Genomic DNA, 223,344 nt, shown 5'->3' with positions numbered 1-223,344 from the left:
GGCGCGAGCCCAACAGGTTCATCGCCGACATGGCGCGGTGCGTGACGCTGGTGGAGGACGGGACCGACGAGGCCTGGTGGCATTATGGTGCTCCGGTAAGTCAGGCTGCCATTGCCGGCGAGGCCTCCGTCGACAGCATTCCGCGCATTGACGGCACGCAGATCATCCTTCTCTCGCCTGCTGTTGCCGGTGCTCCGCTCTGGGATACGAGCTTCTTTACGCCGCAGCTCTTTGCCATGCCGGCGAATGTCGTGATCGAAAGCGAATTGACGGCGGCGGAGAGCGGCGAATGGTTGGCAAAGGCCGGTGTGCCGGCGGGACTAGGAGCCGGCACGCAATGACTGACGCATCCAACTCCGGCAAAAAGCAGAACCCCTACTATCAAGGTCCTATCTCCGATCATTTCGACGGACTGCGGTTTTTCAATCCCGAGGGGGTCGAACCGGGTGGCCTGCTCGATCTGCTGAGATGGCAGTTCGGCGGCGGTCGGGTACGCTGGCCCAATCCGGTGGTCAGCGCCTTTCCACCGGCAAAGCCCGACAGGCATGTTTTCGGCGACGCGTTGCGCGTGACCATGGTCGGCCACGCCTCGATGCTGATCCAGGTGGCGGGGCTGAATATTCTGACCGATCCGGTCTGGTCGGCGCGGGCGAGCCCTTTCACCTTCATCGGGCCGAAACGGGTCGTTCCGCCCGGCATCCGTTTCGAGGACCTGCCGCCGATCGATCTCGTGCTGGTCTCGCACAATCACTACGACCATCTCGATCTCGCAACGCTGAAGCGGCTGCACGAGGCGCATGCTCCTGATATCGTCACGCCGCTCGGCAATGACACGATCATCAAACGCGGCGTTCCCGGCGCAAAGATCACCACCATGGACTGGGGCGACCATCTCGCCATCAACGCCAAGGTGACCATCGATGCCGAACCCTGCCATCACTGGTCGGCGCGGGGTGCCGGCGACCGCCGTATGGCGCTCTGGGCCGCCTTCGTCATCACCACGCCGGCGGGCAAGATCTACCATGTCGGCGATACCGGCTTTCACGGCGGCCTCAATTATGAGGCGGTTCGGGAAAAGCACGGCGGCTTCCGCCTCGCCATCCTGCCCTTCGGCGCCTACGAGCCGCGCTGGTTCATGCGCGGCCAGCACCAGAACCCGGCGGAGGCAGTTCGCGGCATGACGCTCTGCAACGCGGCTCACGTTGCCGGCCATCATTTCGCGACCTTCCAGCTCACCGACGAGGCTATGGATGCGCCGGTGCGAGCGCTGGATGCGGCGCTTCGTGAGCAGGGGGTGGAGCCGGATCGATTTCGGCCGTTGAGAGCTGGGGAAGTGTTCGACGTGCCGGTTGTCTGAGGAACAACGCACGGACAAATCGGATCGCGACGATCGTCAACGCGATCCGATTGCAAGAGTCCTTGCTTCTCCCCGTGCATTATTCGTTGATATCAGGCTCGACGAGCTTTGCCAGGTTCCGCAGCGATTCCTGCCAGCCAAGATAGCAGGCCTCGGGCGGGATGACGTCGGGCACGCCTGCCTGGGTAATGTTCACCTCGGTCCCGACCAGGACCTTTTTCAACGTCACGGTCACTTCCATTTCGCCGGGCAGGTTGGGGTCGTCGAATTTGTCCGTGTAGATCACCCGTTCGCCGGGAACGAGCTCACGAAATTCACCGCCGAAGGCATGGCTTTTGCCCGTGGTGAAATTGCGGAAGGACATTTTGAACGTACCGCCGACTGTCGGCTCCATGTGATGCACGGTGCAGGCAAATCCGTTCGGCGGAAGCCATTTGGCGAGCGCGTCCGCCTCGATGAATGCGCGATAGACCTTTTCCGGGCTGGTTGCCAGGACGCGGTGCAGTCGTATGGTATTCGGCATGGTTATCATCCTTCTGAATGGACGGAGTGAACGAGCCTAGGACGTGCGACGTTTGCATGATCCGACATTGGATCGAACTTTTTATTGAAAATAGGTCGGCGCGGAGGCGATGCCAACAACACCGTGCGAAGTCGCAAGCCAGCGGCGCCTGTTGGGTCGGAAGGCGCGGCGGCGCTCGGTGACGATTTCAACCTTGCTGCACACGCCACGCAATAATCGATCTCCGCTCGTGCAGACATCTTGAAACGACAACCGATGGTGTACAATATGAATTGTAACATCAAGTTCAACGCGGTTGTTCGATGGTCGAATTGGACTGGAAAAACTGGCATCCCCTAGTAAGAGCAGTTAGGCTTGCGGCTTTGGGTTGGTTCTTCTTTTGCTTTTTATTCCTCTTCGTTACTCTGCTATGCACCGGATTAGTAGGCTATCGCTTTCTTCCTTCGACCGAATGGGTTTCCACGACCGATCGTTTGGGTGCCGTGGTGGGTGGCGTCACAGCGCTGCTTCTGTTCTCGCTTGTGTTTCTTGGCGTTATGCGACAGCTGCGAGACGGGACGCTAGAAGGGGCGTGGAAACCGGCGTTAGTTGTCTTATTCACGCCTGTCGTGGGGTATTTTGTAGGAAGGACCGCGGCGATTATAGCGGCACCGATGGTTCTGGCCCTGATTGCAGGACATCACGAAGAGCTTCCCTACACCGTGGGTCGCGTCGACAAACACTATGAAAAGCATTGCTATTCACCACTGGAACTTCAGGGTCTTATAGTCGGATTCGACAGAGTTTGCGGCGTTTCCGATGAGTTTAGGAAAGGCCTTACGACTGGCGCCGATATTGTCGTTGTCGGCCACGGTACTCGTTACGGCCTCTTCGCGACAGCGCTGCGTCGCGACGATTGACGCTCAGTCTTTGCTCGGCCACGAGCCCATCATGCCACTGGTAATTCCCCCGCATTTCCGCCATATACAGCTCGAAAACACTGATGGACATACCACCATGAGCAATACGGTCGAATTTGCGCGGATGAACGGGCTTGGCAACAAGATCCTGGTTGTCGACATGCGCGGCCGGAAAGATGTGGTGACGGCCGCGGCTGCGATTACGCTCAATGCCGATCCGGCGACCCAGTTCGACCAGATCATGGCGATCCACGATCCGAAGGCGGAGGGCACCGACGCCTGGATCGATATCCTCAATTCCGATGGCACCAAGGCGCAGGCCTGCGGCAACGGCACGCGCTGCGTCGTGCAGGCGCTTGCCGCCGAGACCGGCAGACGTGTGTTCACCTTCCAGACCGTCGCCGGCATTCTGAACGCCGTCGAGCATGAGGACGGCACGATTTCCGTCGACATGGGCAAGCCCGTCTTTGACTGGGACAAGATCCCGCTCGCCGAGGAATTCGCGGATACCCGCCGCATCGAGTTGCAGATCGGGCCGATCGACAATCCCGTCCTGCATTCGCCTTCGGTTATGTCGATGGGCAATCCGCACGCGATCTTCTGGGTCGACAAGGATCCGATGTCCTTCGATCTCGCCCGCTTCGGACCGCTGCTGGAAAACCATCCGATGTTTCCCGAGCGCGCCAATATCACGCTGGCGCAGGTGCTATCGCCGACCTCGCTGCGCACCCGCACCTGGGAGCGTAGCGCCGGGTTGACGCTTGCCTGCGGTTCTGCCGCCTGTTCTGCCGCCGTCAGCGCCGCCCGCACTGGCCGCACCGGTCGCAAGGTGACGATCGATGTCGCTTCCGCGCCGGCTTCCGGCCAACTCACCATCGAATGGCGGGAAAGCGACGATCATGTCATCATGACCGGTCCGGCGGAATGGGAATGGTCAGGCTCGGTTGATCCCGTGACGGGCAGCTTCACGCGCGCTCAGGAGCAGGGGGCTCAGGCGCGGTGAGCGGGGTCGAGGTCATTACCTTCGGCTGTCGTCTCAACACCTATGAATCCGAAGTGATGAGGGCCGAGGCAGAGAAAGCCGGGCTCAATAACGCCATCCTGGTCAATACCTGTGCCGTCACCGGCGAGGCCGTGCGCCAGGCGCGCCAGGCGATCCGCCGTGCGCGGCGCGACAATCCGCATGCCCGCATCATCGTCACCGGCTGCGCTGCGCAAACGGAGAAGCAAACCTTTGCCGAGATGGCCGAAGTCGACGCCGTACTCGGCAATGAAGAGAAGCTGACCAGCGCGTCTTATCGTTCGCTGCCGGATTTCGGCGTTTCGGCGGAAGAGAAGCTGCGGGTCAATGACATTATGAGCGTGCGCCACACCGCGCCGCAGATGGTCAAGCATATTGACGGGCATGTGCGCGCCTTCATCCAGGTGCAGAATGGCTGTGACCATCGCTGTACCTTCTGCATCATCCCCTATGGCCGCGGCAACTCCCGCTCCGTGCCGATGGGCGCGGTGGTGAGCCAGGCGCGCAACCTGGTCGAAAGCGGTTACCGCGAGATCGTGTTGACCGGCGTCGATGCCACCAGCTATGGCGGCGACCTGCCGGGCGAACCGACCCTCGGTCTTCTGGCGAAGACGCTGCTGAAGCAGATCCCCGAGATCCGCCGTCTGCGACTATCCTCGATCGACAGCATCGAGGCGGACGCGCATCTGATGGACCTGATCGCCGACGAACCGCGCTTCATGCCGCATCTGCATCTGTCGCTGCAGCATGGCGACGACATGATCCTGAAGCGGATGAAGCGGCGGCATTCGCGCGCCGATGCTATCCGGTTCATCGATGATGTCCGTCGTCTTAGGCCGGAGATGAGCTTTGGCGCCGATATGATCGCCGGTTTTCCGACGGAAACGGACACGATGTTCGAAAACGCCGTCAGCCTGGCGGAAGAGGCTGCAATCGCGCATCTGCACGTCTTTCCCTATAGCCCGCGCCCCGGCACGCCGGCGGCACGCATGCCGCAGCTCGACCGCGCGCTGATCAAGGAACGCGCCGCTCGCCTCCGCGCGGCTGGACAAAGGCTGCATCAGGCCCATCTCGACAGTATGATCGGCACGCGGCAATGGCTGCTTGTCGAAAACAACGGCTTGGCGCATACGGAAAACTTCACGCTTGTCGCGGCACCTGGCCTTCGGCCGCGCGACCTTGTGCAGGTGGAGATCACCAGCCACAATGGCAAGCACCTCGACATGCAACTTGCGGCCGCCGACGCGGCCTGACCCCACGGAATTTTCATGGCGCTTAGTTTCATCAAAAAAGTCTTCACCTTCGGCCGCGAAAAGCCGGTGGAAGAGAAAGCGCCGGAGGTTGTTGCACCGGATGTCGTGGACGTTGTTCCAGCGCCGGAAGAGCCTGTGGTGGAACCATCCGTTAGCTCCGAATTGGTCGAGCCTGCGTTACCCCCCTCTGTCCCTTCGGGACATCTCCCCCACAAGGGGGGAGATCAGTTGGAGCATGCCGCGCCTCCGGAGCAAGAACAAGAATCTCTGGAACAAAAACGAGAATCTGACGAGCAAGTAGAAGTTCCGTCCGCGCAAGTGTCCGAGGCTTCCGAGCCAGCCGTAGACAATGAAGTTGCCGCTCTATCGGAGCCAACTGCCGATGCTGAAGCCGAGGTTGTGGCAGAGGAGGTTACCTCCGAAACGATCTCCCCCCTTGTGGGGGAGATGTCGGACAGGACAGAGGGGGGTGACGCAGCCTCGACAGCCTCGGAGCTTTCGTCGGAAAATACCGAAACTCCAGCCGCAGTCCCCATCCTCCCCAAGGGCTTTGCCACCGCCTCCAGTATTCCCGAGCCCGCTCCCGAAGCCCCCAAGCAGAAACTCTCCTGGTTCCAGCGCCTGCGCGCCGGCCTTGCGCGCACCTCGTCGCAGCTCACCGGCCAGATCGCCGCGCTGTTCACCAAGCGCAAGCTCGATGACCAGACGCTGCAGGATCTGGAAGACCTGTTGATCCAGGCCGATCTCGGCGTTGAGACGGCGATGCGGGTGACCGATACGCTGGCCTCGGAGCGCTACGGCAAGGATGTGACCGGCGAGGATGTCAGCCGCATTATGGCGCAGGAAATCGCCAAGGTGCTGAAGCCGGTCGCAAAGCCGTTGCAGCTCGATCTCAGCCACAAGCCGCATGTCATCCTCATCGTCGGCGTCAACGGCACCGGCAAGACGACGACGATCGGCAAACTGGCGTCGAAACTGTCGGGTGCGGGGCTGAAGGTTATGGTTGCTGCCGGCGATACGTTCCGTGCCGCTGCCATCGAGCAGCTGAAGATCTGGGCCGATCGTACCAAATCCGAATTCATCGGCACCAAGCTTGGCGCTGACGCCGCCGGTCTCGCCTTCGATGCTTTCCAGCAGGCGAAAGCCAACAAAAGCGACGTGCTGATCATCGACACCGCCGGCCGTCTGCAGAACAAAACGGAGCTGATGGCGGAGCTGGAAAAGATCGTCCGCGTGCTCGGCAAGCTCGATCCGGACGCGCCGCATACCGTGCTTCAGACGCTGGATGCGACTACTGGCCAGAATGCCCTGAACCAGGTGGAAATCTTCCGCAACGTCGCCGGCGTCAACGGCTTGATCATGACCAAGCTTGACGGCACGGCGCGCGGCGGCATTCTGGTGGCGATCTCGGCCAAGCATAAGCTGCCCGTCTATTTCATCGGTGTCGGCGAAGGTGTAGACGATCTTGAGCCTTTCGAGGCCGAGGAATTCGCCCAGGCTATTGCCGGGATCAATCCCGGAAACGGCCAATGAACGACAAGTCCAAACTCGACGATAGTGAAAGTGCTGCGATGACGACCAGTGACCGTGACCTCGCCCCAAGTGCTGCCGACAAGCATCATCCGCTGTTGAAGCTGGTGCTGGAACTCGGGCCTTTAATGGTGTTCTTCTTCGCCAACATGCGCGGCGAATGGTTGGCTGCAAAAGTGCCGGCGTTGGCAATTGTCGGCGGACCGCTGTTCATCGCGACAGCCCTGTTCATGTTAGCGACTGTGATTTCGCTGGTCGGTTCGAAGGTCGTTCTCGGCCATCTGCCAATCATGCCGCTCGTTTCCGGCGTCGTGGTGCTGGCCTTCGGTGGACTTGCCATCTATCTGCAGAACGAAACCTTCATTAAAATGAAGCCGACCATCATCAACGCCCTGTTCGGCGTGGTGCTGCTCGGAGGGCTCGCCTTCGGCAAATCTTTGCTCGGCTATGTCTTCAATGCGGCCTTCCAGCTCGATGCCGAGGGCTGGCGTAAGCTGACCATCCGCTGGGGCCTGTTCTTCTTGTTCCTGGCGGTGCTGAATGAAGTATCGTGGCGCGGGTTCAACTGGCTCTATCTGCCCGATGTGAAGACTGCGGACAATTATTGGGTGGCTTCCAAGACTTGGGGCACAATGGCGATCACCATCCTCTTCACGCTGTCGCAGATGCCGTTGATCATGAAGCACACCATCGAGCCGCCGGCGGAGACTGAATGATGGCCGCGCTCTCCGAAACCGAGAACCGTTACCAGCGACAGAGCTTTTGGCTCATCGCCTGCGCCGTGGTCCTGCTCGTGCAGATCGTCGCGGAATATATGATGGGCCGGGTGCCGATCTGCACCTGCGGCTATGTCAAGCTCTTCGAACCCGTGGTCAATTCCAGCGGCAATTCGCAGCATATCGCCGACTGGTATACGCCGTCGCATATCATCCACGGCTTTCTGTTCTTCGGACTGACGCATCTGATCATGCGCCGCAAGCCGCTCTCCATGCGCCTGTTCGTCGCCATGCTGATCGAATCCGGCTGGGAGCTGCTGGAGAACTCGCCCATCATCATCAACCGTTACCGCGCGGCGACGATCTCGCTCGACTATGTCGGCGACAGCATTCTGAATTCGGCAATGGACGCAGTGTTCATGGTCGTCGGTTTCCTGTTCGCCTGGCGGGCACCGGTGGCGCTGACCATCGTAATCGCCATCTTCTTCGAGCTTCTGACCGGCTGGCTCATCCGCGATAATCTCACGCTGAACGTTATCATGCTGGTTTGGCCGATCGAGGCGATCAAGACCTGGCAGGGTGGGCTTTAAGAGAACTTTGAATCTGGCTTCATGGCCACCTTATGGTTCGAGGCCTTGTTACCTGCGCTGTGGCTTCGGTAACAAAGCGCCTCACCATGAGGTGGAGCAGCTTTTGCGGTTGAGCGACAAAGATCAGTCCTCATGGTGAGGTGCGGAGGCCCGCAGGGCTGGAGCCTCGAACCACGAGGGCGGGTGGTTATGCCCCCGGCTTCCCCAGCGCCTTTTCCATGGCCGGATATAGCCCCTCTTTCAGGCTCGTGGCCGTAAAAGGTCCAACCTGCTTATAAAGGATCGTGCCGTCGGGGGCGACGAGGTAGGATTCGGGGATGCCGTAGACGCCCCAATCTATTGCGGCCGAACCGTTCGGATCGATGCCGATGGCGGTGTAGGGATTGCCGAGTTCGCCGAGGAAACGCAGGGCGTTTTCGCTGGTGTCCTTGTAGTTGATGGCGACGATGTTCAGGCGGCCATCCCGGGCGAGCTGCTTCAGGACGGGATGTTCATCGCGGCAGGGGATGCACCAGGAGGCGAAGACATTGACGAGCGTCAGCTTGCCCTTGATGGCGGCGTCGGTCAGTGGCGGCAGGTTGGAGCCGTCAAGCGGCGCCATCGCCAGTCCCGGTGCTTTCGTGCCGATCAGGGCGGAAGGGATGGCGGAAATATCGGTGCCGTGGACTTCCTGATCATACATCACTTTGCCGACGGCGAGCGCAATGCAGGCAAAGACGATCAGCGGAATGAGCGCCATCAGATAGCGTGCGGTGCCGCCCGATTTCGGCTCGCCGCTTTTCTCGGTTTCGATGCTCATTGCACCTTGTCCTTTGGCGTGCGCTGCGAACGGCGACGGATGCCGGAGGCTTCGAGCGCCGCCATTTCCTTGCGGCGCAGACGGCCGTCGATCCATGTCCAGGCGATGACGGCAATGATCATGGCGGCGGCGAAGCCATAGGAGCCGTAGACGTAGAAGGGATGGGTCATGCTAATCCTCGCGGGCGGCCATGCGCGCGGCGAGACGGCGCTGCGCGGCGATGCGGCGGCGCCAGATCTCGTTGCGGATCGCCATCAGGTGCAGCGTGAAGAACAGCAGCGTGAAGGCAAGCGCCATGGTGAAGAGCGGCCAAAGGAATTCCGCATCGATGGCCGGGCCGTCCATACGCATGAGGCTTTCGGACTGGTGCAGCGTGTTCCACCAATCGACCGAGAATTTGATGATCGGGATATTGATGAAGCCGACGAGGATCAGCACGGCGGTGACGCGCGCAGCCCTCGACGGATCGTCCATGGCGCGGTTGAGCGCGATCAGGCCGAGATACATCAGGAAGAGGATGAAGACCGAGGTCAGCCGCGCGTCCCAGACCCAATAGGTGCCCCACATCGGCTTACCCCAGAGCGAGCCGGTGACCAACGCAATCAGCGTGAAAGCAGCGCCGAGAGGGGCTGCGGCCCTGGCCGAGACATCGGCGAGCGGGTGGCGCCAGACCAGCGTACCGATCGCCGATAGGCTCATGATCGTGTAGCACATCATCGACAGCCAGGCGGCCGGCACATGGATATACATGATACGGACGGTATCGCCCTGCTGGTAGTCGCCTTCGGTCGAGAAGGAGAGATAGAGGCCGATCGCGAAGAATATGGTCGTGATCGCCGCCAGCCACGGGATCAGACGCGCCGACAAGGCCAGGAACCGGGTCGGGTTGGCGAGGTCGGAAAATCGGCTGATCGCAGGGCTGATATCGCTCATGCGGTTTGTTTAACCCGATATGCTTTTGACGGCAATCGACCGGATTGCCTGAGATCGATCAATCCGTCGTGTTGCGCAGCGCGAGTGCCGCTGCCGCCGGGCCGAGCACGGCGAAGAACAAGGTAAGCGCCATCAGGATGAGGAAGGGCGGCAGGAAAGGCTGCGGACCCTCGACGGCAGCATAGGTGGCGCTGACGCCGAAGATCAACACGGGGATGGCGAGCGGTAGCACCAGGATCGACACCAGCAAGCCGCCGCGCGGCAGGGCGACGGCGACGGCAGCGCCGACCGCGCCGATAAAGGTGATCGCCGGCGTGCCGACGAGCAGCGTTAGGGCCGTCGCGCCGATTGCCGTCTCGTTCATGTTCATGAAGAGACCGAGCAGCGGCGAGGCGATCACCAGCGGCAGGCCGGTCGCCACCCAGTGTGCTGCGCATTTGGTCAGCACCGTCAACACCAGCGGCGTTTCCTGCATCACCAGCAGATCGAGCGACCCGTCATCCCGCTCCGCCTGGAACAGCCGGTCGAGGCCGAGCAGAGCGGAGAGCAGCGCGCCGATCCAGACGATGGCCGGGCCGATGCGTGACAGCAGCTTGAGGTCAGGGCCGACGCCGAAGGGAATGACGGCGACCACCGTGAGGAAGAAGAGAATGCCGATCAGTGCGCCGCCGCCGGCGCGGACCGAGAGTTTGAGGTCGCGGAGGAAGAGGGCGATCATGACAAGACACCTATCTCCTTCTCCCCTAGGGGAGAAGGTGGCCCGAAGGGTCGGATGAGGGGGACTCTCCCCACGGGAAAAGTGACCTTTCGCTTGCGCTCAAAGTGCTCGTCGCTCCACTCCTCGCCCCCCTCATCTGCCCTTCGGGCATCTTCTCCCCGAGGGGAGAAGAGGATGCCAATCGCCATTCTCCTCATCCCCAAACCCCCTCATTCACCCCGGCAAACCCTATCATCCGCATCTCCCGCGCATTCTCCAGTCCCAGGGGCTGATGTGTTGCCGCGAGCACGATCCCGCCCGCCGTCTGATGCGTAGAGATCAAATCGGCGAGCAGCCGATCCGCGGCCGTATCCAGCGCCGCCGTCGGTTCGTCGAGAATCCAGATCGGGCGATAGGCGACCAGCAGTTTGGCGAAGGCTATCCGGCGTTGCTGGCCGGCGGAGAGGTAGCCGAAGGGGAGGTGGGTGATGTCGGCAAGACCGACGGCTTCGGCGGCTTCCTCGATCGCAAGACCGGCGCCGCCCTCGATGTCACCGAGAAAGTCTTTCCAGAATGTCAGGTTCTCCGCAACCGTAAGTTCGGATTTCATTGCATTGCGATGGCCGAGATAGTGGCTGGCTTCTCCTGGCTGACGGTCCGATTCTCCTTTGGAATCCGTGAGAATCACCCGGCCTTTTTCCGGTCGAAGAAGGCCGGCGACGACACGCAAAAGTGTTGACTTTCCCGAACCGTTTCGGCCCGTCAGGATCAAAGCTTCGCCGCCGCCCAAGTCAAAGGAAACGTTCGCGAAAATCAGGTCTTCGCCTCGCCTTGCGGCCAGGTTTTCAGCGCTTAGATGCATCAGCTCAGGCTTTCCCCGTTTTCATTGTCGCAATGCGAAAAAAATCTCGAATTTTGCGCTTGGCCACTCTGGCAAGTCTTTACGAAATTATCTATAAGACCGGCAACCACGCCAGCGGTCGGCGTGAATTTCATCCTTGCGCCGAACATAAGGTGTTTTGCCTTACGTGCGGACAGCGGAAATGGCCGTACCCGCATCCTGATGTGCATAAAGTGCATAGGCGTTCGCACGACTGTGTTGGCTATCAGAAACGGGGTATCTCGTGTCTAAATCTCTTGACAGTTTCAATTGTCGGTCCACGCTCAACGTGGGCGGAAAAGACTATGTCTATTTCAGCCTGCCCAAGGCCGAGGCCAATGGTCTGCCCGGCGTTGCCAAGCTCCCCTATTCGATGAAGGTGCTGCTGGAAAACCTGCTGCGCTTCGAAGACGGGCAGACGGTCACCAAGGACCATATCCTTGCCGTTGCCGAATGGCTGACCAACAAGGGTACCGTCGAGAACGAAATCGCCTATCGCCCGGCGCGCGTGCTGATGCAGGACTTCACCGGCGTTCCCGCCGTGGTCGATCTCGCCGCCATGCGTGACGCGATGGTGTCGCTCGGTGGCGATCCTGAAAAGATCAACCCGCTCGTTCCCGTCGACCTCGTCATCGACCACTCCGTCATCGTCGACGAATTCGGCACGCCGCAGGCTTTTGCCCGCAACGTCGAGCTGGAATATGAGCGCAACGGCGAGCGTTACCGCTTCCTGAAGTGGGGCCAGCAGGCGTTCAAGAACTTCCGCGTCGTTCCTCCCGGCACCGGCATCTGTCACCAGGTGAACCTCGAATATCTCGGCCAGACCGTCTGGACGAAGGAAGAGGACGGCGAGACGATCGCCTATCCCGACACCTGCGTCGGCACCGATTCGCACACGACCATGATCAACGGTCTCGGCGTTCTCGGCTGGGGCGTCGGCGGTATCGAAGCTGAAGCCGCCATGCTCGGCCAGCCGGTTTCCATGCTGCTGCCTGAGGTCATCGGCTTCAAGCTCACCGGCAAGCTCAAGGAAGGCGTCACGGCGACCGACCTGGTGCTGACCGTCGTGCAGATGCTGCGCAAAAAGGGCGTCGTCTCCAAGTTCGTCGAATTCTTCGGCCCTGGCCTCGACGCGCTGCCGCTCGCCGACCGCGCCACCATCGGCAACATGGGTCCGGAATACGGCGCGACCTGCGGCTTCTTCCCGGTCGACAAGGAAACGCTGAACTATCTCAACATGTCCGGCCGTACGAAGGATCGTATCGCGCTGGTCGAAGCCTATTCCAAGGCGCAGGGCATGTGGCGTGACAATGACGGCGCCGATCTCGTCTTCACCGACACGCTCGAACTCGACCTGAGCGATGTCGTACCAGCCATGGCAGGCCCGAAGCGTCCGGAAGGCCGTATTCCTCTGGAAAACATCGCCTCCGGTTTCGCCGGCTCGCTGGAGACCGAATACAAGAAGCCCGGCCAGCTTTCGAACCGCTATGCCGTCGAAGGCACGGATTTCGATCTCGGCCATGGTGACGTGGCGATCGCCGCCATCACGTCCTGCACCAACACCTCGAACCCGTCGGTGCTGATCGCTGCCGGCCTTCTCGCCCGCAACGCCGTTGCCAAGGGCCTGAAGAGCAAGCCGTGGGTCAAGACCTCGCTGGCGCCGGGATCTCAGGTCGTTGGCGAATATCTCGCCAAGTCCGGCCTGCAGGCTGATCTCGACAAGCTCGGCTTCAACCTGGTCGGCTTCGGCTGCACCACCTGCATCGGCAATTCCGGCCCGCTGCCGGCGCCGATCTCGAAGACGATCAACGACAAGGGCCTGATTGTTTCCGGCGTTCTCTCCGGCAATCGCAACTTCGAAGGCCGTATCTCGCCCGACGTCCAGGCCAATTACCTGGCCTCGCCGCCGCTCGTCGTCGCCTATGCGCTCGCCGGCACGGTGCAGCTCGACCTGACCAAGGAGCCGATCGGCGAAGACCAGGACGGCAAGCCGGTCTTCCTCAAGGATATCTGGCCGAGCTCGCATGAGATCCAGGAATTCATCCTGAAATACGTCACCCGCGAACTCTACGAATCCAAGTACGCCGACGTCTTCAAGGGCGATGCCAACTGGCAGGCCGTGCAGATTCCTCCGGGCCAGACCTATGCCTGGGACGACAACTCGACCTATGTGCAGAACCCGCCTTACTTCGTTGGCATGGGCAAGACCGGCGCCGGCATTTCCGACATCAAGGGTGCCCGTGTTCTCGGCCTCTTCGGCGACAAGATCACCACCGACCACATTTCCCCGGCCGGTTCGATCAAGGCCGCCTCGCCGGCTGGTTCCTACCTGCTCGGTCATGGCGTCGGCGTTGCCGACTTCAACCAGTACGGCACGCGTCGCGGCAATCATGAAGTGATGATGCGCGGCACCTTCGCCAATATCCGCATCCGCAACCACATGCTCGGCCCGAACGGCAAGGAAGGTGGCTACACCATCCACTATCCGTCCAAGGAAGAGATGTCGATTTATGACGCGGCCATGCAGTACAAGGCCGAGGGCGTTCCGCTTGTGATCTTCGCCGGTGTCGAATACGGCAACGGCTCGTCGCGCGATTGGGCTGCCAAGGGCACCAACCTGCTCGGCGTGCGCGCCGTCGTCGCCCAGTCCTTCGAGCGTATCCACCGCTCGAACCTGGTCGGCATGGGCGTCATCCCCTTCGTCTTCGAGGACGGCACCACCTGGGCCACTCTCGACCTCAAGGGTGATGAAGTCGTCACGATCGAAGGCCTGGAAGACATCAAGCCGCGCGAGCGCAAGATCGCCAAGGTCACCTATGGCGACGGCACGGTCCGCGACATCCCGATCATCTGCCGTATCGATACGCTGGATGAGGTCGTCTACGTCAACAATGGCGGCATCCTGCAGACGGTTCTGCGCGATCTCGCCGCCTGATCGGCGTTAAAGCCATCTTTGCACGCCGCCGGGGAAACTTCTCCGGCGGCGTCATGTTTTTCACGCCGATGTGTTCGGTGTGGTGCTCTCAGGGGCTTCTCTCACCCGTTCGTGACTTTTAGTCATCGCGCTTAGCTATTATCTCTTGTTTCAGATTTATCAGGCTTGATGAGAGCTTTACGGATACCCTGGAAAGCCGCAGGCGATTTCAGGGTGCTGTATTGGCTTCGGCCTTCAGCGTCTGAGAAAGAGGTATAACGGCATGCGCCTTCGATTTTCGGTTTCACTTCTGGCAGGCATCGCGCTCGCGAGTTCGCTGCATGCGCAGGAGCTTGCCAAGATCAAGGGGGTTGTCGAACTCTTCACGTCGCAGGGCTGTTCGTCCTGCCCGCCGGCGGATGCCGCGTTTCGCAAGCTGATCCGGCAGGGCGACGTCGTGGCGCTCGCCTATCATGTCGACTACTGGAATTATCTCGGCTGGAACGACACGATGGCGTCCAAGGACAATACGGCGCGCCAATATGCCTATGCGCGGACGATGGGCCGCAGCGGGGTCTATACGCCGCAGGCGATCATCAATGGCCGAGATCATATGAGTGGTGCCGACTTCGACGGCATCAATGTCAAGCTCGACGACTTCCAGCACCACGGCAAAGGCCTGACAATCCCGGTGACCGCCGCCATGAAGGGCGACGAGCTGGAGATCAAGATCGGCGCCGGCCAGGGCAAGGCGAATGTGGTTGTCGCTTATTTCGACAAGGAACAGCTCGTCTCGCCGAAGGGCGGCGAAAACAACGGTCAACAGATTGCCTATCTGCATGCGGTTTCGGATGTCGAGACCGTCGGCATGTGGGATGGTAAGGAAATGAGCGTGGTGCTGCCCGCCAATGTCCTGGACAAGGACGGCCGGCGCGGCATGGCGGTTCTGCTGCAATCCTCCACCTCGTCGGGAGACCCGGCGGCGATCATCGGCGCGACCGTGCTGACGATCGGCTCCGACGGCTGATCGCTTTCGGCCAGGGCCCAAGAATTCCTGTTTCAGCAGGCCGCAATGGACCGAGGTGCCCGGCGAGGACGCATTCGGGGCTGGGGTTCGGTCGATGCGCCCCGGCCGGGCCGTTTGGCGCGGCGGCGCCAAACAACTATCAATAGTTCCGGAAAATGGGGCGTCGTTTTGACTGAAATGCGGCGCTGCGGAGATGCTTTCCCCGGGTGCAAAAAATTGTGAGTGGGCGCTGGTCTTGCAATTTGGTGCGGCTGAGGCAAACTGTCATCCTCTTGTCATGACCAGCCCCTGGGGGATTGATGACTGATCAGCCGGATTTACGACACGGCGAAAGCCGTTCTGTCGACACCAATTCTTCCATCGTCGTTGATCTCAGGGAATACAAGCAGAGCAGGGATCCGCTGCCGGTAACCTTCCATCGCAGGGAGCTGGACGCGATCCTGTGGATCTACGGCCGCATGGTCGGCGAGGGCGAGTGGCGTGACTACGCCATCGACCATCTCGGGGACAAGGCGGTCTTTTCCGTCTTCAAGCGCTCCGGCGAACTGCCGCTCTTCCGTATCGAGAAAAACCCGAAGCTCGCCGCCAAGCAGGGCGCCTTCAGCGTGGTCAACACCAACGGCATGATCCTGAAGCGCGGCCATGAGCTGAGCCAGGTGCTGAAGGTTTTCGACAAGCAGCTGAAGCTGGTGGAGAAGTGATCTCGATCACCCCGAGCAACCGGCCGCCCCTATGATCAGCGGCTCGGGGACAAACGAAAAGCCCCGCCGATGAGCGGGGCTTTTCGTTTCGAGCCGGACAGTGCCGAATTTAGAACTTCAAGCCGACGCCGAGATTTATTGACTGCTCGGTAAGGTCGCTCTTCACGCCCTGCAATTCCTTGCTGCCGAAATCACTGTAGCGGTATTCCGCGCGGGCGAAGATGTTGTTGGTGAAGGCATAGTCGACACCGGTGCCGGCCGTCCAGCCGCTGAAGATGACCTTGCCGTCGCCCGAACCGGGAACGTCGGCGAAGCCGCGAGCAGCGGTCCATCCGGCCGCGCCGTAGATCAGCAGATTGTCGAAAGCATAGCCGACCCGTCCGCGAACCGCGCCCGACCAATCGGTGCCGACGCTGGATGCATTGGCGACGGCCTTGTTGTTCCAGTTGTAGTCGATATTGCCGTCGATGCCGACGACGACCTTGTCGAACTGATAGTTGTATCCGAAGAAATTGCCGAAAAAGCCGCCCTTGAAGTCTTCGGACTGGTTGCCGCTGCCGAACTTGAAGCTGCCCTTGGTGATTGCGCCGCCGCCGTGGACACCGAGATAAGGGCCGGACCAGGTGAAGACTGAAGCCGGAGCGGAAGCGGCAACAGGCTCCTCGGTCAGATCAGCGGCAACCGCGGAGGTCGAGGCCAAGGCGAGCAGGGCGGGAATGAGCAGATATTTCATATATATTTCCTTCTATAAATCATATGTGCCAATGCGATGCCCACAGGTTGCGGTATGCGGTCCTGCCTCAATGCGAGGGAAAACAAATCTCTGAACAAGTCGGGGAATCGGCGGTTGCGGAACGGTATTGCCGTTAAAATAGCGAACCGAATGTTGCCGTGGCTGCTTTAATGTTGAGAAATGTTGCGGGATCGCATCCGGCTCTTCTCCGGACATGAGGATCGTCTGGAGCTTTCGCTCCAGCCCCATTGTTATCCGGCCGGTCCGGTGCCTTTTCTCCAGGGGAAAAGGGAGACTGCCTTACTCGCTGAACAGGGTCCCCGGATAGGCCGAGGGATCGGGGTCCGTTTCCGCGCCTTTACCGAGCGCCTTCTGCATCAGCATCGTGTCCAGCCAGCGGCCGTGCTTGTAGCCGGTGCCTTTCAGCAGACCCGTCTCCGCGAAACCGGCGGCGCGGTGAAGGGCGATGGAGGCCTGTGCCGCACCGCCAATGACGGCGATCATCTGGCGAAAGCCGAGGGCTTCGCAGGTTTCCATCAGGTCTGCCAGCAGCAGCTTGCCGAGGCCGCGACCGCGTGCTTCAGGCGCAATGTAGATCGAATCCTCCACCATCCAGCGATAGGCCGGCCGCGTGCGGAAGGCGGACGCATAGGCGTAGCCGAGAACTTTGCCGCTCTCGTCCTCGGCGACGATATAGGGATAGCCCTTGTCGCGGACCGCCTGGAAGCGGCCTGCCATTTCCGCCTCATCGGGCGGGACAAGCTCATAGCTTGCGGTGCCGTTGAGAACGGCATCGCGATAGATGGCGGCAATCTCGGGGAGGTCGTTCGGGGCGGCCTGACGGAGGCGGAAGGACATCTGGGTTTGTTGCCTGATCTGCGGTTTGAAGACTCCGGTATAAAATCGCGCGCGCAGTAGCATGGCAAATAGAAAAGGCGGCCGAAGCCGCCTTTTCAAAGGATCATTCAGGTCGCAGCAATTATCGGCGGTTGCCCATGAACTGCAGCAGGAACATGAAGAGGTTGATGAAGTCGAGGTAGAGCGACAGGGCGCCCATGATCGCCTTGCGGCCGGCCACGGTAACATCGTCGGCCTGGTAGTACATTTCCTTGATCCGCTGCGTATCGTAGGCGGTCAGGCCCGCGAAGATCAGCACGCCGATCACCGAGATGGCGAATTGCATGGCGGACGAAGCCAGGAAGATGTTGACCAGCGACGCGATGATCAGGCCGAATAGACCCATCATTAGGAACGAGCCCATCGCGGAGAGATCACGCTTGGTCGTGTAGCCGTAGAGCGACAGCGCGCCGAAGGAGGCGGCGGTCACGAAGAAGGTCTGCACGACGCTCTGGCCGGTGTAGATGATGAAGATCGACGACAGCGACAGGCCCACCAGCGCGGCGTAGACCCAGAAGGTCGTCGTCGCGGCGGCCATGCTCATGCGGTTGATCCTGAAGCTCAGGAAGAACACCATCGCCAGCGGCGCGAAGATCACGACCCACTTCAGCGGGCTTGCGTAGATCGCCTGACCGAAGGTGGTGATCTGCCCGTCCGCGAATGCGAGCGAGAACGAAAGATAGGCGGCAATACCCGTGATCGCCAGACCCAGCGCCATCAGGTTGTAGACCTTGAGCATGTAGGCTCGAAGGCCCTCATCTATCATCGCACCGGTCTGCGCGCCTGCTTGCGGCGTCCGGTTTTGGTAATTGCGAAAGTCAGCCATGTTTTCCTCTTTTAAGCTCCGATATAATTACGGTGTCGGGCGATTTCGTCCCAGGCGCCGCTGCGGAGCTCCAGCATGCCTGCGTAGAATATGAGGCTTTCAAGGCTTTTGCACAAGGCCCAAGCGGCTGGGGCAGGGTTAAATCGATGTAATATCGGGCCGTTTCGCGGCGAACAAGGATGGTCCGATAGAGGTTTACAATTCGCGCAGAACGGGCGCAGCCTTCTGGCCGAGCACGCGCCATGTGCCGATCAGGCCGATGCCGACCGTCAGCAGCAGCGCGATGACAAGCGTCGAAAAGGCGACGTCGGGCAGGAAGGTCGACGGTAGTTTCATGATACGGCTGACGATATACCAGGCGGCCGTCGAGCCGGCGAGGAGCGCGAAGATGGCGGTGGCGGCTCCGAGGATCAGATATTCGTAACTGAAGGCGCGGATCAGCATCGCCCGCGTCGCGCCGAGCGTCTTCAGCACCACCGCATCATGCGTACGGGCGCGGTTGCCCGCCGCGAGCGCGCCCGCAAGCACCAGCACGGAGGCGATGAGCGCGACAGAGGCCGCGGCGCGGATGGCGGTGGCAAGCTGCCCGACCAGCGTATTGACGATGTCGATCGCGTCCTTGACCCGGATGCTGGTGATCGTCGGATAGGTGTTGGTGACGTTTTTCAGGATCGCTGCTTCCTGCGCCGAGGTAGCGGAAGGATCGGTCAGGGTCGCAAGCCAGGCATGCGGTGCGCCCTTGAAGGTGTTGGGTGAGAAGATCATGACGAAGTTGATCGACAGCGACTGCCATTGAACCTTGCGGAAGCTGGCGACCTTGGCCGTCACGTTGCGGCCGAGCACGTTGACGGTCAGCTTGTCGCCGAGCTTCAGGCCGAGCGCCTTGCCTTCCTCGTCCGAGAAGGAAACCAGCGGTTCGCCGCTATAGTCCTTGCCCCACCATTCGCCTTCCGTGAGGGCGGCGTTTTCGGGCATGGTTTCGGCATAGGTGATGCCGCGGTCGCCGCGCAGCACCCATTGGCCGGCCGGCGGCACCTTTATCTTGCTGACGTCTTCGCCGTTGAAGGCGACGATGCGGCCGCGCAGCATCGGTGCCTCGACGAGCTTGCCCTCGGGCGCCTGGGCCTGCACGACCTTGCGGAAGCCGTCGAGCTCCGAGCTTTGAATATCGACGAAGAAGAAATTCGGCGCCTGTTCGCTCATGCGCCCGGTCAGCTGCTGGCGCATGTTGCCGTCGATCAGCGTCAGCGTTACCAGAAGCGCCAGGCCGAGGCCGAGCGACAGCACGACGGAGGCGGTCAGCGCGCCCGGCCGATGGATGTTGCCGATCGCCAGCCGCAGGGCCGGCGAGTGCACGCGCGGACTGCGGCGGGCAAGCCAGGAAAGTAGCGCGGCCACCGCGCGAAGCACGACGAAGGCACCCGCGATCGAGACAATGAAGACGACGGCGATGCGGCGGTCATAGGCGGTATAGATCGCAAGGGCTGCGAGTGCCGCCATCAGCAGGCCGGCGGTCAGCAGATAGGGCCAGCCCGGCAGGCGGCGTGCTTCGAAGCCCTGTTCCCGGAAGAGCGCGGTTGCCGGCACTTCGCGGGCATGGCCGAGCGGCGGAATGGCGAAGGCGAGCGTCGTCAGCAGGCCGAAAAGGGCAGCCAATGCCAGCGGGCCGGGATAGAGCTGCGGCGCGGTGGAGATCGGCAGGAATTCGGCCATGAATTGCGAGGCCAGCATCGGTGCGATGGCGCCGAACACCAGGCCGATGGCGACGCCGGCAAGTGCGATCAGGGCGATCTGGATCAGGTAGATCATCACCACGACGAAGGCAGGAGCGCCGAGGCATTTGAATGTGGCGATGGTGGTGCGCTTGGCGTCGAGGAAGGCGCGCACGGCATTGGCAACACCGACGCCGCCGACGATCAGGGCGGTAAGGCCGACCAGGGTCAGGAATTGTGAGAAGCGGGTGATGTTGTCGGCAAGCGCCGGGGCGGCGCGGTTGCTGGTCTGAACCGACCAGCCGGCCTGCGGGAAAGCCGCATTGGCGCGGGTGGTGATATCGCGCAGGCCGCCGGCGGGATCGTCCATGCGGATCTTGTAGACCTGTTCGACCAGGCTGCCGGTGGTGATCAGCCCGGAAGCTTGCAAGGCCTCACGACTGGTGAGCAGTCGCGGGGCGAAGCCGAAACCTTCGGAGACCGCGTCCGGCTCGGTCTTCACCGTGCCGGTGACCCGAAGCTTCGTATTGCCGAGCAGAAGCTCGCTGCCGATCTTGAGGTTCAGCCGTTCGAGAAGCAGGGGAGCGAGGACGGCGCCATAGGTCCCATCCTTGGCGGCAAGCAGCGTCGACAGCGGCTGGTCCGGATCGGCCGCGAAGCTGCCGTAGAGCGGATAGGCGCCGTCGACCGCCTTGACCTGGACCAGCGCCTGGTCGGAGCCGTCGGGCAGGCGGGCCATGGAGCGCAGGCCGGTGGATCGGGAGAGCTGGCCGAGGCTTTCGAGATAGGCCAGTTCGTCCGGCTTTGCCTCGCGATTGTTGAGCTCGAAGCGGACGTCGGCGGCCAGCAGCGACTGGCCCTGGGTCGAAATCGCATCGGTAATCGACTGCGAAACCGAGTTGACGGCGGCGATCGCGCCGGTGCCGAGCGCGATGCAGGCGAGGAAGATGTAGAAGCCGCCGAGGCCGCCGCGTAATTCGCGCAGCGCCAGGCGGAAGGCAAGCGTGAAGCGTGCGCCTGCCACCGTCATGCCGTTGCCGCCTGGCTCGTCCGCGCGTGGGCGCTGTCACCCTCGATCTCGCCTGAGCGGACGCGGATCTGGCGGGAGCAGCGGGCGGCGAGGGAGGGATCGTGGGTGACGAGCAGCATCGTCGTCCCGCGCTCGGCCTGCTGGGCAAACAAAAGGTCGGCGATCTGCCGTCCGGTGTCGGTGTCGAGGTTGCCGGTCGGCTCGTCCGCGATCAGAAGGGCTGGCGAGGGGGCAAGCGCGCGGGCGATCGCCACGCGTTGCTGTTCGCCGCCCGAAAGCTGGCCGGGATAATGGCTCAGCCGTTCGCCGAGGCCGACGGCCTCCAGCTCTTTCCGGGCGATGTCGAAGGCGTCGCGGACATTGGCGAGTTCCAGCGGTACGGCGACATTTTCCAGTGCCGTCATGTTGGCGATGAGATGGAAGGACTGGAAGACGATGCCGATATTGCGGCCGCGGAAATCGGCGACGCGATCCTCGCTCAGGCTATGAAGGGGCGTGTCGCGGATCAGAAGTTCGCCGCTATCGAGCTTTTCAAGGCCGGCCAGCACCATCAGCAGCGTCGACTTGCCGGAACCGGAGGGGCCGACGATACCGACGGCCTCGCCTTCCGCAACGGTAAGGTCGATGCCTTTCAGCACATGGACGGAGGCGGCGGCATTGCCGAGCGTCAAATCCGCCTTCTTCAGCTCGATGATGGTTTTTGCCAATGCGGGACGCCCTATATACATCTGAGACCATGGCGGGCGCGATTTGGCCCGCGCAGCGAATTTAGGGAATGGATCATGAGTTTTAAAGCTGCTGCGTTTCACTTCGCTGTCATTGCTTTCGGCCTTTTGTTTGGTGCAGCGAGCGCAGCCGAAGCGCGGACCATCCAATTGGTCGGTTTCGGCGACAGCCTGATGGCCGGCTACCAGCTGCCGCCGGGCGACGGATTTCCGGCCAAGCTGGAGGCGGCGCTGAAGGCAAAGGGGCTGGACGTGGCGATTGCTGATGCCGGCGTGTCCGGCGACACGACGTCGGGCGGGTTGTCGCGCATCGACTGGTCCGTGCCGGATGGAACCGACGGCGTAATCCTCGAACTCGGCGCCAACGACGCCTTGCGCGGCATTCCGCCGGAAGACACAGAAAAGAACCTGGACGCCATCATCGCCAGGCTGAAGGAGCGCAACATTCCCGTGCTGCTTGCCGGCATGCTGGCGCCGCCGAATATGGGGCCGGATTATGCGGCCAAATTCAATCCGATCTACCAGCGGCTCGCGGATAAATACCAGCTGACGCTCTATCCGTTCTTTCTCGATGGGGTTGCGACGCATGCTGATCTGCAACTGAGTGATGGCATGCATCCGAACCCGCAAGGGGTCGATGTGATGGTGCAGGGCTTCGAGCCCGTCGCTGCCAGTTTCATAGGGACGATTGCCGCAGCTGCGAAATAGATGCTTGCACCGGCTGCAATTGCGTGATTCCCTGCTTATACCTGCAAGAGATTCGGGGAGTGCTCGTAATGCCGAGACTTTTTACCGCCCTCGAAATTCCGCGCAACGCGGCCATGAGCCTTTCGTTGTTGCGCGGTGGTCTTCCCGGCGCCAGGTGGATCGACGTAGAAAATTATCACATCACCCTTCGTTTCATCGGCGACGTCGATGGCCGGACGGCGGATGAGATCGTCGACCGTCTGGACCGCATCGACCGGCCGGAATTCCAGCTTCGGCTGGAAGGTATCGGCTCTTTCGGTTCCAGGAAACCACATTCGGTCTGGGCCGGCGTCACGCAGACGCCCGATATGTACGCCCTGCAAGGCGAGATCGAGCGCATCTGCCAGCGCATCGGCCTGCCGCCGGATCCGCGCAAGTTCACGCCGCATGTGACGCTCGCCCGGCTGAAGTCCTCGCGCGTCGACGATGTGGTGCACTATCTCTCCGGACGCGGCGACTTCCACACCTCACCATTTACGGTGGGCCGTTTCGTGCTGTTGTCATCGCGCGAATCGGTCGGCGGCGGTCCTTACCTCACCGAAGAGGTCTTCCCGCTTCATGAGGCCCGCAGCGCCTTCCCCAGTGTGGGAAGCAGCGCGTTGCAGCCCGCCAAAAGCATGGTGTAGACCGCCTCGAAACCCTCGTGGCCGCCATAGTAAGGGTCGGGAATGTCCTTGTTGTTGCCCAGCGCGAGGGCGTTGAAGAGATGTAGCCTGCCGAGTGCATCGGCAGGCGCAATTTTCCGCAAATTCTTCAAATTGTCTTGATCCATTGCCAGGATCAGGTCGAACCGGTCGAAGTCGGTGGCTTCGATGCGCCGCGCCTTTTGGCTGGAAATGTCGATGCCGTGACCGGCGGCAGCGGCGACCGAGCGGCGATCCGGCCTTTCTCCCTGATGCCAGCCGCCGGTGCCGGAAAATGCCTTCGGCGAGCGGTGAGCGACAGATGTTGCCGGCGCAAACAAACAGAATCCTGAAGCGGTCCATGTTATCCTTCAACTGATCGAGAGGAGTGACCTTGTCATGAAATACGAAAAGCTGGAACCGGCCGCAATCGATGAAATCGTCGCTGGCCTTGTTGGCTGGACATTAGCGGCGGACCGTCTGTCGATTTCGAAGAGTTTTAAATTCCGTAATTTCGTCGAGGCCTTTGGTTTCATGACCGAGGCGGCCCTGACTGCAGAGAAACTCAACCATCACCCGGAATGGTTCAATGTCTATTCGCGTGTCGACGTGAAACTGACGACCCATGATGCCAATGGCCTGACCGATTACGACGTCAAGCTGGCAAAAGCGATGGAAAAGGCGGCGGCGCGACGGTCCGATTGAATCGCGGGGAGCGATCACCATATGTTTATGCGCCCCGGAACAAGGGCTTCGATGGAGTGCGTGGAATGGATGACATCAAGTATGGGGAGATCCTGATGCCTGGTGACGAAGAGACCCAAAAACGTCAGGAGAAGTCTGTGCGCAGCAAGTTCTGGCCGACTTTGCGCAAGGCGGCGCGGCACATTCCGTTTTCCCGCGATGTCGTAGCAGCCTTCTACTGCGCGCTCGATTCGCAGACGCCGACGCGCGTTCGCGGCGTATTGCTCGCCGCGCTCGGCTATTTCGTCATGCCGATCGATATTATCCCGGATTTCTTCGCGGTTATCGGCTTTTCGGACGATGCTGCGGTTCTGGCGCTCGCCTTCAGCATGATCAAGGGCCATATCCGCCAGGAACATTATGACGCCGCTGACCGGGCCTTGGCCAACGAGCCCGAGGCGGCAAAGGCGGTGTGAGTCCGGCCGTGCGGCTAGCGGCGGAAATCCTGCCGGGTTTCCAGACCTTTATCAGGTGCTCCTGATTTTAGAGAGGTCAAATTCTTGCCTGAATCTTTCTGTCATAAGTCGATCCCGTAGGATGGTGTTCCGCCATCCGGGTTTTCAAATTCTTCCTGATGCCTTTCAGGCCTGGCGCGGCGCTTGAGTTGAAACGGCACAGAGCAGGGGCACCTATCGCTCCGTTGACGGTTTGGTAACCTGAATAAAGTCAAAATAGGGCAGCTCATGAGCATAGGCAGGCGTGCGTACTCAAATCGCCTCGAGCTCTGGACCGCAAGAAATCGGCAGGAAACCATGTTTGTAAAAAGCTTCGCTATCGCCCTCTCGCTCGTTCTGGCCGGCACCGGCATTGCATCCGCGCAGACCAAGAAGCAGGCGCCCGCACAGGCGCCGGCAGCAGCACCGATGTCGCCGACGCGCATCCAGCAATTCGATGCCTGGGGCGCCTATTCCTACCAGTCCGGCGCCGGCAAGGTCTGCTACGTTCTCTCCGTGCCGACGGCCAAGGCCCCGACCAGCGGCATCGATCATGGTGATAACTTCTTCATCGTTTCCCAGCGCCCGGGCCAGAACATCTCCTATGAACCGCAGGCGATGATGGGCTATCCGCTCAAGGACAATTCCAAGGTGGACGTCGTCATCGACAACAAGACCTTCGTGATGTTCACAAAGGACAAGGCCGCCTGGGTCGAGAACGCCGCGCAGGAGCCGGCTCTGGTTGCAGCGCTGAAGTCCGGCCATTCGCTGAAGGTCACCGCGACCTCGAAGAAGGGCACCAACACCTCCTATACCTATTCGCTGAAGGGCGTCACCGCGGCGCTCAAGCAGATCGAGAACTGCAAATAAGATCGATGGCCGATGGATCACGTCAATGTGATCGCCATACTGCCACGATCGAGACAAAAAGGCCGGCCTGCGATGGCCGGCCTTTTGCTTTTGAGGGAGAGGGATGACGCGGGCGGAAATTAATGCTAAAGGCCCCGCCAACAGTGGGTGTGCGGCAGTTTCCTGTTCCGCCACCACATGAACCCTCTGATTTCCGTGCCTTGCCCGCATCCGCAGCTTTTGCGGCATCGCCGATGTCAATTGTTGGAATGATCCTATGTCCGCCATCGATGTCATGACCCCATCCAAGCTCAAGCCGATGCCCGTATCGCAGCCGGTCGAGCTTTCGCCGAAACCGTCGCTGATCGGCCTGACGCGCGAGGAGATGGGCGCGGCACTGAAGGAGAAGGGCGTCGCCGACAAGCAGGTCAAGATGCGCGTCAGCCAGCTCTGGAACTGGATCTATGTGCGCGGCGTCTCCGATTTCGACGCCATGGCGAATGTCTCCAAGGACATGCGCGAAATGCTGAAGACGCATTTCACCATCGCCCGGCCGGAGATCGTCGAGGAACAGGTCTCCAACGATGGCACCCGCAAGTGGCTGCTGCGCTTTCCGCCGCGCGGCGCCGGCCGTCCGGTCGAGGTCGAAACCGTCTATATTCCCGAAGAAGGCCGGGGCACGCTTTGCGTTTCCAGCCAGGTCGGCTGTTCGCTCACTTGTTCCTTCTGTCACACCGGCACGCAGCGCCTGGTGCGCAACCTGACGGCGGAAGAGATCCTGTCGCAGTTGCTGCTCGCGCGCGACCGGCTCGGCGATTTTCCGGATCGCGAAGCGCCGCAGGGGACCGTCATGCCGGCGGAAGGCCGCAAGGTCAGCAACATGGTCATGATGGGCATGGGCGAGCCGCTCTACAATTTCGAAAGCGTCAAGACGGCGCTGCTGATCGCCTCCGATGGCGATGGCCTGTCACTGTCGAAGCGGCGCATCACCCTTTCGACCTCGGGCGTCGTGCCGGAAATCTACCGCACTGGTGATGAAATCGGCGTCATGCTGGCGATCTCGCTGCATGCGGTGCGCGACGACTTGCGCGACATGCTGGTGCCGATCAACAAGAAATATCCGCTGAAGGAATTGATGGACGCCTGCCGCGCCTATCCCGGCCTTTCGAATGCGCGGCGCATCACCTTCGAATATGTGATGCTGAAGGGTGTCAACGATAGCCTCGAGGATGCCAAGGGGCTGATCCAACTGCTGAAGGGCATCCCGTCGAAGATCAACCTCATTCCCTTCAATCCCTGGCCGGGCACGAACTACCAATGTTCGGATTGGGAGCAGATCGAGAAATTTGCCGATTTCATCAACGCGGCCGGCTACGCCTCGCCGATCCGCACGCCGCGCGGCCGTGATATTCTCGCCGCCTGCGGCCAGTTGAAGTCGGAATCCGAGCGCATGCGCAAGACCGAGCGGCTGGCTTTTGAGGCCATGATGATCGCCAATCACGGCGAGGATTGAGATCGATGCTTCTCAGGTTGCGCAGGCCTCTGCGGCTCCTGTGGGGTTATCTCGGCGCCTGTGTGATGATGGGCTTCGTGCTCGCCTGTGTCGGTGCCTGGACCATGCCGGGGACGGCCGCGCCGGAGCTGTTCGCGCTCACCGTCGCCCTGACCAAGCTTGTGATGATCGTCAGCATCCTGCCATCGCTTATCGTCATTCCGGTTTTCGAATGGCGCGGCATGCACCGCTGGTACGGCTACGCGATTTATGGCGCCACGTTGTCGGCGGTGGCATCCGTTCTGATTTCGGGCAGCGTCGAGCGACCGCAGACCCTCAACCTGATCACCATCGTCGTTTGTTTTGCGTTTCTTGGAGCCGCCAGCGCCACCGTCTATTGGTGGATCGCCGGCCGCTTTGCCGGAGGTGCGCTCAGCGAGCCTGCGTGAGGAAGATCTTCGCCGCGAAAATCGAAAAGACGCCGGCGAAGGTATAGTCGAGGCCGCGCAGGACGCCGCGGTTGTTCTGCAGCCAGGACGACAGCTTGTCGGCGGCGAGAACGACGACGATGTTCACCGGCACGCCGACGACGATAAAGAAGAATCCCAGGAACAGGAGCTTGTGCGTGACGGCCGGATCGCCCGCCGTAACGAACTGCGGCAGGAAGGTCATGAAAAAGATGATGACCTTCGGGTTCAGCAGATTGACCCAGAAGCCGTTGGCGATGTTGGAGAGCGGCGTTCTTCTCGCCGCGTCGACCTGCATGACCGACAGGCTGGAGCCGAAGCGGATCGCCTGGATCGCCAGCCACAGCAGATAGGCGGCGCCGCCGGTCTTAAGCAGGGTGAAGGCAACCGGCGAGGCTGTAATCAGCGCCGAGATGCCGAAGGCCACCAGGCATGTGTGGACGACAACGCCGATCGTAGTGCCGAGGACGACGAAGAGTGCGGCCCTTTTGCCCTGTGCCAAGGCGCGGCTGATGGAGAGCGTCATGTCGGGGCCTGGAGTCATCGCGAGAAGCAGGGTTGCCGCGGTAAAGGCCAGAAGCGTCGACAGGCTGGGCAGGAAATCCATTGGGCAGCTCCGAAAGCCGGATAAGAGGATCAGCGTTTTCTATCCGGCTTTCGGCGATTTGCAAATCAATCCTTCTTTTCCAGGAATGCCTTGAACTTGTCGGCATAATCCGGATGCCAGCGCGACAGCGGCGGGCGGTTTTCGACGATATCGCCGGCGGCCCAGAGCATGCGGCGCTCGTCGGTCGGTCGGGCCACGTCGTTATCAGGGCAAAGGATGTAGAAGTCGCCGCGCTCAAGGCTTTCCACCATGAAATCGACCGTCTGTTCCGCCGTCCAGGCGGCAGCCGGCTTTTCACGGCGATCTCCCTGGGTGAGGCCGGTGAAGACGAAGCCGGGGATCAGCAGATGCGCCGAGATTTTCGCGCCTTCGGTGTTGCGCAGCTCATGCTGCAGGGCCTCGGTGAAGACCTTCACGCCGGCCTTGGAGACGTTGTAGGCGGGGTTGCCGGGTGGCGTGGTAATGCCCTGCTTCGAACCGGTGTTGATGATCAGGCCCGGTTCGCCATGGGCCAGCATGGCGGGTCCGAAAACGCGTGTGCCGTTGATGACGCCGAGGAGATTGACGCCGAAAATAGCGTCCCAGCCGGCCTGCGGGCTGAAGATCGAGGTTTCCGGCCCGATGCCGGCATTGTTCATTAGCACGTGCACCCGGCCGAACCGCTGCAGGACGGCGCGTTCGAGTGCTTCGAGCGCCTCTTTCTGGGCAACGTCCGTTTCGACTGCCATCACATGCTCTTCGCCGGCGATCGCTTCGAGTTCGGCACGCGCATCGGCCAGCCGGTCGCCACCAAGATCGGCAATGGCGACGCTCATGCCGAGCCCGGCGAAATATTTCGCCGCCGCAAGGCCGATACCGGAAGCGCCGCCGGTGATGACGGCAACATTGGATTTCTTGAAAATGGCTTGAATATCAGTCACGAGCAGGGTCCTCCCCGGGCATTGTTTGGATAATGGCAGATATGACGCGTCGCTCTGACTAGTCAAATCGAAATCGCGAGTTCTCGAACTCTGGATCGATCTTGTCACTTCCTCTTGTCACGAGCGCGACATGAACCGGGCGCACTTCCCCTTGCGCCTCGCGATAATCTCGCTAAAAGTGCCGCGACACAGGGTTTGCGGGCCTCTCCACAGGCTCGCATTGAAACGGATCTCATTATCATGGCATCACATAAAGACGTGAAGAAAGTCGTTCTCGCCTATTCGGGCGGTCTCGACACCTCGATTATCCTGAAGTGGCTGCAGACGGAGCTTGGCGCCGAAGTCGTTACCTTCACCGCCGATCTCGGCCAGGGCGAAGAGCTGGAACCGGCGCGCAAGAAGGCCGAGCTGCTCGGCATCAAGGAAATCTATATCGAGGATGTGCGCGAAGAGTTCGTGCGCGATTTCGTCTTCCCGATGTTCCGTGCCAATGCCGTTTATGAAGGCGTCTACCTGCTCGGCACCTCGATCGCCCGCCCGCTGATCTCCAAGCACCTGATCGAAATCGCCAAAAAGACTGGCGCCGACGCGATTGCTCACGGCGCCACCGGCAAGGGCAATGACCAGGTCCGCTTCGAACTGTCGGCCTATGCGCTGAACCCGGACATCAAGATCATCGCGCCGTGGCGCGACTGGACGTTCAAGAGCCGCACCGATCTGCTCGAATTTGCCGAGAAGCATCAGATCCCGGTTGCCAAGGACAAGAAGGGCGAAGCGCCGTTCTCCGTCGACGCCAATCTTCTGCACTCCTCGTCGGAGGGCAAGGTTCTGGAAGATCCGTCGCAGGAAGCGCCGGAATATGTGCATATGCGGACGATTTCGCCGGAAGCCGCTCCCGATAAGGCCACCGTCATCAAGGTCGGCTTCGAGAAGGGTGATGCCGTCTCGATCAATGGCGAGCGCCTGAGCCCAGCGACGCTGCTGGCAAAGCTCAACGATTATGGCCGCGACAACGGCATCGGCCGCCTCGATCTCGTCGAGAACCGTTTCGTCGGCATGAAGTCGCGCGGCGTCTACGAGACCCCGGGCGGCACGATCCTGCTCGCCGCTCACCGGGCTATTGAATCGATCACGCTTGATCGCGGCGCCGCCCACCTCAAGGATGAGCTGATGCCGCGTTACGCGGAGCTGATCTATTACGGCTTCTGGTTCTCGCCGGAACGCGAAATGCTGCAGGCGCTGATTGACAAGAGCCAGGAGCATGTCGAAGGCGAAGTGACGCTGAAGCTCTACAAGGGCAATGTCATGACGATCGGCCGCGAAAGCCCGAAGTCGCTCTATTCCGACAAGCTGGTCACCTTCGAAGACGACCAGGGCGCCTACGACCAGAAGGACGCGGCCGGGTTCATCAAGCTCAACGCGCTGCGCTTGCGCACGCTCGCCAAGCGCAACCTGACCAAGTAAGCGGATTTGCAGCAAATATAGCCCGCTTCCGATTACCGGAGGCGGGCTTCTTCTTTTTCGGCTTCGCGACGGGCCGGATTTACTCCGCCGGCCTCAATTCGCGTTCCATCTCGACCGGCATATCCGCATTCTGCAGATTGCTGCGGAAGGCGCGGAGCGCGTGATGCAGTTCGTCCTGCAGGCCATGATTAAAGCCTTGCACCGCATCGCGCTCCACCGCACAGATCTCCCTGCCGATCTGCTTCAGCTTGGCGTCGGCGGCTTCCGACAACACGATGCGCTTGGCACGGCGGTCGAGAGGATCGGGCTGTCGCTCGATCAGGCCGCGTGCCTGCAACTTGTCAAGGAAGGCGCTGACCGTCATCGGTTCCAGGCCCATGCGAGAGGCAATGTCAAGCTGACGGCTGCCATTGACGGCGGCAACCTGAATCAGCGTACGTGCTTCGCCGGCTGTGAGGCCAAGTCCCGCCGCGAGAATGCGGCGCTCGAAAGCCGTTCTCATCAATCGTGCGCAATCCGCCACCAGAAAGGCAAGCGAATCCGTATCTATCCTGCTGCTCATAAGCGCTTCCCTACCTACGCTTGTTTTTAGGCCCCGGTAAATTCTTAGTGATAACGCCCCCTAAATTCAATGGATTCTTTAATCTTCACACGACTTGGTTGGCTTGACCCGGGTAGGCGCGTCGTTAATCTGTCACGATTGCTATCGGGAACTTTCAATATGACGCAATCACTTATCGTCGGCGCCTTTCTGGCGGCGTTGTTCTATGTGCTGATTCCCGGTCCGGCCTTTCTGGCGCTGCTCGGCATCGGTGCGGGGCAGGGACGCAAGGCCGGGGCCTTCTTCATGAGCGGCCATCTCGTCGGAGACCTTATCTGGTCGTCGCTCGCTTTGGTTGCAATCGTCGGTGCAAAAACTCTCGGCACCTTCGTTTTCGATCTCCTTGGATTGCTCTGCGGCTTTTATCTCGCCTGGATCGGCTGGAGTGCGGTGACGGCCAAGCCGAGGGATGATGGTAAGACGCTGCTCAATGTCGACCGCCCGTTCCGCCGCGGCCTGATCTTCGGCGTCACCAATCCGAAGGGATATCCGGTGGCGCTCGCGACCTTTACCGCGCTGGTGGCGGGGTCGGCCGGGGCGTTGACGTTCAGCGCGCTGCCGTTGCTGGTTACCGTCTCTCTCGCCGGCTTCATCACCGCCGACATCATTCTGATCGGAATTATCGGCGCGGGTGTCGTCCGGCGCTTCTATCGCGCTCACGAGCGGCTGATCGTGCGTTGTTCCGGCGTGCTCTTCATGGGGTTTGCGGCCCAGGCGCTGTGGCATGCGACGCCCGGCCTGCTCGGATGGCGCAAGGCCTGACCATTCCTCATTTTTGTTCCGCTCCGCCATACCAATCTGGCGGAGCGGGTCCTATATCGTGCTTCGATCAGATGTCTGCCGAAAGGATGCTCGCATGTCTTCCCAAGCCGTCAACCCCGCGCTCGTCGAATGGACCGGGCATCAGGGCCTGCCACGTTTCGACGCGGTGAAAGACACCGATTTCGCGCCTGCCTTCGATGCGGCCCTGGCCTCCCACGAGACGGAGATCGATGCGATTGCCGACAATGGCGAAGCGCCGAACTTCGCCAACACCGTTACTGCGCTTGAGATTGCCGGCGACGCGCTGTCGCGGGTGTCCGCGCTGTTCTGGAACAAGGCCGGCGCCCATACGAATGAGGTGATCCAGACCCTGGAGCGCCAGATCGCGCCGAAAATATCGCGGCATTATTCGAAGATCGGCATGAATGCAGCGCTTTTCGCCCGTATCGACGCATTGTGGGAAGGTCGTGACGATCTTGGCCTGACGCTGGAAGAAACCCGTGTGCTGGAACGGCACTGGAAGGGTTTTGTGAAGTCGGGCGCCAAGCTGCCGAAGGCCGAGCAGGAACGGCTTGCGACGATCAACGAGACACTGGCGGGCCTCGGCGCGCAGTTCGGTCAGAATGTCCTTGGTGATGAGAAGAGCTGGGCGCTGATTCTTTCCGAGGAAGCCGATCTTGCCGGCCTGCCCGATTATCTTAAGGATGCGATGGCAGCGGCGGCGCGGGAACGCGGCGAAGAAGGCAAATATGCCGTCACCTTGTCGCGCTCGATCATCGAGCCGTTCCTGACGGCCTCCGAGCGCCGCGATTTGCGCGAACAGGCTTTCAAGGCCTGGGTGGCGCGCGGCGAAAATGGCGGCGAGACCGACAATCGCAAGATCATCCGCGAGACGCTGGCGCTCCGGGCCGAGAAAGCCAAGCTGCTCGGCTATGCCAATTTTGCCGAGCTCAAGCTCGACAACACCATGGCGAAGACGCCGGAGGCGGTGAACGATCTCCTGAAGGCGGTTTGGGCAAAGGCTGCCGCGCGCGCCGGCGAGGAAGAGGCCGATATTGCCGCGCTGATTTCGCAGGAGGGCCGCAATCACGAGGTCATGCCCTGGGACTGGCGGCATTATGCCGAGAAGATCCGGACGCAGAAGTTCGATTTCTCCGAGGCCGAGCTGAAGCCTTACCTGCAGCTCGAAAAGATCATCGCCGCTTGCTTCGATGTTGCCGGACGCCTGTTCGGCATCCGGGCTATCGAGCAGAAGGGCGTTCCCGCCTATCACCCTGATGTCCGCGTCTTCGAGATCCGCGACCGCTCCGACAGGCTCGTCGCGCTGTTCCTCGGCGATTATTTCGCGCGCAGCTCGAAGCGTTCCGGCGCCTGGATGAGCTCGTTCCAGTCGCAGCATAAATTGCGGCTGCCGAACGGCGATGTCGGTGAGCTGCCGATCATCTACAACGTCTGCAATTTCGCCAAGCCCGCCGAAGGCAAGCCGGCGCTCCTGTCGCTGGACGACGCCCGCACGCTGTTCCATGAATTCGGTCATGCGCTGCACGGCATGCTCTCCGATGTCACCTATCCCTCGGTTGCCGGCACCGGCGTGTCGCGCGATTTCGTCGAACTGCCGTCGCAGCTTTACGAACATTGGCTGACCGTGCCGGCGATCTTGAAGGAATATGCCGTGCACTACGAAACGGGCGAGCCGATCCCGCAGGCACTGCTCGACAAGGTTCTCGCCGCCCGCACCTTCAATGCCGGCTTCAACACGGTGGAATTCACCTCGTCGGCGCTGATCGACATGGCCTTCCACACGCGTGGCGCCGTCGAGGATCCGATGGCGGTGCAGGCCGGGGTGCTCGCGGAAATCGGCATGCCGAAATCGATCGTCATGCGTCACGCAACGCCGCACTTCCAGCATGTGTTTTCCGGCGACGGCTATTCGGCCGGGTACTATTCCTACATGTGGTCTGAAGTGCTCGACGCTGACGCCTTCTCCGCCTTCGAGGAAACCGGCGATGCCTTCAATGCGGCGATGGCCGAAAAACTGAAGGCCAACATCTATTCCGTCGGCGGCTCGATCGACCCGGAAGATGCCTACAAGGCATTTCGTGGCAAGTTGCCGAGCCCGGATGCGATGCTGAAGAAGAAGGGTTTGGCGGCTTGATTTAGCCGCCACACGTGGCCGTCCGGATGGTGAATTTGCGCTTAATATAGCAATCGCCATCTGTGGCGGCCGGTGGTCCGTTGAGGACTTCTAACTATCGTAAAGGTCAGTCGCGGGACGTTAATTTCTGCGACAAGTCTATCTCTCGGGCCATGACTTCAACAGGCGCACGTCATTCGGTTCGGCCTCGGGCCAAAGCTGCACGAGGTAGTGATCGTCTCCGTCAAGTTCGTCTTCGCTGAGGGTATCGAGGCCGGACATGTTCACCCGCACGCCGAGCGCCCCTGCTTTCACTGCAAGACGGGGAGCGGTTGGGCCGTAGTCGGTCAAACCGGCTAGCACGAGCTGGCCCGAAGGGCAGTGGAAACCGGATTCCGCCACATGCTGGTAGGCGTCGAGGCTGGTCGCTGGGCGGCGATCGTGCCATTCTACGCAAACCGGCACGGTCATATTGCGCACGGTATGGAGAATGATCGCATGGGGTCCGGCGGAGAGGCGGCGAGCGATCACCTCATCCGTATAGTCGTCGGGCAGGTCCGGATGGGCTTCGTCGCGCAGGTATATTTGGAAATAGTCGGCAAAGAGATCGCCCTGATATAGAATTTTAGACATATGTGCCTCGGTGGGCTGGCAGTTGCTGTCGATCAGCGTGAAATTGACCTATTGGAGAGGCGCGAAAACAGGCTGGTTGCTGCTTTCTTGCCTCCCCCCTTTCGCAAACGCGAAAAAAAGGGTATGAGCGCGCCAAACGTAATTGGCGTGTTTACTTTATATCGCGCCTCAGCCCCAGAGATATAAGATTATGGCACTTCGCAACATCGCGATCATCGCGCACGTTGACCATGGGAAAACCACCCTCGTTGACGAGCTTCTGAAGCAGTCCGGTTCCTTCCGCGAGAACCAGCGCACCGTTGAGCGCATGATGGATTCCAACGATCTGGAAAAAGAGCGCGGTATCACTATTCTCGCCAAGGCGACCTCCGTCATCTGGAAGGGCGTTCGCATCAACATCGTCGACACCCCCGGCCACGCCGATTTCGGCGGTGAAGTCGAGCGCATCCTGTCGATGGTCGATGGCGCCATCGTGCTGGTCGATTCCTCAGAAGGCCCGATGCCGCAGACCAAGTTCGTGGTCGGCAAGGCGCTGAAGGTTGGCCTTCGCCCGATCGTCGCGATCAACAAGATCGACCGTCCGGATGCTCGCCACGAAGAAGTTATCAACGAAGTCTTCGATCTTTTCGCAGCGCTTGACGCCACCGACGAGCAGCTCGATTTCCCGATCCTTTACGGCTCGGGCCGCGCCGGCTGGATGAACTATTCGCCGGATGGCCCGGTTGAGGAAGGCCTTGGCCCGCTTCTCGATCTCGTGCTGAAGCATGTGCCGGAGCCGAGTGTCGGTGAAGAAGATGGTGCATTCCGCATGATCGGCACGCTTCTCGAATCCAACCCCTTCCTCGGCCGCCTCATCACTGGCCGCATTCATTCCGGCTCGATCAAGCCGAACCAGGCCGTCAAGGTTCTAGGCCAGGATGGCAAGCTGATCGAAACCGGCCGCATTTCCAAGATCCTCGCGTTCCGCGGCATCGAGCGTACGCCTATCGATGAAGCCCATGCAGGCGATATCGTCGCCATCGCTGGTTTGTCCAAGGGTACGGTTGCCGACACATTCTGCGATCCGTCCGTCACCGAGGCGCTGCACGCCCAGCCGATCGATCCGCCGACCGTCACCATGTCCTTTATCGTTAACGACAGCCCGCTGGCTGGCACCGAAGGCGACAAGGTTACTTCGCGCGTCATCCGCGATCGCCTCTTCAAGGAAGCCGAAGGCAACGTCGCGCTGAAGATCGAAGAAGCCGAAGGTAAGGATTCGTTCTACGTCTCCGGCCGCGGCGAATTGCAGCTCGCCGTTCTGATCGAAACCATGCGTCGCGAAGGCTTCGAGCTTGCCGTGTCGCGTCCGCGCGTCGTCATGCACAAGGACGAGGCAACGGGTGTGATGCTGGAGCCGATCGAGGAAGTTGTCATCGACGTCGATGAAGAACATTCCGGCGTGGTCGTGCAGAAGATGTCCGAGCGCAAGGCCGAAATGGTCGAGCTTCGTCCGTCCGGCGGCAATCGCCTGCGCCTGAAGTTCTTTGCACCGACCCGCGGTCTCATCGGCTATCAGTCGGAACTGCTGACGGATACGCGCGGCACCGCCATCATGAACCGTCTGTTCCATGATTATCAGCCCTTCAAGGGCGCGATCGGCGGCCGCTCCAACGGCGTCCTGCTCTCCAACGCATCCGGCGAAGCTGTCGCCTACGCGATGTTCAACCTTGAAGACCGCGGTCCGATGATCATCGATCCGGGTGAAAAGGTTTACGCCGGCATGATTATCGGCATCCACACACGCGACAACGACCTTGAAGTCAACGTCCTTAAGGGCAAGCAGTTGACCAACATTCGCTCGGTCAACAAGGACGAGGCCGTCAAGCTGACGCCGCCGATCCGCATGACGCTCGACCGCGCGCTGTCCTGGATCCAGGACGACGAGTTGATGGAAGTCACGCCGAAGTCGATTCGCCTGCGCAAGATGTATCTCGATCCGAACGAGCGCAAGCGCATGGAAAAGGCGCGTTCCGCGTAACGGACGGCCTGTATCGCTTCGAACCACTCAACCCCGGCCATTGCGCCGGGGTTTTATTTTGTGTGTTCGATTTTTGGACCCTTGTGGCAAAGGTTAAAAAGGCGTTAATTTTCAGCAGTCGTCCACGGATAAAGGCTGTGGGCAAGTCTGCCGTCTTCGTAAATGAGGATGGTTAATTTGGGCTGGCGAGACCAGAGTAAACGTTATGAAGACGTTGTCGATCGATGTTCGGCGGGCTGAACCGCATGATGCCCGGGCCATTTCGGAGGTGCACCGCCAGTCGTGGCAGTACACTTATTCCGGCATCATTCCGCATCGTGCGCTGAGCCAGATGATCGAGCGTCGCGGTGAAAGCTGGTGGCGCAAGGCGACCAGCGGCCCGGCGACGCTTCTCGTTCTCGATGTCGCCGGCGAGATTGCCGGTTATGCGACCCTCGGTCTCAACCGTGCCCGTGCGCTGCCGCAGGAAGGCGAGATATACGAGCTCTATCTTCGTCCGGAATATCAGGGCATTGGTCTTGGCCGGCTCCTGTTCGGCGAGGCGCGCCGGCTATTGAAGTCGCTCGGCTGCAAGGGTCTGGTCGTCTGGTGCCTCGAGGAAAACGAGAATGCCGACCGCTTCTATCGCGGCCAGGGCGGCGCCGATTTCTGTGAGGGTATCGAGACCTTCGACCGCAAGCAGATCAAGAAGATCGGTTTCGTCTGGCCCTGAGAGAGCCGTATCGTGCCGGCTGCGATCCCCGATAAAATCCCGCACTCTACCAATGCATTGTTGCGTTGCGGAATGATTCCGATTATCTGGCTTGCGGTAACCATCCTTAATATTTAGGGGACACGCATGCGCATCGACGCGATTTCCATTGGCAAGAACCCGCCCGAAGACGTCAACGTCATCGTTGAAGTTCCGGTCGGCGGTCACCCGATCAAGTATGAAATGGACAAGGAGGCCGGCACGCTGGTCGTCGACCGTTTCCTCTACACGCCGATGACCTACCCAGGCAATTACGGCTTCGTTCCCCATACGCTTTCCGAAGACGGCGACCCGATCGACGTGCTGATCGCCAGCACCCGTCCGCTGGTGCCGGGCTGCGTCATCAATGTCCGCCCGATCGGCGTGCTGAAGATGGAAGACAATTCCGGCAAGGACGAAAAGATCATTGCCGTTCCCTCGCCGAAGCTGACGCTGCGCTACGAGAAGGTCAAGGAACATACCGACCTGCCGGAGATCACGCTGAAGCAGATCGAACACTTCTTCGCGCATTACAAGGATCTGGAGCCCGGCAAGTGGGTGAAGATCTATGGCTGGGGCGGCTCCAAGGAAGCTGGTGAGCTTATTCTTGAAGCCATTGAGCGCGCCAAGAAGGCGAAGGCCTGATCAGGCTTTCAAGATTGCATTCAGCCTGTCTGTCAAATCCTCCGGGTCGCCATCGATCCGGAGGATTTTTTTACGCGCGGTGTCGCCGGAGATCAGGCTAAGGGAGGATTTAGGGACACCGAGGCTTTTGGCCAGCAGCGCGATCAGCGCCTTGTTGGCCTTGCCCTTTTCCGGTACGGCCGAGACGCGTGCCTTCAGATAGGTTTCGCCATCGGCGCCGGTCTCGGTCCCATCGATTGCGTCACGCCCGCCGTTGGGCGTGAGCCGGACCGATAATCTCACATGATCGGCAAAAGCCTGCCAGGCTTCGTTCACCGGACGAAGAGCGGGTACAGCGAATTCCACATCAGCGAGCGGACAAAGAAGATGATCAGCAGCAGGATGATCGGCGAGATGTCGATGCCGCCGAGGTCGGGAAGGATGCGGCGGATCGGGCGCAGCGCCGGTTCGGTGACTGCATACAGGAAGCTTCCGACCGAATTGACGAACTGATTGCTCGAATTGATGACGTTGAAGGCATAGAGCCAGGAGAAGATGGCGCTGGCGATCAGCACCCAGGTATAAAGATTCAAAGCCAGATCAATGGTTTGAAATAAGGCGAGCATGTCCGTCTCCATTTCGCGGTTGACAGACATGTAGACATTGGCGACTAAACGGGCAAGTCTGAAGCACGCTGAATCATGTTTAACAGGCTAGGCGGGCGCGTTTTGCGCAGTTGTTCCGGCCGGAAAGTCCCAGCCTCATGTCCTTGGTTGCCAGGGGAGATCGATTTGCCGCTTTCCGGCATGTCGCCTACACCTATTTCTTCTTCGCCCGTTTTCTGACCGCCTTTGCCACGCAAGTCGTCAGCGTTTCCGTCGGCTGGCAGATGTATGATCATACCGGCAATGCGATCTATCTCGGCCTGATCGGGCTGGTGCAGTTCCTGCCGTCGCTGCTGCTGATCCTGGTGACCGGCACCGTCGCCGACCGCTACAACAGGCGTATGATTGCCGCCATCTGCATTTTTGTTGCCACGATCTGCACGGCCGCGCTGCTGTTCCTGACCGTCACCGGCACTTTCGCGCCGCTGGTGGTCTTCCTGATCCTTGCCGTCTTTGGCATCGAGCGCGCCTTCATGTCGCCGGCGTTGCAGTCGCTCGCCCCTAATCTCATTCCGCCGGAAGACCTGTCGAATGCCGTGACCTGGAACTCCATGTCCTGGGATGCCGCCGCCATTCTCGGCCCGGTTGCCGGCGGTCTGCTCTATGGTCTCGGTCCCAGCGTCTCCTATACGGTCGCCGTCTTCTTCTTTGCCGCAGGCTCGATGCTCACCTTCCTGATTCCGAAGCCGCATCAACGCGTCGCGCATGAAGCGAAGAGCCTCACCGAAATCCTCGCCGGCTTCCGGTTCATCTGGTCGGAGAAGGTCGTCCTCGGTGCTGTCTCGCTCGACCTTTTCGCCGTGCTGCTTGGCGGCGCCGTGGCGCTGATGCCGATCTTTGCCCGCGATATTCTGACGCTTGGTCCCTGGGGCCTCGGCCTCCTGCGCGCAGCACCTAGCTTCGGCGCCATCGCCATGGGCCTGTTCCTGGCGACCTATCCTATCCGGCACCGGGCAGGGATCTGCATGTTCATCGGCGTCGGCATGTTCGGCCTGGGAACGCTGATCTTCGGCATCTCGCATACGCCGTGGCTGTCGATCGCAGCCCTTGCGATCATGGGTGCGTCCGACCTGATCTCGGTCTATGTCCGCGAAACCCTGATCACGCTCTGGACGCCCGACCATGTGCGCGGCCGCGTCAACGCCGTCAACATGGTCTTCGTCGGCGCCTCGAACGAACTCGGCGAATTCCGCGCCGGCACCATGGCGCATTATTTCGGCGCCATCCCCGCCGTCGTCATCGGCGGCATCGGGACGCTGGCGGTGGCGGTCATCTGGGCAAGCGGCTTCCCGCAACTGCGCAAGATCGACAGCCTGAACGCACCGGACCGCGAGGGCGAGCCACAAGTGGCTTGAGGTACACGATGGCAAGGCAGCCGGATCTATACAGTTCATTCTCCACGCTGCGAGAGCATGAAACCGAGAGCGTCGACTATCGTATCCGCGTGGAAGAGAGAGCGTCGCCGGTCGTTGTGATTGCGCCCCATGGCGGGTTTATCGAACCCACGACGTCAGAGATTGCGCGGGAGATAGCCTCCGATATCTTTTCCGCCTACTGCTTCGAAGGGCTCGGAGCGGGTAGGGCGCATCACGAGCTACACATCGCCTCGGAAAATTTCGATGAGCCGAAGGCGCGTGTTCTGGTAGCCGCATCCTCGATTGTGGTCGCCATTCACGGCCGAACGGACAGGGACGCGGCGGAGACATCCTGGGTTGGTGGACTTGATGTGGCCCTTCGGGACCTGATCGTGCAGGCATTGCACGAGGGTGGGTTCAAGGCCGTTGCGAGGGTGAAGGGGGAGCCTCTCGCCGGTACGGCGGCCGGCAATATATGCAATGGCGGCAAGCGGAATGCGGGCGTTCAGCTGGAAATCCCGAGAGCCGTGCGGGATGATCTTGCCGCCGATCGCGATCAGCTCAAACGCTATGCCGCGTCCGTGCGTCAAGCGATCAATCGATACCTGTCGATGTTGGAGGCAGGCTGAACCATCGGACAGTTCAAGCCGCCATCGCCTGCTTGCCCTCGAACACCATGTCGAGGAATTCGGAGAGCCAGGCTTTCAGCGCCGCGTCGAAGATCATGCGGCCCTCCAGATGCTCGCGGCCCTGCTGGGCGTTCGGCATGCAGAAGCGGTGTTCGCCATGCACGACCCAGCGCTGCATCATGGCGCGGGTGAGTTCGGCGTGGAACTGCAGGCCCCAGGCGTTGGCGCCATAGCGGTAAGCCTGGTTGGGATAGGTCTCGCCGGTCGCCAGCAGTTCGGCTCCGCGTGGCAGGTCGAAGCCTTCGTGGTGGAAATGATAGACCATTTGCGGCCAACGGCGCATCAGCAGCCGGCCTCTTTCCGTCGGCTGTAGCGGGTACCAGCCGATTTCGGTCTTGCCGTCGTCGCGTGCCTTCACCTTGGCACCGAGATGGCGGGCGAGCATCTGCGCGCCGAGACAGATGCCGAGATAGGGGCGGTTTTCCTTGAGTGGCACGTCGAGCCAGTCGATCTCCGCCTTGACGAAACCGTCGGGGTCATTGACGCTCATCGGGCCGCCGAAGACCACTGCGCCGGCGTGACCTTCCAGCGTCGTCGGCAGTCCGTCGCCGAGTACGGGGCGGCGGACATCGAGGTCGTAACCCTTTTCGAGAAGCATCTGACCGACGCGGCCGGGGCTGGAGCGCTCCTGGTGCAACACGATCAGGACGGGGCGGCGATCCTTGCCGCGCCGAGGCGCCTCAATCATCATCGCCGGTCTCCATCGCGTGGCCCGGTGCGCGGGCGGCAGCCTCCTGGCGCTTCACGATGCGCTCGCGATCGGAGATGCCCATGAGATCGGCGATCCGCCAGATCGCGTGATCCTCCATCTCGCTGCGCTCGCCATCGGCATAGACGATGTCCCAGAGGATGCCGAGGAGTTCGAGGCGCTGTTCACCATTCAGATGGCGCTTCAGGTCGGAGGTAAAGCGGTAATAATCGACCGCCTCGCTCTCTGCCTCCTGGCCGGCGGCGATCAGCGCGTCGAGCTGCCGGCCATCAAGGCCATATTGCTCCTTCAACAACTTGCGCAGCCGCTTCTTCTCGCTGTCCTCGATCTTGCCGTCCGCTTCCATCACCTGGATACAGAGAGCCGCTACCGCGATGCGCGGGTCGTCGGGGGCAAAACCGGATTTGGAGTGGTCTTTCGTCAGGCTATGGAAAAATTCCTGAAAGCGTTCAAACATTCGGTTCCATTCTTAGAGCAACTGAGCACGATCTGGTTCGGAAAGCGCAACGCGTTTCCTGGGATCATGCCCTAGAACAACTTGAGCCGTGTCTTGGGGTCCGATTCAAGTTCTCGATTTTTTACACCCGGATCATCCGGCGCGCCGCCGAAAAAGGGCCTTGGCTCGGGCTCCTTCGCCGGCTCGACTGCGGCGGTTGCCGGCTTCGCTGCGGTCGGTTCCAGTTCTATAACAGAGGTGCTGGCGGTCGGCGATGCAACTATTGGTGAAGGCGGCTTTGCCGTAGCGGTTGCGGGAGCCGTCTCTCGCATCGGTGGCAGCGACTTCAGTGCGGCATCGACCGAAACGGCTGTGCCTTCTTCCAGCGGCCCCTCGATCTGGCCGAAAGGCGCCTTCCATTCGAAGGCATCGAGCCGGCCGGTGATGGGCGACAGCGGCAGCCATTTGTCGGAGACGAAGCCGTCGGCCACCCAGGCCGGATCGCGCGGTGCGCGTAGCGCCTGCGCCATCCAGTGGCGGACGCGGCCCTGATCGCCAGTCTCAGCCTCCTCGATATCGGCCAGCAGCAGGAAGGCGCCCTCGCGGGCGTCGATGCGGGCGGCGGCCTCGGCCTTGGCGCGGGCCTTTGCGAAATCATGGGCATCAAGCGCCGCCTTCGCGGTGACGAGCAGTGCCTCGACATTGTTCGGGCGGATCGCTTCCAGCCGCTCGGCGCGCTTCAGCCGGTCGGTGACGCTGTCGCCGCTGCGGGCGCGGACATAAGCCTTGCCAATCTCCGGATGCGGCTTTGCCTTCCAGACCTGTTCGAGAACGGATGCGGCCTTGCGCACTTTGTCCTCCCGAAACAATGCCTTGGCGGCCGTCAGCGCGGCGGGGACGAAATCGGCGGATAGCTTCAGCGCTGCGAGCGCATCGTCGCGGGCACCGGCCGGATCACTTTCCAGCTTGTCATTGGCGCGCGCGGTCAACAGCACGGCGCGCTGGCGGTTGGCGGTCTCCTTGTCGACGACATGGGCGACTTTCTGCTGGTCGAGAAGCTTGATGGCATCGTCCCAGTTGCCGGCCTGGCTGCGATATTCCAGCGTCGCCTGCGCCGCCCAGGGCAGATAGGGAGCGTGATCGGCGGCCTTTTCGGCATATTGCCGCGCCGCTTCATTGGCGCCGAGGCGCTTGGCTTCGAGGTAGAGACCACGCAAGCCGAGTTCCCGGGTTTCCGGGTCGTTAGCCATCAGCTCGAATTTCTGGCGAGCTTCGTCATGCTTGCCTTCGATCAGGGCAGCCTGCGCCTCAAGCAGGTTGATCAGCGGCTCCTGGTCGGCGCGGATCAGCCCGCGCGTGCGTGCCGCCATCTTGCGGGCGAGCAGGGCATTGCCGGCACCGGCGGCGATCAGCCCCGTCGACAGTGCCTGATAGCCGCGGTCACGCTTGCGGGCACGGAAATAGCGGGTGACGGAATGCGGCGAATTCCAGATCAGCCGGATGAACCACCAGACGAGCATGACGGCGGCCACCAGCGCTATCAGGATGCCGGCGGCAACGATCAGCTTGGTCTCGTAGAGCTGTCCTTCCCAAACCAGCGAGATATCGCCGGGGCGATCCGCGAGCCAGGAAAAGCCATAGCCGAGCGCCAGGACGAGGAGGGCGAAGATAAGCAGTCTGATCATTCTCGCGCTCCGTCCTCAGCTCTGTTTTCCGGTGTTGGCGATCGCCTTCGACAGCGCGTCGCTGACCAGATCCTCGACGCGAATGCGGGCTTCCAGCGACTGCTTGAAGGCGGCGGATGCCGATTTGGCGGCATCCGGGAGGCTGTTCCATTCGGTGATGGCGCCAGGCAGGTCGCCATTCTTCACCTTGTCCTCGAAGCGGGCGGCAACGGCATCGACGCTATCGCCGGAGACGTTGCCGACCGGGCGCACCTGTACCAGGGATTTGGCGCCCGACAGCAGCCGGTCGCTCCAGCTCTGGTTCGGATCGTCCTGTTGCATCGAGCCGATGATCGCGGTCGTGACGTTGGAAACCTGGCGAATGAGATCGGCGCGGGAGGGAATGCCGGTCTGGGCGAAGTTCTTGAGATCGGCGACGGCCGGATCGTCCGGCGCGACATTGGCGAAGGTGTCGAGCTCGGGCTGGAAGGGGCCGCCGCGATCGATCGCCGCCTTCAATGCCGCAGCCGCAATCGCACGGGCGACGGCGCTTTCCTGGCTCGGCTCGCTCAGCTTCTTTTCGGCATCATCGAGACGCTTGCTGACATCGGCATCGGCCGAGGCCTGGCTTTGCGTCGCCTGGTCGAGGCTTGCTTTCAACTGGCCGATCTGGGCACTGAGCGCCGCGATCTTCTGATCGGCGTCGCCGCTGCTTGCTCCGGATGATCCGCCGGTTGCCGTGTTGTTGGCGGCGGCTGTCTCGAGGGCGGCAATGCGAGCAGTGAGCGTCGTGTCGGGCGCTGCCGTGGGTGCGGCGGCGAGATTGGCAACGGTCTGCTTCAGCCCGTCGATTTCGGCGGTAAGCGCAGCGATGTCGGCGGACGTGTCTTTCGTCGCCCTGCCGCCGGGCAGGAGACCGGCATACTGGATGGCACCGACGCAGATGAGGGAGATCAAACCGCCGACGATGCCGGCGGCAATCAGGCCCGAGGTCGATCCTTGTTGTCGCTGCGGGGGTGTGGCGGGGGGCTCGCTACGGAAAGAGTAGGTCTCGGCTTCTTGGTCGAGCTCGGCCTTGAGCTTCTCTTCCGCTGTTTCCGTGACAGGCTCGCCGGCCTCCTCGTCGCGCAGAGTTTCCTTCTCCGCTTCCAGCGGCATTTCCACCTCGTTGGCGGACGAGCTGCCGGGTTCGCTGGGGTTGCGCTCCGTGACGTCCTCCGAAGCTGCGGCTTGCGCAGCTTCCTCGGCTTTCAGGTCGATCGTGACCGGCTCGTCGTTGGGCTTCGAATGGTTTGGCGTTTTTCGCGATACCATGAGGTCCTCTTTTCATGCGCTGCAGCGAGGTTAGACAGACAAGTCGAATATGGAAAGAGCTTAGATCAAAATTGAGGCCTTACTCCGCCGTCAGAAGCGCCAGAAGACTGTCTTCATCCGGCATGGCGGCAATCTCCGCATGGATGCGCAGCAAGGCCGGCACAGCATTCGCAATCGCTTCACTGAGGCAGAGGAACCTTGTCGGGGCAAGGGTATACGAGTGTTGCCGCAAGAAGGGCAGGCTGAAGAAGCGCAGTGCCGTCTGGCGAGAATAGAGCAGTACGGCGTCGGCCGGGGTGTCGATAAAAAACTTGCGAAGGATCGCATCGTCGGGGGTAATATCCAGCATATGGTAGCACTCCACCGTCCGCAGCGGGATATTCAGTTCCGACAATCTGGTTTCAAAACCGGCAGCGCGTGGCAAACCGGCGAGATAGAGCAGGGGCTGCTGTGTACTTGTCTGGTTGCGAGCAATCAGCTCCGCGAGTTCGATGCCGCTGCCTTCGGAGGCGAGAACATGCGTGAAGCCAACACTTCTAGCCTCTTTCGCCGTTGCCTTGCCGACAGCGAAAAGCGGGCGGCTGAGATGAGGTGAAAGATTCTGATCCAGTGCGACTAAAGCTCGGATCGCCTCGGCGCTAGTGACGGCGATAGCATCCTGCGTCTCCGAGAGCCCACGACTAGCCGCTTCGGCATCATGTACTGGCTCCGACAGTGGCAGCAACAGTGCCTCATGTCCCATCTCCGTCAGTCGCTGGACGGTGCGTTCACCCGAATGCTGGGGGCGGGTGACGACGACGCGCATGGGCGATCAGGTCCAGTCTTCGAAGAAGGTGCTGCCGGCCTCGGCGCGGATCGCCTGGCCGGCATTGGTGCCGAGCGCCTCGGCGTCCCGGCGGTGACCCTCTATGGTGGTGGTGTGCACCTGCTGACCGTCCGGCGTCAGGATCATGCCGAAGAAGCGGATATGATCGCCCTCGCAGAGGGCATAGCCGGCGATCGGCGTGCGGCAAGAGCCGTCGAGTGCTGCGAGGAAGCCGCGCTCGCAGGAGACGGTATCGAAGGTCGGGCTATCGTTGATAGCGGCGAGGAGGTCGTTCATCCTCTTGTCGCCGATGCGGCTTTCAATGCCGATCGCGCCCTGCGCCGGCGCCGGCGGGAATGCGTCGGGGTCGAGGATATCGGTGATCACATCCACCCTGCCGAGCCGTTTCAGGCCGGCGACAGCCAGGAGCGTTGCGTCCGCCTGTCCCTCTTCCAGCTTGCGAAGCCGGGTCTGGACCGAGCCGCGAAAGGTGATGACGTTGATATCGGGGCGCAGGCGGCGGATCAGCGCCTGGCGGCGCAGCGATGCCGAGCCGACGGTTGCGCCATGCGGCAGCTCGATCAGCCTCGGTGCCGTGCGGCCGATAACGGAATCGCGAATATCCTCGCGCGGCAGGTAGGCTGATAGAGCCAGCCCGTCCGGCAGTTTCGTCGCCATATCCTTGGCGGAGTGCACGGCGAAGTCGAGCTCGCCCGAGGTCAGCTTCTCTTCCAGTTCTTCGGTGAACAGGCCCTTGCCACCGATTTCCGCCAGCGCACGATCGGCGATGCGGTCGCCTTTGGTGGTCAGAGCGACGATCTCGAACATTTCCTCGGGCAGGCCATGCGCCGCCATCAGGCGGTCACGGGCCTCGTGCGCCTGCGCCAATGCTAGCGGGCTGCCGCGCGTGCCGATCCGGAAAGGTTTTGTTTGCATCCGCTTTGATCCGTTGTTACCGACAGTCCCCGTAACCATATTTCCGCTTTATCGCAATCGACCAACAGGCATTGAACGACTTCCATGGCGTCCTTTCTTCGTATTCTCGGCATCGAAACAAGCTGCGACGAAACCGCCGCGGCCATTGTCGAGCGCCAGGATGACGGCACCGCCATCGTACGCTCAGACGTTGTTTTGAGCCAGTTGGACGAGCATAGCGCCTATGGCGGCGTCGTGCCCGAGATTGCTGCGCGTGCCCATGTCGAGGCACTGGATACGTTGATTGACGAGGCACTGAAGCGCGCCAATGTGTCGCTGGCCGATGTCGATGCCATCGCCGCCACCTCCGGCCCCGGCCTGATCGGCGGGCTGCTCGTCGGGCTGATGACCGGCAAGGCGATATCCAGGGCAACCGGCAAGCCGCTCTATGCCATCAACCATCTGGAAGGCCATGCGCTGACGGCACGGCTGACGGATGGCCTCGCCTTCCCCTATCTCATGCTGCTCGTCTCCGGCGGCCATACGCAATTGATCCTCGTGCGCGGAGTCGGCCAGTACGAGCGCTGGGGCACGACGATCGACGATGCGCTGGGCGAAGCCTTCGACAAGACGGCAAAGCTGCTCGGCCTGCCCTATCCCGGCGGCCCCGCGGTCGAGGCGGCGGCGAAGAAGGGTAATCCGGACCGGTTCGATCTTCCGCGGCCGCTGGTCGGCGAAACGCGGCTGGATTTTTCCTTTTCGGGCCTTAAGACGGCGGTGCGGCTGGCGGCGACGACGATCGCGCCGGTGAGCGAGCAGGACATCGCCGATATCTGCGCCTCCTTCCAGAAGGCGGTGTCGCGCACATTGAAGGACCGGATCGGGCGCGGCCTGCAGCGCTTCAAGAGTGAGTTTCCGAAGACGGCGGAAAAGCCGGCGCTGGTGGTGGCCGGCGGCGTCGCCGCCAATCTCGAGCTGCGGCGCACGCTGCAGGAGCTTTGCGATCTCAATGGTTTCCGCTTCATCGCGCCGCCGCTGAGCCTCTGCACCGACAATGCCGTGATGATCGCTTGGGCCGGGCTGGAGCGCATGGCGACGGGGGCCGCACCTGACGGTCTCGATGTGCAGCCGCGCTCGCGCTGGCCGCTTGATCAGAAGGCGGAAACGCTTCTGGGGCATGGCAAACGAGGAGCGAAGGCATGAGCGGCAATGAACGGATCGCGGTCATCGGTGCCGGCGCTTTCGGCACGGCGCTTGCCGCCGTCATTGCCTTGACGGGCAAGAGCCAGGTGACGCTGGTCGGGCGCAAGGCGGCGCTGATGGCCGACCTTAATACCGACCGGATGAACGATGCTGCTCTACCTGGCATCGAACTGCCGGATTCGCTGCAATTTTCCGCCGAGCCGGATTCGATTTCCGCTGCCGGCATCGTGCTCTTCGCCATGCCGTCGCAGGCGCAGGCGGACGCGGCACGCCATTATGGCCCCTATCTCGCGCCTGACGCCGTTGTTGTCACCTGCGCCAAGGGCATCGACAAGGTCTCCGGCGATCTCCTGACCGACATGCTGGAACGCGAATTGCCGCATCACGCCATCGCCGTCCTCTCCGGGCCGGGCTTTGCCGCCGATATCGCCAAGGGGCTGCCGACGGCCATGGCGATCGCGGCGGCCGACATGGCGGTGGCGGAACGGTTAGCGCAGGCGATTTCAGGCCGCACCTTCCGTCTTTATGCCTCGTCCGATCGCGTCGGCGTGCAACTGGGCGGCGCGCTGAAGAATGTGCTGGCGATTGCCTGCGGCATCGTCGAAGGACGCGGGATCGGCGATTCGGCGCGGGCGGCGCTGATCAGCCGCGGCCTTGCCGAGATGTCGCGCTTCGTTTTCGCCAAAGGTGGCAAAGCGGAGACCGTGCGCGGGCTTTCCGGCCTCGGCGATCTCGTGCTGACCGCCACCAGCCACCAGTCCCGCAACCTGCGCTTCGGCATTGCGCTCGGTCAGGGCCAGACGGTCGATCCCGCGCATGGGGAACTGGTCGAGGGCGCCTACGCTGCCTCGATCGCGGCGAAGCTGGCGCAGGGGCTCGGCGTCGATATGCCGATCACCGAAGCCGTTTCGGCCATTATCGACGGCAAGCTGGATATCCCGACCGCCATCGAGCAATTGATGACGCGGCCGATCACGACGGAATAGCTTGAATATCGCTGGCGCACTGGATATATTACTGGATATAATCGGAGGCCACGATGGGCAGCTCACAAAAGCGCGCAATTCAGAATTATCGTTCTCGTCTCGAAGAGCGTGGCTTGGCTCGCTTCGAGGTGCTCGGACTTGATGGCGACCGTGCTCTCATCCGCTCGCTGGCGCGGCTTTTGGCAGAGGATAATCCTGAATCGGCTCGCATCCGCGATCTTGTCAGAAAGACGATTTCGGAAGAGCCGCCAAAGAAGGGCGGCGTCATTGCCGCGCTGCGGAGTTTTCCTCTTGAGGATGCGGAACTCGATCTCGAACGGCTGCGGACGCGCCCGCGTGAGATCGATTTGTGACGCGCTATTTGCTTGATACCAATATCGTCAGCAATGCGATCAAGCCCGAACCTTCGAGGGCGCTTCTGGCGTGGTACGAAGAGCAGCCGGATAGTGACTTGTTTGTTCCATCCCTTGCCGTCGCCGAGATTCAGCGCGGTATTCTGATCATGCCGACGGGCCGCAGACGTAACCTGTTGGAAGCGTGGTTTTCAAGCCGTGCGGGGCCGCAAGCGGTATTCGCCGGTCGTATTCTTGCCTTCGACGAACGCGCCGGATTGGTCTGGGCACAGCTTATGGCCGAAGGAAAAGCAGCGGGTCGGCCACGCGATGCCTTCGATATGATTATTGCCTCGGTGGCTATTGTAAATGATTGTGTTTTGGCAACAGACAACGAAAGAGACTTTTGGGGTCTAGATATCGTCAATCCTCTGCGGAGGAGCACCGGCTAATTGTTCCGAGAGCGAATAAACACTCATACTCTGATTTCCATAGGAGAATAAAACAATGCTGTTTGCCTTTGTCTGCAAGGACAAGCCCGGTCACCTGAATGTCCGCATGGACACGCGTCCCGCCCACGTCGAGCATCTGAACAAGCTCAATGCCGAGGGTACGCTGAAGATGGCGGGTCCGTTCCTCGATGCCGACGGCAAGCCGAATGGCAGCCTGGTCATCGTCAATGCCGATACGATCGAGGCGGCCAAGGCGATTGCCGATTCCGATCCCTACACCAAGGCCGGCCTGTTCGAGAGTGTCGAGGTCAAGCCGTTCAACTGGGTCTTCAACAATCCGGAGGCGTGAGGCATGGCGCATTGGCTGTATAAATCCGAGCCGTCCTCCTGGTCCTGGCAGCAGCAGAAGGATGCCGGGAGCGAGGGCACGGCCTGGACCGGTGTTCGCAACTATCTCGCCCGCAACAACATGCGGGCGATGCAGATCGGCGACAAGGGTTTCTTCTATCATTCCAATGACGGGCTGGAGATCGTCGGTATCGTCGAGGTTTGCGCGCTCTCGCATCCCGATGCGACCGCCAAGGACGATCCGCGCTGGGATTGCGTCGATATCCGCGCCGTGCGCGATATGCCGAAGCCGGTGTCGCTGAAGGATATCAAGGCCAATCCGAAGCTTTCGCAGATGTCGCTGGTGACCTCGATGCGGCTTTCCGTGCAGCCGGTGACATCAGATGAGTATCTTGAAGTCTGCCGTATGGGCGAGCTCGACAATCCGCCCGTTTGATACTTCCGACCTGAGGGCGCCTTGAAGACCAATCCGGAGACGTTCATCCGTACGAACACCAGCGTCATGGCGCCGCCGCATGTACCGGAAATCCGGCTGCATCTGGCCAGCGAAGCTCATGATCTCTGGCTGAAGACGGAGGAGGAGCTCGAGGAGATCGGCCTGCCTCCGCCCTTCTGGGCTTTTGCCTGGGCCGGCGGGCAGGGGCTTGCACGCTATATCATCGATCATCCCGACGAGGTCGCCGGCAAACGGGTCGTCGATTTCGCCAGCGGCTCGGGGCTGGTTGCGATTGCGGCGAGGCTTGCGAGCGCCGGTCGGGTGTTGGCCGCCGATATCGACCCCTGGGCGGAAACGGCGGTGCGATTGAACGCTATGGAAAATGGCGTCGCGCTCGATTTCACCGGCGACAATCTCGTGGGTCGGGCGATCGATGCCGACGTCGTTCTCGCCGGGGACGTGTTTTACGATCGCGACTTTGCCGATCGCCTCATTCCCTGGTTTCGGCGGCTGGCGGGGGAGGGGCTTCTGGTTCTGGTCGGCGATCCAGGCCGCGCCTATTTGCCCAGGGATCGGCTGGAGGCGCAGGCCAGCTATCACGTGCCGGTAACGCGGGCGCTGGAGGACAGCGAAGTCAAGAAGACGACGGTCTGGCGGTTTCTCGCCGACTAACGATCCTTACGGGCGAATCACGCAAACGCCGGCTTCATAGGCGCAGGCATTGCCGGCAAGCTTGACGTCGATCACCTTGGCTCGCGGCTTGAGCTGTGTCGCAGGTTTGCCCGGATACGGATCATAACCGCCATAGCCGAGCACATAGGTCCCGTCATTGGTCTTGTAGATATCGGTCGTCCCAGCATAGGTGCCAATATCCGCTGCGTATTGCCGCTCCATCAGGACGATTCTGTCCGGCTGCGGCTGTGCCGGGCGCTGCGGCCAAGAGATTTCCTGCAACCGGTGGGGGCCGGAATGATGAAACCGTCGATGTTCCCGGCGATAATCACCCGCCAGGGCCGATACGGATGAAAGAACGGCGGCTGCCGCCAAAACGAGCGCCGTTGCCTTGAAAAGATGCTGCCGCATGCGTTTCCCTCACCCGCTAAATCCTTAATAAAATATGAAGAACAGAATGCCGCAAGAGTGGGGTTAAGTCCACTCGGCGGGCGGGAAAATTATATCGAGGCACCAATCAGGGGATATCATTTCGGCGTGCGCGCCAAAGATGTCGAGCGATCCGAATCGATTAAATTCGAGGCAGACAGCAATTGTGCTTGTCGCCGTGCCTTTCCGTGATTAATGGTCGCAATTGATGCAACGCACACAGGATTTTCCCGCGCGTGTGCGTTGCCCGGAGAACATCCGGGATAGAAGCGTATCGTAACGCCGCGAGGTTCTGATGGCGAACGTCACACAAAACCGGCCCTTGTCGCCGCATCTGCAAATCTACAAGCCTATTCCCACCATGATCATGTCGATCGTGCACCGCATTACCGGTGGCGCGCTCTATTTCGGCACGGTGCTGGTTGCCTGGTGGCTGATCGCCGCGGCGACGGGCCAGGGCTATTTTGACCTGGTCAACTGGATCATGGGGACGATCATCGGTCGGCTCGTGCTGTTCGGTTACACTTGGGCACTGCTCCACCACATGCTCGGCGGTCTGCGCCATTTCATGTGGGACCTCGGCTACGGCTTCGGTAAGGAATTCTCGACCAAGCTGGCCAAGGCGACGCTCGTCGGTTCGCTCTGTCTGACCGCGCTGGTCTGGATCATCGGCATCGCCATCCGGCTGGTTTGATTGGCATGACCCTTCCCTAAGCCGCATCGCGCTTTTGGGGATCATGCTTTAAAGGATATTTCTCATGGATATGCGCACCCCTTTGGGTAAAGTCCGCGGCCTCGGCTCCGCCAAGGAAGGCACTGACCATTTCTGGCGCCAGCGCCTGACCGCCGTCGCCAACGTCCCGCTCTTCGTTTTCTTCGTCATTTTCCTGATCATCCATGCTGGCGCTCCCTATGCGGAGGTCGTGCACGCGCTGTCGAATCCCTTCGTCGCCGTCATCATGGGCCTGATGGTGATCTCCGGCATCATTCACATGAAGCTCGGCATGCAGGTCATCATCGAGGACTATGTCCACGGCGAATTCGGCAAGATCGTTCTTCTCATGCTCAACACATTCTTCTCGATCCTCATGGCGGGGCTCTGTCTCTTCGCCATTCTGAAGATCGCGTTCGTAGGATAATTGCATCATGGCACCGAACTCATCCGCTCAGAATGGCAAAGCCTACAAGTATGTCGATCACTCCTATGACGTGATCGTCGTCGGCGCCGGCGGGGCCGGCCTGCGCGCCACGCTCGGCATGGCCGAACAGGGCTTCCGCACCGCCTGCATCACCAAGGTCTTTCCGACCCGTTCGCACACCGTTGCAGCCCAGGGCGGCATCGCCGCCTCGCTGCAGAACATGACGCCGGACAGCTGGCAGTGGCATCTCTACGACACCGTCAAGGGCTCCGACTGGCTCGGCGACGTCGACGCCATGCAATACATGGTCATGGAAGCGCCGAAAGCCGTCTACGAGCTTGAGCATTACGGCGTGCCCTTCTCGCGCAACGAGGAAGGCAAAATCTATCAGCGCCCATTCGGCGGCCACATGCAGAATTTCGGCGAGGGCCCGCCGGTGCAGCGCACCTGCGCTGCCGCCGACCGTACCGGCCACGCCATCCTGCACACGCTCTATGGCCAGTCGCTGCGTAACAATGCTGAATTCTTCATCGAGTATTTCGCGCTCGACCTCATCATGTCGGATGACGGCAGCCGCTGCACAGGCGTCGTCGCCTGGTGTCTCGATGACGGCACGATCCATCGTTTCGCCGCCAAGATGGTGGTGCTGGCGACCGGCGGTTACGGCCGCGCCTATTTCTCGGCAACCTCGGCTCATACCTGCACCGGCGACGGCGGCGGCATGGTGGCCCGCGCCGGACTGCCGCTGGAGGACATGGAATTCGTGCAGTTCCATCCGACCGGCATTTACGGTTCGGGATGTCTGATCACCGAAGGCGCGCGCGGCGAAGGCGGTTATCTCGTCAATTCCGAAGGCGAGCGCTTCATGGAGCGCTATGCGCCGTCGGCAAAGGACCTTGCCTCGCGCGACGTGGTTTCCCGCTGCATGACGCTGGAAATCCGCGAGGGTCGCGGGGTCGGCAAGAACAAGGACCACATCTTCCTGCATCTCGACCATCTCGATCCGGCCGTCTTGCATGAGCGCCTGCCGGGCATTTCCGAGAGCGCGCGCATCTTCGCCGGCGTCGATGTAACCCGTGAGCCGATCCCGGTTCTGCCGACCGTCCATTACAACATGGGCGGCATTCCCACCAACTATTGGGGCGAAGTGCTGAATGCCGACAGCAGCAATCCCGAGCGCGTGTTGCCGGGCCTGATGGCTGTCGGTGAAGCCGGGTGCGCCTCGGTGCATGGCGCCAATCGTCTTGGCTCCAATTCGTTGATCGACCTTGTGGTCTTCGGACGTGCCGCTGCCATCCGCGCCGGTGAAGTCATCGATCGCAACAGCCCGGTCCCGCCGGTCAATGTTGCTGCCTGCGACAAGATCATGGATCGCTTCGACCGCCTGCGTCATGCCAGCGGCAATACACCGACGGCGGTACTGCGCGAGAAAATGCAGCGCGCCATGCAGGAAGACGCCGCCGTGTTCCGCACGCAGGAATCGCTGGAATCCGGCTGCCGCCGCATTTCGGAGATCTGGAAGGAACTGTCCGATATCAAGGTCACCGACCGTTCGCTGATCTGGAATTCCGATCTCGTCGAGACGCTGGAACTGCACAATCTGATGACCAACGCCATCGCGACGATCTACGGCGCCGAAGCCCGCAAGGAAAGCCGCGGCTCGCACGCCCGCGAGGACTATACCGAAGGCAAGTTCGGCGGGCGCGACGACGAGAACTGGCGCAAGCACACGCTTGCCTGGGTCAACGAAGCCGGCGACGTCAAGCTCGACTATCGTCCCGTCCATACCGAACTGATCGCCGAAGGCATCGATCCGCACAAGATCGAGCCCAAGGCACGCGTCTATTGATCTGAGAGGAACTGACCATGGTTGAACTCGCTCTCCCCAAGAACTCTCAGATGCGTGAAGGCAAAGTCTGGCCGAAGCCGGCGGGTGCCAAGAACACGCGCGAATTCCGCGTCTATCGCTGGAGCCCGGACGACGGTCTGAACCCGAGCATCGATACCTATTACATCGATGTCGACGATTGCGGCCCGATGGTGCTCGACGGCCTGCTCTACATTAAGAACAACATCGACCCGACGCTGACGCTGCGCCGTTCCTGTCGTGAAGGTATCTGCGGTTCCTGCGCGATGAACATCGACGGCACCAACACGCTCGCCTGCACCAAGGGTCTTGACGAGATCAAGGGCACGGTGAAGATCTATCCGCTGCCGCATCTGCCGGTCGTGAAGGACCTGGTGCCGGATCTGACGAATTTCTATGCTCAGCATCGCTCGATCGAGCCCTGGCTCAAGACCGTGTCGCCGCCGCCGGCCAAGGAATGGAAGCAGAGCCATGAGGATCGTCTGAAGCTCGACGGCCTCTATGAATGCATCCTCTGCGCCTGCTGCTCGACCTCCTGTCCGAGCTACTGGTGGAACGGCGACCGCTATCTCGGCCCGGCCGTTCTGCTGCAGGCCTATCGCTGGCTGATCGACTCCAGAGACGAGGCAAAGGGCGAGCGTCTCGACAATCTCGAGGATCCCTTCCGCCTCTATCGCTGCCACACGATCATGAACTGCGCCCAGACCTGCCCGAAGGGTCTGAACCCGGCCAAGGCGATCGCGGAAATCAAGAAGATGATGGTCGAACGGCGGGTCTGACCGCCGGCGATTGTTTGCCGGCGTCGGTAGCGATGAGGATGATGTTCGCATGACGATGGAAGGCTTTGCGCCAGAGGCCGTTGCCGAAATCCGGTTGCGGCTTGCTTCGGTCAAGGCCGAAGGCATTCGCATAGGCCTTGCCATTGAAAGCGGTAGTCGTGCCTGGGGCTTCCCGTCACCGGACAGCGATTATGATTGCCGCTTCGTTTATATCAGGCCGGAGAGGGATCATTTGACCCTCTTTCCACATCGAGACGTCATCGAGTTTCCGATCGTTGGCGATATCGATACCGGTGGGTGGGATCTGCGCAAGGCACTACTTTTGGCGCTGAAGGGCAATGCCGTTCTTGTCGAGTGGCTGAAATCACCGATTATATATGAGGAAGAGGCCGGCTTTCGCGATCGCCTCGGCATGCTGCTGGATGAGATCATGGTGCCTGAGAAGGTCGCTCAGCACTATATCGGCTTGATGAAGCAGCATCAGCCAGGGGATGGAGCCGAGCCCGTCCGCTTGAAGAAGCTGCTTTATTCCATCCGTCCGGCGATCGCGCTCGAATGGATGCGGCAGACGGATTTCGAAAAATTGCCACCAATGAACATGCTCGAATGCCTTGAAGCTATCGATATAGCCGAAGACATGCGGGCTACAATTCTGCAATTGGTGGCGGTCAAAAAAGAAACGCGCGAGATGGGAGAGGGTGTGCCGCCATTGCCGCTCACCGACTTTCTATCGACCTCACTTGCACGCTATTCCGACTTTTCGGGCAGGTTCCGCCAAGACCAAGCGCTTGACAAAAGGGTGCAGGAATTGGCCGATGACTTCTATCTGGCTGAGGTTCGGCGCGTTAAGCCTTGAAATCACCGGATTCCTGCACAGCTATGGCGTCCGGTGATTTATGCCTGTATCGACTTGATTAACCAAAGTGAAATACGTTAGTTCCAATTTTATGGGTGCTCGGTTTCCCAATGTCAGCGGTGGACGATTAGGAGTATGATGATGCAATTGAGATATGCAGTGACGGCTGCGGCGATAGGTCTGTCGCTTGCCGGTTGCCAGCGCACAGCATACAACAACGACGACACGTCCTATTCGCGCCCGCCACCCTTGCAGGCTCAGCCTGTTCCTTCCGTCCAGTCCAGCCAGCTACCGCCAACGAATGGCGGCGATGGTTCGCAGTTTCCCGCGGCACCGTCGAACGCGCCGAACGCGGCCAATCCGCAGCAACAGCAGGCGATGGCCGCATCCGCGCAGGACGTGACCAAGGAGTCCATGGTCGGCAGCTGGAAGGTCAGCAATGGCGGGTCGAGCTGCGATATGTTCCTGACGCTCACCAATCTCGGTAGCGGCTCGCGCGGTGGCACACGCGGTTGTGCCGGTGAGCTGACGGCGATGGGTTCCTGGGCGGTATCCGGCAAGCAGGTTCTTCTCAAGGACCGTGACGGCAACCAGATCGGCTCGCTCTACAAGACGGCCGATTCGCGCTACGATGGCTCGACCGCGTCCGGCCAGCCGATCAGCCTCAGCCGATAAAGCTTTTTTAAAAAGGGGGCGGGCCGTTCGGCCGCTTCCCTATTTGCACAGGTGGATATTTCCCCATGCAGCCCATGCCCGATTATTCCATCAGCGTCGGCGAACAGCTGAAGGCGCTGACGGCCTCCGGATCGCTTCAGGTGGATTCGGCGCAGATGGATGTGGCGAAATCCCTCGATCGCGTGCTTGCCAACCTCAAGCAGAAACGGCCGGCAATCAAGTCGAGCGCGCTCGGCTGGATGTTTGCGCGTAAGAAGCCGGTCGAGATTGTTCGCGGTCTCTATATCCATGGCAGCGTCGGGCGCGGCAAGACCATGCTGATGGACATGTTCTTCGCCATGGCGCCTGCCAAGAAGAAGCGCCGGGCGCATTTCCATGAATTCATGGCGGATGTGCACAATCGCATCGCCGCTCACCGGCTGAAATTCAAGAATGGCGAGACCAAGCAGGCGGATCCGGTGCTGCCGGTCGCGGCCGACCTCTATAGTGAAGCCGAGCTGCTGTGCTTCGACGAATTCACCGTGACCGACATTGCCGACGCGATGATCCTGTCGCGGTTGTTTTCCGAGCTGTTTTCGCTCGGCTGCGTGCTGATCGCCACCTCGAATGTCGAGCCCGACAATCTCTATCGCGACGGCCTCAATCGCGGCCTGTTCCTACCCTTCATCGATCTGCTGAAACGCCATGTCGAGGTCGTCACGCTGGATTCGCCAACCGATTACCGGATGGAGAAGCTGAACAGCCAGCCGGTCTATCTGATCCCGATCGACGAGCGCACCGACATGGCAATGGATGCGTCCTGGATGCAGGCGCTGCATGGCCGCAAGGCGCAACCGCTGGACATCCCGATGAAGGGGCGGTCCATCCATGTGCCGCTTGCTGCCGATCGCATGGCGCGCTTTTCCTTTGCCGATCTCTGTGATGCGCCGCTGGGTGCTGCCGATTTCCTGGCGATCGCCAAGCGGTTCGATACGATCTTTCTCGACCGGGTGCCGAAGCTCGGGCCGGAAAAACGCAACCAGACCAAGCGTTTCATCATCCTCATCGACACGCTTTACGATCACGCCATCCGGCTTTATGTTTCAGCAGCGGCGATGCCGGAGGATCTGCTGGTCGAAAGACGCGGCACAGAAGGCTTCGAATTCGACCGTACCGCATCGCGGCTTTTCGAGATGCGCAGCGCCGAATATCTCGCCCAGACTCCCGCCAAACGGGCTGCCGAGTAACAGATTGGTGACAGAATGTCTTACGTTTACGTAAGACATTATCGATCTAACCGATTGAAATCCCTGCTCTCAAAATAATCAATTGCCAATTTCAGCCGTTGGGTCTATGCGATTGGCGGCAATAGTGGATGCCTTGTGGGCGTCCCGCCACGGATTTTGATCGCAAAGGATACCCCGAAATGGCGCGCAACAAGATCGCACTTATTGGTTCTGGCATGATTGGTGGCACGCTGGCGCATCTCGCCGGCCTGAAGGAACTGGGCGACATCGTCCTGTTCGACATCGCGGACGGCATTCCCCAGGGCAAGGGTCTCGACATCGCCCAGTCTTCGCCAGTCGAAGGCTTCGACGCCAACTTGACCGGCGCCAGTGATTATTCCGCGATCGAAGGCGCTGACGTCTGCATCGTCACCGCCGGCGTTGCCCGTAAGCCGGGCATGAGCCGCGACGATCTTCTCGGCATCAACCTCAAGGTCATGGAGCAGGTCGGTGCCGGCATTAAGAAGTATGCCCCGAACGCTTTCGTGATCTGCATCACCAACCCGCTCGACGCCATGGTCTGGGCGCTGCAGAAGTTCTCGGGCCTCCCGGCCAACAAGGTCGTCGGCATGGCCGGCGTGCTGGACAGCTCGCGCTTCCGCCTGTTCCTTGCCAAGGAATTCAACGTTTCCGTCGAAGACGTCACCGCTTTCGTTCTCGGCGGCCATGGCGACTCGATGGTCCCGCTTGCTCGTTACTCCACCGTTGCCGGCATTCCGCTGACCGACCTCGTCACCATGGGCTGGCTCACCGCCGAGCGTCTGGAAGAGATCATCCAGCGCACTCGCGATGGCGGCGCCGAAATCGTCGGTCTCTTGAAGACCGGCTCGGCCTACTACGCTCCGGCTGCTTCCGCCATCGCAATGGCTGAATCCTACCTCAAGGACAAGAAGCGCGTTCTGCCCTGCGCTGCTCACCTCGATGGTCAGTATGGCGTCAAGGACATGTATGTCGGCGTTCCCACGGTCATCGGCGCCGGTGGCGTCGAGCGCATCATCGAGATCGATCTGAACAAGGCCGAGAAGGAAGCCTTCGATAAGTCGGTCGGAGCCGTCGCCGGTCTTTGCGAAGCCTGCACCGCCATCGCGCCGTCGCTGAAGTAATTTTCGCCTTTCAATAGGGATAGACCCATGAACATTCATGAATATCAGGCCAAGGCTCTGCTGAAGTCCTATGGCGCACCCGTCGCGGACGGCGTTGCCATCTTCTCCGCAGACGAAGCCGCTGCTGCCGCAAAGCAGCTTCCAGGCCCGCTTTACGTCGTCAAGAGCCAGATCCATGCCGGCGGTCGCGGCAAGGGCAAATTCAAGGAACTTAGCCCCGATGCCAAGGGCGGTGTTCGCCTCGCCAAGTCGATCGAGGACGTCGTTGCCAATTCCAAGGACATGCTTGGCAACACGCTGGTGACCAAGCAGACCGGCCCGGCCGGCAAGCAGGTCAACCGCCTCTACATCGAAGACGGCGCCGACATCGACCGCGAACTCTACCTCTCGATCCTGGTCGACCGCTCGGTCGGTCAGGTCGCCTTCGTCGTATCGACGGAAGGCGGTATGGACATCGAGACCGTCGCACACGACACGCCGGAAAAGATCATCACCGTCGCCATCGATCCGTCGGCGGGCGTCACGGCTGCCAATTCGGCTGCTCTTTCCGACGCGCTGAAGCTTGAGGGCGCTGCCCGCGAAGACGCCGCCAAGCTCTTCCCGATCCTCTACAAGGCCTTCGTCGAAAAGGACATGGCGCTGCTGGAGGTCAACCCGCTGATCGTCATGACCAACGGCCGCCTGCGCGTTCTCGACGCCAAGGTCTCTTTCGACGGCAACGCTCTCTTCCGTCATGAAGACATCCGCGCGCTGCGCGACACGTCGGAAGAAGACGAAAAGGAAATTCAGGCGCACGAATACGACCTCGCCTATGTCGCCCTCGACGGCAATATCGGCTGCATGGTCAACGGCGCCGGTCTTGCCATGGCAACCATGGACATCATCAAGCTCTACGGCGCTGAGCCGGCGAACTTCCTCGATGTCGGCGGTGGCGCCACCAAGGAAAAGGTCACGGCCGCCTTCAAGATCATCACTGCCGATCCGGCCGTCCAGGGCATTCTGGTCAACATCTTCGGCGGCATCATGAAGTGCGACGTCATTGCCGAAGGCGTGCTCGCAGCCGTCAAGGAAGTCGGTCTGAAGGTTCCGCTCGTCGTGCGCCTTGAAGGCACCAACGTCGATCTCGGCAAGAAGATCATCAACGAATCCGGTCTCAACGTCATCTCTGCGGATGACCTGGACGATGCCGCCCAGAAGATCGTCAAGGCAGTCAAGGGCTGATCGGGATGGCTGCTTCCTTCGCTCCTACGGCTGCTCATCTTCGCCTTGGTGCCTTTGCCGGCACCTGGGAAGGGGAAGAGCGCGTCGCGGCTTCGGCCTGGACGAAGGAAGGCACGGCAACCGCGCGGCTCACGGCCGAGTGTCTGTTCGGCGGATTCTTCGTCGAACAGCGCTACGTGCAGACGCGCGATGGCGAAACCTCTTTCGAAGCCCGGAACATTCTCGGCTTCGACCGGGCGGATCAGGCCTACAAGCTCTATCAGTTCGATACGGTGGGCTTCGCGCCCGCCTCGCCGGCATCCGGTGAGTGGGTCGAGGATAGGCTTGTCCTGACGAAGACTTCGCCGCGCGGTGCGCAGCGCACTCTCTTCCAGTTCGAAAATGATGACTGCTACCGCATGGGCGTCACTTTCTCGCCCGCCGGCAGCGATACATGGCAGGAGGTCGTCAGCGGCGTTTATCGTCGCGTTGCCTCCGCGTCTTCCAACCTCTCGTAACAAAGGCCTCGCATGTCTATTCTCATCAACAAAGACACCAAGGTTCTGGTTCAGGGCCTGACCGGCAAGACCGGCACCTTCCACACTGAACAGGCGCTTGCCTATCACGGCACGAAGATGGTCGGCGGTATCCATCCTTCCAAGGGTGGCGAAACCTGGACCGGCAAGGACGGCGAAAAGCTGCCGATCTTCAAGTCGGTCGCTGAAGGCAAGGACGCCACCGGCGCCAATGCCTCGGTCATCTACGTTCCGCCGGCAGGTGCCGCGGCTGCCATCCTCGAAGCGATCGACGCTGAGATCCCGCTGATCGTCTGCATCACCGAAGGCATTCCGGTTGCCGACATGGTCAAGGTGAAGGCTCGCCTCGACAAGTCGAAGTCGCGCCTGATCGGACCGAACTGCCCCGGCGTCCTGACGCCGAACGAATGCAAGATCGGCATCATGCCGGGCTCCATCTTCAAGAAGGGCTCCGTCGGCGTTCTCTCGCGTTCGGGCACGCTCACCTATGAAGCCGTGTTCCAGACCACCAATGAAGGCCTCGGCCAGACGACGGCTGTCGGCATCGGCGGCGACCCGGTCAAGGGCACGGAATTCATCGACATCCTGGAAATGTTCCTCGCCGACGACGAAACCAAGTCGATCATCATGATCGGCGAAATCGGCGGTTCGGCTGAAGAAGAAGCCGCGCAGTTCCTCAAGGACGAAGCCAAGAAGGGCCGCAAGAAGCCGATGGTCGGCTTCATCGCCGGCCGCACGGCACCTCCCGGCCGCACCATGGGCCATGCTGGCGCCGTGATTTCCGGCGGCAAGGGCGGCGCGGAAGACAAGATTGCGGCGATGGAAGCGGCAGGCATTCGCGTGTCGCCGTCGCCGGCGCGTCTCGGCAAGACGCTGGTGGAAGTCCTGAAGGGCTGATCCTACCTATAGCAAGACCCGGACGGGGAGCGGCAACCGCAATCCCGTCCGGCCTTCCAATTCGTAAGTGCAGATGTGCGGTCCAAGTGGCCGCGGACGAAATACGGTCGCCGGATGTCCATAAGCCGGCAATGCAAACAAGTCGGGAGGCGGACGAAGGCGTCCGCATATCACCATGGCAAGGCAAGAAGCCAACGAGCAATTTCAGATCACTTCGTTCCTGGATGGTGCGAATGCTGCTTATATCGAGCAGCTTTACGCGCGTTACGAGGAAGACGCATCGTCGGTGTCCGACGAATGGCGGTCCTTCTTCAAGGCGCTGGAAGACAGTCCCGACGACGTGAAGCGGGCGGCCAAGGGTGCCTCCTGGCAGCGCAAGAACTGGCCGATCCCGGCCAATGGTGAGCTCGTCTCCGCGCTCGACGGCAACTGGGGCATCGTCGAAAAGGTCATCGAGACCAAGGTGAAGGCCAAGGCCGAAGCTCAGGGCAAGCCGACCGACACGGCTGACGTTTTGCAGGCAACGCGCGATTCCGTCCGCGCCATCATGATGATCCGCGCCTATCGCATGCGCGGTCACCTGCACGCCAAGCTTGACCCGCTCGGCATCGCCGCTGCGGTCGAAGATTACAAGGAACTGTCGCCGGAGGCCTACGGTTTCACCGAGGCTGACCTCGATCGCAAGATCTTCATCGATAACGTACTTGGCCTCGAATATGCCAGCGTGCGCGAGATGATCGAGATTCTTGAGCGCACCTACTGTTCGACGCTCGGCGTCGAATTCATGCATATCTCCAATCCGGAAGAGAAGGCCTGGATCCAGGAGCGCATCGAAGGCGTCGATAAGGGTATTGCTTTCAATCCCGAGCGCAAGAAGGCGATCCTGCAGAAGGTCATCGAAGCCGAAGGCTACGAGCAGTTCCTCGACGTCAAGTTCAAGGGCACCAAGCGTTTCGGCCTCGACGGCGGTGAATCGCTGATCCCGGCGCTGGAGCAGATCCTGAAGAGCGGCAGCCAGCTCGGCCTCAGGGAAGCTCTGTTCGGCATGGCCCATCGCGGCCGCCTGAACGTGCTTTCGCAGGTCATGGGTAAGCCGCATCGCGCTATCTTCCACGAGTTCAAAGGCGGCTCCTACGCGCCGGACGAAGTCGAAGGCTCTGGTGACGTCAAGTACCATCTCGGCGCCTCGTCGGACCGCGATTTTGACGGCAACAAGGTGCACGTTTCGCTGACGGCCAATCCGTCGCATCTGGAAATCGTTAATCCGGTGGTCATGGGCAAGGCCCGCGCCAAGCAGGATATGGGTGCTACCCAGTGGGATGGCGACATCATTCCGCTGTCCGAGCGCGCCAAGGTCGTGCCGCTCCTGATCCACGGTGATGCTGCTTTCGCCGGACAGGGCGTGGTTGCGGAAATCCTCGGCCTGTCGGGCCTGCGCGGCCATCGTGTCGCCGGCACGATGCATGTCATCATCAACAACCAGATCGGCTTCACCACCAATCCGGCCTTTTCGCGTTCGTCGCCCTATCCGTCCGACGTCGCCAAGATGATCGAGGCGCCGATCTTCCATGTGAATGGCGACGATCCGGAAGCCGTGGTCTATGCGGCCAAGATCGCCACCGAATTCCGCATGAAGTTCCACAAGCCTGTCGTCCTCGACATGTTCTGCTACCGCCGCTACGGCCACAATGAAGGCGATGAACCGTCCTTCACGCAGCCGAACATGTACAAGGTCATCCGCGCCCACAAGACGGTGCTGCAACTCTATTCGCAGCGGCTGGTCGCCGAAGGCGTGTTGACCGAAGGCGAAGTCGAAAAGATGAAGGCCGACTGGCGCGCCCATCTCGAGCAGGAGTTCGAGGCCGGTCAGCATTACAAGCCGAACAAGGCCGACTGGCTTGATGGTGAGTGGTCGGGCCTGCATGCGGCCGACAATGCCGATGAGCAGCGCCGTGGCAAGACCGCCGTGCCGATGAAGACGCTGAAGGAGATCGGTCGCAAGCTGTCGGAAATTCCGGCTGGCTTCCACGCGCACCGCACCATCCAGCGTTTCATGGAAAACCGCGCCAACATGGTGCAGACCGGCGAAGGCATCGACTGGGCGATGGCGGAAGCGCTTGCTTTCGGCGCGCTTGTTGTCGAAGGCCACAAGATCCGCCTGTCCGGCCAGGATTGCGAACGCGGCACGTTCTCGCAGCGTCATTCGGTTCTCTACGATCAGGAAACCGAAGAGCGTTACATCCCGCTTGCCAACCTGTCGCCGACCCAGGCTCGCTACGAAGTCATCAACTCGATGCTGTCGGAAGAAGCGGTTCTCGGTTTCGAATACGGCTATTCGCTGGCCCGTCCGAACGCGCTGACGCTCTGGGAAGCCCAGTTCGGCGACTTCGCCAACGGTGCGCAGGTCATCTTCGACCAGTTCATCTCGTCGGGCGAACGCAAGTGGCTGCGCATGTCCGGCCTCGTCTGCCTGCTGCCGCATGGCTATGAAGGCCAGGGTCCGGAGCATTCTTCCGCCCGCCTGGAACGCTATCTGCAGCTCTGCGCCGAAGACAACATGCAGGTCGCCAACGTCACAACGCCGGCGAACTACTTCCACATCCTGCGCCGTCAGCTGAAGCGCGACTTCCGCAAGCCGCTGATCCTGATGACGCCGAAGTCGCTGCTGCGCCACAAGCGCGCCGTGTCGAGCCTGGCGGAGATGGCGGGGGAAACCTCCTTCCATCGCCTGCTCTGGGACGATGCGGAAGTGATCAAGGACGGCCCGATCAAGCTGCAGAAGGACAACAAGATCCGTCGCGTCGTCATCTGCTCGGGCAAGGTCTATTACGACCTCCTGGAAGAGCGCGAAAAGCGCGGCATCGACGATATCTACCTGCTGCGCATCGAACAGCTCTATCCGTTCCCGGCCAAGGCGCTGATCAATGAGCTCAGCCGCTTCCGCAATGCGGAGATGGTCTGGTGCCAGGAAGAGCCGAAGAACATGGGCGCCTGGTCCTTCATCGATCCTTATCTGGAATGGGTGCTTGCCCATATCGATGCCAAGTACCAGCGGGTTCGCTATACCGGCCGTCCGGCTGCCGCCTCTCCGGCGACGGGCCTGATGTCGAAGCACCTGTCGCAGCTCGCGGCATTCCTCGAGGATGCGCTCGGCGGTTAAGCAAGGGGTTGCGCGATGGCCTATTTTCATCTGAAACTTGTGCCATCGCGCTCCGGCTTTCCGCATGACGCCACAGGGGAGGAGATGGCCGCCATGCAGCAACACGCCACCTATCGGTATCGACATGCGAATGCCAGCCGGGCCTTCGATATGCGCGTCATCGACATCGGAAATGCCGACACTCTCGATCATTCCCCGGCCATCTGTCGCCGGAAATTCTATCTAACTCATAAGACGAAAAATCAGGATCTGAACAATGGCCACTGAAATCCGCGTTCCTACCCTCGGCGAGTCCGTCAGCGAAGCGACCGTCGGCACCTGGTTCAAGAAGGTCGGCGACGCCATCAAGGTCGACGAGCCGATTGTCGAACTGGAAACCGACAAGGTGACGATCGAAGTTCCCTCGCCGATTGCCGGTACGCTGTCCGAAATCGTCGCCCAGGCCGGTGAGACCGTTGGTCTCGGCGCGCTGCTCGGCCAGATCTCGGCTGGCAACGGCGCTGCCGCTGCTCCGGCACAGGCTGCCGCGCCTGCCGCAGCACCCGCTCCGGCTGCTGCCGCCCCGGTTGCCGCACCTGCTGTTTCCGCTCCGGCTTCCGCTATGCCGCCGGCACCCGCCGCCGCCAAGCTGCTTGCCGAAAGCAATGTCTCCGCCGATCAGGTCGATGGTAGCGGCAAGCGCGGCCAGGTTCTGAAGGGCGATGTCATCGCTGCTGTTGCCAAGGCCGCTTCGGCGCCTGCCGCTGTCCCGGCCGCTCCGGTTGCCGCGCGTGCGCCGACGACAGTCGAAGACGCCGGCCGCGAAGAGCGCGTCAAGATGACCCGCCTGCGCCAGACGATCGCACGTCGCCTCAAGGATGCGCAGAACACCGCCGCCATGCTCACCACCTATAACGAGGTGGACATGAAGGCCGTGATGGACCTGCGCAACAAGTACAAGGACGTCTTCGAGAAAAAGCATGGCGTGAAGCTTGGCTTCATGGGCTTCTTCACCAAGGCCGTCACGCATGCGTTGAAGGAACTCCCGGCTGTCAACGCCGAGATCGACGGCACCGACATCGTCTACAAGAACTACTGCCACATCGGCATGGCTGTCGGCACCGACAAGGGCCTCGTGGTTCCGGTCATTCGCGACGCCGACCAGATGTCGATCGCCGAAGTCGAGAAGGAGCTCGGCCGTCTGGCGAAGGCTGCCCGCGACGGCACGCTGTCGATGGCCGACATGCAGGGCGGTACCTTCACCATTACCAACGGTGGCGTCTACGGTTCGCTGATGTCCTCGCCGATCCTGAATGCGCCGCAGTCGGGCATTCTCGGCATGCACAAGATCCAGGAACGTCCGGTCGCCATCGGCGGTCAGGTCGTCATCCGTCCGATGATGTATCTGGCGCTCTCTTATGACCACCGCATGGTCGACGGTAAGGAAGCCGTGACCTTCCTCGTGCGCGTCAAGGAAAGCCTGGAAGATCCGGAACGTCTCGTTCTCGATCTCTAAGGGAGCGCTGGCTCATGTGGACATGGCCCATGCGGACGATGCGCGGACTTTTGTGTGCCGTCGCCGCATGGTTGCCATCGCCGGCCGTCGCGGATGACCTCGACGCGGCAAAGCTCAGCAGCAATCTCGATCTGGCGTCGCTCAGCGACGCCGATCTTGCCTCAAGGGCAGTGACCACCTTCCATATGGGCGATGTCGAGCTGACCTCGGGGCGTATCGTCGCCAGCGATCCGCTGGTCGGGCCGGACCGCCCGGCCTTTGTCAGAACCGTTCCCCCCGGCAACTATCCCGTGACACTCTATCAAGCCTTCGGCCGCATCGCCGCCGCCAGCCTGCGATTTGGCCCAGGCAAGCCGGTGCGCTGGGAGTTGGCGGTGATCGCCGGTCAGGATATCAAGTCGCTGAAGGGCGATGAGTTCTTCGGCTATCCGGTCGATGCCGGTCTCGGCTGCTATATGGACGCCGATACCTATGCTTTGATCCAGGAACGGGAAAAGCAGGTTCGCACCGAGAAGTCCTCTTCCGACATCAACTATTATGATGATGTCCTGGCGTCCGAGATCGAGGCGAATGACGACAAATATGTCATGCACCGGCCGGTGACCGGCAAGCGCGGCAATGTCGCAGTTTTCTGGAGCGGCTGGGGCGACGGTTTCTATCCGGTCTTCTGGGGCCTCGATGCCAATGGTCGCCCTCTTGTGCTATTCACGGATTTCGGGGTGACCGAAAATGCGGACGGCCGGCGCGAACCGGGGGGCGAGTGATGGCGAGATTGGCACTCCTGCACTGGGCGATGATGGCGCTCATGGCTGTTCCCGCGCTGGCGCACGCAAATGAATGTGCGCAGGAAAAGGCTGTCTATGGCGACATGGACGATGCCTACGAGCTGCGTTTCGAGCCGGCAGGCCCGGCGGCGGCCGTCAGCAACAAATTCAAGTTCGCGGTCCGCAACACGTCGATCGTGGCGGAGGGCGTGATCATGCGCTCGGACGATGGGCCGCACGCCAATGGCACCATCATGTTCAACTGCCCGGATGGTGACGTGACGGGTGCCGATCTGCGCGCCTGCACCGTCTGGCAAGGCATGGTCTATGCCTCGGACATGAAGGGCGATATCAGTGCGCTGCCGACGGAGGGCGCCGGGGCTGCGGCGCGGCTGTTCCTGCCGGCGCTCGGACCTTCGATCCGGCAATCCATCATCTGGGGCGAGGGCAAGGCGACCGTCGCTCCCTGGGATGTCCTGACCTTGAAAGGATGCGACGGATGACTGGAAAACCCCCCGTTCTTCTCGTCACCGGCGGCAGCCGTGGCATCGGTGCGGCGGTCTCGATTGCCGCCGCGCGGCAGGGCTGGGCCGTGGCCGTCAACTATGCCTCCAACAAACTGGCCGCGGAGACGGTGGTCGCTACGATCCGCGATGGCGGCGGCGAGGCTATCGCGGTTGCCGGCGATGTCGGCGTGGCGGCTGATATCCAGGCGATCTTTTCCGCCGTCGACCAGCATTTCGGCCGGCTGGACGGGCTGGTCAACAATGCCGGTATCGTCGATGTGCCGCAGCGTGTGGATGAAATGACGCCCGAGCGGCTTGAGCGCATGTTCCGCATCAACATCACCGGTTCGATCCTCTGTGCCGGGCAGGCCGTGCGTCGCATGTCGACCCGCCACGGCGGCAAGGGCGGAGCGATCGTCAATATCTCATCGATGGCAGCAATCCTTGGCTCGGCCGGCCAATATGTCGACTACGCCGCTTCCAAGGGCGCGATCGACACCTTTACGGTCGGGCTGGCGCGCGAAGTCGTGACGGAAGGCATCCGCGTCAATGGGGTTCGCCCGGGGATCATCGACACCGATATCCATGCCTCCGGCGGGTTGCCGGACCGCGTGCGTGACTTGAGCCCGACCATTCCGATGCAGCGGGCCGGCACGGCGGATGAAGTTGCCGATGCGGTCCTCTACCTATTGGGCCATCAGGCATCCTATATAACGGGCTCAATCCTCAATGTGAGCGGCGGTCGTTAAGCGGAGAAGGCGGAAACTATGCAGTATGTTTGGGAATTCCTCGGCCTGATGGCCGTATTTTCGATCTTCATCGTCGTTCCAGGCGCCGACTTTGCGGTGATCCTGCGCCAGAGCATCGTGCATGGTCGCCGCGCGGCGATGATGACTGGCCTCGGCATGGGCTTCTCTCTGCTCTTCCACATCAGCTACACCATTCTCGGGCTTGGCCTGATCGTCTCGCAATCGCTGATGCTGTTCAGCGCGATCAAATGGGCCGGTGTGCTCTATCTCGTCTATCTCGGCATCAAGTCCTTCCGCGAGCCGGGTTTCAAGGTCAAGGAAATCGAGATTACCGATGAGGACCGCAAGCCGGTTTCCGCCTGGCGTTGCCTGGCGACGGGCTTCATCACCAATGCGCTCAATCCGAAGCCGGTTCTGTTCTTCCTGTCGCTGTTTTCGACGCTCGTGCATCATGACACACCGGCGCTGATCCAGTTCAGCTATGGCATCGGCATGGCGACGGCGCTGGTCGCCTGGTTTGCCGGCGTCTCCGTCTTCTTCACCGTCAAGCCGATCCGCGATCGTTTCATCGCCAGCGGCAAATGGTTCAACCGCATCACCGGGGCCGCACTTGTGGGCTTCGGCATCCGCCTCGCCATGGCGCGGGCGGCCGACTAACTCGAGCATGATCCCGAAAAGTGCGCAGCGGTTTTCGGATAAGATCATGCTCAATCAAATAATTAGAGCGTCATGACGCTCTAGAGATACAAAACAAGGAAATTAAACCATGTCCTACGATGTGATCATTATCGGAACCGGCCCTGGTGGCTATGTCTGCGCCGTCAAGGCCGCACAGCTCGGCCTCAAGGTCGCGGTCATTGAAAAGCGCGCCACCTATGGCGGCACCTGCCTCAACGTCGGCTGCATCCCGTCCAAGGCGCTGTTGCACGCCTCCGAAGTGTTCCATCATGCCGGCCACGGCATGGATGCGCTCGGCGTCGAAGTCGCCGCGCCGACGCTTAACCTCCCGAAGATGATGGCACACAAGGATGCGACCGTGAAGTCGAACGTCGATGGCGTCGCCTTCCTCTTCAAGAAGAACAAGATCGATACCTTCCAGGGCACCGGCAAGATCGTTTCCGCCGGCAAGGTCTCCGTCACGGCCGAAGACGGCAAGGTGACCGAGGTCGAGGGCAAGAACATCGTCATCGCCACCGGCTCCGACGTTGCCGGCATTCCGGGCGTGCCGCTCGAAATCGATGAGAAGGTCATCATTTCGTCCACCGGCGGCATCGCGCTCGACAAGGTGCCGGAAAACCTGGTTGTCGTCGGCGGCGGTGTGATTGGCCTCGAACTCGGTTCGGTCTGGTCGCGCCTCGGCTCCAAGGTCACCGTGGTCGAATATCTCGACAACATACTCGGCGGCATGGACGGCGAAGTCTCCAAGCAGTTCCAGCGCATGCTCGCCAAGCAGGGCATCACCTTCCACCTCGGCGCGAAGGTTGTCGGCGTTGAAAAGGTCGGCAAGGGCGCCAAGGTTACTTTCGAGCCGGTCAAGGGTGGCGACAAGGTCGTGCTTGACGCTGATGTCGTGCTGGTCTCTACCGGCCGCAAGCCTTACACGGCCGGCCTCGGCCTCGAAGAAGCCGGCGTTGCGCTCGACAATCGCGGCCGCGTCGAAATCGATGGCCATTTCAAGACCAATGTCCCAGGCATCTATGCCATCGGCGACGTGGTGAAGGGTCCGATGCTGGCGCACAAGGCGGAAGACGAGGGCGTGGCGCTTGCCGAAATCCTCGCCGGTCAGGCCGGTCATGTGAACTATGATGTCATTCCGAGCGTGGTCTACACGCAGCCGGAAGTCGCCTCCGTCGGCAAGACCGAGGAAGAGCTGAAGGCGGCTGGCATCGCCTACAAGGTCGGCAAGTTCCCGTTCTCCGCCAACGGCCGCGCCCGCGCCATGCTGGCGACCGACGGCTTCGTCAAGATCCTGGCAGACAAGGAAACCGACCGCGTTCTCGGCGGCCATATCGTCGGCTTCGGCGCCGGCGAAATGATCCACGAGATCACCGTGCTGATGGAATTCGGCGGCTCGTCGGAGGATCTCGGCCGCACCTGCCATGCACATCCCACCATGTCGGAAGCCGTGAAGGAAGCCGCACTCGCGACCTTCTTCAAGCCGATCCATATGTAAAACCGGCGTTCCAGCTGGGGTTGAGAGCTGGGATTGCAATGCAGCTGTGATGATGCGATGCACGAGAAATTCTCGTGCATCGCATCATAGAAGCTCTCCTCAAAACCGAAGCAAGCATGTCACGCAAAGCCCTAATCGCTGCCGCATTCCTCCGATTTTTCATGATGACGGCGCTCACGGTCTTTGTGGCCGGCGCGCTCCCGGCTCGCGCTGAAGTGCCTACTCCCGGCTGGCCGCAAGCCACCAGCGACCTGCCGGCCGAATCCGGTATTCGCTTTGGCACGCTGCCCAATGGTATGCGCTTTGCCGTCATGCACAATGCAACGCCCTCGGGGCAGGTGGCGATCCGGTTTCGTATCGCGACCGGCTCGCTTCAGGAAAATGACGACCAGCAGGGGCTGGCGCACTTTCTCGAGCATATGGCCTTCAAGGGCTCGACCCATGTGCCCGAAGGCGAGATGATTCCGACTCTTCAGCGCCTCGGTTTGGCCTTCGGTCCGGATACCAATGCCTCCACCGGCTATAATGAGACCGTCTATGCGCTTGATCTCCCGGAGGCCAAGCCCGATACGGTTTCCACCGGCCTGATGCTGATGCGCGAGACGGCAAGCGAACTCACGCTCGACGCCGGCGCCTTTGATCGCGAGCGCGGTGTCATCCTCTCCGAAGAGAAGCTGCGTGATACGCCGCAATATCGCGGCGGCATCGGCTTCATGAATCTGCTGCTGCCGGGTCAGCGCGTGCCCCTGCGGTCGCCGATCGGCAAGACCGATATCATCCGCAATGCACCCGTCGATCTGGTGCGGGATTACTACCGCAGCAACTACCGCCCGGATCGCGCCACGCTGATCGTGGTCGGCGACATCGATGCGGCGGCGATCGAAGCCGATATTCGCAACCGTTTCGGCGATTGGACGGCGGCGACGCCGGCGCCGGCCGTGCCCGATCTCGGTGTCCTTGAAAAGCAAGGGCAGCGAGTGGGAACCGTCGTCGTGCCGGGCGGTGCGACCCGCGTGCAGATCGCCTGGACCCATCCCTATGATGCGTCCCCGGACAGCATCGCCAAGCGTCGGGCGGATTTGGTCGAGAACATCGGTCTTGCTGTGCTCAACCGGCGTTTGTCCTTTTTGGCGCAGCAGCCCAATCCGCCCTTTGTCAGCGCACAGGCGGGATCGCAGGATCTCTACAAGTCCGCTCACGTTGCGATGATTGCTGCCGATTCCGATCCCGACAAATGGCAGGCGGCACTTGTTGCCATCGATCAGGAGCAGCGCCGTATTGCCGAGTTCGGCGCCGAGCAGAGCGAAATCGATCGCGAAATCACCGAATATCGTTCGATGCTGCAGGCAGCTGCGGGCGGTGCGGCGACACGCGCAAGCCCGGACATCGCTGCGACACTGGCCTGGAGCACGGGCGAAAACCTGGTTTTCACCTCACCGGCGGACGACCTCTCGCTCTTCGACGCCGCAATGAAGGGCCTGACCGCCGATGAGGTCAACCGAACGCTCCAGAGCGTCTTTGCCGCCAATGGTCCGCTGCTGGTGCTGCAAGTCCCGCAAATGCCCGATGGCGGTATTGCGACCGTCGAACAGGTCTATGCCGGTTCGCGCGCCGTGCCCGTTGCAGCGCCGGAACACACTGCGTCGACCGCCTGGCCCTACAGCGATTTCGGACCGCCGGGGGCTGTCGTTGAGCAGCACGCGGTCGATGATCTCGGCGTCACGATGGTGCGCTTCGCCAATGGTGTCAGGCTGACCGTCAAGCCGACCACGTTTCGCACGAATGAAGTGCTGGTCCGTGCCAATATCGGCCGCGGCCGGCTCGATCTGCCGCATGATCGTCCGCTGCCGATCTGGGCGGCACCGGCCGTGTCGCTTTCAGGTTTGAAGGCGATCAACTACGACGACATGCAGAAAGCTCTGGCTGGCAATGTCGTTGGCAACGAATTTTCCATCCAGGATGGTGCCTTCCGATTCGAAGGGGCCACGCGGCCGGATGATCTGGCGATGCAATTGCAGCTTCTGACGGCCTATGCCTCGGATCCCGCCTATCGTCCCGACGTCTTCAAACGGGTCCAGCAGGCCTATCTGAACAGCCTCTCCCAACTTCAGGCGACACCCGGCGGGGTCGTCAGCCGCGATCTTGCCGGCCTTTTGCATTCCGACGATCCACGCTGGACCTTCCCCGACCGGGCGCAAATGTTGGACACCAAGCCGGAAGATTTCGAGGGGCTGTTGCGGCCGCTCCTGTCCAATGGGCAGATCGAAATCATCGTCGTCGGCGATATCAAGGTGGACGACGTGATCCGCATGACCGCACAGACCTTCGGTGCTTTGCCAAGTCGTCCCAATGCGCAGGAGCAGGCTAGTGGCCTGGATGTGCGTTTTCCGGCACCGACGCCTCAGCCGGTCGAGCGCTTTCAGGACGGGCGAAGCGACAACGCCGCCGCAGTGGTCGCCGCGCCGATCGGTGACTTTCTATCGGATTTGCCGCGTGCCACCGCCGCCAATGTCACGGGCGCGATCTTCCAGAATCGCCTGGTCGATCAGTTCCGCGTCGCAGAGGGCGCAACCTACAGCCCGCAGGGGGATGTCGATCTGTCCAGATCAATTCCGGGCTACGGCTTCACCTATGTCTATGTCGAGACAACGCCTGCCAAAGTGGACCATTTCTTCGATCTTGTGGACAAGATCGCCGCCGATCTGCGGGATAGCGACGTCTCGGCGGACGAGCTGACGCGGGCAAAAGCTCCGATGATCGAGGAGATAAAGCGTTCGCAACAGACCAACGGCTACTGGCTGGAGGGCCTGCACGGCGCCCAGACAGACCCTCGGCGCCTTGAGCGGATCCGCAGTAGCGTCAACGGCTATCAGTCGATAACAGCGCAGGATATCCGCACCATCGCGACAACATATTTGAAGCCGGAGACCTTCTGGCGGATGAAAATACTGCCGAGTGACGGATCGGCGGTGCGTTAATCTCTTTCCGATTGCGCCTGGCGAATTGCCGCAGTCACTGTTTGTATGCTTCGCCTTTTGTCGATTGTGCTAGTTTGCGGAAGCTCAGACAGAGGATGAGACCATGCCGGCAAAGCCCATAATGGTTAAACCACGTATGCCACACCCTGCATTGCCGGGCGCGGATTGGGCGGATTGTTTCGAGCTGCAGGTTCCGACATCGGATTTTACGGCGATCGCCGCTGCGGGCATGATACTCGACCATTTTCCGCTCTGGGTGCGGTCACTGCTGAGGCTGCGCGACGCAGTGACGGGCGTTTTCGGCCTGAAATCCTCCGAATATCGTGCACCGGACGGGCCGGAGATGGTCGGCTTCTTCCCGGTTGTCAGCAAATCGGACAACCAGGTCGTTCTTGGATTCGATGACAAGCACCTCGATTTCCGCGTCGTGATCGATGTGCGGGATGATGGTGAGGGACGCCGGCTCGTCGATGCGACGACGCTGGTGAAGCGGAACATCCTGCTCGGCAAGATCTATCTCGCCGTGATCACGCCATTCCACCGGCTGATTGTCCAGACGATGCTTGCTGATTTCGGCAAGCGCGTCAGTCGACTGCCGTCACTGTAAAGCCCTGCTTGCGCAGCAACTCGACCACGCCGCGATCGCCCGGGAGGTGAAGGGCACCGACGGCCATCATCACATTCCCCCTGTCGAGATAGGGCAGGATGCGCTTCGCCATCACCTCATTGCGGTCGATGATGACGCGTTTGCTCAGTGCGAGGGTGGCGGTCTTGTCGTCGGACAGGTCTTCGGAAAAGGCTTTCATCAAGCCGCTATTCCCAGTCGAATAAAGCTCGACCAAAGTCTTTATCATGTCGTTCGTGCTGTAGGGCAATTTGAAGACATCAAGTAGATCTTTCATCATCGCCTCGTCGGGGAGGTCTGCCATCGCCTGAAATTGCTCAAGCGGCGTTTCGAGGCCCTCGACATCCACGCCATTCTCCTCCGCCTGCTCGGCCAATCGTCTGTCCAGGACGTATCCATCTTTGGAGTTTGGGTCGCCGCAGGACGTCAGCAATCCCATGGAAAGGAACCAGGGGCGCATGCGAAGGACCGCGGCGATCGGTATGCCTTTTTTCGCAAGCCCGGCTGCGATCTGCGCGGTCTCTTCCGCCGGCAGAAGATGATCCAGCGTTTTGTCTGCCGGCAGCATCGTCAGCTCCGGATGCTTGAACAGTTCCATGGCGATCGCATTGGGATTTGAGACTTCCTTCAGCTCTAGGACGAGGGTGTCGATCTTGTCGAAGGCGTCATGAAATTTGTCGCTCAATTCGAGCACGTGTGCATCGTTGGAATGTATGGTCCCGAAAAGCCAGGAAGGCTCCACGCCGGGTTTTTCGATCTTCCAGAAAATGCTGTGGCCGTTTGTGACCTTCGATGCGTCGTCCATCATTGCCCGGTAGCGTGATGGGTCGGTTTCGCGCAGTTGCAGAAGAATGTTCTTGCCGGAGCAATTCCCGGCATTATCCGCCAATGCGGGCGAACCGGATGGTGTGGAAAGAAAGGCGGCTAACAGGAGAGGCGCGGCAATGCGGGACACCGCGCGGCCAAGGCGGTTTCGCAAACGTCCAAGGGAGCTGTTTCTCATGAAAATCCGGATGCGTGTCGGAACAACGTCACGGCAGTATGACCGGCAGATTTGTCTAATTCAAGTGATAGTTGTGGGGTGGAGGTCTGCCGATTCAATCGACTGCCGTCACCGTAAAGCCCTGCTTGCGCAGCAGCGCCACCAAACCCTCGTCGCCCGCCAGATGCAGCGCGCCGACAGCCATGAAGACGTTGCCCTTGGCGAGGATCGGGGCTGCGCGTTCGCCCATCACCTTGTTGCGGTCGAGCACGATGCGCTGCTCGAAGGTGCTGGCGTCGTCGTCGGACAGGTTCTGGTCCGGGTCGATATTCTTCAGCATCGGCATGATCGCGCCGACATTGCCGGTGAGATAGAGGTCGGTCATGGTTTCGTTGATGTCGTTGATCCTGTCGCCGAGTTCCAGCGTCTGGAGCAGCGATTTCAGGTGCAGCTCGATCGGCAGGTCGCTCATCGCCTTGGCCTGTTCGGCCAGCGTCTCCAGGCCCTTGACCTGCTTGCCGGCCGCAGTGGCATCGGCGGCGAGCTTCTGATCGAGGAATTTGATACCGGACGCCTTGCGGCGGATTTCGCAGCCGGTCATCTGGAAGGAGCTTGAAATCAGCCAGGGCTGCATGTGGGAAACGGCGGCAAGCGGCACGCCGCGCTGCGCCAGGGCCGCTTCCAGCCGGGCATTGTCTTCGGGCGAGAGATGCTGGCCGATGGTCCCGCCGTCGGGCAGCATGGTCAGCGACGGATTGACGAAGAGGGCGGCGGCCGCCTTCTTGTCGTCGAGGATTTCATCGGATTCGACGATGATCGTATCGGCCGCGGCGCTGGCCTCGGCCGCACCCTTCGGCATGGTCGTGACGCGCGTGTCGCTGACATGCATGGTGCCGAGCAGCCAGGAGGGCTTAAGGCCGGGCTTTTCGATCTTCCAGAAAATGCCTTTGCCGTTCGCGACCTTGTCGCCATCGGCAAGGATCGAGGCGTATTTCGCGGGATCGGTCTTTTGCAGCTCCGTCATCAGGTTCTTGCCGCCGCAGCTGTCGGATGCGGTCTCGTCGGCATGTGCCGGTACCGACGACAATACCGCAACGATCAGCGCGATCATCAGCATCACCGGAAAAGCCGTCGCCAGCCAGAGGAGAATATCACCGGGCCTCGCTGCCGTCAGCCGCGCCGTCTTGATCCCGAGAGCAGATATCATCCCAACCTTCCGAAAGCAGAATATGCGATCCCCGAAAGCTGCGACGCAGCCTCCCGACAGGATCATGCCGAAACTGGTCTCTGCTCTATCCGCCCGAAGCGCATTTTCCCTTAACACGAGGGGTTAACGCTTTCTTACGCGCGCGGATGAGCCCGATCATAGACTTCCAGCAGGCGCGACTGATCGACGCCGGTATAGACCTGCGTCGTCGAGAGGCTGGCATGGCCGAGCAATTCCTGGATCGTGCGCAGGTCGCCACCACCCGCAAGCAGGTGCGTGGCGAAAGAATGGCGTAGCGCATGCGGCGTTGCCGTGTCCGGCAGGCCGAAGGCGCTGCGCAGTTTCTGCATGCCGCGCTGAATGATGCCGGCCTGCAGCTTGCCACCGCGCGCGCCGCGGAAAAGGGGAGAGCCAGCGTCTAGCTGATAGGGGCAGATCGCGCGGTATCTTTCGACCGCTTCGACGACGATGGGCAAGAGCGGTACCAGCCGCGTCTTGTTGCCCTTGCCGGTAATGCGCAGCGCCGTCACGCCGGGGCGGATATCGTCCGGCGTCAGGTCCAGTGCCTCGGAGATGCGCAGGCCGCAGCCATAGAGCAGGGTCAGCACCGCCGCATCGCGCGCGGCGATCCAGGGCTCCTCGTGCATCTGCGCCTCGTCGCTGACGACGGTGATGGCCTGGGTGTCGGATAGCGGCTTCGGCAGGGACTTCGGCTGCTTTGGCGAGCGTACCGCGCCGGCGCCGGCGGCGTTCACCAGACCCTTCTTTTCGAGATAGCGCAAAAGTGAACGAAGGCCGGCGAGATTGCGCCCAAGCGACCGCGCGCCGGCGCCATCCTTGCGGCGCGCGGCGAGAAAGCCGCGGAAATCGGCCGGCCGCAACGCTTGGATATCCTTGATGCTTGCCGGACCGCCGAGATGGCCGGTCAGAAAGGTCAGGAATTGCCGGGTGTCGCGCTCATAGGCATCCAGCGTATGGGCGGAAAGCCGGCGTTCCTGGCCGAGCACCTCCAACCAGCGGCTGCGCTCGTCCATCAACTTGGGATCGGCAATGATCAGCAACTCGTTCAGTGGAAAACCCCTTGAATTCCAAAATCATTCTGCCACTTTGAAGTGGGGAAGGTTATGGAATCGCTAACAATCCTACTGCGCCGCGCTTCCTTTGCGTGCGGAAAGAACACAGTAGTCCTTTTCAACTGCGTATAAGCTGTTCCTTAAACCAAATCGGATTTAAGTGGTTATGCGCGAGGCGCTTGTCATGCTTCGATCATATTCGATTGCGATAGAGTACAACCCAACCATCCAGGGCATTTCATGGCACGTCGCGGTTCGATAACTGCATTGGGACAACTTGCAGAAGCGATCGCTTTGGTGTCCCAGGGCCAGCCCGGACATATCGTCGATACGCTGATCGCCGAGCGCGGCCAGAAGATCGTTCGCAACCCGCTCTGGCCGGTGATGCGGCCCTTTCTCTATACGCTGCTGCGCTACAACAAGGCGATCGAATTCGCCGATGACGTCGCCAAGCTGCCGGGCTTCCAGTGCTTCGAATATATGAGCGACCTGCTGAAGCTCGACATTGGCGTGACGCATGCCGAGCGTATTCCTGCTTCCGGCGGCTTCATTCTCGTCTCAAACCATCCGACCGGCATTGCCGACGGCGTCGCGGTATTCGACCTCCTGAAATCGCGCCGGCCCGACATGATGGTTTTTGCCAATCGCGACGCTGTGCGGGTCAATCCGCGCTTTTCCGAGATGATCATTCCGGTCGAATGGCGCGACGAATACAAGAGCAAGCTGAAGACGCGCGAGACGCTGCAAATCACCAATCGCGCCGTTGCCGAAGGCAAGGTCACAGTGCTCTTCCCGTCCGGCCGCATCGCCTATTGGGCAAATGGCAGACTGAACGAGCGGCCGTGGAAGACCTCGGCCGTCGGGCTCGCGCGCAAATACAATCTGCCGATCTTGCCGGTGCATCTGACGGCGCGCAATTCCGGCCTGTTCTACTGGTTCGCCAAATGGTCGACGGAGCTGCGCGACATGACGGTGTTCCACGAGCTCCTCAACAAGCGCGGCGACCGCTTCGACTTCCTGATCGGCAATCTGATCCCAGCCGAGCATCTCGACGGCGACGTCAACGAGGTGACGAAGGCGCTGGAGAAGCATACGGTGTTTGATCTGGCTCGTGATGGCAATGCGACGTTTGCGCCGATGAGCGCGCCGGCTGAGCCTGCGGACATGGTCGCCGAGGTCAGGGAACATTCCGCATGAGCGCTGTTGTCGGCGATGAGACGCCCTCATTGAGGGCAACCTTGTTGAATGACCTCGCCGTCATGATTGCAAACGTGGAATCGGCGAGGCCCATTCGTGTTGCGGTCGATGGGAGGACGGCATCCGGGAAAACGACGCTGGCGAACGAACTGGCCAGTTGTCTCGCGGCCAAAGGCCGGGACGTTATTCGCACATCGATCGATGGCTTCCACAGGCCAAGGGCAGAACGCTATGCGCGTGGGCGGCATTCCGCCGAGGGCTATTACTACGACGCGCGCGACCTTCCCGCCATCAATGCGCTGCTTCTCTCTCCTTTGGGGCCGGGTGGCGATGGCTGGTACCGTACGGCCTCATTTGACCTCGATAGCGACCAGCCGGTCGAGCAAGACCTGCAAATCGCTGCGGCGGACGCGATCCTCATCGTGGATGGCACTTTTCTGCAACGACCTGAGTTGCGTGACGGATGGGACCTGGCGATCTTCGTCGAAACCTCCGAACATGTGTCCGAACAACGAGGCATAGATCGTGACGCCGGGCATCTCGGGGGAGCGGAGGTCACACGTCAGCTTTATGCCGATCGGTACCGGCCGGCTTTTGATCTCTATCAGCGCTTGTGTGCACCTGCTTCTGCTGCCGATGCAATTTTCAACAATGACAATTTTGAACAGCCTGCTCTTCGGGTTCGTGGAGATGGCAGGCTTTCTGCAGTATCGCGAAGTCTCTGATATTCACGGATTTCGGTAGCAGATGCCACCATTCGGGGCGGGAGCGTTCACGGCAATTTTGCGAGACTGCAAATATCAAATGCAAAACTGTCGCTTCGATCGGGAGTTTCGCGATGGAGGGGAACGATGATCAGATTTGTCCATGTGTTTTGGAGCATACTCTGGCGTTCTATCCTTGTTTTGGCCCTCAACAGCGGCATCGCCTATACGCTGTATACAGTGGATCACTCTCTGTTCGAGGTAACGGCTAATTCCATCAAAATTCGGCATTCCCTCACATATTTACCGGCCGCCGTCATGTTCGCAGTGTTGGCCATGCAGATCAAAGGCACTCAAAACATGCTGCTCGAAGAGCGATCACCCCTATCGAATAGGCAATGGCGACAGACATATTTTGGACTATCTGCATGCGCTTTTGGCATCGTGATCATTTTCTGCATTTCAGCGGTAATTTTGAATATTGATACATGGGTCTCTATCCAGAAATTGCTTCCATTGCCTTTGTTCATGCTTTTTTGGATTGCAGTAGCTATATGGCAGGCAAAGAGTCGATAGCGGCGGTTGGCGACATTTGCCACGCAAGTCCTGATATTCAGGACTGCTTGCAGACCGTCCGCATTTTGCGAGTGGCTTGGTGCTAGTCCCGGGTTCCCTTTTGCCGCCGCTCGGGGCATGGTCTGGCGCAATGAGTAAAGATTCTTCCGATCTGTTCGGTGCGCTGTTCGAGGCCGCGCCCGCTAAGGCTGTGATGACCCGCACGGTCCCGGTTCTGGTGCCCATGCCGGCGCCGAAGCCTTATTCCTATGCGGTGCCGGAAGGCATGGCGGTCGAGCCCGGCTCGGTCGTGCAGGTGCCGCTTGGGCCGAGGCAGGTAATCGGCGTCGTCTGGGATGGTGGCGACGAAGGTGGGGTTGATCCGAAGAAGCTCCGGCCGATCAGCCGTGTCTTCGATTGCCCGCCGCTTGCCAAGGAGATGCGCGACTTCATCGACTGGGTCGCGGCCTACACGCTGTCGCCGCCCGGCCTCGTTGCCCGCATGGCGCTGCGCGTACCGGCGGCCTTCGATCCCGAGCCGATGGTCGAGGGCCTGCGTTTTGCCGGTGGCGCACCGGAGCGGCTGACGCCGGCGCGCGTGCGGGTGATGGAGATGGCGAAGGATGGCCTCTCATGGACCCGCTCTGGTCTCGCTCATGCCGCCGGCGTTTCGACAAGCGTCATCGACGGGCTGATCACGCAGGGCGTCTTCGAAACCGTCTTCCTGCCCCCGCCGCCCCTCGTTGCCAAGCCGGATCCGGACTATGCCGCCTCGCGGCTCGAAGGCCCGCAGCGCGAAGCGGCTGATGAGATCCTGACCGAGGTGCGCAAACAGGAATTCTCCGTCTCGCTGATCGACGGGGTTACCGGTTCGGGCAAGACAGAGGTCTATTTCGAGGCGATTGCCGAGACGCTGAAGCGTGGCAAGCAGGTGCTGATCCTTCTGCCGGAAATCGCGCTGACGGCGAGCTTCCTCGAGCGGTTCCAGGATCGCTTCGGCGCCAAGCCGGCCGAATGGCATTCGGATCTGGCGCCACGCACGCGCGAAAAGGTCTGGCGGCAGGCGGTGACCGGCGAAGTGCGCGTGGTTGCCGGCGCGCGCTCGGCGCTGTTCCTGCCGTTTGAGGATCTCGGCCTGATCATCGTCGATGAAGAGCATGATCCCGCCTATAAGCAGGAAGATCGCGTCTATTATAATGCCCGCGACATGGCGGTCGTACGCGGCCGCATCGCTGATTTCCCGGTCGTGCTGGTCTCGGCAACGCCCTCGGTCGAGAGCCAGGTCAACGGCCAGAGCGGGCGCTACAGCACCATTCATCTGCCGACCCGCTTCGGCGATGCAGCAATGCCGGACCTGCATCTGGTCGATATGCGCCGGCATGCGCCGGAGCGCGGAGGCTTCCTGTCGCCGTTGCTGATCCGGGCGATCGGTAAGACGGTGGAGAAGGGTCAGCAATCGCTGCTGTTCCTCAACAGGCGCGGTTATGCGCCGCTGACACTCTGCCGGGTCTGCGGTCATCGCTTCCAATGCCCACAATGTTCGAGCTGGCTGGTGGAGCACCGGTTTCGCGGCCAGCTCCAGTGCCATCAATGCGGCTATGCCGAGCGGACGCCCGAGGCATGCCCGGAATGCGGCACGCTCGACCATCTCGTTGCCTGCGGGCCGGGCGTCGAGCGCATTGCCGAGGAAGTGGAGCGACATTTTCCCGATGCGCGAACCATCGTGCTGTCATCCGACATCATGGGCGGCGTCAAACGGCTGCGGCTGGAGCTCGACGCCATCGCCAAGGGCGAGGCGGATATCGTCATCGGCACGCAGCTCGTCGCCAAGGGGCATAATTTCCCGCTGATGACGCTGGTCGGCATTATCGATGCCGATCTCGGCCTCGCCAATGGCGATCCGCGCGCCGCCGAGCGGACGTTCCAGCTCCTGTCGCAGGTGACAGGTCGCGCCGGGCGAACCGGCCTCAAGAGCCATGGTCTGCTGCAAACCTACCAGCCGCAGCATCCGGTCATGCAGGCAATCGTCTCCGGCGATGCCAGCGCCTTTTACGAGCGCGAGATTTCAGAACGGGAGAGAGCGGTGCTGCCGCCTTTCGGACGGCTTGCCTCGATCATCGTTTCGGCCGAAACCCGCCAGGATGCCGAGACCCATGCGCGCAGCATGCGTAGCGCGGCGCCGCAGGTGCAGGGTATCTCCGTTCTTGGGCCGGCGGAAGCGCCGCTTGCCTTGGTGCGTGGCCGCCATCGCTTCCGCCTGCTGGTGCACGGCAAGCGCAATTCCGACATGCAGGGGTTTTTGCGGGCGATGCTGGCACAGGCGCCGAAGGAGCGCGGCTCGGTGCATGTTCAGCTCGATATCGATCCGCAGAGCTTTTTGTGATTCCTGTCCTCAGCGTCGCCGCCACGTCTTCCCCTGTTCCGTCGCTTCATGCCATATGCTGATCTCTTCATATGGTTGATTTGATTTGGGCTGATTTGGGGACGATCGATGGAGTTCTATTTTCCGACTGACCTGGGCGAGCGGCTTGCCTATTGCTCGGCAGCATTTACGGCCTTCATCGGCCTCGTCGTGATGTTCGCGCCGGGCTACACCTATCGCTTTCTTCGGCTGCAGGTGCGCGAAGGGCGAACGGAAGCCTATGCCGAGGCGCGCTCGGCCGGCGGTTTCTATCTTGGCTTCGGTGTTGTCGCCATATTGCTGGGCCAGCCGATGATTTATATGGCGCTCGGAGCGTCTTTTGCGATCGCCGCCTTCGGTCGCATCCTCTCGATCATGTCCGACCGGGGAAGCGCGTGGCTCAATCTGCTGCTTCTGGTTGTTCAGGCTGCCTTGGCGGCTCTACCCCTTCTTTACGGATTTGGTTACATTTGAGCCAAAATCGGTCGCGCTCCGGCTGTCATTACCCGCTCTATCCCCATGGTTCTGAACTTTTGCCATCATAAATTCACTCGAATGGCGTATTCGGCGAATACGCGTGTTGCGAGTCTCAATATCCTATGTTAGACGAACCCCGAATTTCGGATGCGGCAGGAGGAAGCTCCTGTTGATTTCTGGGGGAAATCAAAACGAATTCAAGAGCATGTGGCTTCCGTGCCTCGGAAGCCGGATTCTTGGGTTGAAATCAGGGAATTTTGTGCCCGTGGCAGACACATCCCAGCATATTTCTGGTGTTGCAGAGCGATATGCCTCGTCATTGTTCGAGCTGGCCCTTGAAGAGGGTGCCGTTCCGGCCGTGACCGCCGATCTTGATCGGTTCCAAGCCATGCTGGACGACAGCGATGATCTGAAGCGCTTTGTCGTAAGCCCAGTCTTTTCGGCCGAAGAGCAGGTTGGCGCAGTTCAGGCTCTGGCGACCAAGGCAGGCTTCGGTGCCTATTTTACCAATTTCCTGAAAGTCGTGGCCAGCAACCGGCGCCTTTTTGCGCTGCCGGGCATGATCAAGGCTTTCCGTATCATTGCCGCCGAGCATCGCGGTGAAATTACCGCCGAGATCACCTCGGCCCATGCGCTGACGAAGGCGCAGGAAAATGAACTGAAGGCGGCGCTGAAGGGCGTCACCGGCAAGGACGTGGCGATTGCCGTTACCGTTGATCCGTCGATCCTCGGTGGCCTGATCGTCAAGGTTGGTTCGCGCCAGATCGATACGTCCCTTCGCACCAAACTCTCTACCCTTAAGCTTGCATTGAAAGAGGTCGGCTGATGGATATCCGCGCCGCGGAAATTTCCGCAATTCTGAAAGATCAGATTAAAAATTTCGGCCAAGAAGCCGAAGTCTCCGAAGTCGGCCAGGTTCTTTCCGTCGGTGACGGTATCGCCCGTGTCTACGGTCTGGACAATGTCCAGGCCGGTGAAATGGTCGAGTTCCCCGGCGGCATCCGTGGTATGGCCCTGAACCTCGAATCCGACAATGTCGGCGTGGTCATCTTCGGCTCTGACCGCGACATCAAGGAAGGCGACACCGTCAAGCGTACTGGCGCGATCGTCGACGTTCCGGTCGGTCCGGAACTGCTCGGCCGCGTCGTTGACGCGCTCGGCAACCCGATCGACGGCAAGGGCCCGATCAACGCGACCCGCCGTTCGCGCGTCGATGTCAAGGCTCCGGGCATCATCCCGCGCAAGTCGGTTCATGAGCCGATGTCGACCGGCCTGAAGGCCATCGATGCGCTGATCCCGGTCGGCCGCGGCCAGCGCGAGCTGGTCATCGGTGACCGCCAGACCGGCAAGACCGCGATCATTCTCGACACGATCCTGAACCAGAAGGCCATCCACGATGCCGGCCCGGACAGCGAAAAGCTGTACTGCGTCTACGTCGCCGTCGGCCAGAAGCGTTCGACCGTTGCTCAGTTCGTCAAGGTGCTCGAAGAGCGCGGCGCTCTGAAGTACTCGATCATCGTCGCCGCAACGGCGTCTGATCCGGCTCCGATGCAGTTCCTGGCACCGTTCGCCGGTTGCGCTATGGGCGAATATTTCCGCGACAACGGCATGCATGCCCTGATCGGCTATGACGATCTCTCGAAGCAGGCCGTTTCCTACCGTCAGATGTCGCTGTTGCTGCGCCGCCCGCCGGGCCGCGAAGCCTATCCGGGCGACGTTTTCTACCTGCATTCGCGTCTCCTCGAGCGCGCTGCCAAGATGAACGACGAACTGGGCGCCGGTTCGCTGACCGCTCTGCCGGTCATCGAAACGCAGGGTAACGACGTTTCGGCCTTCATTCCGACCAACGTGATCTCGATCACCGACGGCCAGATCTTCCTCGAAACCGACCTGTTCTATCAGGGCATCCGTCCGGCCGTTAACGTCGGTCTGTCGGTTTCGCGCGTCGGTTCGTCCGCGCAGATCAAGGCGATGAAGCAGGTTGCCGGCTCGATCAAGGGTGAACTCGCCCAGTATCGCGAAATGGCCGCCTTCGCCCAGTTCGGCTCGGACCTCGATGCCGCAACGCAGCGCCTGCTGAACCGTGGCGCACGCCTGACCGAACTTCTGAAGCAGCCGCAGTTCTCGCCGCTGAAGGTGGAAGAGCAGGTTGCGGTGATCTTCGCCGGCGTCAACGGCTACCTCGACAAGATCGCCGTTCCGCAGATCGGCAAGTTCGAGCAGGGCCTGCTTTCGTACCTCCGGTCGGAAGGCAAGGAACTCCTCGATACGATCCGCACCGAAAAGGCCATCAGCGACGCGACCAAGAGCAAGCTTACGGCTGCTCTCGACAGCTACGCCAAGTCTTTCGCCTGATCGGACCTCACTTCTAGGACGGATACCGGATGCCTTCACTTAAGGATCTGAAAAACCGGATCGCCTCCGTCAAGGCGACGCAGAAGATCACCAAGGCGATGAAAATGGTCGCCGCGGCGAAGCTTCGGCGTGCCCAGGAGGCGGCTGAGGCCGCACGGCCCTATTCGCAGCGCATGGGCGCCGTTCTTGCCAACATCACGGCTGCCGTCAGCGATGCTGACGGTGCGCCGCTTCTGATGACCGGCACCGGCAAAAGCGATGTGCATCTGCTCGTGGTCTGCACGGCTGAACGCGGCCTTTGCGGCGGCTTCAATTCGCAGATCGCCCGCTTTGCCCGGGATCACGTCCGCAAGCTGCTCGCCGAAGGCAAGACCGTGAAGATCTTCACCGTCGGCAAGAAGGGCTACGATATTCTGCGCCGTGAGTTCGCTTCGCTGATCATCGAGCGCAAGGAACTGCGTGACGTCAAGCGCGTGGGCTTCGAAAATGCCGATGCTCTCGGCAAGCGCATCATCGAGATGTTCGAGGCCGGTGAATTCGACGTCTGCACGTTGTTCTATTCCGAGTTCAAGTCGGTGATCAGCCAGGTTCCGACGGGACTGCAGCTTATCCCGGCGTCGGCTCCGGCTGTCGTCGAGGAAGATGCCGCCCACAAGGGCGCTGTTTATGAATACGAGCCGGATGCGGCTTCGATCCTCGCGGACCTGATCCCGCGCAACATTTCGGTCCAGATTTTCCGCGCGCTCCTTGAGAACGTTGCCGGCGAGATGGGCTCCAAGATGAGCGCGATGGACAATGCGACGCGCAATGCCGGTGAGATGATCAACAAATTGACGCTGAGCTACAACCGCCAGCGTCAGGCGCAGATCACCAAGGAATTGATTGAAATCATTTCGGGCGCGGAAGCGCTCTGAGGTTAGGAAAAGAGGGTAAGATTATGGCTGACGCAGCTAAGGCCGCAGTTTCGGTCGGCAAGGTTACGCAGGTTATCGGCGCCGTCGTTGACGTTCATTTCGATGGCGATCTGCCGAAGATCCTGAATGCTCTCGAAACCAGCAACAACGGCAATCGCCTTGTTCTGGAAGTCGCGCAGCACCTCGGCGAAAACTCGGTCCGCACGATCGCCATGGACTCCACCGAAGGTCTGGTCCGCGGCCAGCCCGTGTCCGACACCGGCGCGCCGATCTCGGTTCCGGTTGGTTACGAAACGCTCGGCCGTATCATGAACGTCATCGGCGAGCCCGTTGACGAAGCTGGTCCGCTGATCACCGCTCACAAGCGCTCGATCCACCAGGAAGCTCCGTCTTACGTCGAGCAGTCCACCGAAGGCCAGATCCTGGTCACCGGCATCAAGGTCGTCGACCTGCTCGCGCCTTACGCAAAGGGCGGTAAGATCGGCCTGTTCGGCGGCGCCGGCGTCGGCAAGACCGTTCTGATCATGGAATTGATCAACAACGTCGCCAAGGCGCACGGTGGTTACTCGGTGTTCGCGGGCGTGGGTGAACGTACCCGCGAAGGCAATGACCTTTACCACGAAATGATCGAATCCGGCGTCAACAAGCACGGTGGCGGCGAAGGCTCCAAGGCTGCGCTGGTTTACGGCCAGATGAACGAACCGCCAGGCGCCCGCGCTCGCGTCGCTCTGACCGGTCTGACGGTTGCTGAAAACTTCCGCGATGAAGGCCAGGACGTTCTGTTCTTCGTCGACAACATCTTCCGCTTCACCCAGGCGGGTTCGGAAGTGTCGGCTCTGCTCGGCCGTATTCCTTCGGCCGTTGGTTATCAGCCGACGCTTGCGACCGACATGGGCCAGATGCAGGAACGTATCACCACGACGACCAAGGGTTCGATCACCTCGGTTCAGGCCATTTACGTTCCGGCCGACGACTTGACCGACCCGGCGCCGGCGACCTCGTTCGCCCACTTGGACGCAACGACGGTTCTGTCGCGCTCGATCGCTGAAAAGGGTATCTACCCGGCCGTCGACCCGCTCGACTCCACCTCGCGCATGCTCGACCCGCTGGTCGTTGGTGAAGAGCACTATGAAATCGCTCGTAAGGTCCAGTCGACCCTGCAGCGTTACAAGGCTCTCCAGGACATCATCGCGATCCTGGGCATGGACGAACTGTCGGAAGAAGACAAGCTGGCCGTTGCCCGCGCTCGTAAGATCGAACGCTTCCTGTCGCAGCCGTTCTTCGTCGCCGAAATCTTCACCGGTTCGCCGGGCAAGCTCGTTGCTCTCGAAGACACGATCAAGGGCTTCAAGGGCCTGGTCAACGGCGACTACGATCACCTGCCGGAAGCTGCTTTCTACATGGTCGGCTCGATCGAAGAAGCGATCGAAAAGGCCAAGAAGCTGGCTGCCTGATAAGGCCAATCCAACGGCGCGCGGTTTTGCGTGCGCCGTTGCCTTGAAATGAAGACAATCGAGAAGTGACCGGTCATGGCTGACAATTTCAATTTCGAACTGGTGTCTCCGGAGCGTCTGCTTCTGTCGGAGCAGGTTATCGATGTCGTCATTCCCGCCAGCGAAGGCGAGATGACCGTCATGGCCCATCATGCGCCGACCATGACCACGATCAAGCCGGGCGTCGTCAAGGTGCATTCGGCTTCGGGTAAGAAGCAGGATTACGTCGTGTTCGGCGGTTTCGCCGACATTCTGCCGACCGGCTGCACGCTGCTGGCCGAGTCCGCGATCCCGGTTGAAGATCTGAACCAGGATGAGCTGACGCGCCGCATCAATGCCGCCAAGGCCGAACTCGAAGATGCCGAGCATCACGAGCACAAGTCCCGGCTTGAGCATTTCATCATGGAACTCACGCATCTGAGCGGCTCGATCCAGAAGGATTGATCCCTAGAGTTCAGTCGGTGGTTCCGAACGAAAGCGGCCTTTCCCGGCCGCTTTTTTGTTGCGCTGCCGAGGCTATTGGTTTGCCAGCAGGTGCCGGTGCAACTGTCCGGCCTCGGGTGAGAGGGTTCGGAAACGTGGCGCGCCAAGATAGTAGCCGAAGCCACTTTCGACCTGGTCGTTGCCGATCGTGACCAGTGCGCCGGAGCGCAGATAGTCTTCGATGAGCCCAAGGCTGCCGAGCGCGATGCCTTCGCCGCGCAAGGCAGCTTCGACCGCCATGATATAGGTGGAGAAGGAGAGCCGCGGTCGCGGCAGCTTGCCCTTCAACGGATCGCCGACGCGGCCGAACCATTGGCGAAAGCTGATCCAGTGGGCGTTGGCGCGCTCGTAGTCGATCAGATCCAGCCCGGCGATATTCGCCGAGGTAAGCGCCTGCGGATCGAGGCCACGGCTTGCGAGGTAGTCCGGCGAGGCGATCGGCACCAGCACTTCCTTCATCAGCGGCGTCAGGTTCCAGCGCGGATGTTCGCCGGTGGAGTAGATGATGATGAGATCGTTGGTCTCCGACGCCAGCTCCGAATGCACGTCCGTCGTCAGCAGGCGCACGGAGATGCCGGGGCTTTCCTTGCCGAAATCTCGGAGCCTCTTCCCGAGCCAGAGATGCGAGATCGAACCGCTGGCGGCGATGGAGATAATCTCACCGGTGCCCGCGCGGAAAGGCTCCAGACTCTCCTCGAGATATTCGAGTGTCGCCCGCACGCGCTGAAACAGCCGCTCGCCCTCCGGCGTCAGCGCCAGGTTCCTCCCGCGCCGGGTGAAGAGGGGGGCGCTCAGATGATCCTCCAGCCCCTTGATGCGCCGGCTGACGGCCGCCTGGGTGATGTTCAGCTCACGGCCGGCGCGGGAAAAATTCATGGCGCGGGCTGCGGCATCGAACACGCGGAAGGCCTCCAGTGGTATTTTCTCAAGCATCGTCTCTCCATAACTTCAGATTATCAATATCCCTGATAAATGCCCGGATTTGAAGAGCTGAAATTGTGATGCAGGATGAGGAGATCATAATCGACCGCATTTTCTTAGGTGACCTGCCGTGTCCTTTTCCATTTCCGCCATTCCTGACATCCGCTTTGGTGACGGCGCGCTCGCCGGTCTTGCCACCGCCGTCAAATCCTTCGATGGGATCACTGCTACTCTTCTCGTGATCGATGCGTTTCTGGCGCAATCGGGCCTCGCGGACCGGATCAAGGCCGATCTGGCCGAGGCAGGGATCTCGACACGGATCTTCTCGGATTTCGCCGGTGAGCCGAAGCTCGCGCATCTCCGTGCAGCGATAGAGGCGGCGAAGGGCGCGGATATGGTGATCGGCGTCGGTGGCGGCTCGGCCCTGGATATCGCCAAGATCGTCGCCTGTTGCGCCGCTTCCGGCGCCGACCCGATGTTCTATGCGTTGGCCGTCAACCCGCTACCGAAGACGCCTTTGAAGAAGATTATGGTGCCGACCACTGCCGGAACCGGTTCGGAGACCTCGGCCACCAACATCTTCGCCGGTCCGGAGGGCAAGAAGCTCTGGATCTGGGGGCCGGAAACCAAGGCCGATCTCGTCATTCTCGATCCCGCTTTGACCACGACGCTGCCCACCAGCCTCACCGCCTGGTGCGGCCTCGACGCCTTTATCCACGCCTTCGAGGCGGCGACCAACCGCAACACGCAACGAGGCGCGCAGTTTTATGCGCATCAGGCGCTGCGGTTGATCACCGGCGCGCTGGAGACGGCGGTGAAGGAGCCCGGCAATCTCGAAGCGCGCGGCGATGTGTTGCTCGGCTCCTGCTTCGCCGGCATCGCCATCGACAATTGCGGCACGGCGATCGCGCATAATATCAGCCATGCTCTCGCCGGCCTTGCACCGGTCCATCATGGGCTGGCGACCGCACTCGGTTTTGAGGCAACGCTGCCATGGCTGGTCGACGCGGATACGGCTGAGCTCAATGCCGCCGCAAAAGCCTGCGGCCTCGAAAGTGCTGCCGCGCTGCCCGCCTTTGTCTCCGACTGGATGGATCGCTGCGGCATCGTCCGCGCCTTGCCGGCCGCCTTCAAGCCCTTCAATGCGACTGATCTGGCGCAGGAAATGCGCGCTCCGGAAAACCAACCGATGCGGCGTTCGACCATCCGCGATGTGACGGATGCCGATATCGACCGCTTCGCCGCTGCCGTGATGGCATTGCCGAAAGGAATTTGAGATGACCATGGACTATACGCGTGACTATTGGGAGAATGTGCTCTCCGTCCTGACGCTTGAGGGGCGGCATTTCATCGATGGTGCCTATCGGGCTTCCTCTTCCGGCGAGACTTTCACCCGCATCCGCCCGATGGACGGCAAGCAGGGCGCGCAACTGGCGCGTGGCAACGCGGCGGATATTGACACGGCCGTAACGGCTGCGCGCGCCGCCTTCGAAAGCGGTGTCTGGCGCAAGAAGGAACCGCTGGAAAAGAAGAGAATCATGCTGAAATGGGCCGAGCTGATCCGCGCCCATGGCGAGGAGCTCGCCATGCTGGAGACGCTGGATGTCGGCAAGCCCGTCATGGCATCGCTCACGGTCGATGTCCGCCTCTGTGCCGACGGTATCCAGTTCTACGGCGAGATGATTGACAAGATCTATGATGAGATCGCGCCGACCGGCCCGAATGCCCGCGCTCTGGTGCGCAAGGTGCCGCTCGGCGTCATTGGTGCGATCACGCCCTGGAACTATCCGATGATCATCGATGCCTGGAAGCTGGGGCCGGCCATTGCTGCCGGCAATTCAGTGGTGCTGAAGCCGGCGGAGCAATCCTCGCTCTCGGCGATCCGTCTTGCCGAACTTGGCTTCGAAGCGGGCCTGCCCGCCGGTGTCCTCAATGTCGTCACCGGCTATGGTGAGGAGACGGGCAAGCCGCTGGCGCTGCACATGGATGTCGACATGATCGCCTTCACCGGCTCGACCGAGGTCGGCAAGCTGATCATGGGCTATGCGGCGCAATCGAACGTCAAGCGCGTGGCGCTGGAACTCGGCGGCAAGTCGCCGCTGGTGGTCTTCGAAGATGCGGATCTCGATGCGGCGGCGAGTGCTGTCGCCTGGGGCTGCTTCTACAATTCCGGAGAGACCTGCCATGCCTCGACGCGGCTGATCGTGCAGCGTTCAGTGCAAGATAAGCTGATCGCAAAGATCGAGGCGGTGACGCGCTTGGATATCGCGCTGAAGCATCCGCTCGACCCTGCCGCCCAGATCGGGGCGCTGATCGAGGAGGAGCATATGAACAAGGTGCTTTCGATGATTGCCGCTGGCGAGAAGGAAGGCGCACGCCGCGCCTTCGGGGCTGAGCGGGTGCTGAGCGAGACCGGCGGCTACTATGTCTCGCCCGGCGTCTTCGTCGACATGACCAATGATATGAGCCTGGCCCGGCAGGAGATTTTCGGGCCGGTGCTGGCCGCCATCCCCTTCGATACCGAAGAGGAGGCGCTGAGGATCGCCAACGACACGATCTATGGCCTTGCCGGTGCTGTCTTCACCAAAGACATGGACCGCGCCCATCGCTTTTCCGAGGCGATCCACGCGGGTACGGTGTGGATCAATACCTATGACATGTCGAATTTCGCTACGCCCTTCGGCGGCTTCAAGCAATCCGGCTTTGGCCGCGACCGCTCGGTGCATGCGATCGACAAATATTGCGACTACAAGACCATCTGGCAGCAGTTCGGCTGAGGTTTGCAGGGAGGCACTATCATGAGCAAGATCGTTTCCATTGAGATCAGCCATCACCGGTTGCCGCTCGACCCGCCGTTCAAGGCGAGCTGGGACGGCCGGCCGCGCCGGAATTTCGACGCGACGATCGTTCGCGTCCGCGATGATGAGGGCCGCGAGGGCATCGGCTCCGGCGACCTGATGAAGGGTTTCGAGGGGCATGAGGATCTGTTCATCGGTGAGGACCCTCGGCATCTGGAGCGCCACTACGAAGTCCTGTCGCATATCAATTTCCACTATGGCCGCTGCTGGCCGATGGATCTGGCGTTGTGGGATCTCTCCGGCAAGATTACCGGCGAGCCGGTCTGGCGGATGCTCGGTGGTCGCGCCAGCCGCGTGCGGCTCTACGCCTCATCCGGCGTGTTGCGCGAGCCGGCCGCGATGGCGGAGCAGGCGGAGCGCTATATCGCGGAAGGCTTTCCGGCGATGAAGGTGCGCTTCTCCTCGTCATCAGGCGGCCGCAGCGGCTGGCGCGACGATGTTAAGGCGCTGGAGGCGGTTCGTGGCCGGGTCGGCGACCGGCTGGAGCTGATGGTCGATTGTAACCAGGGTTGGCGCATGCCCTGGGACACGACGCTGTCCTGGACCTTCAAGGACGCGCTGGCGGTGGCAAGGGAGCTCGAACGGCTCGGCGTCTACTGGATGGAAGAGCCGCTGCACCGCTCCGACCGCAAGGGCATGAAGGAGCTGAAGCAGGCGACATCGCTGCGCATTGCCGGCGGCGAGATGACGCGCGAGCTCTATGAATTCCGCGATATCATCGAGGAACGCGCCTTCGATGTCGTCCAGCCCGACGTGGCGCTGGTCGGCGGCATCACCGGCTGCCGGCGGTTGGCCTATCAGGCGCGAGAGGCCGGCGTGCAGTTCACCCCACATTCGTGGACGAACGGCATCGGCGTGCTGGCGAACGCGCATCTCTCCGCAGGTGTCGGCGATGTCGCCTGGCTCGAATATCCCTATGACAATCCAGAATGGAGCGAGGCCCGCCGTGACTATCCGATGGCGTCGCCGCTCAAGCATCAGGCTGGCTGGCTGGATCTTGGAGAGGCCCCCGGTCTCGGCGTCGTTCTCGATGAAGAGCGCTTGAATGCCACGCGTATCTGACAGGATGCTCGGCAACCCTAGCCGAGCTTCTTTGCCGTCCAGCGGTATCCGTTGGGCGGCCTTTTTGTCAGGCTTGGACGGTCTTGCTTGCCGATTGCTCGCGGGTGCGAGCCCAGCGCATGACGGGGCGCTCCAGCAGGACATAGCTGAGGGTGCCGATCGCAAAGATGATGACGGTCGCGATGAGGCTCGACGTGAACCATCCGCCGAGCACGTCATCGGAGCCCGTGCCGAAGCTCCATGGGAACAGCTTCTTCATCAACATCAAAACGATATCCTGCCAGATATAGACGCCGAAGGAGACGCTGGCGATATAGCGGCTGAGACGATTGTCGAGAACCTGTCCCAGGAAGGCCGATTGCGGCAGAGCGTAAAGCGCGATAGCCACGGCCAGCGGAAAAAGCGGAAAGCCATAGGGAATGCCGAGCCAGCCGTAGCCTTCTCCGGCGCCGCCGATAGAAGCTACGACCGCGAACACACCGGCTATGGCGGCAAGGATGGCCACTATATCGTAGACCGGTGAGCGCTTCGCCTGGATCATGGTCTGGATGCCTGCCGCCAGAGTGCCGATAGCGAATATCCCAAAAAAGCCGATCGGATTATAGCGCGGCATCCATTCCTTAGCGCCGCCCTGGAAGCCGTATTGCCAGCCCCGCTCGACACTATCGGTCGGGATATAGGTGACGATCAGCCAATGGCCGAGAAGCGCCGCGGTAACGGCGCAGATCCAGAGGAGGCGAGCGAGCGGAGCGGCGTGCAATTTCCGGCCCGAATTGAGCAGCAGGAAGCCGATCGGCAGCAAGAGGTAGCAGGTCGTCTCGAAGGGTATCGACCAAAGTGGCCCATCACCCTCCACTGGAAAGAGGGTGCGCCAATGCCATTGGCTCATCAGGAAGAAGCCGGCAATGTAGCGCTCGACCAATTCGCCATCGAGGGGGAAATCGTAGATCGTGAAGCTCAGCATGAAGCCGACGGTCAGGGCAACCCAGAAGCCGGGCAGAATGCGAGCGACGCGGCGCATGGCATAGATTGTCAGCGACGGCGGCGGCAAGCTCTTATCAAGCGCCAGCCAGAAGGGGCGGGACAGCAGGAAGCCGCTCAGAACGAAAAAGACCGATACGCCGTAATTGCCGAAGCGCGCCAGTATGAAGGGCGTGGCCAACGCATCGGGGACATGGTTGAAATCCATCCGCAGCGCCAGATGATGAACGAGTACCATCAGGCACGCCACGGCGCGCATGAAATCCGCTCCTCCCAGTCGCTTCTCTTGCTCCATCCTCATCCCTCTGGAACCACCTGGATATTGGGTTAGGCCATCGAGGCGGCGTCGGCAAGGGTGTGGCTTGATCGACTGAGGAGGAGAAAGACGCCCGGACGCATGCGGCGCAGGCCCGGGCGCCGAGCCGGTCTTCCGTACCTGCCAGAAACGGAAGAGCGGTGTTGGCTATTGTGGACGAACGCTTAAGCCGCGACGGAGCGATAGGGGCGTGTCTCCCGGGCGGGCTTCAATGCTGCGCTCCACCAATGCAGCCGCGCGATCATCCGCACCAGCGATTGGCGCGCCTCGATCGGGTTTTCGAGAGAGCCGTCTTCGGCGAAGCGGCCCCAGGGATTGGCGAAGCTGACCGTGTCGCGCACGGTGACCGCATGCAGTTCGGCAAAGACCAGCCGCAACTGCTCGACTGCGCGCAGCCCGCCGGAAATGCCGCCATAGGAAACGAAGGCGACCGGCTTGCCCTGCCATGGCTCGTAGACGAGATCGAGCACGAATTTCAGCGAGGCCGTGAAGCTGTGATTGTATTCCGGAGTGACGACGATAAAGGCATCGGCGTCCGAGAGACGTGCGGCAAGGGCTGCCACCGCCGGATGTTCGCCATCATGGTGAACCGGCAGGCCGAAATCGAGCGGATCGATGACGTCGATGTCGATGAGCGGATAGTGCGCCAGTTCCCGGACGACCCAATTGACCACGCGGTCGCATAGCCGGCCCTTGCGGGTGCTGCCGTAGAGAATTGCCAGGCGGGTGGGTTCAGTCATGCGTTGCTCCTGCTTTACGTGCTTCGGAGCAAGAGCTATAAAACCTCAAGTAAAGTTGAGGTCAATAGCCTGTCATGACAAAAATAGACTCCGATTCATTTTCCAGATTGCTGACCGTGGGCGAGGTGGCGGCGCGCAGCGGCGTAGCGGTCTCGGCGCTGCATTTCTACGAGGCGAAGGGGCTGATCGAGAGCCACCGCAGCCGCGGTAACCAGAGGCGTTACGCCCGCGAGGTGCTGCGCCGCGTGGCGGTGATCAAGGTGGCGCAGCGCGTCGGGATCCCGCTTGCCGAGATCCAGGCAGCGCTCGACACACTGCCGCACAGCCGGATGCCGACAGGCGCCGACTGGCGGGATCTGTCGGCGCAATGGAAGAATGATCTGGACGCGCGGATCAGGCGGCTGCAGGGCCTGCGCGACCAGCTCGACGGCTGCATCGGTTGCGGCTGTCTTTCGATGCAAAGCTGTCCGTTGCGCAATCCCTGGGACGTGCTTGCCGAGGAAGGGCCGGGGCCGAGGTTGCTCGATCCCGAAGGTTGATACGGAAGGCAGGAGCCTATGCGTGGACCCGCGCGCCGGCCATGTAGTCGTCCAGCGCGGCGGCCTGGTCCTTCGAGAGGTAAAGGCCTTTCTTCGAACGGCGCCAGAGGACATCGGCGGCGGTATAGGCCCATTCATGCGCCATCAGATAACGCACTTCCGCCTCGTAGAGATCGCTGCCGAAATTGCGGCCGAGATCGGCTGAGGTCTTGGCGTTGCCGAGGATCATGATGGCGCGGGTGCCGTAGCGGCGCACCAGCCGCCGCGCATGCGGGTCGGCGAGGAAGGGATAACGTGCCTTCAGCTTGACCACTTCGGCTTCATAACCCTTGGCCGGGAAATCGCCGCCGGGTAGCGAGCTCTTGGCCGTCCATGGGGTGCCCTTGAGGCCGATGGCTTCGCCGATCTTTTCCAGCGCATGTTCGCTCAGGCGGCGATAGGTGGTGAGCTTGCCGCCGAAGACGTTGAGCAGCGGTGCCTGACCTTCCGCGCCCTCGACCTTCAGCACGTAGTCGCGCGTTGCTTCCTGTGCCTTGGTGGCGCCGTCGTCATAGAGCGGGCGCACAGCGGAATAGGTCCAGACGATATCCTCGGGGCGAACCGGCTCCTTGAAATATTCGCTGGCGGCGTTGCAGAGATAGGTGGTTTCCTCTTCGGAAATCCTCACATCCTTCGGATCGTCCTTATAGTCGCGATCCGTCGTTCCGATCAGGGTAAAGTCCTGTTCGTAAGGGATGGCGAAGATGATGCGGTTGTCCGGATTCTGGAAGAAATAGGCGCGCGGATCGTCGAATTTCTTGCGGACGACGATGTGGCTGCCCTGCACCAGGCGGACATTGTGGGCCTGGTTGCTGCCGAAGGCGTCGGAGAGGACGTGATCGACCCAGGGGCCTGCGGCGTTGATCAGCATGCGCGATCTGAAGAGGCGCTTCTCGCCGGTGACCGTATCCTGCGTTTCGATCGTCCAGAGGGCGCCGTCGCGGCGGGCCGATATGACCTTGGTGCGCGGCATGATTGTTGCACCGCGATCGGCGGCGTCGCGGGCGTTGAGCACGACCATGCGGGCGTCATCCACCCAGCCGTCGGAATATTCGAAGGCCTTGGTGAAAAGCGACTTCAGCGGCTTTCCCGCCGGGTCTGTTTTCATGTCGAGCGTCGCCGTCGGCGGCAGCAGTTTGCGGCCCCCGAGATGGTCGTAAAGGAAAAGGCCGAGGCGGATGAGCCACGCCGGACGGATGCCGCCCTTATGGTAAGGCAGGACGAAACGCATCGGCCAGATGATGTGCGGCGCCATCGCCCAGAGCACTTCGCGCTCCATCAACGACTCGCGCACGAGGCGGAATTCGTAGTGTTCGAGATAGCGCAGGCCGCCATGGATCAGCTTGGTGGCGCCGGACGATGTGCCGGAGGCGAAATCGTTCATTTCGGCAAGCGCGACCTTGTAACCGCGCCCGACGGCGTCACGCGCGATGCCGCAGCCGTTGATGCCGCCGCCAATGACGAAAATGTCGTGGATCTGCTCGCTCACGCGCCCCTCCGCAAAGACCCGCCATCATGAGAGATGGAAATTCGAAAGTTTTTCCATCTAAAGCGAAATCAATACGAATGTCAAACGAACGTTTCTTGACGGGCCTTGCGTGTGATCAGCTCTGCCGGCGTGCGGTTTCGACCAGGCGAACGCCGTGTTCGGCGGCGGCGATACGCACGGATTCGACCCGACATTCATCGGTCACGAAGGTGTGCACTTGCGACAAATGGCCGATGCGCACCGGAGCGGTGCGTTCGAACTTGGTGCTGTCGGCGACCAGGATGACGTGGCGGGCATTGGCGATGATCGCCTGCGCCACTTTCACTTCGCGGAAATCGAAATCGAGAAGCGCGCCGTCGGCATCGATGGCGGAAGTGCCGATGACGGCATAGTCCACCTTGAACTGCCGGATGAAATCGACCGCCGCTTCGCCGACGATGCCGCCGTCCGAGCCGCGCACGACGCCGCCGGCGATGACGACCTCGATCGATGGGAAGATCCGCAACTTATTGGCAACATTGATGTTGTTGGTGATGACCATCAGTTCGTGATGGCCGAGAAGGGCCTCGCCAACCGCTTCCGTCGTGGTGCCGATATTGATGAAAAGCGAGCTGTTGTTGGGGATGAGCCCGGCGGCGGCCCGGCCGATCGCCTGTTTTTCCGGGGCGGCGATGGAGCGGCGTGCTTCATATTTGACGTTTTCGGTGCCGCCCGGGAAGATAGCACCGCCGTGGACCCGCGATAGAACGCGTCCGTCGCAGAGATCGTTCAGGTCCTTGCGGATGGTCTGCGGCGTCACGGAAAAGCGCGACGCCAGTTCCTCCACCAGCACGCGACCCTCAGCCTTGGCGATTTCCAGAATCTCTGTTTGCCGTCCCGATAGGAACATTATCGGCGCTCCCTTTCTTTCGTTTTTTCATCATCATATGATAAAGTGAAAATTCCGCAATTGCTGAGGCGCGGATTCTGCGATTTGAGGGGGCCATCATGTTTCATCCGAAGCTATTCGAAAATCGCAACGTTGTGATCACCGGCGCCGGCCGCGGCATCGGGCTCGAGATAGCGCGGCAGTTTCTCGATTGCAGCGCGCGCGTGCTCGTCCATGTCGGACGCGAGGGCAACCGCGAGCTGCCGGATTTTCTGCTGGAGGCCGAACTCGACCGCCGCGCTTTTCTCATTCCGGCTGATTTTAGCAGCGAGAGCGGCACGAAGGATTTCGCCGCCGCAGCTGCCGGCGTGTTCGACCGCATCGATGTGCTGGTCAACAATGCCGGCACCATGCTCGGCCGCTTTCCCGCCGGCGAATTGACCGACGCGCAATATGGCCGGATCGTCCAGCTCAACCAGACGTCGGTCGTGGAGGTGACAAGGGCCTTGCTGCCACAGCTCAGGAACGCGGGGCAGGCGGCAATCGTCAACACGGTCTCGATCTCGGCGCTCACCGGCGGCAGTCCGGGATCGGCGATCTATTCCGCCTCCAAGGCTTTCGTCGCCACCTACTCGAAGGCGCTGGCGCGTGAGCTGGCGCCGGACGGTATCCGGGTGAATTGCGTCTCGCCGGGAACCATCGCCACGGATTTCCATGAGCGCTACTCCTCAAAGGAGAAGCTCGAGCAGACCCGCCGGTCGATCCCGCTGCAGCGCCTGGGTACGGCGGAGGATTGCGCCCCCGCCTATCTCTTCCTGGCGGCACCGACCTTATCCGGCTACATCACCGGACAGGTGATCGAGATTAATGGTGGGCAGCTTATCTGCTGATAAAATGGACCTTTTTTGGTGCTCCATCACTTTTTGAACGAGCATCCCATTCATAATATTATACGCATATCAGGATGCGAATTTGTCGCCAGAGGCTGTCCTATGTCGTTGTCTCCACCGCCCGGCGGTATTGCGGAGCATAGTGTTGAAGAACTGAACGCGAAGGCCAGACGGGCGAGCGTTTTGTTGAAGGCTTTGTCGCATGAGACGCGGCTGATCATTCTCTTCCTGTTGGCCAAGGGCGAAAAGACCGTGATGGAGATCGAGGCTATCCTCGGTTTGCAGCAGGCAGTGGTGTCGCAGCATCTGGCGCGGCTGCGGCTGGAGAAGCTGGTCGAAACGCGCCGCGAGGGCCGCCTCGTCTATTACGCCGTCGCCGGTTCGGAAATCTGCGACGTGGTCGAATCGTTGCGGGAGGCCTTCTCCGGTCTCGACTGTTGATTGTGGCGGCGGAGATGCTTGCCGTCATGTCTATAGAGCAACGACTGTCATGAGCGATGGTTCCCGATCGTGCGAAGTGGCCAAGCTTTCCATCCCTCGCGTGTGGCGTCCGAGATAGAAGGAGCCGACGATGACCCGCGACAGACTCTTTTTACTCCGTCCCGATTTCGAAGACCCCACCTATCCCGGCCGTCGCTTCTATTGCTGGCATTGTGCCTTGATGGAAGGTGTCCTGATATCGTTTCCGGCGCTGGCGCAACGGCTTGATGTCGAACGGATTGCGTGGCCGAGGCCAAGGCTTCCCGTTATCGCAGTGGTGGGAGAAGAACATCAGTCCTTGCCGCTGCTGGTCCTGGCGGATGGTGAAACGTCAAAATATCAAACCGGCGTATTTCAAGGGAAAGCCTTCATATCCGATAAGGACAAGATCCTCGCCGCACTTTCCGAGCGGCATGGGTTTCCCGATCCTCATCCCTGAATGAGAACCCGGAAGCTCCTGAGATGGCCGAGTGCTTCGTAGCCGGAACGTTGCACCGCCGGACGCGCGCTGACGCTATCCGCTTCACTCTAGCTAGTTGCAGAATGCATAGTTTGAAGCTCATTAATCACTTCGGTGACTGGCGCTGAAACGGTTGTCTATTTAGGGCGACGGTGTCACAACGCGTCACGTTGGCGCATCGCGCCGATCCTCCGCACCTGCTATTGCTTGAATGAAATTTAAGAACGCCGTGACCTTTGCTGGCGGCAACGCCCGCGACGGATGGTAAGCGTAAAGCGGAAATTTCTCTTCACACCAACTGGGTAGAATCTGCACAATGTCCCCGCGGGATAGCCAAGGGGCGAGACCAACCGCCAGACTCTGGAATACCCCTTGACCTGCAAGGCAAGCTTCTAGCGCAACAGTGGGGTCGTCCATCATTACACGGCCAGCAACCTCAACCTCGACAATTTCCGCGCCACGCTGAAATTGCCATTGAAAAGGCCGACCTGTTTGTGGGTCGCGAAACAAAAGAACCTCGTGATGAATTAGATCATGCGGTGTTTGTGGTTCTCCACACCGTTTGATATAGCCTGGTGAAGCGCACGTAATGACAGGTGTCTCGAGTAGCTTTCGCACGATCAGAGACGCAACGTCGGGGCTCCCAAAACGAACCGCAACGTCGACACCCAACATCATGTCTTCGCGGTAATTAGTGCTCGTCAATTCGACAAACAGCTTGGGATATCTCGCCATGAATTCGGGTAGGCGCGGAGCTACCACCATCCGCGCAAACCAGGGATCAATCGATACCCGCAGCCGACCACTAACGACCATGGATGCACCAGATGCGTCTACCGCTGCCTCCTCCAAACCGGCAAGCAAAGGCATGGCTCGCGCGTGAAATCGGCGGCCCTCTTCCGTAAGGGTCACGACGCGAGAATTTCGATCGAATAGCCTCACGCCGATGCGTGTTTCGAGGCGAGCTATCGACCGACTAACACCCGAGGGTGTTAGTCCCAATATCTTTGCAGCCTTGGCAAAGTTGCCGGCCTCTGCGACCGCAGCGAAGACGCCCACACCTGTTAACAGTCGCGCATCGAAAGGCACTCTGCATTTCCCCCTTACTGCCGATCAGCCGAATGCTGCCGCGCTGCACTGCGCGATTCCGACATCTTGGCGATGATATTATATCATCGCTTAATTGACTATTATGATCCGGTGTCATCGCAGGAGTTGGAATATAAAGCTGCAACCCATCGTGATGTTGGGCGGTCAGGTAGAAAGCCTGCCGTAATGACACCCTTTCAAAACTTTCTGGAGAACCATCATGTTTGCAATCACGGGAATAACCGGCAAGGTTGGCGGTGAAGTCGCCCGCACACTTCTCGCAGCCGGACAGGCTGTCCGTGCCGTTTTGCGCGACGATGCGAAGGCCGCAGGTTGGAAGGCACAGGGCTGTGAAATTAACTTGGCCGACATCGAAGACCAGACCGCGCTTGCCGCGGCTTTCGCCGGTGCTGAGGGTGTCTTCATTCTGCCTCCATCCGAGTTCGATCCTGAACCAGGTTTTCCCGAGGCCAGAAAGGTAATCGATGCGATCGTGGCCGCATTGACGGCTGCCCGCCCATCAAAGGTCGTCTGCCTTTCGACTATCGGCGCTGACGCAACGCACGAAAACTTGCTGACACAACGGCAACTGCTGGAGACGGCTCTCTCCGACATCGCCATCCCAGTCACCTTTTTGCGGCCCGCCTGGTTCATGGAGAATGCGATGTGGGATGTCGCTACGGCACGAGACCAGGGTATTCTCCAGAGCTTCCTGCAGCCTGCCGACAAAGCCTTCCCGATGGTCGCCACCAGGGACGTCGGCCGCCTTGCTGCTGAACTGCTCCAGCAAAGCTGGATTGGAACGAGGATAGTCGAGTTGGAAGGACCGGAACGAGTGTCGCCAGATGATCTGGCATCAGCATTCGGCGCAGTTCTGAATCGGTCAGTTAGCGTTGAGACCATACCCCGAGAAACGTGGGAGGGTCTGTTTCGGTCACAGGGAATGAAAAATCCTGGGCCGCGGGTCCGCATGCTCGACGGCTTTAACGAGAGCTGGATTGAATTTGCCGATCAAGGGCGCTCGTCGACCAAGGGGTCCACACCCCTTATCGAGGTGATTTCTGCGCTCGTTGCCCAGAGCAATAATAGCAGCGAATAGTCTCAACGCACCTTTTAGTCCCCGTGGAATCCGAGAGGAGAGTCTGTCACAAAAGTCATGTCCTAAGGTGCTTTTGCGATAGCTTGAAGACCGTATCGGGCGCAAAGCCGCTGCAATCGCTGTTGTGGCGATTGCACTCCAGCGTCAGCCTGTTTAACTCTTCCTCTCGGGAGAGTTGAATGATCGACAAGCTGGAATTCTTTATCGCGCTTGCCAACCAGAAGCATTTCGGCCGTGCGGCGGAGGAATGCGGGGTGACACAGCCGACCTTGTCGGCGGCGATCCGGCAGCTTGAGGATCAACTCGGGGTCATGCTCGTCAGCCGTGGCTCACGCTTCCAGGGGCTGACGCCGGAAGGGCAGCGCGTGCTCGAATGGGCACGGCGGATCGTCGGCGATGCCAGGACCATGCGCGAGGAGATGCGGGCGGCACGCAAGGGGCTCGCCGGCCATATCCGCATCGCGGCCATCCCGACGGCGCTTGCCATGGTGCCGAAGATCACCGCGCCGTTTCAGGAGCGGCATCCCGACGTCACCTTCTCCATCATCTCGCGCAATTCGCTGCAGGTGTTGAGCCTGCTCGAAAATCTCGAGATCGATGCCGGCATCACCTATCTGGAAAACGAGCCGCTTGGGCGCGTCACCAGCGTACCGCTCTATGCCGAGCGCTACCATCTGATCACGGCGGCGGGCAGTCCGCTTTCCGAGCGCGCGACTGTGACTTGGAAAGAAGTGGGCGATCTTCGGCTTTGTCTATTGACCGCAGACATGCAGAACCGCCGCATCATCAATCGGCACCTTGCCGAAGCCGGCGCGACGGCCAGACCGACGCTGGAATCCAATTCGATGATCGTGTTGTTTTCCCATGTCCAGACCGGGCGCTGGGCGAGCATCATGCCGAAGAATATCGCCGATTCCTTCGGTTTTCCCGCCGATATTCGCAAGATCCCGATCACCGAGCCGGACGCCGAACATCTCGTCGGCCTGGTCGCCACCCATCGTGAGCCGTTTACCCCGCTCGTCTCGGCCCTGTTGCACGAGGCGCGATTGCTCGCGGAAAGCGATAAGGGTCGATAGGAATTTTCTATCGTTTGACGGGACTGCCTTATTGATCCCCCGCTGCTTCCCTGCGAGTCTTGCTGTGCAAACATGCGTCGGCGCGTGTTGAGGAGGAAGCCTGGGAGGGCTGCTTATGAGTTTGCATCTTGGCTCGGGCGCAATCGCGGCCCGTGCCGGCGTCATTATCGAAGCCATGAAATCGATGGAAGGTCCGCTCCTGCCGATCCTGCACGGGATCCAGGAGGAGTTCGGTTATGTGCCGCAGGATACGCTGCCGCTGATCGCCAAGGCCCTGAATTTGTCGCGCGCCGAAGTGCACGGCGTCATGACCTTCTATCATGACTACCGCGATCATCCCGCCGGCCGCCATGTCCTGAAACTCTGTCGCGCGGAGGCCTGTCAGTCGATGGGCGGCGATCAGCTGGCTGAGCGCGTCAAGCGGCTGCTCGGTATCGATTTTCATCAGACGACGCTTGATGGCAGTGTGACGCTGGAGCCAGTCTACTGTCTCGGGCTCTGCGCCTGCGCTCCGGCTGCGATGCTGGATGGCGAGCTGTATGGCCGGCTCGACGATGACGGTGCCGAAGACCTCGTGAAGGAGGCGCGCCGATGACGGTGAAGATTTATGTTCCCCGCGATGCCGCAGCTCTTTCGCTCGGTGCCGAGAAGGTGGCGAACGCTATCGCGCAGGAGATTGCCAGCCGTGGCCTGGATGCGCAGATTGTGCGCAATGGCTCGCGTGGCATGTTCTGGTTGGAGCCTCTGGTGGAAGTCGAAGTTCAGGGCAAGCGCATCGGCTATGGGCCGGTGAAGGCCAAGGATGTGCCGGCACTGTTCGACGCCGGGCTCGCTGAAGGCGGCGAGCATCCGCTCTGTCTTGGGGAGGTCGAAAACCTCCCATTTCTTAAGGAACAGACCCGCCTGACCTTTGCCCGCTGCGGCATCACCGATCCCCTTTCATTGGAAGACTATGAAGCCCATGGCGGTCTCAAGGGGCTGCGTCGCGCTGTTGGCATGGCGGCGGTCGATATCGTCAAAGAGGTTACCGATTCCGGGCTGCGCGGCCGTGGCGGCGCGGGCTTTCCGACCGGCATCAAGTGGAAGACGGTGCTCGATGCGCCGGGCGACCGCAAATATATCGTCTGCAATGCCGACGAGGGCGACAGCGGCACCTTTGCCGACCGGATGATCATGGAGGGTGATCCCTTCGTCCTGATCGAGGGCATGGCGATTGCTGGCCTTGCGACCGGCGCGACCAAGGGCTTCGTCTATGCGCGTTCGGAATATCCGCATGCCATCGCCGCGATGACACAAGCGGTCGAGATCGCTCGGGGCGCCGGCATTCTCGGCGCTTCCGTGCTTGGCTCCGGCAAGGCCTTCGATATCGAGATCCGCACCGGCGCCGGCGCCTATGTCTGCGGCGAGGAGACGGCGCTTCTCAACAGCCTGGAAGGCAAGCGCGGCATCGTGCGCGCCAAGCCGCCGCTGCCGGCGCATAAGGGCCTGTTCGACTGTCCGACCGTCATCAACAACGTTATCTCGCTCGCCTCCGTGCCTGTGATCATGGACAAGGGGGCTGCCTTCTACCGCGATTTCGGTATGGGCCGTTCGCGCGGCACCATTCCGCTGCAGATTGCCGGTAATGTGAAATATGGCGGCCTCTACGAGACGGCTTTCGGCCTATCGCTTGGGGATATCATCGACAAGATCGGCGGCGGCACGGCAACGGGCCGGCCGGTGAAGGCGGTGCAGGTCGGCGGGCCGCTCGGGGCCTATTTCCCGCGAGCACTGTTCGACACGCCATTCGATTACGAGTCCTTTGCGGCCAAGGACGGTCTGATCGGTCATGCCGGCATCGTCGTCTTCGACGACACCGCCGACATGCTGAAACAGGCGCGCTTCGCCATGGAGTTCTGCGCGGTCGAAAGCTGTGGCAAGTGCACGCCCTGCCGCATCGGTTCGACACGCGGTGTCGAGACGGCCGACAAGATCGCTCAGGGGATCGAGCCCGAGAAGAACCGGGTTCTGCTCGCCGATCTCTGCAACACGATGAAGTTCGGTTCGCTCTGTGCGCTCGGGGGCTTCACGCCCTATCCGGTGATGAGCGCGATGACACATTTTCCGGAGGATTTTTCTCCGGTCCCTTTGATTGAAGCGGCGGAGTAAGATCCATGTCTCTCGTTCCAGAAATCGACTACGGCACGCCGGCCTCCCGCTCCGAAACCATGGTGACGCTGACCGTCGACGGCCGTCCGATCACCGTGCCCGAGGGCACATCGATCATGCGCGCCTCGATGGAAGCCGGCATTCAGGTGCCGAAGCTCTGTGCCACCGACATGGTCGATGCCTTCGGCTCCTGCCGCCTCTGTCTCGTCGAAATCGAAGGCCGCAATGGCACGCCTTCGTCCTGCACGACACCGGTTTCGCCGGGCATGGTGGTGCACACGCAGACCAACCGGCTGAAGGATATCCGTCGCGGCGTGATGGAGCTCTATATCTCCGACCATCCGCTCGACTGTCTGACCTGCGCCGCCAATGGTGACTGCGAGCTGCAGGACATGGCCGGCGCGGTCGGCCTGCGCGACGTGCGTTACGGCTACGAGGGCGACAATCACGTCAAGGCGCGCAACAGCGGCGACATCAACTTGAAATGGATGCCGAAGGACGAGTCCAATCCTTATTTCACCTATGATCCTTCGAAGTGCATCGTCTGCTCCCGCTGCGTGCGCGCCTGCGAAGAGGTGCAGGGCACCTTTGCGCTGACCATCGAGGGTCGCGGTTTCGGTTCGCGCGTGTCGCCCGGCATGCATGAGCATTTCATCGACAGCGAATGCGTTTCCTGCGGCGCCTGCGTGCAGGCCTGCCCGACGGCGACGCTGACGGAAAAGTCGGTGATTGCGATCGGCCAGCCGGAGCATTCCGTGGTCACCACCTGCGCCTATTGCGGCGTCGGTTGTTCCTTCAAGGCGGAGATGCGTGGCGAGGAGCTGGTCCGCATGGTGCCGTGGAAGGATGGCCAGGCCAATCGCGGCCATTCCTGCGTCAAGGGCCGCTTCGCCTATGGCTATTCGACCCACAAGGACCGCATTCTCAATCCGATGGTGCGCGAGAAGATCACCGACCCCTGGCGTGAAGTCACCTGGGATGAGGCCTTCGCCCATGTTGCCACGGAAATCCGGCGCATCCAGTATCAATATGGCCGCGAATCCGTCGGCGGCATCACCTCGTCGCGCTGCACCAATGAGGAAACCTTCCTGGTGCAGAAGCTGATCCGCGCCGGCTTCGGCAACAACAATGTCGACACCTGCGCCCGCGTCTGCCACTCGCCCACAGGCTATGGCCTGGGCCAGGCTTTCGGCACCTCGGCCGGCACGCAGAATTTCGATAGCGTCGAGCATTCCGACGTTGTCATCGTCATCGGCGCCAATCCGACCGATGGCCATCCGGTCTTCGGCTCGCGCCTGAAGAAGCGGCTGCGCCAGGGCGCCAAGCTGATCGTCATCGATCCGCGCCGCATCGATCTGGTGCGTACGCCGCATGTCGAGGCGAGCTATCACCTGCCGCTCAAGCCCGGCACCAATGTCGCCCTGCTGACGGCGCTTGCCCATGTCATCGTCACCGAAGGCCTGTTCGACGAGAAATTCATCCGCGAACGCTGCGACTGGTCGGAATTCGAAGATTGGGCCGCTTTCGTTGCCGAGCTGCAGCATAGCCCGGAAGAGACGGAAAAATTCACCAACGTTCCCGCCGATCTGGTGCGCGGCGCTGCCCGCCTCTTCGCCAAGGGCGGCAATGGCGCGATCTACTACGGCCTCGGCGTCACCGAGCACAGCCAGGGCTCGACCACGGTCATGGCGATCGCCAACCTAGCGATGGTGACCGGCAATATCGGCCGTCCCGGTGTCGGCGTGAACCCGCTGCGCGGCCAGAACAATGTCCAGGGCTCTTGCGATATGGGCTCCTTCCCGCATGAGCTGCCGGGCTATCGCCATATCTCCGACGATGCGACCCGCGATATCTTCGAAAAGCTCTGGGGCGTGAAGCTCAACAACGAGCCGGGCCTGCGCATCCCCAACATGCTCGATGCCGCCGTCGATGGCACGTTCAAGGGCCTCTACATCCAGGGCGAAGACATCCTGCAATCCGATCCTGACACCAAGCATGTCGCCGCCGGCCTTGCCGCGATGGAATGCGTCATCGTCCACGATCTCTTCCTGAACGAGACCGCCAACTACGCCCATGTCTTCCTGCCGGGCTCGACCTTCCTCGAGAAAGACGGCACCTTCACCAATGCCGAGCGTCGCATCAACCGCGTGCGCAAGGTGATGAGCCCGCGCAACGGCTATGCCGACTGGGAAGTGACGCAGAAGATGGCGCAGGCCATGGGGCTTGGCTGGAACTATCAGCATCCCTCCGAAATCATGGATGAAATCGCCGCGACAACGCCGAGCTTCGCGATGGTCTCCTACGACTATCTGGAGAAGATGGGCTCGGTGCAGTGGCCCTGCAACGAGAAGACGCCATTGGGTTCGCCGATCATGCATGTCGACGGTTTCGTACGCGGCAAGGGTAAGTTCATCCGCACGGAATATGTCGCGACCGACGAACGCACTGGCCCGCGCTTCCCATTGCTGCTGACGACCGGACGCATTCTCAGCCAGTACAATGTCGGTGCGCAGACCCGGCGTACCGAGAACGTCATGTGGCATTCCGAGGACCGGCTGGAGATGCATCCGCACGATGCCGAGCAGCGCGGCATTCGCGACGGCGACTGGATCAAGCTCGCCAGTCGCTCCGGCGACACGACGCTCAGAGCGCTGATCACCGACCGCGTCGCGCCGGGCGTCGTCTATACGACCTTTCATCATCCCGATACGCAGGCGAACGTCATCACGACCGACTATTCCGACTGGGCAACCAACTGCCCGGAATATAAGGTCACGGCCGTCCAGGTCTCGCCATCGAACGGCCCGTCGCAATGGCAGATCGACTATGACGAACAGGCCCGGCAGTCTCGCCGGATTGTCGGAAAAATGGAGGCTGCGGAGTGAGGATGGATGCGTTTACCCCTTCTCCCCTCGGGGAGAAGGTGCCCGAAGGGCGGATGAGGAGGTCTCTCCGCGCGGCGGAAACTGCTCTTTTGCGCTCGGAGCTATCGCTCCTCGTCCCCCTCATCCGTCGCTTCGCGCCACCTTCTCCCCGATGGGGAGAAGGGAGGGTTGCCACATGACCAAGTTCACCCCTACGACCACCGTCCCTGAAACCGCGCGCCGCAACGGCGTCGTCCGCTCCGGCTCGCGCATTGTCCCGGAGGAAGTGCCGATCGCCTTTTCCTATGGCGGCTCTTCGCATGCGGTGATGATGGGAACACCTGCCGATCTCGAGGATTTCGCTGTCGGGTTCAGCCTGACCGAGGGCATCATTACCGATATCGGTCAGATCGCCGCTGTCGAACCGGTCGAAGACGAGCAGGGGATCGATGTGCAGATCACTCTCATCGATGATGTCGCCGATGCGCTGCGCGTCCGGCGGCGGCATATGGCCGGGCCGGTTGGCTGCGGCCTTTGCGGCATCGAGTCGATCGAGCAGGCGGTGCGCAAGGTGCCGGATGTGTCCGCCGTCGAGCTGACGCTGTCGCATGAGGATATCGTTCGCGCCATTGCGCTGCTCAATGACGCACAGCCGCTGCATCGCGAGACGCGCGCCGTGCACGGGGCTGGCTTTTATATTCAGGGGCAGGGGCTGATCGCCGTGCGCGAGGATGTCGGGCGGCACAATGCGTTGGACAAGCTTTGCGGCGCCGTCATTCGCTCCGGTCACAAGGGCGCCGACGGCGTCGTTGCGGTCACCAGCCGGCTGTCGGTCGAGATGGTGCAGAAGGCGGCGATCCTGGGCAGTTCGGTTCTGGTCGCCATTTCCGCTCCGACGGCGCTTGCCATCCGCACGGCCGACGAGGCCGGCATGACGTTGGTGGCGCTGGTGCGCGGCGACGATTTCGAGATTTTCACCCATCCGCATCGCATTACCCCGGGGAGCATCGCCGATGTCGCCTGACGAAACATCCCATGATCAAGCGGCATATGGCAAGACCGCGACGAAGCTCGTCTATATGGCCAACCAGATCGCCACCTTCTTCAAGACGCAACCGGCGCATGAATCGGCGCAGGGTGTCGCGACACATATCAACAAATTCTGGGAGCCGCGCATGCGGCGTCAGCTTTTCGAGATTATCGATCATGGAGACAGCGACTTGAGCCCTCTCGTCATCGAGGCCTCCGCGCTGATCCACAGACCCGAGCCGGCCAAGCGAGACTGATCCGGCCTTTGTCTTTGATTTTTAAAATCTATTGGATGGAGAGGGAAATCTGTCCGTAGCTGCTGTACAAGGCGGAATTATTGGGGAATTCAGGTCTCTGAAACAAGGAGAGTTGTTCATGGCGACTGCGGAAACGGATATTTCAAGGGGCGCGGCGGCGCCGGGACTGCTCGATCGCGAGCGCATCATCGCCAAGCCTGGCTTCAACCGGTGGCTGGTGCCGCCGGCGGCTCTGGCGATCCATCTTTGCATCGGCATGGCCTATGGCTTCAGCGTCTTCTGGCTGCCGCTGTCGAAGGCGCTCGGCACAACGACGCCGCCTTCGGCTGAATGCGCCAGCCTCAATCTCCTTTCCGCTTTGGTCACGACAAGCTGCGACTGGCGCGTCAGCGATCTCGGCTGGATCTATACGCTGTTTTTCGTGCTGCTCGGCTCCTCCGCCGCCATCTGGGGCGGTTGGCTGGAGCGTGCGGGACCGCGCAAGGCCGGTGTCGTCTCGGCCTGCTGCTGGTGTGGCGGCATCCTGATTGCCGCGATCGGCGTCATCTATCATCAGCTCTGGCTGATGTGGATCGGCGCGGGCGTGATCGGCGGCATCGGGCTGGGCCTCGGCTATATCTCGCCGGTCTCGACGCTGATCAAATGGTTCCCCGACCGGCGCGGCATGGCGACGGGCATGGCGATCATGGGTTTCGGCGGTGGAGCAATGATCGGCGCGCCGCTCGCCAACCTGCTGATGACCAATTTCCGCGTCGACGGTTCGGTCGGCGTCTGGCAGACCTTCATCGTCATGGCGGCGATCTATTTCGTCTTCATGATGGGCGGCGCCTTCGGCTATCGCCTGCCGCCGGCCGGCTGGCGTCCTGAGGGATGGACACCGCCCGCCGCCAAGAGCACGATGATCACGACCAAGCATGTGCATCTGCGCAACGCCCATAAGACCAAGCAGTTCTGGCTGATCTGGGCGGTGCTGTGCCTCAACGTTTCTGCCGGCATCGGCGTCATCGGCATGGCCTCGCCGATGCTGCAGGAAATCTTCGGCGGTGCGCTGATCGGCCTGCCGGATGTGAAGTTCGGCGATCTCAGCAAGGAACAGGTGGCGGCCATCGCAGCGATTGCCGCGGGCTTTGCCGGTCTCTTGTCGCTCTTCAATATCGGCGGGCGTTTCTTCTGGGCATCGCTCTCCGACAAGATCGGCCGCAAGAACACCTATTACTGCTTCTTCCTGATCGGCATTGCGCTTTACCTGCTTGCTCCCTGGGCGGCGGGCATTCACAGCAAGGTCCTGTTCGTCGGCGCCCTCTGCATCATTCTGTCGATGTATGGCGGCGGCTTTGCCACCATCCCGGCCTATCTCGCCGATATCTTCGGCACGCAGTTCGTCGGTGCCATCCATGGCCGGCTGCTGACGGCCTGGGCGACGGCCGGGATCGTCGGTCCGGTGGTGGTCAATTACATCCGTGAGGCACAGAAGGCTGCTGGCGTCGAAGGCGCACAGCTCTACACCTTCACCATGTATATCCTCGCCGGCATGCTGGCGTTGGGCCTGATTGCCAACTCCCTGGTGAGGCCGCTTGCGGACAAGTGGTTCATGTCGGATGAGGAAGTGGCCGCGCTACAGGCAAAGACCGCAGCCGCCAATGCCGGCCCGACGGGCTCCTTCGGCATCGGCAAGGGCGGGTTCGACGGCAAGGCGCTGATCGCCTGGGCGATCGTCGGCATCCCGCTACTTTGGGGCGTCTGGGTGACGATCAGAAGCACTTTTGCGCTGTTCGGCTGAAACCGGCACGCTACTTGCATGAAAAAAGCCGTCCCGGACGACCGGGGCGGCTTTTTCGTGGGGACTGAAATGAAAAGCAGGCGCTCAGGCGGCGAGTTCTTCGGCTTCGCCTTCCTTGAACATCTTGGCAAGGTTCAGGAAGCAGATCATGCCGTTTTCGGTGGCGATGATGCCTTCGCAGTAGGCGCGGTCGAAGGAGGCGGTGACTTCGGGGACGGGCTGGACCTGGTCGGCAGCGATCGTCAGAATGTCGGAGACGCGATCGACCAGCATGCCGATGACCATGTTATGGACTTCCGCCACGACGATGGCGCTGCGTTCATTGGCGACCGTGCTCTCCATGCCAAGCTTGTAGGCGAGATCGATAATTGGGATGACTGAACCGCGCAGGTTCATGACGCCGATGACATCGGCCGGTGCATGCGGGATCGGCGTCGACGGCGCCCAGCCGCGGATCTCGCGGATCGTGGTGGTCTTGACGCAGAATTCCTGATCGTGAAGCCGGAAGGCAATGATCTCCAGCGTATCGCCGCTGAAGCTGGTGGAGTTGATCGTGGCCATGAACATTCTTCCCGTTGACGCATGGCGCCAAATTCGGCGCTCTATCCAAGACGATAGCGCAAGAATGTTGCTCAAACCTAAACCTATGGAAGTGATTTCGGCTCGTGCGTAGTTTAGTTTCTTCTAAAGGTTGAGCTCAGCGCGCCAGCACCTTATCGATCTGCTCCAGCGCCCAATCGACCTGATTACGGGTGATGACCAGCGGCGGAGCGAGGCGGATCGTATGGTCGTGGGTGTCCTTGGCGAGCAGGCCGAGGTCCTTGAGCTGATAGCAATATTGCCGCGCGCCGCCGGCTTCCGGTACCAGTTCAACAGCCAGCATCAGGCCGCGCCCGCGAACATCCTTGATGATGTTGGAGCGGATCGAGCGCAGGCCTTCGAGGAAATAATCCCCCATGACAGCGGCATTCTCGATCATGCCTTCTTCGGTGAGGACGCGCAGAGCCGCGCGGGCGATAGCGCAGGCGAGCGGATTACCGCCAAAGGTGGAGCCGTGTTGTCCGGGTTTCAGCACGCCGAGCACCTCGGAATTGGAGAGGACGGCGGAAACCGGATAGAAGCCGCCCGACAGCGCCTTGCCGATCAGCGTCACGTCGGCCTCGATGCCTTCATGCTCTTCGGCCAGCAGCCTACCGGTGCGGCCGAGACCGGTCTGGATCTCGTCCAGGATGAGCGTGATCCTGTTGGCAGTGCAAAGTTCGCGCAAACGGGTGAAATAACCGGCAGGCGGGATGATGACGCCGGCTTCGCCCTGGATCGGCTCGATCAGGGCCGCAACAGTGTTGCTGTTGATCGCGGCGGCTAAGGCATCGGCGTTGCCGAAGGGCACGACGCGGAAACCCGGCGTATAGGGACCGAAGCCAGCGCGGGCATCCGGATCGGTCGAGAAGCTGATGATGCTCAGCGTCCGGCCATGGAAATTGTCGGCGAAGACGATGATCTCCGCCTGGTTTTCCGGCACGCCCTTGACCTCGTAGCCCCATTTGCGCACCGCCTTGATCGCGGTCTCGACCGCTTCGGCGCCGGAGTTCATCGGCAGGATTTTGTGGGAGCCGGTGAGCGCCGCCAGTTCCTCATAGAGATAGGCGAGCTGGTCGTTGCGGAAGGCGCGGGAGGTGAGCGTCAGCTTGCCGGCCTGCTCGATCATCGCCTCGCGGATCTTCGGGTGGCAATGACCCTGGTTGACCGCCGAATAGGCCGAGAGGCAATCGAGATAGCGCTTGCCGTCCGTATCCCAGACATAGACGCCTTCGCCGCGGGTGAGCACGACGTCGAGCGGCTTGTAGTTATGGGCGCCGAGACGCTGCTCGGTGGCAATCAGATCGGCTGGTGCGCTCATGGTAGCTTCCCCCAGAACTATGCGGCCCTTGTCGGGCGGTCGAAGATGCGTCGGCCGAACAGGCTTGCCGCCATCTCCACCAGGACACGGGCGCTCTTGCCGCGATCGTCCAGGAAGGGATTGAGCTCGACGAGATCGAGCGATGAGACGAGGCCGCTATCGGACAGCATTTCCATGATCAGATGGGCTTCGCGATAGGTCGCGCCGCCCGGCACCGTCGTTCCGACACCCGGCGCGATGTCCGGATCGATGAAATCGACGTCGAAGCTGACATGCAGCAGGCCGTTGGCGGCGCTGACCGTGTCGAGCACCCGGCGCATGATCGCGGCCACACCCTGTTCGTCGAGCGAGCGCATGTCGAAGACGTTGACGCCGTGCTCGCGGATCTGCTCGCGCTCGTGCGGATCGACGGAGCGGATGCCGACCTGGAAGACCTTCTTCGGATCGACCAGCGGCCGTCCGGCCGGCAGCACATTGGCGATCTCCGCCTGGCCGCAGAAGAAGGCGACGGGCATGCCGTGAATATTGCCTGACGGTGATGTCGCCGGCGAATTGAAGTCCGAATGCGCGTCCAGCCAGAGCACGAAGAGTGGCCGGCCGACCTCTGCCGCATGGCGCGCCATGCCGGAGACGCTGCCCATCGAAAGGCTGTGGTCGCCGCCGAGGATCAGCGGGAATCCGCCGGATGAAGCGACGTCATAGACCTTGGCTTCAAGCGCGCGGGTGAAGGCGCCGACGATCTTTAGATGATGCGCCTTCGGATCGTCCGGCAGGTCGGCGGCGGGGGCGGGATGCAGGTCGCCACTGTCGGTAATGCGATGATCGAGCTCGGTCAGCATCGTCGCGATGCCGGCGATGCGCAGGGCAGTCGGCCCCATGCTGGCGCCGCGGCGACCGGAGCCTTCCTCAAGCGGGACGCCGATCAGGGTGACGGATGTGGGTTCTACGCTCATCGGCGGCGCTCCAAAGGGTTAGGGCTGTTGATTCGCATTATTGGTCAGGGAGGCGACAGCAAAAAGATGGAAAATTGTCGAAAACCGAGTAGTTTTCGACAGATTGATAAGTTCGTTTTGGCAGAATGATAAGTCCATGGATGATCTTGACCGCGACCTCCTGAGTGCATTGCGCCACAACGCCCGCGCTTCCGTCTCATCGCTTGCGGCCGCGACCGGCACCTCGCGCGCGACCGTTACTTCCCGCATCGAGCGGCTGGTCGACACCGGCACCATCACCGCCTTCACCATCCGAACCGGCCACGAAACCCGCTCCGCCGGCGTCCGGGCCATCGTGCTGATCGAAGTGCTCGGCAAGCTGGCGGACAAGGTCGCCGATCAGCTTCGTGGCCTGCCGCAGGTGAGGGCGCTGCACAGCACCAACGGCAAGTGGGATTTCATTGCCGAACTCGAAGACCGCGACCTCGCCTCCTTTGACGAAACGCTGCGTCGCATCCGGCTTATCAATGGCATCAACACGACGGAGTCTAATATCTTGCTGAAAACGAGCAAGATGGGATTTTGAATACGAGCCCGCAGCGGTGGTCTGATCATTCGTTCTGAAGCATACTGACTGCGAATGATGCCCGCGCACATAATCGGTCAGATGGAGCGGCTTGCCCCGAGGTCAACATGTCAATCAATCTCGAAATCCGGCAATATGCCGGCCCGGATCGCCATCGTCACGACTATAGCCAGATTCTGTTTCCCATGCGCGGTTCCATGCTGGTCGATGTCGAAGGCCGGGCCGATGTCGTCTCAAGCAATAGCATGGTGATCATCCCGCAGGACCGCATGCACAATTTCACACCGAGCGCCGATTGCAGCCTCATGGTCATGGACGTGGAGCTTGGGTCCCTTCCCGACGCGCTTGTTCCGTCCGTCTTGAGCGACGCGTCGGCTTTGACGGTCAGGATCGAGCCCTGGCTCTGGCGGCTTTTCAACCAGCTTGGCCGGGAGGTCGAGGCGGATGGGCGGCGCGCTCCGGATGTCGCCCATCTGGCGTTGAGCGGGTTGCAGCTCCTCAAGCAGGAGCCGGCGACGGCTGCTCCATCCCGGAGCCTGGCCGAACGGCGTGTTCTTGACGCGGCCGGCGCGTTAGGAAACGACCTTGGGCAGACCAGCGTGACGAACATGGCGCGCAAGGCCGGTCTTGGACAAAGCCAGTTCCATGCGCTGTTTCGGGAAACGGTCGGTCAATCGCCGAGGCAATACCAGCTCCGGAAGCTCTTCGACCGCGCCGTCGATCTGCTCGTCAACACATCACTGCCGATTTCGGAAGTCGCCTATGATCTCGGCTATCGAAACGCCTCGTCCTTCAACAGGCAGTTCAAGCAAAGATTCGGTGTGACCCCATCGGCCTTCCGCAATGCCGATAGGGATGGCAGGTCCGTTCCGGACTGAGGATCGGAGGTTCGGTCAAGTCAATCGGAGCTTCGCCTCATCACAAGAGCTCCGATTCCTGCGAAATTCGGCCAGACAAACATCTGGCTTCAGGAGGCCCGCTTGACCAAACTGACTGATTTCAAGGCTCTCACCTTCGATTGCTACGGCACGCTCATCGATTGGGAGACCGGCCTCTGGAACGCGCTTCAACCGCTCTTGAGCGAAGGCGGGCTGACCATGGACCGCGAGGAGGCGCTCGAACTCTTCGGCCGGCTGGAGATGGAGCAGGAAGTTGAGACGCCGTCGTTGCGGTATTCTTCTCTACTCGAGGTCGTGCATGCGCGAATGGCCAAATTCTGGGGTGTGCGTGCCTCCTCGGAGATGCATGAGCGCTTTGGCCTGTCGGTTCCGGACTGGCCGCCATTTCCCGATTCCGCCGACGCGCTTACCTATCTGAAGAAGCACTACAAGATCATCATCCTGTCGAATGTCGATCGCACCAGCTTTGCGGCCAGCAATCGGAAGCTGGGGGTGAATTTCGATGCGGTCTACACAGCCGAAGACATCGGGTCCTACAAGCCCGATCCGCGCAATTTCACCTATCTGCTCGATCATTTGCGCGATGATTTCGCAATAGCGCCTTCGGACGTGCTTCACGTCGCACAGAGCCTTCACCACGATCATGTGCCGGCGGCAAAAGCGGGCCTGGCCCGCGCCTGGATCGACCGGCGTTCCGGACGGCCTGGTGGCGGAGCCACACCCGTGCCGTCGAACATCCCGACGGTGGACTTCGTGTTCAAGAGCCTTGGCGAATTTGCCGACGCGCATCGCAGTGCCGTTGGCGCCTGACTAGCATATCCGATGGCCGGGGATGCCTGTGAGCAGGCTTTTCCGGCTATGTCGCCTAATATTCGTGCTCATAGACGACGCCTGCTTCGCCCGCGCCATTCGAGCCGGCTGCACCCCGCAGCTTCACTCCGCGTCCGACATCGAGATTGATGATCGCCTTGGTGTTGTTGGAAGAGCCCTGCTGCAGTTCGATATAGGTGCGCTTGTTCAGGTACTTGCCGGCGCCGACCTGCGCCTGGCCGTTCGAATCCGTGGAGATGTCGAGATCGTCGACGCCGAGATGGCTGCGCAGACCGTCGAACAGTGAGGTGGAGCGCCCGCCGGCAAGCTGGCTGGCGGCATCGGCGAGCTGGGCGATCTGCATCGCCGAAAGCTTCGACATCGACTGGCCGAAAATCAGCTGCGCCATCACCTCGTCCTGTGGCAGGGCAGGCGAGGAGGAGAAGCCGATCTGCGGGTCGGTCGCCAGGCCCGTGACATCCACGGTGATGGTCGTGGAACTGACCGACGAGGTGGCTTCCATGTTAAGCGCCGGCGTCAGGTCACCGCCGAAGGTGATCTTGCTGGTATCGGTGAAATCCAGACGGCGGCTGAGGATGGTCAGGCGCCCGCGCCGCATGGTGAAGCCGCCTGAGACGACCGGATTTGCCGCCGTGCCGCGAACCGTGATGCTGCCGCCAAGTTCCGCATCGATGCCGCGGCCACGCACGAAGATCTGTGACGGCGCGTCGATTTGCATCTCGATGCCGAGGCTGGTGGATTTGCTGCTCGGACCTTGCGGTTTCTGGTCCTTGAACTGGGCGGTGACGGCGGCCGGTGCGTTCTTATGCTTGATGTTGATCTCGGAGAGCGAGGCCGGCAGCTTTTCCGGCACGGTGATCGACGCCTTGTTGAGCTTCAGATTGCCCGTCAGCACCGGCGCGGTCATCAGCGAACCCTTGATACCGAGGTTGCCGTTGACGGTTGCCGTCACCAGCGTGCCGTCGACATAGGTGGCATTGTTGAATTTCAGCTGGATATCGGCGGGAAAGCCGCTATCCGCGACGATGCCGACCGTGCCGCTCGCCGAGACGCTGCCGCCGCTGGCGAGATTGCCGTTGAGGCGCGAGATCACCGCCTGCTTGCCGTCGAGCGTGACGGTAACGGCAAGGCCGTTGAGCGTGAGGTTGCGGCGGACATCGACAAGCCGGCTGCCATCGGTGGTGATCGTGCCGGTGACGGCGGGCGCTGTTGTCGTACCACCGATCTGCAGGTCGATCTTCGCCGTGCCGGTCATCACCAAGCCCTGCGCCGCGAGCTGGCCCGCGAGCGCGTCGAAGGGCAGGTTGCCGGAAAATTTCATCGCCAGCGCCTTGCTGCCGGCAACGGCGACCGTGCCGCCTCCGTTCAGCGCCAGGCCGCTCTGGCCGGTGAGATTGGTGTCGATGGTGACAACGTTGTCGGCAAATTTGCCGTTCGCCTTGATGCCTAGGGGACCGAGCCCGGCCGATTTCGTCTGGCTGGTGGCAGCCCCTGACCAATTGCTCTGAAAGCCAACAACGGGCGAGGCCGGCTTGCCGGTGACGGTCACCGTGCCGGAGATCGCGCCTTCGGCGGCAAGCGTCGGGGCGAAGACATTGGCGAGGCTGGCGGGCAGGTTGGCAATCCTGGCGTTGATGTTCAGCGCCTGGCCCGCGGTGCCGTCGACGACCACGGAGCCGCCGCCGGTCTGGATGGTCAGGCCGTTCAGCGCGACCGTGCCGTCCTTGATGGTGATCTTGGTGGGCGAGGCGAGCTTTACTGGAATGGTGCGCGGCGCACCCGCGAAATTGTCGAGGCTGACGACCGTCTGGCCGCCGCCGGTCTCGACATTGCCGCTGGCGGTGAGTGGCGCGTTGTCATAGCTCGATTTGAGATCGAACACCGTGCGGCTACCCTGCTGCGTAAAGGTCAGGCCGAGATCGGCGATGCGATTGGCGCCGGATGCAATAGTGCCGGCACGGATGCTGCCATTGGCGGAAAAGGATTTCAGGTCGTCGACCGTGAGCGCAATGACCGGCTTGTCGATGACGAGATCGTCGCGGCGGATACCACCACCAGTGGCATCGACCTTCAGGCCGATCTTGCCATTGGCGTTGGAGAGATCGAGCGTACCCTTCAGGTCGCCAGCGGCCTTCTGCCCGGCAAGGGCGGCGATGAGGCTGAGATCGGGAAGATCGAAGGTCAGCGCGCCTGATGGTTCGAAACTCGGCGTGAAATCCAGCTTGCCCTGCAGCTTGTTGGGACCAATCTCGACGGCAAGCGCTGGAATGCTGGTGCGGCCGCCTTGCGAGATGGCGTTGGCGGTGATGCTGATCGGCTTGCCGTCGATCGCGCCGTTTGCCTGCACATTCGCTTGCGGGGCATTCGGATCGGCGGTGCCGGTTAGCGCGACGTCAAGCGTGTCCAGCAACCGCCCGGCGAGCTTGACGTTGACGGCCTTAATCGTCGCGTCGACGCCGAGCGCAGTCAGCGGTCCCTTGGTCTTGAGGCCGATATCCGCCTGTCCCTCGGCATTCGGGATCAGCTTGGAGAGGTCGAGCAGCTTGCCCGTCAGGTTCGACGCCAGTGTCTGGCCGTCGAGCGTGGCATTACCGTTGATTTCGCCGACATTCGATTTCACTGCCAGATTGGAGAGGTTGATCTTCGTCGGCACGGTGCCGGCGACCTGACCTTCCAGCGAGATCGTTCCCTCGAACTTGTTCGACACGCCGTCCGGCAGCACGGCGGGCAGGGCGAAGAGCTTGAAGTTGCCGGTCAGCGCCTTCGTCGACAGCGTATATTTGCCGTTGACGGTGCCGCCGATGCTGGCGCTTTCCAATGTCGTGTTGTTGAAGCCGATGCTGTCGGGCGAGATCTGTAGGGGTGCGGTCAGCGAAATCGGCGCGCGGATCAGCCGATTGAGATCGGGACTGACGAATGCGGTCTGGCCGACCACGAGACGAAGCTGCAGCGGGCCGGATGCGGTGGTCAGGTTGAAGGCGTCGCTTTGGGCGCTGAGATTTATCTGGCCTATCTGGCCCTGCGGCGCGCTGGCGCTTTCGAGTGTGGCCTTGGCGTCGATCTTCACCGCCTGCGAGGCGCCGGTCAGCGCAACATCGGCGCGCGAAATCTTCGCCCGCAACTCGCCGTTTTCCATTGGCCAGCGGAAATCGACCGGACCCGACGTGCCGAGCAGGTTGGCGTTGAGGCTGTTGTTCCCCGAGGGATCGAGCGTGCCAGAGGCAGCGATGACGACGCTGCCGGTGGCGAGATTGCCGGTCTGGATATCGATCTTGCCCTTGCCGTCGAAGGTGGCGGAAAGGTCGATCGTTGTCTGGCCGGCAAACAGCGGGCGCAAGGTCGGCGGCAGCAGCGAATCGACATCGCCGCCGCCCTTGACGTCGATATGGTGCAGCCCATCCGCCGACAGGGTGTGATGACCGTTGATCGATACCGTCGGCTTGTCGTCGAGTGCTGCCTGAAGCTTGCCGGCCCAGTTGGACAGCGGACCCTCGCCGGAAAGATTGATGTCGATCGCCGGGCCGCCCGGCAGGTGCAGCAGTCCGGCGAGCAAGCCATCGCGGGGTTCGGCGACATCGGCCTTCAGGTTCAGCCGGTTTTCGGCCGGCGCGAAGGAGATGTTGGTCGAGAGCTTGGCGTCGGGAACATCCTGGCGATTGGCATTGAGGACGAGGTCGATGCTGCTATTGTTCGCCTTGACGCTGCCATTGGCGGCAAGGGCGAAATCCTGGCCGGCGATGGCTTGCCCGATGCGCAGGTCCGGCAAGGCAACGGCGGCGATATCGACGGCGATGGGCAGCGAGAAGCCGCTGCTTTCACTTGTCGTCGCCTGAGGTTCGGCTTTTGCCGTCGACACCGGCAGGCGCTGGAAATCCACAACGTCGGCGGCGACGCGATCGGCATGGAAAGTGCCCGTCAGCAATGAGAGCGGTGACCAGTCGACAGCGAGGTTCTGGACTTTCGCAACGGTACCCTTGGTGTCGGCAACGGTAATGGCGCCGACCCGGAGGCTGCCGGTCAGAAGTCCGGATGGCTCGGCAATCGTGATGATGCGGTCCGGCGTCGAGACGAGCTTGGCCACCCGGTTCACGGCATAGCCGGTGGCGCCGGGCACAAAGCCGACGACAAGCACGGCGACAATCGCCAGCACGAGAATTGCCACGACGACATAGCCGACGAAGCGCAACAATTTCCCGAGTATTCGAATCAACATGCTCATGAGAGCGACAGTAACCTCACTTTTGTAACCGCCTGCTGAACTGATCTCCGATCATACGGCTGGTCAGAAGGATTGGCCGATGCCGGCATAGATGCCATATGCCGTGCCATCAGGATATTTCTTCAGGGGAACGGCGACATCGAGCCTGATGGGGCCGAAGGGCGTAGCGTAGCGCACACCGACGCCCGCGCCAATGCGAAGATCGGAAAAGTCGGGAAAAGCGCTGTCGGTGACGCTGCCCATATCGACGAAGGGCACGATGCCGATCGTGTCGGTGATCTTGATGCGGGCTTCGAAGGAGGCTGTTCCATGGGAACGGCCACCGAGCGCATCGCCATTGGAATTATAGGGCGTGATTTCTTGATAGGCGTAACCGCGCACCGAGCCGCCGCCGCCGGCATAGAAGCGCCGGGTGGCCGGAATGTCTTCGATACTGTTGGCCCCAAGCAGCGAGCCGAGGGCAAGCTTGCCGGCGAAGACGACGTTGTTGTTGGCGCCGACGCCCTGATAGCCGGAAATCGAGCCCTCGAAGGAGCTGAACACCGAGCCGCCCATCGCTTCATAGCTCGGCTTGGCGCTGATCGAGGCGCGGTAGCCCTCGGTCGGGTCCAGCTTGTTGTCGCGTGTGTCCCGGATATATTCGAGCGGGATCGCCACCGTCAGATAGTTCTGATCGCCATAGGCGTCGGTGCTGTCCTGCTCATAGGACACTTCGCCGCCGGCGGAGACGGTGTCCTGATCGGACAGCTCGTAAGCAAGACCGGCGCTCACTGTGGCGGTATCGGCATCGTAGGCATCAGGATGCAGGCTCTGCATCTTCAGGCCGGTGGTGAAGGTCGCCGAGGGATAGAGGGTTGCGGGCCTCACGTAGGTAATACCGGCGCTATAGTCGAGTTGGCCGACATCGGTGGTTTCGCCGAGGCGGGACACTGATCCCTCGATGCGCAGAGAGTCCGCCCGGCCGGTCAGGTTGCGGTGGCCCCAATAGCCCTGCAGGCCGAAGCCGTCGATGGTGGAATATTGCGCGCCGACGCCGAAATAGCGCTGCTTGCCTTCCGAGACTTCGATGGTCATCGGGATGCTACCGTCCGGCGCCAGCTTCTCGGCCTCGCGGATGGTGACGCTGGAAAAGACGCCGAGCTTGCGCAGCCGGTCGGAGGCTTTCTTCAACTCGTCCGGGGAATAGGGCTTGCCCTCGTTGATGCGGGCATAGCGCTTGATGAAATCCGGATCGACCGATTTTTGGCCGGTAACGCCGACATTGCCGAAGGGTGCGATCGGGCCGCTGTCGACCTTCAGGGTCACCTCGACAGTGCGGGTCGCGTGATCGGCGACAACATCGCGCCTCTCCAGTTTGGCGAGCGGATGGCCCTCATTCTTGAGGTCGGCGACGATCTTGTCACCCGCCTTGATGATGGTCAGCGAGCCGGCATCACCGCCGGGCACAAGCCCGTATTGCGCGACGTTGCGGTCGGCCGCGTCGCCCAGCAGATTGACCTTGCCGAGCTTGAAGAGCGGGCCGGGATCGACGCTGACGGTCACGGCGACGGGCTTCGAGCGGCTGAAGGTCGGGTTCGGCGGCAGCGCATCCAGATCGGTGCCGTTGACGGTGATGGTGACCACGGCGCCGTAACGGGCTTTCTCGTAAAGAGTGGCGATCAGCCGGTCGCGATCGTCGCGCGCCTTGATGACGACGCCAAGGTCGCCGGAAACCGGCTTCTTCTTGTCGGCGACCAGCATCGACGTGTCAGTCAGGGATTCCTTCAGGTCCTTGTCGATATTGTCGGTCTTGAGGTCGACCGTGTAGCGGACGGGATCGGAAACCTGGTCCGTCGTCTCATCCTCGCCCCATAGGGTCATGCCGAACAGCTTGAAAGCAAAGGCGTTTTTGGCACAGAGCGGGGCGAGCGCAAGTGTTGCCGCAACCGCCATTACGGTGCCTGCTCGCCGATACGCAATACTCTTTCTCGGGTCAGTTCTTTTACGCATACGCCGCTTTACGGTTATGTGAGAACTTACTCAGTTTGGTGTTTCCCCAGGGTTAACGCGCGGGCACCATAGAGACAAAAGCGTCCCGCGTGTACCTTTTTAGACATGAAAACTTACAAAAGGCGGCCAGGGAAATGACAAATCCCGGATTTGCGCCTGGGATTTCGGGTCGTTGCGGCTGTTTCCACAGGGCAGTTGGTGCCCGTCATTTTCCGCCGGTGAAGAGGAGGTTGCTGCATCCCCGATGCTCTTAATCCAGGAGGCTGAAATCAAAAAATCCCGGGCTTTGGGCCCGGGACCTTGGTCATTTCTACTGGCTGTTGATCAGTAGCCGCTGTTGTAGCCACCGTAGCCGCCACGATAGCCACCATCATCACGGTAGCCGCCGCGTGGGCAATTATCGATGTAACGACGGCCGTAGCGGTCGCGGTAGTAGCACTGGCCGGGCTGTTCGGCGACGCTGCCGATGACGGCACCGGAAACACCGCCAATCGCCGCACCGACGGCCGCACCGCGGACGTTGCCGGTCACCGCGCCGCCGATGATGGCGCCGGATGCCGCGCCGATGCCGGCGCCCTGTTCAGTCGGGGTGCAGCTTGCGATCGACAAGCCGACCAATGCGAGCATAAGAACTTTCTTCATTCACTCTCTCCAACGTTAGTTAAGCCGGACCCCCGGCCAACGCCGTCCCATTCTTCAGCTCCACCACGATGGGCTGTCCTTACAGTCCTGCAGCTACGAAGAAATATCGCGTAAAATATGATTGTCCATTGGGCATCTTTATTTTCTTTAATGCTAAACTAGCTGAATCTACAATAGGTAGACGGAATAAATTGCGCGAGGGAAAATCCACGCCTCTTCTAAAGTAGAGGTTGATCGTACTTCAAAAAAGTCAAATGATGGGAATTGCCTCTGGAGGAGAGGCGTGGAGGAAAATATGGCAAAGGTGACTTTGACGGTGAACGGCCGGACGGTCGGCGGCGAGTGCGAGGAGCGCACGCTGCTTGTCCATTTCATCCGGGAAAAGCTTGGGCTGACGGGAACTCATGTCGGCTGTGACACCAGCCAGTGCGGCGCCTGTGTGGTTCACATGGACGGAAAATCGGTCAAGAGCTGTTCGATCCTCGCCGTGCAGGCGTCCGGCTCGGCGATCACGACCATCGAGGGCCTGGCCGCCAATGGCGAGCTGCATCCCGTTCAGTCAGCCTTCAAGGAACATCATGGCCTGCAATGCGGCTTCTGTACGCCGGGCATGGTGATGACGGCGGTCGACATGATCAATCGTCACGGCGGCTCGCTGGACGAAAAGACGGTGCGGGCCGAGCTGGAAGGCAACATCTGTCGTTGCACCGGCTATCACAATATCGTCCAGGCGGTCCTTGCCGCCAATGCCGAAATGCACGCCGCCAAGCAGGCGGCCGAGTAAGATTTCACCGAGACTGTCTGGCGAACGCCAATGGCTGTTATCTTGGCGGATTGCCGGGCCCGGAACCCCAATGGGAGGATATCATGGGCGTTGAAGGCATTGGTGCGCGCGTCGCGCGCAAGGAAGACAAACGATTTCTGACGGGCAAGGGGCGCTACACCGACGACATGGTGACGCCGGGCATGAAATACGCCTATTTCGTCCGCAGCCCGCATGCACATGCAAAGATTACCGGCCTCGACACGTCGGCGGCGCTGGCCATGTCGGGCGTAATCGGGGTGCTGGACGGTAAGCAATTGCTTGCCGATGGCATCGGCAATCTGATCTGCGGTTGGATGATCCATTCCAAGGATGGCTCGCCGATGAAGATGGGTGCATGGCGGCCGCTGGCGGTTGACACCGTGCGTTATGTCGGCGATGCCGTGGCGATCGTAGTTGCCGACAGCCTGGGCGAGGCTCGCGACGCGGCCGAGGCCGTCGTGGTGGATTATGACGAGCTTCCCGCCGTCGTCGAGGCCGTCGAGGCGCTGAAGCCCGATGCGCCGCAGATTCATCCAGAGTCGTCAAACAACTTGATCTTCGACTGGGAGATTGGCGATGGCGCCGCGACCGACAGTGCCATTGCCGCTGCCGCGCATGTCACCGAGATCGAGATCTATAACAACCGGCTGTCGCCGAATGCGATGGAGCCGCGCGCCACGCTCGGCATCTACGATTCCGCCGAGGATCACTATACCTGCTATACCACCAGCCAGAACCCGCATGTGGCGCGGCTGGTGATGAGCGCCTTCTACAATGTCGCGCCGGAAAACAAGCTGCGGGTAATCGCGCCCGATGTCGGCGGCGGCTTCGGTTCGAAGATCTATATCTATCCGGAGGAAATCGTCTGTCTCTGGGCCTCGAAGAAAACCGGCGTTCCGGTCAAATGGACCGCCGACCGCACCGAGGCTTTCCTCACTGATGCCCATGGCCGCGACCATGTCTCCAAGGTCAAGATGGCCTTTGATGCCGAACACCGGATCATCGGCTTGAAGGTCGACACTATCGCCAATCTCGGCGCCTATATGTCGCTGTTTTCCTCGGCCGTGCCGACCTATCTCTATGCGACGCTGCTGTCGGGCCAATATGCGATCCCGGCGATCCACGCCAATGTCCGCACCGTCTATACCAATACGGTGCCGGTCGATGCCTATCGCGGCGCCGGACGTCCGGAAGCGACCTACCTCCTGGAACGCACCGTGGAAACGGCGGCGCGTGAGCTTGGCATTTCGCCGGCGGAGTTGCGGCGCGCCAATTTCATCCGCTCTTTCCCCTATCAGACGCAGGTGATCATGAATTATGATGCCGGCGACTACGAGGCGTCGCTGAACGCCGCCATGCAGCAGGCGGACTGGAACGGTTTCCCGGCCCGCAAGGCGGAAGCGGCGGCACGCGGCATGAAGCGCGGCATCGGCATGAGCTGCTATATCGAAGCCTGCGGCATCGCGCCGTCCCAGGCGGTCGGCTCGCTCGGAGCCGGCGTCGGCCTTTGGGAATCGGCCGAGGTGCGCGTCAACGCGGTGGGCACCATCGAAGTGCTGACCGGCTCGCATAGCCACGGCCAGGGACATGAAACCACCTTCGCGCAGCTCGTTGCCGACCGGCTCGGCGTGCCGATCGACAGCATCTCCATTGTCCATGGCGATACTGACAAGGTGCAGATGGGCATGGGGACCTACGGCTCGCGCTCCGGCGCCGTCGGCATGTCCGCCGTGGTCAAGGCGCTCGACAAGGTGGAGGCCAAGGCAAAGAAGATCGCCGCGCATCTGATGGAGGCCGACGAAAGCGATATCGTCATCGAGGATGGCAATGTCAAAGTTGCCGGCACGGACAAGTCGCTGCCCTGGTTCCAGGTGGCTCTGGCCGCCTATACCGCGCACAATCTGCCTTCCGGCATGGAGCCGGGCCTGAAGGAAACCGCCTTCTACGATCCGGCCAACTTCACCTTTCCGGCCGGCTGCTACATCTGCGAAGTCGAAGTCGATCCGGAAACGGGCAAGACCGAGATCATCCAGTTCGTCGCCGCCGACGACTTCGGCAATATCATCAACCCGATGATCGTCGAGGGCCAGGTGCATGGCGGCATCGCGCAAGGGATCGGCCAGGCCTTGCTCGAAGGCGTCCATTACGACGAGAACGGCCAGCTGCTAACGGCGAGCTTCATGGATTACACCATGCCGCGCGCCGACGACCTGCCGTCCTTCAAATTGTCGCATCAGAACACGCCTTGCCCCAGCAACCCGCTGGGGATCAAGGGCTGTGGCGAGGCCGGCGCCATCGGTTCACCGCCGGCGTTGATCAACGCCATCACCGATGCGATCGGTAACAACGCGCTTACCATGCCGGCTACGCCGCTGAAGGTATGGGAAGCCGCCCGGGCCGTGGCCTGAGAAGAGGAGGAGAAAACCATGTATGCAACCAATTATCACCGCGCCTCCTCGGTCGACGAAGCCGTCAAGCTTCTGTCGGGCGCCGACGAGGGCAAATATGTCTCCGGCGGCATGACGCTGATCGCCACCATGAAGCAACGCCTGGCTTCGCCGAGCGATCTCGTCGATCTCCGGCACATTCCGTCGCTGAAGGGCATCCGCGTCGATGGCCGCAGGGTGACGATCGGGGCGGCGACGACGCATGCGGAGGTCGCCTCTTCGGCGGCGATCCGTGCCGTCTGTCCGGCGCTCTGCGATCTCGCCGGCATGATCGGCGATCCGCATGTCCGCCATATGGGCACGATCGGGGGATCCATCGCCAACAACGATCCGGCGGCGGACTATCCCTCGGCGATGCTGGGCTTGGGCGCCACCATCGTCACCGACAAGCACCAGATTACGGCCGATGATTTCTTCACCGGTCTGTTCGAGACGGCGCTGGAAGACGGTGAACTGATCACCGCCATCACCTTCGAGGCGCCGGAGAAGGCGGGTTACGCCAAATTCCCCAATCCGGCCTCGCGTTACGCCATGACCGGCGTCTTCGTCGCCAAGGGTGCGGGCGGCGCCCGGGTTGCGGTTACCGGCGCGGGTGCGGACGGCGTGTTCCGCCATGCCGGCATGGAACAGGCGCTTGCGGCGAACTGGGCGCCGGATGCGGTCGCCAATGCAACCGTCGATTCGTCGGCGCTGATGTCCGACCTGCATGCCACGGCCGAATACCGCGCCAATTTGATAAAGGTCATGGCCAAGCGCGCGGTGGCGGCTGCATAGATCGCCGTGGAAAATGCCGGAGTGGCGGCTCGCCCGCCCTCCGGTTCGTCCCAGCGCCGGGCATGGTTGTAATTGTCAATTCGCCGTGATCGTCTATTCTTGTCTAGAATTGTTCAAAATTAAGGGCCATTTGCCGCAGTGGGGCGTGAAAGCAATCTTGAGGGGTTGACGTGCGAACCGGCATTCAGGAAAAACGGTTGCATGGTTCTGGAGCAGATGATGGATTTCGAAGCATTTTTTAAGGGCGAGCTGGACGGGCTGCACAAGGAAGGCCGCTACCGCGTGTTCGCCGATCTGGAGCGTCATCGCGGCAGCTTTCCGCGCGCGACGAGGCATACGCCCAACGGCCCGCAGGAAGTGACCGTCTGGTGCTCCAACGACTATCTCGGCATGGGCCAGCATCCGAAAGTGATCGAGGCGATGAAAGAGGCGATCGATCACTGTGGCGCGGGTGCGGGAGGCACCCGGAATATTTCTGGCACCAACCACTACCATGTTCTGCTTGAGCAGGAGCTCGCCGATCTGCACGGCAAGGAATCCGCTCTGATCTTCACCTCCGGCTATATCTCCAACTGGGCGACGCTCGGCACGCTCGGTGCGCGCATTCCCGGCCTGATTGTCTTCTCGGATGCGCTGAACCATGCGTCGATGATCGAGGGCATTCGCCATGCAAAATGCGCCAAGGTCATCTGGAGGCATAACGATCTTCATGATCTCGAAGCCAAGCTCAAGGCCGCCGATCCGAAGGCGCCGAAGCTGATCGCCTTCGAGAGCGTCTATTCGATGGATGGCGATATCGCCCCGATCAAGGAGATCTGCGATCTCGCCGACAAATACGGCGCCATGACCTATCTCGACGAAGTGCATGCCGTCGGCATGTACGGCCCGCGCGGCGGCGGCATTGCCGAGCGCGAAGGCCTGATGGACCGTCTGACGGTGATCGAAGGCACGCTCGGCAAGGCATTCGGCGTCATGGGCGGCTACATCGCCGCATCGACGGCGCTTTGCGATTACATCCGCTCCTTCTCGTCCGGCTTCATCTTCACGACGTCGCTGCCGCCATCGCTTGCGGCTGGCGCGGTCGCCTCGATCCAGCATCTGAAGGTCAGCCAGTTCGAACGCGCCCGCCATCAGGATCGTGTTCGCCGCCTGCGTGCCAAGCTCGATGCCGCTGGCATCCCGCATATGCCGAACCCGAGCCATGTCGTTCCGGTCCTGGTCGGTGACGCCGCCAAATGCAAGTGGATCTCCGACCTCTTGCTCGACAACGGCGTTTACGTCCAGCCGATCAACTATCCGACCGTGCCGAAGAAGACCGAGCGCCTGCGCATCACGCCGACGCCGCTGCACTCGGACGCCGATATCGAGCATCTGGTTGGCGCGCTGCACGCGCTCTGGTCACGCTGTGCGCTGGCAAGGGCTGTGGCCTAAGCTATCGGTTACATTTAATGGGGAATGGCCGCTGTCTACGCGGCCTTTTCTTTTTGCGCCACAAGGACGCTTGCACGTCCGCGCGCTTCCTCGTCGGCGGCGAAGACCGCATCCATGGTCTCTGCCGAGCCGACGGCGATCATCTGGTCCATCACGGCTTCGGCGATGTCGGCCATTTCCAGGAAGCCGATACGGCCGTCCACGAAGGCATGGAAGGCTATTTCCTCGGCAGCGTTCATGATGGCGCCCTGCAGCCCGCCGCGCTCCATGGCGGTGCGCGCCAGACGCAGCGCCGGGAAACGAACCTCGTCCGGCGCTTCGAAATCCAGCCGCGCCAGCTTGGTAAAGTCCAGCCGCTCGACATCGAGTTTCGTGCGGGATGGATAGGTCAGCGCATAGCCGATGGCGGTACGCATGTCCGGACAGCCAAGCTGTGCCAGCACCGAACCGTCGGTATAGCCGACCATGGAATGGATGACGGATTGCGGATGGACCACGACCTCGATCTGCTCCGGGCGGACGTTGAACAGGTGCTTGGCCTCGATCATCTCCAGCGCCTTGTTGAACATCGAGGCGCTGCCGATGGAGATCTTGAAGCCCATGGACCAGTTGGGATGCGCGCGCGCGGTAGCCGGCGTGACATTGGCCATCTGCTCGCGCGACCAGGTGCGGAAGGGGCCGCCGGAGGCTGTCAGGATGATACGTTCCACCGCATGCTGTTGATCGTCCTCCAGCGCCTGGAAAATCGCGCTGTGTTCGCTGTCGACCGGGATCAGCCGCCCGCCGCCTTCAGAGACGGCGCGCACGAAAAGATCGCCGGCGGAGACCAGGCATTCCTTGTTGGCAAGCGCGATATCGGCGCCCCGGCGCGCGGCTTCAAGCGTTGGCGCCAGACCGGCGGTGCCGACGATCGCCGCCATTACCCAGTCCGAGGGAATGGAGGCAGCCTCGATCAATGCGTTCCGGCCTGCGGCCGCGGCGATGCCGGTGCCGGCTAGGGCATCCTTCAGCGCCTGATAGCGGTCTTCATTGGCGGTGACGGCAAGTGCCGCGCCACAGGCTTTCGCCTGGCTCGCCAGGAGATCGATATTGTCGTGTCCGGTGATCGCTGCGATCTCGAAGGCGTCGCGTCCGCCCAGCTGGGCAATGACGTCGAGTGTGTTCTGACCGATCGAGCCGGTCGAACCCAATATCGTCAGGCGGCGTTTCGCCTTGCTCCCGGTTGTCATTCAGGTATCCGCATCTTGCTGTCGTCGTCCATGGCTCTACAGGGGATCGCGAAGAGCGGCAAGTCCGCAACCATGGCGGAGAACGCGCACTCCCGACCCACCGCTCCGGAGATTACTGATTTTAATGTTAATTTGCAGGCATCCGGTGAACCATTTGCCGAATGCCACGTTTCATGATCGGCGAAACGGCAGGAGACGGGCAAGGAATGGTTTTCAAGGCGGCTACATTTCACGGCATCGTACCGACGATCGAAAGCGAGAATGCGATGCGTTCCGCGCTGGAATGCGAGGTCGCCAATGCGCTCGCCGTCGCCGGCGGCCTTGACGCCTCTGACGTCACGGTGACCGCCGTCGGCCAGGAAATTCGCCTCGCCGGAACGGTGGCGACGCCTGACGAGGTGAAGCGCGCAAGCGCGGTGGCGGAGGCGATGCCGGGGGTGAGGCTGGTGAGAAACAGGATCCTGGTCGGGTGAGGTGTGCGGGAAACTATGACCGCTGAGGATAAATTTACAAACCGCCCACTGTTGCCAGCCAAAAGAACAGCTTGACCGTATCCGGGGCGTCCGACGGATCGGCACCGGTGCGGTGGAGCATGCCGCCCGCTTTCTCGATGACCCGCCTCGAGGCAAGGTTATCTTCGTTGCAGATGACGCTTATTCTTTCAAAGCCGGCCTGCGCCGCAAGTGGCAGCAAGAGCCGAAGCGCCTGCGTGGCATAGCTTCTCCGCTGTTTCCATGGGACGATCGAGTAGCCCACATGGCCCGGCAGATGAAGCGGCAAGTGGCTTGTTCCGGGCAGATGACGAAATGTGATGTAGCCGCAGAATTCTCCATCCCAGATCCAGAATGGCCGGAGGACCAGACGCTGAGACTCGCGGTCGGGCACCGATGTGGCGATGACATCGCTAGATGTGAGGCGGGTCAGGAAACCCACCCTGTCATGTCTGAGTGCTGCCAACTCGGCTTCGACATAGGCCTTGTCCTGCTGGCGCCTGGGATCGGGTGACCATCCCCTTGCCAGCGCGTTCTCGAAGCCGGACACGTTCAGCAGGCTTGGCTCAACCAGGATCATGGAGCTTGCGGTTGCTTGCTGCTCTGCCATCTCTGCTCCTTGTTCGATACGGTAATGCCGATCGTGTTCGGATTATAAAAATAGCAATCCGAACTGGCGCGTCGAATTGCAAGAGCAATATGCGAAAGCCTATTGGCAAGCCGTAGGCAGCCTATGGGACAAGCGAATGCGCCCATGCGCCCGGCTTGGCTACGCATCTCCAGCGGCCGTTTGAGCGTAATCTTATGAGATGGTTCACGTTTTATGAAGAACTGGCGGCGATGGTACCGGCATTCCTGTGTGATTCGAACCGTAATGACGGAGATGGTATGACGCTTCTACAGTTCCCGGCCGACAGACGCACCGCAGACGTACGACGGTGTGCCGAAGCCCTGCAGCAATTGCATGGAGAGGCGGCAAATCGCTTTTGGCGGTCGGAAATGGCCGGATTTGCAGCCGGGCTAAGAGCGCAGGGCGTCGCCGAGGATGAGATTGGTCATCAGGCCGGCCTGTTCATGCGCGCGGTTCAGATGGAATTGGAGCTGGTGTTTGCCGCGGAAGAGGCTCTGGCCTAGGCTTCCGAAGCTCTGGTGCCGCTTATCTTGGATCGGCGGCGAAGGCGGCAAGCTGCTTTGGCGATCGAATGTGGATGATCCGGGCTTTCCCGCGATGCGCTTCGAGTGCCGCAAGCAGCTTTGGCCGCATATCCCGATGCAGCGACCACATCATCTTGAAGAGACGAATGGTCACCGGAAACATCGGGCATCCCTCTGGTCCGTCCGGGCGGCCAAGGAACAATGACTTCACCTGGCGCTTGCTGGCCCACCAATAGTGAATCCAGATCGGGTGATCCACGAAAACGATCGTATCGGCCATATCCATGCGGCGCTGAACCGAGTCCCACGACCCATAGCCATCGATCAGCCAGCGCTCTTGCGAAAGCCAGGCTTCGTGGGAGGCGGCAAATTCAGACCGAGACGCCTGAACCCAATTCGGCTTCCACTGGATATTGTCGATTGCGTAATAGGGGAGCGTGTGTGCAGCGCTCAAAACCCTGCACATGGTCGACTTCCCGCCGCCCGCATTGCCGATCACCATTACTCGGGTCATGGTTGAAGGATAGCGTGATGAGACGTCGGCGGAAAGCTTGATTGGTCGTTTCAGGAAGAAAATAGGTGGTGATCTCGACGCGATTCGAACGCGTGACCCTCAGATTAGGAATCTGATGCTCTATCCTGCTGAGCTACGAGACCACTGGAAGTGATCCATACAAAAGCAAGAGCCTGAAGCCAAGCCCTTTTGCGTCCTGAGGACAATCTGCTTTTTGTGACGCCGTGCGCCCCGGTCAGGCGCACGGGAGATCGTGGTGGAGCCTCAGGCGCCCAGGCGCTGTTCGGCGAGGCGGACCCAGTAGGAGACGCCGTGGGCGATAGCTTCGTCCGTGAAGTCGTAGGCGGCGTTGTGCAGGCCTGCCGTGTCGCCATTGCCGATGAAGATGAAAGCGCCGGGGCGGGCGTTCAGCATGTAGGAGAAATCCTCGCCGCCCATCATCGGATCGACATCAGGGGTGACGTTGGCTACGCCGGCGATGTCGCGGGCGGCGGCGAGTGCGTGCTCGGTTTCGTCGGCGTGGTTGAAGGTCACAGGATAGTTGCGGTGGAACTGGATATCGACCTCGGCATCGTGGCTGGCGGCAATGCCGGCGACGATCTGCTTGAAGCGCCGCTCGGCGAGATCGCGGATGGCCGGATCGAGCGTGCGTACGGTACCGGCGAAACCGGCATTATCCGGAATGACGTTATAGGCATTGCCGGCATTGAACTTGGTGACGGTGACGACCACCGACTTCAGCGGGTCGGCGCTGCGCGAGGCGATGAGCTGCAGGTTGGTGACGATCTGGGCGCCGATGGCGATTGGGTCGATCGTCTTGTGCGGCATGGCGGCATGGCCGCCGCGTCCCTTGATGGTGACGGTGAATTCGTCCGTCGCCGCCATGATCGGCCCCTTGCGGATGGCGAACTGGCCGACCGGCAGGCCCGGTAGGTTGTGCATGCCATAGACTTCGGCGATCTCGAAGCGCTCCATCATGCCGTCCTTGACCATGGCATCGCCGCCGGCGCCACCCTCTTCGGCGGGCTGGAAGATCACGGCGACATTGCCGCTGAAATTACGGGTCTCGGCGAGATATTTCGCAGCCCCCAGCAGCATGGCGGTGTGGCCGTCATGGCCGCAAGCATGCATCTTGCCGGGCGTGGTGGAAGCCCAGGGCTTGCCGGAGATTTCGGTGAGCGGCAGCGCATCCATGTCGGCGCGCAGGCCGACGGTGCGGCCAGGGCCCTTGCCGCGGATCAGGCCGACGACGCCGGTGCGGCCGATGCCGGTGACGACCTCATCGACGCCGAACGCCTTGAGCTTCTCGGCAACGAAGGCGGCGGTCTTTTCCACCGCGTAGAGGAGCTCCGGGTTCGTATGGATATGGCGGCGCCATTCGGTCACTTCGTCCTGAAGTTCGGCGGCTCTGTTCAAGATCGGCATATTGACTTTCCTGCTGCTCAATATCGGATTCGGGTTCGGCATTCGGTCTGGCAAATACGTATCACCATCGCATCGCATGTTTCAAAGCGCTGCGCATGATCAAAAGGCTGTGATCCCAAACCATCCACTTTTCTGTCAAAAAAGAGTAAGATGGTCTGAATTCATGGAACTGGAGCACCCGTTTCGCCCTCGGCGAATGTATGGTCCTCCGGGTAAATAAACTCGTCGATCGCCTTTGCCTTCTCCTAGCCATATAGGTTAAATAGGCGGAGCTTTCGAGAGAATTTCGGACTTCTGAAGGATAGATCGTGCCGACGAAGCAGAATCGTTTGTATGCCGCCTTGCGGCTTGTTCCCATGGCCGCCGCCGCATCCATGCTTTTCGTGTCGACCGCTGAGGTGGCTGATGCCAATCCGCACGTCCTCGTCGATGCCAATACCGGCCGCGTGCTTGATCATCAGGAAGCCTTCAGCAAGTGGTATCCCGCCTCGCTGACCAAGCTGATGACGGCTTACGTCACTTTCCGCGCTATCCAGTCCGGGCAGGTCTCGCTCGACACTCCCGTCGTCATGTCCAAGCTTGCCTCCGCGCAGCCGCCGGCGAAGATGTACTTCAAGCCGGGCCAGAAGATGACGCTCGACAATGCCTTGAAGATGATGCTGGTCAAGTCCGCCAACGACCTCGCCATGGCGGTTTCCGAGACGATCGGCGGTTCGCAGCAGGGCTTCGTGGCACGCATGAATGCGGAAGCGGCCCGTCTCGGAATGCTCGATACGCACTTCATCAATCCCAACGGGCTGCCCGGCCAGGGCCAGTATACGACCGCGCGTGACCTTGCTGTTCTGAGCGTCGCGTTGCGTCGCGAGTTCCCGCAATATGCCGGCTATTTCTCGCTGGAAGGTTTCACCAACGGCGTCAAGCAGGTGCCGAACATCAACATGCTCATCGGCCGCTACGATGGCGCCGACGGCATGAAGACCGGCTTCATCTGCGCTGCCGGCTTCAACCAGATTGCGTCCGCCACCCGCAATGGCCGTACGCTGATCTCGGTCGTGCTCGGCACGGACAGCCTGGCGGCGCGCGCCGACGATTCCGCCAATTTCCTGGAAAAGGGCTTCCAGAACCAGTTTTCCGGCAAGGACACGCTGGCGAACCTCAGGCCCTATGGGCCGGGCCAGGACCAGGTCGCTGACCTCACCGCCGAAATCTGCAGCGCCAAAGGCGCGAAGATCCGCAGCGAAACGCGCGACGAGGCCGGCCGCATGAAGGTGACCTCGCCCTATATCCATGAAATGGATCACGAGCCGAACTTCGTCTATGCCGGCCTGATCGGCGGGCAGGATGCCGCGACCGCCAGCAAGGGCGACAAGACCGATCTGACGGCCAAGGGCGACAAGGCCACGAAGGGCGACAAGATCGCCACCTCGGGTTCCGCCGCCGGCGTCCCGATCCCCATGCCGCGCCCCACCTTCTGATCGGACCAGAACCATGAGCAATCCGCAGCAGAGGGTGCCGGTATCGATTCTCACCGGTTTTCTCGGAGCCGGAAAATCGACGCTTCTGAACCGCATCCTCAAGGATCCGGAGATGCGCGACGCGGCCGTCATCATCAATGAGTTCGGCGATGTCGGCATCGACCATCTTCTGGTCGAAAGCTCCGGCGATGCCATTATCGAGCTTTCCGATGGCTGCCTGTGCTGCACGGTGCGCGGCGAGCTGGTGGATACGCTGGCGAACCTGATGGACGCCATGCAGACCGGCCGCATCCGGCCGCTGAAACGCGTCGTCATCGAGACGACAGGCCTTGCCGATCCGGCGCCGGTGATGCAGTCGATCATGGGCAATCCGGTCATCGCCAATAATTTCGATCTGGATGGTGTGATCACCGTCGTCGATGCCGTCAACGGCTTGCAGACGCTCGATAATCACGAGGAAGCGCGCAAGCAGGTGGCGGTTGCCGACCGGCTCATCGTTTCCAAGACCGGTATCGAGGGCGCTGCTCCCGCAGGCGCTTTGGAAAGCCGGCTAAGGACACTCAATCCACGGGCGCAAATGCTGAAGGCCGACAGCGAGGAGGCCGGCCGCGCCGGTATTCTCGTCAATGGTCTCTACGACCCCGCTTCGAAGATCGCCGATGTCGGCCGCTGGCTGCACGACGAGTTGGAGGCCGATGATGACCATGATCATGATCATCATGGGCACGATCATGGTCGTCACCATGACGGACATGGGCACCATCACCACCATGGACATCATCACGGCCACCGGCATCAGCACGCCCATGACGTGACGCGTCACGACGGCTCTATCCGATCCTTCTCGATCGTCGAAACCCAGCCGATCGATCCGGTTGCGCTGGAAATGTTCATCGATCTGCTGCGGTCCGCGCATGGCGAGAAGCTCTTGCGCATGAAGGCGATCGTTTCGGTGTCTGACAGGCCGGAGCGTCCAGTCGTGCTGCATGGCGTGCAGAATATCTTCCATCCGCCGGTGCGTTTGCCCGCCTGGCCCGATCCGAACGACCGGCGCACGCGCATGGTGATCATTACCAAGGATCTGCCGGAGGATTTCGTGAAGGGCCTGTTCGACGCGTTCCTCAGCAAGCCGAGCATCGATACGCCGGATCGCGCCGCACTTCAAGATAATCCGCTGGCCGTTCCGGGCATGCGGTTCTGAAACCTATCAGCCTCTACGGATAGTGAAACGATGGCCGCGTTCCGTCTTTTCGCTGGCGAGCAGGATATGGCCCTGCTCGTTGCAGAGATGCGGAATGTCGATGACTGCCAATGGATCGGTGGTCTCAACGGTTAATACCGCGCCACTCGGCATGCCGCGCAGGCGTTTTTCCGTTTTGATTGCCGGATGCGGGCATTTCAGCCCGCGCAGGTCGTAGACCTCACCGTCCAGGCTATTCACCCTTGGCCCAGAACTTCCAGAAGGGCGGCTTCTTGGCCGGGTCGGTCTGCGCGGTTTCCACCGGCGGCGGTGCGTAGGCGAGCGGGGCGCTGACCATGGGGTTCATCGGGTTGGCCATCGGGATCGGCACATTCGCCGGGATATTGCTTGCCATGGCGATGTCGCCGGTCTGAGTCGGCTGTTGCGCAATTGGACCCGGAGCGGCTGTTGCCATGCGGATGCTTGCCGTCGTCGGATTGGTGGCGGTGGCGCCGCGGGCGATCTGCTGTGCCGACTGGTTCGACATCATCGATTCCAGATCGGCGACCTTCATCATCTTGCCGGCGGCGAGCGCCGTGCCGGTCGGGGCATAGGCGAGATCGTGGCCCTTGCGCTGCTTGGCGACGACGGCCTTACGTTCGGCTTCTGTCGGGTCGTACCAGGCCATGCCGTCGAATTTCTTCAGCGCGGTGCCATAGTCGGCCTGATATTGCTTGTCATAGGTTGCAAGCGCGGTTTGCAGTGCCGGCGGTGTCGTCATCACGGGGCATTTGCCGCCGGCGGTGAACGGGCCGCTGGATTGCTGGTTGAAGACGTATTTCTTCTCGCAGACCTCGACTTCCGGCGGGCGCTTGGTGACTTCGAAATTGTCGTAGCCAACCTTCAGCATCTTCCAGAATTCGATGTTGGAGCTGAGGCGGTGCTTGACCATGTTTTCCGCCGTCATGCGGAAGGGGAAGGCTTCCAGCTGGATTGTCTTCTGGCCGCCCTTGAAGGCGTCGCGCGCGAAGGCGTAGATTTCCAGCACCTGCTGGTCGGTCATCGAATAACAGCCCGACGACGAGCAGGCGCCGTGGATCATCAGGTTGTTGCCGCTGCGGCCATTGGCGGCGTCATAGCGGTTCGGGAAGCCGGTGTTGATGGCGAGATAGTATTTGGAATTCGGATTGAGGTTGGCCGGCGTCAGATTGTAGAAGCCTTCCGGCGCTTGCCGGTCGCCTTCCTTGACCTTCGGGCCAAGACGACCGGACCAGGCGCAGATGCTGTAGCTGGCGATCACCTCGAAGCGATTGTTCTGGTTCGCCTTGAGGATTTCCATCGTACCTTCTTCCTTGAAGATACGGATCATGATCGGCGAATTGCGGTCCATGCCCTTTTTGGTCATGTCGGCAAGGATGCGGTCGGGGAGCGGTTGCTCGACCTTGTTCTTTACCTTCGACAGGTCAATCGACGCGGTATCGAGCGCGTCGTTGCAGCTCGCGAGAGCGAGCGCCATCAGGGACATATAGGCAAGGTGACGGATGCGCATTCTGACTGAGTCCATAGATGCGAAGAGCGGCCGTACGATCTGTTTCGCCGCCCCCTTCGAAACATGAAACGGAAGCATAGACGGCTTATACTTGATAATTCCTTACCAGCCTATGACGCGCTCGTGGCGCGCCCGCAAGCTTTTCTTTGCCAATAATGCTTCGATAACAAGAATGTGGCCAAGATTTGGCCTCATTCCCGTTCCGAACGATCAGGAATCTCGAACCAAAGTTAGAGATTGCGACCCATATTGAGGAATTTCTGCCGGCGGTCGCCGCGCAATTGCTCGCCCGAGCGGCTGGAGAGTTCGCCGAGCGCGTTGAAAATCACGTCGCCGGCCGCCGCAATCACCGTCTGCGGGTCGCGATGCGCGCCGCCGAGCGGTTCGGGGATGATGCCGTCGATGATGCCAAGCCCCTTCAGGTCTTCGGCGGTGATCTTCATGTTGGTGGCGGCTTCCTTGGCGCGGGTGGAATCGCGCCAGAGGATCGAGGCCGCACCTTCGGGCGAAATCACGCTGTAGATCGAATGTTCGAGCATATAGACACGATTGCCGACGGCGATCGCGATCGCGCCGCCAGAGCCGCCTTCGCCGATGACGACGGAGACGATCGGCACCTTGACGCCCAGACACATTTCCGTGGAGCGGGCAATCGCTTCCGCCTGGCCGCGTTCCTCGGCGCCGACGCCCGGATAGGCGCCTGCGGTATCGACGAGGGTGATCACCGGAAGCTGGAAACGGTCCGCCATTTCCAGGATGCGGATGGCCTTGCGATAGCCTTCGGGGCGGGCGCTGCCGAAATTGTGCTTCAGGCGCGACTTGGTGTCGTTGCCCTTTTCCTGGCCGAGGACGGCGACGGGCTGGCCGCGGAAGCGGGCAAAGCCCGCCTGAATGGCGGCATCCTCCGAAAATTTGCGATCGCCGGCCAGCGGCGTGAATTCCGTGAACAGCGCTTTGGCATAGTCGACGAAATGCGGGCGCTGCGGATGGCGGGCAACCTGCGTCTTTTGCCAGGCGTTGAGCTTGGAGTAGATATCGGCCATCGACTCGCGAACGCGAATCTCGAGCCGGCCCACTTCGTCCGAAGTGTCGATGCTCTCATCTTCGCTCGCGAGCTTCTTGAGCTCGTGAATCTTGCCTTCGAGGTCCGAGATGGGTTTTTCGAAGTCGAGATAATTATGCATGAGGTGCGTTTCCGATCCTTTTGCCTATGACGAGAGACGGCCCGTATAATCTATGTGCCGGTCCTATTCCTGTTTTTTGCCCTGTTTGGCAAGGGGGTGATGCGTTTGCACCAGCTGGTGAAGGCGTTCTTCCAGTACATGTGTATAGATTTGTGTCGTCGAAATGTCAGAATGGCCGAGCAATTCCTGCACCACGCGCAAATCTGCGCCGTTGGCAAGCAGGTGGCTGGCGAAGGCATGGCGCATGACATGCGGCGAGATCAGCGACGGCGTCAGCCCGGCGCGGATGGCGAGATCCTTCAGGTCGCGCGCGAAAACCTGGCGCGGCAGATAGCCCTGCTTGGAGGCGGCGGGAAAGAGCCAGGCGCTTTCCGGGACTGGCTGCTTGGCGCTGGCCGCCACCTGCGTCTGAAGCTTGCCATAGGTTTTCAGCGCCGCGATGGCCGATTGCGACAGCGGCACCAGCCGCTCCTTGTTGCCCTTGCCACGGATCATCAGGAAGCGACCTTCCTGGTCCAGCACCTTGGCCGGCAGCGTGACGAGTTCGCTGACGCGCATGCCGGTGGCATAGAGCAGTTCCAAGAGAACCAGCATGCGCAGGCGCGGCAATTGATCGGGGCCTTCTTCGGCTGCTTCCTTTTCCGCCTGGGTGAGAAGGCGCGTCACCTCCTCGACCCCCATGGTCTTGGGCAAGGCGCGGCCCTTCTTCGGCGCGTCGAGAATGCCGGTCGGATCGTCCGTGCGCAGCCCCTCGGCATAAAGGAACTTGTAGAACTGGCGCATGGCCGAAAGCCGGCGTGCTTGCGACGACGGCTTGAAGCCCTGGCGCGACAGGCCGGAGAGATAGGCGCCGAGATCGTTCGATCCCGCCTCGGTCAGGCGGACGCTGCGCTCTGACAGAAAGGAGTGGAGGTCATCAAGGTCGCGCTCGTAGGATTGCAGCGTGTTGACCGCCGCGCCACGTTCCGCGCTCATCATTTCCAGAAAGGCTTCCATATGGACGCGGCTCAGATCCCTCGCCATGGCCTCAGCCCTCATGGCTTCACCGAGCCGGTTGCCGGCGGGTTGACGCGTTCCGACGGCAGGCGGATCGTCACGTCGCGCGGCTGCGGATCGACGAAGAGAACCAGAGCCCACATTGCCCCATACACCGATCCGGCGATGACCGCGCAGATGACGAGGAAACGAAATAGGGTCGGCATTCAAAAACTCTCCTCGTCCCAATCATTGGTCCGGTAATCGGTTATAATCATATGCATCAAGCGTTAGCCGAAGGATAATGCAGGCATGTTTACGTTGCTGCGTCTTGACGCTAAAGGCGCATTTGACGATACCGTTTCCAAACAAATTGTGAATGGGCCAATGAGTGAACAAGTCCTGACCCTTGCAGAAAGCCTCAGAGACAGGGCGCGCGCCGCACTGGGCAGGCGTAATCTTGTCTTCGTTGGGCTGATGGGGGCCGGTAAATCTTCGATCGGTCGGGTGGTGGCAAACCAGCTGGGCATTCCTTTCGTCGATACGGATATCGAGATCGAGCGTGTGTCGCGCATGACGATCCCCGAACTGTTTGCCGCTTACGGCGAAGAGGAGTTCCGGGCGCTAGAAATGCGGGTGATCAAGCGGCTGCTCAAGGGCGGACCGCGCGTCGTCTCCACCGGCGGCGGCGCCTTCATCAACGAACGCACGCGCCGGCATGTCAAACGCAGCGGTTTGTCGGTCTGGCTGAAGGCCGATCTCGACGTGCTGTGGGAGCGCGTCAACAAGCGCGAGACGCGGCCGCTGCTCAAGACCGAAAACCCGAAACAGACCCTCGAAAGGCTGATGACCGCTCGCTATCCGATCTATGCGGAAGCCGATCTCGTGGTTTTATCCCGCGATGTGAACAAGGATATCATGGTGAATGAAGTCCTTGTGGCCATCGCCGAGGGGAGACAGGAAAGCAAGACGCCATGAATGCGATTACATCCGCGCCTGCGGAACGCCTTGTCCGCGTGCCGCTCGGCGAGCGCGCCTATGACATTCTGATCGGTCCGGGGCTGATTGCCCGGGCAGGTGCGGAAATTGCCGCAAGGCTCAAGGGGCGGAAAGCCGCCATCATTACCGACGAAAACGTCGCGCCCATCTACCTTGATGCGCTGGTTGCGAGCCTTCAGGCTGCTGGTATCCAGTCGTCCAGCCTCGTGCTGCCGGCCGGCGAGAAGACCAAGAGCTTCGAACATCTGATGACCGTCTGTGACGCCGTGCTGACCGCGCGCATCGAGCGCAACGATGCCGTCATCGCGCTCGGCGGCGGTGTCATCGGCGATCTCTCCGGCTTTGCCGCCGGCATCGTGCGCCGTGGCGTTCGTTTCGTGCAGGTGCCGACCTCGCTGCTGTCGCAGGTGGATTCCTCCGTGGGCGGCAAAACCGGCATCAACACGCATCACGGCAAGAACCTGGTCGGCGTCTTCCACCAGCCGGACCTGGTGCTGGCCGATACTGACGTGCTGAACACGCTCAGCCAACGCGAATTCCGCGCCGGTTACGCCGAAGTCGCCAAATACGGCCTGATCGACAAGCCGGATTTCTTCGCCTGGCTGGAGGCGAACTGGCAGGATGTGTTTTCCGGAGGTGCCGCGCGCATCGAGGCGATCGCGGCGAGCTGCCAGGCGAAATCCGATGTCGTCGTCGCCGACGAGCGCGAAAACGGCCCGCGAGCGCTGCTCAATCTCGGTCATACCTTCGGTCATGCCCTGGAGGCCGCCACCGCCTATGACAGCCGCCGGCTTGTGCATGGCGAGGGGGTGGCGATCGGTATGGTGCTGGCGCATGAGTTTTCCTCGCGCCTCAATCTGGCAAGCCCTGACGATGCCAAGCGCGTCGAGGCGCATCTGAAGGCGGTCGGCCTGCCGACGCGCATGGGCGATATTCCGGGCGCGCTGCCGCCGGCGGAAGTGCTGATGGATGCGATCGCGCAGGACAAGAAGGTCAAGAGCGGCCAGCTCACCTTCATCCTCACCCGCGGCATCGGCCAATCCTTCGTGGCCGACGATGTGCCGTCGTCCGAAGTTCTAAGTTTCCTTAGGGAAAAGCATCCGCAATGACGGTTGAAGGCACGCTGGCGGTTCTGTTGGAATATTGGCCCGAGATCCTCTCGATCGTCGTGCTCGTTCTGCTGTCGGCGTTTTTCTCCGGTTCGGAAACCGCGCTCACGGCCGCCTCGCGCAGCCGCGTTCACACGCTGGAGGCCAATGGCGACGAGCGGGCGGGGATCGTGCGCAAGCTGATCGAACGCCGCGACCGCCTGATCGGCGCGCTGTTGATCGGCAATAACCTCGCCAATATTCTGGCGTCGTCGCTGGCGACCAGCGTGTTTCTCGGTCTCTTCGGCAATTCCGGCGTGGCGCTGGCAACTCTGGCCATGACCGTCATCCTCGTCATTTTCGCGGAAGTGCTGCCGAAAAGCTGGGCGATCTCGGCGCCGGATCGGTTTGCGCTCAATGTCGCCGGCACGGTGCGCCTCTTCGTCGCCGTCGTCGGGCCGATATCGAGTTTCGTCAACGCCATCGTCCGGCAGATTCTGGGCGTCTTCGGCATCAACCTCTCCAAGGAGGTGTCGATGCTGTCGGCGCATGAGGAGCTGCGCGGCGCCGTCGACCTGCTGCATCGCGAAGGGTCGGTGGTCAAGGCCGACCGCGACCGTCTGGGCGGTGTGCTCGATCTCGGCGAACTGGAACTCTCCGACATCATGGTCCACCGCACAGCGATGCGTGCCATCAATGCCGACGATCCGCCCGATGTCGTGGTGCGCGCCATTCTCGACAGCCCCTATACGCGCATGCCGCTCTGGCGTGGCACGATCGACAATATCATCGGCGTCGTGCACGCCAAGGATCTCCTGAGGGCGCTGGCCGAGCGTAATGCCGAGCCGGAGAATCTGGATATCGTCAAGATCGCCCAAAAGCCCTGGTTCGTGCCCGACAGCACCAATCTCGAAGACCAGCTGAACGCCTTCCTGCGCCGCAAGCAGCATTTCGCCGTCGTCGTCGACGAATATGGCGAGGTGCAGGGTATCGTTACGCTGGAGGATATTCTGGAAGAAATCGTCGGGGACATTGCCGATGAGCACGATCTCGATATCCAGGGCGTGCGCCAGGAGGCGGACGGCTCGATCGTCGTCGATGGCGTCGTGCCGATCCGCGACCTGAACCGTGCCCTCGATTGGCACCTGCCGGACGAGGAGGCAACGACGATCGCCGGCCTCGTCATCCACGAATCGATGACCATCCCCGAAGAGCGCCAGGCCTTCACCTTCTACGGCAAGCGCTTCATCGTCATGAAGCGGGAAAAGAACCGCATCACCAAGCTCCGTATTCGCCCCGCCGAGACGGAAGAGAACAAGCCGGAATAAGGTTCTCTACCACCGCACTGCTTCTCCGGGCGCTGCCGGCTCCACGGCGAGCGCGTGCAGCCCTGCATCCAGTTCCGGCTTCAAAAGTTCGTTGATCGCCCTGTGGCGGGCAAGGCGCGGCATGCCGGCGAACTTGGCGGAGACGATTCGAACTCTTATATGAGTCTCGCCGGTTCCGGTCATGTCGGGTTGGTGGCCGGCGTGCATGTGGCTTTCGTTGATGACCGCAAGACGCTCGGGCGCGAAGGCGTCGGTGAGCTTTTTTTCAATGCGGGATTGCAGCGTCGTTTCCATATTCCCGCCATGTCCTCGTTCGCGAAAAAGGTTCCCACAAAGCCTATAACATTCCGATTTGTCAATTCTTGTTGTGGGGTAACCAAGGCCTCATAATTAGGGCGTCATGAAACTTGATTCAAAATATTTCGATCGCATTCGAACCCGCCGCAGACGTGAGCCGGAGCCCGAACAGGCGCCGCCGACATGCCAGTGGGATGGCTGCGACAAAAAGGGTACGCATCGCGCTCCGGTCGGGCGCAATGCGGAAGGGCAGTTCTTTTTGTTCTGCTTCGAGCACGTCAAGGACTACAACAAGGGCTACAATTATTTCTCCGGCCTTTCGGACGGCGAGATCGCGCGCTACCAGAAAGAGGCGATCACCGGCCATCGTCCGACCTGGACCGTCGGCGTCAACAAGGCGGCGAAGAACAGCCCCCTGCAATCGGAAGTCCGCTCCGGTGCCTATACCCGGGTTCGCGATCCCTTCGGCTTCGTCAAGGATGGCGACGGCCGCGGCAGCGGGCCGCGCTTTCCGGAGCAGCGCAAGCTGAAGACGCTGGAGGCAAAGGCCTTCGATACGATGGGTCTCGGCGCCAACGCCACCTCGGCGGAAATCAAGAGCCGCTACAAGGAACTGGTGAAAAAACACCATCCGGATGCCAATGGCGGCGACCGCGGCTCGGAGGAGCGCTTCCGCGCGGTCATACAGGCCTATCAATTATTGAAACAGAACGGTTTTTGTTAATTCCTGTCCTTGCTCTCCGTCTTCAATCAGGTATGGTCCAAATCGGCTGAGGCCGTGGGTAACCACGGCAGGGTGCGCAATTGGCTGGCTGCACCTCGGCCGACTTTCCGGACGCGGTGTTTCTTGTCCGGGACTCTGTTCAAGAATGCTCGCAAGCGGTCATTTCATCGCATCGAGGTTTCGCTTCAGTCCCGGAGAAGTATCGCCGACGTTCCGACCAGACGGATGCGGGCAATAAACTGCGGCGTCATGATACAAACGGCTGAGATTGATATGGCTGGGTGACAGTCACCCGCCTTGGAGACATGATGAGCAAGATTGACCTTGATATTTCCGAGACTCCCGACACCACCGTTTCGGTCCGTGACGTCTTTGGCATCGATTCCGATATTCGCGTTCCGGCCTATAGCAAGGGCGGCGCCTATGTGCCTGATCTCGACACAGACTATCTGTTCGACCGCGAGACGACGCTCGCCATTCTCGCCGGTTTTGCCCATAACCGCCGCGTGATGATTTCGGGCTACCACGGCACCGGCAAATCCTCGCATATCGAGCAGGTCGCCGCCCGCCTTAACTGGCCCTGTGTGCGTATCAACCTCGACAGCCATGTCAGCCGTATCGACCTCGTCGGCAAGGACGCGATCGTCGTCAAGGACGGGCTGCAGATTACCGAATTCAAGGATGGCATCCTGCCCTGGGCCTACCAGCACAATGTCGCGCTCGTCTTCGACGAATACGACGCCGGCCGTCCGGACGTGATGTTCGTCATCCAGCGCGTGCTGGAATCCTCCGGCCGCCTGACGCTGCTCGACCAGAGCCGCGTCATCCGTCCGCACCCCGCCTTCCGCCTGTTCGCGACTGCCAACACCATTGGTCTTGGCGACACGACGGGCCTTTATCACGGCACGCAGCAGATCAACCAGGCGCAGATGGACCGCTGGTCGATCGTCACGACGCTGAACTATCTGCCGCACGAAAACGAAGTCAACATCGTGCTCGCCAAGGTGAAGTCCTTCCGCACGGAGAAGGGCCGCGATACCGTATCGAAGATGGTTCGCGTCGCCGATCTGACCCGCGCGGCCTTCATGAACGGCGATCTGTCGACCGTCATGAGCCCGCGTACGGTCATCACCTGGGCGGAAAATGCGGAAATCTTCGGCGATGTCGCCTTCGCCTTCCGCGTCACCTTCCTCAACAAGTGCGATGAGCTGGAGCGACCGTTGGTCGCCGAGCATTATCAGCGCGCCTTCGGCATCGAGCTGAAGGAAAGTGCTGCCAACATCGTGCTCGAAGCCTAGGGAAGAACCGACAGTCATGTCAGGTCGCGGAGACAATTCCAAAGCGAAGCCGGGCGCCCCGGTGGACATGGAGCCGTTGCGTCGGGCGATTACCGGCTGCGTGCGCTCGATCGCCGGCGATGCCGAGGTCGAGGTCGCCTTCGCCAATGAGCGCCCGGGAATGACGGGCGAGCGCATTCGCCTGCCCGAGCTTTCCAAGCGGCCGACGGCGCATGAGCTGGCGGTGACGCGTGGTCTCGGCGATTCGATGGCGCTCAGGCTTGCCTGTCATGATGCCCGCGTGCATGCCACCATGGCGCCGCAGGGCGCCGATGCTCGCTCTATCTTCGATGCCGTCGAGCAGGCGCGTGTCGAATCGATCGGCGCGCTGCGCATGAGCGGCGTGGCTTCCAACCTCAACTCGATGAATTCCGAAAAATACGCCAAGGCGAATTTCTCCGGTATCGAGCGGCAGGAGGATGCGCCGATCGGCGAAGCCATGGCGATGATCGTGCGCGAGAAGCTGACGGGCCAGAAGCCTCCGGAAAGCGCGGGCAAGGTGCTCGACCTCTGGCGGTCGTTCATCGAAGAAAAGACCGGCGGCGAACTCGACAATCTCACCTCCAGCATCAACGACCAGCAGAGCTTTGCCCGCGCCGTCCGCAGCATGCTGACGGCCATGGAAATGGCCGAGGAATACGGCGACCAGGAGATGGAGCCGGATTCCGACGAGGAGTCAGCGGAAGAGGACAAGCCGAGCGGCGAGGATCAGGACGACCAGGACGTCGAGAGCGACGATGGCTCCGATTCCGCGCCCGCCGAGGATAGCGAAGCCTCCGACGAGCAGATGGACGACGGCGAGATGGACGGCGCCGAAATCTCCGATGACGACATGAGCGAAGAGGGTGAAGAGGATTCGGAGACGCCGGGCGAAACCCGCCGTCCGAACACGCCCTTTGCCGACTTCAACGAAAAGGTCGACTACCACGTCTTCACCGAGGAATACGACGAGACCACGACGGCGCAGGAACTCTGCGACACGGCCGAGCTCGAGCGCCTACGCGCTTTCCTCGACAAGCAGCTCGCGCACCTGCAAGGCGCGGTCGGGCGGCTTGCCAACCGCCTGCAGCGCCGGCTGATGGCGCAGCAGAACCGCTCCTGGGACTTCGACCTGGAAGAGGGCTATCTCGATCCGGCGCGTCTGACGCGCCTGATCATCGATCCGATGCAGGCGCTGTCTTTCAAGATGGAGCGCGACACGCAGTTCCGCGATACGGTCGTGACGCTGCTGATCGACAATTCGGGTTCCATGCGCGGCCGGCCGATCACGGTCGCCGCCTCCTGCGCCGATATTCTGGCGCGAACGCTGGAGCGCTGCGGTGTCAAGGTCGAGATTCTCGGCTTCACCACCAAGGCCTGGAAGGGCGGGCAGGCGCGCGAAAAGTGGCTCGCCGGCGGCAAGCCGCAGACGCCGGGCCGCCTCAACGACCTGCGCCATATCATCTACAAATCCGCCGATGAGCCTTACCGCCGGTCGCGCAGCAATCTCGGCCTGATGATGCGCGAGGGGCTGCTCAAGGAAAATATCGACGGCGAGGCGCTGATCTGGGCGCATAATCGCCTGCTTGGCCGCCGCGAACAGCGCCGTATCCTGATGATGATCTCGGACGGTGCGCCGGTCGATGATTCGACGCTGTCCGTCAATCCGGGCAATTATCTGGAACGGCACCTGCGCGCCGTGATCGAGCAGATCGAGACGCGCTCGCCGGTGGAACTCCTGGCGATCGGTATCGGCCATGACGTCACGCGCTACTATCGCCGTGCCGTGACGATCGTCGACGCCGACGAACTGGCCGGCGCCATGACCGAGCAACTCGCTTCGCTGTTTGAGGATCAGGCAAGCCAGCCGCGTTCGCGCATGCGCCGCGCAAGCTGAACACCTTAGGCTAGTCCCCAGCATCGGCCGTTCGGCCGGTGCGCTTACCGATAGCCGTCCTGATCCCGCAGGCCCCGTGAGAGCCCATGAAACGTTTCTGCCGCGCGACCATGCTTGTGCTGCTGCTCGCCGGCTGCGCCGCCGTGGATACGCCGGAGAGCGGCCCGGCGGAGATCCACGCGACGGCGATCTCCGCATTCAAGTCCGGTTCCGGACAGACCCGATTCGGCGCGCTCGAATTCCTGGGCGGTCTTGAGCTTAGCTCTGGCAATCCGCTTCTCGGCGCCATCTCCGCCATCCGTTTCCGACCCGATCAACGCCGTTTCATCTCGGTGCTGGATACCGGCCACTGGCTGACGGGAACCATCGAACGCAACGAGGATGGCAGGCTGAAGGGCATCGCCGATGCGCGCATCATGCCGATGATCGACCGCCGCGGCATGACGGATGCCGGCAAGGGCGCGATGGACGCGGAGGGGCTGGCGCTTAAGGGCGACCATGTGCTCGTCAGCTATGAGCAGTATCACCGGGTCGATGCCTATCTCGATCCCGGTTTCGAGACATCGCCGCCCGATGGCAGCATTCCGATTCTTATCCCGAGAAAGGAATTGCGCGCCAACCGTAGCCTGGAAGCCTTGATGATCGCACCGCAATCGAGCCCGCTGTCGGGCGCTGCGGTAATCGTCGCGGAGGACAGCCTCGACGATCAGGGCAACATGCTGGCGGCGATCCTGGATGGGCCGCTGAAGGGCCGCTTCACCGTGAGGCATAGCGACGATTTCGACGCCAGTGACGGCGTGTTCCTGCCGGATGGCGATCTGCTGCTGCTGGAGCGGCGCTTTGATCTGGCGCATGGCATCGGCGTGCGGATCCGCCGTATCGCCGTTGGCGATATCAGGCCAGGTGTGGTCGTGGACGGAACCGTCATTTTCGAAGCCAATTCCAGTTACCAGATCGACAATATGGAAGGGCTGGACGCCTTCCGCGCGGCCGACGGCACGATCCATCTGATCATGGTCTCCGACGACAATCATTCGATCCTGCAGCGAAGCCTGATGCTGGAGTTTCGGCTACGCGATGAGAGCCTGGTCAGCCAGAACTGAAAAAGCCCGCGTCTTGCGCGGGCCTTTAGGATTTATACCGGCTGCTGTTACGCCGTTGGCGCCTGTGGGACCGGCTTCAGCATGTTCATCAGCGCGCCATAGGGCAGCAGCATGACGAGGCCGACCGTCACCTTCACGGAGAAGTCGCCGATCGCCCAGGAGATCCAGCGCGGAGCCGACGTGGAAAACACGCCGAGGATCGGCGCCCAGTCGATGGCGAAGGGATCGTTCGGGCCGAAGAAGACGAAGAACGGCGCGAAGGCGAAAGAGAAGAAGATCAGGGTGTCGAGCATCGAGCCGATCAGCGAGCCGAACAGCGGCGCGCGCCACCAGGCCATGCGGCGCAGGCGGTTGAACACCGAGATATCGAGCAGCTGGCCGGCGAGATAGGCCGAGCCGGAGGCGATCGCGATGCGTGGCTGGGCGGTGATGAAGGAGAGCGCGACACCGACGACGAAGCCGGCGAACACCACTCTACGCGCAGCCTTCGGGCCGAACTGGCGGTTGGTTAGGTCGGTGATCAGGAAGGCGACGGGATAGGTGAAGGCGCCCCAGGTCAGGATGTCGGCAAGATTGATGCCGGCGAGTGTCGCCTGCAGCGGATACTGCACGAGGATGTTCGAGGCGACGACGACAAGCGTCATCAGCAGAACGTAGATCAGGGTATGGCGCGATTTCATAAGCATTTTTTTATCCTGGGAGATGCCACCAGTTGGCGTGAAAACCGGACATGGGAAAAGGCTTGCCCGGAGATGATCCGTGCAAGCCTCTCAGCCCGTATGCTGGTCAGACGTGCTAAAGCTTAAGCGGCTACGGCAGCAGCAGCTTCAGCGGTCTTCTTGATGATCTGGCGGCGCAGCAGGCGCGCACGCTGGCTGAGCTCATTTTCGCTGGCCTTCAGAAGGAAAGCGTCGAGGCCGCCACGATGCTCGACCGAACGGAGGCCTGCAGCGGAAACGCGCAGACGATAACGCTGGCCAAGAACGTCAGAAATCAACGTGACCTGGCAGAGGTTCGGAAGGAACCGACGCTTGGTCTTGTTGTTGGCGTGGCTGACATTGTTGCCCACGAGGACGGCCTTGCCGGTCAATTCGCACATGCGGGACATGGAACACCTACTTTTGTTTTTCTCGGCCGCTGAAAAGTCGTTCCGGGCAAAACCCGGCGCGCAATCCAACAGGCCATAATTGGAAAGTTGCGGTTCTATAGTCAGAGCAGCCGTCCACGTCAAGCCAAACCTTGAGCTTTCCCGCAATTCCGTCAAAAAGCTGCTATTTTCTGGTGGTCGCAGCAAGCGCATAAAGCGCCTATATATATTGCCTGCTCTTTGTTGAAGGCTTCGGTGATGGTTGGTTTTAGGAAGTGGCTTTTTGTTTCTGCGCTGGTGGCCTCGATGCCCCTGGCGGCATCGGCCGATCCGGTGCGGCATGAAACCCAATATCGGGTCTCGCTCGCCGGCCTTCCGATTGCAAGGGCGGACTTCAAGACCGAGGTCAAGGACAAGCAGTTCACTATCCGGGGCGATATCACCTCATCCGGTCTTGCCGATCTCGTCACCTCGATCGATGCACGAACCGATGTGACCGGCGTGGTCGGCGATAACAAGCTGCAGGCGACGCATTATACGCTCTACTACAAGAGCGGCAAACGGGAGCGCACCTATGACGTCGCCTATACCGACGGCAATGTGACCTCGAACAGCATCACACCGGAACCGAATCGGCCGGCGAGCTGGATTCCGCTCGGCGGCGGCGATCTGAAATCGGTTCTCGACCCGATTTCCGGCATGATTTTCCCGGCAACGCCTAATCTCAACCTCTGCAACCAGACCCTGTCCGTCTTTGACGGCGAAATGCGGATGGATCTGAAACTGTCGCCGAAGGGGTCGCATCCCTTCTCGACGGACGGTTTCAAGGGCAAGACGATCGCCTGCGGCGTCCGCTTCACGCCGAAGAGCGGTTATAAGTCGACGCGCAAGGATTATCTCTATCTCGCCAAGAGCGACGCGATGGAGATCTGGTTTGCCAAGGCCGATGTCATGAACGTATATGCTCCGGTTTACGTCCGCATCCCGACGCAATATGGGACCGTGACGATCACCGCCGTGAAGTACGGCAGTTAAGGTTATCGCGGCGGAGACGCCCGCGGCGACATACCGGGGGCAGAGTTGACGTTTCGCGCGACATTGATGGGGTTCACGGCCATTGTGATGTGGTCGTTTCTGGCGCTGCTGACGGTCGCGTCCGGCAAGGTGCCGCCGTTCCAGCTGCTCGCCATCTGTTTCGCCATCGGCAGTATCCCCGGCATCGTCGTTCTCGCGCTGAAGCCTGAACGCCTGCAACTGCTGCGCCAGCCGGCCAAGGTGTGGATCATCGGCATTGCCGGGCTGTTCGGCTATCATTTCCTCTATTTCACGGCATTGCGCCATGCGCCGGCGGTCGAGGCGGGGCTGATCGCTTATCTGTGGCCGCTTCTGATCGTGGTCGGATCGGCGCTTTTGCCGGGCGAGCGGTTGCGCTGGTATCACATGGTCGGCGCGCTGATGGGGCTTGTCGGTACGGTGCTGATCGTCGGCCGCAACGGATTTCATTTCGAGGGTACCTATGCCATCGGCTATGGCGCGGCCTTCCTCTGCGCCTTCACCTGGTCCGGCTATTCGCTGGTCACCCGCCGGTTCGAGGCGGTGTCGACCGATGTCGTGACGATCTTTTGCATGGCGACCTCGGCCCTTTCCCTGGTCTGCCATCTCGGCCTAGAGGACACGGTCTGGCCGGAAACGGCATCGCAGTGGGCAGCGGTGCTGGGGCTCGGACTTTTTCCGGTAGGAGCGGCCTTCTATGCTTGGGATTACGGCGTCAAGAACGGCGATATCCAAATTCTCGGTGCGGCCAGCTATGCCGCGCCGCTGTTGTCGACGCTGATCCTGACGCTTTTCGGCTTTGCCGAACCTAGCTGGGGTATTGCGCTTGCCTGCCTGCTGGTCACCGGCGGCGCGGTTCTGGCCGCGCACCGGATGATCCTGCGCCGCAATAGCGGTGGAGCGGCGCAGGCGGAAGCGGCGGAACGGGCGTAGTTTACGCGCCCGAAGCCGGTTTGTTATTTCTTGAAGACCTTCTCCAGAAATGCGATTAGCGACGGCCGCCAGACATCCATCTCATGCTGGAGGTCCGGATATTCGTGATAGTCGTGGGTGATCTTCTTTTCGTCCAGGGTTGCCTTGAGCCCGGCTATGTCCTTGCCGGTGACCTGGTCCTTCGATCCGACCGTCACCGTGAAGCCGCGCAGCGCCTTGTTGATCTTGGCGGGATCGTTCAGCGCGGCATCGACGGCCTTGTTCGGCACGGTGGTCGTTGAGACCCCACTGAAGGTCGCAACCCAGCCGAAGGTGCCAAGATGCGAGAGGCCGGAGACAAGCGCCTGATATCCGCCCTGCGACAGGCCCACGACCGCGCGTCCGTCGGCATTGTCGCGCACCCGATAGTGCTTCTTCATGTAGGGGATGAGGTCCTGGGTCAGCTCCCGGTCGGCCGCGTCCGCATTGATCGGATAGAAATTCTTGCGGCGGTCGGCGCCAGGGAAGTTCTCGGCGATTGCATCGGGAATATCGGTTTCCGTGTCGGGAATGACGACGATCATCGGTTCGATCTTCTTTTCCGCCAGAAGATTGTCGAGGATCTGCGGTGCCCGGCCTTGCGTCACCCAGGAGGCCACCGTGTCGCCGAAGCCATGATAGAGATAAATGACCGGCAGAGGCTTTGACGCATCGGTGTAGCCGGGCGGTGTATAGACATACATCTGCCGCTCGGAATTCAGCGCCTTGGAATGCAGCGTTACCAGCCTGAGGTCGCCATGCGCGACGTTGCGAGTGTCGAGGATGCTGCCGGGCACCAGAATGAGGCTGGTATTCACCTGCCGCTGCGGCTTGGGCGCATTGGTGCCGGTGTCGATGCTGCGGAAGCCGTCGATGTTGAAATAATATTCGTAGAGATTGGGCTTCAATGGCTCGGTTTTGACGCTCCACACGCCGTCGTCGCTGCGTTGCAGGGCCAGCGGATCGCGCGAGCCGAGAACAACCGACACGGCCTTGGCCGAAGGGGCATAGAGGCGGAAGGTGATCGAGCCGTCTTTTTCGACGGCGGTGACGAATTCCTTCAATGGCCGATCCGCCGGCGGTGAGGCGGGAGCATCAAGGGCTAGGGCGGGAACACTCATGGCGCAACCCGCCACGACGAGCAGGGGAAAAAGCAAACGCACGGCAAAATCTCCTCCAAAAAATCAATGTTGGTCCTCCGGGCGAGGCTGACGGACGCCCGGAGCGTTTCAGGATACCGCTCCTCGCGACGCTCCTGCCTGCTTACGACGCCCCGGGCTTCCAGTCCGGGGGCGCCATTTCGAAACTGGAAAATTCAAAACCTGGGGCCACCGTGCAGCCGACCAGGGTGAAGTCCCCCAGGCTTTCGGCGGATTGCCACCAGTCGGCGGGAATGATCGCCTGCGGGCGCTCGCCTTTCGGAAGGTCAATGCCGAGGACGATCGTCTCGCTCGCCTTGCCATCGGCGGAGCGGTGCAGGGCTAAAGGTGCGCCGGCATAGTAGTGCCAGACCTCGGCCGCATCGTGCACTCGATGCCAATGCGAGCGATCACCCGCCTCGAGAAGATAGTAGATCGCGGTGGAATGGCCGCGCGCGCCGCCGTGATCGTCCCGGAATGTCTGCACGTACCAGCCGCCTTCCGGATGTGGCTGCATGGACAGCGCCTCGATGATCTCTTGCGGCCGCATCAGAAATTATCCTTGCGCTTGCGGATCTCGGTAAAGACTTCTTCGTTGCTGCGGCTTTCCATCAGGAGATGCCGGCGGATCGACGGATCGGCGGCGCGCAGGAAGGGGTTGGTTTCCTTCTCCAGCGCCAGCGTCGTTGGAATGGTGAATTTGCCTTCGGCCCGCAGCGCTTCGACATCGGCGGCGCGGCTTTTCAGCCGTTCATTGTCGGGGTCGATCGTCAGCGCGAAACGGGCGTTGGAGAGTGTATATTCGTGGCCGAAATAGATCGCCGTCTCATCCGGCAAGACGGCAAGTTTCTGCAACGATGCCCACATGTCCATCGCCGGGCGTTCGAACAGCCGGCCGCAGCCGAGCGCGAAGAGCGTATCGGCGGCAAACAGCAGCTTGTCGTCGACGAAGTGGTAGCAGATATGGCCGGCGGTGTGGCCGGGCGTCTCGATGACATTGACGGTATGATTGCCGAACTCGAAGGTGTCGCCGTCGCCATAGGCGCGGTCGAGACCGGGAATGGCAACGGCCTCACCGATTGGGCCGATGATCTCGCAGCCGAATTGCTCCTTCAGCGCCAGATTGGCGTCGACATGGTCGGTGTGGTGATGGGTGGTAAGGATGTGGGTGATCGTCCAGCCGCGGCGCTTGGCAGCCGCCAGAATGGGACCGGCCTCCGGGGCGTCGATCGAGGCGGTATAGCCGCTTTCGGGGTCATGGACCAGGACGCCATAATTGTCGGAGCGGCAAATAAATACCTCTAATTCCAAGGGTTTCATGATCAAAATCATCCTCGTTTTATAGGGTTGATTCGGAATGTAGGCGGTTCGGCCTTGAAGTCCAACGCTCGGCTGATAACATTTGGGACGATGCACGCCGATATCGTCGACCTCCGCCAATTCTATCATTCCGAGCTCGGTCGCTTGGCGGAGCAGTCTATTACCATGGCGCTGTCCTCGATCTGGGCGCGTCTGCCCGAGGAGCGTCTTGTCGGCCTCGGCTATGCCGTTCCTTATCTCGACCGCTTCCGCGCCGACACCGAGCGGACCTTCGCCTTCATGCCAGCGGGGCAGGGAGCGGTGAACTGGCCGATGGATTCGGCGTCCTCGACAGCACTGATCTTCGACGAGGAGCTGCCGCTGCCGGACAGCTCGATCGACCGGGTGCTGATGGTGCATTCGCTGGAGTTCGCCGAGAGCCCGCGCGAGACGCTGAAGGAGTTGTGGCGAGTGCTGGCGCCCGGCGGCCGGCTTGTCATCGTCGTGCCGAACCGCAGGGGTGTGTGGGCGCGCATGGAGCATACGCCGTTCGGCTCCGGCCGGCCCTATTCACGCGGTCAGCTCACCTCGCTGTTGCGCGAGACCAATTTCACGCCGGGGGCGACTGCCGAAGCGCTGCTTTTTCCGCCCTCGAAGCTGCGCACGGTGCTCAGCCTCAGGCGCGCCTTCGAGCGGGTCGGGCGGACGCTGTGGCCGGCCTTTTCCGGCGTCATCATCGTCGAGGCGCAGAAGCGGCTTTATCAGGGCCTGCCGGTCGCCGTCCGCGCTTCGCGCCGTGTCTTTGTGCCGGTGCTGGCGCCGCGCGGCATACCGACGACGCGCGACGGCGTCTGACCCCATCTCCCACCGTGCAAACACTCGACAAATTCGTCAATCCGCTTTAATGCGACGGGGTGTTTAAAGCCGGTCTTTTCCGGCGCTTCCCAAGGTCGATCCCATGAGCATGGAAATGAGCAAGCCCGCCCCGCGCCCCGGTATTCTCGATATCGCCGCCTATGTGCCGGGCAAGGAGCATGCGCCGGGCGTGGCGCGGGTGTTCAAGCTCTCCTCGAACGAGACACCGCTCGGCGCCAGCCCTAAAGCCAGCGAAGCCTTCCGGGAAGCGGCCGCGAATCTGGAACGCTATCCGGACGGGCAGGCCAAGGAATTGCGCCAGGCGATCGCCGATGTGCATGGATTGAATGTCGCCAATATCCTCTGCGGCAACGGCTCCGACGAGTTGCTTGCCTTGATCTGCCATGTCTATCTCGGCGCAGGCGATGAGGCTGTGATCACCGAGCACGGCTTCCTGGTTTACAAGATCCAGATCATGGCTGCCGGCGCGACGCCGGTCACGGTGAAGGAAAAGGACTGCACGGTTGATGTCGATGCGATCCTCGCCGCCGTCACCGAGAAGACCAAGATGGTGTTCATCGCCAATCCGGGGAACCCGACCGGTACCTATGTCCCGGTCAGCGAAATCCGTCGCTTGCAGGCGAGCTTGCCGAAGCATGTCATTCTCGTGCTCGACGCGGCTTACGCCGAATATGTCCGCCGCAACGATTACGAGGCCGGCCTCGAGCTCGTTTCCGCCAATCACAACGTCGTCATGACCCGTACCTTCTCCAAGGTCTATGGCCTTGCGGCATTGCGCGTCGGCTGGATGTACGGCCCGGTCGGCATCATCGATGCGCTCAATCGCGTACGTAGCCCGTTCAACATGAACAGTGCGGCGATTGCCGCGGGGGCTGCCGCCATTCGCGATCAGGCCTTCACCGAGAAGGCCGTGGCATTCAATATGCTGTGGGTCGACAAGGTGACCCAGGCGCTCGAGGCAATCGGCCTCAAGGTGACGCCGTCGGTCGCCAATTTCGTCCTCGTTCACTTCCCCGATACCGATGGCAAGCGCGCCGCCGAAGCCGACGATTTCCTGACCAGCCGTGGTTATATCGTGCGCGCCGTACGCGCCTATGGCTTCCCGAATTCCCTGCGCATGAGCATCGGCACGGAAGAGGCCAATCTGGGTCTCATCGACACACTGACCGAATTTATGGGTCGCAAGGCATGAGCAGCGTTCAATTCGACCGCATCGCGCTGATCGGCATCGGGCTGATCGGTTCTTCCATCGCCCATGACATCAAGCGCCTCGGCCTTGCCAAGGAAGTGGTGATCGCAACGCGCAGCGCCGAGACGCTGAAGCGCGCCGAGGAGCTGAAACTGGGCGACCGCTATACGCCGTCGTCGGCGGAAGCGGTCAAGGATGCCGATCTCGTCATCGTCTCCGTGCCGGTCGGTGCGTCCGAAAGCGTCGCCAAGGAGATTGCCGCGCATCTGAAGCCCGGCGCCATCGTCACCGATGTCGGCTCGACCAAGGCCTCGGTCATCGCGCAGATGCAGCCGCATATGCCGGGCAATGTGCATTTCATCCCCGGCCATCCCATTGCAGGCACAGAGAAGTCCGGGCCTGACGCCGGTTTTGCCGGGCTATTCGAGGGCCGCTGGTGCATCTTCACGCCGATCCCCGGCACGGATGAACAGGCAATCAAAAGGCTTCGCCATTTCTGGGAAAGCCTCGGCTCGCGCGTCGACGAAATGGATGCCGCCCATCATGACAAGGTGCTGGCGATAGTCTCACATCTGCCGCATCTCATCGCCTATAACATCGTCGGCACGGCCGACGATCTGGAGACGGTGACGGAATCGGAAGTGATCAAATATTCCGCCTCCGGCTTCCGCGACTTCACGCGACTGGCTGCGTCGGATCCGACCATGTGGCGCGATATCTGCCTGCATAATCGCGATGCCATTCTGGAAATGCTGTCGCGCTTCTCGGAAGATCTGTCTTCCCTGCAGCGGGCGATCCGCTGGGGCGAGGGCGACAAGATCTTCGAACTCTTCAGCCGCACCCGCGCCATCCGCCGCTCGATCGTCGAGGCCGGCCAGGATGTCGATACCCCGGACTTTGGCCGTCATGCTCTGGATGGGAAGAAGTAGGTTTTCCACTCGAATGGAGGGGAAGCGAGAATGGTCGCAGATTAAGGCTCAGCGCCTATCTGCGGCTCTATAAACTTCGTTTCGCTCTCTCTTCCCGACAGCCACGACGATAATCACGAGCTGTTCGTCGCGAACTTCATAGACAAGGCGATAGCCGACGCCACGCAATTTGATCTTGTATCGATCTTTGCTTCCGAAAAGTTTGGCGGATGGTACCCGCGGGTTTTCGCAGCGCTCGGCAAGCTTCTTTTTAAACTGCTCTCGCGTATTGGCGTCGAGCTTTCGCCATTCTTTTAACGCGGCTTCCAGAAAGCCGAGCTCATAGGTCATCCAGCTCGACCTTGATGACGGGCTCGCCCGTACGTGCGTCAGCGATGGCGTTGAGTTCGATATCCTCGAGACGATCCAGCATCGCTTCGTACAGACGAGCCGGGACACAATAGAACGCGGGCGCATTCCTGTTGAGAATAGCAACCGTCGCCCCTTCGCCGGCTGCCACGGTTCCCATCGGATTCTTTTTCAGCTCCGATACGCTAGCGGTCACTTCAGCGAGAATTACATTTGTCATCGCACCCTCGAAGGCTCTTTTAATAGCACTTTAAATAGCGCTTTTAACTGGTCTCTTCAAGGGAGCGAGGGCCGAAGTCAAATCGGCGGGATCTTCCCGAGCGGGATGAAGCCGCTGAGCGAGAGGCGGCCGCGATCGGCGGTGAGGTCAACGGAGACCTTGTCGGCACCGTTTGCAAGCGCCTTGAGCATCTTGGTGGCTGTTTTGATGATGCTCTTGGCGGCCGGAAGCGTTGCCGTCAGGCTATCGCCCCAGGGGCCGATCTGGTTGATCTCCAGCTTGAACTGGCCGGACAGCAAGCCCTGATCATCGAAATTGAAAGGCCCGGAGAGGGTCATGACGCGGCCATCGCCGATATCGATGACGGCCTGATGCAGCACGCCGGCAGCGCCGTGAAGGCCGTTCCTGTCGCTGCCATCAAGCATGCCGGCCTTGCCGGTGAGGGTGATATTGGCGCTTGTCGAGCCCGTCGGCAGCACCTGCGGGAAATCCTTGATGGTGGCATTGGCGTTTTCGATGCCGATCGCCAGCTCCAGATCGTCGCCGTTCTGGCGCGCGTGCAACTCGGTATGATCGGCGGTGACATCGGCGCTCTGTCCGGTGAAGGAGGAGACGATGCCGGCCTTCAACCCGTTGATGACGGTCTGGCTCTGCTCGATGCCCCGGCCCTTGGTGACGAGGTTCGATTGCAGATCGGTCCATTCGGCCGAGACGGTCAGGCCTTGCGTGGTGCGCAATTCCGCCGGCGACTTCAGCGTCCAGCCGATATGGTTAGGCTGATAGACCGGCGCTGAGGCGTTGAGATTATCGAAGGCGGCGGAAACGCCCTTCTGCTGGTTGTCGACGCTCACCTTGGCGCAGGAGAGGCCGATCGAGAAGGGGAAGCCGCTAAAGGCCATGTCCGTGCATTCGCCCGATAGGCCGGCGCCATTTTGCTGCCCAAGCGCCTTCAGCACGTTCGCCTTTACCATGGTGGTCGCATAATACCAGCCGCCGGCGTAAAGGCCGGCGAGAATCACGATCAGTCCCAAACCGATAAACCAAATGCGTTTGCCTGTGCCGGATGTGACGCTCTGGCTTGACGCTGCCATGTTGTTCTCCAATGGTTGAACTGATGTGGTCACAATGATTTGGCGTTGGATATGGACGAATTTTGGGTATTTGGCTACGGATCGCTCATGTGGAATCCGGGGCTTAGCCATGTTGAAAAATCAGAGGCGCTGATTTTCGGCTATCGCCGTTCCCTTTGCGTCCATTCCTGGGTTCATCGTGGCACGGAGGCGAGCCCCGGGCTGGTACTCGGCCTCGATCGCGGCGGGTCCTGCCGCGGCATGGCGTTTCGCGTCGCTGCCGCCGAATGGAACGAGGTGCTGACCTATCTGCGCGAGCGCGAGCTGGTCACCCATGTCTATCTGGAAAGGACGCTGCCGATCCGGCTTGCCGATGGCCGGCGGGTGGTGGCTGTCGCCTATATTGTCGACCGCGACCACAGGCAATATGCCGGCGGGCTGGACGCCATCGATGCCGCCCATATCGTCGAATCGGCGGCCGGCCAGTCCGGGCCGAACGATGCCTATGTCTTCAACACGCTGGCGCATCTGCGCGAAATGGGCATTCGCGACCAATGGCTGGAACAGGTTGCCGGCGAGATCGAGCGGATGCGGGAAGCGTCCTAAATAGCTGCGGCCACCTTGGCCTTGCCGATTTCCGCCAGGCGCTGTGCGGCTGTCGGCGGCACGGGCAGATCCGGGTTGCTGGCAATGGTTTCCACCAGCAGCTCGTCGCTTGCCTTTTCCGTTTCCTGAACCAGCCGTTCGAAGAAGGCGTCGGGATCCATGCCCGGCTGGATCGGCGGCAGGATGCGGACCTTGAAGTGGCCCGGATATTTGCGGAAGGTGCGGCGCGGCCAGAACAGGCCGGGATGCATGGCGACGGCGACGACCGGAATATCCAGGTCACGATACATGCGGGCAATGCCATATTTGTAGACGGGTTCGGCGCCCGGTGGGCGGCGGGTTCCCTCGGGATAGATGATCAGCTGGCGGCCGGTGGACAGTTCTTCGCGCGTGCGTTTCAGCACGTCGAGCATCACCTTGCCGCGGGCGCTGCGATCGACCGGGATCATGCGCTGCTTCTTCGCATACCAGCCGAACAGCGGAATCCACATCAGCTCACGCTTCAGGATATAGACGGGATCGTCGAGATAGGGCAGCAGCGCGAAGGTGTCCCAGAAGGACTGGTGCTTCGGCGCGAAGATGAAGCTGCCCTTCGGGATGTTTTCCAGGCCTTCAATCTCACAGGTGGTGCCGACGATTTTTTCCATCAGCCAGACGCTGGATTTTGCCCAGGCTTTGGGAATTGCATAGGCGGCCTTGCGCGGCATGAAGAAATAGATCGGCGTAAGCACGATCATGCGAATGATCAGATTGGCATAGAAGGCGATATTGAACAGGATCGAACGCAGGGTGATCATCAAGGCTTTCCCAATACGCCGGCTTGCGCCGGCATCCGAAGCCTTGCCTACACGATTACGCTGTCAATAAAAAGTCGGCCCGCGCGCCACCCGGCGTCTCAGTCCGGATCATCGCTCTGTTCCTGCGAGCGCAGGCCGAGCGGGCGGCCGAGGCCGGTGATATTGCGCGCGCCGGCGAGAAGAACCTTGGCGTATTCATAGATCATGGTGCGCAGCGCATTGGGGTCGGTGAACCAGTTCTTGGTCTTGAGGTCGGAATTGACCACCGGATAGGGAATGTAGTCCGTACCCGGGTCGACATATTTCAGCTCGGCCAGGCTGCGCGGCATGTGATAATTGTTGGTCACCACCAATATGCTCTTGTAGCCTCTGGCGTGGATCCATTTCGCCGCCTCGCGGGCATTGCCGATGGTGTCGAGGGCGTCATAGCCGATATCGACGCAGCAATTGAAGAGGTTGGCGGGGCTCTGCGTCAACTTGCGGATTTGTGAGGGCGTGGTCGTCGGATGCGCGCCGGAGATCAGGAGCCGGTTGCCGGCGCCGGTGCGCAGCAGCTCCACGGCCTGGTCTATGCGCTGGTAGCCGCCGGTGAGGACGATGATCGCATCCGCCTTCGGCTCCAGCGGCGGCTTCAACGTGGCGATCGAATCAGCGAAATGCAGGAAGCCGCCGAAAACAATGGCGACCAAGAAGACAAAGGCGAAGCCGCCCCAGCGCAGAAAACGGCGGAAAAAGCTGCGCCGCACGGGCCTGTCGCTGTGGAAGCGCTCCCACAACGATTGAGAACTCACAGCCTTGCGACTCGTCAGGTCCATGCTCATGATTCGTCAATATACGCGAAATGCGGCAAGGAGCGGGCCGCGGAACCATAAAAAATAGTTAGCAAACCGTCAATTCTGTACATTTTCGGTCCTTCCTGGGTCGGAACGAACCAAATCGATCTCGTAGATCGTGCGCATGACGGTGAAGCGCGCCGTGACCGTGGTGAGCAAAGCGATGATGATCATGGTCGCGAGAATGCCGAGATAGCCAAGCGTGCCGACCGAGAACGTGCCGAAGAGGGCGGTCGCCTGGTCGGTTTGCGGCGTGGCGATCGTGCTTCTTTGCAGAAGGCCGGCGGTGGCGAAGAACAGGGCGGCAAGCCCACTGCCGGCGGCGGAGCCCTTCAGGCTGATTTTCAGAAAATGCTTCTGGAACTCGGTGGCGACGAAGGTACCCTCAGCGCCGACGAAATGCAGCACCTCAACGATGTGACGGTTGCCTGAGAGCGTGCCGCGGGTGGCGAAGACCACGGTCAGCACCATGGCGGTGAAGACCAGCAGCAGTACGCCGGTGCCGATGAGGACGGTGGTGTGCGCCATCGAGACCAGCCGGTCGACCCAGGTGCGATGGTCGTCCAGCGTCGCCTGCGGTATTTCGCTCTTCAGAAGGCCGCGCATCGCCTCGAAGTCCGGCGGGTGCGTCTCGTCGATGGTGATGATCACCAGGCGTGGAACGGGCAGTTCCTTCAGATCAAGGCCGGAGCCGAGCCAGGGTTCGAGCAAGCGGGCGGTTGCCGCCTCGTCGACGATCTGGCCGCTCTTGGTGCCGACGAAGCCAAGCGCGATATCGCGGGCACTGGTGAGCGCCTTGTCCATATCGAGATTGTCGTCCGGCTTGATCTGGATGGTGATCTCGCGGGCGATCTGGCTCTCCCAGCTTGCTGCCGTCGAGCGCACCATGCTGACGGCGCCGAGCGTCAGGCAGGCGAGGAAAGCCATGATGGCGATGACGACGATCAGCGCATTGCCCTGGATGTTGGAGGAAGGCACGATTGGCCCTGTCGGGCGCACGCGCATTTCCGGCCGCCTTTTTTCGGGCGGCGTAGCAGCGGATCTTTCCTTGTTGCCGGTAGCCCTTGCGTTGGCAGGGCTCCTGCGGGGGGCGGGCTTAGTCATAGATATCGAGATGCCCTCCCGACAGGATCATGCGCCGGGCCTCGACCTGATCCATCAGCGTCAGGTCGTGCGTGGCAATGACGACGGCCGTGCCGAGGCGATTGAGCTCGAGAAACAGGTTGAGCAGTCGTCGCGCCATCGGCGGGTCGACATTGCCGGTCGGCTCGTCGGCCAGCAGGATCTCAGGGCGGTCGATCAGCGCGCGAGCAATGGCTGCGCGCTGCTTCTCGCCGCCCGACAGCACCGGCGGCAGCACGTTGATACGCTCGCCGAGGCCGACCCACTTCAACAGCTCCAGCACATCGTTGCGATAGGAGCTCTCGTCCTTGCCGCGCACGCGCAGGGGCAGGGCGACGTTCTCATAGGTCGTCAGATGGTCGAGCAGGCGGAAATCCTGAAAGACGATGCCGACGCGGCGGCGCAGCAGCGGCAGCTCGTTGCGCGGGATCGAGGAGATTTCGCGGTCGAACATGCGGATCAGCCCGCGCGTCGGCTGCAGCGACATGAAAAGCAGGCGCAGCAAGGTCGTCTTGCCGGCGCCGGAAGGCCCCGTCAGGAACTGGAACGATTTCTTCGGTATGTCGAAGCTCAGGTCGCGGAGGATTTCCGGACCCATGCCGTAGCGCAAACCGACGTTCTCAAAATGGATCAACGGGCAGTCCAGTCTTCCGCGGTGTTCAATCAGGCGACTTGTTAACCAATTGCGTTAACGGACGGTAAATTTTGCTGGGAAGGCGCCCCATTCATGGCGGTCTTTGCGAAGCATTAACCATTAAAATTTACGACTGGGCAGGATTCGTTTCAATGCCCAGAATTCAGATGGGCATGGAAACCATGTGGATCACCGGAAAGGGAGGTCGTCATGGGTGCTTTTCGCCACCGTCGGCAGCAGGCGGGGCTGGTCTATGACCTGCTTCCGCCCGAGTGTGCAGCGGCTTCGCAACTATCCCATCGTTTCGGATCGAAGCCGGATGTTGTCGACGCAGAGTTTGTGACCGTCATTCCCGGTCGCGCCAACGGCAATCACGAGAAGGGCAGCCGTGCAAGACCGCAGCCCCGGTCGGCTCCGGGCGGCGTTCACGTTCGCGCGATGACAGGCTTGCGCCTTGCCGAGGGATGGCTGCAGCAGGCGTCGCGGCGCAGCTTCGTGGCGCTAATCGCAGCACTCGCGATCCTGGTTTTCGGCCTTGCCGGCGGCTTTTCCGGATTGTCCGGTACGCCGGCGCAGGCAACGTCCGAGCCGCTGCAATTTACACATGTGACGCTGACGCCGCGCGACGAGAACGGCATGCGGGTGCTCACCGTCAACGGCATCATCGAGAATGAGACGGGCGCCACACTGACTGTGCCGCCCATGCGCGCCGATATCTTCTCCGGCGATCAGTTGCTGACCAGCGTCGTGGTGAATTCGCCCGTGGACCGTATCGGGCCGCATGAGAGCCGTGGTTTTTCCACCAGATTGCAGCATCCCGGTGGAAAAACGCCGGATGTTCGGCTTTCCTTCATGCCTTAGGGGGTGTGTCGGCTCTCGTGATTGTGCTACGGGCTAGGGCTTGATCAGCGGACAAGTGCCGCAGCACAGCCATGGAGCATGCCAATCAATGCCTGTCGTACGCGGGAAGAATATCGAGCCGCTTTTCACCGCCGAGCAGATCGCCGAGCGCAACAAGGCTTTGGCGGTGCAGATCGCCAGCGGGCCGACGAAGGATCTCCTCGTCATCGCCATCCTCAAGGGCTCGTTCATCTTCGCAGCCGACCTGCTGCGCGCGCTGCATGACACCGGGCTTGCACCGGAAGTCGAATTCATCACGCTGTCGAGCTATGGCGCCGGCACGACGTCCCAGGGCGTTCGCATCGTCAAGGACATCGACAGTGACGTTCAAGACCGCGACGTGCTGCTGATCGACGATATCCTGGAATCCGGGCGGACCCTGCGTTTCGCCAAGGAACTGCTCTATGAGCGCGGCGCCCGCCACGTCTCGCTCGCCGTGCTGCTCGACAAGAGCGTCAAGCGCCAGGAAGAGCTGGAGGCCGATTATGTCGGCTTCGAATGCCCCGATTATTTCGTCGTCGGCTACGGCATGGACGTCGCCTATGCCTTCCGCGAACTGCCCTTCGTGGGCGTCGTGACCGGCGACGCGGACGAATAGTTTTGGTTCGTGGGGCGCCGATTCCAGGTTAATCCGGCGCTCCGACAGACTGTCCCAATATGCTCCAACGATGACGAACCGTTAACCACGGGACGGGATTGCACCTCCGTCGTTTACCGATCGCAAACGGAATTCTGGTGATTTCGGTCTCGGAACATGACGGACCACGGAGCATAGACCATGGCAAGAATTCTGATCACGGAAGACGAGGACTCTCTTCGCACCTTTGTCGCCCGGGCGCTGCGCCTGGATGGCCACGAGACTGAAGAGGCGGCCGACGGCGCCGAAGGTCTGGAAAAACTGAAGCAGGGCGTTTATGACCTGCTGCTCTCCGATATCCGCATGCCGGTGATGGACGGCATCGAGCTGGCGCATCAGGCGGCCTCGACCTGCCCCGGCATGAAGATCCTGCTGATGACCGGCTATGCCGAGCAGCGTGAGCGCGCCGACGACCTGATGGAAAAGATCGTCGATGTCGTCTCCAAACCCTTCGCCCTGCCGGATATCCGCAAGGCGGTCGCCCGCGCTCTGGCGGCCTGATTGGCGCTATCGAAGGAGGGCCTTCGCCTACAGTGGCGAAGGCGATGCAAGGCTTACTGCCTCATATCGAGCAGGCGTTCCAGATAGTTCCGTTCGTCGGACAGTGACGGATTGTTGCTCAGCCGCTCGCGGATGGCGTCGAGAATTTCTCGGGCTCGCTGCGCCTTAATGATATCGGGTACTTTATTCTCGTTGGTTTCGTCGAATATGCCGGGTTTGTCGCCGCTCGGGCGGCCAAGCGGATCGCGGCTGTTCTGATTACCCTGGCCTTGCCCCTGCTGCTGGCCCTGGCCTTGCCCCTGCTGTTGCATCTGCGCCATCAGCTGGTTCATCATGTCGCGCGTGCCCTTGCGCAGCGCGTCTAGCGCACGGCCCTGGCCCTGCACGGCAGTCTCGCCATTGCCTTGGCCGAGCTCGCCGGCCGCACCCTTCATTTCCTGCTGTGCCTTGCCATAATTCTGGTTCGGCTTCATGCCCATGGAGCCGAGTTCCTTTTGCAGCTCGCCGAGCTGTTTTCCGAGATCATCCTGCTGCTGGCGCAATTGCTTCAGCGCATCGCGCAACTGGTCGGCGGTCATGCCGTCCGTCTCGTTGTCGCCCTGTTGCTTCTGGCCCGGCTGCTGCTTGCCCTGCTGGTTCTGGCCCGGCCGCTGGTTCTGGTCCTGCTGACCCATGTCCGGCTGCTGCGGATCGTCCAGACCCGGCATCGGCTGGTTGAGCGCGTCGTCGCCGTCCTCGTTGGGATCGCCGCGCTGCATGCGGTCGCGCATGGTCTGGTCGAGCTTGAAGGTCTGCTCCATCAGCTTCTGCTGGTCGCGCAGGATGCGGCCAAGCTTGTCCATCTGCTGGCGCATCTTGTCGTTTGCCTGGCCCTGCTGCTGGTTCTGGTCGCGCTGCGGGCGGCCCGCCTGGAGGTTGTTCATCATCTGCTGCAGCTCGGACAGCATCTGCTGCGCTGCCTGGCGGTTGCCGGAACGGGCGAGATTCTCGATCTGGTCCATCATCCGTTGCAAATCCTGCTGGCGCAGGATATTGGCCGACTTCTGGTTGGGCTGCGCCGGCATGTTCTTCATGCGCTCGGCGAGCTCCTTCATATAGTTGCCCATCGCCTTGCGCAGTTCGTCCATCAATTTCTTGATTTCCGCGTTGGGCGCGTTGCGCTGCAGGGCGTCGGAGAGTTTCTGCTGCGCATCGCGGAGCGCCTTCTCAGCGTCGGTCAGCTGCGCGTCTTCCATGCCGAGCGCGATCTGCCAGAGATAGTCGGCAGTATCCTTCAACGCGGCATCGCCGCTGGCGAGCTTCATGCGTGTCAGCGCCGATTTGATCAGCAAGTAGTTGCCGAGATCGGGGATCGTCTCATCCGGGCGGATCGTCAGCGACTTGTTGAGCTCGATCGCCTCCGGCATCCTGCGGGTGTCGAGCGCGAAAACCTGACGTTCCTCGGCGACAGCGGCGGCGAGCGGCTGGCTGAAATTGCGCGAGGGCAGGGTCATTTCATAGGGTGCGCTGCGGCCGGTCTGGCCGGCGCCGTCGCGTGCGACAAGGGTGATGTGCACCTTCTTGCCGGCAAGCGGGTCCTGCGTCAGGTCGTGGCTTGCCAGCCCCTTGCCGTCACGACGGTCGCGACGCGAGATTTCCAGCTTGAATTCCGGCAAGCCATAGAGCGGCTTGGCCTCGGCATCGGTATCGACGGGCATGATCTCGGCACGGGCTTCCTCGACGCCATAATCGTCTTTCACCTTAAAGCCGATTTCGAGCGAGCCGTTGGCAGTGGCATGCGGAATGCCGTCGAAGTTGATTTCCGGCGGCTTGTCGGAGACCACATTGAAAGACCAGGACTTGCCGTTGACCGTCAGCCTGCCGCCTTTTTCGAGCTTCAGCACATGGGTGCGGGCAACCATCGCCTCCGCACCGGCCGTGGATGGCGAGGCGGTGTCGGCGACGGGCTGGACGGGGGCGGGAATGGCCGGATTGCCGTTCGCCGACGCCTGCTTGCCGGCGTCCGCGACCTGTTCGGGGATTTCGGCACTGCTGTCGTTGCCGGCGGCCTGGAACAATACTTTCTCATTCGTGGAGGCGCCGGTGACCCGCACGGTAAGCTCGGAGAATTGCGGGACGTTGACGCTGTCGCCGGTATCGGCGGCATTGCCGGTCAGATAGACCGGCGCTTCGCCGGTGTAGTAGGGCGGCGTCACCCAAGCGTCGACGCGGACATCCGGATTGTTCGACGTGACCGTCGGGGCGATGAAGGCGTCGCTCAGCGATCCGCCGCTGTTAGACATGGAAAAGCTGAAAGCAGTCACCAGCAGCAGCGCCGGAATGGTGCGCAGCGCAAAGCGGTCGTAGCGGGCAATATCCGGGCGAGGGAAGCCCGCGTCCAGCGCGGCGATGCGCGCCGCCATGCGGGTCTGGTGTTCCCGCCATAGCGCCCGGGCAAAGGGCGTGTCGAAAGCCGGCTCGTCTTCCTGCACGGTGACCGGCTGATGCGGGAGGCCGTTGCGCTCCTCCAGCATCCGGTCGGCTTCACCGGTGGTCGGCCAGCGCAGGCGGCGGAAAGGGAAGCAGGCGGCGGCAAATGCGATCGTGAAAACGGCCAGCAGGATAACGCGCAGCATATCCGGCGCGATGCGGAAGATGCCGAACCATGCGGCCGAGAGGAAAAGGGCAAGGATCGACAGAGGTAGCAGTAACAGCGGCAGGATCTGCTCGGAAACCAGTACCAGCCGTGCGAAGAGACGTTTGACCGCAACCAGCCGTGCCAGAGCCGGACGGCTGGCGAAAGCGCCCTTCTTAGGGTTGCTTGGGCTGGTCATCGGTCCGGTCTTCTCCCCGAATTGCCGTGGATGGCTAACTGCCCCTTGGAAATGGCGGGGCGTCCCACACGCCCAAGTTTGCAGCGCCCGGCGAGACGCTTGTCATGGAAAGATAACATTCTTTGTGGCGAAGACGAGAGCAAGCGGCGCCAAAGGCCACTTTTTCATCGGATTTCGCTTAAACGTGATTAAGCCGCGCGGTTAAGCCGGCGCATAACTCTATCCGAAAATCGATTCCGACTTTCGGGGTTATGCGCTGAGCCAGGCCGGAATCGAATCGAGGGCGATCAGTTCTTCATAGGTCCGGCGGGGACGAATGACGTGGAAATCGCCGCCCTTGACCAGCACTTCGGGCACCAGAAGCCGACTGTTATAGGTGCCGGCCTGGACCGCGCCATAAGCGCCGCCGGAGCTGACAGCCAGGAGATCGCCAGGCTTCGGCATCGCCATTTCGCGGTCGAGCGCCAGATAGTCGCCGGTCTCGCAGACCGGACCGACGATATCGGCCTTGATGCGCGGTGCATTGGCTGCGGTGATCTCGACGGGGCGGATCTCGTGATAGGCCTCGTAGAGCGTCGGGCGAATAAGGTCGTTCATGGCGGCGTCGACGATGACGAAGCTCTTGTTGCCGCCGTCCTTCACATAGATGACTTCCGTCACCAGGATGCCGGCATTGCCGACGATCAGGCGGCCGGGTTCGGTGACGATCTTGCAGTTCAGGCCGCGCAGTTGATCCTTGACGATATGGGCATAGGCATCCGGCAGCGGCGGCGGAGTATTGTCGTCGCGATAGGGAATGCCGAGGCCCCCGCCGATATCGACATGGTGGATGTCATGGCCGTCGCTGCGCAGCGTCTCGACGAGCTCGCGCAGCAGCTTGAAGGCATCCTCGAAGGGCTGAAGCTCGGTGATCTGGCTGCCGATATGCATGTCGATGCCGGTGGCGTCGATACCCGGCAGATTGGCGGCGCGGGCATAGACGGTACGGGCACGTTCCCAGGATATGCCGAACTTGTTTTCCTTCTTGCCGGTTGAAATCTTCGCATGGGTGCGGGCGTCGACATCGGGATTGATGCGAAAGGAAACGGGGGCGATCTTGCCGGCGCGGACGGCGCGCTGGTTCAGTACTTCCAGTTCCGGTTCGGATTCGACGTTGAAGCAGTAGATGCCGGCTTCGAGCGCGACATCCATCTCCTCAGCGGTCTTGCCGACGCCGGAGAACATGATGCGGTTCGCCGGGATGCCGGCGGTCAGAGCCCGCTGCAGCTCGCCGACGGAGACGACGTCGACACCGGCGCCGAGACGGCCGAGCGTCTTCAGCACCGCCTGGTTGGAATTGGCCTTCATCGCGTAGCAGACCATGGCGTCGACATCGTTGAAGGCTTCGGAGAAGACGCGGTAGTGCCGCTCGAGCGTCGCCGTCGAATAGACGTAAAAAGGCGTTCCGACCGCCTTGGCGATCTCGGGAACGGGAACGTCCTCGGCGTAGAGAATACCGTCGCGGTACTGGAAATGGTTCACGGTCGCGGCCTGCTTAGAGAAGCGGATCGAGGAGGAACTTCTTGTCCTCGGTGCCCGGCTGTTTCGTCGGCTTGGAGACGTCGCCGCCCTTGGTCGCCGCAGCGCTTGGCGGATCGAGATCGCCCTTGCGGCCACATCCGACGACGGCAAGGCCGATGACCGAAAGGACGACGGTCAGGCGGATGATATGCGGCATGTTGATCTGCATCGAAATCCTCTTGGGCGGCAAACGCGGAAGCAATCTTCATAGCGAAGTTTCCGCGCCTTGTGCACCCTGATTGTTAGAGTGTGGTTTCCGGCGATTGTCTCAGTTGCGGGCGCGCCAGAAGGCGATCTGTTTGCGCACTTCCGACGGCGCCGTGCCGCCGAAGCTCTTGCGGCTGGCGACCGAGGCTTCGACCGTCAGGACGTCGAAGATCTTGTCGGTGATCGCGGGGTGGATCGCCTGCAGATCTTCCAGCGACAGTTCGGCGAGATCGCAGGACTTGCTCTCGGCAAGCGCCACGGCGCGTCCGGTGACGTGATGGGCGTCGCGGAAGGGCAGGCCTGCCTCGCGCACCAGCCAGTCGGCAAGGTCGGTCGCGGTCGAATAGCCGGATCCGGCGGCGGCCTTCATGCGGGCGGCGTTGATCGTCATGTCGCGTACCATGCCGGTCATGGCGGCAATCGCCAGTTCAAGGCTTTCGGCGGCATCGAAAACCTGTTCCTTGTCTTCCTGCATATCCTTGGAATAGGCGAGCGGCAGGCCCTTCATGATGGTTAGGAGCGCCACCAGCGAGCCATTGATGCGGCCGGTCTTGGCGCGCACCAGTTCGGCGGCATCGGGGTTCTTCTTCTGCGGCATGATCGAGGAACCGGTGGAGAAGGCGTCGGACAGGCGCACGAAGCCGAATTGCGGCGTCGACCAGATGACGATTTCTTCAGCCAGTCGCGACAGATGCATGCCGGCGATGGCGGCGATCGACAGGAACTCGATGGCGAAGTCGCGGTCGGAGACGGTGTCGATCGAGTTGCGGGTCGGCTCGCGGAAGCCGAGCGCCTTGGCCGTCATATGGCGATCGATCGGGAAGCCTGTGCCGGCAAGGGCGGCGGCGCCGATCGGCGATTCGTCCATATGCTCGATGGCATGGCGCACGCGCGAACGGTCGCGGCCGAACATCTCGACATAGGCCATGCAATGATGGCCGAAGGTGACCGGCTGCGCCGTCTGCAGATGGGTGAAGCCGGGCATGACGGTGTCGGCGTGCTCCTCGGCGCGGTCGAGGAAGGCAGCGATCAGGCCGGTCAGTGCCTGTTCGCATTTCTGCAACTCTTCCTTGACCCAGAGGCGGAAATCGAGCGCCACCTGGTCGTTGCGCGAACGGGCCGTGTGCAGACGTCCGGCAGCGGGGCCGATCAGGGCGGCGAGCCGCGACTCGACGTTCATATGGATGTCTTCGAGGCTGCGGGAGAATTCGAAATTTCCGGCTTCGATCTCTGACAGGATCGTGTTCAGCCCGTGAACGATCTTGTCTTTATCCTCGGTTGAAATGATGCCTTGATGGGCAAGCATGGTGGCATGGGCGATGGAGCCGCGGATATCCTGCGCAAACAGCTTCTTGTCGAAACCGATCGATGCATTTATCTCCTCCATGATGGCCGCGGGGCCGGAGGCGAAACGTCCGCCCCACATCTGGTTGGAGGATTTGGTGTCCGTGCCGTCAGCCATGAGATGCCTACCTGGAGAATGTAATGACAGCGAAGAAGCCGTTTGGTCTGCCGTCCGTGAAACTTGTCCTGCTTGCCGCCGTCGCCGGGGTCGTCGCTGGTGCGGCAGCGGTATACGTGAAGGAGGCGGGGTATGGCAATGGTATTGGTGAAACCGCCTCCTCCGGACAATGTGAAACGGCCAAGGATCGCGCCGCGGCCCTAACGCCCTTCACCAAGGGGCAGGTCGCTGCCATGGCCGCGCCGCAGACGCCGATCTCGCTGCACGACGTTTCCTTCAAGGGAGCGGACGGCCAGCCGCTGTCGGTCGGCAATTTCTCCGGCAAGACGCTGCTGCTCAATGTCTGGGCGACCTGGTGCGTACCCTGCCGCGAGGAAATGCCGGCGTTGAATGCGCTGGAGAAGAGCATGGGCAACGACAAGTTCGAGGTCGTCGCCGTCAATATCGACACCGGCGACGATGAGAAGCCGAAAGCGTTCCGCACCGATTACGGCATCGACACGCTCGGCTATTATCGCGACAGCACCATGGGCGTCTTCAATGCGCTGAAGAAACAGGGCCTGGCCTTCGGCCTGCCGGTGACGCTGCTGATCGACGGCAAGGGCTGCCTGGTCTCTGCCATGAACGGCCCGGCGGCGTGGGACAGCGACGATGCGAAAAATCTGATCAAGGCGGCGGTGGGGATTTGATATTCCTCCTTCTCCCCTGGGGGAGAAGGTGCCCGACAGGGCGGATGAGGGGGAGTGCGTCATATTCAGGCGCATTGATTAGGAAAAGAAGTGCGGCTTCCCGGTAACGCCCCCTCACCCCGCGCGTTCCGCGCGACCCTCTCCCCAATGGGGCGAGGGTGTTTTTACCGCGTCGGAACAGGCACTTCGCCGCGATAATCGTAGAAGCCGCGGCCGGATTTGCGGCCGAGCCAGCCGGCTTCGACATATTTCACCAGCAGCGGGCAGGGGCGGTATTTCGAATCCGCCAGGCCGTCATGCAGCACCTGCATGATCGACAAGCAGGTGTCGAGGCCGATGAAGTCTGCAAGCTGCAGCGGGCCCATCGGGTGGTTGGCGCCGAGCTTCATGGCGGTGTCGATGGCATCGACGGTGCCGACGCCTTCGTAAAGCGTGTAGATAGCCTCGTTGATCATCGGCAGCAGGATGCGGTTGACGATGAAGGCCGGGAAGTCTTCGGCCACTGTGATCGTCTTGTCCAGCGAGCTGACATATTCCTTGGCGGCGGAGAAGGTCGATTCCTCGGTGGCGATGCCGCGCACCAGTTCGACGAGCTTCATCACCGGCACCGGGTTCATGAAGTGGATGCCCATGAAGCGTTCCGGCCGGTCGGTTGCGGAGGCGAGCCTAGTGATCGACAGCGACGAGGTGTTGGTGGCGAGCATCGCCTCGGGCTTCAGGATCGGACAAATCTGGGCGTAGATCTTGCGCTTGACGCTTTCGTCCTCGGTCGCGGCCTCAATGGCGAGGTCGACCTGGGCGAGATCGTTGAGGTCGGAAGAGCCCGATATCAGTGCCAGCGCCGCCTTGCGCTCCTCGTCGGTCATCTTGCCGGAAGAGACCTGGCGGGCAAGGTTACCGTTGATGGTGGCAAGGCCGCTCTCGATGCGTTCCTGCGACAGATCGTAGATGTGCACCTTATAACCGGCCATGGCGGATACGTGGGCAATGCCGCAGCCCATCTGGCCCGCTCCGATAATACCGATCGTCTTCAGCGAACTCATTGCCAACTCCCCCGGGGCGGCGCGTTCTCGGCGGCGCGCCATGCTTTTCGTCATAAATTTGCCGGACTATTTCTAGCCCGGCAAGATTGATAGACCCATAAAGGACAATTTTCCAGTCTTTCGCAACTGCGAAAGAGATCAAGAGGCGCGATCAGAGCGCCTTTTCGAGTTCCGGCAGTGCCTCGAAGAGATCGGCGACGAGACCATAGTCGGCGATCTGGAAGATCGGGGCCTCTTCGTCCTTGTTGATGGCGACGATGACCTTCGAGTCCTTCATGCCGGCCAGATGCTGGATGGCGCCGGAGATGCCGCAGGCGATGTAGAGCTGTGGAGCGACGACCTTGCCGGTCTGACCAACCTGCCAGTCGTTCGGCGCGTAGCCGGCATCCACCGCTGCGCGCGATGCGCCGACGGCAGCCCCGAGCTTGTCGGCGACGGGAAGGATGACCTCGCGGAACTTCTCCGCCGAGCCGAGCGCGCGGCCACCAGAGATGATGATCTTAGCCGACGTCAGTTCCGGACGGTCGGATGAGGACAGCGCATCACTGACGAAGCTGGAAAGACCGGGATTGGCAACGGCCGCGATCGCCTCGACGGCAGCCGAGCCGCCTTCCGGGGCAGATGCGAAGGACGCCGTGCGAACGGTGATCACCTTCTTTGCATCGCTCGACTGCACCGTCTGGATGGCGTTGCCGGCATAGATCGGGCGCTTGAAGGTATCGGCGGAGACGACGTCGGTGATCTCGGAGATCTGGGCGACGTCGAGCAGGGCTGCGACACGCGGCAACACGTTCTTGCCGACCGAGGTGGCGGCGGTGATGATGGTGTCGTAGCTTGCGGCGAGCGACACGATCAGATCGGCGAGCGGTTCGGCGAGGTTGTTGGCAAGCTCGTCGCTTTCGGCCAGCAGCACCTTGGAGACGCCTGCAAGCTTTGCGGCGGCATCGGCGGCAGCCTTGGCACCCTTGCCGGCGACGAGGATATGCACTTCGCTTCCCGTTTCCTTGGCGATTTTCGCAGCAGCCGTCAGCGTCTTTGCGGTCTGGTCGGAAAGGCTGGTGTTGTCGTGGTCAGCCAGAAGAAGAATGGCCATGATGATTGTCTCCCTTTGCTGTCCTTAAAGCACGCCGGCTTCGGTCTTGAGCTTCTCGACGAGTTCGGCGACCGAACCCACCTTGATGCCCGCCTTGCGGCCGGACGGCTCTTCCGTCTTCAGCACTTTCAGACGTGGCTCGGTCGAGACGCCGAAGTCTGCCGGGCTCTTCTTGTCGAGCGGCTTCTTCTTCGCCTTCATGATGTTCGGCAGCGAGGCATAGCGCGGCTCGTTGAGGCGAAGGTCGGTGGTGACAACGGCCGGAAGCTTGATCTCGATGGTCTGCAGGCCGCCATCGACTTCGCGGGTCACGGTTGCCTTGCCGTCGCCGATCTCGATCTTCGAGGCGAAGGTCGCTTGCGCCGAACCCAGGAGGGCTGCCAGCATCTGGCCGGTCTGGTTGCTGTCGTCATCGATCGCCTGTTTGCCGACGATGATCAGGCCCGGCTGTTCGGCGTCTGCAACACCCTTCAGGATTTTGGCGACGGCCAGCGGCTCGACGGCATCATCGGTCTCGACCAGGATTGCCCGGTCGGCGCCCATGGCAAGTGCGGTGCGCAGCGTCTCTTCAGCCTTGGCAGGCCCGATCGAGACGACCACGACTTCCTCAGCCTTGCCGGCTTCCTTCAGCCGCAGCGCTTCTTCAACCGAGATCTCGTCGAACGGGTTCATCGACATCTTGACGTTGGCGAGCTCAACGCCCGTACCATCCGGCTTCACGCGGATCTTGACGTTGTAATCAACTACCCGCTTCACGGGGACGAGAATCTTCATGGAATCCTTCCTTCAACACTGCGCTCTAAGACCATGGCCTGTTCCGCGCCGTTCCGTTTGTCGAATGGCGACATGGATACGCGTTTTTTTTCCAATTACAACGCTTCCATGCCGCAGACAGGCAAATTGCTTTAGGGGTGTAAATAACGTTTACGTTTACGTTAACGTCAATATCATCACCCGGCACGAGACATAATTTGTCTTCTTACCGATTCTTGCCGGGAACCCAGAGCACATCGGCGCGGCCGCGATCATTGGCATGGCGCGCGGCGACAAACAGGAAGTCCGAGAGGCGGTTGACGTATTTCAATGCCGCCGGGCTGACACGCTCGCCCTTGGTGCGCGACAGGGCCACCATCAGCCGCTCGGCGCGTCGCGCGATGGTGCGGGCGAGGTGGAGGTGGGCGGAAGCGGGGCTGCCGGCGGGCAGGACGAAGGAGTTCAGCGGTTCGAGACCGGCATTCAGAGCGTCGATATCATGTTCGATGCGCGCCACCTGATTGTCGATGATGCGCAGCGGCTCGTAGGGCAGCGGCTCATCCGTTTCCGGTGCCGAGAGATCGGCGCCGAGATCGAACAGATCGTTCTGGATGCACATCAGCATGGCGTCGAGCTCGGGCATTTCGGCCGCATGCAGCCGGGCAACGCCGATCGCGGAATTGGTTTCGTCGATTGTGCCATAGGATTCGACGCGCAGATCGTGCTTCAGCCGGCGTGGGCCGGAGACGAGGCCGGTCGTGCCGTCGTCACCGGTCTTGGTATAGATCTTGTTGAGCTTGACCATCTTGATCCCGTAATCAGGCTGGACGGCCGCCGCCGGTCAGCCACAGCGTCAGCATGATGAGGATGACGGCGACTGCCTGCAGCAGCACGCGAAGCTGCATCAGCCGGTTGGAGAGGTTGGGGTTGTCACCCTTCATCATGTTGAACAAGCCACGAATGAGGACGAGCACCACGAGGCCCATGACAATGATGGCGGCAATATAGGTAAATGTGGACATGGCTCTCCTCCGTCCCCCTCTTTCAATCCAGCCGGCGCATCAGACGATAGAAAAGGTTAGCCGGCAACAGCCTTTTCAGAAGAACGCCCTGCTTGGCAGGGGTGGTCACGAGATAGTGCGGACGCGGATTTCTCGCATTCAAGGCGGATTTTAACACGTCATAGACGGCTTCGGATCCCAATTTATGCTTGTTGACCGGACCTGTGCCATTCAGTCGCGCCAGTTGCCGCCGGTATTCGACGGCATGGGCCGAATGTTTGAGATCGATGTGTTCCTCGATCTTGGCGAGCGCATTGGCGGTGAAGCGCGTGGCGATCGGGCCCGGTTCGATCAGGCTGACATGGATGCCGCTATCCTGCAGCTCCATCCTGAGCGTGATCGTCAGCCCCTCCAGCGCAAATTTCGAGGCTGTGTAGGCGCCGCGGAAGCGATAGGGGATGAGGCCGAGGATGGACGAGCAATTCACGATGCGGCCCTGACCTCGAGCGCGCATCAGCGGGATCACCTGCCGCGTCAGCTCATGCCAGCCGAAGAAGTTTGTCTCGAACTGCTCGCGTAGCACTTCCGTGGAGAGATCTTCCACCGCGCCCGGTTGGCCGTAGGCACCGTTGTTGAACAGGGCGTCGATGCGGCCGCCGGTCCGTTTGCGGACTGTCGCGACCAGCGCCGAGATCGTGTCCGGCCGGGTGTAATCCATCAGCAGCGTTTCGATACCGTCAGCCTCGAGCGGGCCGAGGTCGACCTCCTTGCGCACGGTCGCATAAACGCGCCAGCCATCGGCCTTAAGCGCCCGGGCGCAATAGGCGCCGATGCCGGAAGAGCAACCTGTCACGATGATGGTGCGTTGATCTGCCATGGAGAATGATTCCTGTACAAAATGGGAGTCGTTTCCCATATTCAGTGGCCCGATACAATCGACAACCGGTGGATGAGGACCGGGCTCAGGCGGAGATGGAATGCCGACATTCGTTCGTGCGCTTTACAAGGTCGTCTACGATGCAGTGTTCCATTTCGTCGAGGACGATGGGTTCGCCATGGCGAGCCATGTCGCGCTTTCGACGCTGCTGGCGGTTTTCCCGTTCCTGATTTTCGGCACCGCTCTCGCGAGCTTCCTCGGCGCCAGCCAGTTTTCCTCTACCGCCGTGCACCTGATCTTCGACACCTGGCCGGAAGCGATCGCCAAGCCGGTGGCCGATCAGGTGGTGCAGGTGCTGACCATTCCGCGTGGCGGGTTGCTGACGATCTCGGTGCTGGCCGCCGCCTATTTCGCCTCCAACGGTGTCGAGGCGCTGCGCATTTCGCTTAACCGCGCCTATCGGGTGCCGGAAACGCGGCCGTGGTATTTCAACCGTCTGGCCAGCCTCGGCTATGTGCTGATCGCGGTTCTGATCTTCGCGCTGTTGAGCATCCTCCTGGTCGCCGTGCCGCTGGCGCTGAACTATACGCGGCAATGGCTGCCGGGGCTTGCCGATATCCTTGATGTCGTTTTCAGCTGGCGAATCTACGGCACCATCTTCCTGCTGGTGGCGGGGCTACTGATCCTGCATCTGTGGCTGGCGGCGGGGCGGCGGCGGTTGTTCGACGTTATCCCCGGCGTGTTCCTGACCCTGGTCTTCTGGTCGGTCGGCGCGCTGCTCTTTGCCTATTATCTCTCGACTTTCGCCAATTACACCGCCACCTATGCCGGCCTCGCCTCGGTGATGATCGTGCTCATCTTCCTCTATATGCTCGCGGTGATTTTCATCATGGGCGCGGAAATCAATGCGGCGCTGATGAAGTTCAAGGTGCGGCGCCTGCTGTTCGGCAAGGCGGTGGTCAGCCCGCAAGCCGGCAGCCAGGACGTCGACAAGCAGGAAGTGGACAAGCAGCAATCAGAGGCCGATGCGGCGGCGAAGCTGCGCCGGTGACAGGCCTTGCCGGCGCCATTCGGCGATGCCGGTGTCGCCCTGGCTCTTCGACAGCTTCCGACCGTCGTCGCCGAGGATCAGCCGGTGATGGTGATAGAGCGGCTCCGGCAGGCCGAGCAAGCTTTGCAACAGGCGGTGAATCGAGGTGGCGTGGAAGAGGTCAAGGCCGCGTACGATATGGGTGATGCCCTGCGCCGCATCATCGACGACCACGGAGAGATGATAGCTCGACGGCGCATCGGAGCGTGACAGCACCACATCGCCCCAGGCTGCGGGATCGGCAGGGATATCGCCCGTCTCGCCATCGCCGCTCTCGCGCCAATGGAGCGGCTGGCCGACCAACGTGATGGCCTTTTCCATATCGAGCCGCCAGGCGTGCTTGAGACCGACGTCCAGCAATCGCTGTCGCTCTTCCGGGCTGCGCTTGCGGTCGTCGGGCGGATAGAGCGGCGTTCCGTCCGGATCGCGCGGCCAGGGTTTGCCGCTTGTTTCACCAGCGGCGACCCGCGCCTTCACCTCGCCGCGCGTGAGAAAGGCGGGATAGACGAGGCTGCGGTCGATCAGTGACTGCAGGGCGCTCTGATAGGCCGGAAAATGCTCGGACTGCCGGCGCACCGGTTCTTCCCACGAAAGGCCGAGCCATGTGAGGTCGGTCAAAATCCCCGCTTCGAAATCGGGTGTACAGCGGGCCTGATCTATGTCCTCGATGCGCAGGAGAAAATCGCCGCCGGCCTTGATCGCCATGTCTTGATTGAGGATCGCCGACAGCGCATGGCCAAGATGCAGCGCGCCGTTCGGGCTTGGCGCAAAGCGGAATCTCGGCTTTTGACGGGGAATCTCGATCATGCTTTCTTCTGCCACGAATCTCGCTGAGGGACCATGAGCTGCCATGCACATCATTCGCGATGAAGACGATATCAGGCAAGGACTGGCGGCGTTGGTCGAGCTCGATCCGCGCCTGCGACAGATTGTTCTGGAGGCCGGCCCCGTGCCGCTGCGCCTGCGCGAGCCGGGTTTCGAGGGGCTGGCCCATATCATCGTCTCGCAGGTTGTATCGCGGGCAAGCGCCGACGCGATCTGGGGACGGATGATGGCGAGGCTCGGCCGGGTGACGGCCGAGGCCTATGCCGGGCTGGAGCCGGATGCCTGGCGTGCCTTCGGCCTGTCGCGAATCAAGGCGGATACGCTGGCAAGGGTCGCCAATGCTGTTGTCGAAGGCCGAATCGATCTGCATTCGTTGAGCACCGAGCGCCCGGAAAAGGCACTGTCCGAATTGACGTCGATCAAGGGGATCGGCCCGTGGACGGCCGAGGTCTACCTGATGTTTTGCGGCGGTCACGCAGATGTGTTCCCGGTCGGCGATGTCGCCCTGCAGGCGGCTGTGGGCATGGCGTTCGGCCATGAGATCAGGCCCCTGCCGAAGCTTTTGGCCCGGGAAGCGGCGGTCTGGGCGCCTTGGCGCTCGGTCGCGGCCCGGCTTTTCTGGGCTTATTATGCCGTCAAGACCCGGCGCGACGCGCTGCCTATCGATTAATCAGTGGGTCTCATAGATCGGCCTCTTTTCACTGAATTTATTGGACTTCACAATCCTGTAACAACCGGCCTAATATACAGGTGCAGATGCCGAATCGATCAGGAGGGTTCCTTGACGATTGCAGTCTCCCCGCAGTCCCTGCCGGCGCTCGTTCTGAACGCTGACTATAGACCGCTGAGTTATTACCCCTTGTCGCTCTGGTCCTGGCAGGACGCGATCAAGGCGGTTTTCCTTGACCGTGTGAATATCATTGCCGAATACGATCAGTGCGTATCGTCACCGAGCTTCTCGATGCGGCTGCCGAGCGTTGTCTGCCTCAAGACTTACGTTCAGCCGTCCCGCAACCCGGCCTTTACCCGGTTCAACGTCTTCCTGCGTGACCGGTTCGAGTGCCAGTATTGCGGCACCCATGACGACCTGACCTTCGACCATGTCATCCCGCGCGCCCATGGCGGCGAGACGACCTGGGAGAACGTCGTGGCGGCCTGCTCGCCGTGCAACCTGCGCAAGGGCAGCAAGCTGCCGAAGCAGGCGGGCATGTTCCCGGCGCAGAAGCCGTATCAGCCGACCGTGCAGGATCTGCACAACAACGGCCGCCTGTTCCCGCCGAACTATCTGCACGACAGCTGGCTCGACTATCTCTACTGGGATACAGAACTGCAGCCGTAAGACTCCTTCTCCCCAAGGGGAGAAGGTGGCCCGAAGGGTCGGATGAGGGGGCGCGGCATAGGCAGAATTGCCTTTCGCTTGTCGCTCAAGACCTTCATCGCTTCGCATCTCGCCCTCTCATCCGGCCGCTCGCAATTTCGCTTTGCTCAACTGCTCACGTCCACCTTCTCTCCGCTGGAGAGAAGGGGCTATGCAGCCTTCTTCACGCCCACAAAGGCAATCGCCGCAAGAATCACGCTGGCGACGACGTTCCAGCCCGCCATCGAGATGCCGAGGACGCGGAGTGCTGCTTCCGTGCAGGACGGGCCTTTGATGGTGCTGAGCTCGTTCAACAGGTCGCCGGCATTCTGCGTCATGCTGCTGGCCGAGGTGGAGCAGGTCGTGGGACCCGCCCAGAAGTGCCATTCAACGCCGGCGTGATAGACGCCGATGCCGCCGCCGACCACCATCATCAGGCCGGCAATCGCCAGCAGCGTGCGGGTGATCCACGAGGGCAGGCGGAGGATGGCCGTCAGGGCAGCGACGATCGCGACGGGAATGCCGTAATAATAGGGCTGGCGCTGTTCCAGGCAGAGCGCGCAGGGGATATAGCCGCCAATATGCTGGAAGCCGAGGGCCGAGCCGACGACGACGGCCATGCCGATCGCAAGCAGTGCGGAATAGCCAAGGCCGGCACGGGAGGAGGTCAAGGTTTGGGACATCAAGGGGCTCCGTGCTCAGTTCGCCAGAGCATAATGGAAGATGCCGTAGAGGGCGATGAGAATGCCGGCGGCCGCCATGGTGATCTGGCCGAGGCGTTTCTCGATGAAGTGCCGGATCGATTCGCCGTAGCGGCGCAGCAGGAAGGCGAGGAAGAAGAAGCGAGCGCCACGCGCGACGATGGCCGAGATGATGAACAGGCCGAGATCGATGTGTGCAACGCCGGAAAGGATCGTCACCACCTTGATCGGCGGTAGATGCGCCAGGCCCGAGGTGACCAGCAGTAGGAGGATCCATTCATAGGTGATGCCCGCGCTCATCTGGTTGAAGGCGTCGAGCTTGCCGTAGAATTCCAGGATCGGCTTGGCGATAGTTTCGAAGGCATAATAGCCAAGTGCCCAGCCCGCGATGCCGCCGAGAACGGAAGCAACCGTTGCCGTCAGCGCGTAGCGCCAGGCGCGCTCGGGCTTGGCGAGCGACATCGGCAGGAACAGCACGTCGGCGGGGACAAGAAAGACGGAGCTTTCGACGAAGGCGATAACAGCCAGCCAGACTTCCGCCGATTTGCGGCCGGCCAACGACATGGTCCAATCGTAGAGTCTACGAAGCATGGTACCCCCTTTTGCTGCGTTGCACACCTTTAGGGACGAGGATTGTGGCTGTAAATGGCCGCAAGCTTGGGCGGGCAGCACAAAATCAAAATTTTTCGTGAGGCCGGGGTGATCGGCGGCGATATGTTTTTGTTTAGTCTTTTCTTATGTTTCCGGTTCGGAGTGTCTGTGCCGGTGAAGGTTTTCGTACCCTTCATGCCAAATCGGTATCAATATTTGTGACTAATTATGTAAAGAAATTAAATATTTCTCGGTAATCTATGTTATCTTAAGTCAATGATTAAAATAATCAGGCAAGGAGAATTTGGATGAGACGGTTTAATTTATTTTTCACCGGGCGGCAGTACGCGATTTTCTTCATCGAGACATCGGTTTTGTCGGCTGGTATCGCTCTCATGCTCATCGCTAATCTTCCAGTGATTCATTGATTTCTGCCGGCATGCTTCGGATGGATGCGCCCGCTACCTGGTTGATGCACCTTCCCACACGTACTTTTCCGCGCTTCGGAACCTTTTTTACATCCAGGGGTTTATGGTGCGGAGGAGTATCGCTATGAGCAATGATCTTAACAGACCAAATTCGGACCTCGGAACGCCGCCGCTTTCACGACGCCCTCCTTGGACATCGTGGATCGTTCTTCTGGCAGCGGTCCTCGTAGCCGCGCTGGCGTGGAACTTCTGGCCTCATGCAACCTCGCCAGAGGCAACAGCTCCGCCGGCCGAGACCACAACGACACAGCCACCGGCAACGTCAACGCCCCCCGCCACGGCACCTGCTCAGCAGTAGAGAAAGCCCGCCAGCAATGGCGGGCTTTCCATTAGGAGCCCGGCCACGCGCCTTGAGAGAGCGCTTCGCGCCTTCATTTCCTGGAGCAGGAGTCGTTTTTGTGGGTGGCAGGTTCTTGCCTGCAAGTTCAATGAGTTACGCTGCTATAAAAGTTGATATGAAATTAAAGTAAAATATTCCCGGTAATCCGTGCTATGACAGCTCTCATAGGAAACGGTTTCCGCATTTGTGCGGAACTGAAACCGTCTTCCTCTCTTCTTGGCAGGCAACGATACGTGAGAATGTCGTCATGACGGCAGACGCCATCATGATGCTAGCGGTGAAAGCCCTTGCCCAACCGACTAGCAACTCAAACGGAGGATGCAGATCATGCCAGTCCATATCGGTCCAACCTTGAAAACCCGCAAGGGATTCAGATGCAAGATCAGCGAAAAGACCGACACGGTGTTTCGCGAGATCACCACAGGCAAAGTCCCTCAACGGCTGGAGAAGGCTGCTCTTCTGAAAGCCCTGCGTATAGAGCGGGATCGGCCGACACGCCCGCAGCGTCCGGCTTGATGACCTGGTTGAGGTGGCCACCGACGGTCGCTTGAAAGACTTGCTCAGCCAATTGAATGCTCTCATCAGAAGCCCGCTTCCGGCGGGTTTTCTTTTGCGCGAAATTTGGCTGCCCGGCCATCAAACCCGGCGCATTTTTTACCTAGCTCAGGTCGTTCTGTTTCTCCGGCGAGAGCAACCGGACCGAACTCAAAGCTACAACATGTCGCCCAGGGTCCAATGGTTATTCCATCGCACGTCGATCTCGTCATCGACATTCTGGTATCTGATGTCGGTGGAGAGGCGCAGTCGTTGTTCTCTATCCTGATTGGTCGTCGAGGCGTGGATCATGAACGGCGAGTGGAGCATGATGTCGCCTGCCTCATAATTCGCGGCGAGCCAGCGCGTGTTGAACCGTTCCGCCATGTCCGGCAGATCCTTCGAAACCCATCCGCCTTCCGTCATATTGCGATTGTAAGCGCTCACTTGTTCTTCGGGACTGAGATCCTTGTTGCGCTCGCTAAATTCGCGCTCCATCTTCAGGCCAATCACGTGCGATCCTTCAAGATAGACCAGGCCGCCCATGTCGATGGGAGTGTCGCCGATCGGAATCCACGCCGTTACCACCCGGCTCGTGCCCCCACGCAAGTAGACAAGATCATAGTGCGCCGGCGTTGCGGTCGCCGTTCCCGGCCGGGTAAACCGCATGATCTTGCGTTTGTGCAGGTAGGAAATGCCCGACAGGAATTCATCCATAAAGTGAGCGATGCGGGGCTGCGCACAGAAGCCCTCATACGCCGTGGAGCGAACCAGGGACATGAGGCAGCGATCCGCCGCGCTATATTCATTCCCTGCCGCCGATGCGATCCCATGCCGAGGATCCGTGCCTTGCTCGATCAGGCCGGTCTTCGCCAGATGAGCAAAGACCCAGCCCCGGAATTCGATGACCTCGCTTCGTGGCAAGAAGCCCTTTAGCCATACATAGCCGTTCTCCTCATAGAGGCGACGGATCGCCTCGACGCCTATATTCGGATCGGTGGGGGTCAAATAGCCGAACCGATCCGCGGCCATCGACAGGGTCTTTCCGTTCGCGGTAAGGGAAAGCCTTTCCTCGTCTGGCTGCTTAATCTGTCTCGAAATTGACATTTCACTCGTCCGATGCTTGAGCTTGTTGTATCGAGAACCTAGCAAATGATGGCAATTGCTCACATGGAGGAAAGCCATACTGGACTTTTCGCTCGTCATGAACTCAACGGAAGCAATCTATCGGTCCTCCCTTGCCGCCGCCGGTGGGCTTGCTGTCATCGGCAGCGGACGGCAGCATGTCACTCATGCGGTCAAATGCCGGAAGCTGCCGAGTTATGCGGTTGTTCTGGTGGAGCAGGGCCGGGGTTTTATCGAGACCGATGCCTGCGGCCGGCGGAGCGTCGAGGGGCCAGCCCTTTTCTGGCTGTTTCCAAACCGCCAGCATTCCTATGGTCCGGACGCCGACGGCTGGAGCGAGCGATGGGCGCTTTTCGAAGGCTCTTTCACGCGCGACTTCGTGCGGTTGCGGCTCTTCAGCGAACGCGATCCGGTCGTAGCACTTCGGAATCTCGACTCGATGCAGCGCCTCTTCCGTAATCTTCACGCCGATCTGCTGGACGATAAGAGCCTTGGAAGGGCATCCGCCGCGCTGGCTCTGCACCAGATCGTCGTCCTGGCAGCAAGGCACGCAAGCCGTGCCACGCCTTTGCGCCACGATACGACCGATATCGCGGAGATCGTCGAAGCGTTGCGGAAAAGGACAATGCAGCCTCTGGACCTGGCCGCGTTCGCCGCCGAGCATGGAATGTCGACTGCCACACTACGCCGGAAATTTATCGAAGAAACCGGTCTGCCGCCAAAGGCGTTTCAGCTTCGGATGCGCGTGGACCACGCCAAGGAGCTCCTGGCGACAACGGCTGAAACGATCGAGATCATCGCCGCCGCAGTCGGAATCAAGGATCCCTTCTATTTTTCGCGACTGTTCCACGAGCGCGAAGGCTGCACGCCCAGCGAATTCCGGGCGCGGTATATGAGAGGCTGAGCGGTTGGGATGACTCGCCCAGTTCCTCTTTCATCGCCTATCGATATGGTCTCGAACGATGCGATGCCTTGCTGAGGGCAAAGAGTGGAAAACCTGGGTGAATTTGGAGAAAATTCTGGATGGTGGTGCCCCATGCCGGAGTCGAACCAGCACTTCTTTCGAAACTCGATTTTGAGTCGAGCGCGTCTACCAATTCCGCCAATGGGGCATCATGACGTAGCTCCACTAGATGGAGACAGGCATGAAGTCAAGGCGGGAAGATAAGGCATGGCTCAATGAGGTCAGAAAGGAAATCTTAAGGGCAAACATGGTGTTTTGCTCCGCATATCGTGTGATCACCGCGCGGCTCTTACCGCATAACACAGCCCTGCATGAGGATTGGATAGCTGGGTCTTGTCAAGCACGATGAAGCCGGCCTCAAGTAGCGGAGCAATGAGGTCCATCTGGGTCAGTTCCTTGGACCACCATTTGTGCCATTCGATCACCATGGCATGGATGGAGCCGAAAAGCTCATGTTGTGCCAGCGTCTTGAAAATCCCGAACTCGGATCCCTCGCAATCCATCTTGATAACGAGGTCCATGCCGGCAGCCTTAGCGCGCTCGGCCAGCGGGCCGATGATAGAGGCGGCGTCTCTGATATGGATCGTCTCCGGCTTTCCTGTATCGGCTCCCCTCACAGAAATGCCGATTGTCGCATCGGAGCTGACCATAACCTCCGTCTGCTCGTCTTTTTCGCCCAGTCCGAATTGATTAGGCTTGATCTTGGTGCGCGTCTGCGGGTTCAGCGCGAAATTCTTCAGTGCTCTGGCATGGGGTAGTGAGAAAGGCTCGAATGCGTGCACTTCCCGCACCGTCGGATCTTTCGCCATGAACAGCGATGCCAGGCCAGCATTCATGCCGATGTCGACGACAATCTTGTCGCGCCCGGTGATGAAATTGTATTCGTTGTGAATGAAAATCTCGCTGAGAACCTGGAGATCTTCGGCATTGTAGACATGAAACCGGGTTCCAGAGAAATCAGCGATAATATCCTGCGCCGTGACTTGAAAGCTGAAGCCGTTCTTCTCGAAGTACTTGAACTTGTCGATATGGGTTTTGTAGAATGGATTGGTCATCTCCGGCAGGGCGATTTCCAATACCTGACCGCTTTGAAGGTCAATCCGCTTCAAGGGGCGGTGGACACTTGCGGTAAATGCACCGGCCCCGGTTGAAACGACCCGGAATTCAAAAACGTCTTCCGCATCCGTATCGAACTGTAGGGCAACACCCTTATCCGGTCGCAGCAAATCAGCGCCGGTAAGTTGCTTTTGTGCTAGGGGTCGGGCGCCGAAACCCGCAACGACATCGATATTGCAACAAACTTCCTCAGCCGGCACGGCCGGGTCGGCCTCGATGGGAAATTCAACGACATAGCGTCCCGGAGAAAGTGTCACATAGGGCCCATAGAGCACCCATCCTGCCTGCCCTTTCTTGACAGACACACGCTCATCTCCCTGCTTGTTCACAACCTGCCCAATCTTGGAATAGAACAACGTCGGTTTCCTTATTGACGAATGAGACGGAACTGGATGTCTCACAGATAAACGATATTGCCGGAACCTCGGATCGCGGGCGAGATTGCTCTCTAAGCCCATGTTTGACAAGAATAATTTCCGAATTGCCGTAATGTCGGCGTGTTCTGTCCCGGTGAGTCGCAATGTGTCTTCAAACGTCTGTGAAGGGGCGGAGGCGAGGGGAATGATATCCGTTGAAATTCCTTATTTTCGGAATGTTATTGGGGGCGGACCAGTATCGGCGCTTGCCCCATGATTGATTGGCTGTACGAATTCTGCCAAAGGGGAAACGGATTCTGACAAGGCGGGCGTCCGGCACGCGATTACCTTGGCGCGCAGGTCAGGCAGGCGCGTTATTGCGAGTGTTTCTGCAAGGGTCGGTTCGGCCCATGGCGATCAACTATGGCCATGGGCCTTTTCCTGTTTGTCTCAGTGGGCCATCGCCGGAGCCCTGTCTGTCGAGCCGGGCTTGCTGATGGTCAGCGCCAGGATTGCGGCGAGCACGCAGAAGGCGCCGGCGACGAAGAAGGCGGGCAGGTAGGTGTTGAGTTCGGTGCGGGTCAGGCCGGCGCCATAGGCGGCGGTGGCGGCGCCCATCTGGTGGGCGGCAAAGACCCAGCCGAAGACGAGGCCGGCCTTTTCGCGGCCGAAACGGTCGGCTGCGATCTTGACGGTCGGCGGCACGGTGGCGATCCAGTCGAGGCCGTAGAAAACGGCGAAGATCGACAGGCCGTAGAAGGTGAAGTCGCTGAACGGCAGGTAAACCAGCGACAGGCCGCGCAGGCCGTAATACCAGAAGAGCAGCCAGCGATTATCGAAGCGGTCGGAGAGCCAGCCGGAGCCGATCGTGCCGAAGAAATCGAAGATACCCATGACGGCAAGCACGCTGGCCGCGGCCACCGGCACGATGCCGAAATCACCGCAAAGCGTGACGAAATGCGTCTGGATCAGGCCGTTGGTGGAGAGCCCGCAGATGAAGAAGGTAGCGGCCAAGATCCAGAAGGTCGAGCTCGTCGACGCTTCCTTCAGGATGACGATCGGCGAGGCGAGCGCCGCCTTCAGGTTCTTGGTGGCGAGCGGCGGTGGCGTGACATGGATCTCGCCGACGAGCGGCAGGTTGATGTCGGACGGGCGGTCGCGCATCAGGAGCAGCACGACGAGGGCTGCGACGACGATCATGCCGCAGACGAAGATCACGGTGGTGCGCCAGCCATAGCGCGTCGTCAGCTCGGCCATCAGCGGCAGGAAGACGAGCTGGCCGGTGGCGGAGCTTGCCGAGAGCATGCCGATGACGAGGCCGCGATGCTTGGTGAACCAGCGCGTCGAGACAGTGGCGGCGAGCACCATGGCGGTCAGCCCGGTGCCGAAGCCGACGATGATGCCCCAGCAGAGCAGCAACTGCCAGACTTGCGTCATAAACAACGAGCCGATGAAACCGACGCTGATGGTGGCGAGCGCAAAGACGATGACCTTGCGGACGCCGAAATAGTTCATGAAGGCGGCGGCGAAAGGTCCCATCAGGCCGAACAGCACCAGGCGGACGGCGAGCGCGGAGGAAATGGAGGATGTGCTCCAGCCGAACTCGTCTTCCAGCGGCTTGATGAGCACGCCGGGGGCGCCCATGGCGCCGGCGGTGACGAGCATGGTGAGGAAGGTGGCGCCGACGACGACCCATCCGTAGTGGATGTTGCGGCGGGCCAGCGTCGAGGCGAGGACTGTGGAGACCATGGGATGCGTTCCAGTGGGGTTTCGTGTTTCGGCGTTCAAGATCGGCAAAGGTCGGTGGCTGGCTGAAAAAGAGCCGGCGACGTCATATTCGCTCGTATCGCAATGCCCTTCTCCTGGCTTGAACGATTGTGCAAAGACATTTAGATGATAGTGATCATATTTGTTGCATATTCATGATGGCCATCATATAAATTGTCAATCAAGATTTATTGAAGCTCTGGTGGAGTTTTTTGATGAGAGTGAGCCGCGAAAAATTCGCCGAGAACCGTGAGAAGATCCTTGCCGTGGCGGGGGAGCTTTTTCGCGAAAAGGGTTTTGACGGTATCGGCGTCGCCGACATCATGAAGGCGGCCGGGCTGACGCATGGCGGCTTCTACGGTCATTTCGAATCCAAGGACGAACTGGCCTGCGAAGCCGGCAAGGCGGTGGTATCTCGCTCGCTGGAGCGCTGGAAGGAAGTGGTCGACGGTGCGCCGGGCGAGCCGCTGGAAGCGCTGCTCGCGCATTATCTGTCGCATCGCAATGTCGTGGAGCATGCGACCGGCTGCGTCTTCGCGGCGCTGACGCAGGAGGTCAGCCGCCACGGCCCGAAAATGCAGTCGACCTTTACCGGCGGCCTGATGGGCATGGCGGCGATCCTCGAGGAGATCACACCCGGCGAAACGCAGGAGGAGCGCCGCCGCAAGGCGCTCGTCAGCCTTTCGGCCATGGTCGGTGCCGTCATCCTGGCGCGCGCTATGGACAATCCCGAGCTATCCCAGGAATTCCTGGCCGCCACCCGGCAGGAGCTGACGCCCGCGCCGGAGAGCGTCAAGGAATGACAACGGTTTAGTCGCGGAAGGCGAGGAGCCCGTTGGCCTCGACGATTTCCGTGATCTTGCCGTCGGGAGCGACCTCCAGCAATTCCGCCCGGAGTGCTGCCTCGAAATCCGCCAATTTGTCGCCGAGCGCTTGCGGCGAGGTGGAAGACATCGAGAAGACGCGGCCGACGATATCCTCGATGTCCCTTACATATTCCCTGACGATGCCGATGCGCTCGAGTTTGCGGAAGGGCGAGGCGAGCAGCATGGTCTCATGCGGCGCCCAAGCCTTGCCCTTACGCAGCAGGCGTTCCTCATGGCGCTCCGGCGAAAAAGTCTCCGCCAGTTTTTCGACAATGCCGCGCCAATCCGGGCTCGCCAGTATCGTCTTGTCATGAAACAGCACGACCGCGCCATCCGGCTCGATCCGCTGGTCGAGGGCAGCAAGCGTCGCCGGCCGGTCCATCCAGTGGAAGGAGCGGCCCATGATGCAGAGGTGCAGCTTGCCGATATCCGGCCCGAGATCATAGGAAGACCCCTGGCGGAGGGTGATCCCGACGCCGGCTTCCTTCGCGCCGGCTTCGGCGGCGGCGAGCATCTCCGGCTCCGGGTCCATCGCGGTAACAGTGGCGCCCTGAAGCCGGGCAAAGGCGATCCCAAGCTGTCCGGGGCCGCAGCCGAGATCAAGCACACGATCGCCGGCCTTCAGGCCGCTACGCTCGGCCACGCGGGCGATCAATGTGTCCGGATAAGGGATGCGATAGCGCAAATAATAGGCCGCGGTGGACTGAAAACGCCGCGCTTCGAAAGGCATGGTGGTCATGGGTGGATCCTCGGGGGCAGGGAACTTTGACCTGTTAAGGCTGAACTGTGACCGGCTCGTGAAGCGATTTTTCACGCTTGCTTTACCGGGGCAAGGTTCTTCCCCCGGAGGTTTTTACTTAAACCCGGCAACCCCATGCGGAACATAGGGCGATTCCAGCGACTCGATCTCTTCCGGCGTCAGTTTGACGGCCAGCGAGGCGATGGCGTCCGCGATGTGGCCGGGCTTGGAGGCGCCGATGATCGGGGCGGTGACGGCGCTTTTCTGCAGGATCCAGGCGGTAGCGACCTGGGCGCGGGCAATGCCGCGGGCCTTGGCGATGGTGCCGACGGCCTCGACGACCTTGCGGTCGGATTCGAGCGCCTGGGTGTAGAGTGTCTTGCCGAATTCGTCACTTTCCGTGCGTGCCGTCGCCTCGTCCCAGTCGCGGGTGAGGCGGCCGCGGGCCAGCGGGCTCCAGGGGATGACGGCGATCTTCTGATCTTCGCAGAAGGGCAGCATTTCGCGCTCTTCCTCGCGATAGAGCAGGTTCAGGTGGTCCTGCATGCTAACGAATTCGGTCCAGCCATTGAGGCGCGAGGTATAGATCGCCTTGGCGAACTGCCAAGCATACATCGAGGAGGCGCCGATATAGCGGGCCTTGCCGGCCTTGACGACATCATGCAGCGCTTCCAGCGTTTCCTCGATCGGCGTCGTGTAGTCCCAGCGATGGATCTGGTAGAGGTCGACATAGTCGGTGCCGAGGCGGCGCAGGCTGTTGTCGATCTCATCGAAAATCGCCTTGCGCGACAGGCCGGCGCCGTTCGGGCCGGGGCGCATGCGATTGAATACTTTCGTTGCCAGCACGATGTCTTCGCGGCGGGAGAAATCCTTGATGGCGCGGCCGACGATCTCCTCCGATGAGCCGTTGGAATAGGTGTTCGCGGTGTCGAGGAAATTGATGCCGGCCTCGATCGCCTGCCGGAGCAGCGGGCGGCTTTCCTCTTCCTTCAGCGACCAGGCGTGGGTACCCTTGTTGGGGTCGCCATAGGTCATGCAACCCAGGCAGATGCGGGACACCTCAAGACCGGTTTTGCCAAACTTCACGTATTCCATCGATCGTCTCCATCCTGTTCTGGATATCCGATAGGCAGGCGCTCCGCCGCCGCAATGGGGCAGAGTGGATGTACCATCATAATCAGACTAGCGGAGCAAAGCTCCGCCGATTAGCTCAATAATTCGCGATAGGCTTTGAAGCAGCACTAAACAAAGATGGCGCAGTTTGTGGGGATTGCCATACTGAGGCATTCAAACGCAGGCACTGGTTGTGTAACCATGGCGGTTCGAGCAGCCGGAGAGCTTCCATGCGTTTCATCCGATTCTTCCGGGACCGCCGCCCGCTTGCCGCCGGGATCATCGGCCTGGTCCTTGGGCCAGCCATGGTCATGGCCTATCTCGGCAAAGGGCGTATGGCCGTTGCCTATCTCCTGCTCTCCAATCTGGTGTTGCTTTTTGCAGCGTTCGCGATGCCTCAATTTACCCTGGCGGCAGCTGCAGTGATTGTGGTGCTGTGCTTCAATCTGCTTGGCTGCATCCATGGCTATCTGCTGGCGCGAAGAGGAGCAACCGATTGGCAATATCGCTGGTTCGCGCGCTGGTACAATGTTGCCTTGTTGTTCTGGCTGTTGCCGATCGTCGTAGCGCTCCTCATCCGTTCATTCGTAGCCGAGCCCTTTTCGATTCCTTCCGGCTCGATGATGCCGACGCTCATACCGAATGATTATGCCCTAGTGACGAAGTTCAACTATGGTTATGGCCGCTATTCTTTCCCATACAGGTCTGATTGGATACCGCTGAAAATGTTCGGCGCGAAGCCTGAGCGGGGGGATGCCGTTGTGCTGGCATATCCTCCCGAGCCGGAGATCACCTATGCCGAACGGATCATCGGGCTGCCCGGCGATCACATCCAGATGAAGGCCGGGACCGTCTTCATCAATGGACAGGCCGTGCCGCGCGATGCCGAGGGTACGATTACATCGACTTACAGCATGGAGCCGGGTGTGCTTCCCGTCTTTGGCGAGGTGCTGGACAATGGCGCCCGCTACCAGACGCTCGATACCTCACCGAATTCACGAGGCGACAATACCGATGAATACATCGTGCCCGAGGGGCATTATTTTGTCATGGGCGACAATCGCGATAATTCCAACGATAGCCGCTTCGATGTTGGCTTCGTGCCGGAGGCGAATATTTATGGCAAGTTCTGGCTATTGTTTCACCGCGACGGGACGAAGACCGGCTGGTCGCTTGTGCATTAGGCGAGCAGCTGCGTTCGGTGGAGGTTGGGCTATCCCAATTGTTTTCTTGAATAGCCCGCTCGGGAAGTGTTAGCTGCACTGCAACATTTTTCCGGAATTCCGCATGAAACTGCCCCCGCACGACACCTATGAGGTCCTTTACCGTGATTTTCGCTGGGAGATTCCGGCGAAATTCAATATCGGGCGTGCCGTCTGCGACGATTGGGCCGAGCGGGAGCCGGATCGGATCTGCCTCGAACATTTCAGCCCCGACGGCCATCATCTCACCCTGACCTATGGCGCGCTGCGCGATCGGTCCGCCGCCTTCGCCAACGCCCTGACGGCGCTTGGTGTCGAGCGGGGCGATCGGGTGGCGTTGCTCCTGCCGCAGGGTTTCGAGACGGTTGTCGCGCATGTGGCGATCTACAAGATGGGGGCCATCGCCCTGCCGCTGGCTCTGCTGTTCGGCGCGGAAGCGCTGGAATATCGGCTGAAGGTCGCGGGTACTTCGGCAATCGTCACCAATCGCTTCGGGCTTGAGCGGCTGCGGCCGATCCGCGACCGCCTGCCGGAACTGGCGCATGTGATCAGCATCGATGGCGGCGAGGAGGGTGTGGCCGGTTTTGCCGAGCTCGTTGCCGAACATCCGCCGCTCTTCAAGGTCGCCGATACCGGCCCGGACGATCCGGCGCTCATGATCTTCACCTCCGGTACGACGGGGCCGCCGAAGGGCGCGTTGCATGGCCATCGTGTTCTGCCGGGGCATATTCCCGGCATGCAGTTTGCCCATGAGGGTTTTCCGCAATCAGGCGACAAGCTCTGGACGCCGTCGGACTGGGCCTGGGCGGGCGGTTTGCTCAACGCGCTGCTGCCGAGCCTGATGCTCGGTGTGCCCGTCGTTTCCTCGCTGGCGCAGAAATTTGACGCGCATACGGCTTTCCGCATCATGGCCGAGATGGGCGTGCGCAATGCCTTTATCCCGCCGACAGCGCTGCGGTTGCTGAAGTCGATCGAAAATCCCCGCGCCACTTATGACCTCAAGCTGCGCACCATCGGTTCGGCCGGCGAGGCGCTCGGGCGCGAGACCTATGAATGGGCGCGGTCGGCCCTCGGTGTCACCGTCAACGAATTCTTCGGCCAGACCGAGTGCAATTTCGTACTGTCCTCCAGCGCCGCTTTCGGCGTCAGCCGTGGCGGGGCGACCGGCAAGCCGGTGCCCGGCCATCGAGTTGCGATCGTCGATGCCGAGGGCAGGGAGATGCCGGTGGGCGAGAGCGGGCAGATCGCCATAGAGCGGCCCGATCCGGTGATGTTCCTCGGCTATTGGCAGGACGAGAAGGCAACGGCGGCGAAGTTTGCCGGCGACTGGATGCTGACCGGCGATCTCGGCCGGCAGGATGCGGAGGGCTATATCTCCTTCATCGGCCGCGACGACGATGTCATCACTTCGTCGGGCTATCGCATTGGCCCCAGCGAGATCGAGGATTGCCTCGGCGGTCATCCGGCCGTGCAACTGGCGGCCGCCGTCGGCAAGCCGGATGCCGTGCGTACCGAGATCGTCAAGGCCTATGTGGTGCTGGTTCCAGGTCACGCGCCGAGCGAAGCGCTGGCCTCTGAAATCCGCGACTGGGTGAAGACCCGCCTCTCCATGCATGAATATCCGCGCGAGATCGAGTTCGTCGATGAACTGCCGCTCACGACCTCGGGCAAGGTAATCCGCCGCTTCCTGCGCGACCGCGCCGCCGCCGAGACCGTTGATGCGAAAGAATAGAGCACTTCCAGGAAAAGTGCGTAGCGGTTTTCCGTCCGGAATTGCCTCAAAACAGTGAGATAGAGCGGCGAAGCGCTTCGCCGCTCTAACGCTTCGTCAGCGACAATATCTTCTGGCGCAGCAGCTTCGCCATGTTGCGGGTGCTGCGATACATGTGCAGCTGCGCCGCCACTTGCCGCACATCGCGGTCGCTATTCTGGGTCAGGCCGATGATCAGCGTGCCCATGTCCTCGCGCTCCTGCCAGAAGCGGCTCATGACGGGATGGTCTGGTGCCGCGCAGGAATCGGAGCGGACGATGTTGGCGTCGTCGAGATGCCATTCCGTCAATTCGCCCAGCAACAGCTTGCCCGGCGAATAGCGGGCATAGTCCTCGTTATAGGCGGTCTTCCAGGTGTAGGCTTCGCCGCCCATCATCAGCACGATCATCGAGGCGATGGCCCGGCCGTTGAGGTCGATGGTGTGAATACGCACGGCGTCGACGGCGGCGAGGTTGGAAACGGCTTCGCGGGCAAAGGCTGCGTGGTGACGGTCGGTCACCAGCGCACTGCGCTTCTTGCCCTTCCAGCCGCTTGCCTCCAGCGCCAGGAATTCCTCCATGCGCTGATGGATCTCGCGCGGCTGGCGGGCAACGGAGTAGACCACTTCGCCATGGCTTTCGAGCAGGCGCCATTGCCGGCGCATCTCGCGCAGATGCGCATTCGAGATCGTGCGCCTGAGATAGGCGAGCGCATCGTCGCTGCTGTGGAGCATCGGTCGCCGATAGGGATTGGCGACGGTCAGCGGCAGGTTGCGACCGATGGCGACGGCCTTTGCCATCTGTGCGAAACGGCCGTTCAGCCGGATATCCGGCAGCACCAGCATCGTCGGCAATTGCAGCTCGCGCTGGATCAGCGCCTCGAAGAGATTGTCGAGCGTTTCGCCGGCCTCCTCGGCATCCACCAGCGGCGTGCCGAGCGGACCGAAGGAATTCGACCAGACGCGGATGATCGAGGGGCCGATGGCAAAACCCGGCTTGTCGACGGTAAAGGGCATCAGTAGGCGCATGCGGCTGCGGGCGCCGCTCTGGTCGCGCATCAGCGCGAGGCGGATGTGCCGATCCTCGAGGCGCGGCATGGCCGGCGCCAGGAAGCGGCCGGAGAAGAAGACATTCGGCTCCATCGCGCGGTTGGAAAGGAAATCCAGCTCGTCCTGCAGCTCATAGCCGAGTTTGCCGGGATAGAGGCAGAGTTCGCGGCCGGTCCGGCCGACCTCGACGCGGGCCTCGGCCTTGGGCGGCTCGAAATGCAGCGCCGCAAGCGTATGCGTGAGCGCGTTCACTTGGCTGTCGGTGCTTTCGGTGAAGGGAGCGCGCGCCATGGTCAGAGTGCCCCGCTGGTTGCTGGTGTCATCGGTCTGCGGATGAGGGCGAAAAGCACGATACCGAGCGCGCGGCGCACGGCAATGTGCAGCAGCACGGCCTCGACCGCCATGGCGCTGGCCGTGGCGATGGCGGCGCCTTCTATCCCGAAATGCGGAATGAGCAGGAGGTTGAGGCCGATATTGGCGACGAGCGCTGCGGCGTAGAGATAGACGCAGAGCATCTGCCGGTCCGCCATCATCAACAGTATCTCCGCTGGTCCGACCAATGCCCTCACAAGAACCCCGGCAAGCAGAATGGCGATCACCACCTGTCCCTCGGTAAAGGCGGCGCCGAAGAGCGAAAGCAGGAATTGTCCGGCGGCGAGCACGGCAAGGCCGACGGCCAGTGCCGGAAAGAAGGTCCAGCGCGTGGCCTCGGTCGCGTAGGCTGCGAGCTTGGTCCGGTCATTCTCGGCGATGATGGCGGCAAAGCGCGGGCCGATGGCGGCCTTGACCGCGAAATAGACGAAATGCACCAGCGCCATGATCTTGGCGGCGGCGAAATAGACGGCGACTTGGCTAGGATCAAGGAAGATACCGACCACGACGACATCGGAATTGGTCAGCAGATAGCCGACGCCCTCGACCAGGAAGACCGGGAAGGCGACCGCGAGCCAGGCGTTGAACTCGATGGTTTTCGGGCCGTTCGGATAGTGACGGCGCAGGCGGAAGGTGACGGCGAGATATTGGCAGAGGACGGTCACGAATGCCGCCGTGAGTGCGGCCGTCATGGCGGTGACCGCATCATGCGCGGCGCCGAAAAGGATCGCGGCCAGCATGAAGAGCAGGATCAGTGTCGGGCGGATGAGGAAGGTCGGGCTCAGCGCCATGACCGGCCAGTGATTGGCGCGCGCCGTGCCGTCCAGCACGTCGCCGAGCGCGATCATCGGCACGGCGATGAGGCCGAGGAAGATCGGCATCACATAGTAGCTTTCCATCATGCCATTGAAGGCATGGAGTGCCGCTATGCCGACCAGCGCCAGTCCGCCGGCAACGGAGAGCACGAAGAGGCGCGCGGTGCGGTTTAGGCCGCGAATGGCGTCGTGATTGCCGCTGGCGTCATATTGCGGCAGGAAACGGATGATGGCAGTCGGGAAGCCGAGGCAGGCGAGATTGCCGAACAGGATCATCAGCACCCAGACGAAGACGAAGATACCGTATTCGAACCGTCCCATCATGCGGGCAAGCGCGATTTGCGAAACGAAGGCGAGGGCGGCGCCGGCGATGCGGATGGCGAAGGCAATGAGCGCCATGCGTTGGGAGATGGATTTTTCGTCAGTGCCGGTAAGAAGAGGGGCAAGCTTGCGCAAATATGGCGACAGCACAATCCGCAGCCCGGACGGCAGCATTCTCTCTGCTGTTTGAAAGACCGTCATGATCGTTACACAATACTTTAAATATGAGCCCAACCTCGCGATAGCTTTGGCAGAGGAGGGTTAAGAATCGGTTCTTATCGCGGGTAAAAATGACATGGTGAGCGGTGTGGTTGTTTACCAACCGCCAGTTGGAGGGAGCAGCGATCGGCAGCCACCTCTATTGGTAACCGCGCAAGAATCGGGTGGTCCGTGGTGGGCGCAGCGCACAGAGTCCATGGATCACCAGTGGAGGATCCAAATGCTCACGCTTTACGACTATCTGCCGTCACAGAACGGCTGGAAGGCCAGGCTCCTGTTTGGGCTGCTGAACATTCCATATCAGAGCCGCTTGGTGTCGATTTTTGAGGGTGGGGGTCGAACGGATGCCTTTCTCGATCTTAGCCCGGCAGGCGGCATTCCCGTTCTCGAACTGGAGGATGGGCGGGCGATCGCTGAATCAAACGCGATCCTTGCCTATCTCGCCGAAGGCACGCCATTTTTCCCGTCGGAGCGCTATCAACGCGCCAAGGTCATGCAGTGGCTGTTCTTCGAGCAATATCATGTCGAGCCGGTCATCGGTACATTGCGCTTCTGGACGTTGACGGGACGGCTCGAGCTAAATCAGGCCATGGTCGCCGCCAAACGCGCAGCCGGAGCCCGTGCTCTCGCCGCGCTGGAGCGTGGCCTTGCAGATACGCCGTTTCTTGTCGGCAATGAGTTTACGATCGCGGATATTGCGGTCTACGCCTATGGCCACCGAGCAGAGGATTGCGGCTTCACTCTCACCGACTATCCGGCGCTTGCCGCCTGGTTTGATCGCCTGCGGGGGATCATCGGTTCCGGCTATCCGATCTACCCATATAGCGACGATCCGCATTCCGCTGTCTGAGTATACTGGGTTTGCCGCTAGATTGGGTTATTCTCCGATCGCGGCATAGGCAAAATGCCGCCCGAAGGCGGCATTTTATCGATCGATCGATGGCTATGTCGTTACAGCCGATGCTGCGGACATCATCGCGTCATTGTGCGATTTTCTGAGGCGCAGCCTTGTCCGACACGAGCTGGCCGCCCTTGGCCCAGTGTTCGCGGGAAATCTCGCTGATCAGCACATCCACACTGTCCGTCGGGCAGACAAGCGTTTCAGCGGTAATCTGAGTGACCTTGCGGACGAAATCACGCTTTTGCTCGAGCGTTCGGCCGGGATGCATTTCGAGATGAATTGTCGGCATTGGAGAACTCCTGTTTCATCGCCGTCTCGACTTGAGATGGCTGAGGCAAGGGAACTATGACCGCTAGCCTGCCTCCGATAAACGTGCTCTATGTTCATTCATTTAGAACCACTGGGTTTATAATATGGATAAATTATCCGGCATGACCATGTTCGTGCGGGTGGTCGAGCACGGCAGCTTTAGCGCCGCGGCCGACGCTGCCGGCGTGTCGCCGACCATGGCGGGCAAGCAAATTCGGGCAATAGAGGCAAGCTTGGGAGCTCGCCTGCTGCACCGGACCACCCGGCGGCAGCAGCTAACCGAAATCGGTCGCCTGTATTACGAGCGCTGCAAGCAAGTGTTGGCCGACGTGCAGCTGGCTGATGCAAGCGCGAGCGAATTGCAAGCCGAGCCTCGCGGTCTCCTGCGCATCGCCTCCCCCGTCACGTTCGGAAGTCATCGCCTGATGCCGGCACTGTCCGACTATCTGGCCATGTATCCAGCCGTGAGCGTCGACGTCATGCTGGACAACGGGGTGCCGGACCTGTCGCGGGAAGGGTGTGAACTTGCAATCAGGATAGGCAATGTCACAGAGGTTGATCTGGTGGCACGTCCTCTCCAGCCATATCGAAGAATAATGGCCGCCTCCGCGTCCTATCTAGAGCGGCGGGGTACGCCGGTACATCCCAAGGATCTCTCAGCGCATGACTGTCTCGGCCTCTCCTATTGGCGCCGCCGGGACCAGTGGTACTTGTTCGGCCCGGATGGCGAGTGGCGGTCGGACGTGAGCGGGCGATTGTCCGCCGACAATGGTGATGCACTGCGCGTAGCAGCCTTGAACGGAGCGGGTATCGTTCTTCAGCCGGAAGTCATGCTTGCTGATGATCTCGCCAGAGGCCGCCTTGTTCAGGTTCTGCCTGAATGGACACCCGTCGCCTCGCCGATGTACCTGCTATATGCCGTGGACCGTCGGCCGACCGCGAAACTGCGCAGCATGATCGATTTCCTGCTAAAACGCTTTGGCGCTTCTGCCGAATAGCGATCCCCCTGCATGTCGCTCGGGAGTTTCGGGCGAGGAATGCCAATCTGCATCGCGCATAAAAAATGCCGCCCTGAAGGCGGCATTTTGATTGTTGCCAAGAGATTGCGAAGCCTCAAACCACTTCGTTGTTCTCGAATGCCCCGTGGCAATGCTTGTATTTCTTGCCGGAGCCGCAAGGGCAGGCCTCGTTGCGGCCGATGCGGCCCCAGGTCGCCGGGTTCTGCGGGTCGCGGCTTTCCGGGGAGACGATGGTTTCGCTGACGAGGCTGAGCGGCGCAAACTCGTCTTGGCCGGTGGTGGCGTCGATATGGCTTCCGTGCATCGCGGGGGGCTGCGGCTCGGCCGGCTGCTGCACCAGTTCGACGCGCGAAAGCTGCGCGGTGACGGCCTGGCGAAGATTGTTCAACAGAGCCTGGAAGAGCTCGAAGGCTTCGGCCTTGTATTCCTGCAGCGGATCGCGCTGGGCGTAGCCGCGGAAGCCGATGACGGAGCGCAGGTGGTCGAGGTTGACGATGTGCTCGCGCCAGAGATTGTCCAGCGTCTGCAACACGATAGAGCGCTCGACATAGGTCATGATCTCGGGGCCGAAGCGCTCGGCCTTCTCGGCGGCGGCCTTTTCTGCAGCTTCCGTCAGGCGGGCGCGGATGTCGTCCTCGGCAATGCCCTCTTCCTTGACCCAATCGTGGATCGGCAGGTCCAGGTCGAAGAAGTTGGCGACGGCGGTCTTCAGGCCGTCCGCATCCCACTGCTCGGCATAGGCGCGCTCCGGAATGTGCTTAGAAACCAGATCCTCGATGACGTCGTGACGCATGTCGCCGACGGTCTCGGTGAGATCGGTCGCATCCATCAGCTCGACGCGCTGCTCGAAGATGACCTTGCGCTGATCGTTCAGCACGTCGTCATACTTCAGAACGTTCTTGCGGATGTCGAAGTTGCGAGCTTCGACCTTCTTCTGGGCGCGCTCGAGAGCCTTGTTGATCCAGGGATGGACGATGGCTTCGCCTTCCTTGAGGCCGAGCTTCTGCAGCATGCCGTCCATGCGGTCGGAGCCGAAGATGCGCATCAGGTCGTCCTGGAGCGACAGGTAGAATTTCGAGCGGCCGGGGTCGCCCTGACGGCCGGAACGGCCGCGCAGCTGGTTGTCGATACGGCGGCTTTCATGGCGTTCGCTGGCGATGACATAGAGGCCACCGGCAGCGATCGACCGCTGCTTGAGCACCTGGATTTCCTCGGCGATCCGCGCGATCGCAGCATCGCGTTCGGGACCGGGCTCTACGTCATGCAGGTCGCGTTCGACGCGCATTTCGAGGTTGCCGCCGAGCTGGATGTCGGTGCCGCGGCCGGCCATGTTAGTGGCGATCGTCACTGCGCCGGGAACGCCGGCCTGGGCGACGATATAGGCTTCCTGCTCATGGTAGCGGGCGTTCAGGACCTGGAAGTTGGTGAAGCCCTGCTTGCGCATCAGCTCAGCGAGAAGTTCCGACTTTTCGATCGAGGTGGTGCCGACAAGCACCGGCTGGTCGCGCTTATGCGCCTCCAGGATCTCGGCGATGATCGCCTTGAACTTCTCTTCATGCGTACGATAGACCTCGTCGTCCTCGTCGATACGCTGGATCGGCAGGTTGGTCGGCACTTCGATGACGTCGAGGCCGTAGATGTTGCCGAATTCTTCGGCTTCCGTCGATGCCGTGCCGGTCATGCCGGCAAGCTTGCCGTACATGCGGAAGTAGTTCTGGAAGGTGATCTGCGCCAGCGTCTGGTTTTCCGGCTGGATCTGCACCCGTTCCTTGGCTTCCAGCGCCTGATGCTGGCCGTCCGAATAGCGCCGGCCCGGCATCATGCGGCCGGTGAATTCGTCGATGATGACGACCTCGTCGTTGCGGACGATATAGTCCTTGTCGCGCTGGAACAGCTTGTGGGCCTTGAGCGCGTTGTTGATGTGGTGGACGATCGCGACGTTTTCGACGTCGTAGAGCGATTCACCTTTCAGGAGACCTGCCTCGCGCAGCATGGTTTCCAGCTTCTCGGTGCCGTCTTCGGAGAAGTTGGCCGACCGCTGCTTTTCGTCGATCTCGTAGTCTTCCTTCGACAGGCGCGGAATAAAGGCGTCGATGGTAATGTAGAGATCGGAGCGGTCGTCGAGCGGGCCGGAGATGATCAGCGGCGTGCGCGCTTCGTCGACCAGGATCGAGTCCACTTCGTCGACGATCGCGAAATTGTGACCACGCTGCACCATCTGGCCGCGGTCGTATTTCATATTGTCGCGCAGATAGTCGAAGCCAAGCTCATTGTTCGTGGCGTAGGTGATGTCGCAGGCATAGGCCTCGCGGCGCTCGTCATCCGACAGGCCGTGGACGATGACGCCGGTACGCATGCCAAGGAAGCCATAGAGGCGACCCATGGTGGCGCTGTCGCGCTGCGCCAGGTAGTCGTTGACGGTGACGACATGCACGCCCTTGCCGGCAAGCGCGTTCAGATAGACCGGCAGGGTCCCGACCAGCGTCTTGCCTTCGCCAGTCTTCATTTCAGCGATGGCGTTGGAATGCAGGATCATGCCGCCGATGAGCTGTACGTCAAAAGGTCGCATGCCGAGGACACGCCGCGAGGCTTCGCGCGCCACGGCAAAGGCTGGAACGAGGAGATCGTCGAGCGTCTTGCCGTCGGCGAGCTGCTGGCGGAACTCAACCGTCTTGGCGGCCAGGGCTTCGTCAGACAAGGCACGCATCTGCTCTTCGAGCGCGTTGATCGCAACGACATTCGGTTGGAACGACTTGACCCGGCGGTCGTTGGACGAGCCAAACAACTTGCGGGCAATTCCACCTAGGCTGACCATGTGACTGGTCCTTTCTGAGATTTCATCCTGTCGTTTTCTGCTTCATCCATCTCCGAAAAAAACGGGAGTTCAGCACAAAACGCCCGGAAACTGTTCTGGACGCGAGGTTGCGTGACAGATAAGAGGGGGGTCGATTGATGTCAACGGGAATTGGCCGATACAGAAAGGCCACATTCTCCTGCTGAAGGCTTTTTTCCTGCCGGATTCACAGCTTCGAGCCGGTCGAGACCACCGAAAGGTTATTTTATGTTGAACTACAATAAACTTGCCGCGGTTGCTTTCGCAACATTCGTTACCTTGCATGCGCCGGTTTTCGCCGATGATGCGAAGGATCCGGTTGTCGCTAAGGTCGGCGATGTCGAAATCCATCAATCCGAACTCGATCTCGCGATCGCCAACCTCGACCCGCAGCTTGGCCAGCTTCCGGACGACCAGAAGAAGGTCGCCGCCCTTTCGGCTTCGATCGACGTGAAGCTGCTCGCCAAGACCGCCGCCGCCGAAAAGCTCGACCAGACGCCGGACTTCCAGTCGCATATGGCCTATCTGCGCGACCGCGAGCTGCACAATGCCTATTTCAAGGCCCATGTCGCCGACGCCATCACCGACGATGAAGTCAAGGCTCGCTACGACAAGGAAGTCGCAGCCCTGCCGAAGCAGGAAGAAGTTCATGCCCGCCACATCCTGGTGAAGACCGAGGACGAAGCCAAGGCGATCATCAAGGAACTTGACGCCGGCAAGGATTTCGCCACGCTCGCCAAGGAAAAGTCCACCGACCCGAACAAGGCCGACGGCGGTGATCTCGGCTATTTCGCCCATGGCCGCATGGTCAAGGAATTCGAAGACGCAGCCTTCGCGCTGCCGGTCGGCACCTACACCAAGACCCCGGTCAAGAGCGATTTCGGCTGGCACGTCATCAAGGTCGAAGACAAGCGCGTTGCTCCGCCACCGCCGTTCGACCAGGTGAAGGATCAGGTTCGTCAGCTCGTCATGCGCGACAAGTATCTTGAGCTTCTGAACAAGGCCAAGCAGGACACCAAGGTCGCGATCAGCGATCCGGCGCTCAGCAAGGCCTATGAAGATGCGCAGAAGCAGCAGGATGCAGCACCGGCGGAAGACGCCATTTCGCCTGATGCCCAGCCGCAGCAGTAAGTCATAGCAGTCACAACCATCTGGGCCCGGTTTTTCCGGGCCCTTCACTATCAGGTGGCCTCATGTCCGGTTCCGTCTCTCCGCTTGCTCCCAAATCCTTCGTTGCCATGCCGGCTTTGCGCGGCGTACGCATGATCACGGCATCCGCCGGTATCAAGTACAAGAACCGGACCGATGTCCTGCTTATGGTGTTCGACAAGCCGGCCGCCGTCGCGGGTGTATTCACCCGCTCGAAGTGCCCGTCGGCTCCCGTCGATTTCTGCCGATCGAATCTTTCGCACGGCATCGCTCGCGCCGTCGTTGTCAATTCCGGCAATGCCAATGCCTTTACCGGCCTCAAGGGTCGCCAAGCGACCGAGCTGACCGCCAAGTCGGCGGCTGCCGCCGTCGGCTGCGGCGAGAACGAAGTTTATCTCGCCTCGACCGGCGTCATCGGCGAGCCGCTCGACGCGACCAAATTTGCCGGCGTGCTCGACACGATGGCGAAGGATGCCACCGCCGACTTCTGGTTCGAGGCTGCCAAGGCGATCATGACCACGGATACCTATCCGAAGGTCGCCACCCGCAGCACCGAGATCGATGGCGTCAAGGTTACCATCAACGGCATTGCCAAGGGCGCCGGCATGATCGCGCCTGACATGGCGACCATGCTGTCCTTCGTCGTCACCGATGCCGACATTTCCGCTTCCGCCCTGCAGGCGCTGCTCTCGGACGGCGTCGGCCCGAGCTTCAATTCGATGACGATCGACAGCGATACGTCGACCTCGGACACGCTGATGCTGTTTGCCACGGGTGCTGCCGCTGCCGATGGCCAGGCGCATATCGAGCACGCAGACGATCCGAAGCTTGCCGGCTTCCGCGCGGCTCTGAACGAGCTCCTCAAGGACCTCGCCATTCAGGTCGTCCGCGATGGCGAGGGCGCCACCAAGATGCTGGAGATCACGGTCACCGGCGCCGAGAGTGACGCTAGCGCCAAGCGCATTGCACTCTCGATCGCCAATTCGCCGCTGGTCAAGACGGCTGCCGCCGGCGAGGACGCCAATTGGGGCCGCGTGGTCATGGCTGTCGGTAAGGCCGGCGAAGTGGCCGACCGCGACAAGCTTGCCATCTGGTTCGGCGATGTCCGCGTTGCCGTCAACGGTGAGCGCGACGCCGGCTATTCCGAAGAAGCCGCTTCCAACGTGATGAAGCGGCAGGATATTCCCGTGAAAGTCGACCTTGGTATCGGCAATGGCCGGGCAACGGTCTGGACCTGCGACCTCACCAAGGAATATGTTGCCATCAATGGCGACTACCGGAGCTGATATTGAACTGATGCATGCGCTGTCCACGATGAACAAACTGCCTTTGGTGCGCAGGCTGGAAGCTGTTGGTTTCCGGGCCTGGCCTGCCTCTTCCGTGCAGTATGATGGTAGCTGGCAGGTGCGGCTGACGGCGGGCCATCCGTCGAAGCGGCTGAATTGCGTCGTGCCGCTCGATCCCTCCGATCATCGTGATCTGGAGATCCGGCTGACGAAGGCGCAGCGCAAGTTCGAAGCCTATGGCCGGCTGATGGTGGTGCGTGAAACGCCGCTGGCCTCGTCGATGCTGATCGAGCTGTTGCAGCGCCAGGGCTGGATACGGTTCGAAGAGACCATCGTCATGATCGCCGATCTCATCGATCTCGAACTGCCGGATGCGCTGGACCATCTGCCGAGCCACGATGTCGGCCGCTACGTCGACGCCAGCCTGCTGGTCGATCGCGCCGATCCCGCGCTCAAGCCTGCCCTGGCGGAAGTGGTAAGCGGCATCAAGCCGCCATCGGGTCTTTTCGTCATCGAGAACGATGATGCCGGGCCGGTGGCGACGACGCTCTGCGTGCAGGATAACGATCTTGCCGGTATCCTGTCGGTCTCGGTCTCGGCTGAGCACCGGCGCAAGGGATTGGGCGTCGAGATTCTGACATCGGCGCTGCGCTGGGCGCGCATGCGCAGCGCGCGGACCGCATGGCTTCAGGTCGGCGCCTCGAACGACCCGGCGCTGGCGCTTTATGCCCGTTTCGGTTTCCGCGAGGCCTATCGTTATTGTTACTGGCGTTCCCCGGGGGAAGCATGAGCGAAGCCGGCCGCAAGATCATCCTCGTTGCCGCCTGTGCGCTGATCGATACCGATGGCCGCATTCTTCTGGCGCAACGGCCGGAAGGCAAATCGCTGGCCGGCCTCTGGGAGTTTCCCGGCGGCAAGGTCGAGCCCGGCGAAACGCCGGAGGAAACGCTGATCCGCGAGCTCGAGGAAGAGCTCGGCATCCAGACGAAGATCGCCTGCCTCGCGCCGCTGACCTTTGCCAGCCATACCTACGAGACCTTCCATCTGCTGATGCCGCTTTATATATGCCGGCGTTACGAGGGCATTCCGCATGGCCGCGAAGGTCAGGCGATCAAATGGGTACGGCCTCAGGCCCTGCGCGACTACCCGATGCCGCCGGCCGACGAGCCGTTGATCCCATTTCTGCAGGATTTGCTGTAGTCTTAAGAGACGCCCGAATTATCGCCGCCGAGATCAATGGCGAAAGCCGCACATGCGTGCCCGAGGCGTGATTGTGTCGTCGGCGCCGCGATATGTTTCCTCCGGCTGACTCTTTATTGCAATGAGCGTGCCGGAAAACGACGCCCGCTAAACATGGTTAATTGCCATTAATCATTTGATATCAATTATTTAACGTTCGTCAAGCGCTGTCCCGCGACTCAACACAGATCTATTTCACCTGTGGATATTAAGGGATCGTTTATGACCTTCTGGCATTCAATGGACGCAATCAAGCAGTTGGTGTTTGCGTTAAAGAAGGCTTGACATGATGGACGACGATTTCTGGAAAGCTGTTCAGGAAAAAGAGCAGTCCTATTCCACGTCGCGTAGGACGGGCGCGTTGAATATCGCTTTGCTGTTTGGCACGGCGGCGGTCGCGCTGTCGCTTATTCTGACGCCGATGCTGTCCGACAAGTCCAAGTCCAACGTGCTTGCCAGCGCGCCAGATCTCGACACTATGACCACAGGCTCCATTCCCCAAACCGAGAATGGCAAGCGCTACACTATCCGCCGCAGCGTGCTGCAGCAGCAGCCCGGTTCAGTCTGCATCGTCCAAGGCTATGGTGCCGACGGCGGCTGCTGATTGCTATAGAGGTTAAGCCTATCGGGTGCATGAACGCGCCGGATTCGCTCGTTTTCAGATGCTAGGAGCTTGAAACGTATGCGTTCCGTTCGGCGTTTTTTCAACGACATGACCGGTGCCACGGTCATCGAATATGGCCTGATTGTCGCCTTGATGTCGGTGGCGATCGTCAGCGGCTTTGGCGCTTTCGGCGGCAGCCTGACGTCCGTGTTCAACCTTGTTTCCAACACGCTTGGCGGTTCGACAAACTGAAGCGGTCGACGTGGATCGTCCAGTTCAGCCCTGCAGCCATGTCTATTGCTTCAGCTTGTGCTCTTCGACCTTCAGGGCATCGGCGAGCCGCGCCTTGGCCGAGCCCGGCTGTAACGGTTTCTGCTGGCTTTCATGCGGCGTCCAGCCGGACGCGTAGATGATCGTGAAGGTCGCCCTTATTCTCCCGTCGGGATCGGAATAGCGCTCGGCGTAAAGTTCGGCCGCGCGCAGGAAGAAGGCGCGCGTTAGCGGCTTGCGACTGCGGTCAGCAAGCGGGTTGGTCATGCCCATGGCGCGCAGGTCGCGCATCAGCGCGAACAGATTGTCGTAGCGCACCGTGTAGTTCTCCGCATCGATCACCGGCAGGGTGAAGCCGGCGCGTTGCAGCAGGCCGCCGACATCGCGGACCTCCGCAAAGGGTATGACGCGCGGGCTTGCGCCGCCGGTAAGCTCGATCTCGGTGGCCAGCAGCACGTCGCGCAGTTCCTGCAGCGTGCCCAGGCCGGGGATCGCGGCCAGGAACAAGCCATCAGCCTTCAGCGCGCGGCGCACCTGGATGAAGACGCCGGGCGTGTCGTTGGTGACATGCAGGCTGAGCGGCGACAGCACCAGATTGACGGATTCGGCCGCCAGCGGCAGTTCCTCCAGCGACGCCTTGATCAGCGCCTCGCCGGGGGCGGCAAAGCCGGCCTCGCCTTCGATGCGCCTGATATGGCCGATCTTGCCGGTGGCGAGCGCCTCGCGCGCCGCAATGCCGGTCGCGCCATGCAGCTCGATCGCCTCGTCGAAATGCCGCTCGATGACGGAGAGCCGTTCAGCCAATTCACGGGCCGCGATCTCCAGCAGGAAGGCGGCTTTCGTGTCCCCCTGTTTCAGCGCCCGGTGCCTGCGGGCGGCGAGCAGCGATTGGTCGAACACGATGTCCATGGCGGTTTCCTGCAATCTGATCTCATCGGCGCAGCCTCGCGGCCAGCCATGTTTTCCCTTCGCAAAGCCTGCGGGAAAAAGCTAGTGTCAATGATATGGGGATTGTCGGGAATGAAATCATGCTGTCGAGATTGCGGGCTGGCCTGGCAAAGCCGTGGCTGGCGCTCGCCGATCTTGTCTATCCTCCCGCCTGTCCCGGCTGCGGCGCTTCGACGGGCGCGCATCGCAGCCTTTGCCCGACCTGCTGGTCCGGCGTCCGTTTCATCGAGCGGCCCTATTGCGAGGTGCTGGGCAGCCCGTTCACCCACGATCTCGGCACGGGGATCCTGAGCGCCGAGGCGATCGCCGATCCGCCGGTCTTTGACCGGCTGCGCTCGGCAGCCATTCATGACGGCGTCGTCCGGGATCTCGTGCTCGGACTGAAATATCGCGACCGCACCGATCTGGCTCCGATGATGGCAGGATGGATGCTGCGCGCCAGCGACGGCGCGGTCGCCGCCTGTGACGCGATCATCCCGGTGCCGCTGCATCGGGCGCGGCTGTTCTCACGCAAATACAATCAGGCGGCGGAACTGGCCCGGCACCTCGCCCGGCTCTCCGGCAAACCGCTGCTGGCGGCGACGCTACTGCGCACCAAGCGAACGAGCCAGCAGGTCGGCCTCGGCGCGAAGGCGCGACAAGACAATGTGCGTGGGGCTTTCACCATTCCCGAAAGCCGTGCGGTCGACATTCTCGGCCGTCGTATCGTGCTGATCGACGATGTCTATACGACCGGTGCGACGGTGGCGGCGGCAACGCGGGCGTTGAAAAAAGCCGGTGCCTCGGATGTGACGGTTTTGACCTTTGCAAGGGCTGTCGACGTGCTTATATGACAGGTAACCTGCAATTTTCCGGAGTGGATCATGGCATCCGTTGTCATCTATACGCGTGAGTTCTGCGGCTACTGTGCCCGGGCGAAATCCCTGCTCGAGTCCAAGGGCGTCGACTATGTCGAACACAACGCCACCTATTCGCCCGCGCTGCGCCAGGAGATGATCGAGAAGGCCAAGGGCCAATCGACCTTCCCGCAGATTTTCATCAATGGCGAGCATGTCGGCGGATGCGACGATATCCATGCGCTCGATCGGGCGGGCAAGCTCGATCCGCTGCTGGCCGCCTGAACCGGATCACACTCGGAGACAATGATGACCTTCAAAGCCGCCGCCATTCAGATGTGTTCCGGTGTCGATCCGGTGAAGAACGCTGCCGATATGGCGCGGCTGGTTCGCGAGGCGGCGGCTCAGGGCGCCGTCTATGTGCAGACGCCGGAAATGACCGGCGCGGTGCAGAAGGACCGGCCGGGCCTGCGCGCCGTGCTGCGCGACGAGGCCAATGACATCATCGTCAAGACGGCGTCGGACCTCGCCAAGGAACTCGGCATCCATGTGCATGTCGGCTCGACGGCGATCCCGCTCGATGACGGCAAGATCGCCAATCGCGGCTTTCTCTTCGGGCCGGACGGCAAGCTCATCAGCCGCTACGACAAGATCCACATGTTCGACGTCGATCTCGACAATGGCGAGAGCTGGCGCGAGAGCGCGGTCTATCGTCCCGGCTCCGAGGCGCGCATCGTGTCGCTGCCCTTCGCCGAACTCGGCTTTTCCATCTGCTACGATGTGCGCTTTCCGCAGCTCTTCCGCGCCCAGGCTGTTGCCGGCGCGCAGGTGATGACGGTCCCGGCCGCCTTTACCCGCCAGACCGGCGAGGCCCATTGGGAAATCCTGCTCCGGGCGCGGGCGATCGAAAACGGCATGTTCGTCATCGCCGCCGCCCAGGCCGGCGTTCACGAGGACGGTCGCGAGACCTTCGGTCATTCGATGATCATCGATCCCTGGGGCAAGGTGCTGGCGTCGGCCGGTGGTACGGGTGAGGCAGTCCTCGTCGCCGAGATCGACGTTGCGGCGGTCAAATCCGCCCATGACAAGATCCCCAATCTTAAAAATGCGCGTGAATTCTCGCTGGAGAAGATCGCGACGCCGGCGGCTGGAGGCGTCGCGGCTTGATCCGTTATTCGCTGAGATGTGACAAGGCCCATGAGTTCGAGGGCTGGTTTTCGGAAAGCGCCGATTTCGACCGTCAGGTCGCAAGCGGTTTCCTGACCTGCCCCGTCTGCAATTCGGGTGCGATCTCCAAACTCCTGATGGCGCCGTCGGTTTCGACCGCGCGCAAGAAGGACGAGCTGCAGACGCTTGCCATGGACGCTGCCCGCAAGGAGGCGATGATCAAGCTCAAGGAGGCCGTCGACAGCATCAAGGCGAATGCCGAGGATGTCGGCGCGAAATTCCCGGAAGAGGCCCGCAAGATCCATTACGGCGAGGCCGATGCCCGAGGGATCATCGGTAAGGCGACGCCGGATGAGGCGCAGGCACTGGTCGAGGAAGGCATCGAGATCGCCGCCATCCCCGTTCTGCCGGATGACATCAACTGATGCCGCATGGCGGCAGATATCTCGCAATGTATAATTTCGGGCTGCATGTGGCGCCCTATGAAAGCCCAGAGGTTGAAGGATTTCGCCTGCGCGAAGACGCCAATTTCGAGGCTGCCGCCCGCGCCCATGGCTTCATCGGCCGCTCCGGTTATGACGGTGTGCCGGGACCGGCATGCTGGGGCCGCCAAGTCTTCCCGCGTTTCATCGAGGGCAGCGGCTTTGCGACGGCACCGTCCTCGCTTTCGCTCTGGACCGATATCGAATCCCTGATGGCCTTCAGCTACAACGGTGTCCATGCCGATGCGTTGAAGCATGCGCGGCATTGGAACGTGAAGCAGCGCTGGCCGGCACTGGTGCTATGGTGGGTCGACGCTGGTGTCGTTCCCGAATGGAAAGAGGGAACCGAGCGGCTGGAACGGCTTCACGATGAAGGGTCCAGTGCTGCGGCTTTCACCTTCAAGCAGCCCTATGATGCGGATGGTAACCTCGCGACGATCGACCGAGAGAAGATCAAAGAGATCGCTGCATCGAACGCCATCGGGCAGCACGATCTACTGGCGTATGTCCTGACGCTGAAAGCTTGATCCGGCAGGACGGCGGTTTTCAGCCCGCCCGCTTTGCCAGCAGCATGTAGTTCACATCCATGTCCTTCGACAGGTTCCAGCGGTCCTGTAGCGGCGAATAGAAGACGCCGGTGCGGGCGATGATCTCAAGGCCGTCGGCGGCGAGCGGCTTTTCGATCTCTTCGGGACGGACGAGCTTTTCATATTGATGCGTGCCGCGCGGCAGCCAGCGCAGGACGTTTTCGGCGGCGAAGATGGCAAGTGCGGCCGCCTTCATGGTGCGGTTGATGGTGGCGACGTACATCAGGCCGCCGGGGCGCACCATCCTGGCGCAGGTCGTCAGGAAAAACTCGACGTCGGCGACGTGTTCGACCACTTCCATGTTCAGCACGATATCGAAGGTCTCGCCGGCCTCGGCCAGTTGCTCGGCGGTTACGGCACGATAATCGACGGGAACGCCGGAGGCTTTCGCATGCGTCGAGGCGATGCCGATGTTCTTTTCGGACGGGTCGGCGCCGACGACCGAGGCGCCCATGCGCGCGACCGGCTCGGACAGCAATCCGCCGCCGCAGCCGATATCGAGCACACGCAGGCCCTCCAATGGCCTTGCGCTCTTCGGATCGCGGCCGAAATTCTCGCAGGCGTGGTCGCGGATATAGGCGAGGCGCACCGGATTGAACTTGTGCAGCGGCTTGAACTTGCCGGTCGGGCTCCACCATTCCGCCGCCATCGCGGAAAAGCGATCCACTTCGCTCTGGTCGATCGTGCTTTTCGCCGCTTCGCTCATGGTTCCGCTCCTTGGTCCGGGTGGCACTTCGGTAGATGTGAAGTCGGACGATCGCGAGCCGATGTCAAGGGCCGAGGCGGTTTGACCAACCGCGGGATTGTGTTCGATATTCGGGAAGGGCATTCGCGAAAGCTTGACAGCTAGGAGTTTCGTGGTCGATCAACTGTCACGATTGTCTAATAGGCTTTTGAATTCAGGGCTATTGTGTCGCACTGGTATACGGGGAGGGGCTTCATGCGATCATTCTTTTACGTGGCGACCGTCCTCGCCTCCTGTCTTGCGGCCGCGACCGCATTTGCCGGCGACGGTAAGGGCTTTCGTCTGACGATCGATGGCGTCGAAGTGGGTATCAATCCCGGCGATACGCTTGATGTCACCACCAAGGACGGCCGCAAGCTTTCGGTGGAACTGCGGCGCAGCGACACGGTCACTTTTGCCGGCACCAAGTTTTCCTTCGACCATGACGGCCAGTTCACGGTCGCCAAAAGCGATCTTGGTGGCGGTATTATGCAGTATGCCCTGATCACGCCGATCGGCACCGGTGTCATCGTGCAGGAGTATAAGGGCCTCAATCCTTCCAGCATTACCGACTTCATGCTGCAGCAGATGGTGCAGGAAGGCATCGACGGCGGCGCCAAGATCAAGAAGGAAGCAACCCAGCGAACCTTGACCGCCGGCAATGTGCTGAAGGGCGTCAAGGCGGAGACCACGACCACCAACGATGTCATGGATTATGAAATCGTCGCGACGGGTCGCCCGGATGGCGGTATTCTTGTCGCCACCTTCGCCAACAAGGAAAACCTCCCCAAGGAAGGGGCGATCATCGACAAGCTCTGGTCGAGCCTCAAAGTGGAGTATTAAAGAGAACTATTACACCGCGCCATGCTATTGCACCCGCCTGCCAAACTCGCTAAGAGACGCCCCCATTGAGATTAGGCTTTTCCGGCCATTGCACCGGAAGGGCTATTTTGCATGCCGGGCTCATCGCGTTTCGGCCGCCCGGCGCTGATACTGGTAGAGGCACATGGCACGCATCGTGATGAAATTCGGCGGAACGTCCGTCGCGGATCTGGACCGTATCAAGAATGTCGCACGCCATGTGAAACGCGAGGTCGACGCCGGCCATGAGGTCGCGGTCGTCGTTTCCGCCATGTCCGGCAAGACCAACGAGCTGGTCGGCTGGGTGCAGAACATGCCGAAGGTCACGGGCGCCAATCATTCCATCTATGATGCGCGTGAATATGACGCCGTCGTCGCCTCCGGCGAGCAGGTGACCTCCGGGTTGCTGGCGATTGCGCTGCAGGCGATGGGCATCAATGCCCGCTCCTGGCAGGGCTGGCAGATCCCTATCCGGACCGACAACGCCCATGGTGCTGCCCGTATTCTCGAGATCGAAGGCGCTGAAATCATCCGTCGCATGGGTGAAGGCCAGGTGGCTGTCGTCGCCGGTTTTCAGGGGCTCGGCCCCGACAACCGCCTCTCGACGCTTGGCCGCGGCGGCTCCGATACGTCTGCCGTGGCGATCGCCGCTGCGGTGAAGGCCGATCGCTGCGATATCTATACCGATGTCGACGGCGTCTACACGACGGATCCGCGCATCGAGCCGAAGGCGCGTCGTCTGAAGAAGATCGCCTTCGAAGAAATGCTCGAAATGGCCTCCCTCGGCGCCAAGGTGCTGCAGGTGCGCTCGGTCGAGCTGGCCATGGTCTTTAAGGTCCGCACTTTCGTGCGCTCCTCATTTGAAGATCCCGATGCTCCGGGCATGGGCGATCTGTTGAACCCGCCCGGAACGCTGATTTGTGACGAGGAAGAAATCGTGGAACAGGAAGTAGTCACCGGCATTGCCTACGCCAAGGATGAAGCCCAGATCTCGCTGCGCCGTCTTGCCGACCGGCCAGGCGTCTCCGCCGCGATCTTCGGGCCTTTGGCCGAAAGCCATATCAACGTCGACATGATCGTCCAGAACATTTCCGAGGACGGTTCCAAGACCGACATGACCTTCACGGTTCCTTCGGGCGATGTCGAAAAGGCGTTGCGCGTTCTCGGCGAGAACAAGGACAAGATCGGCTACGACGTCGTCCAAAACGAATCAGGTCTCGTCAAGGTTTCGGTCATCGGCATCGGCATGCGCTCGCATGCCGGCGTTGCCGCGACCGCTTTCCAGGCACTTGCCGAAAAAGGCATCAACATCAAGGCTATTACGACGTCGGAAATCAAGATTTCCATCCTGATCGACGGTCCTTATGCGGAACTCGCAGTCAGGACTTTGCATTCCTGCTACGGTCTGGATAAGAGTTGATAAAGGATTGCTGACAACGGACCGTGACGGAGGTGAGTTTCGGCCGGCCCTGACGTGGGCAAGACTGGCGGCAATATCTTGATTTCGGGAGCTAGAGACGCAATGAGAGACCTATCCGGCGGTCCACGCGTTCTGCTCAAGCGGCTGCGCGAACTGATGGCGGAGCCGCTGGAGCCGCAGGAGCGTCTTGACCGGATCGTCCGCCAGATCGCCAGCAATATGGTCGCCGAGGTCTGCTCGGTCTACGTGCTGCGCGCCGATGGCGTGCTCGAACTCTACGCCACCGAAGGCCTGAACAAGGAAGCTGTCCACCTTTCACAACTGAAGATGGGCCAGGGCCTGGTCGGCACCATCGCGGCTTCCGCCCAGCCGCTCAATCTCTCGGACGCGCAATCGCATCCCGCCTTCCGCTACCTGCCGGAAACCGGTGAAGAGGTCTACCACTCCTTCCTCGGCGTGCCGATCCTGCGCACTGGCCGCTCGCTCGGCGTCCTCGTCGTGCAGAACAAGGCAAGCCGCAACTATCGCGAAGAAGAGCTGGAAGCGCTCGAGACGACGGCGATGGTGCTGGCCGAGATGATCGCCACCGGCGAGCTGAAGAAGATCACCAAGCCGGGCCTCGAACTCGATCTTACCCGCTCGGTCACCATCGACGGCGACAGCTACAATGAAGGCGTCGGCCTTGGCTATGTCGTGCTGCACGAGCCGCGCATCGTCGTCACCAATCTCCTGAATGAGGATACCGACAAGGAAATCGGCCGGCTGGCGGAGGCGCTCGGTTCGCTGCGCATCTCCATCGACGACATGCTGTCGCGCCGCGACGTTTCCATGGAAGGCGAGCACCGCGAGGTTCTGGAAACCTACCGCATGTTCGCCCATGATCAGGGTTGGGTGCGCAAGCTCGAAGAGGCGATCCGCAACGGCCTGACGGCGGAAGCCGCGGTCGAGAAGGTGCAGAGCGACACCAAGGCGCGGATGATGCGCCTGACCGATCCGTATCTGCGTGAGCGCATGCATGATTTCGAGGATCTGGCCAACCGGTTGCTCCGCCAGCTCACCGGCTATTCCGGCCGCACGGCCGCCGACGGCTTCCCGAACGATGCGGTGATCTTTGCGCGCGCCATGGGCGCCGCCGAGCTGCTCGATTATCCCCGCGCCAATATTCGCGGCCTGGTACTGGAAGAAGGCGCGGTCACCAGCCACGTCGTCATCGTTGCCCGCGCCATGGGCATTCCGGTCGTCGGCCAGGCGGCGGGCGTCGTGGCGCTTGCCGAAAACGGCGATTCCGTCATCATCGATGGCGACGGCGGCCATGTGCACCTGCGGCCGATGGCCGACCACCAGCGGTCCTATGAAGAAAAGGTGCGTTTCCGCGCCCGCCGGCAGGAGCAGTTCCGGGCGCTGCGTTCGGTCGAGCCGGTCACCAAGGACGGGCAGCGCATTTCGCTGTTGATGAATGCCGGTCTGCTGGTCGACCTGCCGCAGCTTGCCGAATCCGGCGCGGAAGGTATCGGCCTGTTCCGCACCGAGCTGCAATTCATGATCGCCTCGACCATGCCGAAGGCGGAGGAGCAGGAAGCCTTCTATCGCAGCGTGCTGAAGCAGGCGGGTGGGCGTGTCGTCACCTTCAGGACGCTCGATATCGGCGGCGACAAGGTCGTGCCCTATTTCCGCGCCCATGAGGAAGAAAACCCGGCGCTCGGCTGGCGCGCCATTCGCCTGTCGCTCGACCGGCCCGGCCTGCTGCGCACGCAGTTGCGCGCCATGCTGAAGGCGGCTGCCGACAGCGAATTGAAAATGATGGTGCCGATGGTCACTGAGGTTTCCGAGATCGAGGCGGTGCGCGAGCTCGTTCAGAAGGAAGTGCAGCATCTGTCGCGCTTCGGCCATGCCCTGCCGCGCAAGTTGCAGTTCGGCGCCATGCTGGAAGTGCCGGCGCTGCTCTGGCAGCTCGACGAGCTGATGGCGGCGGTCGATTTCGTCTCGGTCGGCTCCAACGATCTCTTCCAGTTCTCGATGGCGGTCGACCGCGGCAATGCGCGCGTGTCGGACCGTTTCGATCCGCTCGGACGCCCGTTCCTGCGCATCCTGCGCGACATCGTGCGTGCCGGCGAACGCAACAAGACGCCGGTGACGCTGTGCGGCGAGCTTGCCGGCAAGACGATTTCGGCGATGGCGCTTTTAGGGCTTGGCTTCCGCTCGGTATCGATGTCGCCGGCCTCTATCGGCCCGGTCAAGGCGATGCTGCTCGGCCTCGACCTCCAGGCCTTGTCGAAGGTTATGGAAGAGGCGCTGGACGACAAGCGTCCGACAGCCTCGATGCGCGACATCCTTGCGGGCTTTGCCGAGAGCCACAATATTCCGTTGTAGACAGAACAAATAAGAAGAATTGGAGTGTGGGGTGGCAAACCTTCCCATTGAAAAAATGCGCGAATTGGAACGCCGTTTCGGCGAGATCGAAGCGCGTATGTCCGCCGGTCCGGCGGCGGATGTCTATGTGAAGCTTGCTTCCGAATATTCTGAACTGCAGCCGGTCGTCGCCAAGATCCGCGACTATGAGAAGGCGATTGCCGAGGCTTCGGATCTGGAAGCCATGCTTGCCGACAAATCGGTCGACCGCGAGATGCGCGATCTTGCTGACATGGAACTGCCCGAGGTCAAAGAGCGGATCGAGGCGCTGGAACAGGACATCCAGATCCTGCTGCTGCCGAAGGACGCCGCCGACGAAAAGAGCGCGATCCTCGAAATTCGCGCCGGAACCGGTGGCTCGGAAGCCGCCCTTTTCGGCGGCGATCTCTTTCGCATGTATGAGCGCTTCGCCGCGAACAACGGCTGGAAAGTGGAAATCCTCTCGGCCAGCGACGGCGAAGCTGGCGGCTATAAGGAAATCATCGCGACGATCACCGGCAAGGGCGTGTTCTCGCGGCTGAAATTCGAATCCGGCGTGCATCGCGTGCAGCGCGTGCCGGAAACCGAGGCGGGCGGACGCATCCATACATCGGCGGCAACCGTCGCCGTTTTGCCGGAAGCCGAGGAAATCGATATCGAAATTCGCGCCGAGGATATCCGCATCGACACCATGCGCTCCTCCGGCGCCGGCGGCCAGCACGTCAACACCACGGACTCGGCGGTACGTATCACTCATCTTCCCTCGGGGATCGTGGTGACAAGTTCGGAAAAGTCGCAGCACCAGAACCGCGCCAAGGCAATGCAGGTGCTGCGTTCGCGTCTCTTCGACATGGAGCGCCAGCGCGCCGATAGCGAACGCTCCGCCGACCGCAAAAGCCAGGTCGGCTCCGGTGACCGCTCGGAGCGCATCCGCACCTACAATTTCCCGCAGGGGCGTGTCACCGACCATCGCATTAACCTGACGCTCTACAAGCTCGATCGGATGATGGAAGGCGAGATCGACGAAGTGGTCGATGCGCTTCGCGCGGATTATCAGGCGAGCCAACTCGCCCAGCTCGGCGAACAGGCATGAGCGGCGGCCCGGGAGCAACCGTCGCTGGACTGTTCCAGGAGGTGCGCGCCCGCTTCATCGAGGCCGATCTCGATGATCCCGCCACCGAGGCCCGCATCCTCGTCGGCGGTCTTCTTCAGCTTTCATCGACGGAGCTGGTCACGAGCGGCACCGAGGCCGTGGCGCCGGATCGCGTGGAGGCGGCGCGAGCGGCGATTGCACGCCGGCTTAATCACGAGCCGGTGCATCGCATTCTCGGCGAGCGAGAGTTTTACGGCCTGCCTATGACGCTGTCGGCTGCGACGCTGGAGCCGCGCCCAGACACGGAAATCCTGGTCGACACCATGCTGCAGCATGCGCGGCGCCTTGCAACGATCCATGGGACGATCCATCTACTGGACATGGGAACGGGAACCGGAGCCATCTGTCTCGCGCTACTCCATGAATGCCCGCAGGCGACGGGTATCGGTTCCGATATTTCCGGCGAAGCTTTGGAAACGGCGCGGGCAAATGCTGCACGCAATGGCTTGGCGGCACGCTTCGATACGGTGCAGGGAAGCTGGTTTGAGGCCATCCACGGTCGATTTCACGTTATTGTCTCAAATCCGCCCTATATTGAGTCCAGTGTCATTTCCACTCTCGCTCCAGAAGTAAAGAATTTCGATCCTCCGGCAGCTCTCGATGGCGGCCTTGATGGGCTGGATGCATATAGAGCAATCGCAAAGGATGCGGCGCGGTTTCTACACCGAGATGGTATTGTCGGCGTGGAGATCGGTTATGATCAGCGCAAGACGGTGACTTCGGTTTTTGAAGGAGCAGGATTTTTCCTAATCGAAGCAGCCCGGGACTATGGACACAACGACCGGGTGCTCGTGTTTCAATATCACCACTAACGCGACAATTTGCAGCAGGTTCATGGGACCTTGTTGTTATCGCAAAGAAAAGGCTTGGATTTCCTGATGAAGCGATATAGGTTGCGCTCACGCGTTGGGCGGCTGGGAATAGGCGAGACGATTCGCCTGTCTTGGACAGCCTCGGGGATCCGCTCTCTGATAAGAGTGTCAAAGGTTGAAGATAACCCAATGCGTGATCAGTTAATCTGACGTAGTCGAGCGGCAGACCGGCGCTTAAGGCGCAGTTTGCTTGCGGCACGCAGGCTCTGGCTTGGAGGTTTCCAGCCACGGCGGCAGGTGCCGTTTATAATTTCATCCCAACTAAGAAAATTCAGGTGAAGGATCTATGAGGCCAGGACAGCAGAATAAGCGCGGTCGGGGGCGTGGTAACAACAACGGCGGCGGCGGCGGAAACAATAACAACAATAACAATTTCAACCGCAAGGGCTCAAACCCGCTGACCAGGACTTACGACAGCTCCGGTCCCGATGTAAAAATCCGCGGAACCGCACAGCATATCGCTGAGAAGTACGCGACGCTTGCTCGCGATGCGCAGAGCTCCGGCGACCGCGTCATGGCGGAAAACTACCTCCAGCACGCTGAACATTACAATCGGATCATTGCCAGCGCCCAGGCGCAGATGCAGGAACGCTTTCAGCGCGACGAACAGCATAACCCCAATGATCGTGACAATGCCGACCGCGACATGGATGACATGGATGCGAACGACAATGACATGGATGATCAGCCGCAGATGGCGCCGCCTCCGGTGCGTGTCCGTGCTCCTGCTCCAGTCGTGGTTGCCGCGCCTGAGCCCGAGGTTATCGACGGCACCGGCCCGCAGCCGGTGATCGAAGGCATTCCTGCCGAAGTTGCGATCGAGGAAGAAACGCCCGTCGCTGCCGGTGAACGCCAGCCGCGCCGCCGCAATGCCGGCAATCGTCCCCGTCGTCAGCCGCGCCGCAATGCCGATGCTGAAGGGCAGGGCGAAGGCGAAGGTGCTTCGAGCGAAGCCCCCGCACTGGTGGAAGCCGCTACGGAATAAGGACTGTTCATATGCACGGGTCGCTGCTGCAAAGGCGGAGCCAGTCATGTGTTTACAAAAACCCCGGCGTGAGCCGGGGTTTTTTCGTTTCCGGCACCCTTTAAACTCTTCAAATCCCCTCCCATATTCTCCCCTGTTGCCTTGCCGCAAATCTCAATCGGCGGTGGGCGGGGTCTGCCTTTCAGGGGACTCAATCTCAAATATCGGTCTGTGCCAATCTGGGCAGAGCGATTCACGGAGGTCTACAAATGAATATTGAAAAATACTCCGAGCGCGTGCGCGGCTTTTTACAGTCCGCGCAGACCAATGCCTTGTCGCAAGGAAATCAGCAATTCACGCCCGAGCATGTGCTGAAAGTGCTTCTGGACGACGACCAGGGCATGGCGTCTTCGTTGATCGAACGTGCCGGCGGCGACGCCAAGGCTGCGCGTCTCGCCAATGATGCCGCCCTTGCCAAGCTGCCGAAAGTGTCCGGTGGCGACGGTCAGGTCTATCTCTCGCAGCCGCTTGCGAAGGTCTTCACCACGGCCGAAGACGCCGCCAAGAAGGCCGGCGACAGTTTCGTCACGGTCGAGCGCCTGCTGCAGGCATTGGCGATCGAGTCGTCTGCGTCGACCTCAGCGACGCTGAAGAAGGCTGGCGTCACGCCGACCGGGCTCAACCAGGTCATCAACGACATCCGCAAGGGTCGTACCGCTGATTCCGCTAATGCGGAGCAGGGCTTCGATTCCCTGAAGAAATATGCCCGTGATCTCACCGCCGAGGCCCGCGAGGGCAAGCTTGACCCGGTGATTGGACGCGACGACGAAATCCGCCGCACCATCCAGGTCCTCTCCCGCCGCACGAAGAACAACCCCGTGCTGATCGGCGAACCCGGCGTCGGCAAGACGGCGATCGTCGAAGGCCTGGCGTTGCGCATCGTCAATGGCGACGTACCGGAATCGCTGAAGGACAAGAAATTGATGGCGCTCGACATGGGTGCCCTGATTGCCGGCGCGAAGTTTCGCGGCGAATTCGAAGAGCGGCTGAAGGCCGTGCTCAACGAGGTGCAGTCGGAAAACGGCGAGATCATCCTGTTCATCGACGAAATGCACACGCTTGTTGGAGCCGGCAAGGCCGATGGCGCCATGGATGCCTCGAACCTTTTGAAGCCCGCGCTTGCCCGCGGCGAGCTGCATTGCGTCGGCGCGACCACGCTCGACGAATATCGCAAGCATGTCGAAAAGGATCCGCCCCTTGCACGCCGTTTCCAGCCCGTCATGGTCGAGGAGCCGACGGTCGAGGACACGATTTCGATCCTGCGCGGCCTGAAGGAAAAATACGAGCAGCACCACAAGGTCCGCATCGCCGATGCCGCCCTGGTGGCCGCCGCGACCCTGTCGAACCGCTACATTACCGACCGCTTCCTGCCGGACAAGGCCATCGATCTGATGGACGAGGCCGCAGCGCGCCTGCGCATGCAGGTGGATTCGAAGCCGGAAGAGCTCGATGAACTCGATCGTCGCATCATCCAGCTGAAGATCGAGCGCGAGGCGCTGAAGAAGGAAACCGACCAGGCCTCGGCCGACCGGCTGAAGCGGCTGGAGACCGAGTTGACTTCGCTGGAAGAGGAAGCCGATGCGCTGACCGCGCGGTGGCAGGCTGAAAAGCAGAAGCTGGGTCTTGCCGCCGATCTGAAGAAGAAGCTCGACGAGGCCCGCAACGAATTGGCCATTGCCCAGCGCAAGGGTGAGTTCCAGCGCGCCGGCGAGCTTGCCTATGGCGTGATCCCGAATCTGGAAAAGGATCTCCAGACTGCCGAAGAGCAGGATGGCGGTCGCGATACCATGGTGCAGGAAGTGGTCACCGCCGACAACATCGCCCATATCGTCTCCCGCTGGACCGGGATTCCCGTGGACAAGATGCTGGAAGGCGAGCGCGACAAGCTGCTGCGGATGGAAGACGAACTGGCGAAGTGGGTCGTCGGTCAGGGCGATGCCGTCCAGGCAGTGTCGCGCGCCGTTCGCCGCTCGCGCGCCGGCCTGCAGGATCCGAATCGGCCGATCGGCTCGTTCATCTTTCTCGGCCCGACCGGCGTCGGCAAGACGGAGCTGACCAAGGCGCTTGCCCGCTTCCTCTTCGACGATGATACGGCGTTGGTGCGCATGGACATGTCGGAATATATGGAGAAACACTCCGTTGCCCGGCTGATCGGCGCCCCTCCCGGCTATGTCGGCTATGAAGAGGGCGGCGCCCTCACGGAAGCCGTACGCCGCAGGCCCTATCAGGTCGTGCTATTCGACGAGATCGAAAAGGCGCATCCCGATGTCTTCAACATCCTGCTCCAGGTTCTGGATGACGGGCGGTTGACGGATGGACAGGGCCGCACGGTCGATTTCCGCAACACCATGATCATCATGACCTCGAACCTCGGTGCTGAATACCTGACCCAGCTTAAGGAAGGCGACGACAGCGACCAGGTGCGCGAGCAGGTGATGGATGTGGTGCGGGCACATTTCCGGCCGGAGTTCCTGAACCGCGTCGACGAGATCATCCTGTTCCATCGCCTGAAGCGCGAAGAGATGGGGGCGATCGTCGATATCCAGCTCGAGCGGCTACTGCAGCTGCTGTCCGAACGCAAGATCGCGCTCGAACTCGACGAGGATGCCCGCAACTGGCTCGCCAACAGAGGGTATGATCCGGTCTATGGCGCAAGACCGCTGAAGCGGGTGATCCAGAAATATGTCCAGGATCCACTCGCCGAGCAGATTCTCTCCGGCCAATTGCCGGATGGGTCGCGCGTACTGGTCACCAGCGGTTCGGACAGATTGCTGTTCCGCCCGCGCGGGGCGGTCAGCGAAGCGGCATAAGCGGCTTAGTTCTCATGTGACTCTATGAAATGGCGGCTCTCGGGCCGCCATTTCCCGTCCGGGGCTGGTGCCGAAATCGCCTTGCCGCGGTGAGGCTCTTCGGTGAAGCTGGCATGGCGTTGGAGAATCGCTCGGAGGCGGGGACATCATCATGCTTATTATCTTCGGTGGCTTGCCGGGCAGCGGGAAAACCACGACTGCGCAGGCCTTGGCGAAACGGTTGAAGGCTGTGTATGTCCGGGTCGATACGATCGAGCATGCGCTGCGAAATTCCGATGTTCTGAAAGCGGATGAAGGCCCGGCCGGCTATATGATTGCCTATGGTGTCGCCGAGGACAACCTCAAGCTGGGACAGACGGTCGTCGCGGATTCGGTCAATTCCATCCGTATCACGCGCGATGCCTGGCTATCGGTCGCAAAGCGGGCCGGCACGCAAGCGGTCGAAGTGGAAGTCGTCTGTTCGGACAGGGCCGAGCATCGCCGGCGTGCTGAAACGCGGATGACGGATATCGAAGGATTGGTAAAGCCGACATGGGACAAGACCGTCAACCGGCATTATGAGGACTGGGGCACCCGCCCGATCGTCGTCGATACCGCACATAAGGCCGTAGATGACCTCATCGCCGAGCTGACGGTTCGGTTGGGGCATAGTCAGGACTGAAATCTCTGGTTGCTGCCAGGCTGCTCAAACGCCTGGGGTTTAGTCTTTGCTTGCAACCTGCTTCGACTTTTCGTCGCTCAGGAGCGTATCGATGCGCTTGCGCTCGTCCTGGAATTTGGCGAGTGCGACGCCGTCCAGCGTCTTGCCGCCGGGGAGGCGGATGCGCAGGGGGTCGACCTTGGTGCCGTTGACGATCAGCTCGTAATGCAGGTGCGGTCCGGTGGCGAGACCCGTCGAGCCGATGAAGCCGATGACCTGGCCCTGCACCACCTTGGCGCCGGGAACTACGCCCTTGGCGATGGCGCTCTGGTGGTTGTAGGAGGAGACATAGCCATTGGCATGGCGGATCAACGTCTGATTGCCGAAGCCGCCGGAATCCCAGCCGGCCTTTTCGACAATGCCGTTGCCGGCAGAGATGATCGGCGTGCCGCGGGGCGCTGCCCAGTCGACGCCGGTATGCATGCGCGCGAAGCCGAGGATCGGATGGCGCCGCATGCCGAAGCCGGATTTGAAGATGCCGGTCGGCACGGGATTGCGCAGCAGGAACTGCCGGATGCTCTTGCCGCTATCGTCGAAATAGTCGATCGAATGATCGTCCGGATCCTCGAAGCGATAGAAGCGGGTGACCGTGTCGCCGAATTTGGCGTTGACATAGAGCAGTTCGGAATCGGCCGTCGCCTGGCCGTTTGCGTCGGCGACGGAGAAAAAGGCCTCCAGCGTATCCGTCGGCTTCAGTTGTGCCTGGAAATCGACGTTGCTGGCGAGCAGCTTGACGATCTGCGCCACCATTTCCTTCGACATGCCATAGGAGAGGGCGGCGCGATAGATGCCGTCATAGACGCTCGGCAGGTCGCGGCCGGCGGCAACCACCGGCGCGTCATTGTCGAAGGCCGTGGCGATGGCATCGAGCATCGGCGGCTCGCTGCCGGCAACGAAATCGCCATGGTCGTTCTCGGCGACGGTCAGGACATGCTTGGTGCCGCGATAGATGCTGGCGCGGATGATCTTTGCCTGCTCGCCCTTCTGCAGGATGCCGATGCGCAGCACGTCACCGCCGGAAAGATTGGAGGCGCCGAACAACGGCACGATCTTCGCGGTGATGTCATCCGCATCCGCTTTCAGATAGCCGGCATTGGTGAGCGCGGTCGCGATCGGCGTCGCTTCACGGACCGGGATGATATCGTCGGCAAATTCCTGTGTCTGCGGCGTGACCGCCTCGGGCGCGGAGACCGACATGTTCTCCTCGACGATGCGGGCGGCAAGCCCTGCGGTCAGGTCGACATCGGTGTCATCCGTCGCAAAGCGGCGCGGGTCGATATAATAGAGCGCTGAAAGCTGAGTATTGCCGTCGGTGAGCACCGAGCCGTTGGAGCGCACATTCTCCTCGACCTCGTCCAGCGACATCGAGCCGGCAAGCGGGAAGGGCACATCCTTGGCCGGGAAGGGCACGGTCTTCAAGCTGACCTCGGATTCGACATCGGAACCGTAGATGGCACCGGTGCGATTGGCCGGCGGCGGAATGTTCTCGTCGGCGGAAAAGATCGCCAAGGGATCGAAGGCCGGATAGCTCTCTGTGGCGACGCGGTTGGTGGCAAGCGCGATCTTCACATGAGCGAAGGGCTGGCGGCGAACCACTTCCTTGTCGCCGTCGCGCACCACGGTCGAGACTTCCAGGATGGTCCGGTCGGATGGCTTGGACGCGATGGCGGTCGACACGAGGCGGCCGCCACGCACGACCTGATCCTCGGTGCTGTCATGGCTTCCACTATCCGATGTCGCGTAGGCTTCGGCGGGAATGGCAAGCTGCTGGCGTCCATCAAGTGCGGCAAACAGGGCAACGCCCATCAATATGCTGGAGGTGATGCCTGTGAGGAATGTGCCCGAAAGCCAGCGCAGGGAAACCTCGCGCCGGTCCGGCGCCCGCCTGCCATCGGCCAGGATTGGCGGCTCGTTTCCGAGCGATCGGAGCATCATCTTGTCCGTCATCATGCCAATCGAGATCCGGTTCCTTCATGCGAGCCGTGTAGCTGGGGGCGAAGATGTGCATATTTATGACGGGCGAGTCAAATGAGGCGCATCTGGTCTGTGGACTGTTTCGGTGCTTTGAAAGCCCCGGTTTCAGTGACAAGGTCGGCCTTATCTGGTGTCGATAGGGTGGGGATCAAGGGCTGCTCATTGTCATACTATGCGATCCCCTACCTATAATGGCACTGTTCCAGCGTGGTCTGGCGGTGTTCTCGGGGTTTTTGGGGCCTATTATGAGCCGGCTTCGGCAGGCTTCATAAAACCATCATAAGAATCAATCACTTGTGCTTTTTCTGACTTTTTTCAAAATCCAGTGTTGACTTGATCGAGGGGTGGGGATTATAAGCCCACTCACTGAACGAGGGCGGCGGCGCTGCTAGCGACGAAGTC

At 61.1% G+C, this 223,344-nt stretch carries 222 protein-coding genes, 2 tRNA genes and 1 pseudogene (1 of these 225 only partly in view); 136 read left to right on the top strand and 89 right to left on the bottom strand.

Annotated elements, in window-relative coordinates; genetic code table 11:
- Positions 1–341 carry the end of a hypothetical protein gene (locus AB6803_RS24565; protein ID WP_371111336.1) on the top strand. The gene continues 622 nt to the left of window position 1, outside the view, so the window shows 341 of its 963 coding nt (coding positions 623–963); the start codon falls outside the window, past its left edge; it ends in the stop codon at positions 339–341.
- On the top strand, positions 338–1,357 hold the full coding sequence (locus AB6803_RS24560; RefSeq protein ID WP_371111335.1) for an MBL fold metallo-hydrolase: 1,020 nt from the start codon (positions 338–340) through the stop codon (positions 1,355–1,357). Before AB6803_RS24565 ends, AB6803_RS24560 begins: the two co-directional genes overlap by 4 nt.
- A 79-nt stretch (positions 1,358–1,436) precedes the next feature.
- On the opposite strand, the gene AB6803_RS24555 is transcribed toward AB6803_RS24560, so the two are convergent.
- Complete coding sequence (locus tag AB6803_RS24555; RefSeq protein WP_007693771.1) at positions 1,437–1,880, bottom strand: SRPBCC family protein; 444 nt, start codon at positions 1,878–1,880, stop codon at positions 1,437–1,439.
- A 302-nt stretch (positions 1,881–2,182) separates the two neighbouring features.
- Here AB6803_RS24555 and AB6803_RS24550 point away from each other — a divergent pair, with 302 nt between their 5' ends.
- From AB6803_RS24550 to AB6803_RS24525, 6 genes are all read left to right on the top strand, one after another.
- The gene (locus AB6803_RS24550; protein ID WP_371111334.1) at positions 2,183–2,779 is read left to right on the top strand and encodes a hypothetical protein; all 597 of its coding nucleotides are present in this window, start codon (positions 2,183–2,185) and stop codon (positions 2,777–2,779) included.
- 97 nt (positions 2,780–2,876) lie between these two features.
- The gene (dapF, locus tag AB6803_RS24545) at positions 2,877–3,782 is read left to right on the top strand and encodes a diaminopimelate epimerase (protein ID WP_371111333.1); all 906 of its coding nucleotides are present in this window, start codon (positions 2,877–2,879) and stop codon (positions 3,780–3,782) included.
- Entirely contained in the window at positions 3,779–5,053 is a 1,275-nt protein-coding gene (gene mtaB / locus AB6803_RS24540) for a tRNA (N(6)-L-threonylcarbamoyladenosine(37)-C(2))-methylthiotransferase MtaB (protein WP_371111332.1), read from the top strand. The genes dapF and mtaB overlap by 4 nt, the downstream gene beginning before the upstream one ends.
- Before the next feature lie 15 nt (positions 5,054–5,068).
- The gene (gene ftsY / locus AB6803_RS24535; RefSeq protein WP_371111331.1) at positions 5,069–6,586 is read left to right on the top strand and encodes a signal recognition particle-docking protein FtsY; all 1,518 of its coding nucleotides are present in this window, start codon (positions 5,069–5,071) and stop codon (positions 6,584–6,586) included.
- Positions 6,583–7,299 carry a septation protein A gene (locus AB6803_RS24530; RefSeq protein WP_371111330.1) on the top strand — a complete coding sequence of 239 codons (717 nt, stop codon included), beginning with the start codon at positions 6,583–6,585 and terminating at the stop codon, positions 7,297–7,299. The genes ftsY and AB6803_RS24530 overlap by 4 nt, the downstream gene beginning before the upstream one ends.
- Entirely contained in the window at positions 7,296–7,889 is a 594-nt protein-coding gene (locus AB6803_RS24525) for a DUF2585 domain-containing protein (RefSeq protein ID WP_371111329.1), read from the top strand. Before AB6803_RS24530 ends, AB6803_RS24525 begins: the two co-directional genes overlap by 4 nt.
- A 187-nt stretch (positions 7,890–8,076) precedes the next feature.
- On the opposite strand, the gene AB6803_RS24520 is transcribed toward AB6803_RS24525, so the two are convergent.
- The 5 genes from AB6803_RS24520 to ccmA form a co-directional block, all read right to left on the bottom strand.
- Entirely contained in the window at positions 8,077–8,688 is a 612-nt protein-coding gene (locus AB6803_RS24520; RefSeq protein WP_371111328.1) for a DsbE family thiol:disulfide interchange protein, read from the bottom strand.
- A complete protein-coding gene (gene ccmD / locus AB6803_RS24515) occupies positions 8,685–8,858 on the bottom strand; it encodes a heme exporter protein CcmD (protein WP_371111327.1) in 174 nt (57 codons plus the stop codon). Before ccmD ends, AB6803_RS24520 begins: the two co-directional genes overlap by 4 nt.
- A gap of 1 nt (position 8,859) precedes the next feature.
- Positions 8,860–9,621: a heme ABC transporter permease gene (locus tag AB6803_RS24510; protein ID WP_371111326.1), complete on the bottom strand. Its 762-nt coding sequence runs from the start codon at positions 9,619–9,621 to the stop codon at positions 8,860–8,862.
- Between the two features lie 58 nt (positions 9,622–9,679).
- Positions 9,680–10,339, bottom strand: coding sequence for a heme exporter protein CcmB (ccmB, locus tag AB6803_RS24505; protein WP_371111325.1), 660 nt, complete (start codon positions 10,337–10,339; stop codon positions 9,680–9,682).
- A gap of 193 nt (positions 10,340–10,532) precedes the next feature.
- The gene (ccmA, locus tag AB6803_RS24500; protein ID WP_371111324.1) at positions 10,533–11,180 is read right to left on the bottom strand and encodes a heme ABC exporter ATP-binding protein CcmA; all 648 of its coding nucleotides are present in this window, start codon (positions 11,178–11,180) and stop codon (positions 10,533–10,535) included.
- Positions 11,181–11,442: 262 nt separating this feature from the next.
- On the opposite strand from ccmA, the gene acnA reads away from it, so the two are divergent.
- From acnA to AB6803_RS24485, 3 genes are all read left to right on the top strand, one after another.
- A complete protein-coding gene (gene acnA / locus AB6803_RS24495; RefSeq protein ID WP_371111323.1) occupies positions 11,443–14,133 on the top strand; it encodes an aconitate hydratase AcnA in 2,691 nt (896 codons plus the stop codon).
- A 262-nt stretch (positions 14,134–14,395) separates the two neighbouring features.
- Positions 14,396–15,139, top strand: a complete 744-nt coding sequence (locus tag AB6803_RS24490; protein ID WP_371111322.1) for a DUF1223 domain-containing protein — start codon at positions 14,396–14,398, stop codon at positions 15,137–15,139.
- A gap of 299 nt (positions 15,140–15,438) precedes the next feature.
- A complete protein-coding gene (locus AB6803_RS24485) occupies positions 15,439–15,840 on the top strand; it encodes a DUF2794 domain-containing protein (RefSeq protein ID WP_371111321.1) in 402 nt (133 codons plus the stop codon).
- Between the two features lie 109 nt (positions 15,841–15,949).
- Here AB6803_RS24485 and AB6803_RS24480 read toward each other — a convergent pair whose 3' ends face one another.
- The 5 genes from AB6803_RS24480 to AB6803_RS24460 all read right to left on the bottom strand — a co-directional run bounded on the left by AB6803_RS24480 (position 15,950) and on the right by AB6803_RS24460 (position 21,745).
- Positions 15,950–16,573 (bottom strand): outer membrane protein, encoded by a 624-nt coding sequence (locus AB6803_RS24480; protein ID WP_371111320.1) that lies wholly within the window; start codon positions 16,571–16,573, stop codon positions 15,950–15,952.
- Positions 16,574–16,873: 300 nt separating this feature from the next.
- On the bottom strand, positions 16,874–17,431 hold the full coding sequence (locus AB6803_RS24475; RefSeq protein ID WP_371111319.1) for an N-acetyltransferase family protein: 558 nt from the start codon (positions 17,429–17,431) through the stop codon (positions 16,874–16,876).
- Between the two features lie 121 nt (positions 17,432–17,552).
- Entirely contained in the window at positions 17,553–18,296 is a 744-nt protein-coding gene (locus AB6803_RS24470) for a Bax inhibitor-1/YccA family protein (RefSeq protein WP_371111318.1), read from the bottom strand.
- Positions 18,297–18,491: 195 nt separating this feature from the next.
- Positions 18,492–21,038: an ABC transporter permease gene (locus AB6803_RS24465; RefSeq protein ID WP_371111317.1), complete on the bottom strand. Its 2,547-nt coding sequence runs from the start codon at positions 21,036–21,038 to the stop codon at positions 18,492–18,494.
- On the bottom strand, positions 21,035–21,745 hold the full coding sequence (locus tag AB6803_RS24460) for an ABC transporter ATP-binding protein (RefSeq protein ID WP_371111316.1): 711 nt from the start codon (positions 21,743–21,745) through the stop codon (positions 21,035–21,037). The genes AB6803_RS24465 and AB6803_RS24460 overlap by 4 nt, the downstream gene beginning before the upstream one ends.
- Before the next feature lie 75 nt (positions 21,746–21,820).
- Between AB6803_RS24460 and AB6803_RS24455 the strand changes: the two genes are divergently transcribed.
- Together AB6803_RS24455 and thpR are read left to right on the top strand one after the other, a co-directional pair.
- Positions 21,821–22,471 carry an arylesterase gene (locus tag AB6803_RS24455; RefSeq protein WP_371111315.1) on the top strand — a complete coding sequence of 217 codons (651 nt, stop codon included), beginning with the start codon at positions 21,821–21,823 and terminating at the stop codon, positions 22,469–22,471.
- 68 nt (positions 22,472–22,539) lie between these two features.
- On the top strand, positions 22,540–23,136 hold the full coding sequence (gene thpR / locus AB6803_RS24450; protein WP_371111314.1) for an RNA 2',3'-cyclic phosphodiesterase: 597 nt from the start codon (positions 22,540–22,542) through the stop codon (positions 23,134–23,136).
- On the opposite strand, the pseudogene AB6803_RS24445 reads toward thpR, so the two are convergent.
- A pseudogene (locus AB6803_RS24445) lies at positions 23,067–23,496 on the bottom strand (low molecular weight protein-tyrosine-phosphatase). The gene thpR and the pseudogene AB6803_RS24445 sit on opposite strands and share 70 nt — an antisense overlap.
- 36 nt (positions 23,497–23,532) lie before the next feature.
- Between AB6803_RS24445 and AB6803_RS24440 the strand changes: the two are divergent.
- The 5 genes from AB6803_RS24440 to AB6803_RS24420 all read left to right on the top strand — a co-directional run bounded on the left by AB6803_RS24440 (position 23,533) and on the right by AB6803_RS24420 (position 27,101).
- Entirely contained in the window at positions 23,533–23,838 is a 306-nt protein-coding gene (locus AB6803_RS24440; protein WP_371111313.1) for a 4a-hydroxytetrahydrobiopterin dehydratase, read from the top strand.
- Between the two features lie 65 nt (positions 23,839–23,903).
- A complete protein-coding gene (locus AB6803_RS24435; protein WP_371111312.1) occupies positions 23,904–24,293 on the top strand; it encodes a YkvA family protein in 390 nt (129 codons plus the stop codon).
- A gap of 336 nt (positions 24,294–24,629) precedes the next feature.
- Complete coding sequence (locus tag AB6803_RS24430) at positions 24,630–25,181, top strand: invasion associated locus B family protein (RefSeq protein ID WP_371111311.1); 552 nt, start codon at positions 24,630–24,632, stop codon at positions 25,179–25,181.
- Between the two features lie 256 nt (positions 25,182–25,437).
- Positions 25,438–26,673, top strand: a complete 1,236-nt coding sequence (gene rlmN / locus AB6803_RS24425) for a 23S rRNA (adenine(2503)-C(2))-methyltransferase RlmN (protein WP_371111310.1) — start codon at positions 25,438–25,440, stop codon at positions 26,671–26,673.
- Positions 26,674–26,678: 5 nt separating this feature from the next.
- Positions 26,679–27,101 (top strand): hypothetical protein, encoded by a 423-nt coding sequence (locus tag AB6803_RS24420; protein ID WP_371111309.1) that lies wholly within the window; start codon positions 26,679–26,681, stop codon positions 27,099–27,101.
- Here the strand turns inward: AB6803_RS24420 and AB6803_RS24415 are convergent.
- A complete protein-coding gene (locus AB6803_RS24415) occupies positions 27,085–27,726 on the bottom strand; it encodes a LysE family translocator (RefSeq protein ID WP_371111308.1) in 642 nt (213 codons plus the stop codon). The two genes, AB6803_RS24420 and AB6803_RS24415, sit on opposite strands and share 17 nt — an antisense overlap.
- Before the next feature lie 65 nt (positions 27,727–27,791).
- Positions 27,792–28,646: an SDR family NAD(P)-dependent oxidoreductase gene (locus tag AB6803_RS24410; RefSeq protein ID WP_371111307.1), complete on the bottom strand. Its 855-nt coding sequence runs from the start codon at positions 28,644–28,646 to the stop codon at positions 27,792–27,794.
- A gap of 240 nt (positions 28,647–28,886) precedes the next feature.
- On the opposite strand from AB6803_RS24410, the gene AB6803_RS24405 reads away from it, so the two are divergent.
- The gene (locus AB6803_RS24405) at positions 28,887–30,110 is read left to right on the top strand and encodes an argininosuccinate synthase (RefSeq protein ID WP_007693714.1); all 1,224 of its coding nucleotides are present in this window, start codon (positions 28,887–28,889) and stop codon (positions 30,108–30,110) included.
- A 79-nt stretch (positions 30,111–30,189) separates the two neighbouring features.
- Here the strand turns inward: AB6803_RS24405 and AB6803_RS24400 are convergent, their stop codons facing one another.
- Positions 30,190–30,672, bottom strand: a complete 483-nt coding sequence (locus AB6803_RS24400; protein WP_371111306.1) for a MarR family winged helix-turn-helix transcriptional regulator — start codon at positions 30,670–30,672, stop codon at positions 30,190–30,192.
- A 159-nt stretch (positions 30,673–30,831) separates the two neighbouring features.
- Between AB6803_RS24400 and AB6803_RS24395 the strand changes: the two genes are divergently transcribed.
- Both AB6803_RS24395 and AB6803_RS24390 read left to right on the top strand, forming a co-directional pair.
- Positions 30,832–31,473, top strand: coding sequence for a LysE family translocator (locus tag AB6803_RS24395; protein ID WP_371111305.1), 642 nt, complete (start codon positions 30,832–30,834; stop codon positions 31,471–31,473).
- A 94-nt stretch (positions 31,474–31,567) separates the two neighbouring features.
- On the top strand, positions 31,568–33,628 hold the full coding sequence (locus AB6803_RS24390; RefSeq protein ID WP_371111304.1) for a M3 family metallopeptidase: 2,061 nt from the start codon (positions 31,568–31,570) through the stop codon (positions 33,626–33,628).
- A gap of 138 nt (positions 33,629–33,766) precedes the next feature.
- On the opposite strand, the gene AB6803_RS24385 is transcribed toward AB6803_RS24390, so the two are convergent.
- Positions 33,767–34,240 carry a hypothetical protein gene (locus tag AB6803_RS24385; RefSeq protein WP_371111303.1) on the bottom strand — a complete coding sequence of 158 codons (474 nt, stop codon included), beginning with the start codon at positions 34,238–34,240 and terminating at the stop codon, positions 33,767–33,769.
- A 190-nt stretch (positions 34,241–34,430) separates the two neighbouring features.
- On the opposite strand from AB6803_RS24385, the gene typA reads away from it, so the two are divergent.
- From typA to ppa, 3 genes are all read left to right on the top strand, one after another.
- Positions 34,431–36,257 carry a translational GTPase TypA gene (gene typA, locus AB6803_RS24380; protein ID WP_371111302.1) on the top strand — a complete coding sequence of 609 codons (1,827 nt, stop codon included), beginning with the start codon at positions 34,431–34,433 and terminating at the stop codon, positions 36,255–36,257.
- A gap of 205 nt (positions 36,258–36,462) precedes the next feature.
- Complete coding sequence (locus tag AB6803_RS24375; protein ID WP_047466139.1) at positions 36,463–36,969, top strand: GNAT family N-acetyltransferase; 507 nt, start codon at positions 36,463–36,465, stop codon at positions 36,967–36,969.
- A 126-nt stretch (positions 36,970–37,095) separates the two neighbouring features.
- Positions 37,096–37,632, top strand: coding sequence for an inorganic diphosphatase (ppa, locus tag AB6803_RS24370; RefSeq protein ID WP_007693707.1), 537 nt, complete (start codon positions 37,096–37,098; stop codon positions 37,630–37,632).
- On the opposite strand, the gene AB6803_RS24365 is transcribed toward ppa, so the two are convergent.
- Together AB6803_RS24365 and AB6803_RS24360 are read right to left on the bottom strand one after the other, a co-directional pair.
- Positions 37,633–37,947, bottom strand: a complete 315-nt coding sequence (locus tag AB6803_RS24365; RefSeq protein WP_371111301.1) for a DUF167 domain-containing protein — start codon at positions 37,945–37,947, stop codon at positions 37,633–37,635.
- Complete coding sequence (locus tag AB6803_RS24360) at positions 37,944–38,267, bottom strand: YggT family protein (protein ID WP_371111300.1); 324 nt, start codon at positions 38,265–38,267, stop codon at positions 37,944–37,946. The genes AB6803_RS24365 and AB6803_RS24360 overlap by 4 nt, the downstream gene beginning before the upstream one ends.
- Positions 38,268–38,374: 107 nt before the next feature.
- Between AB6803_RS24360 and AB6803_RS24355 the strand changes: the two genes are divergently transcribed.
- Both AB6803_RS24355 and AB6803_RS24350 read left to right on the top strand, forming a co-directional pair.
- The gene (locus tag AB6803_RS24355; RefSeq protein WP_371111299.1) at positions 38,375–39,631 is read left to right on the top strand and encodes an MFS transporter; all 1,257 of its coding nucleotides are present in this window, start codon (positions 38,375–38,377) and stop codon (positions 39,629–39,631) included.
- 8 nt (positions 39,632–39,639) lie between these two features.
- Positions 39,640–40,260 carry a poly-gamma-glutamate hydrolase family protein gene (locus AB6803_RS24350; protein ID WP_371111298.1) on the top strand — a complete coding sequence of 207 codons (621 nt, stop codon included), beginning with the start codon at positions 39,640–39,642 and terminating at the stop codon, positions 40,258–40,260.
- A 13-nt stretch (positions 40,261–40,273) separates the two neighbouring features.
- Here the strand turns inward: AB6803_RS24350 and AB6803_RS24345 are convergent, their stop codons facing one another.
- From AB6803_RS24345 to hemC, 6 genes are all read right to left on the bottom strand, one after another.
- Positions 40,274–41,008: a glutamine amidotransferase gene (locus tag AB6803_RS24345; RefSeq protein WP_371111407.1), complete on the bottom strand. Its 735-nt coding sequence runs from the start codon at positions 41,006–41,008 to the stop codon at positions 40,274–40,276.
- On the bottom strand, positions 41,001–41,486 hold the full coding sequence (locus tag AB6803_RS24340) for a TerB family tellurite resistance protein (RefSeq protein ID WP_371111297.1): 486 nt from the start codon (positions 41,484–41,486) through the stop codon (positions 41,001–41,003). Before AB6803_RS24340 ends, AB6803_RS24345 begins: the two co-directional genes overlap by 8 nt.
- A gap of 71 nt (positions 41,487–41,557) precedes the next feature.
- Entirely contained in the window at positions 41,558–43,150 is a 1,593-nt protein-coding gene (locus tag AB6803_RS24335; RefSeq protein WP_371111296.1) for a heme biosynthesis protein HemY, read from the bottom strand.
- A gap of 15 nt (positions 43,151–43,165) precedes the next feature.
- A complete protein-coding gene (locus AB6803_RS24330; RefSeq protein ID WP_371111295.1) occupies positions 43,166–44,443 on the bottom strand; it encodes a COG4223 family protein in 1,278 nt (425 codons plus the stop codon).
- A gap of 79 nt (positions 44,444–44,522) precedes the next feature.
- Entirely contained in the window at positions 44,523–45,248 is a 726-nt protein-coding gene (locus AB6803_RS24325) for a uroporphyrinogen-III synthase (RefSeq protein WP_371111294.1), read from the bottom strand.
- A 6-nt stretch (positions 45,249–45,254) separates the two neighbouring features.
- Positions 45,255–46,184 carry a hydroxymethylbilane synthase gene (gene hemC / locus AB6803_RS24320; RefSeq protein ID WP_371111293.1) on the bottom strand — a complete coding sequence of 310 codons (930 nt, stop codon included), beginning with the start codon at positions 46,182–46,184 and terminating at the stop codon, positions 45,255–45,257.
- 84 nt (positions 46,185–46,268) lie between these two features.
- On the opposite strand from hemC, the gene tsaD reads away from it, so the two are divergent.
- Genes tsaD through AB6803_RS24285 form a run of 7 tightly spaced genes read left to right on the top strand, consistent with a single transcriptional unit; the run spans position 46,269 to position 50,592 of the window.
- Positions 46,269–47,366: a tRNA (adenosine(37)-N6)-threonylcarbamoyltransferase complex transferase subunit TsaD gene (gene tsaD, locus AB6803_RS24315; protein ID WP_007690199.1), complete on the top strand. Its 1,098-nt coding sequence runs from the start codon at positions 46,269–46,271 to the stop codon at positions 47,364–47,366.
- A complete protein-coding gene (locus AB6803_RS24310; RefSeq protein WP_371111292.1) occupies positions 47,363–48,352 on the top strand; it encodes an NAD(P)H-dependent glycerol-3-phosphate dehydrogenase in 990 nt (329 codons plus the stop codon). Before tsaD ends, AB6803_RS24310 begins: the two co-directional genes overlap by 4 nt.
- Before the next feature lie 53 nt (positions 48,353–48,405).
- Positions 48,406–48,705: a hypothetical protein gene (locus tag AB6803_RS24305; protein WP_371111291.1), complete on the top strand. Its 300-nt coding sequence runs from the start codon at positions 48,406–48,408 to the stop codon at positions 48,703–48,705.
- A complete protein-coding gene (locus AB6803_RS24300) occupies positions 48,702–49,136 on the top strand; it encodes a PIN domain-containing protein (RefSeq protein WP_371111290.1) in 435 nt (144 codons plus the stop codon). Before AB6803_RS24305 ends, AB6803_RS24300 begins: the two co-directional genes overlap by 4 nt.
- Before the next feature lie 55 nt (positions 49,137–49,191).
- Positions 49,192–49,485: a YciI-like protein gene (locus tag AB6803_RS24295; RefSeq protein WP_371111289.1), complete on the top strand. Its 294-nt coding sequence runs from the start codon at positions 49,192–49,194 to the stop codon at positions 49,483–49,485.
- Between the two features lie 3 nt (positions 49,486–49,488).
- On the top strand, positions 49,489–49,920 hold the full coding sequence (locus tag AB6803_RS24290) for an EVE domain-containing protein (protein ID WP_371111288.1): 432 nt from the start codon (positions 49,489–49,491) through the stop codon (positions 49,918–49,920).
- A 21-nt stretch (positions 49,921–49,941) separates the two neighbouring features.
- The gene (locus tag AB6803_RS24285; protein WP_371111287.1) at positions 49,942–50,592 is read left to right on the top strand and encodes a methyltransferase; all 651 of its coding nucleotides are present in this window, start codon (positions 49,942–49,944) and stop codon (positions 50,590–50,592) included.
- Positions 50,593–50,598: 6 nt separating this feature from the next.
- Here the strand turns inward: AB6803_RS24285 and AB6803_RS24280 are convergent, their stop codons facing one another.
- A complete protein-coding gene (locus tag AB6803_RS24280) occupies positions 50,599–51,003 on the bottom strand; it encodes a hypothetical protein (protein WP_371111286.1) in 405 nt (134 codons plus the stop codon).
- A gap of 313 nt (positions 51,004–51,316) precedes the next feature.
- Here AB6803_RS24280 and sdhC point away from each other — a divergent pair, with 313 nt between their 5' ends.
- The 21 genes from sdhC (at position 51,317) to AB6803_RS24175 (ending at position 73,770) form a co-directional block, all read left to right on the top strand.
- Positions 51,317–51,715, top strand: coding sequence for a succinate dehydrogenase, cytochrome b556 subunit (gene sdhC, locus AB6803_RS24275; RefSeq protein WP_174075640.1), 399 nt, complete (start codon positions 51,317–51,319; stop codon positions 51,713–51,715).
- A 64-nt stretch (positions 51,716–51,779) separates the two neighbouring features.
- On the top strand, positions 51,780–52,160 hold the full coding sequence (gene sdhD, locus AB6803_RS24270; protein WP_371111285.1) for a succinate dehydrogenase, hydrophobic membrane anchor protein: 381 nt from the start codon (positions 51,780–51,782) through the stop codon (positions 52,158–52,160).
- A 7-nt stretch (positions 52,161–52,167) separates the two neighbouring features.
- Positions 52,168–54,009: a succinate dehydrogenase flavoprotein subunit gene (sdhA, locus tag AB6803_RS24265; protein ID WP_371111284.1), complete on the top strand. Its 1,842-nt coding sequence runs from the start codon at positions 52,168–52,170 to the stop codon at positions 54,007–54,009.
- Between the two features lie 17 nt (positions 54,010–54,026).
- A complete protein-coding gene (locus tag AB6803_RS24260) occupies positions 54,027–54,806 on the top strand; it encodes a succinate dehydrogenase iron-sulfur subunit (RefSeq protein WP_007690177.1) in 780 nt (259 codons plus the stop codon).
- Positions 54,807–54,855: 49 nt separating this feature from the next.
- Entirely contained in the window at positions 54,856–55,662 is an 807-nt protein-coding gene (locus AB6803_RS24255; protein WP_371111283.1) for a DNA polymerase beta superfamily protein, read from the top strand.
- A 141-nt stretch (positions 55,663–55,803) separates the two neighbouring features.
- Positions 55,804–56,337 (top strand): protease inhibitor Inh/omp19 family protein, encoded by a 534-nt coding sequence (locus AB6803_RS24250; RefSeq protein ID WP_371111282.1) that lies wholly within the window; start codon positions 55,804–55,806, stop codon positions 56,335–56,337.
- A gap of 65 nt (positions 56,338–56,402) precedes the next feature.
- A complete protein-coding gene (gene zapE / locus AB6803_RS24245; RefSeq protein WP_371111281.1) occupies positions 56,403–57,563 on the top strand; it encodes a cell division protein ZapE in 1,161 nt (386 codons plus the stop codon).
- Positions 57,564–57,742: 179 nt separating this feature from the next.
- Entirely contained in the window at positions 57,743–58,705 is a 963-nt protein-coding gene (mdh, locus tag AB6803_RS24240) for a malate dehydrogenase (protein WP_371111280.1), read from the top strand.
- A 27-nt stretch (positions 58,706–58,732) separates the two neighbouring features.
- Positions 58,733–59,926: an ADP-forming succinate--CoA ligase subunit beta gene (gene sucC / locus AB6803_RS24235; RefSeq protein WP_371111279.1), complete on the top strand. Its 1,194-nt coding sequence runs from the start codon at positions 58,733–58,735 to the stop codon at positions 59,924–59,926.
- A gap of 5 nt (positions 59,927–59,931) precedes the next feature.
- On the top strand, positions 59,932–60,423 hold the full coding sequence (locus AB6803_RS24230) for a DUF1579 family protein (protein WP_371111278.1): 492 nt from the start codon (positions 59,932–59,934) through the stop codon (positions 60,421–60,423).
- 12 nt (positions 60,424–60,435) lie between these two features.
- Complete coding sequence (gene sucD / locus AB6803_RS24225) at positions 60,436–61,338, top strand: succinate--CoA ligase subunit alpha (protein ID WP_153368874.1); 903 nt, start codon at positions 60,436–60,438, stop codon at positions 61,336–61,338.
- 175 nt (positions 61,339–61,513) lie between these two features.
- A complete protein-coding gene (locus tag AB6803_RS24220; RefSeq protein WP_371111277.1) occupies positions 61,514–64,498 on the top strand; it encodes a 2-oxoglutarate dehydrogenase E1 component in 2,985 nt (994 codons plus the stop codon).
- 15 nt (positions 64,499–64,513) lie between these two features.
- The gene (locus tag AB6803_RS24215) at positions 64,514–64,765 is read left to right on the top strand and encodes a hypothetical protein (protein WP_371111276.1); all 252 of its coding nucleotides are present in this window, start codon (positions 64,514–64,516) and stop codon (positions 64,763–64,765) included.
- Positions 64,755–65,993: a 2-oxoglutarate dehydrogenase complex dihydrolipoyllysine-residue succinyltransferase gene (gene odhB / locus AB6803_RS24210; RefSeq protein WP_371111275.1), complete on the top strand. Its 1,239-nt coding sequence runs from the start codon at positions 64,755–64,757 to the stop codon at positions 65,991–65,993. The genes AB6803_RS24215 and odhB overlap by 11 nt, the downstream gene beginning before the upstream one ends.
- A gap of 14 nt (positions 65,994–66,007) precedes the next feature.
- On the top strand, positions 66,008–66,757 hold the full coding sequence (locus tag AB6803_RS24205; protein WP_371111274.1) for a DUF4241 domain-containing protein: 750 nt from the start codon (positions 66,008–66,010) through the stop codon (positions 66,755–66,757).
- Positions 66,757–67,260 carry a hypothetical protein gene (locus AB6803_RS24200; protein WP_371111273.1) on the top strand — a complete coding sequence of 168 codons (504 nt, stop codon included), beginning with the start codon at positions 66,757–66,759 and terminating at the stop codon, positions 67,258–67,260. Before AB6803_RS24205 ends, AB6803_RS24200 begins: the two co-directional genes overlap by 1 nt.
- Positions 67,257–68,012, top strand: a complete 756-nt coding sequence (locus AB6803_RS24195) for an SDR family oxidoreductase (protein ID WP_371111272.1) — start codon at positions 67,257–67,259, stop codon at positions 68,010–68,012. The genes AB6803_RS24200 and AB6803_RS24195 overlap by 4 nt, the downstream gene beginning before the upstream one ends.
- 18 nt (positions 68,013–68,030) lie before the next feature.
- Positions 68,031–68,669 (top strand): LysE family translocator, encoded by a 639-nt coding sequence (locus AB6803_RS24190; RefSeq protein WP_371111271.1) that lies wholly within the window; start codon positions 68,031–68,033, stop codon positions 68,667–68,669.
- A gap of 109 nt (positions 68,670–68,778) precedes the next feature.
- Positions 68,779–70,185, top strand: a complete 1,407-nt coding sequence (gene lpdA, locus AB6803_RS24185) for a dihydrolipoyl dehydrogenase (RefSeq protein WP_371111270.1) — start codon at positions 68,779–68,781, stop codon at positions 70,183–70,185.
- Between the two features lie 116 nt (positions 70,186–70,301).
- Entirely contained in the window at positions 70,302–73,163 is a 2,862-nt protein-coding gene (locus AB6803_RS24180) for a M16 family metallopeptidase (RefSeq protein ID WP_371111269.1), read from the top strand.
- 103 nt (positions 73,164–73,266) lie between these two features.
- The gene (locus AB6803_RS24175; RefSeq protein WP_371111268.1) at positions 73,267–73,770 is read left to right on the top strand and encodes a DUF2867 domain-containing protein; all 504 of its coding nucleotides are present in this window, start codon (positions 73,267–73,269) and stop codon (positions 73,768–73,770) included.
- On the opposite strand, the gene AB6803_RS24170 is transcribed toward AB6803_RS24175, so the two are convergent.
- The 3 genes from AB6803_RS24170 to AB6803_RS24160 form a co-directional block, all read right to left on the bottom strand.
- Positions 73,748–74,791: a TraB/GumN family protein gene (locus AB6803_RS24170; protein ID WP_371111267.1), complete on the bottom strand. Its 1,044-nt coding sequence runs from the start codon at positions 74,789–74,791 to the stop codon at positions 73,748–73,750. The two genes, AB6803_RS24175 and AB6803_RS24170, sit on opposite strands and share 23 nt — an antisense overlap.
- Positions 74,792–74,885: 94 nt before the next feature.
- A complete protein-coding gene (locus AB6803_RS24165) occupies positions 74,886–75,977 on the bottom strand; it encodes a TraB/GumN family protein (protein ID WP_371111266.1) in 1,092 nt (363 codons plus the stop codon).
- A 134-nt stretch (positions 75,978–76,111) separates the two neighbouring features.
- Positions 76,112–77,047: a tyrosine recombinase XerC gene (locus AB6803_RS24160; RefSeq protein WP_371111406.1), complete on the bottom strand. Its 936-nt coding sequence runs from the start codon at positions 77,045–77,047 to the stop codon at positions 76,112–76,114.
- A gap of 243 nt (positions 77,048–77,290) precedes the next feature.
- On the opposite strand from AB6803_RS24160, the gene AB6803_RS24155 reads away from it, so the two are divergent.
- The 10 genes from AB6803_RS24155 to AB6803_RS24110 all read left to right on the top strand — a co-directional run bounded on the left by AB6803_RS24155 (position 77,291) and on the right by AB6803_RS24110 (position 87,590).
- Complete coding sequence (locus AB6803_RS24155) at positions 77,291–78,247, top strand: GNAT family N-acetyltransferase (RefSeq protein ID WP_371111265.1); 957 nt, start codon at positions 77,291–77,293, stop codon at positions 78,245–78,247.
- Positions 78,244–78,972 carry a uridylate kinase gene (locus AB6803_RS24150; protein WP_371111264.1) on the top strand — a complete coding sequence of 243 codons (729 nt, stop codon included), beginning with the start codon at positions 78,244–78,246 and terminating at the stop codon, positions 78,970–78,972. The genes AB6803_RS24155 and AB6803_RS24150 overlap by 4 nt, the downstream gene beginning before the upstream one ends.
- Positions 78,973–79,098: 126 nt before the next feature.
- Positions 79,099–79,527, top strand: a complete 429-nt coding sequence (locus AB6803_RS24145) for a hypothetical protein (RefSeq protein WP_183689795.1) — start codon at positions 79,099–79,101, stop codon at positions 79,525–79,527.
- Between the two features lie 130 nt (positions 79,528–79,657).
- Positions 79,658–81,889, top strand: a complete 2,232-nt coding sequence (locus tag AB6803_RS24140) for a primosomal protein N' (protein WP_371111263.1) — start codon at positions 79,658–79,660, stop codon at positions 81,887–81,889.
- A gap of 108 nt (positions 81,890–81,997) precedes the next feature.
- Entirely contained in the window at positions 81,998–82,381 is a 384-nt protein-coding gene (locus AB6803_RS24135; protein WP_371111262.1) for a DUF4345 family protein, read from the top strand.
- 262 nt (positions 82,382–82,643) lie between these two features.
- Positions 82,644–83,210 carry a F0F1 ATP synthase subunit delta gene (locus AB6803_RS24130; protein ID WP_371111261.1) on the top strand — a complete coding sequence of 189 codons (567 nt, stop codon included), beginning with the start codon at positions 82,644–82,646 and terminating at the stop codon, positions 83,208–83,210.
- Entirely contained in the window at positions 83,210–84,739 is a 1,530-nt protein-coding gene (atpA, locus tag AB6803_RS24125) for a F0F1 ATP synthase subunit alpha (RefSeq protein WP_371111260.1), read from the top strand. The genes AB6803_RS24130 and atpA overlap by 1 nt, the downstream gene beginning before the upstream one ends.
- A gap of 29 nt (positions 84,740–84,768) precedes the next feature.
- On the top strand, positions 84,769–85,653 hold the full coding sequence (locus AB6803_RS24120) for a F0F1 ATP synthase subunit gamma (RefSeq protein WP_153368836.1): 885 nt from the start codon (positions 84,769–84,771) through the stop codon (positions 85,651–85,653).
- Between the two features lie 23 nt (positions 85,654–85,676).
- Complete coding sequence (gene atpD, locus AB6803_RS24115; RefSeq protein WP_371111259.1) at positions 85,677–87,107, top strand: F0F1 ATP synthase subunit beta; 1,431 nt, start codon at positions 85,677–85,679, stop codon at positions 87,105–87,107.
- Between the two features lie 75 nt (positions 87,108–87,182).
- Positions 87,183–87,590 (top strand): F0F1 ATP synthase subunit epsilon, encoded by a 408-nt coding sequence (locus AB6803_RS24110; protein ID WP_012652646.1) that lies wholly within the window; start codon positions 87,183–87,185, stop codon positions 87,588–87,590.
- Positions 87,591–87,662: 72 nt separating this feature from the next.
- On the opposite strand, the gene AB6803_RS24105 is transcribed toward AB6803_RS24110, so the two are convergent.
- Positions 87,663–88,562: a LysR substrate-binding domain-containing protein gene (locus AB6803_RS24105; RefSeq protein ID WP_371111258.1), complete on the bottom strand. Its 900-nt coding sequence runs from the start codon at positions 88,560–88,562 to the stop codon at positions 87,663–87,665.
- Positions 88,563–88,680: 118 nt separating this feature from the next.
- On the opposite strand from AB6803_RS24105, the gene AB6803_RS24100 reads away from it, so the two are divergent.
- Genes AB6803_RS24100 through AB6803_RS24090 form a run of 3 tightly spaced genes read left to right on the top strand, consistent with a single transcriptional unit; the run spans position 88,681 to position 92,470 of the window.
- Positions 88,681–89,826, top strand: a complete 1,146-nt coding sequence (locus AB6803_RS24100) for an iron-containing alcohol dehydrogenase (RefSeq protein WP_371111257.1) — start codon at positions 88,681–88,683, stop codon at positions 89,824–89,826.
- Between the two features lies 1 nt (position 89,827).
- Positions 89,828–91,327 carry an aldehyde dehydrogenase gene (locus AB6803_RS24095; RefSeq protein WP_371111256.1) on the top strand — a complete coding sequence of 500 codons (1,500 nt, stop codon included), beginning with the start codon at positions 89,828–89,830 and terminating at the stop codon, positions 91,325–91,327.
- 21 nt (positions 91,328–91,348) lie between these two features.
- Positions 91,349–92,470, top strand: a complete 1,122-nt coding sequence (locus AB6803_RS24090; protein ID WP_371111255.1) for a mandelate racemase/muconate lactonizing enzyme family protein — start codon at positions 91,349–91,351, stop codon at positions 92,468–92,470.
- A 67-nt stretch (positions 92,471–92,537) separates the two neighbouring features.
- On the opposite strand, the gene AB6803_RS24085 is transcribed toward AB6803_RS24090, so the two are convergent.
- Both AB6803_RS24085 and AB6803_RS24080 read right to left on the bottom strand, forming a co-directional pair.
- Positions 92,538–93,746: an acyltransferase family protein gene (locus AB6803_RS24085; protein WP_371111254.1), complete on the bottom strand. Its 1,209-nt coding sequence runs from the start codon at positions 93,744–93,746 to the stop codon at positions 92,538–92,540.
- 185 nt (positions 93,747–93,931) lie between these two features.
- Entirely contained in the window at positions 93,932–94,507 is a 576-nt protein-coding gene (locus tag AB6803_RS24080) for an NADPH-dependent FMN reductase (protein WP_007690097.1), read from the bottom strand.
- Between the two features lie 74 nt (positions 94,508–94,581).
- Here AB6803_RS24080 and soxR point away from each other — a divergent pair, with 74 nt between their 5' ends.
- Positions 94,582–95,046, top strand: coding sequence for a redox-sensitive transcriptional activator SoxR (soxR, locus tag AB6803_RS24075; RefSeq protein WP_371111253.1), 465 nt, complete (start codon positions 94,582–94,584; stop codon positions 95,044–95,046).
- Between the two features lie 16 nt (positions 95,047–95,062).
- Here soxR and glpD read toward each other — a convergent pair whose 3' ends face one another.
- Together glpD and AB6803_RS24065 are read right to left on the bottom strand one after the other, a co-directional pair.
- Positions 95,063–96,574: a glycerol-3-phosphate dehydrogenase gene (glpD, locus tag AB6803_RS24070; protein ID WP_371111252.1), complete on the bottom strand. Its 1,512-nt coding sequence runs from the start codon at positions 96,572–96,574 to the stop codon at positions 95,063–95,065.
- A 115-nt stretch (positions 96,575–96,689) separates the two neighbouring features.
- On the bottom strand, positions 96,690–97,463 hold the full coding sequence (locus AB6803_RS24065) for a DeoR/GlpR family DNA-binding transcription regulator (protein WP_371111251.1): 774 nt from the start codon (positions 97,461–97,463) through the stop codon (positions 96,690–96,692).
- A 98-nt stretch (positions 97,464–97,561) separates the two neighbouring features.
- Between AB6803_RS24065 and AB6803_RS24060 the strand changes: the two genes are divergently transcribed.
- The 3 genes from AB6803_RS24060 (at position 97,562) to AB6803_RS24050 (ending at position 99,251) form a co-directional block, all read left to right on the top strand.
- The gene (locus tag AB6803_RS24060) at positions 97,562–98,332 is read left to right on the top strand and encodes an SDR family NAD(P)-dependent oxidoreductase (protein ID WP_371111250.1); all 771 of its coding nucleotides are present in this window, start codon (positions 97,562–97,564) and stop codon (positions 98,330–98,332) included.
- A gap of 102 nt (positions 98,333–98,434) precedes the next feature.
- Positions 98,435–98,773: an ArsR/SmtB family transcription factor gene (locus AB6803_RS24055; protein ID WP_371111249.1), complete on the top strand. Its 339-nt coding sequence runs from the start codon at positions 98,435–98,437 to the stop codon at positions 98,771–98,773.
- 130 nt (positions 98,774–98,903) lie between these two features.
- On the top strand, positions 98,904–99,251 hold the full coding sequence (locus AB6803_RS24050; RefSeq protein ID WP_371111248.1) for a DUF3088 domain-containing protein: 348 nt from the start codon (positions 98,904–98,906) through the stop codon (positions 99,249–99,251).
- A 186-nt stretch (positions 99,252–99,437) separates the two neighbouring features.
- Here AB6803_RS24050 and AB6803_RS24045 read toward each other — a convergent pair whose 3' ends face one another.
- Complete coding sequence (locus tag AB6803_RS24045) at positions 99,438–100,361, bottom strand: LysR family transcriptional regulator (RefSeq protein ID WP_371111247.1); 924 nt, start codon at positions 100,359–100,361, stop codon at positions 99,438–99,440.
- Between the two features lie 220 nt (positions 100,362–100,581).
- On the opposite strand from AB6803_RS24045, the gene AB6803_RS24040 reads away from it, so the two are divergent.
- The 8 genes from AB6803_RS24040 to AB6803_RS24005 all read left to right on the top strand — a co-directional run bounded on the left by AB6803_RS24040 (position 100,582) and on the right by AB6803_RS24005 (position 110,614).
- Positions 100,582–101,460, top strand: coding sequence for an NmrA family NAD(P)-binding protein (locus AB6803_RS24040; protein ID WP_371111246.1), 879 nt, complete (start codon positions 100,582–100,584; stop codon positions 101,458–101,460).
- 179 nt (positions 101,461–101,639) lie between these two features.
- Complete coding sequence (locus AB6803_RS24035) at positions 101,640–102,536, top strand: LysR family transcriptional regulator (RefSeq protein ID WP_371111245.1); 897 nt, start codon at positions 101,640–101,642, stop codon at positions 102,534–102,536.
- Positions 102,537–102,651: 115 nt separating this feature from the next.
- Positions 102,652–103,131 carry a formate dehydrogenase subunit gamma gene (locus tag AB6803_RS24030; RefSeq protein ID WP_371111244.1) on the top strand — a complete coding sequence of 160 codons (480 nt, stop codon included), beginning with the start codon at positions 102,652–102,654 and terminating at the stop codon, positions 103,129–103,131.
- Positions 103,128–104,684, top strand: coding sequence for a formate dehydrogenase beta subunit (locus tag AB6803_RS24025; RefSeq protein ID WP_371111243.1), 1,557 nt, complete (start codon positions 103,128–103,130; stop codon positions 104,682–104,684). Before AB6803_RS24030 ends, AB6803_RS24025 begins: the two co-directional genes overlap by 4 nt.
- Before the next feature lie 5 nt (positions 104,685–104,689).
- On the top strand, positions 104,690–107,569 hold the full coding sequence (fdhF, locus tag AB6803_RS24020; RefSeq protein WP_371111242.1) for a formate dehydrogenase subunit alpha: 2,880 nt from the start codon (positions 104,690–104,692) through the stop codon (positions 107,567–107,569).
- 175 nt (positions 107,570–107,744) lie between these two features.
- The gene (gene fdhD / locus AB6803_RS24015; RefSeq protein ID WP_371111241.1) at positions 107,745–108,572 is read left to right on the top strand and encodes a formate dehydrogenase accessory sulfurtransferase FdhD; all 828 of its coding nucleotides are present in this window, start codon (positions 107,745–107,747) and stop codon (positions 108,570–108,572) included.
- Positions 108,562–108,834 (top strand): formate dehydrogenase subunit delta, encoded by a 273-nt coding sequence (locus AB6803_RS24010; RefSeq protein WP_371111240.1) that lies wholly within the window; start codon positions 108,562–108,564, stop codon positions 108,832–108,834. The genes fdhD and AB6803_RS24010 overlap by 11 nt, the downstream gene beginning before the upstream one ends.
- Before the next feature lie 118 nt (positions 108,835–108,952).
- On the top strand, positions 108,953–110,614 hold the full coding sequence (locus AB6803_RS24005) for an OFA family MFS transporter (protein ID WP_012652628.1): 1,662 nt from the start codon (positions 108,953–108,955) through the stop codon (positions 110,612–110,614).
- Between the two features lie 84 nt (positions 110,615–110,698).
- On the opposite strand, the gene AB6803_RS24000 is transcribed toward AB6803_RS24005, so the two are convergent.
- The 3 genes from AB6803_RS24000 to rocF form a co-directional block, all read right to left on the bottom strand.
- Entirely contained in the window at positions 110,699–111,175 is a 477-nt protein-coding gene (locus AB6803_RS24000; protein ID WP_007690066.1) for a chemotaxis protein CheW, read from the bottom strand.
- Positions 111,176–111,311: 136 nt separating this feature from the next.
- On the bottom strand, positions 111,312–112,514 hold the full coding sequence (gene rocD, locus AB6803_RS23995; protein ID WP_371111239.1) for an ornithine--oxo-acid transaminase: 1,203 nt from the start codon (positions 112,512–112,514) through the stop codon (positions 111,312–111,314).
- A gap of 17 nt (positions 112,515–112,531) precedes the next feature.
- Positions 112,532–113,467, bottom strand: coding sequence for an arginase (gene rocF, locus AB6803_RS23990; RefSeq protein WP_371111238.1), 936 nt, complete (start codon positions 113,465–113,467; stop codon positions 112,532–112,534).
- 136 nt (positions 113,468–113,603) lie between these two features.
- Here rocF and AB6803_RS23985 point away from each other — a divergent pair, with 136 nt between their 5' ends.
- The 3 genes from AB6803_RS23985 to AB6803_RS23975 all read left to right on the top strand — a co-directional run bounded on the left by AB6803_RS23985 (position 113,604) and on the right by AB6803_RS23975 (position 115,741).
- Positions 113,604–114,032: an Lrp/AsnC family transcriptional regulator gene (locus tag AB6803_RS23985; protein WP_371111237.1), complete on the top strand. Its 429-nt coding sequence runs from the start codon at positions 113,604–113,606 to the stop codon at positions 114,030–114,032.
- 107 nt (positions 114,033–114,139) lie between these two features.
- Positions 114,140–114,910: an AraC family transcriptional regulator gene (locus tag AB6803_RS23980; protein WP_371111236.1), complete on the top strand. Its 771-nt coding sequence runs from the start codon at positions 114,140–114,142 to the stop codon at positions 114,908–114,910.
- Positions 114,911–115,012: 102 nt separating this feature from the next.
- Complete coding sequence (locus AB6803_RS23975; RefSeq protein ID WP_371111235.1) at positions 115,013–115,741, top strand: haloacid dehalogenase type II; 729 nt, start codon at positions 115,013–115,015, stop codon at positions 115,739–115,741.
- A gap of 55 nt (positions 115,742–115,796) precedes the next feature.
- Here AB6803_RS23975 and AB6803_RS23970 read toward each other — a convergent pair whose 3' ends face one another.
- The 3 genes from AB6803_RS23970 to AB6803_RS23960 all read right to left on the bottom strand — a co-directional run bounded on the left by AB6803_RS23970 (position 115,797) and on the right by AB6803_RS23960 (position 122,612).
- Positions 115,797–119,981 (bottom strand): translocation/assembly module TamB domain-containing protein, encoded by a 4,185-nt coding sequence (locus tag AB6803_RS23970; protein WP_371111234.1) that lies wholly within the window; start codon positions 119,979–119,981, stop codon positions 115,797–115,799.
- A 63-nt stretch (positions 119,982–120,044) separates the two neighbouring features.
- Positions 120,045–121,913 carry an autotransporter assembly complex family protein gene (locus tag AB6803_RS23965; RefSeq protein ID WP_371111233.1) on the bottom strand — a complete coding sequence of 623 codons (1,869 nt, stop codon included), beginning with the start codon at positions 121,911–121,913 and terminating at the stop codon, positions 120,045–120,047.
- Between the two features lie 381 nt (positions 121,914–122,294).
- A complete protein-coding gene (locus AB6803_RS23960) occupies positions 122,295–122,612 on the bottom strand; it encodes a YMGG-like glycine zipper-containing protein (protein ID WP_007690049.1) in 318 nt (105 codons plus the stop codon).
- 295 nt (positions 122,613–122,907) lie between these two features.
- Here AB6803_RS23960 and AB6803_RS23955 point away from each other — a divergent pair, with 295 nt between their 5' ends.
- The 4 genes from AB6803_RS23955 to hemA all read left to right on the top strand — a co-directional run bounded on the left by AB6803_RS23955 (position 122,908) and on the right by hemA (position 128,069).
- Complete coding sequence (locus tag AB6803_RS23955; RefSeq protein WP_371111232.1) at positions 122,908–123,396, top strand: (2Fe-2S)-binding protein; 489 nt, start codon at positions 122,908–122,910, stop codon at positions 123,394–123,396.
- A gap of 83 nt (positions 123,397–123,479) precedes the next feature.
- The gene (locus tag AB6803_RS23950; protein ID WP_371111231.1) at positions 123,480–125,825 is read left to right on the top strand and encodes a xanthine dehydrogenase family protein molybdopterin-binding subunit; all 2,346 of its coding nucleotides are present in this window, start codon (positions 123,480–123,482) and stop codon (positions 125,823–125,825) included.
- 18 nt (positions 125,826–125,843) lie between these two features.
- Complete coding sequence (locus AB6803_RS23945) at positions 125,844–126,638, top strand: xanthine dehydrogenase family protein subunit M (RefSeq protein WP_371111230.1); 795 nt, start codon at positions 125,844–125,846, stop codon at positions 126,636–126,638.
- 219 nt (positions 126,639–126,857) lie between these two features.
- A complete protein-coding gene (gene hemA / locus AB6803_RS23940; RefSeq protein ID WP_371111405.1) occupies positions 126,858–128,069 on the top strand; it encodes a 5-aminolevulinate synthase in 1,212 nt (403 codons plus the stop codon).
- Between the two features lie 35 nt (positions 128,070–128,104).
- On the opposite strand, the gene dxr is transcribed toward hemA, so the two are convergent.
- Positions 128,105–129,298 carry a 1-deoxy-D-xylulose-5-phosphate reductoisomerase gene (gene dxr, locus AB6803_RS23935; RefSeq protein WP_371111229.1) on the bottom strand — a complete coding sequence of 398 codons (1,194 nt, stop codon included), beginning with the start codon at positions 129,296–129,298 and terminating at the stop codon, positions 128,105–128,107.
- Positions 129,299–129,504: 206 nt separating this feature from the next.
- On the opposite strand from dxr, the gene AB6803_RS23930 reads away from it, so the two are divergent.
- Positions 129,505–129,771, top strand: coding sequence for a BON domain-containing protein (locus AB6803_RS23930; protein WP_371111228.1), 267 nt, complete (start codon positions 129,505–129,507; stop codon positions 129,769–129,771).
- Positions 129,772–129,805: 34 nt separating this feature from the next.
- On the opposite strand, the gene AB6803_RS23925 is transcribed toward AB6803_RS23930, so the two are convergent.
- Positions 129,806–130,399 carry a GNAT family N-acetyltransferase gene (locus AB6803_RS23925; RefSeq protein WP_371111227.1) on the bottom strand — a complete coding sequence of 198 codons (594 nt, stop codon included), beginning with the start codon at positions 130,397–130,399 and terminating at the stop codon, positions 129,806–129,808.
- Between the two features lie 278 nt (positions 130,400–130,677).
- On the opposite strand from AB6803_RS23925, the gene AB6803_RS23920 reads away from it, so the two are divergent.
- Positions 130,678–130,923, top strand: a complete 246-nt coding sequence (locus AB6803_RS23920) for a DUF6074 family protein (RefSeq protein ID WP_371111226.1) — start codon at positions 130,678–130,680, stop codon at positions 130,921–130,923.
- A 22-nt stretch (positions 130,924–130,945) separates the two neighbouring features.
- Here the strand turns inward: AB6803_RS23920 and AB6803_RS23915 are convergent, their stop codons facing one another.
- The 3 genes from AB6803_RS23915 to AB6803_RS23905 all read right to left on the bottom strand — a co-directional run bounded on the left by AB6803_RS23915 (position 130,946) and on the right by AB6803_RS23905 (position 132,883).
- Positions 130,946–131,410: a flagellar protein FlaR gene (locus AB6803_RS23915; RefSeq protein WP_371111225.1), complete on the bottom strand. Its 465-nt coding sequence runs from the start codon at positions 131,408–131,410 to the stop codon at positions 130,946–130,948.
- Positions 131,411–131,524: 114 nt separating this feature from the next.
- Positions 131,525–131,601: transfer RNA gene (locus tag AB6803_RS23910), tRNA-Arg, on the bottom strand.
- Positions 131,602–131,722: 121 nt separating this feature from the next.
- On the bottom strand, positions 131,723–132,883 hold the full coding sequence (locus tag AB6803_RS23905; protein WP_371111224.1) for a M20 aminoacylase family protein: 1,161 nt from the start codon (positions 132,881–132,883) through the stop codon (positions 131,723–131,725).
- A gap of 308 nt (positions 132,884–133,191) precedes the next feature.
- On the opposite strand from AB6803_RS23905, the gene AB6803_RS23900 reads away from it, so the two are divergent.
- Together AB6803_RS23900 and AB6803_RS23895 are read left to right on the top strand one after the other, a co-directional pair.
- Positions 133,192–134,358, top strand: coding sequence for a D-alanyl-D-alanine carboxypeptidase family protein (locus AB6803_RS23900; protein ID WP_371111223.1), 1,167 nt, complete (start codon positions 133,192–133,194; stop codon positions 134,356–134,358).
- A gap of 13 nt (positions 134,359–134,371) precedes the next feature.
- Positions 134,372–135,559 (top strand): GTP-binding protein, encoded by a 1,188-nt coding sequence (locus AB6803_RS23895; RefSeq protein WP_371111222.1) that lies wholly within the window; start codon positions 134,372–134,374, stop codon positions 135,557–135,559.
- A 6-nt stretch (positions 135,560–135,565) separates the two neighbouring features.
- Here the strand turns inward: AB6803_RS23895 and AB6803_RS23890 are convergent, their stop codons facing one another.
- From AB6803_RS23890 to AB6803_RS23870, 5 genes are all read right to left on the bottom strand, one after another.
- Positions 135,566–135,799: a sulfurtransferase TusA family protein gene (locus tag AB6803_RS23890; RefSeq protein ID WP_371111221.1), complete on the bottom strand. Its 234-nt coding sequence runs from the start codon at positions 135,797–135,799 to the stop codon at positions 135,566–135,568.
- Positions 135,792–137,087: a L,D-transpeptidase family protein gene (locus AB6803_RS23885; RefSeq protein WP_371111220.1), complete on the bottom strand. Its 1,296-nt coding sequence runs from the start codon at positions 137,085–137,087 to the stop codon at positions 135,792–135,794. Before AB6803_RS23885 ends, AB6803_RS23890 begins: the two co-directional genes overlap by 8 nt.
- 230 nt (positions 137,088–137,317) lie before the next feature.
- Entirely contained in the window at positions 137,318–138,271 is a 954-nt protein-coding gene (locus AB6803_RS23880) for an acetyl-CoA carboxylase carboxyltransferase subunit alpha (RefSeq protein ID WP_371111219.1), read from the bottom strand.
- 63 nt (positions 138,272–138,334) lie between these two features.
- Positions 138,335–139,294, bottom strand: coding sequence for a site-specific tyrosine recombinase XerD (gene xerD / locus AB6803_RS23875; RefSeq protein ID WP_371111218.1), 960 nt, complete (start codon positions 139,292–139,294; stop codon positions 138,335–138,337).
- Positions 139,295–139,305: 11 nt separating this feature from the next.
- Positions 139,306–139,473 carry a hypothetical protein gene (locus AB6803_RS23870; protein ID WP_183689743.1) on the bottom strand — a complete coding sequence of 56 codons (168 nt, stop codon included), beginning with the start codon at positions 139,471–139,473 and terminating at the stop codon, positions 139,306–139,308.
- Positions 139,474–139,633: 160 nt separating this feature from the next.
- Between AB6803_RS23870 and AB6803_RS23865 the strand changes: the two genes are divergently transcribed.
- Genes AB6803_RS23865 through AB6803_RS23855 form a run of 3 tightly spaced genes read left to right on the top strand, consistent with a single transcriptional unit; the run spans position 139,634 to position 142,661 of the window.
- Positions 139,634–140,224 (top strand): shikimate kinase, encoded by a 591-nt coding sequence (locus AB6803_RS23865; protein WP_371111404.1) that lies wholly within the window; start codon positions 139,634–139,636, stop codon positions 140,222–140,224.
- Complete coding sequence (gene aroB / locus AB6803_RS23860; RefSeq protein ID WP_371111217.1) at positions 140,221–141,354, top strand: 3-dehydroquinate synthase; 1,134 nt, start codon at positions 140,221–140,223, stop codon at positions 141,352–141,354. The genes AB6803_RS23865 and aroB overlap by 4 nt, the downstream gene beginning before the upstream one ends.
- Positions 141,351–142,661, top strand: coding sequence for an HlyC/CorC family transporter (locus tag AB6803_RS23855; protein WP_371111216.1), 1,311 nt, complete (start codon positions 141,351–141,353; stop codon positions 142,659–142,661). Before aroB ends, AB6803_RS23855 begins: the two co-directional genes overlap by 4 nt.
- Before the next feature lie 6 nt (positions 142,662–142,667).
- Here AB6803_RS23855 and AB6803_RS23850 read toward each other — a convergent pair whose 3' ends face one another.
- Complete coding sequence (locus AB6803_RS23850; RefSeq protein ID WP_007690001.1) at positions 142,668–142,955, bottom strand: BolA family transcriptional regulator; 288 nt, start codon at positions 142,953–142,955, stop codon at positions 142,668–142,670.
- A 106-nt stretch (positions 142,956–143,061) separates the two neighbouring features.
- Here AB6803_RS23850 and AB6803_RS23845 point away from each other — a divergent pair, with 106 nt between their 5' ends.
- From AB6803_RS23845 to AB6803_RS23830, 4 genes are all read left to right on the top strand, one after another.
- Positions 143,062–143,682, top strand: a complete 621-nt coding sequence (locus tag AB6803_RS23845) for a J domain-containing protein (RefSeq protein WP_153368704.1) — start codon at positions 143,062–143,064, stop codon at positions 143,680–143,682.
- Positions 143,683–143,990: 308 nt separating this feature from the next.
- Positions 143,991–144,980 (top strand): cobaltochelatase subunit CobS, encoded by a 990-nt coding sequence (gene cobS, locus AB6803_RS23840; RefSeq protein WP_007689997.1) that lies wholly within the window; start codon positions 143,991–143,993, stop codon positions 144,978–144,980.
- Positions 144,981–144,996: 16 nt separating this feature from the next.
- Positions 144,997–146,895, top strand: a complete 1,899-nt coding sequence (cobT, locus tag AB6803_RS23835; protein ID WP_371111215.1) for a cobaltochelatase subunit CobT — start codon at positions 144,997–144,999, stop codon at positions 146,893–146,895.
- An 86-nt stretch (positions 146,896–146,981) separates the two neighbouring features.
- Positions 146,982–147,998, top strand: coding sequence for an esterase-like activity of phytase family protein (locus AB6803_RS23830; protein ID WP_371111214.1), 1,017 nt, complete (start codon positions 146,982–146,984; stop codon positions 147,996–147,998).
- A gap of 47 nt (positions 147,999–148,045) precedes the next feature.
- Here AB6803_RS23830 and AB6803_RS23825 read toward each other — a convergent pair whose 3' ends face one another.
- On the bottom strand, positions 148,046–148,684 hold the full coding sequence (locus AB6803_RS23825; RefSeq protein ID WP_371111213.1) for a queuosine precursor transporter: 639 nt from the start codon (positions 148,682–148,684) through the stop codon (positions 148,046–148,048).
- A gap of 116 nt (positions 148,685–148,800) precedes the next feature.
- Positions 148,801–149,106, bottom strand: coding sequence for a 50S ribosomal protein L28 (rpmB, locus tag AB6803_RS23820; protein ID WP_007693604.1), 306 nt, complete (start codon positions 149,104–149,106; stop codon positions 148,801–148,803).
- Positions 149,107–149,343: 237 nt separating this feature from the next.
- Between rpmB and AB6803_RS23815 the strand changes: the two genes are divergently transcribed.
- Both AB6803_RS23815 and AB6803_RS23810 read left to right on the top strand, forming a co-directional pair.
- Complete coding sequence (locus tag AB6803_RS23815; RefSeq protein WP_371111212.1) at positions 149,344–150,120, top strand: DUF3108 domain-containing protein; 777 nt, start codon at positions 149,344–149,346, stop codon at positions 150,118–150,120.
- A gap of 45 nt (positions 150,121–150,165) precedes the next feature.
- On the top strand, positions 150,166–151,071 hold the full coding sequence (locus AB6803_RS23810) for a DMT family transporter (protein ID WP_371111211.1): 906 nt from the start codon (positions 150,166–150,168) through the stop codon (positions 151,069–151,071).
- Between the two features lie 23 nt (positions 151,072–151,094).
- Here the strand turns inward: AB6803_RS23810 and AB6803_RS23805 are convergent, their stop codons facing one another.
- The 3 genes from AB6803_RS23805 to gloB form a co-directional block, all read right to left on the bottom strand.
- Positions 151,095–152,252, bottom strand: a complete 1,158-nt coding sequence (locus tag AB6803_RS23805) for an esterase (protein ID WP_371111210.1) — start codon at positions 152,250–152,252, stop codon at positions 151,095–151,097.
- Between the two features lie 100 nt (positions 152,253–152,352).
- Complete coding sequence (locus AB6803_RS23800) at positions 152,353–152,778, bottom strand: cupin domain-containing protein (protein WP_371111209.1); 426 nt, start codon at positions 152,776–152,778, stop codon at positions 152,353–152,355.
- Positions 152,778–153,548: a hydroxyacylglutathione hydrolase gene (gene gloB, locus AB6803_RS23795; protein WP_371111208.1), complete on the bottom strand. Its 771-nt coding sequence runs from the start codon at positions 153,546–153,548 to the stop codon at positions 152,778–152,780. The genes AB6803_RS23800 and gloB overlap by 1 nt, the downstream gene beginning before the upstream one ends.
- A gap of 54 nt (positions 153,549–153,602) precedes the next feature.
- Between gloB and AB6803_RS23790 the strand changes: the two genes are divergently transcribed.
- The 3 genes from AB6803_RS23790 to AB6803_RS23780 all read left to right on the top strand — a co-directional run bounded on the left by AB6803_RS23790 (position 153,603) and on the right by AB6803_RS23780 (position 156,521).
- Positions 153,603–154,382: a methyltransferase domain-containing protein gene (locus AB6803_RS23790; protein ID WP_371111207.1), complete on the top strand. Its 780-nt coding sequence runs from the start codon at positions 153,603–153,605 to the stop codon at positions 154,380–154,382.
- A gap of 103 nt (positions 154,383–154,485) precedes the next feature.
- A complete protein-coding gene (gene hisC, locus AB6803_RS23785) occupies positions 154,486–155,595 on the top strand; it encodes a histidinol-phosphate transaminase (RefSeq protein WP_371111206.1) in 1,110 nt (369 codons plus the stop codon).
- On the top strand, positions 155,592–156,521 hold the full coding sequence (locus AB6803_RS23780; protein WP_371111205.1) for a prephenate/arogenate dehydrogenase family protein: 930 nt from the start codon (positions 155,592–155,594) through the stop codon (positions 156,519–156,521). The genes hisC and AB6803_RS23780 overlap by 4 nt, the downstream gene beginning before the upstream one ends.
- A 48-nt stretch (positions 156,522–156,569) precedes the next feature.
- Here the strand turns inward: AB6803_RS23780 and AB6803_RS23775 are convergent, their stop codons facing one another.
- The 3 genes from AB6803_RS23775 to AB6803_RS23765 all read right to left on the bottom strand — a co-directional run bounded on the left by AB6803_RS23775 (position 156,570) and on the right by AB6803_RS23765 (position 158,180).
- Entirely contained in the window at positions 156,570–156,851 is a 282-nt protein-coding gene (locus tag AB6803_RS23775; RefSeq protein ID WP_371111204.1) for a type II toxin-antitoxin system RelE/ParE family toxin, read from the bottom strand.
- A complete protein-coding gene (locus AB6803_RS23770) occupies positions 156,841–157,089 on the bottom strand; it encodes a type II toxin-antitoxin system Phd/YefM family antitoxin (protein ID WP_371111203.1) in 249 nt (82 codons plus the stop codon). The genes AB6803_RS23775 and AB6803_RS23770 overlap by 11 nt, the downstream gene beginning before the upstream one ends.
- Positions 157,090–157,166: 77 nt before the next feature.
- Positions 157,167–158,180, bottom strand: coding sequence for a DUF2125 domain-containing protein (locus tag AB6803_RS23765; RefSeq protein ID WP_371111202.1), 1,014 nt, complete (start codon positions 158,178–158,180; stop codon positions 157,167–157,169).
- 51 nt (positions 158,181–158,231) lie between these two features.
- On the opposite strand from AB6803_RS23765, the gene AB6803_RS23760 reads away from it, so the two are divergent.
- On the top strand, positions 158,232–158,765 hold the full coding sequence (locus AB6803_RS23760; RefSeq protein ID WP_371111201.1) for a gamma-glutamylcyclotransferase: 534 nt from the start codon (positions 158,232–158,234) through the stop codon (positions 158,763–158,765).
- On the opposite strand, the gene AB6803_RS23755 is transcribed toward AB6803_RS23760, so the two are convergent.
- From AB6803_RS23755 to ftsE, 4 genes are all read right to left on the bottom strand, one after another.
- Complete coding sequence (locus AB6803_RS23755; protein ID WP_371111200.1) at positions 158,762–159,562, bottom strand: lysophospholipid acyltransferase family protein; 801 nt, start codon at positions 159,560–159,562, stop codon at positions 158,762–158,764. The genes AB6803_RS23760 and AB6803_RS23755 overlap by 4 nt on opposite strands.
- Positions 159,563–159,660: 98 nt before the next feature.
- Entirely contained in the window at positions 159,661–160,383 is a 723-nt protein-coding gene (locus AB6803_RS23750; RefSeq protein WP_371111199.1) for a YdcF family protein, read from the bottom strand.
- A gap of 69 nt (positions 160,384–160,452) precedes the next feature.
- On the bottom strand, positions 160,453–161,499 hold the full coding sequence (locus AB6803_RS23745) for a cell division protein FtsX (RefSeq protein WP_371111198.1): 1,047 nt from the start codon (positions 161,497–161,499) through the stop codon (positions 160,453–160,455).
- The gene (gene ftsE / locus AB6803_RS23740) at positions 161,492–162,151 is read right to left on the bottom strand and encodes a cell division ATP-binding protein FtsE (protein WP_047465890.1); all 660 of its coding nucleotides are present in this window, start codon (positions 162,149–162,151) and stop codon (positions 161,492–161,494) included. Before ftsE ends, AB6803_RS23745 begins: the two co-directional genes overlap by 8 nt.
- Before the next feature lie 210 nt (positions 162,152–162,361).
- Between ftsE and AB6803_RS23735 the strand changes: the two genes are divergently transcribed.
- The 3 genes from AB6803_RS23735 (at position 162,362) to AB6803_RS23725 (ending at position 164,189) form a co-directional block, all read left to right on the top strand.
- Entirely contained in the window at positions 162,362–163,012 is a 651-nt protein-coding gene (locus AB6803_RS23735) for a hypothetical protein (RefSeq protein ID WP_371111197.1), read from the top strand.
- Positions 163,013–163,100: 88 nt separating this feature from the next.
- Entirely contained in the window at positions 163,101–163,649 is a 549-nt protein-coding gene (hpt, locus tag AB6803_RS23730) for a hypoxanthine phosphoribosyltransferase (RefSeq protein WP_371111196.1), read from the top strand.
- Positions 163,650–163,829: 180 nt separating this feature from the next.
- Positions 163,830–164,189: a response regulator gene (locus tag AB6803_RS23725; protein ID WP_007693627.1), complete on the top strand. Its 360-nt coding sequence runs from the start codon at positions 163,830–163,832 to the stop codon at positions 164,187–164,189.
- 53 nt (positions 164,190–164,242) lie between these two features.
- Here the strand turns inward: AB6803_RS23725 and AB6803_RS23720 are convergent, their stop codons facing one another.
- The 4 genes from AB6803_RS23720 to argH all read right to left on the bottom strand — a co-directional run bounded on the left by AB6803_RS23720 (position 164,243) and on the right by argH (position 170,231).
- Positions 164,243–167,002 carry a TIGR02302 family protein gene (locus tag AB6803_RS23720; RefSeq protein ID WP_371111195.1) on the bottom strand — a complete coding sequence of 920 codons (2,760 nt, stop codon included), beginning with the start codon at positions 167,000–167,002 and terminating at the stop codon, positions 164,243–164,245.
- Between the two features lie 249 nt (positions 167,003–167,251).
- Positions 167,252–168,523, bottom strand: a complete 1,272-nt coding sequence (gene lysA, locus AB6803_RS23715; protein ID WP_371111194.1) for a diaminopimelate decarboxylase — start codon at positions 168,521–168,523, stop codon at positions 167,252–167,254.
- A gap of 13 nt (positions 168,524–168,536) precedes the next feature.
- Positions 168,537–168,731, bottom strand: a complete 195-nt coding sequence (locus AB6803_RS23710; protein WP_007693633.1) for a lipoprotein — start codon at positions 168,729–168,731, stop codon at positions 168,537–168,539.
- Positions 168,732–168,830: 99 nt separating this feature from the next.
- Positions 168,831–170,231 (bottom strand): argininosuccinate lyase, encoded by a 1,401-nt coding sequence (gene argH, locus AB6803_RS23705; RefSeq protein ID WP_034521553.1) that lies wholly within the window; start codon positions 170,229–170,231, stop codon positions 168,831–168,833.
- A gap of 23 nt (positions 170,232–170,254) precedes the next feature.
- Between argH and AB6803_RS23700 the strand changes: the two genes are divergently transcribed.
- Positions 170,255–170,920 (top strand): TlpA disulfide reductase family protein, encoded by a 666-nt coding sequence (locus AB6803_RS23700; protein ID WP_371111193.1) that lies wholly within the window; start codon positions 170,255–170,257, stop codon positions 170,918–170,920.
- Positions 170,921–171,084: 164 nt separating this feature from the next.
- Here AB6803_RS23700 and AB6803_RS23695 read toward each other — a convergent pair whose 3' ends face one another.
- The 6 genes from AB6803_RS23695 to AB6803_RS23670 form a co-directional block, all read right to left on the bottom strand.
- The gene (locus AB6803_RS23695) at positions 171,085–171,963 is read right to left on the bottom strand and encodes a 3-hydroxybutyryl-CoA dehydrogenase (RefSeq protein WP_371111192.1); all 879 of its coding nucleotides are present in this window, start codon (positions 171,961–171,963) and stop codon (positions 171,085–171,087) included.
- 151 nt (positions 171,964–172,114) lie between these two features.
- Entirely contained in the window at positions 172,115–173,056 is a 942-nt protein-coding gene (locus AB6803_RS23690; protein ID WP_371111191.1) for an electron transfer flavoprotein subunit alpha/FixB family protein, read from the bottom strand.
- A 24-nt stretch (positions 173,057–173,080) separates the two neighbouring features.
- Positions 173,081–173,830 carry an electron transfer flavoprotein subunit beta/FixA family protein gene (locus AB6803_RS23685; protein ID WP_012652567.1) on the bottom strand — a complete coding sequence of 250 codons (750 nt, stop codon included), beginning with the start codon at positions 173,828–173,830 and terminating at the stop codon, positions 173,081–173,083.
- 205 nt (positions 173,831–174,035) lie between these two features.
- Positions 174,036–174,614, bottom strand: coding sequence for a cob(I)yrinic acid a,c-diamide adenosyltransferase (locus tag AB6803_RS23680; protein ID WP_371111190.1), 579 nt, complete (start codon positions 174,612–174,614; stop codon positions 174,036–174,038).
- Positions 174,615–174,627: 13 nt separating this feature from the next.
- Positions 174,628–174,831 (bottom strand): twin transmembrane helix small protein, encoded by a 204-nt coding sequence (locus AB6803_RS23675; RefSeq protein ID WP_007693648.1) that lies wholly within the window; start codon positions 174,829–174,831, stop codon positions 174,628–174,630.
- Positions 174,832–174,853: 22 nt separating this feature from the next.
- Complete coding sequence (locus AB6803_RS23670) at positions 174,854–175,687, bottom strand: SDR family oxidoreductase (protein WP_371111189.1); 834 nt, start codon at positions 175,685–175,687, stop codon at positions 174,854–174,856.
- Between the two features lie 100 nt (positions 175,688–175,787).
- Between AB6803_RS23670 and AB6803_RS23665 the strand changes: the two genes are divergently transcribed.
- A complete protein-coding gene (locus tag AB6803_RS23665; RefSeq protein ID WP_371111188.1) occupies positions 175,788–176,738 on the top strand; it encodes a YihY/virulence factor BrkB family protein in 951 nt (316 codons plus the stop codon).
- On the opposite strand, the gene gluQRS is transcribed toward AB6803_RS23665, so the two are convergent.
- Entirely contained in the window at positions 176,703–177,584 is an 882-nt protein-coding gene (gene gluQRS, locus AB6803_RS23660) for a tRNA glutamyl-Q(34) synthetase GluQRS (RefSeq protein ID WP_371111187.1), read from the bottom strand. The genes AB6803_RS23665 and gluQRS overlap by 36 nt on opposite strands.
- A 43-nt stretch (positions 177,585–177,627) precedes the next feature.
- Between gluQRS and AB6803_RS23655 the strand changes: the two genes are divergently transcribed.
- Positions 177,628–178,272, top strand: coding sequence for a DNA-3-methyladenine glycosylase (locus tag AB6803_RS23655; RefSeq protein WP_371111186.1), 645 nt, complete (start codon positions 177,628–177,630; stop codon positions 178,270–178,272).
- A 111-nt stretch (positions 178,273–178,383) separates the two neighbouring features.
- Positions 178,384–178,941 (top strand): HNH endonuclease, encoded by a 558-nt coding sequence (locus AB6803_RS23650; protein ID WP_371111185.1) that lies wholly within the window; start codon positions 178,384–178,386, stop codon positions 178,939–178,941.
- Positions 178,942–179,129: 188 nt separating this feature from the next.
- Here the strand turns inward: AB6803_RS23650 and AB6803_RS23645 are convergent, their stop codons facing one another.
- Together AB6803_RS23645 and AB6803_RS23640 are read right to left on the bottom strand one after the other, a co-directional pair.
- Entirely contained in the window at positions 179,130–179,642 is a 513-nt protein-coding gene (locus AB6803_RS23645; RefSeq protein WP_371111184.1) for a disulfide bond formation protein B, read from the bottom strand.
- A 15-nt stretch (positions 179,643–179,657) separates the two neighbouring features.
- Positions 179,658–180,251, bottom strand: a complete 594-nt coding sequence (locus tag AB6803_RS23640) for a YqaA family protein (RefSeq protein ID WP_371111183.1) — start codon at positions 180,249–180,251, stop codon at positions 179,658–179,660.
- 1,155 nt (positions 180,252–181,406) lie between these two features.
- Here AB6803_RS23640 and AB6803_RS23635 point away from each other — a divergent pair.
- Positions 181,407–181,595 carry a hypothetical protein gene (locus AB6803_RS23635; protein WP_371111182.1) on the top strand — a complete coding sequence of 63 codons (189 nt, stop codon included), beginning with the start codon at positions 181,407–181,409 and terminating at the stop codon, positions 181,593–181,595.
- A 195-nt stretch (positions 181,596–181,790) separates the two neighbouring features.
- Here the strand turns inward: AB6803_RS23635 and AB6803_RS23630 are convergent, their stop codons facing one another.
- A complete protein-coding gene (locus AB6803_RS23630; RefSeq protein WP_371111403.1) occupies positions 181,791–182,720 on the bottom strand; it encodes a phytanoyl-CoA dioxygenase family protein in 930 nt (309 codons plus the stop codon).
- A gap of 97 nt (positions 182,721–182,817) precedes the next feature.
- Here AB6803_RS23630 and AB6803_RS23625 point away from each other — a divergent pair, with 97 nt between their 5' ends.
- Positions 182,818–183,642, top strand: a complete 825-nt coding sequence (locus AB6803_RS23625) for a helix-turn-helix domain-containing protein (protein ID WP_371111181.1) — start codon at positions 182,818–182,820, stop codon at positions 183,640–183,642.
- A 123-nt stretch (positions 183,643–183,765) separates the two neighbouring features.
- Here AB6803_RS23625 and AB6803_RS23620 read toward each other — a convergent pair.
- The 3 genes from AB6803_RS23620 to AB6803_RS23610 form a co-directional block, all read right to left on the bottom strand.
- Positions 183,766–183,850 (bottom strand) — tRNA-Leu (locus AB6803_RS23620).
- Positions 183,851–183,977: 127 nt separating this feature from the next.
- Positions 183,978–185,174 carry an FkbM family methyltransferase gene (locus tag AB6803_RS23615; RefSeq protein ID WP_371111180.1) on the bottom strand — a complete coding sequence of 399 codons (1,197 nt, stop codon included), beginning with the start codon at positions 185,172–185,174 and terminating at the stop codon, positions 183,978–183,980.
- Between the two features lie 450 nt (positions 185,175–185,624).
- A complete protein-coding gene (locus AB6803_RS23610) occupies positions 185,625–186,923 on the bottom strand; it encodes an MFS transporter (protein WP_371111179.1) in 1,299 nt (432 codons plus the stop codon).
- 233 nt (positions 186,924–187,156) lie between these two features.
- Here AB6803_RS23610 and AB6803_RS23605 point away from each other — a divergent pair, with 233 nt between their 5' ends.
- Positions 187,157–187,744 carry a TetR/AcrR family transcriptional regulator gene (locus AB6803_RS23605; RefSeq protein ID WP_371111178.1) on the top strand — a complete coding sequence of 196 codons (588 nt, stop codon included), beginning with the start codon at positions 187,157–187,159 and terminating at the stop codon, positions 187,742–187,744.
- 7 nt (positions 187,745–187,751) lie between these two features.
- On the opposite strand, the gene AB6803_RS23600 is transcribed toward AB6803_RS23605, so the two are convergent.
- On the bottom strand, positions 187,752–188,546 hold the full coding sequence (locus tag AB6803_RS23600; RefSeq protein WP_371111177.1) for a class I SAM-dependent methyltransferase: 795 nt from the start codon (positions 188,544–188,546) through the stop codon (positions 187,752–187,754).
- 114 nt (positions 188,547–188,660) lie between these two features.
- Positions 188,661–189,641, bottom strand: a complete 981-nt coding sequence (locus AB6803_RS23595; protein WP_371111176.1) for an aldo/keto reductase — start codon at positions 189,639–189,641, stop codon at positions 188,661–188,663.
- A 248-nt stretch (positions 189,642–189,889) separates the two neighbouring features.
- On the opposite strand from AB6803_RS23595, the gene lepB reads away from it, so the two are divergent.
- Positions 189,890–190,843: a signal peptidase I gene (gene lepB, locus AB6803_RS23590; RefSeq protein WP_371111175.1), complete on the top strand. Its 954-nt coding sequence runs from the start codon at positions 189,890–189,892 to the stop codon at positions 190,841–190,843.
- Positions 190,844–190,946: 103 nt separating this feature from the next.
- Complete coding sequence (locus AB6803_RS23585; RefSeq protein WP_371111174.1) at positions 190,947–192,593, top strand: AMP-binding protein; 1,647 nt, start codon at positions 190,947–190,949, stop codon at positions 192,591–192,593.
- An 85-nt stretch (positions 192,594–192,678) separates the two neighbouring features.
- Here the strand turns inward: AB6803_RS23585 and AB6803_RS23580 are convergent, their stop codons facing one another.
- A complete protein-coding gene (locus AB6803_RS23580) occupies positions 192,679–193,950 on the bottom strand; it encodes a GNAT family N-acetyltransferase (protein ID WP_371111173.1) in 1,272 nt (423 codons plus the stop codon).
- A gap of 2 nt (positions 193,951–193,952) precedes the next feature.
- On the bottom strand, positions 193,953–195,368 hold the full coding sequence (locus AB6803_RS23575; RefSeq protein ID WP_371111172.1) for a polysaccharide biosynthesis C-terminal domain-containing protein: 1,416 nt from the start codon (positions 195,366–195,368) through the stop codon (positions 193,953–193,955).
- Positions 195,369–195,606: 238 nt separating this feature from the next.
- Between AB6803_RS23575 and AB6803_RS23570 the strand changes: the two genes are divergently transcribed.
- Positions 195,607–196,236 (top strand): glutathione S-transferase family protein, encoded by a 630-nt coding sequence (locus AB6803_RS23570; RefSeq protein ID WP_371111171.1) that lies wholly within the window; start codon positions 195,607–195,609, stop codon positions 196,234–196,236.
- Between the two features lie 130 nt (positions 196,237–196,366).
- Here the strand turns inward: AB6803_RS23570 and AB6803_RS23565 are convergent, their stop codons facing one another.
- Positions 196,367–196,576 (bottom strand): 4-oxalocrotonate tautomerase, encoded by a 210-nt coding sequence (locus AB6803_RS23565; RefSeq protein ID WP_371111170.1) that lies wholly within the window; start codon positions 196,574–196,576, stop codon positions 196,367–196,369.
- Positions 196,577–196,700: 124 nt separating this feature from the next.
- Between AB6803_RS23565 and AB6803_RS23560 the strand changes: the two genes are divergently transcribed.
- Complete coding sequence (locus AB6803_RS23560) at positions 196,701–197,594, top strand: LysR family transcriptional regulator (RefSeq protein ID WP_371111169.1); 894 nt, start codon at positions 196,701–196,703, stop codon at positions 197,592–197,594.
- A 115-nt stretch (positions 197,595–197,709) separates the two neighbouring features.
- On the opposite strand, the gene secA is transcribed toward AB6803_RS23560, so the two are convergent.
- A complete protein-coding gene (gene secA / locus AB6803_RS23555; protein WP_371111168.1) occupies positions 197,710–200,430 on the bottom strand; it encodes a preprotein translocase subunit SecA in 2,721 nt (906 codons plus the stop codon).
- 246 nt (positions 200,431–200,676) lie between these two features.
- On the opposite strand from secA, the gene AB6803_RS23550 reads away from it, so the two are divergent.
- From AB6803_RS23550 to AB6803_RS23525, 6 genes are all read left to right on the top strand, one after another.
- Positions 200,677–201,579, top strand: a complete 903-nt coding sequence (locus AB6803_RS23550) for a peptidylprolyl isomerase (protein ID WP_371111167.1) — start codon at positions 200,677–200,679, stop codon at positions 201,577–201,579.
- Between the two features lie 62 nt (positions 201,580–201,641).
- Positions 201,642–202,883, top strand: a complete 1,242-nt coding sequence (gene argJ, locus AB6803_RS23545; RefSeq protein ID WP_371111166.1) for a bifunctional glutamate N-acetyltransferase/amino-acid acetyltransferase ArgJ — start codon at positions 201,642–201,644, stop codon at positions 202,881–202,883.
- Positions 202,864–203,673 carry a GNAT family N-acetyltransferase gene (locus AB6803_RS23540; protein WP_371111165.1) on the top strand — a complete coding sequence of 270 codons (810 nt, stop codon included), beginning with the start codon at positions 202,864–202,866 and terminating at the stop codon, positions 203,671–203,673. Before argJ ends, AB6803_RS23540 begins: the two co-directional genes overlap by 20 nt.
- The gene (mutT, locus tag AB6803_RS23535; protein WP_371111164.1) at positions 203,670–204,083 is read left to right on the top strand and encodes an 8-oxo-dGTP diphosphatase MutT; all 414 of its coding nucleotides are present in this window, start codon (positions 203,670–203,672) and stop codon (positions 204,081–204,083) included. The genes AB6803_RS23540 and mutT overlap by 4 nt, the downstream gene beginning before the upstream one ends.
- A 328-nt stretch (positions 204,084–204,411) precedes the next feature.
- On the top strand, positions 204,412–204,726 hold the full coding sequence (locus AB6803_RS23530; RefSeq protein ID WP_371111402.1) for a hypothetical protein: 315 nt from the start codon (positions 204,412–204,414) through the stop codon (positions 204,724–204,726).
- A gap of 78 nt (positions 204,727–204,804) precedes the next feature.
- Entirely contained in the window at positions 204,805–204,978 is a 174-nt protein-coding gene (locus tag AB6803_RS23525) for a Flp family type IVb pilin (protein WP_371111163.1), read from the top strand.
- 42 nt (positions 204,979–205,020) lie between these two features.
- On the opposite strand, the gene AB6803_RS23520 is transcribed toward AB6803_RS23525, so the two are convergent.
- Positions 205,021–205,905, bottom strand: a complete 885-nt coding sequence (locus AB6803_RS23520) for a class I SAM-dependent methyltransferase (RefSeq protein ID WP_371111162.1) — start codon at positions 205,903–205,905, stop codon at positions 205,021–205,023.
- 95 nt (positions 205,906–206,000) lie between these two features.
- Between AB6803_RS23520 and AB6803_RS23515 the strand changes: the two genes are divergently transcribed.
- From AB6803_RS23515 to AB6803_RS23495, 5 genes are read left to right on the top strand one after another with little or no spacing between them, the layout of a single operon-like run.
- Entirely contained in the window at positions 206,001–206,777 is a 777-nt protein-coding gene (locus AB6803_RS23515; RefSeq protein ID WP_371111161.1) for a ComF family protein, read from the top strand.
- 30 nt (positions 206,778–206,807) lie between these two features.
- Positions 206,808–207,065 carry a glutaredoxin 3 gene (gene grxC / locus AB6803_RS23510; protein WP_371111160.1) on the top strand — a complete coding sequence of 86 codons (258 nt, stop codon included), beginning with the start codon at positions 206,808–206,810 and terminating at the stop codon, positions 207,063–207,065.
- Between the two features lie 24 nt (positions 207,066–207,089).
- The gene (locus AB6803_RS23505; RefSeq protein ID WP_371111401.1) at positions 207,090–207,947 is read left to right on the top strand and encodes a carbon-nitrogen hydrolase family protein; all 858 of its coding nucleotides are present in this window, start codon (positions 207,090–207,092) and stop codon (positions 207,945–207,947) included.
- Positions 207,944–208,372: a DUF1178 family protein gene (locus tag AB6803_RS23500; protein ID WP_371111159.1), complete on the top strand. Its 429-nt coding sequence runs from the start codon at positions 207,944–207,946 to the stop codon at positions 208,370–208,372. The genes AB6803_RS23505 and AB6803_RS23500 overlap by 4 nt, the downstream gene beginning before the upstream one ends.
- A 26-nt stretch (positions 208,373–208,398) precedes the next feature.
- On the top strand, positions 208,399–208,956 hold the full coding sequence (locus tag AB6803_RS23495; RefSeq protein WP_371111158.1) for a DUF3291 domain-containing protein: 558 nt from the start codon (positions 208,399–208,401) through the stop codon (positions 208,954–208,956).
- Positions 208,957–208,975: 19 nt separating this feature from the next.
- On the opposite strand, the gene ubiG is transcribed toward AB6803_RS23495, so the two are convergent.
- Positions 208,976–209,722: a bifunctional 2-polyprenyl-6-hydroxyphenol methylase/3-demethylubiquinol 3-O-methyltransferase UbiG gene (gene ubiG / locus AB6803_RS23490; protein WP_371111157.1), complete on the bottom strand. Its 747-nt coding sequence runs from the start codon at positions 209,720–209,722 to the stop codon at positions 208,976–208,978.
- A 234-nt stretch (positions 209,723–209,956) separates the two neighbouring features.
- On the opposite strand from ubiG, the gene AB6803_RS23485 reads away from it, so the two are divergent.
- From AB6803_RS23485 to AB6803_RS23450, 8 genes are all read left to right on the top strand, one after another.
- The gene (locus tag AB6803_RS23485) at positions 209,957–210,583 is read left to right on the top strand and encodes a hypothetical protein (protein WP_371111156.1); all 627 of its coding nucleotides are present in this window, start codon (positions 209,957–209,959) and stop codon (positions 210,581–210,583) included.
- 163 nt (positions 210,584–210,746) lie between these two features.
- The gene (locus AB6803_RS23480) at positions 210,747–212,021 is read left to right on the top strand and encodes an aspartate kinase (RefSeq protein WP_371111155.1); all 1,275 of its coding nucleotides are present in this window, start codon (positions 210,747–210,749) and stop codon (positions 212,019–212,021) included.
- 102 nt (positions 212,022–212,123) lie between these two features.
- Positions 212,124–214,391, top strand: a complete 2,268-nt coding sequence (gene ptsP, locus AB6803_RS23475; protein WP_371111154.1) for a phosphoenolpyruvate--protein phosphotransferase — start codon at positions 212,124–212,126, stop codon at positions 214,389–214,391.
- Positions 214,392–214,422: 31 nt separating this feature from the next.
- A complete protein-coding gene (prfA, locus tag AB6803_RS23470) occupies positions 214,423–215,502 on the top strand; it encodes a peptide chain release factor 1 (protein ID WP_368511151.1) in 1,080 nt (359 codons plus the stop codon).
- Complete coding sequence (gene prmC / locus AB6803_RS23465; RefSeq protein ID WP_371111153.1) at positions 215,499–216,374, top strand: peptide chain release factor N(5)-glutamine methyltransferase; 876 nt, start codon at positions 215,499–215,501, stop codon at positions 216,372–216,374. The genes prfA and prmC overlap by 4 nt, the downstream gene beginning before the upstream one ends.
- Positions 216,375–216,720: 346 nt before the next feature.
- Entirely contained in the window at positions 216,721–217,419 is a 699-nt protein-coding gene (locus AB6803_RS23460) for a DUF4167 domain-containing protein (protein WP_371111152.1), read from the top strand.
- Positions 217,420–217,667: 248 nt separating this feature from the next.
- The gene (clpB, locus tag AB6803_RS23455; RefSeq protein WP_371111151.1) at positions 217,668–220,268 is read left to right on the top strand and encodes an ATP-dependent chaperone ClpB; all 2,601 of its coding nucleotides are present in this window, start codon (positions 217,668–217,670) and stop codon (positions 220,266–220,268) included.
- 151 nt (positions 220,269–220,419) lie between these two features.
- Positions 220,420–220,929 (top strand): AAA family ATPase, encoded by a 510-nt coding sequence (locus tag AB6803_RS23450; protein ID WP_371111150.1) that lies wholly within the window; start codon positions 220,420–220,422, stop codon positions 220,927–220,929.
- Between the two features lie 39 nt (positions 220,930–220,968).
- Here the strand turns inward: AB6803_RS23450 and AB6803_RS23445 are convergent, their stop codons facing one another.
- Complete coding sequence (locus AB6803_RS23445; protein WP_371111149.1) at positions 220,969–222,918, bottom strand: M23 family metallopeptidase; 1,950 nt, start codon at positions 222,916–222,918, stop codon at positions 220,969–220,971.
- Positions 222,919–223,344: the final 426 nt, after the last annotated feature.

The sequence above is a fragment of the Rhizobium sp. RCC_161_2 genome, assembly GCF_041355235.1.
In the GTDB taxonomy this organism is placed as follows: Bacteria; Pseudomonadota; Alphaproteobacteria; order Rhizobiales; family Rhizobiaceae; genus Rhizobium.
The sequence above is the reverse complement of the archived record's forward strand: the minus strand, read 5'-3'. Positions and strand labels throughout refer to the sequence as shown.

Bases quoted from the DNA above. Each gene is read 5' to 3' on its own strand.
- AB6803_RS24150 (WP_371111264.1), top strand. From the start codon at position 78,244: ATGAGCGCTGTTGTCGGCGATGAGACGCCCTCATTGAGGGCAACCTTG.
- AB6803_RS23775 (WP_371111204.1), bottom strand. From the start codon at position 156,851: ATGACCTATGAGCTCGGCTTTCTGGAAGCCGCGTTAAAAGAATGGCGA.
- lpdA (WP_371111270.1), top strand. From the start codon at position 68,779: ATGTCCTACGATGTGATCATTATCGGAACCGGCCCTGGTGGCTATGTC.
- AB6803_RS24255 (WP_371111283.1), top strand. From the start codon at position 54,856: ATGACGATGGAAGGCTTTGCGCCAGAGGCCGTTGCCGAAATCCGGTTG.
- AB6803_RS23865 (WP_371111404.1), top strand. From the start codon at position 139,634: ATGAGTGAACAAGTCCTGACCCTTGCAGAAAGCCTCAGAGACAGGGCG.
- AB6803_RS24485 (WP_371111321.1), top strand. From the start codon at position 15,439: ATGACTGATCAGCCGGATTTACGACACGGCGAAAGCCGTTCTGTCGAC.
- AB6803_RS24435 (WP_371111312.1), top strand. From the start codon at position 23,904: ATGGATGACATCAAGTATGGGGAGATCCTGATGCCTGGTGACGAAGAG.
- AB6803_RS23930 (WP_371111228.1), top strand. From the start codon at position 129,505: ATGGTTTTCAAGGCGGCTACATTTCACGGCATCGTACCGACGATCGAA.
- rpmB (WP_007693604.1), bottom strand. From the start codon at position 149,106: ATGTCCCGCATGTGCGAATTGACCGGCAAGGCCGTCCTCGTGGGCAAC.
- AB6803_RS24120 (WP_153368836.1), top strand. From the start codon at position 84,769: ATGCCTTCACTTAAGGATCTGAAAAACCGGATCGCCTCCGTCAAGGCG.
- aroB (WP_371111217.1), top strand. From the start codon at position 140,221: ATGAATGCGATTACATCCGCGCCTGCGGAACGCCTTGTCCGCGTGCCG.
- AB6803_RS24195 (WP_371111272.1), top strand. From the start codon at position 67,257: ATGACTGGAAAACCCCCCGTTCTTCTCGTCACCGGCGGCAGCCGTGGC.
- AB6803_RS24145 (WP_183689795.1), top strand. From the start codon at position 79,099: ATGATCAGATTTGTCCATGTGTTTTGGAGCATACTCTGGCGTTCTATC.
- AB6803_RS24140 (WP_371111263.1), top strand. From the start codon at position 79,658: ATGAGTAAAGATTCTTCCGATCTGTTCGGTGCGCTGTTCGAGGCCGCG.
- cobS (WP_007689997.1), top strand. From the start codon at position 143,991: ATGAGCAAGATTGACCTTGATATTTCCGAGACTCCCGACACCACCGTT.
- hemA (WP_371111405.1), top strand. From the start codon at position 126,858: ATGGATTTCGAAGCATTTTTTAAGGGCGAGCTGGACGGGCTGCACAAG.
- AB6803_RS24430 (WP_371111311.1), top strand. From the start codon at position 24,630: ATGTTTGTAAAAAGCTTCGCTATCGCCCTCTCGCTCGTTCTGGCCGGC.
- AB6803_RS23755 (WP_371111200.1), bottom strand. From the start codon at position 159,562: ATGATCACCCTGCGTTCGATCCTGTTCAATATCGCCTTCTATGCCAAT.
- AB6803_RS24090 (WP_371111255.1), top strand. From the start codon at position 91,349: ATGAGCAAGATCGTTTCCATTGAGATCAGCCATCACCGGTTGCCGCTC.
- AB6803_RS24055 (WP_371111249.1), top strand. From the start codon at position 98,435: ATGTCGTTGTCTCCACCGCCCGGCGGTATTGCGGAGCATAGTGTTGAA.
- AB6803_RS23750 (WP_371111199.1), bottom strand. From the start codon at position 160,383: ATGAGCATGGACCTGACGAGTCGCAAGGCTGTGAGTTCTCAATCGTTG.
- xerD (WP_371111218.1), bottom strand. From the start codon at position 139,294: ATGGCGAGGGATCTGAGCCGCGTCCATATGGAAGCCTTTCTGGAAATG.
- AB6803_RS23520 (WP_371111162.1), bottom strand. From the start codon at position 205,905: ATGGACATCGTGTTCGACCAATCGCTGCTCGCCGCCCGCAGGCACCGG.
- AB6803_RS23915 (WP_371111225.1), bottom strand. From the start codon at position 131,410: ATGTGCAGGGTTTTGAGCGCTGCACACACGCTCCCCTATTACGCAATC.
- clpB (WP_371111151.1), top strand. From the start codon at position 217,668: ATGAATATTGAAAAATACTCCGAGCGCGTGCGCGGCTTTTTACAGTCC.
- lepB (WP_371111175.1), top strand. From the start codon at position 189,890: ATGCGTTTCATCCGATTCTTCCGGGACCGCCGCCCGCTTGCCGCCGGG.
- dxr (WP_371111229.1), bottom strand. From the start codon at position 129,298: ATGACAACCGGGAGCAAGGCGAAACGCCGCCTGACGATATTGGGTTCG.
- AB6803_RS24025 (WP_371111243.1), top strand. From the start codon at position 103,128: ATGACGGTGAAGATTTATGTTCCCCGCGATGCCGCAGCTCTTTCGCTC.
- AB6803_RS24345 (WP_371111407.1), bottom strand. From the start codon at position 41,008: ATGATTGAGGCGCCTCGGCGCGGCAAGGATCGCCGCCCCGTCCTGATC.
- AB6803_RS23635 (WP_371111182.1), top strand. From the start codon at position 181,407: ATGCCAGTCCATATCGGTCCAACCTTGAAAACCCGCAAGGGATTCAGA.
- AB6803_RS24280 (WP_371111286.1), bottom strand. From the start codon at position 51,003: ATGCGGCAGCATCTTTTCAAGGCAACGGCGCTCGTTTTGGCGGCAGCC.
- AB6803_RS23955 (WP_371111232.1), top strand. From the start codon at position 122,908: ATGGCAAAGGTGACTTTGACGGTGAACGGCCGGACGGTCGGCGGCGAG.
- AB6803_RS24060 (WP_371111250.1), top strand. From the start codon at position 97,562: ATGTTTCATCCGAAGCTATTCGAAAATCGCAACGTTGTGATCACCGGC.
- AB6803_RS24250 (WP_371111282.1), top strand. From the start codon at position 55,804: ATGCAATTGAGATATGCAGTGACGGCTGCGGCGATAGGTCTGTCGCTT.
- AB6803_RS23945 (WP_371111230.1), top strand. From the start codon at position 125,844: ATGTATGCAACCAATTATCACCGCGCCTCCTCGGTCGACGAAGCCGTC.
- rocD (WP_371111239.1), bottom strand. From the start codon at position 112,514: ATGAGCGCACCAGCCGATCTGATTGCCACCGAGCAGCGTCTCGGCGCC.
- AB6803_RS24520 (WP_371111328.1), bottom strand. From the start codon at position 8,688: ATGAGCATCGAAACCGAGAAAAGCGGCGAGCCGAAATCGGGCGGCACC.
- AB6803_RS24440 (WP_371111313.1), top strand. From the start codon at position 23,533: ATGAAATACGAAAAGCTGGAACCGGCCGCAATCGATGAAATCGTCGCT.
- AB6803_RS24010 (WP_371111240.1), top strand. From the start codon at position 108,562: ATGTCGCCTGACGAAACATCCCATGATCAAGCGGCATATGGCAAGACC.
- AB6803_RS23980 (WP_371111236.1), top strand. From the start codon at position 114,140: ATGTCAATCAATCTCGAAATCCGGCAATATGCCGGCCCGGATCGCCAT.
- AB6803_RS23845 (WP_153368704.1), top strand. From the start codon at position 143,062: ATGAAACTTGATTCAAAATATTTCGATCGCATTCGAACCCGCCGCAGA.
- AB6803_RS24030 (WP_371111244.1), top strand. From the start codon at position 102,652: ATGAGTTTGCATCTTGGCTCGGGCGCAATCGCGGCCCGTGCCGGCGTC.
- tsaD (WP_007690199.1), top strand. From the start codon at position 46,269: ATGGCGTCCTTTCTTCGTATTCTCGGCATCGAAACAAGCTGCGACGAA.
- AB6803_RS24325 (WP_371111294.1), bottom strand. From the start codon at position 45,248: ATGCGCGTCGTCGTCACCCGCCCCCAGCATTCGGGTGAACGCACCGTC.
- prmC (WP_371111153.1), top strand. From the start codon at position 215,499: ATGAGCGGCGGCCCGGGAGCAACCGTCGCTGGACTGTTCCAGGAGGTG.
- AB6803_RS23530 (WP_371111402.1), top strand. From the start codon at position 204,412: ATGGACGACGATTTCTGGAAAGCTGTTCAGGAAAAAGAGCAGTCCTAT.
- rlmN (WP_371111310.1), top strand. From the start codon at position 25,438: ATGTCCGCCATCGATGTCATGACCCCATCCAAGCTCAAGCCGATGCCC.
- AB6803_RS24065 (WP_371111251.1), bottom strand. From the start codon at position 97,463: ATGTTCCTATCGGGACGGCAAACAGAGATTCTGGAAATCGCCAAGGCT.
- fdhF (WP_371111242.1), top strand. From the start codon at position 104,690: ATGTCTCTCGTTCCAGAAATCGACTACGGCACGCCGGCCTCCCGCTCC.
- AB6803_RS24360 (WP_371111300.1), bottom strand. From the start codon at position 38,267: ATGTCTGTCAACCGCGAAATGGAGACGGACATGCTCGCCTTATTTCAA.
- AB6803_RS24555 (WP_007693771.1), bottom strand. From the start codon at position 1,880: ATGCCGAATACCATACGACTGCACCGCGTCCTGGCAACCAGCCCGGAA.
- argJ (WP_371111166.1), top strand. From the start codon at position 201,642: ATGTCCGGTTCCGTCTCTCCGCTTGCTCCCAAATCCTTCGTTGCCATG.
- AB6803_RS24330 (WP_371111295.1), bottom strand. From the start codon at position 44,443: ATGGTATCGCGAAAAACGCCAAACCATTCGAAGCCCAACGACGAGCCG.
- mdh (WP_371111280.1), top strand. From the start codon at position 57,743: ATGGCGCGCAACAAGATCGCACTTATTGGTTCTGGCATGATTGGTGGC.
- AB6803_RS23870 (WP_183689743.1), bottom strand. From the start codon at position 139,473: ATGCCGACCCTATTTCGTTTCCTCGTCATCTGCGCGGTCATCGCCGGA.
- AB6803_RS24375 (WP_047466139.1), top strand. From the start codon at position 36,463: ATGAAGACGTTGTCGATCGATGTTCGGCGGGCTGAACCGCATGATGCC.
- AB6803_RS23665 (WP_371111188.1), top strand. From the start codon at position 175,788: ATGCCGACATTCGTTCGTGCGCTTTACAAGGTCGTCTACGATGCAGTG.
- AB6803_RS23770 (WP_371111203.1), bottom strand. From the start codon at position 157,089: ATGACAAATGTAATTCTCGCTGAAGTGACCGCTAGCGTATCGGAGCTG.
- AB6803_RS23525 (WP_371111163.1), top strand. From the start codon at position 204,805: ATGCGTTCCGTTCGGCGTTTTTTCAACGACATGACCGGTGCCACGGTC.
- AB6803_RS24400 (WP_371111306.1), bottom strand. From the start codon at position 30,672: ATGAGCAGCAGGATAGATACGGATTCGCTTGCCTTTCTGGTGGCGGAT.
- AB6803_RS24405 (WP_007693714.1), top strand. From the start codon at position 28,887: ATGGCATCACATAAAGACGTGAAGAAAGTCGTTCTCGCCTATTCGGGC.
- sucD (WP_153368874.1), top strand. From the start codon at position 60,436: ATGTCTATTCTCATCAACAAAGACACCAAGGTTCTGGTTCAGGGCCTG.
- AB6803_RS24175 (WP_371111268.1), top strand. From the start codon at position 73,267: ATGCCGGCAAAGCCCATAATGGTTAAACCACGTATGCCACACCCTGCA.
- AB6803_RS24000 (WP_007690066.1), bottom strand. From the start codon at position 111,175: ATGGCCACGATCAACTCCACCAGCTTCAGCGGCGATACGCTGGAGATC.
- dapF (WP_371111333.1), top strand. From the start codon at position 2,877: ATGAGCAATACGGTCGAATTTGCGCGGATGAACGGGCTTGGCAACAAG.
- AB6803_RS23480 (WP_371111155.1), top strand. From the start codon at position 210,747: ATGGCACGCATCGTGATGAAATTCGGCGGAACGTCCGTCGCGGATCTG.
- AB6803_RS24135 (WP_371111262.1), top strand. From the start codon at position 81,998: ATGGAGTTCTATTTTCCGACTGACCTGGGCGAGCGGCTTGCCTATTGC.
- AB6803_RS24105 (WP_371111258.1), bottom strand. From the start codon at position 88,562: ATGCTTGAGAAAATACCACTGGAGGCCTTCCGCGTGTTCGATGCCGCA.
- AB6803_RS24170 (WP_371111267.1), bottom strand. From the start codon at position 74,791: ATGAGAAACAGCTCCCTTGGACGTTTGCGAAACCGCCTTGGCCGCGCG.
- AB6803_RS24035 (WP_371111245.1), top strand. From the start codon at position 101,640: ATGATCGACAAGCTGGAATTCTTTATCGCGCTTGCCAACCAGAAGCAT.
- AB6803_RS23760 (WP_371111201.1), top strand. From the start codon at position 158,232: ATGGACGAATTTTGGGTATTTGGCTACGGATCGCTCATGTGGAATCCG.
- AB6803_RS24050 (WP_371111248.1), top strand. From the start codon at position 98,904: ATGACCCGCGACAGACTCTTTTTACTCCGTCCCGATTTCGAAGACCCC.
- argH (WP_034521553.1), bottom strand. From the start codon at position 170,231: ATGGCTGACGGCACGGACACCAAATCCTCCAACCAGATGTGGGGCGGA.
- AB6803_RS23925 (WP_371111227.1), bottom strand. From the start codon at position 130,399: ATGGCAGAGCAGCAAGCAACCGCAAGCTCCATGATCCTGGTTGAGCCA.
- grxC (WP_371111160.1), top strand. From the start codon at position 206,808: ATGGCATCCGTTGTCATCTATACGCGTGAGTTCTGCGGCTACTGTGCC.
- ccmB (WP_371111325.1), bottom strand. From the start codon at position 10,339: ATGATCGCCCTCTTCCTCCGCGACCTCAAACTCTCGGTCCGCGCCGGC.
- typA (WP_371111302.1), top strand. From the start codon at position 34,431: ATGGCACTTCGCAACATCGCGATCATCGCGCACGTTGACCATGGGAAA.
- gloB (WP_371111208.1), bottom strand. From the start codon at position 153,548: ATGAAACCCTTGGAATTAGAGGTATTTATTTGCCGCTCCGACAATTAT.
- AB6803_RS24110 (WP_012652646.1), top strand. From the start codon at position 87,183: ATGGCTGACAATTTCAATTTCGAACTGGTGTCTCCGGAGCGTCTGCTT.
- atpD (WP_371111259.1), top strand. From the start codon at position 85,677: ATGGCTGACGCAGCTAAGGCCGCAGTTTCGGTCGGCAAGGTTACGCAG.
- AB6803_RS23710 (WP_007693633.1), bottom strand. From the start codon at position 168,731: ATGCAGATCAACATGCCGCATATCATCCGCCTGACCGTCGTCCTTTCG.
- AB6803_RS23700 (WP_371111193.1), top strand. From the start codon at position 170,255: ATGACAGCGAAGAAGCCGTTTGGTCTGCCGTCCGTGAAACTTGTCCTG.
- gluQRS (WP_371111187.1), bottom strand. From the start codon at position 177,584: ATGATCGAGATTCCCCGTCAAAAGCCGAGATTCCGCTTTGCGCCAAGC.
- AB6803_RS23585 (WP_371111174.1), top strand. From the start codon at position 190,947: ATGAAACTGCCCCCGCACGACACCTATGAGGTCCTTTACCGTGATTTT.
- AB6803_RS23625 (WP_371111181.1), top strand. From the start codon at position 182,818: ATGAACTCAACGGAAGCAATCTATCGGTCCTCCCTTGCCGCCGCCGGT.
- AB6803_RS23800 (WP_371111209.1), bottom strand. From the start codon at position 152,778: ATGCGGCCGCAAGAGATCATCGAGGCGCTGTCCATGCAGCCACATCCG.
- AB6803_RS23690 (WP_371111191.1), bottom strand. From the start codon at position 173,056: ATGGCCATTCTTCTTCTGGCTGACCACGACAACACCAGCCTTTCCGAC.
- thpR (WP_371111314.1), top strand. From the start codon at position 22,540: ATGCCGAGACTTTTTACCGCCCTCGAAATTCCGCGCAACGCGGCCATG.
- ftsY (WP_371111331.1), top strand. From the start codon at position 5,069: ATGGCGCTTAGTTTCATCAAAAAAGTCTTCACCTTCGGCCGCGAAAAG.
- ptsP (WP_371111154.1), top strand. From the start codon at position 212,124: ATGAGAGACCTATCCGGCGGTCCACGCGTTCTGCTCAAGCGGCTGCGC.
- AB6803_RS24525 (WP_371111329.1), top strand. From the start codon at position 7,296: ATGATGGCCGCGCTCTCCGAAACCGAGAACCGTTACCAGCGACAGAGC.
- secA (WP_371111168.1), bottom strand. From the start codon at position 200,430: ATGGTCAGCCTAGGTGGAATTGCCCGCAAGTTGTTTGGCTCGTCCAAC.
- AB6803_RS24355 (WP_371111299.1), top strand. From the start codon at position 38,375: ATGTCCTTGGTTGCCAGGGGAGATCGATTTGCCGCTTTCCGGCATGTC.
- AB6803_RS23575 (WP_371111172.1), bottom strand. From the start codon at position 195,368: ATGACGGTCTTTCAAACAGCAGAGAGAATGCTGCCGTCCGGGCTGCGG.
- AB6803_RS23605 (WP_371111178.1), top strand. From the start codon at position 187,157: ATGAGAGTGAGCCGCGAAAAATTCGCCGAGAACCGTGAGAAGATCCTT.
- AB6803_RS24415 (WP_371111308.1), bottom strand. From the start codon at position 27,726: ATGGATTTCCTGCCCAGCCTGTCGACGCTTCTGGCCTTTACCGCGGCA.
- sdhC (WP_174075640.1), top strand. From the start codon at position 51,317: ATGGCGAACGTCACACAAAACCGGCCCTTGTCGCCGCATCTGCAAATC.
- AB6803_RS23685 (WP_012652567.1), bottom strand. From the start codon at position 173,830: ATGAAGATTCTCGTCCCCGTGAAGCGGGTAGTTGATTACAACGTCAAG.
- AB6803_RS23600 (WP_371111177.1), bottom strand. From the start codon at position 188,546: ATGACCACCATGCCTTTCGAAGCGCGGCGTTTTCAGTCCACCGCGGCC.
- AB6803_RS23495 (WP_371111158.1), top strand. From the start codon at position 208,399: ATGTATAATTTCGGGCTGCATGTGGCGCCCTATGAAAGCCCAGAGGTT.
- AB6803_RS24085 (WP_371111254.1), bottom strand. From the start codon at position 93,746: ATGGAGCAAGAGAAGCGACTGGGAGGAGCGGATTTCATGCGCGCCGTG.
- AB6803_RS24560 (WP_371111335.1), top strand. From the start codon at position 338: ATGACTGACGCATCCAACTCCGGCAAAAAGCAGAACCCCTACTATCAA.
- AB6803_RS24260 (WP_007690177.1), top strand. From the start codon at position 54,027: ATGGTTGAACTCGCTCTCCCCAAGAACTCTCAGATGCGTGAAGGCAAA.
- AB6803_RS23450 (WP_371111150.1), top strand. From the start codon at position 220,420: ATGCTTATTATCTTCGGTGGCTTGCCGGGCAGCGGGAAAACCACGACT.
- AB6803_RS24220 (WP_371111277.1), top strand. From the start codon at position 61,514: ATGGCAAGGCAAGAAGCCAACGAGCAATTTCAGATCACTTCGTTCCTG.
- AB6803_RS24165 (WP_371111266.1), bottom strand. From the start codon at position 75,977: ATGATATCTGCTCTCGGGATCAAGACGGCGCGGCTGACGGCAGCGAGG.
- AB6803_RS24290 (WP_371111288.1), top strand. From the start codon at position 49,489: ATGGCGCATTGGCTGTATAAATCCGAGCCGTCCTCCTGGTCCTGGCAG.
- mutT (WP_371111164.1), top strand. From the start codon at position 203,670: ATGAGCGAAGCCGGCCGCAAGATCATCCTCGTTGCCGCCTGTGCGCTG.
- AB6803_RS23445 (WP_371111149.1), bottom strand. From the start codon at position 222,918: ATGATGACGGACAAGATGATGCTCCGATCGCTCGGAAACGAGCCGCCA.
- AB6803_RS23895 (WP_371111222.1), top strand. From the start codon at position 134,372: ATGAGCAATCCGCAGCAGAGGGTGCCGGTATCGATTCTCACCGGTTTT.
- AB6803_RS23580 (WP_371111173.1), bottom strand. From the start codon at position 193,950: ATGGCGCGCGCTCCCTTCACCGAAAGCACCGACAGCCAAGTGAACGCG.
- AB6803_RS23505 (WP_371111401.1), top strand. From the start codon at position 207,090: ATGACCTTCAAAGCCGCCGCCATTCAGATGTGTTCCGGTGTCGATCCG.
- AB6803_RS23950 (WP_371111231.1), top strand. From the start codon at position 123,480: ATGGGCGTTGAAGGCATTGGTGCGCGCGTCGCGCGCAAGGAAGACAAA.
- AB6803_RS23830 (WP_371111214.1), top strand. From the start codon at position 146,982: ATGAAACGTTTCTGCCGCGCGACCATGCTTGTGCTGCTGCTCGCCGGC.
- hisC (WP_371111206.1), top strand. From the start codon at position 154,486: ATGAGCATGGAAATGAGCAAGCCCGCCCCGCGCCCCGGTATTCTCGAT.
- AB6803_RS24510 (WP_371111326.1), bottom strand. From the start codon at position 9,621: ATGAGCGATATCAGCCCTGCGATCAGCCGATTTTCCGACCTCGCCAAC.
- AB6803_RS24390 (WP_371111304.1), top strand. From the start codon at position 31,568: ATGTCTTCCCAAGCCGTCAACCCCGCGCTCGTCGAATGGACCGGGCAT.
- hpt (WP_371111196.1), top strand. From the start codon at position 163,101: ATGCCTGTCGTACGCGGGAAGAATATCGAGCCGCTTTTCACCGCCGAG.
- AB6803_RS23560 (WP_371111169.1), top strand. From the start codon at position 196,701: ATGGATAAATTATCCGGCATGACCATGTTCGTGCGGGTGGTCGAGCAC.
- AB6803_RS24095 (WP_371111256.1), top strand. From the start codon at position 89,828: ATGACCATGGACTATACGCGTGACTATTGGGAGAATGTGCTCTCCGTC.
- ccmD (WP_371111327.1), bottom strand. From the start codon at position 8,858: ATGACCCATCCCTTCTACGTCTACGGCTCCTATGGCTTCGCCGCCGCC.
- AB6803_RS23720 (WP_371111195.1), bottom strand. From the start codon at position 167,002: ATGACCAGCCCAAGCAACCCTAAGAAGGGCGCTTTCGCCAGCCGTCCG.
- AB6803_RS23570 (WP_371111171.1), top strand. From the start codon at position 195,607: ATGCTCACGCTTTACGACTATCTGCCGTCACAGAACGGCTGGAAGGCC.
- atpA (WP_371111260.1), top strand. From the start codon at position 83,210: ATGGATATCCGCGCCGCGGAAATTTCCGCAATTCTGAAAGATCAGATT.
- AB6803_RS24455 (WP_371111315.1), top strand. From the start codon at position 21,821: ATGAGTTTTAAAGCTGCTGCGTTTCACTTCGCTGTCATTGCTTTCGGC.
- sucC (WP_371111279.1), top strand. From the start codon at position 58,733: ATGAACATTCATGAATATCAGGCCAAGGCTCTGCTGAAGTCCTATGGC.
- AB6803_RS24340 (WP_371111297.1), bottom strand. From the start codon at position 41,486: ATGTTTGAACGCTTTCAGGAATTTTTCCATAGCCTGACGAAAGACCAC.
- ppa (WP_007693707.1), top strand. From the start codon at position 37,096: ATGCGCATCGACGCGATTTCCATTGGCAAGAACCCGCCCGAAGACGTC.
- sdhA (WP_371111284.1), top strand. From the start codon at position 52,168: ATGGCACCGAACTCATCCGCTCAGAATGGCAAAGCCTACAAGTATGTC.
- rocF (WP_371111238.1), bottom strand. From the start codon at position 113,467: ATGAGCGTAGAACCCACATCCGTCACCCTGATCGGCGTCCCGCTTGAG.
- hemC (WP_371111293.1), bottom strand. From the start codon at position 46,184: ATGCAAACAAAACCTTTCCGGATCGGCACGCGCGGCAGCCCGCTAGCA.
- AB6803_RS24305 (WP_371111291.1), top strand. From the start codon at position 48,406: ATGGGCAGCTCACAAAAGCGCGCAATTCAGAATTATCGTTCTCGTCTC.
- AB6803_RS23965 (WP_371111233.1), bottom strand. From the start codon at position 121,913: ATGGCGGTTGCGGCAACACTTGCGCTCGCCCCGCTCTGTGCCAAAAAC.
- AB6803_RS24295 (WP_371111289.1), top strand. From the start codon at position 49,192: ATGCTGTTTGCCTTTGTCTGCAAGGACAAGCCCGGTCACCTGAATGTC.
- AB6803_RS24385 (WP_371111303.1), bottom strand. From the start codon at position 34,240: ATGTCTAAAATTCTATATCAGGGCGATCTCTTTGCCGACTATTTCCAA.
- AB6803_RS24205 (WP_371111274.1), top strand. From the start codon at position 66,008: ATGTGGACATGGCCCATGCGGACGATGCGCGGACTTTTGTGTGCCGTC.
- AB6803_RS23565 (WP_371111170.1), bottom strand. From the start codon at position 196,576: ATGCCGACAATTCATCTCGAAATGCATCCCGGCCGAACGCTCGAGCAA.
- zapE (WP_371111281.1), top strand. From the start codon at position 56,403: ATGCAGCCCATGCCCGATTATTCCATCAGCGTCGGCGAACAGCTGAAG.
- ubiG (WP_371111157.1), bottom strand. From the start codon at position 209,722: ATGAGCGAAGCGGCGAAAAGCACGATCGACCAGAGCGAAGTGGATCGC.
- AB6803_RS24180 (WP_371111269.1), top strand. From the start codon at position 70,302: ATGTCACGCAAAGCCCTAATCGCTGCCGCATTCCTCCGATTTTTCATG.
- AB6803_RS23765 (WP_371111202.1), bottom strand. From the start codon at position 158,180: ATGGCAGCGTCAAGCCAGAGCGTCACATCCGGCACAGGCAAACGCATT.
- AB6803_RS24005 (WP_012652628.1), top strand. From the start codon at position 108,953: ATGGCGACTGCGGAAACGGATATTTCAAGGGGCGCGGCGGCGCCGGGA.
- AB6803_RS23960 (WP_007690049.1), bottom strand. From the start codon at position 122,612: ATGAAGAAAGTTCTTATGCTCGCATTGGTCGGCTTGTCGATCGCAAGC.
- AB6803_RS23655 (WP_371111186.1), top strand. From the start codon at position 177,628: ATGCACATCATTCGCGATGAAGACGATATCAGGCAAGGACTGGCGGCG.
- AB6803_RS23825 (WP_371111213.1), bottom strand. From the start codon at position 148,684: ATGCTTATGAAATCGCGCCATACCCTGATCTACGTTCTGCTGATGACG.
- AB6803_RS24155 (WP_371111265.1), top strand. From the start codon at position 77,291: ATGGCACGTCGCGGTTCGATAACTGCATTGGGACAACTTGCAGAAGCG.
- AB6803_RS23725 (WP_007693627.1), top strand. From the start codon at position 163,830: ATGGCAAGAATTCTGATCACGGAAGACGAGGACTCTCTTCGCACCTTT.
- sdhD (WP_371111285.1), top strand. From the start codon at position 51,780: ATGGATATGCGCACCCCTTTGGGTAAAGTCCGCGGCCTCGGCTCCGCC.
- AB6803_RS23905 (WP_371111224.1), bottom strand. From the start codon at position 132,883: ATGCCGATCTTGAACAGAGCCGCCGAACTTCAGGACGAAGTGACCGAA.
- AB6803_RS23985 (WP_371111237.1), top strand. From the start codon at position 113,604: ATGGATGATCTTGACCGCGACCTCCTGAGTGCATTGCGCCACAACGCC.
- AB6803_RS24470 (WP_371111318.1), bottom strand. From the start codon at position 18,296: ATGGCTGACTTTCGCAATTACCAAAACCGGACGCCGCAAGCAGGCGCG.
- AB6803_RS24550 (WP_371111334.1), top strand. From the start codon at position 2,183: ATGGTCGAATTGGACTGGAAAAACTGGCATCCCCTAGTAAGAGCAGTT.
- AB6803_RS23640 (WP_371111183.1), bottom strand. From the start codon at position 180,251: ATGCTTCGTAGACTCTACGATTGGACCATGTCGTTGGCCGGCCGCAAA.
- AB6803_RS23460 (WP_371111152.1), top strand. From the start codon at position 216,721: ATGAGGCCAGGACAGCAGAATAAGCGCGGTCGGGGGCGTGGTAACAAC.
- AB6803_RS23540 (WP_371111165.1), top strand. From the start codon at position 202,864: ATGGCGACTACCGGAGCTGATATTGAACTGATGCATGCGCTGTCCACG.
- odhB (WP_371111275.1), top strand. From the start codon at position 64,755: ATGGCCACTGAAATCCGCGTTCCTACCCTCGGCGAGTCCGTCAGCGAA.
- AB6803_RS23880 (WP_371111219.1), bottom strand. From the start codon at position 138,271: ATGCATAATTATCTCGACTTCGAAAAACCCATCTCGGACCTCGAAGGC.
- AB6803_RS23920 (WP_371111226.1), top strand. From the start codon at position 130,678: ATGACGCTTCTACAGTTCCCGGCCGACAGACGCACCGCAGACGTACGA.
- AB6803_RS23850 (WP_007690001.1), bottom strand. From the start codon at position 142,955: ATGGAAACGACGCTGCAATCCCGCATTGAAAAAAAGCTCACCGACGCC.
- AB6803_RS23855 (WP_371111216.1), top strand. From the start codon at position 141,351: ATGACGGTTGAAGGCACGCTGGCGGTTCTGTTGGAATATTGGCCCGAG.
- AB6803_RS24335 (WP_371111296.1), bottom strand. From the start codon at position 43,150: ATGATCAGACTGCTTATCTTCGCCCTCCTCGTCCTGGCGCTCGGCTAT.
- AB6803_RS24475 (WP_371111319.1), bottom strand. From the start codon at position 17,431: ATGTCCTTCCGCCTCCGTCAGGCCGCCCCGAACGACCTCCCCGAGATT.
- AB6803_RS23815 (WP_371111212.1), top strand. From the start codon at position 149,344: ATGGTTGGTTTTAGGAAGTGGCTTTTTGTTTCTGCGCTGGTGGCCTCG.
- AB6803_RS24395 (WP_371111305.1), top strand. From the start codon at position 30,832: ATGACGCAATCACTTATCGTCGGCGCCTTTCTGGCGGCGTTGTTCTAT.
- AB6803_RS23550 (WP_371111167.1), top strand. From the start codon at position 200,677: ATGTTGAACTACAATAAACTTGCCGCGGTTGCTTTCGCAACATTCGTT.
- AB6803_RS23680 (WP_371111190.1), bottom strand. From the start codon at position 174,614: ATGGTCAAGCTCAACAAGATCTATACCAAGACCGGTGACGACGGCACG.
- AB6803_RS24080 (WP_007690097.1), bottom strand. From the start codon at position 94,507: ATGACTGAACCCACCCGCCTGGCAATTCTCTACGGCAGCACCCGCAAG.
- soxR (WP_371111253.1), top strand. From the start codon at position 94,582: ATGACAAAAATAGACTCCGATTCATTTTCCAGATTGCTGACCGTGGGC.
- AB6803_RS24310 (WP_371111292.1), top strand. From the start codon at position 47,363: ATGAGCGGCAATGAACGGATCGCGGTCATCGGTGCCGGCGCTTTCGGC.
- AB6803_RS24040 (WP_371111246.1), top strand. From the start codon at position 100,582: ATGTTTGCAATCACGGGAATAACCGGCAAGGTTGGCGGTGAAGTCGCC.
- AB6803_RS24490 (WP_371111322.1), top strand. From the start codon at position 14,396: ATGCGCCTTCGATTTTCGGTTTCACTTCTGGCAGGCATCGCGCTCGCG.
- AB6803_RS24215 (WP_371111276.1), top strand. From the start codon at position 64,514: ATGGCCTATTTTCATCTGAAACTTGTGCCATCGCGCTCCGGCTTTCCG.
- AB6803_RS23515 (WP_371111161.1), top strand. From the start codon at position 206,001: ATGGGGATTGTCGGGAATGAAATCATGCTGTCGAGATTGCGGGCTGGC.
- AB6803_RS23630 (WP_371111403.1), bottom strand. From the start codon at position 182,720: ATGTCAATTTCGAGACAGATTAAGCAGCCAGACGAGGAAAGGCTTTCC.
- AB6803_RS23695 (WP_371111192.1), bottom strand. From the start codon at position 171,963: ATGAGTTCGCTGAAGACGATCGGTATTATCGGAGCGGGCCAGATGGGC.
- AB6803_RS23735 (WP_371111197.1), top strand. From the start codon at position 162,362: ATGGGTGCTTTTCGCCACCGTCGGCAGCAGGCGGGGCTGGTCTATGAC.
- AB6803_RS23485 (WP_371111156.1), top strand. From the start codon at position 209,957: ATGCGATCATTCTTTTACGTGGCGACCGTCCTCGCCTCCTGTCTTGCG.
- AB6803_RS24420 (WP_371111309.1), top strand. From the start codon at position 26,679: ATGCTTCTCAGGTTGCGCAGGCCTCTGCGGCTCCTGTGGGGTTATCTC.
- AB6803_RS24200 (WP_371111273.1), top strand. From the start codon at position 66,757: ATGGCGAGATTGGCACTCCTGCACTGGGCGATGATGGCGCTCATGGCT.
- AB6803_RS23970 (WP_371111234.1), bottom strand. From the start codon at position 119,981: ATGAGCATGTTGATTCGAATACTCGGGAAATTGTTGCGCTTCGTCGGC.
- AB6803_RS24230 (WP_371111278.1), top strand. From the start codon at position 59,932: ATGGCTGCTTCCTTCGCTCCTACGGCTGCTCATCTTCGCCTTGGTGCC.
- AB6803_RS23675 (WP_007693648.1), bottom strand. From the start codon at position 174,831: ATGTCCACATTTACCTATATTGCCGCCATCATTGTCATGGGCCTCGTG.
- AB6803_RS24190 (WP_371111271.1), top strand. From the start codon at position 68,031: ATGCAGTATGTTTGGGAATTCCTCGGCCTGATGGCCGTATTTTCGATC.
- AB6803_RS23610 (WP_371111179.1), bottom strand. From the start codon at position 186,923: ATGGTCTCCACAGTCCTCGCCTCGACGCTGGCCCGCCGCAACATCCAC.
- AB6803_RS23745 (WP_371111198.1), bottom strand. From the start codon at position 161,499: ATGACTAAGCCCGCCCCCCGCAGGAGCCCTGCCAACGCAAGGGCTACC.
- AB6803_RS23780 (WP_371111205.1), top strand. From the start codon at position 155,592: ATGAGCAGCGTTCAATTCGACCGCATCGCGCTGATCGGCATCGGGCTG.
- cobT (WP_371111215.1), top strand. From the start codon at position 144,997: ATGTCAGGTCGCGGAGACAATTCCAAAGCGAAGCCGGGCGCCCCGGTG.
- AB6803_RS23670 (WP_371111189.1), bottom strand. From the start codon at position 175,687: ATGGCAGATCAACGCACCATCATCGTGACAGGTTGCTCTTCCGGCATC.
- AB6803_RS24480 (WP_371111320.1), bottom strand. From the start codon at position 16,573: ATGAAATATCTGCTCATTCCCGCCCTGCTCGCCTTGGCCTCGACCTCC.
- ccmA (WP_371111324.1), bottom strand. From the start codon at position 11,180: ATGCATCTAAGCGCTGAAAACCTGGCCGCAAGGCGAGGCGAAGACCTG.
- fdhD (WP_371111241.1), top strand. From the start codon at position 107,745: ATGACCAAGTTCACCCCTACGACCACCGTCCCTGAAACCGCGCGCCGC.
- AB6803_RS24350 (WP_371111298.1), top strand. From the start codon at position 39,640: ATGGCAAGGCAGCCGGATCTATACAGTTCATTCTCCACGCTGCGAGAG.
- AB6803_RS24465 (WP_371111317.1), bottom strand. From the start codon at position 21,038: ATGACGGTGGCAGGCGCACGCTTCACGCTTGCCTTCCGCCTGGCGCTG.
- AB6803_RS24530 (WP_371111330.1), top strand. From the start codon at position 6,583: ATGAACGACAAGTCCAAACTCGACGATAGTGAAAGTGCTGCGATGACG.
- AB6803_RS23885 (WP_371111220.1), bottom strand. From the start codon at position 137,087: ATGCGCATCCGTCACCTTGCCTATATGTCCCTGATGGCGCTCGCTCTC.
- AB6803_RS23595 (WP_371111176.1), bottom strand. From the start codon at position 189,641: ATGGAATACGTGAAGTTTGGCAAAACCGGTCTTGAGGTGTCCCGCATC.
- AB6803_RS23645 (WP_371111184.1), bottom strand. From the start codon at position 179,642: ATGTCCCAAACCTTGACCTCCTCCCGTGCCGGCCTTGGCTATTCCGCA.